Below are 169,861 nucleotides of genomic sequence, written 5' to 3'. Positions count from 1 at the left end.
CTCCCAGCAAGTCGGCGAACAGAGTCCCGTCATCTCAACACATGCCGCTGACATCACGGTCAGCAACCGGGTCACGGAACTTGTGCCAGACCCCAGTCCAGACCGTTAACGCCACCCGGTGGCCAGCCGAGCATAGGTGTGTCCGCATCGCAGGTGGGCCAGGACCAGCAGGGCCTGTCGGGCCGTTCCGAGCCGGCGCCACCGTGTTCCACGTTCACAGCGCAGGACCGTCAGCTTCCCGGCCAGGAACCGTAGGGCGGAACTGGACAGATCGAGTCCCGATGGGTAAACAAGCATGCGAAGCTCCGGGCGGACAGGTTGATCTTGGTCGACAACTCGTCTACCAGGAGCCACACTTCTTCACGCACGCGGCCCCGCTGCCGTGCGACCCGAACTGCCCTGGGCAGGGGGCGCAGGCTCCGCACCGGCCTTCAGAGCGCCGGCAGTGGAAGCGCCACCCGTCGTCCCAGACCGAACTCCTCGGCCTCGTCGTTACTGACGACCGCGACGGTTCCCGCAGGGACGCCAGGAAGGGTGGCCACGCGGGACGCCACCGCCAGAAGATCCCCCTCACCGGCTCCGGTGATGAAGAAGACGTAGACGTCCCCGTCCTCCTCTCCCTCATCGAAGACTTTCACGTCACCTTGGTCTTCGAGATCGGACAGGAAGTCCTCGACCTCCTCGATCCAGGGAAACGGGTGGGAGCCGTCCGGCAGGCCGGACGCCGGCAGCAACGGCACGTGGATCTCAACAACCATGGTGGGCACGAAGGTCATCTTGCCCCCAGAGTCTCCGCCCGGCTCAACCAGGAGCGAGCCGCGTCAACAGCCCTGCTGAGTGCCTGTTTCTGAACCCGGTAGCTGCACGTCAACGGCCGCTAGTCCGGAATGAGAGCTTCGCGTAAGCGTTCGGGGAACGGTCACCGTGACCGTTCCCCGAACGGAAACGGGTGACGCTCACGTGATGGAAGCAGCAGATGCGGCGTACGCGCCATGGCACTGCTCATCGGCAGCGCCATCCAGGGGCCCGCGAAGCCCGGCAGCTTGATCGATCTGAAGGTGGTGGCCACCACCTTCGCCCTCGGGCCGCCGGCTATCAGACTACCGAGCCCACGCGTGCCGGGGGTTCAGAAACAGGCACTGAGGTTGAAAAGGGCTCACTGTGTCATGTCGTGAAGCCCACCCGTTTGGCGGCTCAAGCAGGCTCGGCAGTCGCGGCCGTATCTCCAGGCCGGCCGTGACCAGCGCTCCGAGGAGACCGTTCGGGCGAGCGGGGGGCGGTGCAGGGTCAACGAGCAGGGTACGGATGCCCAGCAGCTCCCCGCCGGTGTCGGATCTGGGACTGTCGCCGACCATGAGCGTACGGGTGGGGTCGACGCCCAACCGCGCGCACGCGATCTCGAAGAGCCGCGGGTCGGGTTTGCGTACGCCTTCCTCAAAAGAGCACACGACGGTGTCCAGCCACCGCAGCAGACCCGCTTTCGCCAGAGGCACGCGGATATCCCAGCCGATGTTGGACACCACGCCACAGCGAACGCCCTCAGCGCGCAGCCGCTCCAGAACATCCGGTGCGTCGGAGTATGTGAGCCATCCGGCCGGAGAAATGTGCCGGTCATAGAGTCCCTGTGCGGCGTCGGGCCATGGAAGGCCGCACTCGTCAAGGACACGCCGATAGAGTGCCTGGTGCAGACCGGGGTCCAGAGCGCGGTGCCGCCACGCGGCGAGCTCGCGGGCGGTGGCCTCCCGCGGTGCGCGAGGGCACGGCAGACCCGCAGCCGCGGCACGCCGCGCCCACGTAGCCGCGTCTAGGGCCGTTACCACCAATCCTGTCTCGGCCAGTGCGCCCACGACCCAGCGAGCCGCAGGCTCAGCGTGCATCAACGTACCCGCGAAGTCGAACAACACCGCGTCTACAGCCACTGGCACACTCCGCTCCTGCCTGACCCCGCGTCCGCAGCGAAGCGCACTCAATCTGGACCCTACCGACCCTCGGCGGGCGCGGCACCGGCTTCGTTGGACCCCGGAATCACGAACCTCGAATGCCGAATTTCGTGCACGGCTTCACGCAAGGCCGCCATGTGGCCGGTTCAGTCGAGCGGGGCGAGCAGGCCGTCTCCGGGCCAAAGGGGGGATCCGGCTTCCGCCCAGGCCAAGTGCCTGCCGACTTCGATGAGCACCTCGATGCGGTCGGAAGGCCCATAGGATTGGTGTGCCCCGGAGGTGGGGTCGATGATGCGGACCTCACTGTGCGGGCCGGCGCACGCCAAGGCGCGGGCGATGTCCGGGAGACTCAGGTTGAGTGCGTCGCAGTCGTTGTCGCGAATGAGTTGCAGCAGGTCGTTGGTCACGGCTTCCCAGTCGCCGACCTCGGGCCATCGGGCGCCTCCGTCGAGCTCGTGCGTGAGTGTGGACAGCGGCACGATCTCGCCCGGCTGGCGGCCGCGGACGAGCAGTTGGTGGATGCGTGCGCCGTCGGGCTGCCGTACACGGGGGTGCAGCAGGGAGGAAGAGGCGACCACCGCGGTGTTGATCTCCTGGGCACCGGCCGGGCGGTAGGGCTCGTGCGCGAAGAGGAGATAGGGGTCCAGGGAGCGGACTGCCCGGCTGGAGTCGGCCTGGGGCATGAGGAAGGTTCCTTTCTGCGGCAGTGGGTCGGGGGTGTGCCGTGGCGCTGGACCGATAGTCGTCCCAGAGGAGGCGGGGGCCTGGTCCACGTCGGCCGTGGCCTGCGTGGTGTGCTCGAGGATCTCGGCTACCTGGTGGGCGAGTTGGAGCATCAGTCGCTCGCAGGCGATGAGGTCGGCTGAGGCTGAACGGGGGTCCAGGTTCTGGAGAAGGCCCGCAGCGTCCCACAGCAGATTGTGGCCGATCTCGGCCGAGCGGCGCAGTTGATAGCGGTCGCTGCCTGCGGCGGCCTGGACGAGGGAGGTGTGCAGGGCGGCGAGGCGCTGCATGTACCGGCAGGCGCTGGCCCCTTCGGCGCAGCGGACGTGTACGCGGGCCTGAGTATCGAGTCGATCGGGCAGGTGATCGGCGAGCAGCGGGACGAGCAGCATGGTCGGCAGTGCGATCTCGGCGGGGGCGCCGTGGCCTATGGCGGTCAGGCCGATGACGAGGCTCATGAGCGCGATGACAGCGGTGGAGCGCCGGAAGGATCCCAAGGCGGTGTCCGGAGCGATCCGATGGGCGGGGCGCCGGGTCAGCCAGCGCAGCGCCAGTCGCTGTATCCGGGTTGCGGTCGCGGGGAGGACCCCGATCTGGTGGGGAATCTCGGGTGGACTGCCGTCGCTGGGAACGGTCCAGGCAAGCCACCCCCACGAGGTGCGTTCGTAGACGAGTACGAGTTCGCAGGCGGCCGGGCAGGTGCTGTCCTGGACGTGGCCGGTCCGCAGGGCACGAGCGTGTTCCTTCTCCCATCGCGCAGGGTCATGGGCGAAGGGCCGCTGATGGTGGCGGGGGCTGCTCACGGCGCCCACCGAGATGGGGCGGCCAACTGGGCTGGAGAGCTGATGGGTTCCATGCCATCAGCTCACTCAGGTCCCCCGACCAGACTGGCGGCCACCAGCCCCGACCGTCGGTCACGATCCGGCAACACTGCCGTCTGGTGCCATGGTCGGGGCCATGGTCGGGCCGACCACGCACTCTGGTCCCAGTGCGCAGCGACGCCGCTGCCCGGTCGCGCGTCATCGGCCGGACTGCGCAACTACCTCGCGGATTCTGCGCAGTCGTTGTGCGCCCCAGCGGCTGCGCACTCCCGCTCTCAGGCCTGCAGACATTCCAGTGCGCAAGTCCGCATGGCGCGTTGCGCGGGCGTTCGTCGCAGCCCGGCCGGCTCCGTCTGGCATCAGGTGTGCGGGTCAACCGACCGCAGGACACCGAGGCGTGCAGCGGTCTCGGTCCGAGGCGCGTGTGCCGGGACTGTGGACGGGCACCAGGTCGTGGTCGGGGTCATGGTCTGGCCGACCATGACCCCGACCACGGACTTCGTGACGCCATCGTGATGGTGGTCGGGGGCTGGTGGTCGGTGGTCCGGTCGGGGCCGGCGGGTTTCCTCAAGGTCAGCAGGTACACGTTCTGACCTGGGAGTTTGACCATGCCCTCTGACACACAGGCCTCGGAGAGCGAGGCTGCTGCGATGCCGGCAGGCATCCGGCTGGAGGCGATGCGGCGCCGCGGGCGCCTGTCACGCCTTGCGGTCTGGACCCTGCTCGCGGCGGGGCCCGTCGCTCTGGGCGTCGCGGTCACCTCCACCCCGACCACCGTCGCAGCAGCCGCCCCGGAAAGGTCCACCAACGTGCGCGTGGCGTCGGCCGCCGCGGATCCGCGCGGCTATGCACAGCTGTTCCTCGGCGCATGGTTGCGCAGCAGCGCGGACGACGCGACGACTGCGCAGGCGCGGCTTGCGCAGTCCATGGCACCAGACGTCGAGCTCCCCGCCCCGGCGTCCGGTGCTCCGGCGGTACCGGCAGCTGTGACAGCGGTGCGCAGCGCGCAGCGCGAGAACAGCATGTGGTCGGTCACGGTAGCTGCGCAGTACGGCAACGGCTCGGTGCGCTACTACACCGTGCCGGTGGCCACGGACCAGTCGGGTACGTCGTTCACGGTGACCGGGGCGCCCGCTGTAGTGGCGGGCCAGTCCCGGGCCACGGTGCACACGCCGGCATACGGCGTGACCGTGTCCGTGGGCGACCTGTCCTCCGCCGTCGCCGAGTTCCTCACCGCCTACCTGACCGGCGCCGGAGAAGTCGACCGCTACCTCGCCCCGGGCGTTTCGCTGTCCGCGGTCTCCCCAGCCCCCTACACCGAGGTCTCCGTTCAGGAGGTCTCCGCCGAAGACGAAGCAGCCGCCTCCGGAAATGTCCCGGCCGACGGCACCACGGTACGTGTCCAGGTGGCGGTCGACGCCGAGGACCGCACCGGCCGCTGGCCGCTGGCGTACGAACTCACGCTCAAGGCCCGCTCGGGCCGGTGGGAGATCGCGGCGCTGGAGTCCGGGACATCACAGAGCGGTGGTGCCCGGTGAACGCGCAGCACAGCCTCATGCTCGCCGGCCAGCTCAGCGACCTCGGCGACAGCTGGATCGAGATGTTCAAGGAGTGGGCGACCAAGGGTTTGGAAGCCGGTCTGCTCGTGCTGGTTGTCGTGATCATGGTTCAGAAGTTCAGTCTGAAGGCGGGCATCGGCGCTCTGCTGCTGATGATCGTGGCGCTGGGCCTGTACAACTCCCGCAACAGCCTTGCGGACATGTTCACCGATGAGGTGAAGCACCCGTCCAAGGGCGCACCGGCCGTCCCCGGGATCGTCCGCTCCGACGTCCCGGCGTCCCGTGGCGGCTCGCTCGGTGCCGGAGGCAAGCTGTGACGGCAGCCGAGGGCCGGGTGGGCCGCTTCTACACCGCCGCCCGGCGCCACCCGTGGGTGCTGGGCAAGGTCGCCGACTGGCGGATCCCACTGGGCCCGTACACGCCCGCGCAGATCGCGGTCGCCGTGGGCGGTGGGTTCCTCCTGGCCAAGACGTTCAGCTGGTGGTCGTGGATGGGGCCGGTCCCCCTGGTCGCGTGGATCCTGGCCATCTGGGCGGTACGCCGCCCGAAGATCCGGGGGCGTGCCCCGATGCAGGCCGCCGTGGGCTGGGTGTTGCTCGGCTGGCAGCCCAGGGGAGGCCGGATCGGTGGGCGTGCCGCCCGCGACCGTGCTGCCCGCCCGCTGCTCGGCGGCTTCACCATCGACGCAACGCCCCAGTCAGACACCGCCGTTCAGGCGGCAGGCCCCCGTGCCGCGCGGGCGGTGCGCCCGGGCGCGGGTCGCTCATCCTCGCGGCGCCGGCCGCCGGACCCGGCTGCTCCCGGAGCGGTGGCGCAACCGGTGTCGGGCGTGCAGCAGCTGCTCGCGCTCGCCCAGCGGATGGGGGGCGAGCTGTGAGGGTTCCGGTCCGTCACCTCTCCGGCCATCTGGTGTGGTCGGCGCAGGGCAGTGTGTGGGCGATCTACCGGCTGTGTCCGGGCCCGGACGCTGAGGGGCAGCGCGAGGAGACGGTCCAGGGCACCTACGCGCCCTCCGCTGTTCGTGACGAGCAACTCGGCCGGATCACACACTTGGTGCGCTCCTTGTCCGGGGCACCGCGGCTGTACGGTCTGTGCGCGCAGGTGGATCCTGGGGAAATCGCCCTGCGCATGATCGAAGGCATCGAGCCGGACGGGCAGCCGAGGGGCACCGGCGAGCACCCATGGGTCGAGAACGTCGAAGCGGCTCTGGAACTGCTCGCTGACCAGGAGATGCACCGGCGCACCCTGTGGTTGGCCGTGCCCTTGCAGACCGATACGGCCGCCCTTCAGATCACGGCATCGCTGGGAGCGGCCTGGGCGGAGCTGTCTCCGCTGCTGGGCATGCGGCCGGCGCCGGTGTCCCGGCGTGAGGTGACCTCCTACCGCGAGCAGGCCTCGCGGGTGGAAGCCGCGCTCGCCGGCAGCATCACCTTCCGCCCCGCCCACCCGGCCGAAATCGTGTGGATGATCCAGCACGCCCTCCACCGCGGCATGGACGAGCCGCTGCTCGCCGAAGCCGAGACCAGCGAGCTGTACGGCGGGCACGTCCAGGACGGCGTGCTGCGCTCCCCCAGTTACGCCGACCTCGGGCAGGTCCGGCTGGAGGAGGGCGGCGTCGAATCCGGCCTCGACGGCGACGACGAGGCCAGGAAGAGGGGCCGCATGTCGCTGTCGGGCCGCAAGGCGTGGTGGCGGGCACGTAGCGCTTCACCGCTCGGGCGGCGCTGGCTGCAGGTCGAAACAGACTCCGGCATTGGCTACCAGGCGCAGTTGGCGCTGGCCGAGTGCCCGCCCTCCGTCGGTCAAGACGCGGCCGATGTGTTCGCCCAGCTGGAGATGCTCGACTTCCCCGTCGACTACGCCGTCGACCTCACGCTCGTGCCCGCGGAGAAGGCCCGCGACCAGGTACGGCGCAAGAAGACGGAACTCGTCGACCAGGCCGACCAGTACGACGCACGCCCCACCGGCATGCCCTCCTCGCTCACCGCCGCCGCCCGCGACCTGGGCGAGCTCGACGCCCGCCTGTCCCGCACCTCGGTCGAGGTCGAGGTGCAGTCCGTCACCGTGCTGACGGTGTGGGGGCCCACCGCCGCCGTGTGCGACGCCCGGGCCCAGGCCCTGGCCGCGTTGCTCGGCGGCGCCGACTACCGCGCCGTGCGCCCGGCCGGCCTGCAGGAGGCCCTGTTCACCCTGGGATTGCCCGGCACACTGCGGCCCGGCGTCGTACGGGAGTTCACCCAGCACCAGATCAGCGAAGACTGGGCGTTGGGCGGGGCCTTCACCACATCCGAGGTCGGCGACCCCAGCGGCATGCTCCTTGGTTTCGACCTGGACAGCGGCACCACCCGCCCCGTCCTGATCAACATCGCGGACGCGCCCAAGGTCGACGCCTCCGCCTCCATGGGCGTCGTCGGGGATCTTGGTGCGGGCAAGAGCGTCCTTCAGAAGCTGATCACCGAGGCGGTGTGGGCGCGGGGTGGCTGCGCCATCTGCATCGACCGCACCCCCCTGCGCGAATGGGCCGTCTTCGCCCGTACGGCAGCCAAGGGCCGCGCACAGATCATCGACGCCGCGCAGGCCGAAATGTCCATCGACCCGCTGCGCATGTTCGGCGGACCGGAGGGCCGGCACTACGCCCTGTCCTACCTCACCCTGCAACTCGGCATCGGCCCGATGAGCACGAACGGCGAAGTCCTCCACCACGCGGTAGAGCAGGCCGCCGCCGGCCCGGAGCCGTCCATGCACCGCGTCCTCGAAGTCCTCGAATACATGGCCTCGAGCGGTTCCGGTAAGCGCACGGACGCGGCTGCCACTCTCGCCGGCCTCGTCCGCGTGGTCGCCAGCAACTCCCTGGCCCGGATGGTCTTCGACCCCGCGCTGCCTCCGGTGCGGCTGGACGCCTCCACCAACTCCGACATGATCGTGATCACTACGGCCGGGCTGAAGTTGCCGCCCGCGGCCGCCGTTGACAAACCCGAAGTTCTGCATCAGCAGCCGCTGGAGGCGCTGATCGGTCGCGCGGTGCTGTACCTGATCGCGGCGATCGCCCGGCAGACCGCCTTCGAGGATCCCGACCGGTTCACCGCGTTCGTCACGGACGAGTTGTACTGGCTCACCTCGTCCGCCGAAGGCACGGCGCTGGTCCACGAGATCCTCCACGACGGCCGCAAGCACGGCGCGGGCCTGCTCGCAGGGTCCCACGACGCCGAGGAACTCGGCCCAGACCGGGGACTGATGGCCTACCGGGCCCTCGCGCGCACAACAGACCGTGAACGCGCCCGGCGTGGTCTGGAGTTCATCGGTCTGGATCCAGCAGACCCCGAGCTGCTGCGGCTGGTCACGACCGGCCTGTCCCCGGTCGGTCGCAAGGGCCGCGAGGGCGAGGTCCTGATCACGAGCCCCCGGCAGAACACCGGCCGCGTCAAGGTCCACATCCCCCGCATCGCACGTATCGCCTCTTCGATCACCACCACCCCGGGACGGCGTGCGCGTGCTGCCTCCTCTGCCGTTCCGGGGCCGCCCGCCGGTGAGGTCGTGGGTGACCGTCAAAAGGAGCACATCTGATGATCCGTTCCTCCCGGGACCACTGCCGGCATGCTGTCGCGGCAGTGAGCACTTTCACTGTGACCGTCCTGGTCGGCTGCCTACTCTCGGCATCCGCCGGTACGCGTTCCGGGGACCGGGATCGCTGTGCCGTGATCGCCGGTCCCGCCAGGATGTACTGCGAGCGCGACGCCACCGCCACCGCCTCCCCGGACCATCGCCTGGAGGCTGCCAGCGCGGTGTGGATGCTCGCCGCAGCCGGCGCCGGTGCGCTGGCCCGGGTCGTGGTGCGGCGGCACAGCTCCCGACATGGGCTAAGGCGGCGTTGACGTGCCCCGCCCAGACCGCGCGGCCCTGCGCTCGGCCAGCTTCGTCGTCCTGCTCACCAGCATGTTCCTCGTGGTCAACACCCAGGTCGTGTACGCGGCCGGCAGCACGAGCGAGACCGGAGACCTGCTCGCCCCTCTGAACATCACCTCCTCCGAGGGGGTGCCGATCACCGGGTACGACCTGAACGCTTCAGGCGGCTCGATCATCAACTTCAAAGGGCAGGCCTTGGCATTCGGCATGTCCGGGCTGTTCACGCTGATCCGGCTGCTGGTCGGGCTGGCCGGGTGGGCGATCGAGGTCGCCTTCCGGTTCCCGCTGCTGAAAATCCTCACCCGCCCGGCGCAGAAGGTGGCCGACACCTACGACAGCGTGGTCGTCGACACACTCGGGCTGAAGGGTCTTCTGCTCGCCTGGGCGTTCGTGTTCGCCGGGTTCATGATCGTGCGGGGGCGGGTCGGCCACGGTCTGGGGGAAATTTTTCTCACCCTCCTCATCGGGGCGATCGCAGCCTCCGCTCTCGTCCGCCCCGACACCCTGCTCGGCCAGGACGGGCCGCTGGGTCAGGCCCAACAGGTAGCCGCCGAGGTCGCCCAGCAGAGCGTCGCCTCCTACGACTGGGGCGGCAAGATCGCCAGTGCTGACCCGTGCGCGGGCATGGCGGGCAACGCGGAACTCAAATGCCTGCAGCAGGAAGACGAAGCGCCCGTCTCCGCTGAGGATGTGGCCCGGCCGCTTCAGGACTCCATCACCAACGCCTTGATCGTCAAACCGTTCATGCTGCTGGAGTACGGGCGCATCCTCGATCCCGCCAAGAAGTCCGATCGCGAGGCCTACGCCATCCATCTCAAATGGGTCACCGGCGGTTATAGGGCCTCCGACAGCGATGAGGACAGGAAGGACTACTGCAGCCTGATCTACGGCCCAGGCAAGAAGTACTGCGAGGAGCTGAACAAGGACAACTGCGCAGGAATCGACGGTCCCGGCAAGCAGCTGTGCGAAGCCGACAACAGCGGGGGTCTGCCGGGGCTGACATCCGGAAGCGACCTGCTCAACGCCTCCAATGCGCTCGTCTCTGAGGACGACCGCGAGTTCGCCGCTTTCCTCGCCGACATGAAGAAGGCCGGCCCGGTCGGCAAAGCGTGTGCCGCCTACGCCGAGGAGCCCACCTGGTGGCGGGTCGGCGGTGCGCTGTTGCTGCTGATCGCCGCGCTGTTCATCTGCGGGATGCTGCTGTCCAGCGCGATCGTGCTGCTGGGCACCCAGGGCGTGTGCGTGGGGGCGGCGGCGGTCGGCGGTGTCACGTTCGTGGCGGGGATGCTGCCCGGCCCGGCCCGGCAGTCGGTGTGGAAGTGGCTGTCCCTGTGGGGCATCGCCATCATGGCCGTCATCGGGATCTGCGCGTTCATCCCGTTCTTCGGGATCGCCATCGACGCCACCGTGACCTCCGGTCCCAACCTGATGGTGGAGCGGATCCTGCTCATCGACGTGCTGGCCATCGCCGGGGCGGCGGGACACCGCAGACTACTGACCGGCATCACCTCCTTCGGCCAGCGCATGGCCATGCGGATGCGCTACGCCAAGGTCGGCGGCACCCACCTGCCCGGTGACACCTCGGAGCTCGGTGCGGCACTCGCCATGAACTCCCCCGCCGCACTCGCCGGATACGGCGGCGGGCTGCGTCTGCTCGCCGGCGGCGGCCGGTACGGGATGCTCGGCACCCGCAGCCGGCTGATGGGGTTGGTCTCCGCCCTGGCCGACGGCGCCGGGATGCCGGTGAACACCGGCGGGCTGCTCGGCGACGCCATGGCGGAAGCCAGCCGCGGTCTCGCCCCGCTGACCGCGGCCGCGACCGCAGGTGGGCTCGGGGCGCGTCTGGGCTTGCGGGGAGCGTACGGGCTGCTGATCGGCAGCCGACCGGACCCGGAGCAGCTGGCCAAGTGGCGCAAGGCGACCGCCGACGGCGACCCGGAAGCCGACGGCCCGTTCCCCGGGGGCGGCGGTTGGGGCGGCGGGGGGCCGCTTCGACCCGGGGGGCCTCCCGACCCGTACCGCAATGACGACGGCCAGATCATCGACCCGGACACCGGCCTGATACTGCACGACCAGAACACCGACCGCACGCTGCTGTCGACCCGTGCGCACAACCACCTGGTTCGCTACCGCGGCTACCGCATCCTCAACCGGGGCGGGCGGGCCGTGTATGGGGCGACCTACGGGCTGCCGGTCACCGCTCGCCGGGCGCAGGCCGGGAAGTCCCGCTACACCCAGGACGCTCGCCAGCAGCTGAAGGTGTGGGGGAACACTCTGAGCGAAGACGGCAGGGCCTGGCCCGAGGCCGGCCGGTACGTTGCCCGCACCCTGCGGGACAACGCCGCCGACCGCGGCGGCGCCGCTCCGTTCACCCGCCGCCTGGCCAAGACGGTCACGCCAGCCGCGGCATCCAACAGGCGGAATTCCGGTCCGTCGGCCCCACCCAACAAGCCCGCCCCACTGGCGCCGGACCTCGGGACCCAGCCCGATAAGCGCCGCGGCACCAACCAGCCGCCGACGGCCCCTCCCCCTCCGTCCAACGGTGATGCGGATGGCTCTGCCGACCGCAGCGGCCAGGCCCTGACGAAGGAATCACAGGAACGGGAGGAACGCCTGCGTGAAATACGGGAGCGGTGGAGTCGAGAGGGCGGTGACGACGGGTGAGGCAGAGCCGTCGCCGTCTGGCAAAGTGGACGTGTCTCCTGGTGCTGTTGCTGCTGGCCGCTGTGTGCTGCGCCGCGCCGGTGGGTAACGCGATCAGCGCGTACGTCGCGCTGAAGGCTGAGGTCCAGGACGCGAGCGGGATCGCCGAGGGCGGCAGCGCGGCGGACATCCCGCCACGGATGCTGACCGCGTACAAGAAGGCGGTCCGGCAGGTCGGCAGGTACGTGCCGACCTGCCAGGGCATGCGCTGGCCGATCCTCGCCGGGATCGCCAAGGTCGAGTCCAACCACGCCATCGGCCACAGCATCACCGCCAGCGGCGACATCCACCCGAAGATCTACGGGGTCCTCCTCAACGGCTCCGGCGAGGGCGGCAACACCACCGTGGTCGCGGACACCGACAACGGCCGCTGGGACGGCACCGCGAACGGGGAGCGCGCGGTCGGGCCATTCCAGTTCCTGCCCTCCACGTGGGAGGCAGTCGGCGAGGACGGCAACGGCGACCACGTCGCCGACCCGCACAACGCCGACGATGCCGCGCTCGGCGCCGTGATCTACACCTGCGGAAGCGGCCGCGACCTGGCCCAGCACGAACAGCTCAAGGCGGCGCTGCTTGGCTACAACCAGTCCAGTGCGTACGTCGCCAACGTGCTGGGCTGGATCGACCAGTACACGGCGGCTGCCAAGGACCCCGACCTCAAGGACGTCACCGGGACGGCCCGCACCGTCCTTGAGGCAGCGCTCTCCCAGCGGGGCGTGGCCTATTCGTGGGGCGGTGGCAACGCGAACGGCCCCTCGTACGGCATCTGCTGCTCACCCAGCGGCAAGAGCGGCACGCAGATCAGAGGCTTCGACTGCTCAGGGCTGACCACCTTCGCGTACGCCCAGGCTGGCATCAGTCTTCCGCGTACCGCGGCTGCCCAGGCCGGCCTCGGGCTACGGATCCCGGCCAGTCTCGGCACCGACGTCCTCAAACCGGGCGACCTCGTGTTCTACGCCACCGTTCCCGGACGCGACTCCACGATCTACCACGTCGGGATCTACCTGGGCGCAGGACAGATGGTCGACGCCCCGCGCCCGGGCACCGTCGTGCGCTTGGACGCTGTCAACGCGATGGCCGGCTTTGCGGGAGGCGCTCGGTTGACATGACCGCCATCTCTGTAGGTTCCGAGAAGAGATGGCAGTGTCCAGGTGATCTGTCGTCAACGTGTCGGTCGACGCTCTCTTTTCGACCCGGCCCTCGTGCCGCCACCGCCATCACGGATCACATCGCTCCCAGCTGCACCGACAGATCGCGATATCGGTCGAACGCCTCGCGAGCATCCGGAACGAACTCCCGATGCCGGACCAGGTCCGTCAGTTCGGACTCCGTCAGCCAGTCATGCCAAGCAACCTCCGAAGGATCGGGCCGGACCGGTTCCGTGACGACGACCTCATGCAGACCGAGCCAATACGGGCTGTTCACGCCGTCGCACAAGAACTTGAACAGGAAACGAGGACGGGCATGAACACCAAGCTCTCCACCAACTCACGTGCAGCAGCATCCTCATACGCCTCGGCCACGTCCACCGCGCCTCCGAGCATCCAGTTGATCTGTTCCGGAAAGAGAGCGACATCGTCTGGACGACGGTGGACAAGGAACCGCCCCGCACCGTTGCGGCACACGATCGTCGATATGCGATGCAACCACCGGTGCCGGATCGCCTCCCCTCTCCGCAACAGCCACCACCTCGTCACACTCATCAACCCGCTCAGCAAGTCCACCTATGGAGCACACGATGACAGAGGGAACCGACAAGCCCTCCAGAGCACGCACTCTGCTCGGCGGCACCAGCTCGTCTCCTGCCCGGAGGAAAACGACAGATACGCAGGACGATCCCGCCGACAGACCGGCCGGACAACCGTCCGAGACCCCCGGTCATCAAGGCCTCGGGCGACAAATCAGATCGGAACCTACAATCTCCCGCTCACCGCGCAGGGTGCTGCTGAGCACGGCCGTGCTCGCCGTCTCCGGCATCGTCTTGCTGGTCTGGCCGTACGGCCAGGGGAGACCGCCTTCCCTCGCCTCGGCGTCGCCCCCGATCACGGTCATCGCGTCCAGCAGCCGGGAGGCCTCAGGGCTTGTGGCCTCCGGCGCAGAGTCGGACGTCCGTATATCCGGTTCCTCGGTGCCCACCGGATCGGCGGCACGGTCGGGAGTCCAGCCCGCGCCGCCCCTGCACGGTGAGGGCATCCCCGGTGACCGTGCCGTCCAGCGGTCTCTGGAGGCGGCCTGGTCCGCCGACCTCCCGGCCGCCGACCAACGGGAATTGCTCGCTGCCGGTCGGGCGCTGCTGCGCGCGGACGCCACCGGTGTCGACCGGGCACAGTGGCCAGGCGTTTTCCCCGCCTCCGGCCAGGCGTTTGCACCGGCGTTCGCGACCGCCGGCTTCCGGATCCAGGCGGCGATCGCCCGCCGCCGCGGCGGCCCCGACCAGGCAGTGGTCCATCTGGTGTGGGCGGGCACGGACCGCGGGGGCACCTTCACCGATCTCCGCACCGCTGAGTGGTTCTTCACCCGTTCGATCAAGAAGGGAACGACGATGTGGATTCCGCGAACCCGGACCTGACCGTGCGGGCCCATGAGACGGCGGCGAGCGGGTTGGCGGGCCTGTTTGCCGGGTTCACCAACGTCACCGTCTGGCTCTACGAGCACTGGTACCTGCTTGCCCTGGCCATCGCTGTGTGCTGGGGCATGGTGGAACAGACGGCCCGCTGGCTCGCGGCGCGTGCTTCATCCCAGCGGATGGCCCTGGAGCTGGTCTCCTCCCCGCACTTCGACCCGAGCCTGGAAGAGATCTTCCGGCGTGGAGTCCAGCTCGCCCGCGCGTCCACGTCCATGCCGTGGTGGACCCCGCGCCGGTCGAAGGCCGTGCAGATCCGGCTGCGTGCGGACGGCAGTGCACCGCTGCGGTACCGCATCGAGGGCCCCGCGGGTGGTCAGAGGCTATTGTCGATCACACCGTTCGGGCCGGACGTCACGGTCGCTCAAGGCCGTCCGATCGTCGACAAGCCGAGGACGCACACTGTGCGGGCCGAGTTCATCCTGCGGGGCAAGCCCACGGCCCCGCTGCGCGAGGTACCGCTGGCCCCCGATCCGCTCCAGCCGCTCGTCGATGCGGTGTCCGACCTGCGCGCTGAGCTCGGAGATCTCGCCGAGATCCGCCTCGACATCCAGCGTGCCCCGAAGTGGGTCCTGCGGACGCGCAGGATGCAGCTCATGGGGGCCGCGCGCCGTGCGGAACGCCGCGAGTCCCAGCGCGCCACGCGCTGGCTCCGGCAGGACGCCGCCGACATCGAGGACTCTCTGGCCTGGCAACTGCGCCAGCTCCTCAGCGACAAGTCCGGGGCTGGCTCCGGCCGGCGGCTGGTGATGCCGCCGACACCGCGCCGGGTGGATCCGGTCGAGGCACTGGGCAAGCTCGCCGAGGACGACCACCTGGTCCGGGTCCAGCTGCTGGTGATGTGCGCCTCGAATACCGAAGGGCGCGCGCACGCGAGACTCGCCCAGCTCCAGGCCGCGTTCGATGTGTTCGGCGGCCGCTCGCGGTGGGCGATGCGCGGCTGGAAGCTGGGACCCTGGCGGTTCGGTGCCGACCGCTGGCCCACCCGGCGCGGCTTCGAACGCCGCTGGAATCTGGGGCACTGCCAACCGCCGCGCCCGAACTGGGTCCGGCTGGAAGAACTGACCGGTCTGCTCAAGCCCCCCACCGTGCACTGCCGCCTTCCAGTACTCGCCGGTGACCTGCCGACCTTTGAATTCGGTAACCCCGAGTTGCTGCTGCAGGGCATCTACCGGGGCCCGGACGGCCGACAGCGGCTGGTGGCCACCTACGCGGCGGAAACGCTGTTCGAAGTCGGGGTTGGCAAGGCTGGCGGCGGCAAAACGGAAAGAGCCCTGGCGCAGGCGATCGGCTGGGCACATGCGGGCGGAGGGCTGGTCTTCGTCGACCCGCACCGCGACTCGTGGCCACGGGCCATGCCCTTCCTGGCCCACGACACCCTGATGCGGCGGATCGCGCTGGTCGATCTCAACGGACTCGGCCCCAACCCGCGGGTCAGCTCCTGGAATCCACTCGGGATGCATCAGGGTGGAACGGCCCACGAAGTCGTCGAGGCGATCGCCGACGCCTTTGCCTCCGTGCTGGCCTGGGACGATGCCACGGCTCCGCGGGCGCTGGCCATCCTCACCGCCGCGCTGACCGTGCTGGTCGCGGTAAACGAGGCGGCCTGCCGGGCTGACCGTCCCGAGGACCAAGCCACGATTTTCCACATGCGGGCTCTGGTCAACGATGCCGGGTTCCGCACAGCAGCCCTCGCCGCAGTAGCGGACCGGCTCGACGAGGAAACCCGCGCCTGGTGGCAGTCTGTGTTCCCGACCCTGCCGCCCGACGCCTTCGCCGTGGTCCTCAACCCGATCGCCCGTCTGGCCGCCAACCCGGTCACCCGGGCCTTCCTCGGCCAGCCCGCCGGCGCCTACAACATCCGTACCGCGATGGACTCTAAGATGATTGTGTGGGTGTGCCCGGGCGGCAACGGCCCTACCGACCGCCTGTTGACCGCACTCCTTGCCCGGGATCTGCTGCGGGCCGCCCGCTCACGGCGCGACACCCCAGAGGGAAAGAGGGTGCCGTTCCGCCCGTACTTCGACGAACTCATCACCCTCACCGGAGCGGCCCCGGAGACCATCGCCGCCATGTTCGAGGACCTCCGCAAGTACCGGTGCCACATCCACGGCATGACGCAGCTGTTGCCCCGGCTTCCCGGACCGGTGCGGCTGTCCCTGCTGCAGAACGCGTCAACCCTCGCCACCACGGCCGGCTCGATGGCGGCGATCGCCCCGATCACCGCCGAGTGGGGTGACGACCCCAGCCCCGACCGGGTCGCCACCATGAACCGCTTCGAGCACTACATCTCCATGAACGTGCGCGGACGCCGCGTCGGGCCCGTCCGGCTACGAGGGCCGCACCTGGACGACGTCTTCGCCGACCTGGCCCGTCCACAGCAGGTCAGGGCTCTAGAGCGGACCGCCCGCGCGAACGCTCAGGCACTTCCGCTCAAGGAGCTCACCGACCACGCCGCCGGACAGCTCGGCCGTGTCGCCGGCTTCCTCGCCGCGCACTCTCCTGCCGACAGCGCTGGCGCTCACCTGCCACGTGAGAAGAAACAGGAGTTCGAATGACCACCGCCCGGCTCAAGGACCGTGCCGTACCAGGCTTCAGGTCCCTCGCGCATCAACTCCCCTGTGCGCTGGCCCCGCACCAACTCGCTTCGGCCGGTCAACTGCACGTCCGCTTACCGACCGGCAGTTCCCCTCAGGTGTGCCCTGCGGCCTCGAAAGCGCAGCACCGCAGCTTCACCCGGCCGCGATCCCAGGCCGCCGCCCCGGCGGGGCGGCGGCCGACCGCACCTGCCCGGCCCGGCCCGGCCCGCCCGCATAGGGAGTTGATGTGAAAGCCACACCACGACACTTTTCAGCACGCAGCTACGCTGGCGTCCACGGCGGGATCCACGACCGCGATCGCTCCGATCACCGCGGAATGGGGGGACAGGCCGAGCGCGGACGAGGTGTCCGTGCTCGACCGGTTCGAGCACTACGTGTCCTTCACCGTCGGCGGTCGCTGTATCGATCGGTCCGGATCAGCGGCCCGCACCTGGACGAGGTCTTCGCCGACTACGCCCGTCCCCGCAACGTCGGCGCCCTGGAGCGCGCCGCCCGGGTCATGGCCGGGGCCGCGCCGCTCGATGAGCTCTCCGCCACTGCTGCCGCCCAGCAGGACCGCGTCGCCGGCTTCCTTGCCGAGCGTGCTCCCGCCGCGACGGCGGACGTACGCCTGAGCAGGCACACGAGGGGATACCGGTGACCGCCGCAGCCGCCTACGGCTCCGTGCCGACCTCCCGGTCAGCTGCCGATCTTCCGCATGGGGGCGTAGCGGAGGTGGAGCCGCTTGAGGTTCTTCTGGGGGCCGAAGGACACCAGGGCGACGGCACGGAGCCCTTCGCCCTTGACTTCGATCACGGTGCCGATGCCGAAGCGGTCGTGCTCGACGACGTCGCCGGCCGCCACGGCGTCGACGCGGGGCCCGGGCGCGCGGCCGCGCTCCTCCTGGTGCTCGGCCCGGTACTCCATGACTGCCTGAGCACCTGTCGCGAATGCGGGGCCGGCTGGTTCGGGCACGGTGGCCTTGACCGACCACCAGCCTCCGTCGGAAGCAGGCGAATCCGCGTGCGGGGGCTGCTGCGGGGGCAGCGGCTCGGTGTACCGCACGGTCGGGTTGGGCTGCTCCCACCAGGCGGAGGTCGTGGCGGGCGGTGCGGGCGCGGGTGCTCGAGGCCGCTCGCCGCCGGTGGGGACGGGAGGGCTGGTCAGCATCGCCAGCAGGGTCGCGGCGGTCGGGCGGCGTACGGGCTGCTTGCGCAGGCAGGCCGTGAGGACGGGCCGCAGCGCGTTGGGAATCGCAGTGAGGTCAGGTTCGTCGTGCACCACCCGGTGGAGCAGCGCGGGTACGGTGCCGTGGCCGAACGGGCCGGTGCCGGTGGCTGCGTAGTAGAGCACGGCGCCGAGGGAGAAGACGTCGCTGGCCGGGCCGGTTCGCGCGCCGTTGGCCTGTTCCGGCGACATGTAGGCGGGGGTGCCGAGGGTTCCGCCGACAGTGGTGAGGGTGGCTGCGGTGTCCGCGCGGGCGATCCCAAAGTCGATGATGCGGGGTCCGTCCTCGGTGACCAGGATGTTCGCCGGTTTGAGGTCGCGGTGGGTGAGTCCTGCGTCGTGATGGCTGCCAGTGCTTCGGCCAGTCCGGCCGCGAGCACCAGCAGGCCGGTGGCAGGCAGTGGTCCGTGGCGTCGGACGTGCTCGCCGAGGTCGGGAGCGTCGAGGTACGCGGTGGCGACCCAGGGGATGGCGGCATCCGCATCGGCGTCGACGACGGGCGCGGTCCAGAAGCCGCTGATGCGGCGGGCGGCGTCGATCTCGCGGCGGAAGCGTTCCCGTACGCCGGGGTCGGCAGCCTGATCGGCGTGGACGGTCTTGACCGCGACCCGGCGGCCGCCGGGCGACTGGGCGAGGTAGACGGTGCCCATGCCGCCGGCGCCGAGGCGCTCCAGGACGACGAAGGGCCCGAACCGTTCGGGATCTCCGGTGCTCACTGCCGGGTTCACTCCTTGTGGGCGTGTGTCGGTGGCCGGGTGTGGCGGCCTTTTCAACGTACCTGCAGGAGTGGGGTTGTTAGCACACGTGGCGAGCGAGGGGGCGGTACGACAAATCGATATCTGCTTTCGAAAGTGACTCGGTACGCCTCGGGATGTGTGCATGAACTCAGATATATCAGTGGGAAGTTGACTGGCATATGCGTAGCCTTCGGCTACGCAAACGCATACCCGCAGCTTGGATCAGGCCGCGGCTGTGGACTGCCGTACACGGCATCTGGGGCGGCGGTCTGTCACACCTCGTCGTACGGGGAGATCACGTGACACGAGCACTTCGCCACCAAACAGGGCTCAACGCTGTGCGCATCCGCAGGCAGGTAGCCGCCGTGCTCCTTGCGGGCAGCCTGGTCGGGCTCGCCGGCTGCAGCGACGGCTCCGAGGCGTCGCCACAGGACCCTCGCCAGGGCCACAGTACGAGACCGTCGGCATCGCCCAGTTCGACGGCTGATCTGGAGACGGCCGAGGTCCTCGCCGCCTACACCCGGTCCTGGGAAGCCCAGAGGCAGGCCTACAACCAGGCTTCCGCCGCGGGCACCGACCTGAAGAAGACCACGACTGCGAGAGCCCTGTTCGACATCGAGAACGATCTCACGACGATGCGGAAGGCTGGACAGGTGACCACCGGCAAGCCGGTGCTCCATCCGAAGGTCGTCAAGGTGACCGCCGGCACAATCCGCACGGCGACGGTCACGGACTGCGTCGACACGACGAACTGGAAGCTGACCGACAAAGCCTCGAAGAAGGAAGTCTCGCTGCCGACAACGCGGCTCACCCGGTACCTCAGCACCGCAACGCTCGAATTATGGGGGAAGACGTGGATGGTCACGAAAATGACCGCTCAAGACCAGTCCTGCTGACCCGGCACGTCGCGGTATTCACCGGCGCCCTCGTCCTGGCCGCTACGGGCGTCGCCCGCGCCGACGACGATGCCGGTGCGCGTGTCGGCAAGTGCCAGGTCGTCAAGATCTGTGTGGGAGCCCGTGATGGTGCCCAAGCCGGCGGAAGCGGCGGGCAGGCGGGAGGCTCGCAAGGCAGCGGCAGCAAGGTGCAGTGCCGCTACGACAAGTTCGATCCGAAGCCACCGGCCTCGTGGCCGGGCTGGAAGGGCGCCGACCCGAAGAAGAACGACGTGTACTTCTACGGATGCACGGACGGCGGCCTGGACAACCCGGACGGCTTGGTCATCGTGCCCACGGGCCAGCAGCCCGCGCCTCAGGTCGATCCTCAGTTACTGGTCCAGCGCGCGGTTGACTCCATGACTCTGCTCGGTCCCGACATCGACATCAACCCCAAGCCCGGCGGCAGGGGCCTGGTGGGAATGCCGGTGTGGATGGCCGTGGATCAGTCGCAGACGACATGGGGCCCGAACACCGCGACGGCGACGGCCGGCGGGGTCACGGTGACCGCGTCCGCGACGGTCTCAAAGATCGTGTGGTCGATGGGGGACGGATCCTCGGTCACCTGCACCACGCCCGGCACGGTCTACCAGAAGTCTTACGGCCTGAAGAAGTCACCGGACTGCGGTTACGTCTACACCCAGCCGTCGACCGACGGGCCGGGTGGCACATACAAGGTCACCGCGTCCTCGACCTGGGTCATCAACTGGACCGGCGGCGGGGCGAACGGCCAGCTGACCGAGGTCCGCAACGCGTCGGTGGACGTGACCATCGTCGAGTCGCAGGCCGTCAACTCCTAAACGTCGCCCGAGATCGAAGGACCTGTAGGCCGATGGACAGCACTCAGACCTCCTTTGCGCCGCGCCGCGACGCACAGCGCCAGCCCGACCTGCCGGTCAGCACCGGTACGAAGAAGCGGCCAGGCCGTATGTGGTCGGTGCCTGTCCTGCTGGTGCTGGTCACGCTGATCGGCGCGCTCGGCGGCGCGGTCGTCGTGGCGCGAGCCGGGGACCGCACCGACGTCCTCGCCGTCGCGCGGGATGTGCCGGTCGGCCAGCAGGTCACCGCGCAGGACGTGAAGGTGGTGTCGTTCGCCGACGATCCCGGCCTGTCCCCGATCTCCGCCGCCGATCGTGTGTCGGTCGTTGGACAGCGCGCGGCAGTTGACCTGCATCCAGGCGAGTTACTCACCCGCTCGCAGCTGAGTACGCGGGGCGGGCTGGGAGACACCGAGCAGGTGGTCGGGGTCGAACTCAAGCGGGGCTTCTTGCCGCGCGAGGAGCTGCGGCCGGGTGACAAGGTAGCCGCCGTCGTCCTTCCTGCCCAGGCAACGGACACGGGATCCACCGGCGCCGGATCCATCGGAAGCGGCACTCCGGACACGATCGCGGCGACGGTGAAGTCGGTCGGTACCCCGGACTCGACCGGTGCCCTGGTCGTGAACCTGATCGTGGCGCCTGCGGACGGTCCGCTTCTGGCGACGAAGGCGGCGGCCAAGCAGATCGCGCTCGTACGGCAGCCCCGCCAGAGCGGGAGCTGACGTGGCTCTGATCGTTTTGGTGTCCGCGAAGTCGGACGGCGCGACCACCTCCGCGGCAGCTCTGGCCCTGGCCAGCCGCAGGCCGGTGCTGCTCGCCGAGCTCGACATGGCCGGCGGTACGTTGCGCCATGGGCTGTTGCGGGACGTACCGCGCGGTGAGCTACGCCTGGACGGGAACATCGGGCTGCACCGGTTGCCGCAGGCCGACTGGGAACGCGCCAGCGCTGAGCAGGACTTCACCCCGCAGGTCGCCCAGCATCTGTGGCCGCTGGACGACAGCGAGTACCGGGTCGTACTGCCCGGACTGATCGATCCGAGGCAGGCTGCTTCCCTGACGTCGACGTGGCCGACGCTGCTGAACGTGCTGCAGCTGACGGACCAGCAACTGGGCTGGGACGTCCTGGTCGACGGCGGGCGGATGGTCCTCGACGGCGGCCGCCTGCACCCGGTTCTCTCCCCCGCGCTCGTACTGCGTGAGGCCGACCTGGTGCTGCTGGTGGTCCGCATGACCGAGGATTCCCAGGCGCTCGCCTACCCCATGGTGCGCGCCCTACAGGACGATCTTGCTTCACAGGGGTCCGGGGCCCGCGCCCTGGGGCTGCTCCTCCTTGGCGAGGGATACCGGCCCGACGACGTCGCCCGCGGCCTGGAGGCGCCGGTGATGGCCAGCCTGCCGTGGGACGAGTCGGCCGCCTCATATCTGCGTACCGGGGGACGGATGCCACGCGGTGTGACGCGTTCGCGGCTGATGCGCGCCGCGCGGGACATCATGGGGCCGCTGCGTGAACACGCCGACCGGCGGCGGCTGCACCTGCAGATGCGGCAGGTCCAGGCGGCCAACCCGGCAGTCGAGCGGATCGTCCAGCAGCTCGCACAGCGCGGGGTACGTCATGGCTGACTGGCCCGGTCAAAACGGCGCCACCGGACAGAACGTGGCCACCCGGTTAGGGGGCCTGCTGTCCGAGCACGCGGCCCACCCGTCCGCACACCCCGCACCGCCCGCCGCGCCTCCGGGACCTGCGCCAGCCGCCGTCCCCGCCGCCCAGGCACTTGGCCCCCGGATTCCCGTTGGGTCAGGGGCTGGGCCTGCCGACATCGCTGCGGCGACGACCTTGCCCGGGGCGCTGCCCGTGCCCTGGGGGGAGATCACGAAGCTGCGGCAGCAGGTCGCCGACGACGCCGACCAAGTCAAGAAGGACCGGCGCCAGGCCGGCACGCCGCTGAGCGAGAAGGACCTGGAAGAGGCCGTCCGGGCCAGGGTGCGTTCCCGGGTCGCGGAGTGGGCACAGGCATGGTCGCTGAGGAACCCGCCACTCTCAGGCGGAGAACTGGAACGGGTCCGCACCGAGGTCTTCAACCTGATCTTCCTGGCGGGTGCGCTGCAGCGGGTCCTTGACCGGCCCGGCGTGGAGGACGTCCTGGTCGACGGCGAGTGGATGTACATCGACTCCCACGGCACGCCGCGCGAACGGATACGCTCCCCGTTCTCCAGCAAGACACAGGCCGTCGAATGGGTCAACCAGATGGCCGCGTCGTCCGGGCACGGCGAGCGCCTGCTGTCGTACGCCACCGGGAAGGTCGAGTTCGATCTGCCGGACGGCTCCCGCGTGGCCGCCACACTGCTGACCGACGACGTGACCATCGCGATCCGCCGGCATGTGGCGGAAGCCGCCACCCTCGCCGACCTGGAGGCGTGGGGGACCGTCGACACGATCGTCGCCTCGTTCCTTTCCGCTGCGGTGAAGGCCGGCCTGTCCATCATCGTCGCGGGCGACATGGCGACGGGTAAGACCACGTTGATGCGGGCCCTGGGTCGTGAAGTGCCCGCTCACGAACGGCTGGCGACGCTGGAGAGCGAGCCGGAACTGCGGCTGAACCACGACGACCCGGACCGGCACGCGCACGTGCTGGCCTTCCGTACCCGGGAGGGCAATGGCGAGCGGGACGCCACCGGGCGGGTCACGCTCGCCGACCTGGTGCCCGTCTCCCTGCGTTACAAGGCGACCCGGGTCATGGTCGGCGAGGTCCGCGGCGATGAGGCCGTGGCCATGCTGGAGGCGATGATCGCGGGCGGTGCGGGCTCGATGTGCACGCTGCATGCCAAGGACCCCGAGGCCGTGGTCGACCGGCTGATGGTGCCGCTGGCCCGGGCCGGGCTCAACGACCAGGCCGCCTACCGGCTCATCGCAGCCGCCGTCGACCTCATCGTGTACGTGGACGCGATCGACGAGACCGACCGGGGCGGCCAGGTGCACCGGTTCGTGTCGCACGTGTGGGAGACGGCCGGCCGCAGCGAGGGCGGCGGGGTGGGGTTGTCGCAGCTCTTCGCGCCCCGCGAGGACGTGGACGAGGTGCGAGCCATGCCCACCCGCACGCCGATGAATGAACGCCGGCTGCGCAAGCTGGAACGCAAGGGCTTCCACCGGCGCTGGCTGATCGATTACCCGAACGGGCAGTGGCGGCCGCTGCGCCGGGTGGGAGGTGCCGCGTGACCCCGTCGTACGTGTCCGCGCTCGGCATGGTCGCCGGCGCGGTGACTGCCCTGAGCCTGACCGGGTTCGTCGCCGCCGTGCGCGGTTGGCGGCCCGCCGTAGGCGGTTTGAGGCCCGGCCGGGTGCGCGGCCGCCTGGTGCGGGCGGTGGAGGAACTGCCGCCCGGCTGGAGGGACAACTACCGGCTGCTGCTGGCCGCGGCCACGGGTGCCGGAGCGCTGCTGTGGGCGATCACCGGGTGGCCGGTGCACGGGCTGCTCGCGTTCGCAACAGTGGCAGGGCTTCCGTTCGTGCTGTACCCGGGCGGTACGGGCCGCACCGAGGTGGCCCGGCTGGAGGCGATCGCGGAGTGGCTGCAGCAGCTTGCGAGTGTGCGGGCCGGCGGCAAGCCGTTGGAGGCCACGATCGTGGAACTGGACACGGTTCCGGCGCTGTTGGATCGGCCGGTGGGTCGGCTGGCTGACCGGCTGGGTTCCGGGATGCCCGCCCGGTGGGCCTATCGGGGACTGGCCGATGACCTCGCTAGCCGCATCGGCGACGACATCTCCCAGCTGTTCATGGATCACGTCACCAGCCGCGGCCCGGGACTGGCGCGCGCGCTGTCCGCGCAGGCCTTGCTGGTCGCGCGGCAGGCTGCGGATCTGCGGGACATCGACGCCGAGCGTGCAAAGGCCCGCTCCGAAGCGAGAAGGGTGTCCCTGTTCGCGATCGCCGTGGTTGCCGTGATTCTCGTCAACGGCAGCTACTCCCAGCCGTTCGCGACCCCGCTCGGCCAGCTTGGACTGCTCGTGCTGGGCGTGCTGTTCGTCGCGTCGCTGCTGTGGCTGCGTCAGATGGCCGTGATGGAGGAGGAGCCGCGCACCCTGCTCACCGCCGAGGAACGTGCAAAAGACAAGGAGAGTGAGGCGGCATGAGCCTGTCCGTGACCGGCATGCTGCTGGGCGGGCTGACCGCGCTCGGCGGCACGCTCGCGGTACGCAGCCTGCTGCCCCAGCGGCCCTCCCTCGACCAGGTCCTGCGTCGCACCCACGCCCCGGCCCCGCCCGCCGCGTCCAGCGGGACGGCGTCGAAGGGGCCCGCGCAGTGGGCGGACCGGGTCGGTGCCCGGCTGATGGAGACCGACGCGTTCGTGACCCGGCTGCCCGCCCGGGACCTGAGCCTCCTGGAGATGGCGCCCGCCTCCCTTCTGGGCCGCTGCGCCCTCTACGCGCTGGGCGGGTTCCTCATCCCGCAGTGGATCATTTTCCTGCTGCGGTTGGGCGGACTCGTGCTGCCGTTCGTCCTCCCGGCGGCCGCCGGATTGGGCGTCGCCCTGTTCATGGTGTTCAAGTGCCTGGACGATATCCGCGGCAAGGCCACCGGCGCCCGTCTCGAATACCGCTACTACATCGCCTCCGTCCTGGAGCGCGTCGCCCTGGCACGCAGCTCCGACGCCGGCGCGGCCGAGGCCCTCGCCCGGGCCGTGGAGTCGGGGGACGGCCGCGCCGCAGTCCGGATCCGGGACACCGTCGAGCACGCCCGCCTGGCCGGGGTCAGCCCCTGGGACGCACTCGGCGGGCTCGGCACCGAGCTCGGCGTACCCGACATCGCCCGCCTGTCCGCCAGCCTGAGCCTCGCGGGCGAGGAACAGGCGTCCGTCTACGACCAGTTGGAGTCCCAGGCCGAGGTCGTACGGCGAGGTCTGCTCTCGGACCGCAAGGAGAAGGCGAACGTGGCCACCGAGAAGATGCACGTGCCGGCACTGGCGATCGTCTTCCTGATGGCCGTCTTCCTCCTGGCGCCCGCCCTCGTCCGCATCCTGTCGTTCTGAGCCGCCCGCACGCTGCCATCGAGAGAGCGCCATGAACTTCCGGAGGAAAACCATGCACACCGTACGAAGCCGCTTCTCCCTCGTGCGGGACGCACTGCGTCGGCACGGCGCTGTGCTCCGCGTTCAGGCGAACGACCGTGGCGCCTCGGCAATGGAGTGGGGTCTGATCCTGGTCGCCGGGGGCACGATGGTCGGCGTCGTGTACGCCGCGGCCAACACCACGGTCGGCGAGAAGGTCACCCAGATACTGGGCTTTTGATCATGCCTGCGACACGCATAAGCCCGCGGTGGCAGCCGCCCAGCAGGCGGTGGAGGCGGCAGCCGGCCGGCAGACGGTGGTGGCGACAGGACCGCGGCGCCACGGCCCTGGACATGTCGATGGTCGTCCCGATGGCGTTCCTGCTGCTTTTCACCCTGATTCAGGGCGGCATCTGGTTCCACGGCCGGTCGGTGGCGCACCACGCTGCCCAGCAGGCCGTGGACGCACAGCGCGCGTACGACGCCGCACCGCATGCGGGAGAGGTGGCTGCTGACGCGTTCCTGGCCCGGATGGGCGGCTCGTTGAACGGCGCGAGGGTACGGGTCAGCGACGACGGCGAGACGGTCAGCGTCTTTGTGGAAGGCAACGTGATCAACCTGGTGCCGGGGTGGAGCGGGCACGTCAGCCAGAGCGTCCAGGCCCCCGTTGAGAAGTTCCGACCATGAGGTGCCGTCTGTGGCTAGGCCGGCTGGAGCGTGACCGCGGCAGCGCCGCGCTGAGCCTCGCGGTCTTCGTGCCGGTGGCACTGGTGCTGATCGGCTTCATGATCGCCTGCGGGCGGGTGGCGCTGGCCGAAGGCGCCGCCGACGCGGCCGCACGGGATGCCGCGCGCATCGCCTCGCTGGCGCGTGACCCGGCCTCCGGCGAGGCCGACGCCCGCCAGGCCGCGCAGTCCAGTCTGGCCGACTCCGGTATCCACTGCGACGGCATCAGTGTCGAGTTGGACACCACCGGTCTGTCCGCACCGGTGGGGCAGGCCGCCAGCGTGACGGCCACCGTCTCGTGCACCGCGCCTTTGAGCGAGCTTGCGCTGCCCGGCGTCGCCGGGTCCAAGACGCTCACCAGCACCAAGACGTCCGTCGTGGACACCTGGGCAACTCGGGGTGACTCATGAGCAGGTGGCGTCGACTGCCTCGTATCCCATCCAGCCTGCGGGACCGGGGCGGTATGGAGCTGTTCTACGCGGGCACCGTGCTGATCGCATTCCTCATTGTCGGCCTGGTCATCGACGGCGGGCTGGCCCTGGACCGGATGTCGGATGCCGACTACGTCGCGCAGGAGGCCGCGCGGGCCGGCGCCCAGCAGATCGACCCGGGCCAGGCCATCACCGGCGAGGCGATCGTGGTCGACCCGGACGCCGCCCAAGCCGCCGCTCGCGCCTTCCTCAGCAGTGAGGGCGTGGACGGCGACGTTGCCATCGCCGGGGACGGGCAGAGCCTCACCGTGACCGTGCGCGACACCTACCACCCCTGCTTCGCGTCCCTGATCGGCGTCGGTGAGATGTCCGTGACGGGACACGGCACCGCCACGTTGCTTCACCAGCCCGGAGGCTGACCTCATGCCCCACTCCCCCACACCCGTGCGCCGCCAGAATCGCTCCTGGCCGCGGACGGCCGTGCGCGGCCTGTGCGCAGTCGTCGCGCTGACCGCTCTGGTCGTCGGCGTGCCCGCGCTGCTGCTTGCCGTCGGCACGCTTCCCATGCCGGTGCCGACGCTGGACGCAGTGCGCGAGGTGCTGCTGAGCCCGGACGATGACGGCTCGGGGCTGCTGGCCACGATGACCGTGGCGGCGTGGATCGCATGGCTGTGGCTCGTGGTCCCCGTCCTGATTGAGGTCGTCGCCGTCCTGGCAAGGCGTACGGCCCCAAGGCTTCCGGGCATGGCAACGGGCCAGCGTCTGGCCGGGTTCCTGCTAAGCAGCATCGTGCTGGCCTCACCCGCGGCCGCGGCGAGTGCCGCCACCCCGGCCATCACCGCCACCGCGACCCACGTGCCGTCGGCCGACCAGGCAACCAGCAGCCAGCCAGGCACCCCCGCCCCGACCGCAACCGCGCAAAGGACGGCAGCGGCCGGGAGCTCCCAGGAGTTCACCGTCGGAGCAGAGGACACGACCTGGTGGGAACTGGCCGAGCAGCTACTCGGCGACGGCACTCGCTACACCGAACTGCAGCGCCTCAACCCTGACGTGCCGACCACGGCCACTGTGGTGCCCCAGGGCACGTCCCTGCGCGTGCCCGGCAGCGCCGCCGTGCGCAGCGAAGCGACCGACCCGGGCATCCGCACACAGCTTGTTTCCGGCACGCACGGCGCTGCCGGCGGGGGCGGGGACGTGGTCACCGTCAAGGCAGGTGATTCGCTCTCGCAGATCGCAGCGGAGAAACTGCACGACGGCAGCAAGTGGCCGCAGTTGTTCGAGGCCAGCCGGGGCACGGCGCAGCCCGACGGACTGCCGAATATCACGGACCCGGATGTGATCTACCCGGGACAACAGGTCACGGTGCCTGGGGCTGCCCCAGAGCGGCCCGAGCATCCCCGCGACGACACGGACAACGGATCCGGGACCGAGCGCTCCACTCCCCCGGCCCCAGACGACACCGACCGGGTACCGGGTGCCAGCACGGGAGTGGGCGAGTCGACGGCTCCCAGCCAGTCCGGGCCCTCGGGAACGAAGACCCCTGCTCCCCCGGAGCCGAGCCGGCTGGCCGAACAGCCGCCCCAGGAAGAGGGACAGGGTGCCGTGTCTACCAGGCCTTCGCCCGGCAACGGCGTGGCGTCCGCACCCGAATCGCGAAAGCCGTCGGCATCGGCCACGCCCACGACACCGACGTCCGAGACCCCCTTATCCGAGAGGTCGGCGCCGTCGCCCGCAGGCCAGATGCTCCAGCTGCGGATGGTGCTGGGCGCCGGTGCGCTGCTCGCAGCCGCGGTATCCGGCGCGCTCGCTACGCGCCGCATACTGCAGCGTCGTCGCCGCAGGCCCGGGGAGACAATCGCGATCGCCTCGGAGACCTCCTCTGCCGAGGCGCAACTGGCGGCCGCCGCCGAGCCCGGAGGCGCCGCCCGTCTGGATGCGGCCCTGCGCACGATGACCCGTCAGCTGGAGAACGAAGCCGACCTGCCGGGGCTGCGAGCCGCACGGATCGGGGCCTGCCGGCTCGAGGTTCTCCCCGAGGACCTCGCACTGGAGCCACTGGCGCCGTTCACGGCGGGCCGTGACGGTTGGTGGGCGCTGCCGGTGGACGCCGACCTCTTGGACGAAGAGGCCGCCGCAGCGGTGCCGGCGCCGTATCCGGGGCTGGTGACCCTCGGCAGCACCACGGACGACGACCTCCTGCTGCTGAACCTGACCCAGTTACCCGCGCTCCTGCTCGACGGCGATCCGACGCACATCACGGAGGTGTGCACGTCGCTCGCGATAGAGATGGGGATGAGCCCATGGGGCAGCGTCGTCGAGGTCGTCGCCGTCGGATTCGGTGAGAACCTGCCCCGCCTGCTGCCGACCGCTCGGATCATGCACATGCGAGAGGCCCTGCACGCCCTGCGGGACCTCTCCGAGCGTCTGCTGGAAATGCACCAGATTCCAGAGACCAGCCACCATCCCTACTTGCTGCTGTGCGCTGCCTCTCTCGACGGGGACACGGCGTGGCAGTTCGCCGACGTCATCGACAAGGCCCGGATCCCCGTCACGCTGATCGCACCGGCAAGCGCCGCACCGCACTTCCCCGACGCCGAGATCCTCAACACCGAGATCGACCAGCCACAGCACCTGGACTACGCCGGCACCGAGATCACGCTCCAGCGACTTGAGCACACCGCGTACCAACAGATCGCCACGGCGCTCGCCGTGTCCGGGCAGCCGGCCGCGCCTGCCGAGGGGCCGTGGGAGGAGATTCCGAACGAGCACGAGCCCGGGATGACGCCCCTGCCGGCCAGGGCTGGGTCCGATGCCCGGGTCACCGGCGCCGGAACCTACCCTTCCCACGATGCCTCCGCCGCGCCAACGACGGTGTACGCCAGTGACAGAGGCAGCAGCGTATTCCCGGCCCTCCTGGCCGCGTCGGCGGACCCAGCAGGGCTCCGACTCTTACTCACCACGCCGCCTCGCGGGAACGCCAAGCGCGACGACGACCAGGCGCTCACTGAAAGCCCGGCGCACGAACCGGCCGTTCAAATCCTCGAGCCGGAGGCCTTAGGGGATGCAAGGGAGTCGAAGGCAGACGAACTACATGCTCCGGAGATCCGCGTCTTGGGCCCGGTCGAGGTGGACGGGGTGGCCGCCTCAGGGCACGGCCCACGGATCGCACAACTCGCCGCCCTGCTCTACTTCCGGCCCGGTCGCCACGCCGACGCGCTGTGCAACGACATGGACCCGCTCGCCCCGTGGAGTTCGAGCACTCTCAACGCCCGACTGCGTGGCCTGCGCGGTGCCCTGGGAAGTGACCCGGCCGGCAACGCGTACGTTCCGCGCCGCCGCACGGGCGACGACCCGTACCGCCTTTCCCCCGCCATACGCTGTGACTGGACCACATTCCTCCAGCTCGCCGAGCGCGCGCTGTCCCAGGGGCCGGCGGGTCTGCAGGACCTGGAGAAGGCCCTCGGACTGGTACGGGGACGACCGTTCGGCTCGAAGCCACTGCCCTGGGCAGGGCCCTACCAACAAGAGATGATCACGAGGATCATCGACGTCGTCCACACCGTGGCCACCCTCCGCATCCCGGCGGGCCCGCACCATGACCTCACGGCCGCCCGGCAGGCAATCGCGACTGGCCTCGACGTCGACGACACGGCGGAGCTCCTGTATCGGGGATGGTTGAGGATCGAGCATGCAGCCGGGAACCGACAGGGATTGCATACAGCGATCACCCGCCTACAGAACGTCAACCGTGCCCTGGACTGCTCTCTGGAACCGGAGACCGAAGAACTCATCCAGGAAGTCCTGAGCAGCCAGGCCTGACCTTTCGGTGACCTCTTCTGACAGCGGAAGGCAGCGTGCCAGGCACCATGGACCCTTCTGTGCTTCGGCGAATACAGTCCCGCGGTCCGATCTGAGCTAAGACGTCTCGGCCGGCATCCCCCGGAACAAGTGATCCGCAGCAGCAGCCCTTACATCCACGTCCTTAGCCGCCTTGGCCAAGTGGATGAGAACGGCTTCAAGTTCGTGATCGGGGCTTTCTGATTTGTCGGCGAGCTGCAGGATGATCGACTGGCAGACGGCGTCGTCTGGCCGCTCGCGCACCAGGCTGATTGCCGCGGCAACCCGCACGGCCTCGACTTCGTCAGTCGTCAGGCGGCGAAGAACCTCGACGATCTCGTCGTCGTAATTCCCCAGCTCCGCCAGTTTCTTGAGTGCAGCAAGCCGAGTGTGGGGTTCGGGGTCTGCGGCCCGGCTACTGAGCACGTCGCGCACTCCATGAGCCAGGTGCCACACCTCGATGAGGCCCTTGATGGCACTATGCCTTACATCCTCGTCGTCGTCGTCCGTCAAGCCCACTAGATCAACGGCGACGTCATGATCGCCCACCCATGTGACCGCCATCGTGGCCACGGTGGAGAATCGCACGTCCTCGGGGCCCTGTCGGGCGAGGGTGAACAGGAAATCCCGGACTGCCTGATGGCCAGGCCAGCCGGAAGCGAGCAGGTGCACCACTCCGCGCTGTTGGTATGCGTCCGGAGTCATAGCGGCCACATCCAGGAGAGCCTTGCTGGATTCCGTATCGCCTGCCCACCCACCAGCCAGCGCGCTACACACAGCCGTCTGGACGGTTCGATCCTGATCGTGCACTGCACGGATCAACGCGTCACGGGACTCCGTATCGCCTGCCCACCCACCGGCCAGCGCGCGACAGACAGCCGTCCGAACGGTTTGATCCTGATCGTGCAGTACACGGATCAACGCGTCACGGGACTCCCGGTCGCCGGGGCACACCACTGCGAGGTTCCACACAGCTACTTCTCGGACAACAGCGTCTCTGTCCCGGACGAGACGGATCAGAGTCTCTCGGACACGCTGATCGTCAGGCCAGTTCTGGGCAAGAATCCGCGCCGCTGCCACTCGGCTCTTCTCCCCCGCTTCCAGCGCCGGAGAAGCCTGAGCAACTGCAAGCAGGCCGTCCAGAGCCGTCTCACTACCTGCCCATCGTGCCCCCAGCTGGCCAATGGCGAGCAACCGGACATCAGGTGCTGGGTCGTGGATAAGGCGCAGCACAACAGCCTGCGCCTCGTCGCTGTCCGGCCAGTCACAAAGAAGCGTGCTCAAGGCGAGCAAGCGGAACTCGGCAACCGTCAGCCCGGCGGCCGCCACCAGTACCGCCAACTCGTCATCGGAGCTGGAGCTGTTACCCGAGTCCGCTGCCACCACGGTCTTCTGCATCTCCTGCGCCATGAGCTTCTTCTGCATGTAGGTGTCGTGCGCCGTGCGCAGGGCACCACCGATGTCTTCCAGAGCTAACTGGGCAAGCAGTTCCTGTGGTGTTACAGACAGTGGGAGCGCTTGGTGGGAATCGCGATCCTGGCGCAGGACGCCGGCCACACCTGGGTGCCGTGAAGCACGTATGGCGTCGGTCTGGGCTTGTTCCCACAGACACTCGAGATCACGGAGCAGAGCAACGGTCCGGTCGTACTGTTCCTGCGCCGCGGATTTGAAGGCCTGAGCCTGTGCTGTCGTGGCCTGGAGGCGATCGAGTTCCGGACCGACCCTCTGCTGATGCGCCCTGGCCTCCCGCAGGATCTGCTCGGAGATCAAGTCGCGCAAGACAGCGATGATCCGCAACAACGTCACAGACAGGAAGGAGACGTCCACTAGCTCGCTGCGCAGCCGCTCCTCAGCATTGAGGGCGTCACGGAGCTCCACCTCGGCGCGCAGATGAGCGATCGTCGCGTCTCGCACGTCGTTGTCGACGGCCGCGCCTTCGCGGCCCGCAGACGTCGGTACGCCGCGCTTGGGCTTCTCATCAATAAGGGCATCGATAAGCCGAGAGGCGATTCTGCAGAGCTCCACGTACCTGTCGCGGGACAGACCGGCAGCCCTTGTCGTGATCTTCAAGAATTCGCGGGTGAACGGCCGGATTGCAGGTGGCGTAGCCTGCCCTGTGAGGTAACGCGACAGCGACGACGTCGACGTGCGCGTCCCCAGTACTTCCGCTGCAGACACCCTGTCCGGGCCCTCCGCGGTAGCCCCCTGCTCCAGCTTCCTCTTCAGCCGCCCGAAAGCTTGCTCGATCTCGTGCAGCGGGAGCCCGGCTTCATCGACTTGACGTTGAAGGAAACGGGCGTATGCCTGTCCAGCATCGGGCCCAACAGCGGCCTGACTCATCATTCCCCGAACCTCGCGTTGGTAGGAGCCCGTCCCAGATCGTCCCGACGTGTCCCTGGGACAGCCATGGGATTCCCGCACCTTCCCCCGCCAGCCTGCGAGTTTCGCGGCGCCGTCCCAGACGATCCCAGCCTGTCCCACGGCCGGTTGGCGGCTTTTGACTCGCCCCCCATTGTCGCCTCACCTCGCCTGGCTTCGCAGGGAAGCCGGGGAACGACGTGGAGGACAGCAAGCCCATGAACATCGACATCACGTGCCAGACGTCGGCGCCTGTGCACGGACCGGCTTCAGCGGGCCTGCAGGACCTGGTCGTGCAGGTCTTGTGGGCGGCAGCTCCGGAACTCCTCGGAGCGCTGGCAGCAGCACTCATTGCCGCGGCCGTCACGCGGATCGTGGCCCGGCCCGCAAGCACCCGACTCCGGCCGGTGCCGGAGTCGGACGGACAGTCCGCACCATCTGCCCCGCACGGAAGGTCTCGCGTCAATCCGGCGAAGCCTCGGATGGCAGAGCTGCGGGATGCACACGGCGAGGAGCCGCTGTCACCGCCGGCCGCAGATGATCAGCGAACGGACTGACCTCCGGAGGGGGGACTTCCGTGGGTGTGCGCTACGGCATCCGCCGCAGCGCACAACATTGACGGTTGGCAGCACACCACTCGCCCCAGCCGTCAGTCCTGCGCAAGCCGGTATGAGGGACCACGGTGCCCCGCGAGATCGATCCCGGGAGTGTCGGCAAGATCTGCGCAGTGCCCTTCGACGGCTGCGCATTCCCCCAGTGACCTGGGCGTTTTCTGATTGTGCAGGTTGCTCGGCAGTCAGCCGGCTTGGCTGTCGGTGGTGTTGTGTACGTGGCTCGTGCGGTGCCTGGTCAGCGCTTGCCAGCGCCGCTCAAAGTCCTCGGTCTCTCCGGCGACGTAGTCCGCGGTGATGGGCCGCTTGTACTGTGCGGTGATTCCTCGGACTGCGCACTCCTGCGCAACGGCCTCGTGGGACGGCTGATCGACGTCGGCGCGCTGCGCGGCCCAGACGGTGTAGACGCGAAACTGCAGGAGGTAGCGGCGCAGGGTAGCGGGGTTGACCGGCTTGTCACCGCGTCCCAGCATGCCCCTGTCGGCGAGGTAGGCGGACAGCTCCTCGGCTTCTCGTGTTGAGGTCGGCGACGAGGTACCGCGGCTGGTCTGGTATTCGATCCATGCAAGGTAGTAGCGGTCGACCGTGCTCGGCACGCCCGGCGCGTCCGGGGAAGCCTGTCCGTCTGCCGACTGCTCGTCGATCGGGGCGTTCACACGTAGCGGGCTCTGGGCCGCGGCCGCCTGAGCTGGCACACGCAGGAGGTCCTGACGCGTCTCTTGGTCGACAAACTGGCCACGGGGATACGTCTGGCCGACCTCGGCGTCTCCGGGATCCGTGCCGAGATCGGGACGCTGCTCGTCGGTGTCTCGCTCATGGAAGGCGGTGATGAACTCCACCAGGTCCTCGCCGCTGATAGGTCTTCCGCGGTCGTTCGTGATGAAGTCCCGCTCGTACACGTAGGCGGCGAGCGCGTCGGGGGTGGGACGGAAGCCGTGGTCCTGCTGGAAGCTGCGCCAGGCGCTGTAGAAGTAGTCCCCCCAGGACTGGTCGGCGGCTGCCGTCTGCTGGACGTCCGTGAGCTGCTGTGCGGCACGGGCTGCGTACCGCATCTGGAGTGCCTGGAGCAGCGGCGCCAGTTGCTCCTCAGAGAGGGGTTCACCGGTACCGGTGGAGATGCTGTAGCGGTCCCGAAGCCATAGTGCCCACTGGGTTGGTGTGGGCTCGGCCTGAAACTGGGCGAGGAAGTCCTCATACGGCCCGGCGTACCGGTCCGCGTACTGCTGAGGGTCCGACGCACGGGGCGTCGGGATCGGCTGTCGGGCGTTCGTTCGTGAGTCTGCCCCCGGCGTGGCTTCGTGCGGCTCCGCTTGACCGCGCCCGGTGAGTGCTGGCGCTTCGTACGGCAACTCGATGCGCTGGCCGGGCTGGGTGGGGCCTGCTTCCACGCCCAGTTCAGCAGGGGCCTCGATGCCAGCGGCAGCGAGGCCGGCGGCTGCGGTGTCACGGAGGCGGATTCCGTATCTGGCCAGCCGGAGCGGCATCAGGGACTCCACCGGGGCCTTGCGGCGCCAGGCGCGCCCGAAACGTGACCGAAGGCGGGCCTGGTAGACGAGTCGATCCTGCTCCAGCTTGATGACCTGGTCGTAGGAGCGCAGCTCCCACAGCTTCATCCGGCGCCACAGGAGGAACGTGGGGACCGGCGAGAGCAGCCACCGGGTGAGGCGGACCCCCTCCATGTGCTTGTCCGCCGTGATGTCCGCGATCCGGCCGATCGCGTGGCGGGCGGCCTCGACGGCGACCACGAACAGGATCGGGATCACCGCGTGCATGCCGACGCCCAGCGGGTCCGGCCAGGCCGCCGCGCCGTTGAAGGCGATTGTCGCGACGGTCAGCAGCCAGGCCGTCTGCCGCAGCAGCGGGAAGGGGATGCGGATCCAGGTCAGCAGCAGGTCCAGGGCGAGCAGGACGCAGATGCCCGCGTCGATGCCGATCGGGAAGACGTAGGCGAAGTTCCCGAAGCCCTTCTTGATGGCCAGCTCTCGGACGGCCGCGTACGAGCCGGCGAAGCCGATGCCGGCGATGGTCATCGCGCCGGTCACGACCACACCGATGAGGATTCGTTGTGCTCGGGTGAGTCCCTGCTTCTCGCCGTTGCCCGCGGTCGCCACGATGCTGCTACGCCCCCTGTGTCCCGTCTGGCGCTTCACTGTGCGAAAGACTCACACTCCCATGTCCGGGGTGGGGTTGGCTCGCCCCGGCCCAGATACCTGGACAATCGGAAGTGAATGGTGCTGCGATCTTCCCACTACATCTCGCTGCACTAAATGATTTTCCGTTTGCGGGCCGACCGTTCCGACGCCGGCCAGGGACAGACCGATCAGTTCGCGGGCGAGGCGCCGCCGCGACGCCCGGTAGGCGGCGAGCGCTGGGGGCTGCGCTACGCGCTGACCTTCAGCCACTCGCCCTGGGGGCCACGTCGACGTCATTTGGAGCAACCGAGGTGCCTCGAAGCCTCGAAGCGGCCTCGGTCTGTGAACACCGCCTCCTGTGAAAGCGGCCCGAAATGGCCCCCCTTGGCCCTTCCAGCTCGTCACTCGTGCAGCCATTTCGGGCCTTCGCTAGAAAGGTTTCATGAATTGGCGCCCGCGGGACGTGCCTTGGTGAAGCCCAAAGAGCACGCAGCCGACAGGCTGTGGGTTGCATCCCGGTTGCCTCGCCTGGGCAGCGTCCCGTCGCGGTGGGAGGCGTATCTCGTCTGACCGGGGATGTTAGCGGATTCCAGATGTCTCCCCGTCCGGTGTGTCGATGCCGGGCGGCTTGTGTGTGTGTGGGGGGGGGCGGGCCCGGGTCCGTCTCGGGTGTACGACCCCCCAGGGACTACCAGGTGAAGGTCTGTTCTTCCGGGGTGACGTGGAGGGTGAACTGGGTCAGTGGCGGCTGGCCATCCGCCTGCCAACGGGTGAGCTGTTCCTCGGCTCGGTCCCAAAGATGCTCCGGGCCCGCCTGGCGGACGATCCACCGGTCGCCATCTGCGTAGAGCGCGGCCCAGGACCCGGTGCTGACGTCGACCAAGACCTCCTCGGTGCGTCCGTCGTTATCAATGGTCAGACGCTGTGCGTTGGGGATGGCGGCCTGAATGACGAAGCGGGATGTCCAGTCGATCAAGGGGTTGAACGCGAGAGGGGCTTTGCGCTCGTCCCCTTCCGACAGGTCGGGAAGGAGGCCGAGCGGGGGCGGCAGTTGAGGGCGGCCAAGCATGAAGCTGATGTCGCCACCAAGCAGGGGCCCTGACGCCGTGCCGTCCTCGCCGACAGTCAACCGTGCCAGCTCCGAGGCATTGAGCCAGCCGCCGACGCAGACCAGGATCAGGCCGCCAGGCCGTGTCTGCTCGATCCAGGCCTGAGGAACGCTACGCACGCCGCAGGTTGCAATCACCCTGTCGTACGGCGCCCGCGGCACGTAGCCGAGCAGACCGTCACCCCGCACGAGCCCGGGATACATCTCCTGCCGGCCGAGGGCTGCCTGAGCCCGTGCGGCCACCTCATCGTCGTACTCGATCGAGGTGACGTGCTCCTCGCCCAGACGCGCGCAGAGGAGGGCCGTGGAGTAGCCGGTGCCGGTACCGATCTCCAGCACATTCATCCCCGGCTCGACGAGGAGGTCCTCCAGCATGCGCAGCACGAGGGAGGGCAACGTGCTGGAGCTGGTCGGCTCGCGCATGATCTCGCCGCGGATGTCGGTGGCTGTGATGGTGCCGGCGATCTGCGTCACCAGGGACTCGTCGGCGTAGCAGCCCTCAAGCCACTCCGGCCAGCCTTCTACAACAGGGCCCCAGGCGGGGGGCTGCGAGTTGGGCATCGGGCGGAAGAACCCGCCGTGGAGGAACTCGTGGCGGTGCACTGCCGCGGCGGCGTTCCTCCACGGCTGTGTGCGCAGGGCCCCCTTGGCGTAAAGGGTGTTGAGGAGTAGCCGGTGGAGCTCTTCCGGGTCTTTCACGATTTCCTCTCCAGGAGGTCGGCCATGGCCGCACGCATCGGCAGGCCGGTTTCGGGCTCCAGCCAATACCACTGGCCGGATGGGTTGCATTCCAGGAACCACCATCGCCCGCCGGTGTCCACGGCGAAGTCAAATGCTCCGAAGAGGAGCTGGAAGTGGTCCAGGTACTCGTAGAGCGCTGGCTCGATCCCCGACGGCGGCGAGACGGGGGTGTAGCGCAGGCGGCTGTAGTCGGTGCGCCAGTCGAGGAGGTCGGAGTCGATCCGGACGCAGAAGATCTGCCGTCCGATGACGGTCACACGGACGTCCGCGGTCTTCTCGACCCGCTGCTGGAACAGGTGCGCGGTGCCGCCCACGCTGTCGTCGATGTCCTCGGCGGTGACCTCGGCGACCTTGACGACCTGGGAGGCGCCGTCGACAAGGTAGACGGGGTTGGACAGCGGCTTGTAGATGACCGGACCATTGCGCTTGATGAAGGTTCGGGCGGCGTCCGGTTTGGATGTGATGAGTGTGGGCGGCACCAGGAAGCCGGACCGGGCGGCCACGGCGAGCCCGGACGGTTTGAACTCCGCGTCTCCGGTGTAGTGCGGGTGGTTGACGTACCGGCAGTGGGGAAGCGAGGCGATCACGCCTCCGAGGCCGTATCGGGCCTGGGTGACGGCGAACCGCGCATCTTGCTCGGAGAGGTGCGGGAAGGCGAAGCCGGTCGGCCGACGGTAGTAGAGGGAGCGGACGGCGGCCAGATCGACGGAACGCGACGGCGTGTCGAGTCGGCCGGCGATGCCGTCCTGGGTGATCTGTGCCTCCACCGACAGTGATGCCGGGAAGTCCCCGGAGTCGAATCGCACGACCGGGACGCCACGGTCGTGCAGTTCACGGATCACCACGTCGGCGGTGGGGTCGTACAAGCCGGTGACGACCAGCACCGGATGCGGGTTGGTCACTGGTCGCTGTCGCTTCCGGTGTCGGCGTCCGTTTGCCCTTGGCCCTGCCCGTCCGGGCTGGTCCCTGTGGTCGGGCTCGTGCCGGTGCTGGTGTTGTGCTTGCCCATGTCCAGGACCTGGCACAACTCGTTGAAGAAGACGGCGGTCTGGGTGTCGGGATCCAGAGCGGCTGAGGTGTAGCCGGGCGCCATCGTGGGGTACGGCGCCATGCGGTTGATCCCCCACGGACGTGGAGTGAAGGCCCCGGTCGATATGGCGGGCCCGGTGGGGAGACGATCAGAGTGAGCGAACATTGCACTCCTTGAAGTGGACGGTCGGATCGCCGGGTGAGCGGTCCGCTGTGCGTGTGTCAGGCGGTGACGCGGCGGTGGCGTTCGACGTCGGTGACCGTGCGGCGCTGCTCGTCGAGCTCGCTCTGGGCGGCCCGGCTGTAGTGGACGACGAGCGGCGTACCGAGCAGGTCGTGTGCGAGCGTGCTGGTCTGGAAGTCCCTTAGGCCTTCGGCGAGGTCCCGTGGGAGAGGCAGGGACGATCGGTCGGCGTAGGCGTCACCCAGGCATGGGGGTGGCGGGGCCAGCTTCTTGTCGAGGCCGTGGGCGATGGAGGCCAGCGCGGCGGCGGTCAGCAGGTAGGGGTTGGCGTCGGCGCCGCCCAGCCGGATCTCCAGGTGCGTGCCCTGCCCGTGGCCAGCCGTGCGTATTGCACAGCCGCGGTTGTCGGGGCCCCAGCTCATGAAGTAGGGGGCGAACGAGTGCCGGGTGGCGTACCGCTTGTACGAGTTGGTGGTCGGCGCATACAGCGGTGCCAGGCGCGGCATCGCGTCGATGAGTCCGGCGATGCTGTGCCCCATGGCCTCGGGCGGCACGTCCCGGTGGGAGTTGGTCGCGAAGGCCGGTCGGCCGTCCCCCCACAGGGACAGGTGCAGGTGCAGGCCGCTGCCGACACCGGTTTCCGGAGCGGCCATGAAGGAGGCGGTCATGCCGTGCTGCTGGGCGACGTGGCGCAGCGCGTGCCGGTAGACCGTGTAGTTGTCGCAGGCCTCCAGGGGCGACGCGCTGGTGTAGGGGAAGGTTACCTCGAACTGTCCGGGAGCGCCCTCGGGTTTCACTGCCTCGATGGGCACGCCGGCGTCCGGCAGGACCGTCTCCAGGTGGCCGAGGAACGTTGCGATCTGCGGTGGGAGATCGAAGTCGTAGTCGATGTTGCGGCTGACGGCCGGCTCGGAGCCTTGGTAGAGGGCGAACTCGCTCTCCAGGCCGATCTTCACCTGGTAGCCGAGCTTGGAGAGTCTCTCCAGCTCACGGCGCAGTATCTGGCGGGGCGCGACCTCGATGGACGCGCCATCGGCGTCGACGGCGTCGCAGTGGACCAGGGCGAGCCCGGACATGTAGGGCAGCACCCGCAGTGAGAGCCAGTCCGCATCGACGCCCATGTCCTGGAAGCCATCGTCCCAGCCGGTCAGGTCGAATCCGGTGAGCGGGTCCATGTCGGCGTTGGTGGCCAGGATGTAGGCGCAGGCCTCCGCCACACGATTGCCGCCGGTGTCGCCGAGCCGTTCGAGAAGGGCGAGGCTGCTGAGCCGCTTGCCCTTGAGGTGTCCGCGCATGTCGGGGATGGCCGCCATCACCGTGCGGATGGTGCCGTGGCGCATGGGGTCCTTCAGCGCGTCCAGGTCGACGCGTCCGGTGAGATCTTCGGGAAAAAGTTCGGTAGTCATCGCAGGTCAGAAACTTTCGTGCTCGGTCAGCAAGGCTTCGCCGGGCTGGGCAGTGCGGGCGGCGGTGAGCTGGTAGGACTTCTTGCCGCGGGTCACCCAGGTCCCCCAGGCCAGCAGCAGGGCGGCCAGCATGGTCACCCCGGCGTAGTTGAAGGTGGTGGTGGTGATCGGGGTGGACTGCGGCAGGCAGAACACGACGGTGATCACGACGACGTAGGTGACGGCGACGACGGCGATCGGCCGGCGCCAGCGGCCCAGGCTCCACGGCCCCGGCTGGTAGTGGCGGCCCTTCTTCAGGGCGAGGTAGACCGGGATCCCGTACGCGGGGATCATGCCGACGGCGTTGATCGCAGTGATCGCCCCGTAGGCGGCCGGGGACCACAGCGCGGGCAGAGCCAGCGCGAACGGCACCACGACGGCGAACCAGACCGCCCGGGTCGGTGTCTTGGTCCGCGAGTTGACCAGCCGCCAGCTCTGCCATCCCGGCAGGGCGCGGCTGCGGGAGAACGCGTAGACCATGCGGCTGCACGCGGCGACCTCGGCGTTGCCGCAGAACAGCATGGCCACGATCACGACCAGGAGCAGCGCCTTGGCGCCCGAGGCGCCCAGCACGTCGAGGAAGATCTGCGCGGGCGGGACCCCGGTCGGCGTGTTCTGCGTGGCCGTGTAGTCCTGGATCGCGAACAGCATGCCGGCGAGGAGGACGAACCCGGCCACCCACGACACCCAGATGGAGCGGACGATGCCCTTCGGGGCAGACATCTGGGCGTTGGTGGTCTCCTCGGCGACGTGAGCGGAGGCGTCGTAGCCGCAGAACGTGTATCCAGCCACCAGGGCGCCGACCAGCACGACGTAGAGCGGGCTGGAGAAGCCTGTGTCGTTGTGGAAATGCGTGAACACGAAGGACACGCTCTGGTGCTTGGCCGGGGCGAAGGTGAGGGCGCCGACGATGACGGCGACTCCACCGAGCTGCCACCACACGGAGATCGCGTTCAATACGGTGACGAGACGGACGCCTGCGGAGTTGAGCAGCCCGTGCACCAGGAGGATGACGCCGAACAGCAGCATGGTGGTGCCGGGCGTGGGGGTGACACCCCACTGCATCTGCGCGAACGCTCCCGTGAAGGCCGCCGCGCCGTAGTCGATGCCAGCGATCGCCCCCAGCAGGCCCAGCAGGTTCAGCCAGCCGGCCATCCAACCCCAGCGCGCCCCGCCGAGCTTCTCGGCCATGAAGTAGGGGCCGCCCGAGGTCGGGTAAGCGGAGACGACGTCGGCGAGGGACAGGCCCACCAGCAGAGTGAAGAAGCCGATACCGACCCAGGTGCCGAGCATGACCACGGGACCGCCGTGACTCATGCCGAACCCGAACAGGCTCATGCCGCCGGCCAGGATGCAGATCACCGCGAGGCTGATCGCGAAGTTCCCGAAGACGCCTATCCGGCGGTTCAGCTCGGGTTTGATCCCGAGCTCGGCCAGGACGTCGTCATCGGTGGGCAGAGTGCTGGTTCTTCTGTGAGACACCAGAGATCCACTTTCGAGGGTAGGAGGAAAGGACAGATAGGAGGCGTTGATCGCCAGTGGGGGCTGCGTTCAGGTAGAGGACTTGGAGGGCCAGCGGCGCAGCGTGGAGGCGCGGGTCATGAGGAACTCGTCTCGCCAGTCCTTGGAGCGGCCCAGGATCTTGTTGACGTCCTCCCAGGGCTGGGCAACGACGTAGGGGCCCATGGCCCGCAGCACATCGGCAGCCATTCGGGTTTCGCCGTTCGCGACCAGGGCGTGGGCGAGGTGGCTGAGGTCGGCCATGGACACCCACGGGTAATCGGCGGGCGGGATCTCGGCGAACCACTTGCTGTAGGCGTTGGTGGCGTGGAGTCCGGCGTTCGCCGTCTGCCAGAACCGCAGTGAGCCCGTCGCGCGGTTCTCCCCGTGCTCTTTGCGGTACTTGTCCACCAAGGCGTACACGGGCAGGAGCCACAGGTCCGGGCCGGGCGGCTCCGAGAGCACCATCCAGCAGGAGAAGTCCATCGCGGCCCCGGTACCTCTATGCGTCTGGAAGTACTGGCGCATGCGGTGGTAGCCCTCGCGGTTACCCGGGTGGCGGGCGTTGATCTCCCACAGAAGGGGCCAGGGACCGCGGTGATACATCCCGTGATCGCCACCGTCAGCCGCTGAGGGCAGCGCGTCCCACGGGATCGGGCGGCTCTGTGCGTGCGGGTCAAAGTAGTCGGCGCGGTACGGAAGTTGCGTGAGCTGGAGTCGGTCGACCCACGGCACCGGACACGCCGGTAACAGTTCGCTGGCCCTATTGCACGCCTGCACGGCCCACTGGGCAGCGCGCTCCACCACGTCTCTGTTCTTGCCCCTGCGGTGGGCGTTGAGCGCGGCTCGAGACAGCACCCGCGCCCACATCATCGCCGCGTCTGGGTCGCTCGGCTCATCGTCCAGCCACGTCTTGAAGACACCCGGCTCGGTGGCGCCGGCGGCCAGCAGCTGGCTGCGGCACGTCCGCAGCCCCCAGTTGCGGCCGGTCATTCTGAGTAGCTCTCGCGCGGCGTGGTAGCGCCCCAGTTGAAGGTCCTGTAAGGCATTACGCAGGTCAGCATCTGCACCAACCGGGCTGACGATCAGATGCATGTCATCGGGGGTGCCGTGGGCATCGAGGTGTGTGAACACGGCACCGGTCGCTAAGGAATCAGGCATGGGGAAGCCTTGAGATTGGAGGTGGGCGTAGGGATTTGCGGGATCTCGGGTCGAGGCTTTCGGGGCTTGGGTCGAGAAGGTGTGATCAGGTTGCGGTGGTCTCCGTGGGCAGCGGGAGCGTGCACCAGGCGCGGGTGCCGTCTGCGGTGAATCCCCAGCTACCGCCCGCGGCCGCCGCCACAGCGTCGACCAGAAGCAGGCCGCGGCCGTTCTCGCTGCTGGCGGATGGACGCTGTACCGCGGGGGGCTGGGAGGGGGTGTAGTCGGCGACCTCGATGCGAAGTACGCCGAAGGCTGGCATCCAAGCCCGTACGCCGACGCTGTCCGACCTGCCGTGCAGGATAGCGTTCGCGCACATCTCGGAGACGATGAGAAGCACGGTGTCGATCAGGTCGTCCGGCACCCGGCAGTATCGGCACCAGGCCCGCGCGACCCGTCGTGCCTGCCTGACGCTCGCCGCAGCCGCCGGCATCGAGATGTCGAAACCGTCCGTCACGGGATATCGGATCGGTACCAGAGGGGGCGCCTCCAGCAGGCTTGTCGATCCGGCAGGCTTTGGGGGCATGAGGGAAACTCCCTGGTCGCGTCCGAACACTCTCAGCGAGGGCGTTACGAGCGTGGCAACACGGCGCGGACGGATCTACCCCCAAACTGCCCTCGGACTTGGACGGAATGATTTCTTCCTCCCTCGGAACGTCCTCGGGTTTCCCTCGGAATCGCTAAAGGCCGCCTGTAGAGGGCAACTTGATGGGGCAGCGTTCTACCGTCGGTGTGTGACGTGGGAGCCGGACCAAGTGGGAGGCGTCGTTATGTTGTTCTTCCGGCAGATCTGCGAGAAGCGTGGCATCCGACACCCCGACGACTTCCTCCGGGCGTACCGGGCAGCCGCTTCTCAGGTAGGCGGCCCGCAGGCGGACGAACCAGCCCCGAAAACCATCGAGGGCTGGCTCTACCACGAACGCAAGCCTCAACGGTCGTTCCGTGCCGTACTCGTCGAGATGCTGGGCTACAGCATCGAAGACCTGTGGTCGGAGGCTCCGGACGGCGGCGAACCCAAATTTGTGCCGGTGACCAGCACGTCAATGACGGATGTCCGCGCCGAGCCAGGCGCGGACCTGAGCGATATGAAAAGGACGGGCGCAATGGCTGTGCTACGCGCGAAGCAGTTTCTCATGGGGCAGGACCGCGGCCGGGTGGGCGAAGACACGCTGGGTCTACTCGACGACGAGGTGCACCGCCTGATCACCGAGTACCCACGACAGCCGCTGTCGACGATCTGGCCCGATCTGCTGGAGGCCCACGACCAGGTGTTCCGGCTCCTGGACGGCGGCCGTGTACGCCCCTCGCAGCTGCGGGACTTGTACGCGAAGGCCGCCATGCTCTCCTTCCTCGTGGCCAAGGGCTTCAACGACATGGAAGACCCCAACCAGGCCACCACGATGACCCGAGTCGCTGCGGCGTGCGCCCGCGACGCAGAACACGACGGGCTTATCGCTCTCACCCTCGGGCTCAAGAGCCTCATCGCCTACTGGGCGGACCGGCCCGAGGACGCCTACCACTTCGCGAGCCAGGGCGAGGAGACCGCATCGGACGAGCGCGGCACCGTTGGCCTGTGGCTGCTCGGCCTCAAGGCGCGCGCAGCGGCGGTGCTTGGTGACGAGGAGACCGTGCGCGCCGCCAACGGTCTGGCGTACGTCCGGCGCGACCACGTCACCCCGGACGACCTGGATGCGCTCGGCGGCCTGTTCACCTATGCCCCCGAGAAACAGCTGTACTACACGGTGGAGGCGGGAGCCCTCCTCGGCCAAGGCAACACGGACCTGGCCGCCGAAGCGGAGCAGGCCGTACGAGGCTTTAGCGATCCGACAGACCCCAACTGGGCGTTCGGTGATCTCGCCGGAGCTCAGTGCAATCTGTCACTCATTCGCCTGCATGCCGGCGACGTGGATGGCGCTGCAGAAGCGATTCGGCCCGTCCTCGCACTGCCTGCGTCGCACCGCAACAACGGCATCGTCGTCAGCGCGCAGAGGGTGCGAGCCGCCCTCATGCGGGGACCAGTCCGTACAGCCGTCACCGCGCGGGACCTGAGCGCGGAGATCGAGGCTTTCCCTGTCATCCGTCCGGCTCTGCCCCGCGGGTAGAGTCCGCGCATGCACCCGATTGATCGCACCAGCTCACGGCTCCGCCTGCGGGAACTCGCCCTCGATGACGTCGAGGCTGTGCTTGCCATCTATGGCAGCCCGGAGGCCACGGAGCACCTGAGCTTCGAGCCCCGCACCCGTGAGCAGGTCGGTCAGATCGTGGCCCGGTCAATCGCCGCGGCCGCCGCCGGCCCCCGCACCGAGTACGCGCTCGCTGTCGTCGAACGGGACACCGACCAGCTGATTGGGTTCGGTCGCCTGGCCCTCGACCCTCATCAACAGCGTGGCGCCACCATGGGGTTCGCGCTCCGCCCGGACGCATGGGGTGTGGGCTACGGACGGGAAACAGTGGGGCTGCTCCTGGCCGTAGCATTCGACGACCTCGGTCTTCACCGGGTGTGGGGGGCGCGGTCCCCCCTGAACGAGGCGTCGGCCAAGACGATGACTGCGGCGGGCATGATCAAGGAAGGAACAATTCGCGAGCATGTGTTGAAGGCCAACCAGTGGCGGGACTCCGTCGTCCACGCGATCCTTGACCGCGAGTGGCGCTTTCCCCTCTGACCGGCCGCGACCTTAGCCGTCGTCGACTGGCCGTCGGTGAACCCACTGACAGGCACCCGGTCGATCGTTTCCTCCTGTACAACCATGTGCGGCCGTTCGTAGACCGTATCCACAGTCGATTAATCGTCAATACCTGTGGGTCTGTTGTGTTCGTCGTGTCTTGATCAGGTGTCTCGGAGAAGTCGTGCGGCGGTCTGGGCGGGGGTCTCGTCCAGCGTGTAGATCGTCCGTTTCGCGACCAGTTGGATGCCGTGGTCGTCGAGCCAGTAGGCGAGGAAGTCGTGCCCGTCGATGATCCAGGATCGGCCCTTGCTCACCGTGCAGCGCTGCCGTAGGACGTGCAGTGAGGTCTCACGGTTAGGAGAGGGCAGGAGCCTGATGACGTCGGGGCAGCAGCTCAGTGCAGTGCGGACCGCGGCCAGCTGTTGGTCATCGGTGTAGCTGGTATGGCCTGCGCCCAGCGCGATGACGGCTCCGGGGTTGTCGGCGACAGCACGGGCCACGGCGTGTGCTCGGGCTGGTTCCCACTCGGCTTCGGCCGCAAGGCGTCCGACGGCGGCTATGCGCTCGCGGAGTGTGGCGATGCTCCATCCCACCTCCGCGTAGTACCCGTCCGCAACGGCGTCCAGATCGACGAACGGTCTCTGCGTCCTTGCCGCGAGGCCATGGCTGCCCTGAAGCAGTGGCGCCTGCTGCGGAAGCTCCGGCGCAGCACGACCCGTATCACCGACACCGAGAAGGCCGTACTGGTCCTCCACCTCGCCACTGCTCGCTGAGCTCAGCCAGCAGCATTCACCAGGGTCATCAGTTCGGCCTCGGTGGTCCCGGTTGGCAGACGCACGTCGAAGGTGTAGCCCTCATCGCAGAACACCAGGTCAAGGTGCATGGGTGTCAGCCTACGGAAGGCGATCGCCAACCAGATCGCATCCTCTTCCCAAACGTCCATGTACAGGCAGGTACCGTCCTCGTGCAGATACGCCTCACCCGGGCCGTTCTCCGTTTCGAACCCCCAGATGAGACTGAGTACTTCACTACGGTGCGACGAATCGATCTCGACCTCAGCCCACCGAGCACGGATCGCCTCTGTCAGCGCATCCCGATCGACGTGCCATCCGCCCGCATCACCCTCGACCACCGCCAAGAACGTCATAGCCAGGGTCTATCAGATGCCCATGACACAGCGCTGATCAGCAGTTGCCTGAAGTTGGAATGGGCTCATTGTGTGGCCTACTCAGTCATCATTCCGTAGCTTTCCGCTCGGTCTCGCTGAGAGGCGGGCCTGCCAGAGGAGGCTTCTTCGGGCCGAACAGCATTGGGACGAGCATGTCCGACGAGAACAGCCGCGTGGGGGGCTGTTCCATGCTCATTACGTCCAGGAGGGCGCTCAGCGCGCGGGGGTTTGTGGCGCCGGTCTCCACAGCGCGGTCGACGAACCAGGCAAGAAAGCGATCCAGGGCCCTGGGCGGAGTGTCGGTGGCATCGGGGTAGAAGGCATCCTGCCCGACGGCCAGATCCCACGCGGCGCCGACGGGGCGTGCGGCAGCACCCTGCAGACGCTGGGCGGTTCCGGGCGCGGTGAGTGATGTGGTGTGCAGGATGCCGCGGACGGCAAGGGCGCACTGGGCGGCGACGGTGAGTCCGTGCCCGTACACGGGGTTGTAGCCTGCGATGGCGTCGCCGAGGACAACGAAGCCGTCGGGCCACTGCTTGGCTTTCTCGTAGTAGCGGCGCTGGTTGGCGGTGGCGCGGGTGGTGGCGACGTCTCCGAGGGGTTCGGCGTTCTTGAGGAGTTCACCGATGATGGGGTCGCCGAGTCCAAGCGCGTAGTCGACGAAGGCGTCGGGGTCACTGGTGGGCTCGCCGCCGCGGGTGCCACCGAGGGTGACGATCCACTGGCCGTCCTCGATGGGCAGGATTATGCCGCCCCGGCCCGGGCTCTTGGCGGGGTTGGCTTGGACGTTGATAAGAGGGAAGAGGGAGTCGCCGATGCCCTTGGGGGCGCGAAAAAGGCGGGTGGCGTAGGCGAGGCCGGCGTCGACTTTCCGTTCGGTGACTTTGGCCAGTCCGAGGCCTTCGAGCCACTGGGGCGCGCGGGACCCACGACCGGACGCGTCGACGACCAGGTCCGCGGCCAGCGTGAGGTCGCCATCATCGCGGCGCAGCCTGACACCGGTAATGCGGTTGGCGTCGCCCTCCAGACCCAGCGCCGAAGTGCCCTGGTGCACGGTGACATGCTCGCCCGCCAGGACGCGATCGCGCAGTGCCGCGTCCAGCAGATTGCGGGAACAGACGAGGTTGCGGTGATGTGTGGACAGGAAGCGCCGGAACCACACTTCATTGGGTGCGCGGGAGACCATCTCGCCCATGATGTGGACCAGGCGTCCACCCCGGGCGACGACATCGTCGATAACGCCGGGTAGAAGCTCGTCGAAGGCCGCCACGCCCCCACTCCACACCAGATGTGCGTGCCGTGCTTGAGGAACGCCACGGCGGCCCGTGGGCCCGTCCGGCAGGTGGTCGCGTTCGACGATGGTGACGTCGGCGAATCCCGTGAGCGCAGCAGCGGCGAACAGACCGGTCGCGCTGGCACCGATGACGACAGCGGTGGGCCGGCGAGTGGCGCTACGAGGCATGTCTGTTGACACTTTCTATGCTGGCCACCTGTTGGCGGATGCTGTCGACAAGGCGCTGCTGACGCAGGGCCTGCGAAATGTCATGTATGTGCGCGGTGAACTGCGTGCCGAGATGTGGATCAGTGCTCGGCTGAGAGGGCGCGCCGTCGCGGTGGGCGTCGAGAGCTATCCGAAGGGTGACGGCGCCGGCCAGTCCCTGGGCCTGTTCCTTGGTGGACGTGGCAGGCGCGGAGCCGCGCGCCGACTCATAGACGTGGCGGTCGAGGTACGGGACGAGCAGACGGAGGGTGTCGTGGATGCGCTGCTGGCGTTGCACCAGGCGGAGATCCAACGGCACCCACAGGCCAAGACGGGGCGGGGCCGTGGCGGGAGTGACGTCGCGTACGGCCCACCACAGTGGACGCAGTTGCCGGTACTCACGGCGGTCGCGGAGCCACTTCTGCGTGAACGGCCCGACCTGCGGAATGATGAATCCGACGGCCACAAGGATGGCTTCTAGGAGGGCGAAGGGCGGTGCGGCCTTGGTGCTGAGAACGTCCAGGTCGTGGCCGAACCAGCGGGCACCGATCGCCACCAGTTTCACCGCGTCGTACACGAGGCCGGAGACGAAGCCGAATTGCAGACACACGACCCCCGACTTCAGCCAGCGGTTTGCGACCTCGGGGTACCACTTCCAGAGCATGGGAACGGCGACCAGGGACGACACCATGTGGGCGGTGATGTACAGCAGAATATGCTCGCGCATCCAGGGCGTGCTCGCGTAGTAGGTGTCGAGGTCATAGATCCGCGGCACGGGCACGTGGGCCAGCAGGAACGTCACCCACAGTGCGGCGCAGGCGCCCGCGTAGATCCAATAGATCAGGCGCATGCGGCGTTGGCGCCGCGCGGACGGTTCCTCCCGCCACCTTATGATCATGGTCAGGCCGGTGGCGCAGGATGCGGTCAAAAATGAGTACGCCCACGGCGATGCGATGTTGGGAACGCCGGTCAGGTCGTTGAGGCGTTCGATGTTGACGGGGGTGATGACGACAAGGACAGCCGTGTCGAAGGCCAGTAGGAGTGTGGTGGCGCGGACATCGGGGTCACGCCAGGCCCGCACGAAGGTAGGGAACTTTAGGAATAGGGCGAGAGCCAGCAGGACAGTCGGGATGACGTAGGGGATTCGGAAGCCGCTCACAGAATGTGTCCGCCGCGGTTGAGGAGGGAGAGGTGGATGCGTCCCTCGACTGTGTCGGCGCTGACCGGGCCCTCCGCGTACGGGCCCGTCATCCAAGGGCGCACCGCACGGCCTAACAGCAAACCGAAGGTTTCGGCATCCACTTCGTGGTCGTCGGTGGATTCGGCCCTGGCTGCAACGGTGGGAAGGGCTTCACGAGGCATCCCGTCCATGGTGAGGATCTCCTCGACAGCCCCACGCACCCCGTCGGAGTGCTGCTCGGCGGTGAGTGTGCGGGCAGCCCCCGGCAGCCCAGCTATGTGGTGCCCCCGATCCTCCTGCTCCTCGTGCCACAACTCGTGGCCCAGGATGACCAGTTGCGCTTCGGGGGCAGTAGCTTCCTCCACCGCGATGAGAGACCGGTCCCCGAAGTCGAGACGCAGTCCTGACACCCCAAGATCCGGTGGGAAGCAGACGAACTTGAGGTCGATCCGGCGGCCGGCTTTGCGTATGCTCATCGCGCGGCAGAACCCCTCCATGATTTCCCGGGGCTCGGCCGGCCTCTGTAACGATCTGAGTGTTTCCCTCCCCATGTCGCTCAGCAGTGACTTCATCGCCCTGGTGCTCATCGCTCAGCCTCCCCCTCTTGGGGTACAGCCGACCGCAGGACTCCTTCAAGAATGCGCTCCAGCTGCGGACGAGACACGGAACCGTGGTGTCGTAGGTCCGCTGCCTTCACCCCGTATCGATCCATCAGAGCCGCCACGGGGTCGGGGGTAGAAGGTTCCAGTTGCTCCAGCACGGGAAGCAGCACGCGGTTGAGTGCCTCATCAGCCGGGGCAGTAAAGAAAGATTCGCCACCAACATCAAAGAACTTCGCCAAGTGGTGCAGCAGATCGACGTTGGGCGTTTTCTTGCCCTCGCAGACCGCGCGTGCCCAGACCTCGGAGATTCCCCGCAGCTTGGAGAGGATGGCGGCCAGCTCTGCCATCCGACCGTGGGTGCGCTCCAGGTACGCCGCAGCGACGACCTTGAGGCGGGCACTGACACGCTCGTTGACGGACCCCTCAGGCAGAGTGCCGCCGTCGAGCAGGAAACGCACAGTGCTCTCCGAGAGAGCCGACTGAGCTGCCAACTTCTGCGGGTCAAGGACGTCCGAAGGTTCCAAACCTTGTTCGTCGATGAGTACGTTCAGGCGCTCAAGCGTCTCCGCGAGTGACGTCCGTGACTCCAACCGTGTACTCCCTGTGGGGTGGCGCTCCGTCGTGCTCATGGCAGCCTACGCGCACCTGCCCAGACTTCTCAACGATCGTTATTGCGCCACGAACGGCCGTTAACTTTCCGGCCTCTTCTCCCGGAAAGGGCTGTCTTGGCGCCCTGTTGAGTCAGGCAAACCACTGCAAGCCGCACCACCGGAATACGATCGTTGCGTTTCTTGAAACCATTGTTGACACGGCGGGTTTGCACATAGCAGCATCAGCGAACATCGAATGCGGGCGGCCCGACTACAGGACGTGAACGTCACCGCCGGGCGCTGGTCTCGATGTGCCTACCACATGAACCCAGCAGGGCGGCGCTGTCCGGCGGTACCCGGGCGCAGAGATACACGGGCGCGCCGCACTCCACGGGCGCTTCGCCTCCACGGCCTTGCCGTGCGGGGCGGGGGACCACGCAGGACATGACGGGGCCTCACCGGCTCGCCACAACTCAATAGACCGGTGGCCGCTCTCCTGACTGCAAATCAGGGAACGGCCACCGTACGCGACTCGGAAGAGCCGCCGCACCACCAGTGATCGGATCCCACCAATTAGCTGGGGTGCTCAAGCAGGCGTGTGCTACCACGCCGGGCTCAGCATAGTGATTGCCCGGGGTCTGCGGGAGATCGTCAGCGTCCCCAGACCGCAGAGCCTCACTGCGCCGAGTGCTGGAGCTCCCCAATCCCACAGGGAGTCTGCTGTGCGTACTCTGCTTCGCCGGGCCTCAAGCCCGATCGGCCGCGCCACGCGCGTCCGCACCACCGCCGCGCCGGCGCCAACTGCGCTGCTGTGCCTGGACTGGCGTAACGCCATGCCCTGGGGCCAGCTGCGCCTTCCCCGGACATAACCGGCTGACGTTCAGGCCCGGTCTCCGGCCCCCAGAGTTCCCTCTGCGCGGCCGGAGTCTGCGCGGGCCCGCATCCAGCACGCCCTCGGATCCGCTCGACCCGGGCACGTCTGGCTGCCCAGCCCGTTTTCGCGACCGTGGCGCTGCCCGACCTTTCCCTATGCCTTCGGGTGCCGGAGCCCGTCGGGTGGCTCCGCCCGCTGGCCTTCGTCGGCATACCCACCCGCAGCAACTTGGCTTCTCGCCCCTGTGGGCTCCATGTCCATGTCCTGGGAGAACCCCCATGTCTCCAATAGCTCTTCCTGTTGTACGAGTTCGGGCCGCCCCAGCCAGGACCCCTTCTGCCCGTCAGGGCGGACCCGCGGTCGTATGGCTTCTGATCGTGGGCGCAAGCGCACTGCGCGCGGCCGGCTTCACCTACCCGTTTCTCTCCTACCGCCTTAGCGAACTGGGTTTTTCCACCCCGGCCGTCAGCGGCGTGCTCACCCTGTTCGGGATCGGCTGGCTCGTGGGCCAGATCTTGTGGGGTCGGCTGTCCGACGCCCTGGGCCGCCGGACCACTCTGATCGGCGCCATGGCCCTGGCCACGGTAGTTATGCCGCTGCTCGCGGAAACCGCCGCTCCGGTCGCCATCGGCATAGCGGTCGTCATCGCCGGGATGTGCTACGACGCGCCCCGGCCGGTGATCGCAGCGGTCGTGGCGGACGAGATCAGCGACGGGGGCCGGCGCGCGAGCATCACCGGCTGGCGGCACTTCGGCATCAACGTCGGCGCCGCAGTCACCGGCGCCGCCGGCGGCCTGCTCGCCGGCCGGGTCGGGTTGCCCTTCCTCTTCTGGGTCAACGCCCTGGCCGCCGCAGGCTTCGGCCTCGCCGTCTGGCTGGGGATGGGACCGGACCGGCCCCGCCCGGCAATGGTCTCGCCTGCCGGCGGCACCTACGGACCGGTGCTGCGTGACGGCCGGCTGTGGCTGCTGTGGCTGGCGTGCGTCCTCGCGCTGATCCCGGCGGCCGGCCTGTTCAGCATCCTGCCGCTGCTCATGACGAGTGGCGGGCTCCCGGCGTCCGCGTACGGCTGGACGCAGGTGGCCAGCGCGGCAGCCGTCCTGCTGCTGTCACTCCCCCTGAATGGATGGCTGGCCCGCAAGGCCGGGTCCTCTTCGATGGTGGGCCTCCTGGCCTTGAGTGCGCTGGTCCTGGGATCCGGCATCGGCTCCGCGGGCCTGGCCTCCTCCGCGTTCCAGTACGCCGCGGCGGCCGCCGCCTCGGTACCCGGCGAGATCGTGGCCTTCGTCGCCGCCTCCGCGATCCTCGACAAGATCGCCCCGCCCCACGCTCGCGGTCTGTACGCAGGCGTCTGGGGATCCACCCTGGCCACCGCCGTGATCTGCGCCCCGGTACTCGCCGGCTGGTCGCTCGCCCAGGGCGGGCCCGGCCTCGTCGCCCTCTCGACTTTCTCCTGCGGCGCCGCTGGCGCCCTCGTCTGCGTTCCGCTCGCCGTGCTCCTCCACCGGCACCACGCGCGCCAGGCCCCTGTCCGTGCCACAACAGCGAAAGGAACGACGTCCTCATGAGCTCGACCACCCGTTTCCTGCGCCGCACCGTGCCCGTCGGTCTCGGCGCCGCCCTGACCGTTGCCTCTCTCTCCACCACTCCGGCTGCCGCCGACTCCGGCTACTGGTTCAGCACCAACGGCGGCGCGTCCGGGAAGTGGACGACGGCCGGCAAGAAAGTCACCGCCTGCGACATCAAGGCCGACGGCTACATGGCGCTTGTCCAGATCCTCACGATCAACGGCAGCCTCGTCTACAGCCGGACTGACAAGGACGTGAACGGCAAGTGCACGACCTCGCACAAGGGCCTCTTCGAGGGCCCGTACGAGATCCGGGTCTGCACGGTGAAGACGGGCGGACGGCCCGTCAACTGCAGCGTCACGCACGAGTTCACCGTCTGAGAACGCCCGTGCCACGGCCGCTCAGGTGCTCGCACTTGCCCACCCGGGCATCGCAGCCGGCCCTTCCTCTCACGTGTCCTTCCACTTCCAGGAGCCGTTCTGTGCAGCCCGCGACCGTGTCCCTCCATGGGTTCCAGCGCCCCGTCACGTACGGCGCCGTGCTGCGGGTTCCCTACGTTGCCCCGCTGCTGACCAGCACACTCGTCGGCCGGCTGCCGTCGGGGATGGCACCGCTGGCCATCATTTTGGTGGGCGTGTCCGGCCACGGAAGCTTCGGGTCTGCGGGTGCGCTGGCCGCCGTCTACCTGCTGGCCAACGCGGCCGGAGGCCCGCTTTTGGGGCGGCTGGTCGACCGGCTCGGGCAGACCCGCGTGCTCACGGCAAGCGCGCTGGTCGCCGGCGTGGGCTTCGGCCTGGTCCTCGTCCAGGACCTGGCCGTCCCGGGTGTCATCGTCGCCGGACTCGGCCGCCCGCCGCTCGATGCGACCACCCGGTCCCTGTGGCCGTCGCTGATGCCCGACCGGGAACACGAGCGCGTCGCGCTTTCCCTGGATGCTTCAGCCCAGGAAGTCATCTACCTTGCCGGACCGCTCGCGGCAGCAGTCCTGGCCTGGGCCGTGTCGGCCCAGGCGGCGCTCCTCGCGACGGCCGCGATCGGCCTGGCGGGCACGCTCAGCGTGGTCGCCTTGCCGCCCTCACGTAGATGGACGCCGGCGCCGCGCACCGCGCACTGGCTCGGGCCGCTGGGCTCGGCCCGGCTGCGGCGGCTGTACGCGGCGATGGTGTGTGCCGGAGTCCCGATGGGCGGCGTCGTCCCGGTCGCGGTGCGCATGAGTGACCGCTTTGAGGCTCCGGGCCTGGCCGGGCTGCTGCCCGCCGTGCTGTCCGTCGGCGCCGTGATCGGCGGCATTGTCTACGGCGCCCGCTCGTGGCCCGGGCCTGTGTCCCGGCACCTGACGGTTCTGTGCGCGGTGTGGTCGGGGGGCTGGCTGCCGCTGCTGGCCGTCACCGGCCCGGCGGCGGCGGTGGCCGCCTGCCTCGTTCCGGGTATCGCCATGGCCCCCCTGCTGAGCGCGGCCTACCTGCTCACCGCCCGTCTCGCGCCCGAGGGGACGGCCACGGAAGCAAGTGCGCTGCTGGTGGCCGCGCTGGACGTCGGCTGCGCCGTAGGCACGGCGGCCGCCGTCGGGCCCCTCGGACCGCTGCTGCTTCCCGTCGGTGGTGCCGCCGCGCTTGTCCTGCTCGTCGTCGGCCCCAGCCATCGGCCGCCCCCGGCTCCCGCTGGCCGGCGCGGCAGATGTCTGCAAGCCCTCATGACCACTCTCTCCCCTACTTCTTTCCTCTTACGGAGGTTGCCGTCGATGGCTGTCACCGCCCGCACCGCCGCCACTGGTCACCCGCCCGCCTATCTCCCCGCGTTGCGCGCGGACGTCGTGCGGGGCCTGACCGGCGTTCCCAAGTCGCTCCCGCCGAAGTGGCTCTACGACGAGGCCGGCTCGCTGCTGTTCGAGCAGATCTCCCGGCTGCCCGAGTACGTCTACACGCGTCTTGAGACGGCTCTGATCACCCAGTTCAGCGCGGACATCGCCGCGGTCACCCGGGCGCGGAGCCTGGTCGAGCTGGGGAGCGGGGTTTCGGAGAAGGCCCATTCGCTGCTGGACGCGCTGTCCGAGACCGTCGCCGCCTACGTGCCCGTCGACATCAGTTCCGACGCGCTCGCCGCGGCCGTCCCGCTGGTCGTGGCCGCCTTTCCCAAGGTAGCCGTCCAGCCGCGTGTCGCCGACGTCACCGCTGCCCCGCTGGACCTGGACGGCGTGGACGGGCCCCGGCTGGTGATGCTGCTGGGCGGCACGATCGGCAACCTCCTGCCCGGCGAGCGCGCGGAATGCCTCCGCACGCTCGCCTCCCAGCTCGCCCCCGATGACCGGCTGCTGATCGGCGTGCACCTGGTCGCCGACCCCCGTGTGATCGTCCCGGCGTACAACGACTCTGCGGGCACGACCGCCGCCTTCAACGCCGGAATCCTCCACCGCATCAACCGGGAACTCCAAGCGGATTTCGACCCCGCTGCGTTCGAGCACGTCGCCTTCTGGGATCCGGACAACGAGTGGATCGAGATGCGGCTGCGCTCCCGGCGTGCCCAGACCGTGCGGCTGCGCGATCCGGGCATCGTGGTCCGCTTCGCCGCCGGCGAGGACCTGCTGACGGAGGTGTCCGCGAAGTTCCGTCCCGCAGGCGTCGCGGAGGAAGCGCACGCCGCCGGGCTGGAACTGCACATGTTCTGGAGCGACCCCGAAGCCTTGGTCGGTCTCGCCCTCATCGCCCCCGCGCTGCGCCACCCGGCCTCATGACCGGCACCGCACGCTGCCTTCCCGCCCGGACACCGATGATCGGGCAGTCCGGCAGCTGCCACGACCACCGCAGGCTGCTGGGAGAGGGCAGGGCGGCCGCCGCGCGGCGGGACGCCGTGACCGTCCACACCCTCGATGGCAGCGACGCCCTGGACTGGCTGGAGCAGCACTGGCCCGCGCTGTATGCGAGCGATCCGGGTGCGACACCGTTCGGCTCGCCGGGATGGCTGCTGGGCTGGGCCAGCCAACGGCCCGCGTCCGCAACCCTGTTCCTGCTCCTCGCGGCGAGCCGCTCTGCAGTCCACGGGGCGCTGGCGCTCCTGCGCGAGGACCACGACGGCGGTACGGCCGTGCGCGCGATGTCGCCGTACTGCGAGTACCTCACCGTGGTCGGGCCTGGCGCACAGCAGCATCACGTCGCCGACGCGCTGGCCCGCCAGCTCAACCGTCTCGCTCGGGCCGGTGCGGCCGTGACTCTGCCGAACCTGCCCGCGCAATCACCGCTGGCCCTGGCGCTGCGCGCTCAGCCGCGGTGGCGGCCCACCGCCGCCCGTACCGCCGCCGTGCCGCTACCGCTGGACTGGGCCGCGCTGCCGAAATCCGCCCGGCGTCAGCACACACGGCGCACGCAGACCCTCGCCGGCAGCACAGACGTCACCTACCGGCGGACCCGTACCGCTGCCGGTCTCCTCGAGGCTCTGCCGGCGCTTGAGTCCCTGCACGCCGCCCAGCACGAGACCGAAGCCGATCCCTCAACGACGGCTTCCTGGCGCACAGTTCTTCGCCGGTGTGCGGACAGTGCGTTCATCGCCGAGGCGCGAGCCAATGGCTCTGTCATGGCCTCGCAGCTGTGCCTCTACCGAGGCGGCCGCTGCTATTCCGTGCTGCCTGCGATGGATCCGGCCATGAGCGGGCTGGCTCCCGGTCACGCCCTGCTGCGGTGGCTTGCCACGCATCTCGCCGACGACGGCTTCACCTGCCTCGACCTCGGCCCCACCCGCGAAACACCAGGTCAGATCCACTACAAGGCCCAATACGGCCCCGTCTGGGACGTCAATCTCACGTTCACGGCGGGCGGCACCTTTGCCCCTCACCGGTAGGCCGGGCCCGCCTCGACCGCACTCGACGCACCCTCACCGGCGCCCACCCACGCATCGCTCACGAAGGACGGCACAGCATGACATCATCCGACAGCCCCGCAGCCCGCAACGCCTCGTCGACGCCGACCTCCACCCCCACCAGGCACCCTGCGGTGTCGAGTCCGCTCCTCGTCCTGGGAGCAGGGGCCCGGCCGTACCGCGAGTACTTCCTGCGAGGGCTCGCCGCCCGGCACCCGGTCGTGCTCGTCGCCGGCGAACTTCCGCACTGGGCCGGGCCTCTTGTGGCCGGCCACCTGGCGGCCGACCTGGCGGACCCCGAAGCCGCCCTCGCGGCCGTCAAGGAGTTCGCCGCACGGACGCCGGACCTAGCCGGGGTCTGCACCTACATGGAGCACCATGTTGTGCTCACCGCGCGCATCGCCGAGCAGTTCGGGCTGCCCGGCCCGGCCCCGGCGGCGATGGCGGCCTGCCGCGACAAGGCCGCCACCCGCCGCCTCCTCGCCGAGCACGACGTGCCCTCCGCCCAGTCCGTCCAGGCTGCCGACGAGGACGCGGCTGTCGAGCACGCCCTCCGCATCGGCTATCCCGTCGTGGTCAAACCAAGGGGTATGGCGGGCAGCGCCGGCGTCCTGCGTGCCGACAGTGACCTCGAGGTCCGTGCCGCCTTCTTGCACGCCGCACAGGAGACGGTCCTCGGGCTGGACGCCTACGCCGAGCCCGGCGTCCTGGTCGAGGAGTACCTGGACGGTGAGGAGATCAGCGCGGAGACCGTCGTCCTCGGCGACGACGTCCGCATCGTCGCCATCACCCGCAAACGCCTCGGCAACGAGCCGCGGTTCCAGGAGGTCGGCCATCTTCTCGACGGGGCCGATCCGCTGCTCGCCGACAGCGCGGTGACCGAAACGGTCACCCGCGCCGTCCGGGCACTGGGGATCGAGCGCGGTGTGCTGCACGTCGAGCTGCGCAGGACCGCACGCGGGCCCGCCGTCATCGAGGTCAACGGACGCCCGGCCGGCGACCTGATCCCGCTGCTGGTCCACCTGACCACCGGCGTCGACCTGACAGCGGCGGCCGCGGACCTCGCGACCGGTGCCGTGCCCGACCTCACCCCGACCCGGGCCCGCGCCGCCGCCGTCCGCTTCCTCCTCCCCGCGTTCTCCGGCCGCCTCGGCGCGATCAGCGTCCCCGCGGGCCTGCTCGACCAACCGTGGCTGGAGCGCCTGGTGTGGACCCGTGACATGGGCGATCAGGTCACCGCCCCGCCCCTGGCCACGATCGCCGACCGGATAGGCCACTGGGTGGTCACCGGCAACACCCCCCACGAGTGCGAGGAGCACCTCGCTGCGGTGCTCCTCCAGGTCTCCGCCCCAACCACCGGCGCCGCCGCGCACACCACCGCCTGCACCCGCTGATCCGTCGCATCCGGCCCCTTGTTCTGGAGTCCCGCCCATGACCAGCACCTCCGCGACCGCCGTGACTGACCCGCGGACCGATGCCGATGCAGCCACCGCGGCGATCATCGCCCCATACGACGACGACTGCCCCTATCCGCAGGCCTTCGCACGGCACGGCTGGCAGACCGTCGCCGTCCTCCCGCAGTCCCGACTGCGGCCGCTCGCCTACCAGGCCGCCCAGGTAAGCGCCGGCTACAGCGACACGCTCGTGCACCGCACGATGCGGCACACCGTCCAGGCCCTGCGGGCGATGGGGGTGTCGGCCGTCGTCGCGGGCAGCGCGGCGGGCATTGAGCTGGCCGAGCGGATCGCCTGGCACCTCGGCGTGCCCGGAGCCGACCCGGCTTCCTCACCGCTTCGCTTCGACCGCGGTCTCCAAACGGACCTCCTGGGCCGGTCGGGGATCCCGGTTCTGCGGGGCATCCGTACGGCGAGCCTGGCCGATGCCGTGGCCTGGGCGCGGCAACACCCCCTACCCGGCTATCTCCTCGGCCCGGCCGCCACCGGAAGCCCCATCGAACCGGTGCCCTGCACGAACAGCCTCCAGATCAGCGCAGCCTGGCCGGCCATGCGGCGCGCGGCCGCCGGGTACACGGGCAGCGCCCACCTGGTGCTGACCGAGCAGCACGCCCGCTGCCAGTACATGCTCAACAGCGCCACCCGCCCCGGCCCCGACGGGCGACCGGAACACATCATCACCGACATCTGGGCGGAAACACGCTTCGGTGACGGCCAGTTGGACCGCGCCGACCTGCTCACCGGCGACGGACTGCTCACCCGCACGCTGTCGCAGCAGGCGCGGCGAGCCCTCGATGTGCTCGGCGTGCGGTGCGGGCCGGCGACCACCCGGCTCACATACGGCGTCGACGACGGCGCCGCCGACGGCCCGCTGGTGATGTCCGTGCTCGGGGCGCCCGTCGCAACACCGGCCGACGACGTTCTGCAGGCGGCCACCGGCCGCGACCGCATCGACAACGTACTGAACACATGGATCCCCTCCCCCGCCCAGCCCGTTCCGGCCCCCGGTAAGCACGTCGTGCGGGTCCACCTGCGGCACGGCCACGCAATCACCCCGCGGACGCAGCGACTCCTGCGCGGCCTGCCGACCGCGGTCGCGGTGAACGAACACCACTCCTCTGGCACGCCGCTGGGGGCCGAAGTCGTGCTCAGCAGCAGCAATCCGCGGGCCGTCGAGCAGGACTACCGCGCCGTCCGGGCCCTGGACCAGCCATGACCGCGGCGATGTCCGCCCTTGAACCCCATCGCCCGAGAGGGAGCCTCGTGCTTGCGTCACCGCAGTCCTGGTCTGCCGCCCGACTTGCCTATGCCCTGGAGACCAGCAGCGCCGAACAGCGGGCGGCCCTGGGCCTGTATCTGCCCGTCGGCTATCCCACCCGCGAGTCGAACCTGGACGCCCTGCACCTGATGGCCCAGTCGGCCGACATCCTGGAGCTGGGCGTACCGGCACGCCCCGATGTCATGCGCCTGGACGGCCCCGTGATCCAGCGTGCCGCTGCTCAGGCGCTCGACAACGGCTTCCAGATGGACCAGTTGTTCGCGGCCGCCGTGGAACTCACCGCGTCCAGCACGGCGGCAGTGCTGGCCATGGCGTATTGGTCGTCGCTCGAAAGCTACGGTCCCCTCGCCTTTACGCGCCGGCTGGCGGCTGCCGGCGGTGGCGGAGTCCTCGTGCCCGATCTCCCGCCCGCCGCCGCCCCGGCCTGGCAGCGCATCGCCCGGGACGAGGGCCTGTACACCATCACCCTCGTTCCGCCGCACGCATCCACCGCTCAGCTGGCCGCGATCGGCGCCCAGACCCGAGGGATGGTCTACGCCCCCGCCACCCCGGGAAAAACCGGGACCCGGCGCCCGCTCAACCCCCTGCTGCCGCGCCTCGTCGGACGGCTGCGGACTGCCACCGGCCTGCCCGTCGCAGTTGGTGTCGGCATCAGCACGCCGGACCATGCAGCTAAGGCGAGCGCCTACGCGGACGCCGTGGTCGTGGGCTCCGCGGTCATCCGGTGCATGCAGGCCCAGCCCGACCGGCCCGCGCTGGCCGCGGCCGACGCGGCCCGCGACTTCGCCGCCGGCGTCCGACGCCCGTCCTCGCTCAGGGCCTGCCGGTCGCCCCGGCACGCCTGAGCCCCTCCTCACCCTCACCTGCTCCTTACGGAAGGCGACGACGACATGACACTGGACAGCGTCAGCACCGGCTCCCCGTACCAACGGCTCGACCCCACCGGGTCCGACATCCAGGGCGAGGCGGCTGCTTTAACTCAGTACGGTCCGGCCGCCCGGGTCCTGCTGCCCGGAGACATCCCCGCCTGGGCGGTGACCGGCCAGGACCTCGCGTGCCGGCTCCTTGCCCGCACGGACGACCTCTCCAAGGACGCCCGGCAGCACTGGCCCGCCTACAGCGAGATACCCGCCGACTGGACGCTGCGCGTGTGGACGGACGTCGTCAACGCTCTGACCGCGTACGGCAGCGACCACAGACGGCTGCGCCGTCCCCTCGCCCAGGCGTTCAGCTCGCGCCGGGTCCGCGCCCTCGTCCCCCATGTCAAGGCCCTCACTGAACACCTCCTCGACGACCTCCAGACGAACGGCCCCCACGAGGTGGTCGACCTGAAGGAGGCCTTCACCGGGCGTCTCCCGCTCATGGTCATCAACGAGCGGTTCCACGCGCCTGACCACCTCCGCGACACCTTCCGCGACGCGTGCGGCGACCTGTTCGCCACCAGCCTGTCCGCCGAGGAGATGGCCGCGGCCCGGCTACGGATCAACACCCTCATCACCGAGCTGATCACCTACAAGCGCACTCATCCCAGCGACGACCTCAGCACCGACCTGATCGCGGCACGCGACGTCGGTGAACTCAACGACCAGGAACTGAACGACAGCTTCCTGCTCGTCATCGGCGCCGCCCACGAGACCACCGTCAACGCGGTGAGTCATGGCGTTGTCTGCCTGATCACCCACCCCGACCAGCTCGCCCTCTCCGCAAGCGGACGGGTCCCCTGGGAGCGGGTCGTCGAGGAGACGCTCCGCCTTGAGGCCCCCGTCGCCAATGTCGTCGCGCGGTTCGCGGTGCGGACGATCACCGATGAGCCCACCGGCCTGACGTTCAAGGAGGGCGACGTCATCGTGATGAACTACGCCGCCACCGGACGCGACCGGGGCATCCACGGTGACACCGCCGACGTCTTCGACGTCACCCGCCCTACCGCCCACAAGCATCTGTCATTCGGCTATGGCGCCCACATGTGCGTCGGCGCCGAACTGGCCCGCATCGAGGCCCGAACCGCCCTGCGCCAGCTCTTCGCCCGGTTCCCCCACCTGCGCCTGGCGGTCGACCCCATGGACCTGACGCCGCTGTCCAGCTTCATCTCCAACGGCTACAAGAGCCTGCCCATCCGCTTGGGACCCAGCACCCGCTGACGGCACAGCCCGGCCAGCTGTACCGCCCGTCCCACCGAACACCCGGTCCCCCCGCAACCGCCCGAGCGCCTCACCGGCCGCGAGGGGCCGCCTCACGAAGAAGCCCCCTCGGACCGCTCGCCCGAGGCCACTACGCATAGGAGTTGTTGTGTCGCGTCAGTCAATCGCGCTGCGTCTCGCCGCCCCCCTTGCCGCCCTCACCCTCGTCCTCACCGCCTGCAGCGGCAACGACGGCGACACCAGCGCTGCGCAGCAGACCACCACGCGGGCCAAGACCTCGCCGTCCACGAGCACCTCCGCCGCCCTCACCGCCGGGGACAGTGCGTCCGGGAAGGTGACGGAGGACACCGGCACGATCACCTACGGCGTCTCCGCGCAGCAGCTCACCTTCGGCACCGAGGCACAGGCCAAGAAGGCCGTCCAGGACCCGGCCGACGCCAAGGGCAAGGTGCTCGCCATCGCCCACGTGCGCTACACGCACCAGGCCGGTCCCACACTGACCACCGCCACCAACGCCGACGACAGCACGACCGTGTGGGCCGACGGACAGCGCGGCGCTATCCTTCTCGGCTCGCCCACGGACGGTGCCGGCTGCGACGACCCGTACGACATCGCCCGGTGGACGACCGGCGAGTCGCACACGGTCTGCGAGTACTACCTGATCCCGGCCACCGCGAAGGTGGCGGAGGTGCACTGGGCGGGAGACGACGGCAAGCCCTACGTCTGGAGCTTCCCCGGCCCGGGCGCGTAACGCCCCACGCCAGGACGTTATTCGGCTCCACGGTCCCTACGGCCACGGGGCGCCGGAAGGACACCGCACACCCCGAGCCAGGAGAAGCCGGGAATGCCCGCCGCTCCCCCACGCGTCAGCCGGACCATCGCCCCGCACCCAACTCAACATCCCCCCGCAGATGCGCCCGAAGGAGAAGCACCGTCATGCCCAGTCCCTCAAGTCGTCCGCTGCGCACGCGCCGCCTCAGCGTGATCCCCATCGGTATCACCGCCGCGATCGTCCTGAGCGCGTGCAGTGCCGCCGGCACCCACCAGCCGGCCGTCGGCCCTTCGGCCACGGGGAGCACGGCCCCCGCGGCTCGGGGCGTGATCACACGTACCGCGGCCGAGGCGGTCATCGACCGCTACCAGGCCACGAACAACCGGGCGAACGCCCGGCGCAGCGCCGCACTGCTCGCCACGATCGAGACGGGAACGCTCTACGCCCAGGACGCGGCCGACTACAAGCTGTGGAACACCTGGAGCAAAGCAGAGCAGAAGGAGTACGCCTCGCCCTTCACGTATGTGGACCGGCACCTCTGGATTCCGCCTGCCAGCAGCGGGGTGACATGGTTCGCCGCTACGGTCACAGCCTCCACGACCCGGGCCAACGCTCTGATGATCTTCGACAAGGGAAGCGGCGGCACCTACAAAGCGGCCCTCACCCTGTTCAAAGGCAAGGGTGAGTCGATACCTGCGCTAACCGTCGACCGGCACGGGCTTGCCGTCGTCGCCGATCCCACGAAGGAGGTGGGCGGCATCGCCCCGGCCGGGCTCCACGCCGCCTACGAGGACTACTGGGAGACCGGCGGCAAGAAGGAGGGCAAACAGCTGGCGGCGTCCACGAAACCGGTCAAAGACGCCCTCCAGATCTACCGGACGGCCGAAAACAGGGGCACGGCCGACGGATACGCGACCAAGCGATTCTTCGCCAAATCCCCGGTGTCTACGAAGGTGTACGCCCTGCGGGCCGCCGACGGGTCCGTGCTCGCCGCCTTCAGTACCGCCCACACGCAGGAGTCGCTGGTCAAGGCGCAGTACCGCTGCAAGACAGCCGACATCATCCCCTCCAAGGAGCAGACCGCGGTCGGCGCAGGCCGCCGAGGGTTTCTGGTCACCGACACCTTCCTCGGTCAGGGACTGGCATCGCTGACCCCGCAAAGCGTCCGCATGACCAACGCCGATTGGCAATTCGTCAGTTCGCGGGCGGTCCAGTGCCCCAAGCCGGCATGACAGCGATCTTCAGTTCGAGCAACCGAGCCGTGCCGGAACACCGCTCCCGCGAACTGCCCCGCCGGGACCGCAGGCCCGCAACCCTGCACTGCCAGACCGAACGGAACACCGCATGACCGCCTCTCTCGCCCCGCCCCGCCACGGGCCACCTCACACGATCACCGGGACCGTCACGACCGCGCCCACCGTGCAACGGCACGCCGCCGCAGCCGAGTTCTCCGCGCATGTGTGGGACCGCCTCGTCGACACCGACTCCGGCCTCTACTCCAGCCACCGCTGGCTCCGGGCACTGGAGATGACGCACGGACCGCAGCCGGTTCTCGCGGCACGGGTCGGCCGCCTCACCGGCGTGCTCCCCACATGGACCGTGCGGGAAGACGACGCTGGCGGCCTGTTCGACATGCCCGCCATGACGCGCGGACTCATCGACGTTCCTGGCCGCCAGGTGCTGTGGCTGGGCACCCGCCGGTCCACGGCCGCAACGATCACCTGTGCCCGAGGCCCACAGCGGCCCCAGACCCTGACCGCGCTCCTCGAAGAGGCCCGCAAGGCCGCCGCCGACCAGCACCTTGCGTGCGCCGTGTGGCCGTACCTCAGCGGCGAGGAGGCACAGGAGGCGGCCGCCTGCCATCCGCTCGCGCAGGCCGTCCTGCACACCGCGGACGCGTCGATCGACGTGCCTGCCGACGGCATGACCGGGATGCTGGCCGCTGCCCGCAGCAAGGACCGCCGGAAGTGGCGGCGCGAACGCCAGGAGTTCGCCCGGTACGGCTCATTGGAGTGGACCGGTCTCACCCCCGACACCTGCACCCGCATCGCACCGCTACTGGCCGCGACACGGGACAAGCACGGGGCTCCGGGCGGCGCCCACCTGATGCACCGCATCCTGACCGCGCAGCACGCCGCCGGTGTCGCCGACCGCGCGGTGGTGGCGCTGGCGCGCCGCCGCGGCGAGGACACGGTGCGCGCCGCGGCCGTCTTCTACCAGCACCACAACCACAGCACCCTGTACGGGCGCTACTGGGGTGCCGGCAGTGCGGCGCCGCCCTACGCCTACTTCGAGCTGACCCTGTACTCGGCGTTGGATCATGCCGCCCGTATCGGCATGCGCCGCCTGCACCTGTCCGTTCCAGCAACCCCCGCCAAGCTGATGCGCGGAGCACGGGCCACTCCACTGGCCCTCGTCTACCTCCCCGCAGGCCCGGACGCCTCACTCGATCCCGGCCTCGTCCACCGGCACAACGGCCGAACCGCCCAGCCGTGGTCCTCAGCGCCGGGGTACGCCGACCGCAGCTGGGACCGATGGACGTCCCCTTCAGGAGCATGAGAAATGCTGTTCCTCGCCTACACCTTCGAGACCACTGAGCACGCGAACGCGCATCCGGAACAGTTCTGGACGTGGATGGGCGACCGGAATGCCTGGTTCTACCGCGGCCTGGACATAGTGCTGGCCACGAGCTGGCGGATCGTGCACCACGGCGACGGTCTCCTCATCCACCACGAGGTCACCTTCGGCAACGAAGCGGGGCTGGCCTGCTACCGAGCCGCCCTTGCAGCCCGCGGCCGCGACCGCGCCTGGGAGAAACGGCGCCGCGAGCAAGACCACTGGTACCGCATCGTCTCCCGGTCCGTGCAGACCTCCCCACCCGTACCCCTCGCTCTCCCTCGGCGCATGACCGTGAGCGGTGCTGCCTGCCGCGACGAGAGCCCGGCGGCCCGGCATCGGGCGGCGGCAGGCGGACCTGCGGTCGCCACCGAGGAGGCGTTCGGCACCGACGGCGCGCCTACCCCTTGGTTTCTCCGGGACCCGCCCACGGCAGGTGCTGAAGGCGGCCAGATCCTCTGGCACTCCGTGGACGCGCCGTCATCGGCCGCCCGGGCGAGCACACCGGCGCAGCCTGCGCCGCCCGACCGGCACATGGGGTGGCGGCCGCTGGTGTCGGTGGTGCTCGCCGCGGTCCTCGTGGGCTGCTCACTGACGGCCTGGGCGATCAGGTCCTTGCCGTGAGCGCCCATCATGCGCACGGGCCGCCGGCGATGACCGCGCTCGTCAAGGGGATCCCGTACTGCCGACCGGCAGATGCGGAACTGCACACCTCAGGGGGGTGATTGAAAGAGATCTGATCAGTCTGGGGCGGCTGAGGCTCTCGTCAGGAGCATCCCGGCCGCCCCGGCCGAAGGTCGGGTGCGTCACCACCTGACCCAAGCGGCCACCTGCCACCGCCGGTGATCGGGCGTCACCCCGCATCCCGGCGAAGCACTCCGGTTGTCAGCCGGAGCTGTCGTCACGCCGAGTCCCTGTGTGAGAGGGGCGTTCGGCGTCTCTACGAGTCGAGAACGAGTATGCAACACGTCCTTGGCCCCTGTCAGCCTGAATCCTCACGTGGAAAGAGAGCTGCCCAGCCCGCGTCCGGACGCCGAAAGCACTGGGTTCCGGACCCGGCGGAAACCATCGAGCACACCGAATCCCGCAGCACCGGTCCGCGCGCGTGGCTGCGGTCCCTGGAGAGGGCCGCAGCGGCCGGACTCATCCCAGGTTTCACCGGGACGACCCAGCGCATCGTCAACGTGCTCGCAGGGCGCATGGGCTATGATAGCGGGCACGCCCGCTACGTCCTGACGGACGTCATGGAACGCACCGGCCTGGGCCGGACCGCGGTCACCAACCACGTACGACTGCTCCGCGCCGGCGGCTGGCTCGCCTGGGCCGAACACGGGTCACGGCGCAACGCGCTGCGATCCCGCAGCCTGCCCGGCTACGCGAAGACCGCGACGGTGTACGCCGCGACGATCCCACCGCACTACGACACCCACGTGGGCAACACGGTGGCCGGCACCGGCTACCGGGCCCGGCTCATCACCGGCCAACGCACCGCACCACCTCGAGGAGCCGGCGCTGAAGCTCCTGTGGACAACACCTGCAGCGACCAGACGCGGAGGACCCCTTCCCTGTGGTGGGTTGAGAAAGAGGAAAAGGTACAGCTAATAGGTAGTGAAGAAGGTTCTACCGCGAGCGCGACAGCCGCCAAGTCCCCGCTCCGGAAACGGAAAAGACGCCGACTGACTGTGACCGGCTACAAGATCACCAGCGCCCGTATCGAACGGGCCCGCCAGATCGCAAAATCGGTACGTCCGCTCGTCAACTGGACACAACGCTCCACGCTCGACGAGTTGTCGTGGGTGCTGCTCGACCTCGTCGCCCGCAACTGGAACGAACCCCGCATCACACTGTGGCTCCACCACCTCGGCCGAGAAATCGGCGTACCCCGGTGGCGGCCACGGGCCCCGCACCGCGTCATCGCCGCCGCCCTACGCCGCAAGACACAGCAAGACGCACTCACAACCGTCCCCACCGACCTGAAGCACGAGGAACACCTCCCGCAGGTGCGCCCCAACACAGCCTTCCAACAAGCCACCGCCATCCTGCGCAAACCGCTCGCCGACCACGCACAACCCCCCGGTCCCACCGACGGTTCCGGAGAAGACAACGAAGCTCCGTTGACATCATGGGAGTTGGCACACCTGCGCGAAGCAGCAAGAACCGACCCGACGCTCGTCCTCGCATACGCCCACATCCGCGGACCAGCCGCCACCATCGCAACCTACGGCACCATCGCCCACACAATCCTCAACACCCCAGCCGCATACACCAGCTTCCGCAGGACGGCTGACTACACGGCGCAATCCCCAGCAGCCCTGTGAACCAGATGCGCTCAGGGCGACATCATCGGCCACAACTGCCGACTGTCCACGACGAATTTGATCAGGAAGCAGCCAATCCTGCTCAAGCTGTCCAGGTTCCCACGTACGCAAGAGGGGTTTGTGGTCATGGATCTGCGCGTGTGTGTTCGGCTGGCACCGCCCATCAGGCGGGTGCAGCAATCCACCGCGCCATGGCGTCGAACGCATTCAGTGCTCTCGGGTCGGTCGGACCGAAAAGGCGTTTACAGTCCTCACCGAGCGTCTCGTACTGGTCGGCTGCGCCACGAGAGTCACCAGATTTCCCCGTCAACTCCGCGAGGGTGAATCGGGCTTCGATAACGGCGGAGTCATACTCTCCTCTCTCGGCAAGCAGGCTTCGAATTCGCTGCTCCGCCTGGCGGATACGCTCGACGTAATCCGTGTTCACGTGCGGTGCGCCAACGGATCCGAGTTGTCCCTCGCCGTTCAAAAAATCGTCGGGGGTGTGCTCGACCTGCCGGATGAGACGAATCACTGCGCGTGCATGTTGCGGTCGCTGCGCGGGGACTTTGGCCAACAGGGACATGATCAATTGGCTCAGCTTATCTGGAATGCCTCCTCGGACATTGAGCGGGGGTGCGGGGTTGTGGCGCAGGTGCATGACACCGATCTCCATGATGTCGGTGCCACGACTGGTAAACGGCGGGTTGCCTGTCAGCATTTCATACATAACGCAGCCGAGGGAGTAGAGGTCGCTCAGGTGGTCGCCGGAGTTTCCCTGCCAACGCTCTGGTGCCGCGTACTGCCAGGTGGCACCAGCTTCACGCGTCTCGGACACGTCGAGGAGACGGGCCAGCCCGAAGTCGACTATCTTCGCGTTGCCCCGTTCATTGATCATGATGTTGGCGGGCTTGATGTCCCGGTGTACGACATCGACATCACTTGCGTCGGCGAGCCCCTCGCATACCTGCACAGACCAGCGAACAGTCTGTTCCAAGGTGAGTGAGCTTCCACGCCCCATGTATGCGTCCAGCGAATTTCCGTCGACATACTCCATAACCAGATAAACCTGCCCCTCGTCCTCTCCCCTGTCGTAGATGGAGGCCACGTAGGGACTTTGAATCCGCGCCATGGACTGCCACTCTTTTTCGAACCGTGCGAGCATTTCCTCGGTGAGCGCCGCCTTACGGCTCCGCTGTCGTATGCGGATGCGGTCCATGTCGAGGAGCTTGACGGCGACGGGCCGGTTGAGCTTTCTGTCGTTGGCGAGCCAAACATGGCCCATGCCGCCATTTCCGAGGCGACTGTCCAAGCGGTAGCGGCCAGAGCCGAGGAGACGCCCTCCCGTCATGCGTCCGCCTCCCCGTCCTGGTGGGGGCGCCACTCCTCCAGAACCGCGGAGGAACGCAGACCCTTTCGCCATTCATCCATCAGAACGTTCAGTTCAGCAACCGCCCGGCCGAGTAGCTGAGCCGCGTATCGTCGCTGACGCTCACCGGCCTCGCGCACGCTTCGTCTACGGAACGGCACGTGCGCTATACCTGCAAGTCCCACCAGAATGAGGACGCACATGACGATTGAGAACATCAGAATGAAGCCCCCGCTGACGAATGGCACAATCAGCGCCCCATCCACCGCGGCAAGGGCACATGCTCCTGCGGTAAGCGACCAGGCAGGCACGATCGATTCGATCTGTTCGTGCGTCCGCTGCTCCACGTGGTTAGTCAGGTCATCCGCTGCCCGAAATACGTCAAAGGCCTGGGATGGATCGGTGGAGTATTCGCAGGACCAGTCCCCAACTGAAAGGGAGATCGTCACGGGTAGAAGCGACCGTGACGTTCTGGCCATTGACATGGTGGCCGCGCACACACTTTCCCAGATGCAGTCGAGGGCCAGTCGCCTGGCAGGCACACCCAGTTGGAGCAACTCGGGCTGGAAGACGGCCCGCTCCAGCAGTGTGACGAAGTCGATCCGTTCGTTGTCCTGCGGCGTTTCATCTTCCGCTTCTGCCTCTCCGCCATTTCGGATCAACGTCCGCAGCCCGGTCATCCGCTCCTGAATCTCCGACTCATCCGATTCGAGTTGGTCGATCAAGTGATCCAGCGCGCTGTCTGTGTAGCGGCCGGGGTGGGCAGGAAGATCGGCTACCTTCGGAAAGGACTCCAAGAAGTTCAGCGTGCCGTCGAGAGCAGTGGCGGTTCGCCAGCCATTCTCCAACTCCGTCCATTGCAGGCCCGCAAGTTCTCGCAGAGCGGCAAAGCGGTCGCGGGAGCCCTCCGTCCTGCCCAGTTCCATCAGACGGCCACCCCACGGGGCCAGGTGCGGGGTGGACGGGAGGGCACGCGCGTTCTGGAAGGCTGATCGCTCCTCGCGGAACCAACGGGCCATGGCTTCACGGGCATAGGTGTACGCCTCGTATCCGAGTTCAGCGTTGGCGATGGCTTCCAGCACGACAGCAAACTCCGGACCAAGGTCGTCGCGGTCAAGTGAGTTGAGGTAGCGGTCCATCCAGCCGGCCGCCTCATTCAGCCGGCCTTGCCGCGAACACGTGAGCGCGAAGAACAGTTTCGCCTTGGCCGAGTCGAGCCATACTGCGTGCGCGGTGGCTCGGGGGGCGATGGTCGGTTCCGCCGTGTGCCACGCCGCCATCGCCATGATCGCCGGAGCAAGCCAATACGTCGGCTCAGAGAGGAACTGCCTTCTCACACAGGCGTCAATTGTGTCCTGATCAACGAGTTTGCTAGCTATCGCATGCGCCGTCAACGCATGCGTCAGACCCCGGGCCAGGGCCCGGACTCGTTGGCGGTGAGCAAAGTCCGCCTTCCATATAACGGTCAGCTGCGTCAGTTCCGCCTGGGCATTGGCCACGATTTGGTGCCTGCCCCAACGCTCGACGAAGTCGTTCAGCGAGTCGTAAGTCGCTGTTGCGCTCTCTTTGATGGCATCGATCTCAGCGCGCGCCGAGGACAGCGCTTCGGCTACCCCCTGGTTCTCGCGCCTCAGTGTGGTCAGCTCGACGTGGAGCGCGGTCGAGTCAGTCCGCAGGGCGGTCAAGTCGACCTGAAGCGCGGTCGAGTCAGTCCGCAGTGAGGCCAGGTCGGCGCGTAGCGGCGCCAGTAACTCTTCGAGATCTTGCGGCTTGTCCATGACACCCCCCGATGTGGGCCGACGAGAACGCGGCCTGTTTCCTGAGACAGTTCCCCGCCAATGCCCCTAACCTTCCTGTCGGTTGGAGTTTTCTGCCTCTTCGAGGGGAGCGAGCCGTGGAGCACGACCTCAGTCCGGTCAGCGATCTCTTCTTCGGCCGCGACGATGCCGAGAACGATCTCGCTGATGGCCTGCTCAGCGGCGTGGTCTTCCGGCCAACGTATGCCTATCGGCAGGCCCTCTCGGGCCGCACCTCACTGATCATCGGCCGAAAGGGGGCGGGCAAGAGCGCCATCTGCCGCCAACTCGCTGCCCCAGATGGCCATCCCGGCACCGCAGTCCTGATCACGCCCGACGACGCGGCCGGTGACGAGATCCGTCGATTTGAACTCCAGGGGGTATCCGGAGACACCGCCAAGTCCTTGATCTGGCGTTATGTCTTTGCCATCCATGCAGCACGGTATCTCTGCGAGCATGCGCGAGCCGCGCATGGCTGGCGTGCTCGTTCCTCTGTGCGGGCACTGCGAGGCTTCCTGGAAGCGAACGACGAAACCGGAGACGAACGTCTGTACGACAGACTCCGCCGAGGAGCCAGGGGCTTGCAGTCAGCGAACCTCTCCCTCAAGGCATTCGGCATCGAGGCGGGGCTCGGTCTCAACGGCGCCTCTGAAGGAGCCCGCGCCAGCCGGCAGTTGGAGGCCTTGGAGAGCGGCGTGGCGGCGGCCTTCGCCGATCTCGGCTGTGCTGGCGTTCATACCCTGCTCTTTTTAGTCGACCAACTGGAACAGGTCTGGACGATCGACCCTGAAAGTCACGCTCTCGTGGTCGGGCTGCTTTTGGCGAGCAAGCAGGTCACAGGACGGTACGGCAGCGCTGTGCGCTGCACGCTCTTCCTGAGAGCAGACATTTACGACACTCTCAGCTTCGGCGACATCGACAAGTTCCACAGCGACGAGCTACGGATCACCTGGACCCACGAGGAACTGGCAGATCTCGCCCTGGCCAGAGCGGAAGCCTCACTCAAGACGGAACTCACTCTGGAGCAACTCTGGGGACAATTGTTTCCCCCGACCGTGTCCGGGGAACCGACGGACCAGTACCTGTTCCGGCGGGCGCTACCGCGCCCCAGGGACACGATCCAGTTCCTCAACGCATGTCAGAGCACCGCGAATCAGCGCGGCCAGCAGAGGATCACAGAAGAGGATGTAATCACCGCCACCAGCCAGTTCTCCCGATGGAAGCTCACAGACCTCGCCAGGGAGTACTCCGTGACGCATCCCTTCCTCAGCCAGATCTTCCTGATGTTCGAGAACTACGGATACGTGGTGCTACTGCCGGCGCTAGCCACACGGTTTGAGCTCCACCGCGAGCGCCTGCAGCGTGACTTCGCTGATTACGCCGAGAGCCTTACACCGCAAGGGGTAGTGGACGTCCTGTTCGGAATCGGCTTCCTGGGTGTGAAAAGAGGCCACAAGGTCGTGTACTCCGAGGGAGTGCAAACCCCCCTTCAGCCCGGTGAGGAAGAGTTCCACGTCCACCCTTGTTTCCGGCCCGCACTGGGGGGCCTGGGCCCCGTGGACCTTCCACCGTACAGCCCCAATCTGAATCGAAACATCCATGTGGGCAACGCGCTGGTCCAGGCTGCGGCTGGTTCGGATATTTCGTTCGGTGTCAGCCGCGATTTCCAACTGCTGGACGAGGTCGTCCGTGCCTGCGAACGACTACTGCGCCAGCTCATGCGAGCGGGTCTGCCTGACGACATGCGAGCCGAGGTTCAGGCCCGGATCGGCCACGTCCTGGACGGCGCCCGTCGCGCCCGCGAGGACCTACGGAGCGGTGTTTCCGTCGATGTGACAGATCATGTGCTGGCGGCGTCTGATTTCTTGGGAAACCTCGCTACCCAGCTAGGTGAGCACGGCATTCGCGAGGAACCGATAACCCGGCGCCTGGAGGACGAGGCCCGCGCACTGATCCGAATGGCTGGGGGCGCCGCGGGTGGTGGCGCCGGATCGACTTCAGCGCCATGACCTTATATCCGGTGGGCCCCGATATTCTCCTCGCTGAGCTTGCCATTAGTCTGCGTCTTACCTTGCACTTGCCGAGTGGCGGCGTGTCATGGTGAACCCAGCTGGGTGGTCCGCTGCCCCGGGAGGTACACCGACCGTTCCCTCGTGGTGAGGTCGCGGTGGACGGCCCGGCAGATCTTCCTGATTGCACCGGACAGGTCGAGCGGGGTCACGTCCCAGTGGCGCAAGGCTCGGCCAGAGTGATCAGGGCTGTCGAGAATCTCCAGGAACGGACCGTCGGCCAAGAGTTTGACCAGGCCGAGCTGCCGGTCCTGGGTGATGTCGGCGCAGCTGCCCAGCCGCACCGGGCTGCAGTACAACAGCCGCCCTTCGGCGTCCGTGAGGACCATGGACTTCACGGCGTTCTGCTTGGTCTTGCCGGAGACGAACTTGTCCCGGCCCTTTTCTCGATAGCCAGTGCCCGCGAACGCGTTCCGCAAGGTCACCGGACTCGGCGAGACCGAGGCCGACTCTTGAAGACCGGGGGCTGACCTGGGATTTCATCGGTCTGCCGGGCAGGGGAGGTGTGTCGCTTCCGGGACGGTCGTTCCGACACAGTCACCCTGAGTTCGTGAGCAACCACCCTCTCATCGTCGTGGAGGCCCCGGACGCACGGGGGTTGCGGGCCGTGCGCGTGCAAGGAGAGACCATCGGACGGGTCTGGTCGGCGCGCGGGCTGAGACGCCTTCTCCGGCGGGCGGGCCTGCCTCCGGACGACCTTGATGTCGACGCCCCCGGCCGGGTCCACTGGGAGGCGGATAAGTCCTCCAGGCCCGACTGTCCATGGCGAAGACGCGCCGCCGGCGCCTTGATGGCGCTGGGCCTCCTGGTCTCGGCCGCGGTCCTCTTCCATGTGGGCACTACGGACGCGTTCAACGCCCTGGCGTACGGCGGTCGCGTCGTGGGCGTCGCCTTCATCGCCGCGGCGCTGGCCGAAGCGGTCGCAGCGCTGGCCGTGTGCGACTACTGGGGCAAGAGGGACGCCCTCCAGCGCCGTGTACGCGGTGACGGCGGCGCAGGGCAGGGTCGCGGCCTCGGTGAAGTCCAGGTGCGCGGGCATCGGCACCAGCCGCTGCTCATCGATCACGACGTACTCGGGCAGCCAGCCGTCGATGTCGGTGTGGTAGTTCTGGCCGGGCGTGCGCTGCGGCCCGCCGAACCAGAGCGGATTGAAGGAGTTCACCACTCGATCGCCGACCTGGAACCGCGTTACGCCGGGACCGGCGGCCTCGACGACGCCAGCGGCGTCCGGCAGCGGCACCGTATAACGGCCGTCCAGCATGAACAGGTCCCGGGCGTTGAGGGAGCTGGCGTGTACGCGGATCAGTACCTGGCCGGTGCCGGGCGTCGGCGTCGGTTCCTCGGCGAGGGTGCTCTGGCCTGCTTCGGACATCCTGTAGATGCGCATGGGCTCCGTCCCTTTCCGTGGTGCTTCCGCGGTCAGGAGGCCAGCGGTGTGTAGGTGCCGAAGGAACGCTGGTGATACGTGAGAGGGCTCGCCTTCCCCTCGCCGGGCTCGGCGTTGACGACGCGGGCGAGCAGGACGGTGTGGTCGCCGGCGGCGACGTAATCGTCGACGTCGGCTGCGATCCACGCCACCGAGCCCGGCAGCCGGGGCAGGCCCTCGCTCGCGGACCAAGCGACGCCGTCAAACTTGTCCGGGCCCGACCGCGCGAAGGACGCGGCGAGTTGGGCCTGGTGCGCACCCAGGACGTTGAGGCCCAAGCGCCCCGTCCTGCGGATGAGCGTCAGCAGTTGTGAGCCGTTGTCCAGCGACACCAGCACCATCGGGGGCGTCAGGGACAGCGAGGTGAAGGCACTGACCGTGCTGCCGTGCGGGCGCTCACCGTCCATCGCCGTGACCACGGCGACAGGGGAGGAGACGGTGGCCATGGTGCCTCGGAACGCCTGCGCGGTCGCGGTGTCGGACGGTTGGACGTTGGTGGTCTGCGGGGTGGCGGTCATGACCGTGCCGTTTCTGCAACGCGCGGGTCGAGTCCGTACTGTTCGCGGGCGCCGAGGTGGTCTCGCAGGGTGGGGCCTTCGTAGTCGAGGTGGAACAGGCCGCGTTCCTGAAGGATCGGGACGACCTCGTCGACGAAGGCGTCGACGCCGTCGTGGTAGCCGTCGATGGCGAGGGAGAAGCCGTCGCAGGCCCCGGCCTCAAACCACTGCTGCATGTGGTCGGCGATGTCGGCGGCGGGGCCGCCCACGACCGGGTGGTAGTCGATGACGCCGTGGGCGAGGACATCGCGCAGGCTCCAGCCCTCGCGGGCCACTTCCAGGGCGCGGAAGGAGCGCCGGTCGTGCGGGCTGGGCTCGGCGTCGGCCAGCTGGCGTGCGGTCAGCGGCTTGTCGATCTGGTCGTAGGAGAGCGGCAGCCCGATCATCGCGCCGAGGTACTGCACGCGCTGGCGCAAGTCGACGGACTCGTCCAGGAAACGCCTGCGCTCCAGGGCGGCCTCGCGGGAGGCGGCGACGGCCGGCATGAAACCGGCGAACATCTTCACCTCGTCCGGGTCGCGCCCGGCCCGCTTGGCGGCGTCGCGCAGGGCGGTCCGCTGGGCGATGGCGTCCTCGATCGTCATCGGGTTGGCGTAGACGCCGCTGGCGTACCGGCCCGCCAGCTCCATGCCGTAACTGCCGCCGCCTGCCTGGAAGATAACCGGCTGGCCCTGTTCGGACGGCGGGATGGGCAGCGGCCCTCGGGACGCGACGTGGCGGCCCTGCAGGTTGACCGGCTGGATCTTGCCCATGTCGGCGAACCGCTTGCCCGCGACGTCGAGGACCCAGGCGTCCTTCTCCCAGCTGCCCCACAGGGCCTGCACGATCTGGACGAACTCGTGGGCCCGCTCGTACTTCTCCGCGCGGGGCGGGATGGGGGAGCCGAAGTTTGCCGCGGCCGCCGGGTGGGATGTGGTGACCGCGTTCCAACCGGCCCGGCCGTGGCTGATCACGTCGAGGGCCTTGTACTGGCGGGCGAGGTTGAAGGGCTCGTTGAAGGTGGTGGAGCCGGTGGCGACCAGGCCGATCCGCTCGGTCTCGCGAGCGATGGCGGTGAGGACGATGATCGGGTCGATGGGGTGGTGCGGGTGCTCGTTCTCCAGGTCCACGTCCAGAACCGGGGTGTCCGCGATGAACAGCAGCTGGATCTTGCCGCGCTCAGCGGCCTGCGCGTAGCGCACGAACTGGTCCATGTCCGTGTAGCTGGACAGGTTCGCCCCAGGCAGCCGCCACGCCCCGGGCTCTGCTCCGTAGCCGCTGGTGAACTGCATGGCCAGGAGCATCTGCGGGCTTGTCATGGGGACGCCTCCAAACGGGCGAAAGGAAACGGAGGATACCTCCGATTACCCTCCCGATAATACGGAGGTTGCCTCCGTATCGCAAAGGGGGTGGTGTTCGATGGCCGGGAGCGCCGGGTGCGGCCGATCCTTCTGGGCTGCTGCGCCTGCGCGTCCGGCGGGCTGCCGTGCACCGTAACCGCGTGGGGCCGCGGCACCGGAGGCGCGCGGACGTCGGACACGTCCCGTCGTGTCTCCGGCGGCGGCCCCACGCGTGCGCTGCTCTGCGGGAGGTGGGGTGTCAGCAGTGCGCGGCGCGGTTCATCTCGACGACGTCGTCCAGCGTGGGGTTGTCGGGGAGGGCGGAGATTCGTTCGAGCATGCTGTCGCGGACGGCGGCGTCCTTGACGCGGTCGGCCGCGGCCAGGGCGGCGGGGAGCTCATCGAGGGTCAGCTCGGTGCAGTAGGCGGGGCCCATCGGCTGCTGGCGCCACGAGTCGGCCAGAGCACCGGCGTCGTGGGGGTCGAAGCCGGTGTCGTCGACCAGGCTCATGGCTACCTTCTTCGCCTCCGCGGAGTCGCCGGCGACCGGGATGGCGATTCGGCCCGCAGTACCCGCCGGAAGACCTCGGGTGCGCTGGGTCTCGGCTAGGGCGGCATTCCACGCCTTGACCACGGGCCGGCCAAGGAGCTCGGAGGCGTACACGCTCTCCACCTGGCCGCCGTCCTCCACCGCCTCGATCCGCCCACTGAGGTGCGGGTAGTAGTTCGAGGTGTCGATCACCACGGTTTCGGCGGGGGCAGTGGCGATCAGCTCCGCCAGCTTCTCGTGCACCCCGAACGGGATCGCCAGGATAATCGCGTCCCGGCCCTGGACCGACGCGTCCAGGGCCACCGCGCGGGCGCCCGCCGCCAGCACCTCGGCCGCGACGGCCTCGGGCCCCCGGGCGTCCGCGACCTGGACGTCGTGACCGGCCAGGCTCAGCTTCCGGGCGAGGTTTCCGCCGATCGCCCCAGCGCCGATAACAGTTATTTTCATGATTTGTCCCTTCGAAGGTTGTGCCGCCCCTGCGGGCGGCCTGATGTGATGACGGCGTGGCTAGATCGCCGGGCCATTGCCCGGCCCCGTCGGACGCCGGGTATTCCCGCTGTCCGGCCTTGAGTGAGGTGCCGACTGCTAGGTGCGGTCGTCCGGCTCGCGGTATCCGTGGGCGGCGAGCGCCCGCAGCCGGTCGACCGATTCCCCAGTGGCGCCGGTGCCCTTGATCCAGGCGATCGAGCAGGCCGCGAGGAACAGGTCGTAGCCCGTCGCCGACGGGCGTACGTACCCGGTGCGCTGTGCGGCTCGCACGTACGCGTCGGTCGTGGCGATGAGCTCGTCACAGGGGACGGTGAGCGGATTGCCTGGGTCCTGCGCCCGGGTCGCCGCCATGAGGGGTTCCGGCAGCCCGTTGTAGGCGCTGACGTAGTCCTCCATCGCCCGCAGCCACTGCGTCAGCGCCGCGCCGGCGTCGTCGATGCCGGCGATGTCCTCGCGGCGGGCCACCAGATCCTGGGTGCGGGCCTGGAGGACGGCCGCCAGCAGGGCCTCGCGGGTGGGGAAGTGCCGGTACAGCGTTCCCGGCCCGACGCCCGCCTCCTTGGCGACCGCCTCCAGTGACGTACCGATTCCGTCCCGCAGGAAGTGGCGCTGGGCGGCCTCCAGGAGGGCTGCGCGATTGCGCTGGACGTCGGCGCGGGGCTTGCGTCCCTGTTGCTCCGTGGCGCTCATATGCCCTCCTGCACTCTCTCGGTACGGTGACCCGATAAAAACGGAGGCTATCTCCGAATTGCTCCCCACAGTAAACCGGAGGCTTCCTCCGGTCAAATCGGACGTGGCTGCCCGCTCGTGAGCGCGCTGCGCCTCTCATCGCGGCGAGCAGCACTCACGCTGCCCGTCTCAGTCCTCATACAGGGCGATGAGGCGGCCCGTGACTCCCCCCTTGCGAAGCCGATCCAGTCCCTCCGGGATGCCCCCAGGCGTGATCCGGTTGATCGGCGGGGTGAGCTGCCCGCCGCGCATGAGTTCGTAGAGCTCTGTGAGGTCCTGCTTCGTACCCGACAGTGAGCCGAGGACCTGCAGCTGCTTCATGACGATCGCGAAGGTGCTCACGGTCGACTCGGTGCGGCCCAGGCCGACTTGCACGAGCGTCCCCGACTGGCCGAGCGCCTCCACCGCCTGGGCGGTGGTGGTGCCGAACCCCGCATAGTCCACGATCAGCTGGAGGTCCTTGTCCACGAACTCGGTGATGGACTCCGCCACGCCTGCCAGCCCGATCTCGGCGGCCAGTTGGCGGGCTTCCGGGTTCAGCTCGGCCGCGTAAACCTCGGCCCCCTTGAGTACGGCGATGCGCGCGCCGATGTAACCAAGGCCACCGAGGCCGATGACCCCGACCCGCATCCCCTTCTTCACTCCGCCGCACGCCACCATGGCGTGGTAGGAAGTGAGGCCCGCGTCGGTCGCCATCGCCCCCATATCGAAGGAGAGCTCGTCCGGCAGCCGCACCAGGTTCGAGTCGGTGGCGCGCACCTTGGGTCCGTAGCCGCCATCCCAGGCGCCGTAGCCGATGGCGTCGCCGTCAGGCATCGACGGCGCCAGTCCCACCCGGTCGCCCACCTTCCAGTGGTCCATTCCGGGGCCGACCTCGCTGATCGCGCCGGCGTTCTCGTGCCCGAGCGTCATCGGCAGTCGCGGAAACGACTTCATCCATCCCGGGTCGTCAAGCGCGCTCACGTCCGAGTGGCACAGGCCAGCGGCCTTGACGTCGACGACGACCTCGCCCGGACCCGCATGCGGCGCGTCCACCTCATCCAGTGTCAGAGGCTTGCCGGTTCCGTGGAATCGCCAGGATTTCATGGGTCTCGCATGTCCTTTCCTGTTGCGCCGACGGATGTTCGCCGGCCCGTACTACCCCCCGTTCTGTGACGGGTCTTTCCTGACCTCTCCTGAGGTCGGAGGATCCGCGGCGCGGTCACCGGCACCCCCGGGAGGGAGAGGAACCCAAAGCCCAGGCTCAGCCGAACTCGCCCGCGAGCGGCCATCGGCTGGTGACGCCAGGAGTCGGCCAAGGCGCCGGCATCACCACCTCCAGCGAGGTGTCGACCCCGAACCGCAGGAAATGACGCTGTGCCGCCTCCCGGTGGGCCACACGGTTGCGCTGCCTGCGCCCCCGCTGCCCTTCGACGTTCATGGCCCCCTGCCTGACGCGATGCCGCAGGACGACAAAACGGAGGCTATCTCCGTTCGGGACCGAGCGTAAAACGGAGGCGGCATCCGGTCAACTCTGCCGATGCCACCTGGAGGGCGTGAGCGACCGAGCCCCTGGTCACACGCTGCGGAGGTGCCGCAGAGGTGTCACGACGCCGAGCCGGATCGCCTGCCGAGAACTCAGTAGTCGAACGGCGGCGCGTCGCCCGGTGTGAGATCTTCTCGAAGCCGCAGGGCGCGCACCGGGTGACGGTATCGGCCTGGAACTCGGCCACCAGGTCACAACGCGCCGGGCGGTACTCCAGCTCGCCGCGGGTCCCCCAGCCCACACTGAAGTGGTACCCCTGCCAGGATGATCGGCGTCAGCCTGGTGCAGCCGCGGACGTTCATGGCACAGCCGGGGACCGCCGAGGTACAGCGCGTCCATCTCGTGGTCCGGCCGACTCAGCTGGCGCCCGACGGCGCGGGCGAGCGTGGACCTGACCGCGCCCGGTGCGGCAGGAGCCATGACGTATCCCGTCCCATGCGTAGCGATCATCGACAGTAGGGCCGGGTTGCCGCCGTAGACCTCGTCGCGGGTGGCCCAGCGGGCCGTGTGACCGCCGGCCCAGAACCTCTCGAGCATCGCGGCGGCGAGGGCGTCTTGGTGGCGAAACGCACCTCGTCGGGGTCCAGACCCACCCTGTGGCACCGCTCGGGATCGTCGGTCCATGCCCCGAACCTGATCGTGAAGGTCGCCCACGGCAGTGGCCACGGCCACTGCCGACAGCCGGAGTGGGCCGACACCTGCTGGCGGGCGGCCCACCCCGGCTTTCGGTTGGCCCTACTTTCTCTTGAGGGTGAAGTTCTTGGTGACAGTGGACTTCTTCTTGATCGTCACCGTCGCGACGGTCGGCTGAAAGCCGTCCTTGGCGACGATGACGGAGAGCGGGTTGTTACGGACGTCGAGCCACAGGGCGTACCCGCCGGTGGCGTCCGTCGTCAGCGTGTAGCTCGTCGCCCAGGTGTCGATCTGGACGGTGGCCCCGGCGATCGGCGCGGTACCGCCGGCGGCGGTGACCCCCAGCACCGTGCCGGTGATCTTGCCCCAGGTGCTGGGCGGGGCGACGCGCATCTCCACGGGGAGCCTCGACAGGGAGTACGGGGTGTCGGAGCTCAAGGACAGCTGGGCGGTGAAGTCTCCCGGCTGGGTCACCTCCGCCACGGAAGCGTCCAGGGTGATCGTCACCTTCGAACTCTTGCCAGGCTGGACAGTGAGCTGCTGCGCACTTTCGCTCAGCCAGCTGACGTCACCCGTCTCTCCCTGGTCGTAGCCCGGCAGCACCTCCACTGTCGTTGCGGGAGTCGCGAGCGCGACGCCGCCACCGACCTTGAAGAAGCCGAGCGCGCCTCCGCCGCGGTAGGTGGCGGTGTCGGCGTTGGGAAGGGCGGCCCAGGTTCCGGCCTGGGGGTCGAGGGCGAAAGCTTGGTTGGTGATGCTGTTGTTGGTGACGCCACCTGCGGCCACCAGCAGGCCGTTGGCTGAGGTGTAGGCGGAGCCCCAGAGAGTGATCGGCAGGTCGGCGACCTGTGACCAGGAGTCGGTGGCGGGGTCGTAGACGTAGGAGTGCTTCACCTCGCTGCTGCCGCTCACACCGCCGGCGCAGTAGAGCTTGCCGCTGATGCCGGCGCAGGAACTCCACGAGATCTGCTCCGGATAGTCGGCCACCGTGGACCAGCTGTCGGCGGCCGGGTCGTAGGCGGTGACATCCGTGCTGCCACAGGACTGTGCCCCGCAGCCGCCGACCACGTAGAGCTTGCCGTCGAGCACGGCGCTGCCGGAGCCGGCGTAGGGCCTGGGCGAGGCGGCGCCAGTGGTCCAGGTGTCGCTTCCCGGGTCGTAGATCTCCAGTTTGGCGTCGGGATCGCCGCTGGGTCCCCAGCCGCCGACGGCGTAGAACTTGCCGTCGATGAAGGCGTGGGCGGGGTCCTCCCGGGTGTCCGCCGCGGCGGCCAGTTTGGACCAGGTGCCGGCGACGGGATCGAGGGCGTACATGTCCTTTGTGTCGGCGCTGCCGTTGAAGCCGAAGGCGGAGTAGACCTTCCCGTCGTTGGTGGCGACAGCGTTGTCCATCAGCTTCACCGGCAGGTCGGCGGCTGCCTCCCAGGCGTCGCCGGCGGCTCCCGGGACCGCCTTGGCAGTCTTGCCCGCGGCAGTCGCGGCGGCCTTGCTGGACAGCGGGGAGTACGAGCCCTTGACCAGCTTGCGCGGGGCGCCGTTGGCGGAGGCCATGCTGAACCCGCCGGGCTGTTCGCCCAGTTCGACGGTGGCGGCCGCCGTGCCGGTGTTCTTGACCGTCAGGGTCTTGGTGGTCTGCTCGCCCCAGCCGACCGACGCGGTGACCGAGGTCTTGTCCAGTGTCAACTGCCCGGCGCCGAGGGCGAAGTCCGCGCCGACCGCGCTGTCGGCCCGCACCTTCACCGTCTTGTCGACTCCGGTGTAGTGCGTTTTCGCCGCGGTGAAGCCGTGGCTGCCGAGGGAGGAGAACAGGGCGTAGACGCCGTCGCCCAGGGCGGGATCGTCGGGGGTGGCCAGGGTCACGGTGCTCTGCTTGTTGTCGTCCTTGCTCGTCACGGTGGCGCCGACCAGACCCGCTGTCGTGTTGGCATCCGTCACGGCGCCGGTGAGCAGACCGCCCGGGAGGGTCGTGACGTGGCGCTGGCCGATGAAAACGTTGTCAACCTTCCACCACCAGCCGAACGAGCTGGTGAAGTGGAAGCGCAGCTGCACTGATGACTTGCCGGCGTAGTCGGTCAGCGGGAGTTCGACCTTCTGCGCGCCGAAGGTGGTGCCGGTGGCGGACCACAGCGTGGTCCAGGTGGCGCCGCCATCGGTGGTCGCGTCGACGTCCGCGCTCTGGCCGCCGATGGCCCAGTAGTCGTCGGCGAAGGCGATCTCGGGTGCGGGGTTGTCGGTGAAGTCGTAGACAGGGCTGAGCAGTTGCGTGTCCTGGTGCGCGCCGTTGCCGTAGTGGTCGCTGTCGACGATCGCGAACCCGCCGTCGCCGCCGGTGGTGTTGCCGCGTGAGCCCGGGTCGTCGAAGGTCCAGCCGCCAGTCGTCCCGTCGGCGTTGACCACGCTCCAGCCCTTGGGGGCGGAGTCGGTCGCGTCGAACGGCTCGGTGGTGCCTTCGTCCCGCACCGAGTAACCGGCGGGAGGGGTGGCCGCCCAGGGGTCGGCCGGCACCGCGACGTTCAGGCTCTGGTCGGAGTCCGCGACTGTGATCTTCTTGGTGCGCGATGTGTAGCCGGGATAGGCGCTGTCCACGTGCAGGGTGTAGTCGTGGCCCTGGGGCAGCTTCAGGTCGAAGGCGCCGGTCAGGGGGTCGGTCCACACCGGGCCGCCGGGGACGCCGTCCGCGGTGATCTTGGCGTAGAGCGGCCAGCCGTGGCCGGAGCCGTCAGTGACCTTGCCGGAGACCGTCCGGCTGGGGACCGGTTTCAGGGCGAAGTTCTTGGTGAGGGTGTCGCCGTCGGCGAGGGACACGCCGGAGGCGGTGCTGCTGGCGTAGCCGTAGGCTTCGACGGTGATGTCGTAGCTGCCGGCCGGCAGGACGAGCGAGTAGGCCCCGTCGGCACCAGTGTGCGCCGTGCCGCCGCCCTGGGTGGTGACGGTGGCTCCGGCGACCGGCTTGCCGGTGCTGTCGTCGGTGACGGTGCCGGAGAGTTTGCCGTGCGGGCCGCTGCGGAACGCGGCCAGGCCGTCGGGCGTGCCCAGGCCGGTCGGACCGTCGTAGCCGGCCCCGGCGGTGCACAGGTACGCAGGGGTGCAGCTGCCGTTGTCGCCGTCGGTCACGTCATGGAGACCGGTCCCTGCGGCGTAGGGGTAGGAGTTGGGGTACGTGCCTGCGACGGGTGTCCCGGCGGCCGCGTACACCGCGGCGATGATCGGTGAGGAGGCGCTGGTGCCGCCGTACACCTGCCAGCCGCCACCGCCGTAGGTCTGGTAGACGGCCACGCCGGTGGCCGGGTCGGCGACGGCGGAGACGTCTGCGACGGTGCGCTTGTCGCATCCGGTGTCAGTCTGGAAGGCGGGCTTGGGCTCGTAGAGGGAGCAGCCGGAGCCCGGGCCGAGGCCGTTGCGGTTCCAGACCGACTCGGACCAGCCGCGTGTGGTACCGGAGTCCCGGACCAGTGAGGTGCCGCCGACGGATGTCACGTAGGGGGAGACGGCCGGGTAGGCGACCCCGTAGTCACTGTCGCCCGAGGAGGCGACCACGGCGACACCGGGGTGGTTGTAGTGGGCGTCGTACGTCGTCTCGTCGGGGCTCTCGCCGCTGCCCGGGGTGCTGCTGTAGTTGGTGCCGTAGGAGTTCGAGACGTACTTGGCGCCCAGCGCGACCGCCTCGTCGACGGCCGCCCCCAGGTCCTCGAAGCTCGGCTGGTCCGCCTCGACGAGCAGGATGTGTGCGTTCGGCGCGGCCGCGGAGACCATGTCCAGGTCGAGGGAGATCTCGCCGGCCCAGCCGGCGTCGGGCGCGGGGTAGTCGGTACCGCCACGCTGGTCGACCTTGGTGAAGCAGCCGTTGGCGGCGGTGCAGGCGGACAGCCCGTACTGCTCGCGGTAGACGGCCAGGTCGGCCTCGGCGCTGGGATCGTCATAGGCGTCGACGATTGCGATGGTCTGGCCCGCACCGCCGTCGGCAGGAAGGCTGTACGCGCTCTGCAGGTCGGCGGCGCCGTACCCGCTGGGGGTGACGGAGGCGGCCAGCAGGCCCTTGACGGCCTTGGTGTCGGTGCGGCGCAGGGCGAAGCAGGCGGCCTCGCCCTTCTTGGGGGTGGCGCAGGACGGTTCGAGGGCGACCTTTTTCTTCGCCGCCGAGGCCGCCGAGGCGGGCGCGACGGACGGCGCCGCCGCGTGTGCCGGGATCTGCATGCCCAGGACCGTCATCGCCGCGGCGCTCAGGAGCGTCAGGCAGGCGGCGGCTCTTCGGCGTAAAGCTGAACGGGTTCTTGGTGAAGTGCGCAAAACGTTGCCCCTCAGTTTGCCTTGCGAGGGTCGACCTGTACGTCGTTCCCGGTCGACGGTGAACGCGAGTAGCCGCATTCACCGCAATCAATTGGCGTACCTCAGGGGGCAATTGACAATAGGCTGCATGTTACATGTGCATGTCCTGAGCAGTTTCCATGCGAAGTGGGAGCCGGTCCAGGACCGGGAATAAATCTCCATGCCAATGGGCCCGTCGCTCAAAAACCGCGCGGGCCATTTCCGGAGGGAAATGATTCTCTGTCGTGACATCAAAACGGCGATCACCGCACCTGTGACCTGTGATCATCCTCACCTTGGCGGCCGCGCCTGACAAGATCCGCCGCCTGCGGGCCCGCGCAGTTGCGCACTTGCGTAGCATCGACCTCAACTCGTGCGATCTTCCGAGGAGTTGCTGATGGACGCGTCCTCCTTGGATGCACTGTGGGCGGGCACCGGCTTGGGCTCCCCTGCCCGGCAGGCACTGGAATACCTGGTCAGTCATCCGGACGCGGACGCGGACGCCGTCGCGGAGGGGATCGGCGTGTCAGCCCCGACGGCCCGGACCGTCCTGAGGTCCTTGGAAACCGAACTCCTGGCGGTACGCGTCGGGGAACGGCCCACGCGCTGGAGCGCCGGCCCACCTCGCTCTTCGCTGGGCGCTCTTCTGGCCCGTAAACGACAGGAGTTGGCGAAGGCGGAGCTGTACGCGGAACAGCTGCACGAGGTCTACAGCGCGGCCCCGGGCCGACAGATCGCCTCGGACCTCTTCGAGGTCGTCGAGAGCGACGAACAGGTCGGCGCCCGCTATGTGCACCTTCTGAGGAGCAGTCGGTACGAGGTGCTGCATTTCGCGAAGCCGCCGTATGTGACCTCGCGGGTCAACCCTGCAGATGCCTCGACCGCTGCGGGCGCCACGGTCCGTGCCGGCGTACGGCTCCGATCCGTTTACGACAGCGACGGAATCGCAGACGACGGATGCCTGGAGACGGCCCTCGGGGGCAACGCCGCGGAAGGGGAGTTGCGGCTCCTGCCCGGACTGCCCATGAAACTGGTCATCTTCGACGGCGCCGCGGCGATCATGCCACTGCGTAGGGACGATCCCGCCGCAGGCTCACTCGTCGTGCACTCCTCAACGCTGCTGGACGTACTGATAGCCCTTTTCGAAAGCGTATGGGAGCGTGCGGTGCCCCTCTCGGTGGAAAGCCGGCCTGCTTCACCCACCGAGAGCGCCGCACGACACGATGGCGCACTACACAGCCGGACGCGGGACATCCTTCGCCTGATGGCCGCCGGAATGAAGGACGATGCCATTGCGCGCGCCCTACGGCTCAGCCGCAGGACCGTTCAGACGCATATCAGCGATCTGGGCAGGCAACTGGGCGCACGGACCCGCTTCCAGATAGCCTTGCTGGCCCAGGAACGCGGCTGGTTGGGGGATCCGGAGGGGTAAGGGAGCGCGAACGTGGCCGGGTCATCCGTGCGCCCTCGCGTGCCCTGCCGCCGTGGTTGAGGTGCTGAGGGTGGCGGTGGCGGCGGTCGGCCACACCACCTTGGTGTCCTGCTCTCGCCGGGCCCGCTGCGCGGCCTTCGCGTTGTCTGCAGCCTACCGGGCTGGGTTCCCGGGGCTCGTCCACGAGCGGGCTGCCGATGTGTGCCGTCTCAGTGAAGCCAGGCGGGTCTCATCCAATCCGGTCGCTAGATTCGATGGTGAAGCGATCCGGGTCGGATGGAGGGTCAGGCGCGCGCCGACAACGGATCGCTTCAATGGCCAGGCATGATGGCGCCTCGGAGAGGACGAGGGGGGAGCTGTGGGATCTCGTCGAGTCGGTCCTTACGCTGTCACCACCCACTTCCGTCCCGACGGAGACCACCGTCTGGTCGGTGCCCGGCGACAAGGTCGAAGCCGGGACCCTGGCCTGTGCGGTCGCGGCGACCGGCGGGGACGCACGCATCTGTGGCGTACGCGGCGACGACGTCGCTCCCCTGGTCTCCGCCTTGAACTGGCTCGGAGTCCCCGCCGACGCCGAGGGCGATGCTCTCACCGTCCGGGCCCACGACGCCGAGCCGACCGGGCGATCGCTGCGCGCCATCGCCTCCCTCTCCCCCGACGGATTGGATGCCGACTTCGAACCATCGCTGATGGCCCTCGCCCTCGGACTGCCCGGCACTCACCTGTTCGCCGACACCATCAACCCCGGCCGGTACGGCAACCTGCTCCCCCAGCTCGCCCGCCTCGGCGCCGAGATCCACGAGCTCTCGCCCACCGAATGCCGCCTCACCGGACCGCAGCAGCTGACCGGCGCCGGCGTGGAGGCCACCGACATCCGCACGGGCTCGGCCCTGCTCATCGCCGGCCTCACAGCGAGCGGTGTCACCACCCTCGGCGGCCTCGAACAGCTCCGGCGCGGCTACGCCGACCTGCCCACCAAGCTGCACGCCCTGGGCGCCGACATCTGCGAGGTCACTCCATGACCCGGCAGCTCCAGCGAATCACCGCCACGACCGACGTCCACTCCTCCTTCGCCCAGGCCACTCCCATGCTCGCCTACCTCCACGCGGCCAGGGCCGAGAGCCTGGTCGTGGACTGCGGCGACTTCTTCGAAGGCACCGGCTTCTACCGCTTCGGTCAGGGGCAGATCGAGCGCGAGGTCCTCACCAGCCTGTACGACCTGCTCGCCCCCGGAAACCACGGCTGGCCGCACTACTTCGAACCGCAGCTGCATGAAATGACCGTGTGCGCGAACGCGGCCGACCACATCGGCAAGCCGCTCTTCGACCGCGTGCGCTCAAGCAGATCGGCGGCCGGCGCGTGGCCGTCACTGCAGTGATCGGCCCACAAGCCTTCAACGTGGTCCCTGCCGACCAGCGCTCAGGCCACCATGTCACCGACCCGGCCCAGGCCCTGCGCGAGGTGATGCTGGAGCACCATCACCGTGCCGACGCCTGGATGGTGCTGTCCCACTCGGGCTTCGAGGAGGACCTGAAGCTGGCCGCCGCCTGCCCGTTCGCGGACGTCATCTTCGCCGGGCACTGCCACAGCGACACCTACGGCCCCGTGCCCGTCGGTGACACCCTCGTCGTCAAGGGCCACGAACTCGGCGTCGGGTACGCCACCGCCGAGCCGGTCGGGCCGGCTGGGCCGTCCGCGTAGGCACCTTCCCCGACACGTCCGTGATCCCCGAGGACCTCGCCGTACTGCAGGAGAAGATCGCCCTCGTCGGTAGCACCCTGGGGAGCCAGCTCGGCATCGTGAACGAGCCGTATCTCAACACCCTGTTGGACCGGCGCCTCCTCTTGGACGAGATCGCCACCCGCCTGCACACCGGCCTCGGAGCGGACGCGGTCATCCTCAACGAGACCGCTAAAGGCCGTGGGTTCGTGCTTTCCGAAGGGCGCTCAAGGCCGAACTCATGGGTAGTGGGGCCATAGTGGCCGCAGGGAGCGCCAGAGTTCGTCTGGCTGCGCCGAACCGGCCGACTCAATCGGGGCAGTACGCGATATCGGATGAGCAACGTTCGCCGAGAGCGCGCCAGGGCCCGCTGCATGTAGCCCAAGCCATTCCGCGGTTCCCGGGTCTGGGACTCGGTCTACGCCGGCAACACCACCCGTAACCTCCGTCACTTTACTTTCCAGTGGTCCGCGTCGGGGAACGTCGCCATCGGCAACGACTTCGACTCGGACCTGAACCTCCATGGCGGCTGGGAACGCAACAACCTGTTCGAACTCAACACATCGACAGTTCCCTACGAGCACAGATCGGGAAGCTGCTACAGCAACTGCGGCGACGAGGGCGGCAATGCCCCTGACGACTCGACCTGGTTCCCGATCTGGTGGGCCGCCGGCCAAAAAGCCGTCAAGTGGTCCGGGTCATCCGGCCCCAACAACATCTTCTTCAACAACACGATGAAGAAACAACTCTCGTACGGCAGCGGCTACACGGACTACTATGCCGACCACAACCGCATCTACAGGTTCGGCTGGGGCGCCTCGGGCTGGACCCATCTGACCAGCGGCGGTGCACCGATCAGTGACTGGTCCCACCACGAACTGCTCGACTACACCGGCAGCGGAGTCGACTCCAGCGCCACCAGCCAGAACGACTCCTTGTTCCTGCTGAACGTCACCTGAGAGCCAGTCGTGCACGCCTGACTCCGCAGCCACCGATGCCTGCCGCGGAGCCGGGCGTGCACTACGCATACGGAGGAAGTCGCGTGACCGGAAAAATCGAGACTGTTGTTTCGGGAGATCCCGAGAACACCTATATCCACGCGGCCGAATTCCCCGTGAACTATGCGCAGTTCTACGTACTCGACCGCAACCTTCACCGTACCGTGCACCCCGAACCGAAAGCACCCGGAGAATCTCACGCAGGAATTCTGCGAACCGTACATGGTGGGGCCTTCCTCGTCACCGGCGTCAACAGTGGCGTCACCGACCTGACGGTATCGGTCCACGCCCGGGAGCCGGATCCGCTTCTTGGGGATTACGAGGACGCGGTCGAAGTCAGCCTTCAAGTCGATACTGAAACGGTCCTTGTCAGTGCCTGGGAAGGCGGCGGCAAGTTCATCGTTCTGCCACCCATGCCAGCTGGGGCCGGCTGGTACCGCCTGCGCTACCACGCCCGACACATGGACCAGGCGTTCGACCTGTACTCCGCCGTGCCGATCGACGCCTTCCACCTGCAGATCTGGGCCGAGCCTCAAAGCGATCCAGAGGTCCTTCAGATCACCTCGAGCCGAGCCCGCTACTGGCTGTCCGTCTGACCGTCGAAAACCGGGGAACCGGGGAACCGGAGGAGGCGACGCCCTCAACACCATAGCGAGCACTGCAGGCCCATCGGGCGGGCAGTGCATCGCGCATAGGTGAAGGCCGTCGGACGGACCTCCGGTCATCCCTCTTCCTCGCTACCATTCCCGCACTCTCAGAAAGGCGCGTCGTCGGTAATCGACGACGCCCGTTTGGCCGACGGGGGAGGTGTAGTGGAGCGACACCCCGAGAAGGGCGGGCGCCGGCAGCCCAAGCTGGGCGGACAAGATCGACAATGCGCCCACCATGTGCCTGGGCAGCCAGGCCATCGCCTCCTTAGCCCGTGACCACGACGTCAGCCGCGGGCCCGTTCGTGCCAACGTCGCCCACCTCTTGCCCGAGCCCATCGCAGGCGATGAAGGCACCCCCGGTTCCGGAACTGATCGCCGGCCTGCTGCTCGCGCCGAGCAGGATCGGTGCTCACGGGACCTGGGCGGGCCCGGGTTTGTCGGGGCCCGCTTCACCGGCGGTGTCAGCCGCTGCCGTTGGCGCGTAGGGGGACGGGCGTGGCCCGGAGTTGCGTAGGCGGTACTCGACGATGCCGGGTTGGTCGACGGGGGAGGTGTAGCGGAGCGCCGCCCCGACGGAGAGGCCGAACAGGTCGCAGATGCGGCGGGGGTCTCCGCCGGTGGATGCGGCTTCGTGAAGGAGACGGTCCTCGCGAAGCCGACGGGCCCGGGATGGAACCGGATTCGCGATGCTCTTGGACGCCATGCTCATTGCCGTGGCGTTCGCGATGCACTGGCACCGCACCCGCCAGCATGCCCAGCAGGAGGTGGCCGCACAGCAGGCCCTCCTCCACCTGCAGGTCGCGTACGCGCGGGTCGCCGAGCCGGTCCTGACCGACCTCGCGCATCGCTCCCCCAGCCTCCAGATCAAGCGCCGCTTCGCCTACCACCTCCAGGAGGTCGTACCGGAACACGCCGAGCGCATCCTCAACGACCCCGCCTGGGACGCACTCGCCACCGTGCTCGCCGAGGCAGAAGCGGCGGGACACGACGCGGCCACCGTCCTCGACCAGGCGCTCGGCCGGCGCACCCTGGAGGACGCCCACAGCCCCGCCCGCGCACTGACCTGGCGCATCCGGCGCCTCGGCGAGCGTCATGCCCCCAGCCCACGAGCGCAGACAGCCAACGCACGCCACGCCGTAGAACGCCACGCCATGCCGCCGTTGCAGCAACTCCGGAGTCGGAAGCGCTGATCAGGCTCTCGTCGAGCCATCAACTTCTGGATGCACGACCAAGCTCCGAGTACCCGAACCACGGGCTGATCGACTTCGGACTACAGGCGCCTTTCGGTCAATGTTCAACAGGGCACCTCCGTGCACGGCTTGTGCTGGTTTGCGGTCTGGCCGCGCTCGTCGAGCACGTGGACGATGCCCCTCTGTGCCTGCCGAGGCGTCATCGCGGCCGGCCCGGTAGAAACGGGGGTGGGGAGTTGGCGTTCGCGGAGCACCAGTCAGCCTTTTCGGCGCCTGCGGTACCGCTGGGGACTGCGGACGGTGCCGGGGAAGTGATCCGGCACGGCGCGTACACCGAGGGCGTCACTCGCCGGTTGAGTGCCGCCGCCTTCGCCCGTACGGACTGGCTCGCCGTACTGCGCACCCAACTGGCGGAACTGTGGAAAGCGCTGAAGGCGGCGGTGCGGAAACGCCTGCGATGGCTGTTCCCCGCCAAGGAGGAAGTAAAGGCCGCCGACACCGCCGAGCCGACGCCTCCATCGGTCGTGCTGGGCGAGGATTACGCGGTCTGGGTCCGGCGTCGCATCAAGAAGTCAGCCCGGCCGGTGCCGGTCTACGGATTCCACCAGGAACCCGTCATTCACGCGAGCGACCGAGCCATCCGCCACATGCGAAGACGACGGGCAGCCGTCTTCGCAGTGATCACGCTCGTCGTCTGGCAGACGATCGCCGGCGCTCTGACCGCGGGCTGGACAGCCCTGGTTCTGTTGGCCGGTGTGTGGGGCGTCTACCTGGTCGAGCGCTATCTGGCGCAGGAGCGGTTCAACGCTCTCTTGGCTGGAGAACTACACGCGCCCGCCCCGGCCGCGCAGGCTCACGCCCTGCCGTACCTCTACGAGCGTCGCTCAAGCGGGGACAGGCATCGGTTCCTCGGAGCAGGTCTGCAGGCATGGCATGAGGCGGTCATCGGCATCGACATCGAGCCCGCCCCCGAGGGCCAAGACGAGGAAGAAGACACCACCGGACCGGTCCCAGGCTTCGGTTCGCCGGGGCAAAGCCCGGGCCAGCCGGACATGGCCGAGGTGGCCAAGGCGGTCTTGGAGGCGCTGGCCAAGCACAGCAAGCCTGTGGCCCGCAAACCGCTGAAGCACTTCACCGTCGCCCAACTGCACGCCCATGTCGCACGCCGCCTGGACGACCCGGCGCCTGCTCATCACCGAGACCACCCCATCCCACGCATGGAGGTCATCGGGATCGCCGGCATCCACTACAAACGATGGGACCAGATCGACGACGACACGTGGCGCAGCCTGCACACCCTCGCCGTGGACAGCTTCGGTGACAAGCCCGCCGAAGAGATCGCCCGCCGCTACATCTGGGCCCGTGTGACCGCCTGGAACGGCGACCTCATCGCCGCCATACTCGTCCACTTCGCCTACCAGGGCGGCTTCCTTCGCGTCACCGTCCGCCCGCACATCATGGGTCCGCTCAACCCGAAGGTCGCCGGGCTCAAGGCCGCCGACCCCCGCACCCTCAAGTGGCTTGGCCGCACGGCCTTCAACGCCCTCGGCGACATGTACGTGGGGCTCGACCGGCTCATACGCCGCACGCCGCGCAAGCGCCCTGAACTCGATCCCGGCAGCGGACCGGTCAGCCTTCGCGAGGTCCATAGCGTCCGCTGGATCGATGACATGCACACGAACGACGACGCCCGCTACTACGTGCAGATGATGCAGCGCCGCGTCTTCGACTCCACCGAGATCTTCCTGCGCAACCACAACGTCGACATCGCCGCCTACCAGCAACAGGCCACCGCGATCTACAACTTCGGCGTCATGAACGGCGGCACCATGACTGGCCCCGTGCAGGCCACGCCGTTCTCCGCCAACCCCTCCATGACGAACTGACCGGCAAGACCCCCAGGAGCCCCGCATGGCCAGCCGCCGCCAGCCCGACCCGGTCCCGAACGGTCCCAACTTCGGGATCATCAACACCGGTCACATGACCGGGCCCGCCCAAGCTGCGGCGTTCTCCCAGAACGTCAGCCAAACCAACAACATCACCAACGAAGCCGTCACCGAAGCCCGCGAAAGCATCGAGGGACTCCGACGCCGCCTGGAAGAACTGCGCGGCCAGTACCCCGAAGTGGACACCGCCCTGCGTGACCTCGACATGATCACCCCGCGCCTGGACGAACCCGAACGCGATCCCGGCACCCTGCGCTACATGCTCCAGAACCTCGTCGAACGCTGCGGCGGCATCCCCAACCTCCTCACCGCCGCCCAACTCGTCCAGTCCACCGTCCTGGCGCTGCTCCCCGGCTCCTGACCAGAGGGAAGACGTCTCCCTCGAAGGCGTCGGCTCGGTTATGCAGGGACTCCAAGGTGATGGGCATCTCGTTGGGCAGTCAGTTGGTTCGCCAGCTCCGCGGGCCCGATCTTGCTCAGGGCCCAAAGGCTGCTTGATCGCCTGGCCCACGCCCAGAGGGAGTCGCCCACAGGGGTGTGGAAAGGGACCACGGGAATGCCGTGGACACCGAAGGGGCCGGTGTCGAGGTAACGCAGACCGCCGGTGCCGCACAGATAGTGGGTGCTACAGGTGGCTGCCGCAAGGTCGGCGAGGCGCTCGGATCGGCCTTGCCTGGTCGGGATCTCGCTGCTTTCCGGCACGTCCCCTGACCATCCGACGACGTTGAGCAGGGCAATTGTCGATGTTCGGGCGAGATCAGCCACGCGATCCGTGGTGGCAAGGTCGTCCACGAGCGCGTCCACGACCTCAGAGACCGCATCCCAGTAGGGGCTACCGCCGTAGTACTGCCGCACGAGCAGCTGAACCGTACGACGCGACCGCCCGGGATCAACGAGCCGCGCCTGGCTGATCAGCGTCGAGCGCCCGTTGGGCAGGTGCGTCGGGAGTGTGAGCCACTGCTGCCGTGCGGGCTCGTCCAGAGCCGCCAGCCGAGCCCGGTGCTGGTAGTCGCGCCGGGCGAACTGGACGTCGTCCAGCACGATCCACCGGTCGGCGGCGTACAGCTTCGCCAAAGTGGACAGCCGCGGGAACAGGTTCGGTTGGTGGATCGCGCACACCCCGCCCGGCGAACCAGCGTGGGATGGGTCAGGTGCCGATGAGGCGGCTGTCGAATCCGTCGCGCAGAAGGCGCTCGTAAGCGTCATACACATCCCCCGGTACGTCCTGCTCGACGGCGAAGCCGAGCTTCGGGTACTCGATCACCCGTTGCAGGTCACCGACGAGCATGTCGACGACGAGCTTCTCGTCGCCGATGGACTTGATGTAGTCGTCCAACTCCAACGGCTCGGAAGCGCACACGACCTCAGCCTCGGGCCACAGCTTGCGGCAGGTCGCATACGAGCGGCGTTCCATGTACGGCTTGGAGATGAGCAGCAGCGACTCGACCGCGATGCCGGCCTCGGCCAGCAGCTCGCGGGAGAAGGTGATGTTCTGGCCGGTGTTGGCCGCCTTGGGCTCGACCAGGATCGCCTCGTCCGGCACACCCAGGCTCAGGGCGTGCTCGCGGTAGTGGACAGCCTCACCGCGCGGGAAGCGGGCCCGGGTGGTGGGGCTGTTGCCCCCGCTGAACACCACGACCGGGAAGAAGCCGGCGCGGTAGAGGTCTGCGGCCGTGGTGGCCACCCCGAGGTCGTGGCTGCCCAGGCCGATCGCCGCCGAGCAGGGCCGCTGTTCGTGGCCCATCTGGTGGTAGTTCCAGATCAGCGTCGCATCGTGGAACTGCTCGTCGGTGATCTGACGCTGCTCGTGCTCCGGCACTGGCACTCCCTGGCTCATCCCTGCTGGCCCTTTCGGATGCCCTCAATACTGCGCAGCTGGTGGCTCAGCCCGTACTGGCGGGCCACCTGTGCTGCCTGATCGAGGACGGACAGCCCATCATTCCGGGTCGCCGCATCCGACAGAAGGATGTGCCCGTATGCGGTGTCCAACCGCACCCGCTGCATCGGGGAGTCGACCGTGCCGGTGGAGCGCGCGATGTCCATGTAGCGCAGGGCCTGCTTGAGGTCGCCGACGCCTCGGTGGGCCAGGGCCAGCTTCGGGTGGGCAACAGACCAGTCCTCCGGCTCACCCAGGTCCTCAAAGGAGCGAGTGGCCTCCACCATGACGCCGGTGGCGTACTCGTTGTTGCCCTCCTTGCTCAGTGCCGTACCGACCCAGAGCCGGGCCCTGGCACGGTCGCGAGGGCTCAAGCGCTCGTCCGCTGCGAGGAGTTCGTACTGCCGGGCGGAGGCTCCCAGCTGGCCGGACATTTCCTGAACGACGGCGAGGGAGAGCTCGATCTGAGCCACTCGGCGCGGGATATCGAGTTCGGTGAACATGCCGCGGGCGGTCATGTAGGAGTGCCGGGCGGAGATCGGGCCGAGGATCGCGCCCTGGTCACGTTGGAGATCGCCGAGCAGCACGAGGCAACGGCCGTAGAGGTATAGGCCCTTGTCATCCAGGTGATGCGGGTCGTGGCGAGTCAGTCAGCGGTTCAACAGTGAGGTGGCGAAGGGGAAGTTCTGACGGCTGACGCAGACCACAGCACGCTCGATGTCCTCGGTCCAGGTCTCGTAATCCGCCGGCCGCGCGCTCTTCCTCTCGGGGAACATCAGCGCCTCGAACCTGGTCTGAGCAGCGGAGTCCGCGCGGGCCAGTGCCGTGTCGAGGATGGCCTGGGTATCCGGGCGGGGCTGGGTTGCGGTACCGAGGCTCTCCCACTTGGCGACCGTGCGCAGCGCGACACCGAGGTGCTCGGCGAAAGCGCGCGTGCTCATACGCAGCGCGGCGCGCAGGGCGCTTGCCTCGCGGCCTGTCCATTGCTGCACGCTGACCACGGATGACCTCCCTCCGTCACGTATGGAAGCACTGTCGGTGACGACGTGGGGCGGGAAGTGCAACGGAAGTACAACAGCAGGTCATTTCGAGGCCGTTCACGACGGCCGACGCTGTGTGCATGGACGACGACCTCATCACCGAACGCCGCTCCGTCGCCTGCCCCCAGGTCTTCGGCTACCTGCGCCACGTCACCGGCGGCCCGGCCCGCCATGCGGCGCTCGTCGGCTGCCTCACCGAGTACTGCCGACAGCACGAGCTGACCCTGTGCGGCGTGTTCACCGACCGCGAGGCTACGGTGGCCCTCCGCTCTCCCGCCTTCGTCGGCCTCCTGGACGCACTCGAATTGCCCGACACCTATGGCGCCGTGGTCCCTGCCCTCAGCCACCTCGGCCCAAAGCGCGTCGTATCCGAGCGGCAGCGGCAGATAACAGCAATGGACACCCGTCTGATCGTGGTTCGCCCCATCAGGCCGACGACGGAACGTGCGCCTCTGTTCGGAGTGAGCCTCGGCCTCCAGCACCAAGGGGATACGTGATGTCCGTCCGTGAAGCGCTGCACAGCGCACCCTTGGTCAACGACGTGCCTGGACTCCGCCTGCTCCGAGTCGGCGACGGCTGGGACCTCGTACGCACCCCCGCAGCGGTCGGCTTCCTGGCCCTGGCCCACCTTCGGGCCACCGGCACGGCAATCGGCCCGGTGCTGTACGACGGACCCAACGAACGCCTCTACTACGCCATCGAAACCGGCACCGCCGGAAGTTGGGGCGACTTGCCGGTCCGGCATCTCACCACCGAGTCATGGCTCGTCGCGCCCAGCCTGGAGTTGATCGACGATTGGTTCGGTGGCTGGTGCGAACTGCCAGACGCCGAGACCCTCACCGACGCCGACGCCCTACACGCCGCGCTCAAGAATCCGTACGTCACTGCTGCGGCGGCAGAGGCGCCCGTCGTCGGCGTTCGCCCGGGCGCAGCCTCGTTCCGCCACACGTCGGCATCTACTTCGCTCCGACCGAACCACACGGGGACATCTGTGTCGCCCCACCTCATCTCGCCGAGCGAGGTGGGCCAGTGAGTACGCGAGCGGTCGCGTGTCACAAGCAGTGGACCCTCCAGCCCGACCATGAACCGGACGCCGAGCCCACCACCTACGCGATGCAGTGCGCAGTCGACGGCGAGACGTCACCGCCCAGCGAGGGCTTCGCCGCGCCCCAGAACTGGGTGCTGGAGCACTGCGGTCAGCACCCGTCGCACCACACCTACAGGGAGATCATCACCCGCCCGTGGCGAGCCTGGTGGAAACCGTGATGGGCCGAACCGTGGGCTGGCTGGCGCGATACACGGGCCCACTGCTGATCGTGCTGATCTCCGCCTCGTGCGGCTTCGTGGTCGGCGTCGCGGTCTCCACCGCCGCGACCAACCCCTGAGTCCCCGTCCCTGCCGGACGTAGCCGATCGAGAGGTTCCCCCACCCGAGAAGCCCCGGCAGGGACGGGCCGCAAGCCCCCGCCCCGGACAGAACAACCGCCCGCGCCCTTGGACAGGTCGAGCGCCATCCGGGGCGGGTCCGCAAGTCCCCATCAACCCCCGACCCAAGGAGGAGCAATGCAGAACAACACCGCCACCACCCCGAGGACCGGGCCGGTGCAAGCCGGACTGGTCAAGGCACGCCGCCGGATCCAGGCCGCCCGCGAGCGCGGCGTCACCCCGTCCGACGGCGGCAGCACCGGCCGTACCGACGGCAACGACTGATCCGGGAGGAGACGCGTTGTCGCCGCTGAATCTGGCGGCCCACCTGGGCCAGGACGAGTTCCTGGCCCAGGTGCTCCACCGCCAATACCGCCACATCCCCGCAGCCCTCGCCGATCCGGGCCAGCTGATCACGTGGGACGACCTCAACACGATCCTGGCAACCCACCGCCTGGAACCACCCCGCTTCCGCCTGTCTACGGACGGCGAGATGCTGCCGGCCCACCGCTACACCGCCCCGGTCACCACCCGTCGGCACACCGTCTGGCAACGCCTACACCCCGCCGAACTGCACGCCCGCCTCGCCGAGGGCGCCTCCCTCGTGATCGACGCCCTCGACGAACTCCACCCGCCCGTCGGCCGCGCCGCGATGGAGCTGGAGCGCTGCCTCCGCACGGGAGTGCAGGCCAACCTGTATGCCTCATGGACTGCCCGCGAGGGCTTCGGCGTGCACTGGGACGACCACGACGTCGTCGTGATCCAGATCGACGGCGCCAAACGCTGGAAGCTTTACGGCCCCACCCGCACCGCCCCCATGTACAAGGACACTGACGAGCCCGAGCCGCCGCCGAAGGAGCCAGTCGCTGAACTCGTGCTTCGGCCCGGAGACGTGCTGTATCTACCGCGCGGCTGGTGGCACTCGGTGGCCGCCTCCGAAGGTGAACACTCCCTCCACATCACCTTCGGCGTGCAGACCACCACCGGCGCCCAGCTCCTGTCCTGGCTCGCGGACGACCTGCGCCGCCACGATGTCCTGCGCGAAGACCTGCCCGTGCACGCGACCGCCGCAGAGCAAGTGACTTATCTGGAGCGGCTGTGCAAGGAAGTCACCGCCTCCCTGGAAGACCCAGACCTCATCGGCCGGTATACGGCGATGCGCGACGGAACCGACCTCACCCGCCTGCGGCCGAGCCTGCCCCACATCATCAGCGTCCCCGCGGTCCCGAACGTCCGCGTCAGGCTCACGACCACCCGGGCGCTCTTGGAGTCCAGCGAGGAAGGGGTGGTTTTCCGGGCCTGCGACAACGAGTGGGAGATGGCGAAGGAGGCGATGCCACTGCTCCAACGACTGATGTCGGCCGCGCCTACCGCCGTACCCCTCAGCGAGCTGGCCGAGGCAGCCGGAATCTCGATCGTAGATGTGGCGGCCGTCATCTCCGAGCTCATGGTCGGCCAAGCGATCACGGTGGAAGGCAGCGAACGATGACGAAGGCAAGCCTGGCCCTGGGCACCTACCGCATCCACCCCTCCGCGCTGCACGACGCCGTGACCCGCGCAGCCACCGATCCAGCGACAGCATGGATCGACACCGCGCCCAACTACCTCGACGGACAGGCCCAGCCGCTGCTCGCGCCGGCCCTCGCCCGGCACCCGATTCCGATGTCCACGAAGGTCAGATTCCTCACCGCTCGGACCGCTGCAGACGCCGTTAACGCCGGAGCCATCACGGCCGGTGACGCAGAACGCGGACATTGCCTGAGCATCCCGTACGTCCACTGGCAGTGCGCCCGCAACCGAACCGAACTCGGCCGTGACCACCTCGACCTCGTCTTCGCGCACAACCCCGAACGCACCGACGGCGACCCACACGAAGCCCTGCGCGACGCCTTCACCGCCCTCGAAGCAGAAGCGACAGCCGGCGCCCTGACCGCGTATGGCGTCGCCACCTGGGACGGCTTCGAAACCGGTGTCCTGAGCACCCCCGTCCTGCACCAACTGGCGGTTGAAGCCGCTGGCACGAAGCAGCACCACCTGCGAGCCGTCCAACTGCCCGTATCCCTCGTCACCGCCACCGCCTTCGTCCAAGCCCTGGACGGCGAAGGCCCGATCGCTCAGGCCGCCGAGCTCGGATGGCAGGTGTACGCCTCAGCACCCCTGTTCGGCGGCGAGCTGGCCGACCTGGCTACGCGCGAACTCACCGCAATGCTGAACCCCGAACTCACAACCACCCAGGCTTGCCTCCTGGCGGCAGCCTCATGCCCCGGGGTGACGCGGATTCTGCCCTCCGCCTCAACGCAGGCACACTGGGCCGAGGCACAAGAAGCCCTGCGGAAACCCTCCATCCCGGCCCCCACACTGCGAAAGGTGCTGGATGTACTCGCCACCGCCTGACTTCGCGGACCAGGAGCGCATGCGTCGGGCCTTCACGCGGTCAGCGGCGACGCTGGGCGCCACGATCGCCGGCCCCGAGGTCTGGGGCTGGCACGGCCGCACCCTCAGCAGCCACGTCGAGCACCCGGACCGAGGCGCTTGCTGGCTGAGACTGCTCTCCGCACCGCAGGACAAAGCAACGGGCAAGATCTGGGAGGGCAACCGCCAGGCCGCCGTGCTATTCGACGGACACATCCACAAGCCCCTGCTCTACGACACCAAGAAGTCAGGCGACGACGGCTACGCGTACCACGCCGAGTTGCACCAGTACATCGCCGACCCCATCGCCTCTTCCAGCCCCGTCCTACGCACGGACCTGAATCCTCCGACCGAGTGGTGGGAATCCCTACGTACCGACCTGGAGCACGTAAACACCGTCTCCACGGACCGCGTGGCCGTACGCCAGAAGTGGGTGGACCGCGCTGTCCCGCGCTTCCTCGACATGCCCGGCCCCCGGATCACAGACTGGGCGCCAGCCCACGGAGACCTGCACACCGCCAACCTCACGAGCACCACCCCCTACCTTCTCGACTGGGAAGGCTTCGGCATGGCGCCGGCCGGTTACGACGCAGCAATGCTGCTGGCCTACTCGCTGCTCACCCCCGGCTTCGCACAGCGTGTCCGGGGCGCCTTTCCCGTGCTTCAGACGGAGGCCGGACGCGTCGCACAGATCATCGTGGTCACCGAGTTGTTGCAGTCGGCTTCGCGCGGGGACCATCCCGAACTCGTCCCCGCTCTTTGTGCCCTGGCCGGAGAACTGGTTTGAGGAGGCCGCGGCCGTATCTCAGGGGACAGGACGAAAACCGAAGCCAACGCGGACAAAGCTCTTAGGAAAAACTCTCACCAGCCTGATTCCCGAAACGACAGCGAACCCCGAACGTCCAACTCGTGATCACTTGGGAAATCTGACAGCAGGTTGCTTGCACCCACGTTTTCATCACACCTGTGGTGAATACAGTTCCTCGATACGCTTTGCCAGCGTGGCGATGCGAGACATCGCGCTGTCGCGGTCAGCGACGAGCTTGGAAATACGTTCGTCCACCTGCGGGCGGTGGTAGCCCCGGCGCACGAGCTCGAAATCGGAGGGCGATCTGACCCTGCTGGTCTGCCGGGCTCGTGCGTTGACGTCGGCAATGACGCCTGCGGCTCGGCGTCGCGCTTCCAGGGCGGCCTGTCCGTTGTCCCGCTCAGCACCCATTGACGCGGCGCGCAGATTCCTGCTCAGCTCTTCCAGTGTTGCCACGTGGGCCAGTGCGCTGTCGCGGTCGGAGACGAGCTTGGAAATACACTCGTCCACCTGCCCGCGATCGTAGCCCCGGCGCACAAGCTCGAAGCCGTAAGGCGAGATATCCGTGTCGTGGCTGACGACGCTGCTACGAGCTGTGCGCTCACGCTCCACTTTGATGCGGATCTGGAGAGCCTCTGCATCGGCGGCCGCGACGATATCTGCGGCCTGCAGACGGGCGTTCTCCATGATCCGCTGAGCCTGGCGCTCGGCATCAGTGTGCGTCTCCTCGATCCCCAGGCGGAGTCGCTCAGCGCGGTACTCGGTCTCGGCCAACTGCTGCTCAGCCTTGGCCTGCCGGGCTGCGAGGTCGCGATCGGTCTGTTCAGCCTGCTTGCGGCGTTTGGCGAGGTGAGCCTCGAACTCGGAGGCCGCTTCCGCGGCTTTGGTACGGGTCTCGTCGAAGTAAGCATCGGCTTCCGCAAAGAGGGCGTCGGCCTCCTCCAACTTGGACGCACTGTCCTTCTGGGTACGCAGCCAGACCTGCCAAGACTTCTTCAGGACCCGTGCGGCCAGGGAGTCGGTATGCCCCAGCTGGACGACGTCTAGCAGATTGCCGCCCGGCAGCCGGGTGGCGTGATCGATTAACACTGTGCTCAGGGCGTCGTGAACGACGGCTGCGTCCGACGGGCGGTCATCCGGTCGTTTGGCGAGCAGGCTCATGATGAGGTCGTTTAGCGGCCCGGGAAGGCCCTCGACAAGAGCACCCGGCTCGGTTGGCGTTTCGTCCAGATGCATGCGGAGCACGGCCATCGGGTGGTGGCCGTCAAACGGTGGGCGACCCGTCACTGTGTCGTACAGGAGGCAGCCCAAGGAGTAGAGATCGCTGCGGTGATCGATGTCCCGAACACCCTCGGCCTGTTCCGGAGACATGTAAGGCGGGGAGCCCAGCACGGCACCCGTAGCGGTGAGGGCATGGACGCTTACGGTGTCGCCTATGAACTTTGCGACACCGAAGTCAAGAACCTTGGCCGTCCCCTCGGGCGTGAGAAGGACGTTGGCCGGTTTGATGTCCCGATGGACGATGTCCTGAAGATGCGCGGCGTGTAGCGCTCGGGCAATCTGTGTAGCCCACCCGACGGCCATCGGCCAGGGTGGCGTCGACTGCTTCAGCCGCTGGCGAAGGGAGATACCAGGAACAAGTTCCATCACAAGGTAGAGCGTCTGATGCCCCCTAACCGGAACCTCACCAAAGTCATGAACGGTGACGATGTTCTGGTGGGAAAGGCACCCCGCCAGCTGTACTTCGCGCTGGAATCTGGCTTGCGTTTCCGCCTCCCCAATGCGGGGCAACGCATGTACGAGTTTGACCGCCACCTCACGCCGCATGCGCTCGTCCTGCGCGGACCAGACCTCACCCATGCCACCCACGCCAAGGCGGTCCTTGATCCGATAGCGCTCAGCGAGCAGTACGCCCTGCATCCCTGCCCTCCCCCGTTGGCGGATTGTCATCGTGGCGCAACGGTCGTGCCTCGAACTCCTTCACTCGTATCACGCCTCCATCACGGTTCAGGTTCCACCCGAGTCACCCGAGCTCCCATAGGACCCACCCGCCAGGCGGCGAAGTCGCCGCGCCTCTTCCTCCATGCGATGCGCGACGCCGCCGGCGCCCGCAATGTCGTCCAGTCCGCTTGCGTGGAGTTGCGCGGCAAGAGCAGTGAAGTAGTGAGCGGTAGCGAGGAGATGGTCCTCCACATCCGTGGCACCGATACTCGCCGAGAGGCTGTTCGCGTCGTCCAGCACGCGGGTGATCTGCTCAGTGATCTCGTCCCGGGCGTCCTGCGCCAGCCCCAGCGCCCGGCCAACCTGGGCAAGGATTGAGTGGCAGGACCGGCCGGCCTCGCGCAGCAGCCGGTCGTCGCGGTTGAAGGAACTCGCCGCCAGTGCATCCGCGTGGATGTACCCCGAGGCGATGCGGGCCTGCGCCAGCTGCGACTCATAGCGGCGCAGGTCGATCGCGCTGGTGGCACCGAGCGCCTCGCGGAAGCAGGGGTGGACCTGGAACTCCGTCTCGTGCGGCTGCACCGGCAGCTCATCGCCGCCTGCGAACACGACGTCGTTGCCACGCCGCACTCCGAGGAAGCCCACCCCGTACAAAATATCGACAACCCCGGACAGAGTCAGCACGTCGGCGTACGCAGGGAACAGCCGGTGGAGCGTCTCGACGGCCGCCTCGAAGCGGCTGCCGAGCACAGGACGGGTGACCACGTATCCGCTGTTCTGAAAGAGGGGGAAAAGGTGTTTGAGGAAGGGGTGCGCGACCAGGTACTCCAACGTGAGGTCCTTCAGCTTCCACGCGGAGAACTGCCGACTGGCTTGGAGGACGTCCGCCTGCGTGATCCGGTCCCTGCCATGGATCAGCCAGGCGGTCTCTTGGCAGAGGTTGAGGAACTGGATGGCATCCCGGGGCCGAGGCAGACAGCGACTGAACAGGTACGTCGCCGTCTCCTCATCCCGGATGGTCGGCGGGAAGATCTCCCGCCACAGCTCCTCGATACTCAAGTCCTCTTTGGCGGAGGCCCGCGCGCGGGCCAGAGCGAGGTCTCGCAGGGCCTGTTCCGTCCAGGCGATGCGTAGTTCGTCGCCGTGGAACTTATCGCCCTCGCCAAAGGACAGCGAGTCGTAGATGTCGGAACGCAGGAATAGCAAGAACCGCACGAACCGCCCGTAGAGGCTTGCCGCGTGCTTCGCCGCCAGTAGCAGGCCGATCACCATGGAATTGCTGTCAGGCTCCGCGGACCACACCTGCTCCAGCTGATCGACCATCAGCAGCAACGGGCCGTGCGCGCCGTCGCACTCGAGATCGGCGACGGCCTTGGCCACGCCCTGCTCCACGACCCCCAGCTGGCGGGCGGCCCGTGCGCCCTCCGACGGCGACTGCGCGAGATCCACGCCGGCCTTGATGCCGAACGCCTCTAGGGCGAGAGAGGTCTGCAGTCCCTTCGCCCCCTGTGCCAGCCGGTCTCCAAGCCGTTCGCCCGGCAGTTCGTCATTCTGCTTAAGGAAGCGAACAAGCGCCTTGACTGAGTCAGGTTTCCTGCCGTGCGTGTCCTTGGCGTGGGCCACAACGTGGCGGGCCGCATGTACGGCAAAAACGTACCGCCAGATCAGCGCCTTCGCCGAGTCTCCGGGCAGCCCCTGCAGCTCAAACCGCCGGATCTCCTCCCCCGCCGTCTCGTCCGGGGTGACCAGGATCTTGCCGGTGGTGTGCGCGCTGTCCGCCATCAACTGCATGCAGATGGCACTCTTGCCGGCGCCCTTACGGCCGATGATCAGCATCTTGCGTCCGCTCACCGCCGCGCGGTACGCGGCGTTGGGCAGAAAGCCACCGCGTAACAGCAACCCTTCCGTTACGTCTCGTTCGGCGTCCTCGCGCCCGAAGTGCAGGTCCGCGAGCACCGAGCCGCCGGCCATCCGTCCCCCTGTTGTCATCCCATCGACCTTGCATGGGCTTGCAGTTCACACCGTATCCGTACCGGCCGAGATGGGGGTCAGGAACTCAGTGCACCGGAATGCGCCATGGGCCGTGGAGAACCACCAAGCAGAGGCGGTAACACCGCCTCTCGTGCGACCGCGCCCAGTTGCTCGGGGAGGGATACGTCCACTGGGTCAGGATGACACCCCGCGTTGCCCGGAGCCCGTCCTCTTCCTCAGGCTGTAGACGCCCGTGCTCAGCGACATACTGATCTGAGACTGGTGCGCTGGCTGCAGGCCCTCCGGGTACAGCCGTCCGCGAGGGCACACGTCGCCGCGGTGCCAAGAGCCCGGTCGACGTCGGCGATCCCGTAGAGCTTGGCTAGTGCGACTGCGTCGGCCATCTTCGCCCGGATCCGCCGGACGCCCGTCGCCGCGGCCTCGACCAGCCAGGCCGCCGCTCCAGGCCCGATCGCCAGGAACTGGGCCTCGGCCGGATTCGTCGCCCGAGGTGTGCGCTCGCCGCGCGGGGCGTCGGGGTAGTGCTCGTCGGCGATCCGGGGACTGCCCGGGGTCGAGCGCGGGTGCCGGGCGACCTCGACCGCGCTGCCCGTGACCATCGCGGTCACGATCAGCTCGTCGCCGTGGAAGCGGACCCAGACACGCCGTCGACGTACTTGTGCGGAACCGAGTAGCGGACCGACTCGACCGAGATCGTGGAGTCCTTGCCGACCCTGCGGGTCTCGCCGAACGCGGCGGTGAACGGCTGCTTGGGCACCGGGTGAAGCCGCAGCCGTTCCTCGGCCAGCAGCTCGGCCGGGATCCGGCGGGTCTCGCGGTGGACCCGACTGCTCACCTCGGTCATGAAGTTCTGGCAGGCCTCCTGGAGTTCGGTGAAGTCGGAGTACTCGGTTCGCAGGTTCACCGCGGGGGGAACCAGGTCCCGCTTCGCGATCCGAACCGTCGCCTCCGTCCCGCCCTTCGAGGCCGGGTCGGCCGGCATGCAGGACCGCACGGCCGTCCCGTAGTAGCGGGCGATCGGCACCAGATCAGGGTTGCGGACCGCGATCCGGGCCACGTGCTCGACGGTGACGGTCTTCTCGTTGTCGGTCAGGCAGTAGGTCGGCACCCCGTCAAGCGTCCGGAACGTCGCGTCCAGGCAGGCCGCCACCGTCGGCAGGGACTTGCCGAGCACGGGGACGACCACCCGGAACCTCGACCAGGCCAGCCATGCGCACCACAGGCTGGTGCGTCTTCCGTCGATGCGCGGGCCTTCGCCCCAGTCCCACTGCAGCCACATCGCCGGCTCGGGTATCCACGGGCGGAAACTGTGCGGTTCCCGGCCCGGTAGGACTCCTTCACCGCCGCGACAGCCCGGCGGGTCGTACGGTCGGTACCGACGAAGCCCATCGCGACGATCTTCTTGTGAACAGCGTCGGCACCGACCCTGCCGCGGGACCGCTCGACCAGTTCCTCGACCTTCGGCAGGAAGTCGTCGATCAGCCTCGACCGCACGGCCCGCTCTGTCGGGTCGACCCCCTGCCCACGCAGTTGCACGTAACGCCGCACCGTGTGGTGGTCGCAGCCGGACAGCTCGGTTACCGGAGGCAGCGCCCACTCTGTGTCATGGGCTTGGAGGGTCTGTGGGGAGATCAGCTGTCCATCACCGGGGAGGTTTCGTGTCCGCCAGCGGGGAGGCCAACTGACTGCCAGCGGGGAGTCTGCCGTGTCCACTGACACCGGTGCCGGACGATGAACGGTTCGAGGCGCTGAAGGCCGGCCGTGAGGCCGCGCTCGCGGACCAGGCGCAGCTGGCGAACGCCGATCCGGAGGAGGCAGCCCGGATCGCCGCCGTCTATGCGGCCCGGCTGAGCGAGCTCAAGGATTCGTAGCCGAAGGCCTGCCGCCGAACGGGCAGGGGCCCCGCTGCCCGGCGGCTCCAAGCTCGGCATCAACCCGGGCACGGCGAAGTGGGAGGGCACCCAGGAGGTGCTGTGGGGCGAGGGCGTGCGGGAGCAGTTCAAGGCCCCGGAGCTCAACCTCGCCCGGTACATCAAGGACGGCACCGTCACCGACGCCGACTACGGAAAGTAGGAGTAGGCGATGAGCCTGTTCGGAGACGGCCTGGACGCCGCGGTGCAGAAGGCGTTCACCCGCCCGGCGCCCAAGAGCGCGGGCGCGCAGATGCGGTACCTGGTCAGACAGCTCAAGGGCACCAGGGCGGTCGCCCAGATGCTGCGGGTCTCCCAGCGCACCGTGGAACGGTACGTGAAGGACCAGATCAAGAAGCCGCGCCCGGACCTCGCCGACCGACTGGCGCGGGAGGTGAAGGCGCGGTGGCAGCCGCAGATCCGGGCGAAGGCGCGGGAGAAGGCGGCGACCACCGACGGGGTCGTCATCGACACCCAGGCCCGGCTCGGCTACACCGCCCCAATCGGCAGTACCGACCAGGACCGGGTCCGGCACCTGACCGTGGCGCTGCCGCCGCAGTACGCGGCACGCCCGTTCGAGGCCCAGGAGGCCGGCGCCACCGAACAGCAGCTCCAGGAGATCGCCGCCGAAGCGCTCAAGGAGGTGTACTTCCAGGACGGCGGCCGTCGCGCCGGCCAACTGGAGGAGGTGCGCTCCACCCACATCTCGCACCTGGAGTTCGATTTGTAGGAGCGTTTCTCCGAACAGGCTGCGGGCCCGGACCAGTTGGTCCGGGCCCGCTCCCATGTCCGCACGCGTGAACGGCTTCTCGCATGCCTGTCCGACTCTGTGTCAAGTGACGTGAAGCCGATCCGATTTGGGGTGATTCACTCGATCGTTACGCAAAGCGGTCGTCATCCCGGGTGGGGCCTCATGTGGCGTTAATCACCACTCGGCCACCAACTGTCATTTGCATGCCACGCAGGGTGATCGGAAATGGCTGGTCACCCCGCGTTTCACACTGCAACGATCCTCACCTTGCGCACCCTTTCGGTTTCGCAGCGTGAGAATTTGTGGGGACGGTCATGCGTCTTCGGCCCGTACTGACGGTTGGGTGGGGGGTGCGCCGGCGCGCTCCGCGTCGCGTACTCGACCCCCTCAACGAAGAGGACTGATGACCGAACAAGTCGGTGAGGAGGACGGCCTCAGCCCCGTGGCCGAAGCCCCTCTCCCGCTCCCGCTGGACTTCGAGGCGCACTACATCATCAACCAGGAGGCGTACCACGAGTACGCCCTGGCAGTCCTCGGCATGAACGACGCGGCCGAACGCGCGGTCCACCGGGCTTTCCTCGAGATCCTCCGGCACTGGGACGCCCTCCTCACGGAGAGCGACCTGCAGCAGCAGACCTGGGCCATCATGCGGCGCACGGTCATAGCCGAGAGCCTGCTGAACTTCCGCGAGCAGCTTACGGCACTCGACAGCGGACGGGGCCTCTACAAGGCCCTCGGCAGCCTGACCTCACGCCAGTTCGACGTGATGGTTCTGCGCTACATCGCCAAGTACGACACCAAGCGGATCAGCTGGTACATGGGCGTCACGCCCAGCACGGTCGACTACCACTGCCGCAAGGCCAGGGAAAGGCTCGCCCCGGTCTACCGGCGGGCGCCCCAGCAAAAGCAGGAGGACACGAAGTGATCACCTGGGAAGAACGGCTGGCCGACGCCTCGGTATGTGAGACTCGGCGTCCCTTCGATGCGGGCGCAGGGCTGCGGAGCCTGTCTAGGGACGCCCACCGCGTCCGGCCCCCGCGCAAGGAGCCCCCCGCCGACACCCGCGCCCGTCACCAGCTAGAGGCGCTCACCACCTGGGGCGTAACCCAGTCCGGCGCGGCCTCGCACGTCAAGGACCTCATCGAGATCATCGGCGGTGCGCGCGCCGACTTCGACGGGTGGACCGACGGCATCGACATCGACGGCGTTCACGTCTTCGCCTGCTCCCTCTACCTCGCCCACCACCCCGAGAGCGCCCGGTTCTGGTGGCAACTGGCCGCCGGCGCCGGCCACGTCGGTGCCGCCTACTGCCTGTACCTCCACAACCTCAGCTGCGGCGAAGTCCGCGAGGCGGTCTTCTGGAGGAAGCAGACGACCAAGCTGCTCGATGACTCCTACGAGCCGGAGCTGCTTCTCGAAGTGCTGGAGTTCTTTGCCCGATACAGCACTCGCACCCGCCCCACGGTGCCCACCGGGAGCCTGGAAGCAGAGATCGAGCGCCTTGCCGACCGGCACGACGACGGCGGTCTCGTGTGTCGTCCGGACCGTCAGCTCGCCGCCCGCCTCGACGGACTTGTGAGCCGGCACTGACAGCAAAGCCCGGCGGGCCGATGGTTCCTAGGCCGCCAGTCCCCGCCGGGCCTCACACACAATGCCCACCAACGAAAGGCAAGCATCTCAATGAAGCGTAACGGCCACCCTGGCACGTCGGGCGACAACAGCCGATTCAAGCGTCTTATCCGCTGGATCACCCGCCGCCGCCAGATGATGATGACCAATATCCTGCGCGGCGCCTGCTACGGCTTGGGCGCAAGCGCGACCGGTGCCGTAGTCACCTACTGGATTGAACGGCACCTCTAGTCTAGAGGCGGTGGAAAACATCGCAGTGAGCGGGGCCTGCGGCGCCTTTGCCGAAGCGCGGGCTGGATCAAAGGCGCCGTAGGCGGTGACAGGAGTCAGGTCGCCTGGGCGGCCTGACCGCGGCGGACGCGGCCGAGCAGGTCGCGGTGGTAGGCGGCGAGGCTGCCGTCGGGACGGGTGCGGGGCTGCCGGTCAGCGTGTACCACTCCTCAGCACCGGTGTACTGCACGGTCACGCGGGCGCTGCGCGCGTCGTCATCGAGGGTGGTCCGTACGGTGAGGTCGCCGGTGATGACGCCGACGTCGTCGGTCATCACCCCGCCGGGTCCGGCTGTGACCTCGTCCTGATAGCTGGTGGCATCCGGGTGTTGGGTCATGCGGGGCAGGTGTCCACCATCTCGATCAGCTTGCTCTTCTCCGGCTCGGTGATGTTGAGGTTGTACAGGTACGCCGCGATCCGGCTCGACGACCGGTGGTGGAGGCCAGTGCTCGCACCGTGCGCGCCCTGGCATCGGCGGACAGGTCCTCGCCGCCCGACAGGTCCCGGCTCTGGATCTCCGCCAGGTCCGCCCGGCGCCCGGACACCTGCGGCCGCAGCAGGTCCACGGCCGCGCTCATGTACAACCGGGCTCAAACAGACCAATTCTTGCTGGATAAGGTGATCCCGTGTCGCAGCAGGGCTCGACACCGAGTCAGGGGCGGGGGTGGGGGACGGGTGTCGGTACCCGCGCTGCAGGCCATGGAGCACGCCCGGGCGGCCGGAGGTCGCCTCGTGGACTTCACTCAGCGGGAGAGCCGTGGCGTTGGACAGGTGTGCCCGTGGGACTTGGTGGTAACCATCGGGCCGGAACCCGAGGAGCATGCGGCGGCTGCCTGGATCATCGCCGACGAGATCATGCGGGCCCGCACCGACCTGGACGACCTCGCATACCGGCTCTGGCGCAACAGCGCCCTGGCCGGCACCCCGCTGGCCGGCCCCGATCGCGCGCACGTCCTGCTCTACGCCGGACCGGTGTTCGAGGCCAACGACCCCACGGGCGTCACCGGCTACGTGGGCGAGTGGCTCTGGTACCTCTCCACCCGCGACCTTCCACCCGAGCCGGGGCGCAGTGTGGAAATCCTGGACCCGCCCTCATCGACGGTGACCGACAGCGGGCCGGACGGCCTGGTGATCCACCGGGTGCCTGGCAGTGAGCTGGGGTTCGTCTTCCGGTTGTGGGAGATGAAGAAATTCACCGCGGAAAAGACGAAGCCGAGCGACACGATCCGCAAGGCGTGGCAGCAGTTGAACACCTGGGGGGCGCGGTACCTGGGCCAGATCTCGTGGGGAGGCCGGGAGCTGGCCCCCGATACCCGAGAGTTCGTCGGCTCAATGGCTCGGCAATGGGTGGACGCGAAGGCGTCGGGGAACGGCGGGGTCAGCATCGCGCTCGACGCCGCAGACACCCCGGCCACGGCCTTCGAGCGCTCGCACCAGCACTTCACCACTCACACCCACCCGGGCGCGCTGCAGGGCGTGGTGGTGGCGATCGAGGATCTTGAAGATTTCGCGAAGGACGTGAGGAGGTACGTGTGGAGCGCACTCTAGACCCGGAGGTGCTCGCGTCCGCGCTCGGCGAGTACCGGGAGGGCGGGGTGCTGCCCAGAGCACAGGACCTGCTGGCGGCAATGACCGAGCTAGAGGTCGGGGCCTTCCGCGGTGAGCGGGAGATCGAGGACGAGACCCTCGCCACGGCGTGGTACCTGCACGGCCTCGCCGCGCTCGACCCGCAGTCGCCCGACTTCGACGCGGTGCGCGTGCGTCGGGCCTTCGCCGCGAGCGCGCACCTGATGGACCTCGCCCTGGGCGACGAACGTCGGCCTGAGGCTGAGCGGCTCCAGATTGCCTTTGCCGCCCAAGCCGGGTACCGGCGCAGCGAGCAGGACCCGAACGCCACCGCCGTCTACCGGCAGGTCCGCGCTCTCGTCGACATCACCGGTGAAATGCGAGGGCACATCGGCACCCTGGCTGTGGAGGCCGGCGTCGTCTTCCTCGGCTTCGACCGCCCGGAGCTGGGCCGGGCGCTGCGGGCATGGCGGCGGCAGCTGCGCGGGGTGCGGGCGGTGATGCGCCGCGAGTCCCTGGCGGGGACCATGTACGGGCCCGCAGAGGCCGTCGTGGAGGCCGTCTTCCACCTGGACCAATTCCTGGGGTTCGGCGAGGAGCGGGATCTGCTGGCGGCGCAGCGGCTGCTGCGGGACGTGATGACGGAGGCGGCCGGCCGAGGCGATCGGCTGGCGCGGTGGGTTGCCGCGCACCTGTTCCAGCTGAGCGGGGAGATGGCGGTCAGTAGCCTGTACCAGCTGCTGCCCCCGGGAACTCCCCCGGAAGTGGCGCGGAGCTTCGCGTTGTCGAAGCCGCCGGTGATGACGCTCTGGCCGCCGCAGCGCCAGCTCCTGAGACTCGAGCGTGGCAACCCGCTCGACCCGGCGACGTCACGAAGCCTGATCAGCGTGCCGACCAGCGCGGGCAAGACGCTGATGGCCCAGCTGGTGATCTGCTCGCACCTGGCGCAGCGCCCCGGGCGCGTGGTGTATGTGTCGCCGATGCGCAGCCTGGGGCGGGAGATGCACGGGACGCTGCGGGGCCGGCTGCGGGTGCTCGGGCGGCGCCTGGCCGCGGAGCAACCGGAGTTCCCCCTGGGCCCCTGGACCTCCTCGGCCGAGCCGGACGGCGGGGACGTGGAGATCGTCACCCCCGAGCGGCTCATGCACATGATCCGCAACAACCCCGGCGAAGCACTGGCGGAGGTCGGGCTGGTCGTCGTCGACGAGGCCCACCACCTGGGCCAGGGGCGGCGCGGCTTCGTGCTGGAAAGCTTGCTCACACTGCTGCAGGCCCGCAGCGACATCCGACTCGTGCTGCTGTCCGCGGCGGTCGGCAACAAGGGCGACATCGCCTCGTGGCTCGACCCGCATCGCCCCGAACGAGAGGTCTACTTCACCGATACCTGGCGTGGCCCGCGCCGGATGCACGGGCTCATGTATCCGAACCTCATGACGGAGCAGGCCGAGCTGACGGAGCGGCGGCCGACGGCGAAGCATGCCTCGCCAGTGCTCGCCACCGTGCCTGTCGAGACCCTCCTCGATGTCCGGCCGACCGCCTCCTCCGCCATCGCCCGGCTGACTACCGGCGAGGTGGGCACACGGCGCTTCGCCGGCACCGCAGGCCGGTGGAACGCGCGGACCCGTCTGCCAGGCGGGATCGCCGACTACCAGGTCTTCGCCGCCGGTGCTGCGGAACTCACCGCGAACGGCAGCGTCCTGATGGTCGTCGGCACCCGGCGGGCAGCCCGTGACGCGGCACTCGCCATCGCCGAGCGCCTGCCCGAGCGGCCCGAGGCCGCGGCCCTGACCGACTACCTCGCCGACACCCTCGGCGCGGAGCACCCGCTGGTGCGCTGCACCCTGCACGGCGTCGCCTACCACCACGGCGCCCTGCCCGAGGATGTCCTCCACGCTGTCGAGGGCGCGCTGCGCCGCGACGAGCTCCTGGCGATCGCCAGCACCAGTACCCTCACCGACGGCGTCAACCTGCCCGTGCGCACCGTCATCGTCCACCACAAGGTCGACGGCGACCCGCTCACCTACAACGGCCAGCGCGCCCTGTCCCCCGCTGAACTCCTCAACGCCATCGGCCGCGCCGGGCGGGCCGGCCGGGAGAGCGAGGGGTGGATCTTCCTGACCCGCCCCTACTCGCCCCGCCCCGCCGAGTTCGACTCCCTCAACCCCGACCCGGAGCAGTTGCGCGTCGTCTCCGCGCTGCTGACCGGCGAGGCCATGGCCGAACTCGCCGACGCCGAGGACACCCTGCGGCAGGACGCTGACGGAGTCTTCGCGCTGGCGGACGGCATCGCCGCGGACTTCGCCTCGTTCGTCTGGCTCGTCCTGCAGCTCCATGCCTCCTCGGCGGCGCCGCAGGGCAATCCCATCGACGCCCTGGACGCGCTGTTCGCCCTGTCCCAGACAGGCAACGGGAGGCACACCAGCAGGTGGCTCACCCTCGCGGACAAGGTCGCCACCGTCTTCGAGACCACCGACCCAGCCCAGGCCGGCCGGTGGGCCGCCACCGGCACCAGCCTGGGCTCGGCCCGCTACCTCGACTGGCTTGCGAACCAGCTGGCCGTGCTGCTCGACCGGCACACGGTGGACGACGCCACCGGAGGCGACCGGCTCGCCGTGCCGGAGGAATGGCCGCTGCAACGCACCCTCGACTTCCTCAGCGAGCACCAGGTCTTCGATCGCCTGCTCGACCACGTCCCGGAGGTCACCAAGACCTGGAACTTCAAGGACAAGGAGACGCGGGGCACGCAGATGCACGTCCCGATCGCCCCCGCGCTCCGCGAGTGGATCTCCGGCAGCACGATCCCCGACCTCGCGCGTTCCTGGCAGCCCGGCGTCGCTGCCGGGTGGGCGCTCGAACAGGCAGTACGCAACATCAGCACCGCCTTCGGACACGCCCTGAGCTGGACCGTCGGTGCCCTGATCAACCTGGTCAACACCAGCCCCGCGCTCTCTCCCGGCACGCCCAGGCTCAACACGCACACCGCCTGGCACATCCGTCACGGCGTCGACACCGAGCAGGCCCTGACCCTGCTCACTTCCGGCATCACCTCTCGGCGTATCGCTCACCTCCTCGGCCGCGACGCCGCCCGTCTGGGGCACCGGTCGGCCGGCCTGCGGCGGTGGACCGCCCAGCACCACATCGACGGCTGGACACAGCAGTACGGGGCGATCGACTACGAGGTCCAGGACCTCCTCGACTACGTCCGCACTCCCTCCGACCCGATCAACCAGCTCCTCGACAACCACGCCGCCACCACTCCGCTGACCCGGCTGGTAACAGGGACACCCGACGGCCCGGTCAACGTCGCACGGCCCAGCGCGCGCCACCCAACCATCCGCGTCGGCCGCGACCGCCGCCGGGTGGCGACCGTACCGGCCGACCGCCACCTCGATGTCCTCGCGATGCTCGACAGCGGCCTCGACCTCAACCACCGTCTCCACAAAGGCCAACTTGTCACCACCCGACGCGCCCGATAACACCTGGCCCACTCGGCGGAAACCACGCGCGGGGCTGCGGCACAAGCGCGCCAGTTCTAGGCGGCGTCCTTTTCCGTGACCAGACCTGGCAGTCATGGTTGTGGCGGCGCAGCGGGTCCACCTCACTGACCGCATCGGAAGCCTCGCCCGCCTCATCCGCCAAGCAGCCATCCCCGCCATCGGCGACGGCACCGAACGCATCGCCAACACCTCACTGGAGGCCATCTGGCTCGACCACCTCGCCGAAGAAGCAGACCGCCCCCTACACTCATCCTCCGGCCACACCGGCATGATGCAGACGTGAAGAAGACGAGGTGCACACCGGCCCAGGAGGAGTTCGCTGTTGTCTGCGGCCGAGCATGGGACGTCCTTATCCCCGCTCACGCCAGCTACTTGGCCAACGTCTCACCGCATTACGACGAGGTCTTCCACGACGTCGCACAGCGAACCGAGCACGCAGGCAGCCTCGGCAAGACGGACATCGCAGCCTTGGTGGTCTGGAAACGGCCCTCCGCACAGACCCCGTGGGTGACAGAACTGATGTCACTGCCCGACACCCAGGTCCGAGCAGTCACCGAGCGGGCCCTCACCGCCGTCCGCGACGCCGCCCTCAACCGCAGCGAAGCCGCCCGCACCGGCCGCGGCATCATCTGGGAACTGCCCGGCTTCCGCACCGGCGACGCCCTCGCCTCAGCCATCCTCACCGCAGCCGCACCCCAACGGATGGCCATCTACGACCGCCGCGTCCAACACGCCCTAGACACCCTCCGCCTCCCCCTCACCCCGGCATCGGGGCGCTACGGCCGCTACATGCAGCTCCTCGACGACCTCCTGCACCATGGCGGAGCGCGCGCCGGCGGCTGGACCGCACGCGACATCGACACCGCCCTGTACTGGACCGGCAGACCCACCCAGGTGCCAAGCCGCTGACCATCGAAACCCGTACCGATCCTTTAGATGCCGGAAGCCATCGGCGGGGGGCCGCTCTGCCGACCGCCCTGCTGATGGGTTGGCTCAGGACAGGCCAGGCTGATCAGCGGTGTCCGTGAGCAGGGGGGCAAATTGGTAGTGGCCCCGGTAGGTGGCTCGGTTGATGATGTCGCGGGCAAGTTCCTGGTGTTCAGGAGAGGCAAGTCCCAGCAGCAGAACGGCGCGGACGTCACTCTCCCTGATCCGCGGAGCGTAGTCGTACATGTCCAGCGTGGTGACCCACCGGTGCATCAGTTCCAGCACTGGTCCCAGGTAGTCGGTGGCTGCTTCGGCCAGGAAGGAGTAGATGCGCCGGTCGCGGCCAAGGCTTCCGGTCGTCTTGAGGGCAACGCTCAGCTGTTGCAGGCGCCAGGTAACCGGGAAGGCGTCATTGCGGGTCAGCGAGCCAATCAGGGCGTGGATCTCGTCGGGTTGCGGTGCAGGTCCATGCGCGCCGTCGTCCCGGGCGGTCAGGCGCCAGGTCCACCACTGCATGATGCAGTCGCGGGTATCCGGTGGCAGGTCGCGGTCATTTACAACCTCGCTCAAGAACGAAGCGAGCTGAACAGCAGCCACGGGTGAGGAGTACAGGTAGTCAGTCATAGTGCTCTCGTTGTCCAGTCCGAGCAGACCTGCCAGATAGATGGCCATGAGGTGATCACCCAGCCGCCGGTGCAAGTCCCGGTGATCCTGACCGAGCACTGCGGGTGTGCGTGCTGCGGTGCGGTAGACATCCATGAGGAGGCTCACGACGGACTCGGTGAGCGATGAGGTGTTCAGGTGGGCCATCCAGCTGGCACGGCCCAGTACGGTGTCGGCGTTGAACAGGACCTCAATTCGGCGTCGCATCCACGCCGGGTCGAGAGCATCGAGTCGAGTGATCAAGGATCCGACGGTTCGACCGACGGAACTGGCGCCCAGGGCAGCGGGCGTGCCAGCCGCGTCCAGCAGCAGGGTGTCCAAGGCAGTGAACAGTACCTGGAAGGCAGCGCCGTGTTCGCGACGCCACAGCGCCCACGAGACGGCGGCTCGCAAGGCTGTTTCCAAACTCTCGTCCCAAACAGACTGCTGGCCGTCGTCAAGGTCGTCCTGTCGTGTCCTGGCGGCGCTCCAGACAGACTCGAGTACGTCCCACAGTGCGTCGCCGAGCAGGGTGGGAATCTGCTGGGTGTTCTGCAGCGCCAGTCCCGCCAGCACAAACCGGGCGACCGCCAGGTGCAGCGTGCCGGTGTCGGAGGTATGAGGGCGGCCCGTAGCCGGCTGTACGAGCGGGAGGATGGTGGCCCAGCTGAGTTGCTGGCCGGCCTGAACAGCCGCACGGAATCCGTCGAGGACGGCGGCGAGGTGATCATCTGCCAACTCGGCGAACTGAGGGGCGTTCTCCTGGTAGATGAGGGCCTGGCTGGTCACGGCGGCTTGCAGCTGACTGCAGAAGGCCTCGGCGTTCGTGCCGAACCGGGTCGGTGTGGGCTGGAACTGCCGCGCGTGGCTGATCAGGCCAGTGGCGGTCATCGCAGCCAGGTTCTCCGGCGACCCCTCTTCTTCGGCCGCCGACCAGGCCAGGGGCTGGGGAATCGTGTCCAACAACGGTGCCGGACCGAGGCTCTCGCACAATTCTCGGTAGTGCCGCAGTTGCTGCTCGGGCAGGATATCGGCCAGTGCTGCATAGCGGTCTCGCTGCCAAGCGCCCGCCCACTGCTCTACGTACTGCTCGGGCGGTTCGGCGCCCCCGGAAGTGCTACGGAACCGCTCCACGAACCGTTCGGTGTCCGGCCCGGCGTCGATGACGGCCAGTACCCCTTCGAGCGCGGCCGGGCGCAGCGAGCCGGCACTGGCGCGGGCCAGGAGTGCCCACTCAAGCTGCGACCGGGTGGTAGCAATCTGGGAGGGATCCGTCAGGATGCTCTCCACCACGTCCGGGGCGTTGGCACCGTGAAGCTGGAGAATGTGCAGGCGGAGCCTGCGGAAGACCAGCCATGGCTGGGACTCCAGGATGGACAGGACACGGTGGATGTCCGTGGCCGCAAGATGGTCGGCCGTGTCGCGGACCGCCTCGGCGAACAGGGCACGGTCGTCAGAGCGCATCCCGCTGTGGCGCGGGTCGAGCACCGGGTACCACACGCTGGACAGGTCTTCCCCGCCAGCGCGGTCAGGGTCCATTCCGGTCGCAAGGAGCGCGCTTGCAAGGCTGTCGGTCAGCGTCTCCAACCAAGCCGCCCCCAGATGACGGGCCAAGGCGACGTTGTGCGTACGCAAGATCTCCTGGAGATCGTAGTCGTCGATCCGACCACCGTGCTGAGCGGCTTGCAGAAGCGCGACTATCACCGCCAGGGCTTCCTCGGTGTGGCCGCCCTGGGCGCAGTGGACCGCGAGTTGGGCGTATCGGTCCGGGGCGATCAGGTAGGGGCCACGGATCGCTTCCACCGCCCGCGGCACCAGACGCGCCGCGTCTGCGGGGGGCAGCAGAAGTGCCATCTCCGCGAGATCGAGGTTGACCCGCGGATTATCCGTCGAGGGGATCTGCTCAGCGATGGCCGCCACGTCTGCCGGGGCAACGCTGGCCATCCGGACCAGATAGGTTGAGGCCGGCCAGGCGGGAAAGGCCACCGTGCGCGCTTCGTCGTCGGTTTCCGGTGCTGGCGGCGTGCTGAAAAGCCCGTGCTCGTGCAGGTGCGGCAGCCACCGGGGAGCGTCCAGGAGTCCGAAGAAGCGTTCCTGGGTCAAGTAGTCCTGGGGGAAGGCTCCCAGGAGCAGCTTCACATGGGCCTTTCTCGGATTGCGAACGGTAGCCAGTGTCTCCAGACGCTGCAGCACTGTGACGTAGCGGGTCTCGAAGCGGTCGAGTACCACATCGAGCATGTCCTCCAGTTCGGCCAGGCGCACACGGACTGCTGCGTCCATCGGTGTCTGTTCCATACGGACCCGGTGCGCATAGCCGTGCAGTTTCGTTGCCTCTTCCAGCCAGACGACGCCCGCAGGGCTGTCGGTCGGGATGCCAAGCCAGTCCAGCACACCCTTCACCTCGAACAGGTGCCGTCGCTCCTTGGTCGGGTCATTCCGCGTGACATCGGGCAGGAGAACCTCGCGAAGGGCGCTCTCCAGCTCCCGGAACAGGTGCGAGACCAGCATCCCGGTCGAACGCAGCGACAACTCCTCATCCAGCAGGGTGCAGATATCGGCGTACCAGCCTGCGGGCCCAGGACCGAATCGGCGCAGGCGGCTCAAAATCCGCTGCCGCTTATCAAGGTCAGGCAGGCCGGAGTGTTGCCCGGACAATCGCTCCAGCGAAATCTCGCGGTCCGCCTGCGGCACCGGTGCCACCCCCTATCCGCCGGCCCAGGCCAGCGCCCCGACCGGAGAGCCGACCGTCCCAAGAACACGCCGGGCTACCCCCTGATCGTTCCACAGGCACCGAGGTTGACGCAGTACGGATGACCGTCCCCATCGACCTGCATACGCCAGAACGGCAGGACGCCGTCAGCACTGGTGAGCTCACACGCCATCCCCACGATGGCGATCGGCTGCGGGCGGCCGGGCCTTGTTGCTGCGCGGTTCCGCGGCATCTTATGCAGCGCTCGGAGATTTAGGGCCGGTGCCCTTGCCACCTGCGCTCGCGGGCATTGAGCGCCGGCAGTTTCGCGTTCGGCCCGTTAGCGGCGAAGCGGTGCCTTGTCGGCACAGTTCGAAGAGCTTGGTGTGTCAGACTGCGACTTCGTCCTTCTTCAACTTGGACCAAGGCATGGCGGTGGGGCTCCCGCTGCGTGGTTGTTAGGCCCCGCGCCTGTCACGGATGATCGCCAATTTTATTGAATGTGTTCCCCTCGCCTGCCGGGACGTGGACGATGTCCGGCATGAGAGATGTGCGTAGATCGGGGGCTGTGGTCGCGTGTGCGGCGGCCGCGGTGGTGCTGGCCGGCTGCGGGAGTGACCGGGGCGAGGACGCCAAGCCGACCAAGGAGCCCATCCGGACTCCGGCGGTGTCCACGACGACGTTGGTGCCGGAGGATCCGGCGACGGAATATCCGGACACGGCGGAGGGGAACATCGGCAAGAAGGCGGACATGGAGGGCTGGGTGTACGACTCGCTGTATGACGATGCGGCAGCGTTCGTGCAGGACATCTGTGATTCGTTGCCGGATCAGTCGAAGGGCGGGTCGGGGGCGCAATGGCTGGCGGAGTCGGGGCTGTTGGAGGACGATGGGGCGGCAATCCTGAAGTTCGGGGTGCCGAAGCTGTGCCCGAAGTGGTCCAAGACCGTCAAGGCGGCGGCGTCCGGGGACTACGAGCGGTGGATCTCTACGGGGGAGTTCGAGGTGAAGAACGATCCGGCGCCGTTCGACCCTGACTCGGACTCGGATGTGCAAGAGATCAAGCCGGGCACGTATGTGGCGACGGGGCATTTCTCGGACTGCTACTGGGAGCGGACCACGTCGGGCGGGACGATCATCGCGAATCAGTTCGTGACGCAGGCGACCAGGTTGACGGTGACGTTGCGGGCTGGGGAGTTGTTCAAGAACGAGTGCGGGTCGTTCAAGCCGGTCGGCTGACTGGTCCTGGAGCGGGGCGGCCCCACTCCGGGGGGCCGGTGGTGGCTCGGGGGCCAGGGGAAGGGGCGTCCCGAGCGGTTTGTGTGCACGGCCTGGACTTCCGGCGGCGCGGAGAAACAGTGTGCGGCGAGACCGCGCCGTGGAGAGGCAGGGTGGCCCGTCGGTTCAAGGTCCGCGGGCGCATTCGGGAGCAGGACCGCGATCCGCAGAGGCTCCGGGCAGCCCGGGATGTTGCTGGGCTCGGTGCTCGACGAGGAGCGGCCGGCCACCTGCCTGGCCCGTAACGGGGATGCCTTCGCGTAGCCTCGCCGGACCGGCCGGGCACCGCAGGTTCAGACGTGAATCAGTCCTCTGTCCCGGCACGCAGCAAAAGCAGTAGCGCAGCACGATCCCCTGTTGAATCCTGATGGGTTGCCCACATAGGAGGTCATCACCGTGGCGGAGATCCGCTCGCTGGGGGAGTTGCAGGCGCCGGACAGTACCGCGCTCATCTTCACCCCGCTCGGTCTGGGCGGCCCCATGCCTGCCGAGCGTTCCGCCGAGTTCCTGCAGCGGCTGGTCGTGGACTGCAGGATTGCCTCGGACGTGGCGGACGCAACGCGTCGGGAGTTCGACCGGCTTCAGCGCCTCTTCGCCTACGGTCTCCTCGAGTATGACGTCTTCACCATGGTCGACGACCGCGCCCTGCTGGTGATGGAGCAGGCTCTGCGTGAGCGGTTCGTCCAGTGGTGCGCCGGCACGGTCACCTTCGAGGACGCCAACGGCTGCGAGTCCCCGGTATCCCGGGCTGTCAGCACCTACGATGACGTGCTCGCAGCGGTGAAGAAGCTGGGCAGGAGAAATCGGCGGGGACCGCAGCAGCAGCCGGCGCCGCGGTGGCGACTGAAGGTCGCCAGCACGCTGATCGAATTCAACGGGATGCTCGCCGGGTTGCGGGCGTGGGCGCGGGCGGCCGATCTGCTGCGTGGCCAGCGTACGCGTGGCATCGAGCACGCGATGTCGAACCTGCGCAATGCTGTCGCGCATCCGACCGGCTACCACCGCACGACGCCCGTGGAGGCGGCACGGACCCTGCGCGACCTGGCAGAGTTCATCAACCAGTTGTGGGGACACCCGACCCCTGGCGGGCGCCTGTATCCCGCCCCGGTGGAACGCGACATCGTCGTCATGGCCTGGAACGACGAGGGAAGCGTCCACCTGGCCCATGTCGATGCCTTGCGGGACGACACCGGTGCCGAGGGATACGTCTACCTCCTGATCCGCAGCGCGTCCGCCCCCGGGAGCCGGTACGAGGACGCGTACTGGTCGGCGTTCGACGCCCGGTTCGAGACCACGCAGTTCCCCACGGACTACCTCTGGGGACCCGGAAGCCGCGGCGATGCCCTGGCCTGGCTCGACGCAGAGCAACCGCAGGGGGACACCGTCGACTACGTCGACCGCGTCTTCATGCTTCGCGAGGACGACGGCCAGGTGTACGCGCCGATGCGCCCAGAAATGGCCGCAGGCCTCACCACCGAGGAGCAGCACGGCACCTGGCACACGGTGCGGGCCGACTTCCCCGAACACGCCTTCGCCCACGTGCGGGGCCTCAGCGACAGCCCCAGTGCGCACGCCCGTACCGGCGACTGCACAAACTGCGCTACTCATCACCTCGGCAGCGGCAGTCACGGACAGGCCTTGCGGGCCGCCGAAGACGCCATCGGCGCCGTCACCGCACGGCGGCCGCCCGTCGTTCGCGTCCCTGACTCATTCTTCTGGCCACACAGATTTTGAGACGTTGGAAAGCTGAGGCGAGGGGCAATGGCTCCTCGCCCTCATACAGCACACTCGCGCGACTCGAACGGCTGTATGCGGAGAGACGGCCCCGACCACCAGGGCGCAGGGTGCCGGGGCCGCCCGGGCCCTGCCGTCCTGTCAACGCAAGGCACCACGAAGCTAGGACCCCTCAGCCAGCACCGCGACTTCAAGACCGCACTCGGGTGAGCGGTGACCGAACTCTGCCCTCTCTCTGCCGGGCATCAGCACAGCGGTGACGAGCCCGGCTTGGCAGTGCGGTGGAGAGCCGTTGCCGGCACGTCATCGCCCAGCGGGCACCGACCCCGCGCACCGCTACCATGACCGCGCCTGACCGCCCTAACGGCGGCCGTGGACTGGACGAAGGGACCCGGACGTGAGCCAGCACAGTCCCGCCCGCGCTGCGGTTTTCTCAGCCGGTTCCTGGGGCACGGCCGCCGCGAAGATCCTCGCGGACGCCGGCACCCACGTCGTCCTGCACGCCCGGCGCAGCGAGATCGCCGACGCCGTCAACACCACGCATCGCAATCCGGGATACTTCCCGGACATCAAACTGCCGGCGACGCTGACGGCCACGACTGACCCAGCCGCCGCACTGGACGGCGCCGATTACCTCGTGCTGTCCGTGCCCGCGCAGTCCCTGCGTCAGTGCCTGGCGGCCTGGGCGCCGCATTTCGAGCCGCAGACGGTGATCGTGTCACAAAGCCAAGCTTCGTGGCGCGGGTGCGTCGCAGCCACAGGCCGGCCGGAAGCCCCGCACCTTTGTCGCGGTCAGGCCGGGCAGCGGCTCGGTGATCTCACGCGCTCCACGTCCGAGGTCTCTCAGGGACGTGCCCATCCGCCGTAGCAGCTCCTCCTCCCCGAACTGTTTGACCGACACCTCAGGATCCTTGGGTACGAGCGGAATGCCGATGTCCGCGGCGCCCCAGACATCGCGTCCGGCGCCGACGAATCGCTCCGGATCGTCGTACGGCAGCTCCAGCCACGTCTGCTCTCGGCCGAGCTTCGCCATCCGGCGCCCACCTCTCGGGGCCACCCAAGGCAATCGGTCCGAGGACACTCCCTCACGGGTGATCCCTCTCAGAGCGGCCCGAGCCACGAACCGGTCACTGGCATGCACCAGCGCCACATCGGCCAGCATCGCGAACGGCAGGCCGACCAGGCCGACCCGCAGGCCCACCGCCTCAGCGCCGGTCGACTCATATGGCACGACCGCGAGCACTCACGGCAGGCACAGCACGAGATACGCCGACCGAGGAGAGACCGCCAGCCGTGACTTCTTCGCCTTTCTCTGCGCCCGCAGTGCAGCCCACCGCATCAGCAAGGCCACGAGGACTGCAACGCCCCACACCAGGCCGGCTCGTGGTGTCAGATAGGCCACGGCCGCGGCCACCAGCACGACACCAAGCCTTCTCGCCCACCAGAGCCTTCGTACGCGGATGCTGTGCGCCACCACCGGCACCAGGTCGAACCCGTACGACGGGACAGGCAGCGGCGGCCCATGCAGGACGTGATCCATCACCCATCGCGCCATCAGCTCGCCCAGTGGAGGACAGTCGTCACTCCCCTCCAGATAGATGCGCCGACGCGTACTGCGCCGCGGCTTGTCCGCCTTGCCGCCCTTGCCACGTACCTTGCGCCACCACGCCTTGACGGCCCCGATCCGATCAGGACGCACATACACGGCCTGGCACAGCAGCCCGGTCACTTCCGACGAAGTCGGGTCCACTGCGTCGGACCGTCTGTCCTCGACTGCCGGAGGACCGGCCTGGACTGCGCCCGCCGTAAGGTGTGGCCGTGATGGCCACGCAGCCCGCCCCCGGTACGGCCGGGGCCCGCCACCGCCGAGTGGTGCGGCCCGCCGTGCTGGTCGCCGTGCTGCTCGGGCTGTTCTTCATGCACGGCGGCCCGGCCGCGGCCGACGGCGGCTGCCACGGGACCATGTCCGAGATGGCGGCCGTGCAACCTGCGCCCGCCGCGATGGCCCCGCATAGCTCCGACTACGCCGAGGCGGCGGGGGAGAAAGCCGCCGAGCACGCGGACGAGGCCATGCAGGGCGCGTTGTGTCTGGCCACCACGCCCCGCTCCGAGAGGCCGCTGCCTCCCCTCACCGCGGTCGCCTTCGTTCTCCCGGCCGCCGTCCTGCTGCCGTGGGTCAGGCGGGTGTACGGCGACGCCCGTCGCCGGGGGCCACCAGCCGACGGGCGTGACCTCCTGCTCCAGGTGTGCATCGCACGGACGTGACAAGACCTCCGGGCTCCGGCTCAGCGCCGTGGCCCAGCACAGGTCTCACGTTCACCCGCGCCAGATCACGGCGCCCACCTGGAAAGACACACCCATGTCCCAGCGTCTCCGGACGACTCGCCATGCCCTCGCGGCTACCACCGCTGTCCTCACGCTGACGCTCGCCGCCTGCGGCGCCAGCACCGGCTCGGACCGCACCTCCGGTATGCCCGGCATGAACCACAGCGGCACACCGTCCGCCTCGGCCGGCGCCATGGCGTCGATGCCCGGTATGGCCGGTGCCTCCACCGGCAACGGTCTGGCCGCCGCGAAGGACGGCTACCGGATGACCTCCACGGCCGGCAGCCTCCCCGCCGGCAAGGCGACCGACTACCGCTTCACCATCACCGGCCCGGACGGCAGCCCGGTCACCGACTTCGCCGTCGACCAGACCAAGCGGATGCACTTCTACGCCGTCCGCTCCGACCTCACCGGCTTCCAGCACCTGCACCCCACCATGGCCGAGGACGGCACGTGGACCGCACCGCTGGCGGCGCTGCAACCGGGCACCTGGCGGCTGTACGCCTCCTTCACCCCGGACAGCGGCACCGGCAAGAGCAAGGACCTCGTCCTCAGCCGCACGATCAAGGTCTCCGGCACGGCGATGACCACCCCCGTGCCCAAGGCGTCCGGCACCACCGCCGTCGACGGCTACACGGTGGCGGTGAAGGGCGACCTGATGGCAGGCATGGCCCACCAGCTCACCGCCACCGTCTCCAAGGACGGCAAGCCGGTCACCGACCTCCAGCCCTACCTGGACACCTACGCCCACCTGACCGCCTTCCACGAGGGCGACCTCGCCTTCGCCCACCTCCACCCGGAGACCAAGGTCGACGGTGACCACGGTGGCCCGGCGCTGACCTTCCACGCCGAATTCGCCCAGTCTGGAAACTGGCGGCTGTTCCTGCAGTTCCAGACCGGCGGCAAGCTCCACACCGCGGCCCTCACCCTGCACGTCGGCTGATCACCCGCTGGCTGCCCGGCCCGTCCGCCCTGCCGCGGACGGGCCGGGCGGTCAGCATCAGCGTGGGCTGGTGCCCGCGGTGACAAAGACCCGCAGGGCCAGGAACAACCGATCATGTTCCGCACGGGCCCGCTGTTCGGCGATCCAGCCGTCCGCCCGCTCCCGGGACACGGCACCGGAGGCATGCACACCTTCCACCAGCCCGACGAGCAGCGGAAGCGTCGCCACCCCGGTGAAGACTCCGGTGCTGACTTCGACCGGCACCTCCTCAAAGCCCGCCGCCAGCAGCAGATTCCGGCAACTGCGCGCGACGCGAGGCGCGGCGACCAGATCGGCGCGGGACTGCACGATGGTGCGGGTGAGGGCGGGGTCGTCGGTGCACAACAACGCGTCGCACAGCTCGAACAATGCGTCTCCCCGGGAGAACAGCGACGCGTACAACTCGGACCGGAACGCCGTCACCGCCGCGACCGCGTCTCGTTGAACCCCGTGCTCGACCAGTTCCACGATCCGGCCTCCACGCGCCGCGCCGACCCTCCCCGCAGGATCAGGCCCCGGCCCCACGGACACGCCGCGAACAGGGGAAACTCCGAACAAGTTCGAGCCCCGTTCGAGGGTGGACCAGCTATCGGCTGTGCTGGGCCCATGGGTCGTCGAACCCCATTGGATCGGGCCGTTCGGGGTGGAGCATTTTTCGGAGGCAGCGCCGCAGTCCTGTCTCGTCGGATCCGCCGGCGGCGGCCATCCAGGGCAGGGTGTCCATGGCGTGGGCGCGCTCGTAGGTGGCGAGGTCGTCGACGGTGGCGCGCAGGTCGTCGGGGGCGGGTTCCTCGGTGAGGCAGAGCCAGCCGATCGCGGCGGCCAGCCGGACCTCGGGCGCCTGTGGCCAGTCCCGCCACTGCTCTCGTATCCACTCGGTCGTCGGCGGGTGGGGGTACGCGCGGGCAGCTTCGGCGGTGGCGAGGACCAGGGTGGCGCGGACGATCGGGTCCTGCTCGACGGCGAGCCGGGCGAGGAAGGCTGCGCGGACCGTGTGGTCGGGGTCGGTGGCGGTGGCCAGTGCGTAGGCGGCGTGGATGCGGATTGCGGGGTCGGGATCGTCGAGAAGGGTCCGCAGGAGGGCGGTGTCGGCAGTGATCGCGGCCCGGGCGGCGGCGATCGACCAGCCCGCTGGGTAGCCGCTCACCTCGACGCCGTAGTTGTCGTAGAGGCCGTCGTGCTGGGTGTCGGCGTGATGGAGCAGCAGTTGGTCGCGGGAGGCGACGCCGAAGTGGCGGGCGCGGGCCGGGCAGGAGACTTCGGTGAGCGCGTCGGCACGGTGAGGGTGGCGGGTGTCGGCGGCGATCCGGATCAGGAACGGCACGGCGAGCGCGGCGGCGGCCCGCATGTCGTTGGCGCACATGCCGCTCACAACGCCCGTTCCGGTGTGGCCGGGCGAGTCACCGGTGTGCAGCAGGTGGACGGCCTCCCTGACATGATCCCCCTGAGGGAAGTGCTCCCAGGGAACTTCGCCGAGCAGAAAACCGTCCTTGGCCTCATTCCGGATGTCGGCCATCACCGCCCGCACGTCGAACGGCCCGCCCGCGAACGAGGACAGCTCGGCCCCGTCCACCAGCGCCTGGCACATCGCGAACGTCGGATCGGTCCGCCAATCGCCCACGTCACACCACCCCGTCGCAGAGTCTGATCGGACCCGATCATGCCCGAGTGGACCGACATCGGTTTCGAGGTACTGCCCTTGGGCCGCAGGGGCGGACACGAGGCCGGCCTTTCCCTGTTCGAAGACGGACGTAAAACGTCAAGCTGAACTGAACCAGTGGTCTGCGAGGCGGACTTGGCGGCTCTCGTGCTGCCCGAGACAGGTCGGTTGGTCGAGAGCGGGGATCCATGGGAGCCGTACCGGCTGCTTGACCCGGCAGGCGAACGCATCGAGCGACAGCCGTGTACGAGTTCATCCAGGTCCAACGGAGTACGGGCCACGATCGCCGATCGTCCTCGCAGAGCTTCACCCAACGCAGCCGTACGGCCCCGGACTCACCCACACGGGTGACGCCCCGCAAGATCACCGCCGTTTGCGGCTGGTGACAGCGTTCTTACCGGAACCCCGAGTAGTCGCGTCGGCTAGCGCCCGCCCGCCCTCCGGGCCCTCGTCCGCAACGGACGGACCTACCAAATCGTGCCTCCTACCGCTCTTGCGGCTTCAACAGGCCAACTGTCCGATATGCCAGATTCGCTACATTGATCATCCCTTATCCCTACTTGATGCTGTATGGTATGTGACCAGCAGTATTGGTTGAATTTTTCATGATCACGAATGGTAGGCCAGGAGGAGAGATGACAATGAATCGGAGCGTATGCGTCAACAACGTCAACGGAACATCGCGGCGGAAGGCGGCGGAGGTAGCCGGCAGCGGCGAGGGTGCAGAATGGGCTACCCAGATTGAAAAGATGACCCAAGCACTTGCGACAGCGGTCACGGGGCAAGATGTGGCTGAGGTTATGGCGACCCTGACAGTTCCCCTTTTTGGCGCCAAGGGCGTCGGGGTCTGGGTCCACGAAAATGGGCGGGCTTTCCTGGCAGGTGGCGTCGGCTACTCACGAGAAGATCTGCGCCAACTCGAAGGAGCTTCCATAAACGACCTTCCGGTGCACTGTGAGACGTGGACCAAGGGTACCGCTCACTTCATCTCCTCCGCTGCAGAATTTGTATCTGACTATCCAGATCTCGCCGAGCTTCCCGCTGCTAGCAAAACCGAGGCTTGGGCAATTTTGCCGCTGATCGTATCGGGGCAGGCCATCGGCGCCGTTTGTATCGTCTACGACCGCCCGCATATTTTTACCAGCGAAGAGCGGACGCTATACGGAGCGATAAGTACTATGGTTGCCCAGGCCATGGGAAGAGCGCGGTTGTACGAGGCCGAGCACCTCCGGGCTCAGCAACTTCAACGCGGACTTCTTCCACATGAACTTCCCATTTTGCCCGCTGTCTCAACCGCGGCAAGTTACGTTCCAGCAGGTGAGGGGATAGACGTCGGTGGCGATTGGTACGACGTTATACCTCTGTCGGCCAACCAAGTCGCTCTGGTCATCGGAGACGTCATAGGCCACGGACTTTCTGAGGCAGTCACCATGGGCCGGCTGCGCACCGCGGTCCGCACACTCGCCGACCTCGAATTCCCGCTAGACGAGATGTTCTTCCATCTCAACGAACTCGTTAGCGGTTTCGGAGATGACTTCTATGCCACTTGTCTGTGCATTGTCTACGATCCGGTCGAGCGATCGTGCCGTGTCATCACCGCCGGGCATCCACCGCCCGCCATTCTCCGCCACGACGGGACTGTCTATTTCCCGCAATTGCCAGTAAATCCGCCGCTTGGTGCCGCATCTCCACCCTTCGAGACAGTCGAATTCACACTACCTGAGGAAACCTTGATCGCGCTGTACACCGACGGTCTCGTCGAATCTGCCGATCTAGATATCGATCGCGGCATGGCCCGCCTTGCCCGCCACTTTCGCCCCACCCGCCAAGAGACCGAGTCCTTCCATCCGAAGGGCAATCTCAACGCTTTGTGTACCCGCTTGATGGCAAGGCTGCTTTCTGGCCAGCGCAACAGCGGCGACGACGCTGCGCTACTGATCGCCCGGACGCACGCACTGGCCTCCGAGGACATCGCCTGCTGGACTCTTTCGGAAAGTCCTACAGCTTCCGGCGACGCCAGAATTCACATCCGTGATCAGCTCTCCACCTGGAACCTTGAAGATCTGATCATGACCACAGAAATTGTTGTCAGCGAGCTCGTCGGCAATGTCATCCGCCATGCGAAAGGACCAACCGAGCTCCGCTTGCTGCGTAGCGACACCCTCATCTGTGAAGTCTCCGATGCCAGCCACACCCTGCCTCGGATACGCCGAGCGGCCGAAACTGACGAGGATGGCCGCGGACTCCAAATGATTTCCGCACTCACCGCTCGATGGGGAGTTCGATATCTTACCTCCGGAAAATGCATATGGACCGAGCAACCACTTCCACGGTAGTGATCCCTTCCATAGAGCGATAGGATCGCGGTGTTTTTTTCGGGCTATGAGAGGAATAAGACTCTATCTTGCGTGGCGTTCAGTAGGCTCAGCCTGCGCGCTGTACCGGGTTGCTTCCTTGATCGGGGTGGCTCGCTTGCCTGACGACTACGCGCCAAGTAATCGGCAGCCATCGCCAGAGGGGCGGCAGACAGGAGAGGGCCGCGGGTACCGACCGCCGGTGCGCGGCGGCCTGCGCCAGCGGACCGCCCTTGATCAAGTAAGGACTCTGAACAGCCCGCCCACTGGCCGATCCATCAGGAGCGCTGCTCCCAGCGATTCAAGAATGCGACCAGTGCGGCCTCAAGCCTCTCGCTCAGCGACACGTCCGATTCGATGTCGTCGTCATGGAAGACGGGCAGGGACAAGCCACATCGGCCCATCTCGCATTTAATCTTACCGACGCTGGTCGAAGAGCTACTGGTGCTCCTCTCAAAGTATGCCCCACCGCTGGTCCCGCACGGCTTCCCATTTCCAGCAGTTTGTCATCGCTGAGGTCAGAGAACTCCGCAGCAGCTGCGCGCGCCTCGGCGTCGATTTCCTCCCCAGCAGGTAGTTCGTGATCGGCCCGTGGTACTTGCCCGGCTCCGGTTCCTGGCGTACGAAGAGACCGCGCCCCTTGACCGCGTACATGATTCTGGCCTGCTTGGATGCCGACAAGGCGTTCTGGCAGTGGGGTTGGCGATCTTGAACCGCTCCTGGATCTCACAGGCCGGGAGTCAGCACCCGCCCGGCGCCCACCTCGTCCTCGACGTTGGCGCTGTTGAGCCAGGGCGTACTGTGCGTGAACGTCATCCCCGCCCTCTGACCCGCCTGCCGGGCCACTTCACCGGCCACCCGCAGATACATCAGGTCGCTAGTCGCCATTGTCGGCAGCAAGAACGCGAACCCACGGGTGCCGAACCGGCCGGCCAATACCCGCTGCAGCCTCCATCGCAGTCTCGCTCTTCCCGTCCCCCGGCGCCGCGGTCGCCAGCACGATCCCGCCCCACCGCCGCAGCCAGTTCCTCCGCCACCGACCGCTGCAGCGCATAGGCTCCCCCATCGATCCCTGACGCCTCACCAAAACGCCTGTATTCAAAGCCACCGGCAACAGACCCGCCTCCCAGCCCAGGTGCTCCGCATCCACATACGACCGCGCGAAGTGCCCGTCCAAAGAGGGATCCAGCGCCCTCTGCCCGGCGCGGAGGCAGTCCTCCTGGCTGACCAGCCAGTCCGCCAGGATCACCACCCCCGTCACAAGCACCGCCTCCACACGCTCCACAGGCTCAGGAGACCCCAGCGCCGTGAACACCGCACCCGCGTGCGCAACCCCCTGCGCGGCCCACAACTGACCACCCAGCAGGTCGGCAGTTTCCCGATGGAATTCCACGAATTCGTGGAAACGGCCATGGCGCCCGCCCATAACCTCCGCGACACGGCGCACGGCCGCATTCACCGAACCGTCGCCATCCCGGAAATCGGGCACCGCCAAGACCTGGGCGGCCGCGCGCATCCCCGCCACCTCGTGCCGCATCCGCTCCACACCGATACGCCCAAGGTCCCCGCACAGAGCCCCACTCAGCCGCTCCCGAGCCCACACGTCACACAACTGGAACCCCGACGGCTTCCCCAGATCATGCAACCCCGCACACAACGCGGCGAACCCCCGCGCCCGGCCGAGATCCCCTGCCATCCCCAACCCCCGCGCGATACACCACCGCTGCCCCTCCGATAGATACCAATCCCACAGGAACAACGCCACGGCCGCCACATCAAGCAAATGCCGAACCAGCGGATACGGCGGCAACGCAGGATCAAGCCGCCGATCCTTCCCCCACATCCGTACACCCAGTAGCCGAAGACCCAACTACAACCCACTGACATCCCCTCAAAACAAAGACAGACGCTATAGTCGGTCCGTCGAACACCGCTTCACACCCCGGGCACGACCGGGCCGGGCAAAGAAAAGGCAGACCGATTGCTGATACGCGGGTCGGCAAGTGTGGTCCCCGCCGACGCAGGGGTGTTCCAGCCAGTCACGGATGGTGCGGGGCGTGACGGTCGTGGTCCCCGCCGACGCGGGGGTGGTCCGCTGAAGCGGTGGAGATCCAGAGTGAAGTTTCCCCGTGATCTTGGACATGTCCTCGTTAGGCCGCGAGGGCCTGATCCTGCTGGTAGCGCAGGCGTGTCTCGTGGGGTGCGAGGTAGCCCCAGCAAACGTGCTTGCCCAGGCGGCGTCTGTTGTAGAAGGTCTCGATGAAGTCGAAGATGCCGGCACGGGCGATCGCGCGGTCGGGCCAGAAGCGGGTACCAACCTCCTCTTTGAGTACAGCCCAGAAGCTCTCCGCGGCCGCGTTGTCAAAGCAAACTCCCGGTCCCACCCATGCCTTGCCTGTGCCCCAACATGACGATTCTGTCGCGCACCTGGCGGGAGGTGTATTCCGATCCGCGGTCGCTGTGGATCACGCAGCCGGGCTGCAGGCGGCCCAGCGCGGCGGCCATGTCGAGCGCGTCGACGACGAATTCGGCACGGTGGTGGTCTGCCATCGAGTAGCCGATACCTCGCGCGTGGCCAGGTCCAGCCACGAGGCGAGGTAAAGCCAGCCCTCGGCGGTGGGGATATAGGTGAAGTCCCCGACGAGCTTCGTGCCGGGGCGGGTGGCGGAGAAGTCCCGGCCGATCAGATCCGGCGACGGGGCGGCTTTGGTGTCGGCCTTGGTCAGGCTGCGGCGTCCGGTGCGCCAGCTGTTCCCGGCGATGCCGTGCTCCCGCATGACCCGTGCCACCCACTTACGGTTGACCGGCCGGTCCTGCCGGCGCAGTTCGGCGGTGACGCGCGGGGCGCCGTAGTTCCGCCGGGAGGTGAGGTGGATCACCGTGATCTCGTGCGCCAGGGCTTCATCGGCCCGCCGCCGCGCTTCGCGGGCTTCCCGTCCGGCCGCCCACGCGTAGTACGTGGAGCGGGCGGTCTTCGTCACCTTGCACAGCAGCGTGACCGGGTAGTTCGCCTTCTCCTCGTGGATGAACCGGCATATCGCGCTCACCCCTCGCTCTCCTTCGCGAAGAAGGCCGTGGCTTTTTTCAGGATCTCGATCGCACCTGCTCAGCGGTCAGCTTCCGCAGCCGCTGAAGTTCCTCGTCCCGGCCGTCGGCGCTCTGCCCGGCCCGCCTGACCACGGGACCGGATCCGGTGTCCTGAGCGGCGCGGGCCTTATTCACCCAGCCCCGCAGGGACTCCGAGCTGACCCCGAGCTCCCGGGCGACCTCGGTCACCGTCCGGCCCGACGACCGCACGAGCTCGATCGCGTCCCGCTCGTACTCGTCCGAGTACTCCTTCGTGTACTTGCTTCCCACCTGGCACTGCTTCCTCCGGCCTCTCACGCCCCAGTCTCCAGACGTCCAAGACCAAGGGGAAGCTTCAGGGGTCGCGCGGCGTCGGGAAGGTCGAGCAGCGCACGGGCCACGCGCCACTGTTCATCGCTGAAGCCGCCCTCCTGCTCGGTGGCCTTCGGCTCGGACTCTTCTTCTACGTCGGCGAACCGGCTTCGCTGCACCGGAGGCGCGAGCGGGACAGGTATGAAGGTGGCCAACCCCGGATGGTCGCCGCTGGCCGGCCCGGCGGCGTATTCGACGAACATCGACAAGGGTGGGGTGGCTGTGGCCACCGATTCGGCAAGGATCGGCTGCAACAGATCGCGATAGAGATCCACGACTGCTCGGCGTGTGGCCGGGGCGAACAGCTGACGGTCCTGTTCCTGCCGGAACTTCTCCCGCGCGCCCCGCAGCCGCCGGTGCAAAGCGGTGTGCCGACGGATGTAGTCCTCGACGATGTCCACGAGTTCGGCGGCCCTGCACTTGCTCACCGCGTCCGAGCACACCTCCATGAGGCCCTCACGCTAGAGGCCAAGACGACTCGTTGAAGTGGCGGTCCGCCCCGCGCCCGCGAGGATGGGCCGCCACTGCATTTCCCCCCCGCCGGCACACACCATCGCCCCTCCAACCGGCTACGCCTGAAATGAAAGCACCCGCCCTCGCACACAGGGCCCCATCCCGGTGGCGCGACAGCCGTCCGGCACGTACGGCCAGCCACCGTAAAGATCCGTGAAGGCCGCGGTCGCCCGTGACCGGGTCGGACTCCTCGTCGACTCGGAGCCTGCGCTCCTGGGGGTCATCGAGACCGCTGGGCGGACGGCCATGGATCTGCCCAACATTGTCCTGGGCCCTGCGACCGACAGCCGGTGCTCACCCGAGGTGGAGGCGGCTCTGGAGGCCGCCCGGGAACGCTGTCGAGGCGCCCACACTGCACTCCGAATCACGGGCTCCACCTATGTACACAACCGTTGAACAACGAGAGCACTGACGGTCATCACGACGCTCCGTCAGCTGGTGCCTCCTCCAGCTTCCCGTACGAGTCGAGACGCCAACGGGCACCGCTGTCGTCCGTGAAAAGCAAAGCGGGACGATTTCTCCTCACTGTTCGCTCCGGCCAGCGAGGGGAATAGAAAACAAAGTGTCCTTCACCCGGTATGAGCGGCGCTGGCACGGGGCGAGATCCTGAGTCTGGGTGCCGTGCTTTGAGGTCGGTCACCGAGAGGGCGTTGTGGGTGTCCCCGAAGCGAACCACTACATCCCGGATCGGATCGCGACTCCGGTTGAGCACCGTCACGAGCCAGGAGCCGTACCCGTCCGCATCTCCGTACTCGTCGATACCTGTGCTACCGCGGGCCTCGCAGACCATCGAGACGGCACGAGCCTGGGAGACCCTTCGCTCCTCAGCCTGGTCCTGAAGTTCCGCGTGCTCCAGGAGAAGACTCTGCTGCTCAGCCACGCCCGAACCCCGATACCCCGCGCTCCGCCGACCGTACTCGGCACGCGCGGTCTCCAGCAGGCGCCGCCACGACGTAACCGCAGGCCGGCGGCGCAAAAGTGCCCGCCGTTCCCGCTCGGTCATGCCACCCCAGACCCCGTACTCAATGCGGTGATCGAGGGCGTGGGCAAGACACTCAGTGCGCGCAGGACATCCCGTGCACAAGACCTTGGCACGGTTCTGAGCCGCCCCCTCGGCGAACAGTTCGTCCGGATCAGCACTCCGGCAGACCGCCCGTGCACCCCACGACTCCCGATCATCCCCGATCACCCCAGCTTCGCCCTCTCCCGATACGGCCCGCCGCACTCCCCCGCGCGGGCACAGTGCGTAAACCGTACGGCAACCACGCGGAGCACAGGACATCGCGGCGCGACAGCAATCCTCATGAGTGAAAAGGGACTTGACTACAGCACCACGCCGCTCTCGATTCGACCGATAGCCGAACAGCCGGGCGCAGCGGCCAACGCGGATATCGGCCCCGATCACGCTGCCGTTCGCTCTGGAAGCATCCCCCGTAGATGCGAAGAGCAGAAGCCGATGCCCGCAGTGTCAAAGTTCTTGTCGGGACCATCCCCACTGCTCGGCAACGGCGAGCAGCCGTGTGCGACCTGACAGCCCACTAGGTGAGGTAGAGGGGTCTACCCTGAGTGAGGGACGAAATGCCCCCGGCCCGCTCTCGGGCCGTGTTGCGCCCGCCCCCGAGCCCCCGGTTCTTCCTGACCTCGAAGTCCATCGCATCCCCTGAGCTGGGGTGTTGCAACGACCACTAGAACTCAAGCGCAACCGGGGGCATTCTTTGTCTCCGAGATCCTGAGTTCAGCCGTTGACGTCTGCGTACGCCTGCCGGATATTTGCGGGAACGCGGCCCCTTTCGTTGACCTCGTAACCGTTCTCCTTGGCCCACTGGCGGATGGCTGCCGTATCCTCGCCACTGCCCCTGGCCGCAACGCCACGCCCACGGCCGGAGGTCCTCCCACCCGTCTTACGGCCGGCCTCAATGTACGGGGCCAGGGCGTCACGCAACTTCTTCGCGTTCTTTTCATTCAGGTCGATCTCGAACGACTTGCCGTCGACGCCGAACGTCAGAGTCTCGTCCGCGTCGCCGCCGTCAAGGTCGTCGGAGAGGTAAACGACCGTCTTTTGAACCATCTCGAAATTCCTGCCTTCTGTATCCGTGGTATGTGTATGAAACCATAAGGAGAACGCGCCCGACACCTCATTGCCGAACACCTGTGCCTGCTGCGGTGAATTGAGTGCTCAGACTTGTTCCAAGGCCCTGACAGGTCCCACATCACCTGGACGAACACAAAACGGCACACCACACCGGTCGGCGTCTCCCGCAACACCAAGCCGGCCCCTAACGGGTTGGTACGTGACAGCGGGTGGGCATGGACTCGTGGTGAAGGGCATGGTCGATGGGGCGATGCGAACAAACTGTCACATGCCGTTCCGGGAGCATGGCCAGGGTGGGGACAGCGAGGCGCCGGCGCGCCTCGCCCTCTGCGGGCTGAGGGCTCACCGCTCGTTTGCTGGGGCAAGGCTGAGCAGGCCGGCGCCGTAGGACTTGGCCCTGCCAATGCCAGTGAGCACGGCGGCGGTGAGGGCATCGGGGTCGGTGACGGTGGCGGTGCCGTCATAGCACAGCAGCCCCAGACGCAGGTGCTCCTTGTTCTTGGCGCCGGTCCGCTGGGCAGTGGCCGGGATGGGCAGGAGTGTGTGCAGGCGAAGGCCGGCGTCGGTGGCACGGCGGGTCCACCGGCGGCCTCCCCGGAGAGCGGGATGATCTTGCCGCGGGTGTTCTTCTGGTCGAGGGGGAGGCGGTTGCGTTTCACGGGGTTGAGGACGATCCGGTAGCGGACTGTGAGTCCCTTCGTGAGGGCAGTGAACATCGGGGTGAGGTCTTTCAGGTCGGCATGCCCGTAGTCGTCGGGGAGGCGGGTGGGGTCGAGGGTGGTGGCCTGGACGAGGAGGGTGCTGGTGGTGTGGGTCTCGTCGAGGCGGTAGAGGAGTCCGGCGGCCTGGCGGGGGCGTCGCCGAAGGCGTCGGGGACCATCCGCATGAGGGTGCCGTGCATCTCGCCGGCGTCGCGCAAGTCGCGCTGGACGGCGCGGCTGTAAGGGTTGAGGCGGATGCGGGCCAGGGCCACGCGGTGGCTCATACGAGGGCCTCCTTGAGGGCGTAGTCGATCAGGTGCTGGTGCAGGGTGTGGGTGCCAGCCGCGAGGTGGGTGGGCAGGTACTCGACGGTGCGGTGCAGGGTGCGTCTGCCGAGGGCGCGGGCGTGCGGATCGAAGCTGCGGGGCACGTCGTAAACGGTGAGCGTGTCCTCACCGCGCGCCGGTGCGGCGGGGACGTGTTCCCAGAGGAAGGTGACGGGGACGGTGCCGTCCTTGGGTGCGGGACGTGCGGGGTCATGGCTGAGCGGTACGGCCCGCAGGAGCTGACCGACGGGATCAGGTTCTGCAATGCGCAGGAGGAGGGGTTCGTCGGGAACGCAGGAGCGGCGGCCCAGGTAGGGGACCCCGTGCGGGTGGACAAGGGCACCGGCCAGACGGTCCCTGTCGGCTTCGGGGCCGGCGACGGCGAAGACGGCGTCGGCCAGGAAGTGGCGGCGGGCGGCAACGGCGGCGCCCTTGTTGCCGCTGCTGGTGGCTGGGGTCTGGTCCCTGAGGCGTCCGCCGCCGGCGGTGTCATAGTCGGCGAGCGGGTGGCCGGGCCGGTCGAGGGCATGTGTGTCGAGGGCATGTGTGTCGTGGCGGGTGATGCCTTCGGCGGCAGCGAACATGCCGACGAGGGCGAAGCGGGTGCGAAACGGGGCGGTGTCGCGGTCGGGGGCCAACGGCGAGCGTTCACCCCAGGACTGCAGAGGGCCGGCCAAGCGCAGCAGGAACCCACTCACGCCCGCTCCCCACTGGCGGGAAAATCGGCCTCGGCGGCGGCCTCGATCAGGTCGTAGAACGATGCGTGGCTCTCCCCGAGGGCGGTCACAATGCCACGGCCGCCGCATCCAGCAAATGCCCAACCAGCGGATCCGGCGCCACCGCAGGATCCAGCCACCGGGCCTTCCCCCACGCCGCTTCCACCACCCCACCCAACGGCCTTCCCCTCCCCCAAAACCTCCCGCACTCACACTCAGTACCCCAAGGCCCAGTAGCCCAAGACCCAACCACACCCCACTGACATCCCTCTCAAAACAGGGACAGCCGCTACAGTCGCTCCGTGGAACCGCACTTGACACCCGAGGCACAGACCAGCCAGGCAAAGAATCGGCAAAACGACTATTGATGCGCAGGTCATCAAGCGTCGTTCCCGCCGACGCGGGGGTGTTGTTCCGCATCGCGACTCTCTCGCATGGATGATTGGTCGTCGTTCCCGCCGACGCGGGGTGTTCCAACGGAGGCCGACGGGGTGGGCAAGCCCGCAGGGTCGTTCCCGCGGACGCGGGGGTGTTCCGCCGCCGGATTTAGCCGCCTCGATCGAGCACACGTGGTCCCCGCCAACGCGGGGGTGTTCCGCCGCTGGGTTTAGCCGCCTCGATCGAGCACACGTGGTCCCCGCCGACGCGGGGGTGTTCCGCTGTCGCTGCCTGCGATCGCGCTCGGCTTCAGATGGTCCCCGCCGACGCGGGGGTGTTCCGGCACTGAAGGAGGCTTCGTAAACTGCTGGAGTGCCCCCCGCCGACACGGGGGCGTTCCGACGTCCTCCTGACACCTTCCTAGGACGTCTCGCGTGGTCCCCGCCAACGCGGGGGTGTTCCGGAGGGGCGGGAGGCAGCAGACGGCGAAGTGCCGTGGTCCCCGCCAACGCGGGGGTGCTCCGTGACGGACGAACTGTCAACAGGGCAAGATCATGTGGTCCCCGCCGACGCGGGGGTGCTCCGGGCCAGCTCGTACGCGCCGAACACGAACACAGGTGGTCCCCGCCGACGCGGGGATGTTCCAAAGGACCTCGGCCGCGTATTCGTCGATCCCACGTCGCACCCTCCGACGCGCGAGTATTTCCGCTGAAGTCGACCCGAGCGGACTCGTAGTCGTCGTTCCCGCCGAGGCGGGAACGTTTTCGAGCCCCGGGATTCCGTCACGACCCACCACATCGGCGAACGCATCATCGAGCTACACGCACTTCCCCCTCCGGATGGGGATCGGTGAGCTCGAGGTGGCAGCGCGTCGGGTCGTAGAGTCCGAAGGGCCCCTGCGCCTCGCCCTGCCTCAGAGCGCTGATCTGGTACGTGTTATGAACCGTGGGATCGGCAACCCCTACCAACAGATCACGGAGCTCTACTGGAGTGTGGCGGCACCTGCCTTGATGGGCGTTCTCGATCAGATGCGAACGGCGCTGGCCGACCTCGTGGGTGAACTGCGCGACCGCCAACACCACCGGCCGAGCCAGCGACCACTGGATGAGTACTGCACTGCGGGGACAGAGCGCGACCTTGGAGAAACTCCGCGTCGACCGTCAGCTCGAAGAAGCCATGGTCAAAGGCCCCGGCCCACTTCACCTTGCCGAGGTGTTCGGACTCGACGAGAAAACTGCGATGCGCTACGCGGACTCCGCACGTGCCCTGCTGGAGCAGGCCGCCGAGACGGCCCCAGCGACTCCACCACCAGGCCGACGTCCCCCTGACATCGGGGCGCCGTACCCGCGGGCCCCCATCGAATCACGCCTGAGTGTCAACGGATTGGAGACAATGCACCGTACAGGAAAATAGGCTCCGCGAGAGGCTGACATGCCTGAGGACCCAAACACATCAACGCCACAGCCTGACAGTGACGCAAGGCAGGAACCGGAACCGCAGCCTGAGCCGGGCCCAGTACAGCCATGGGCACCCTTACGGGACCGGACGCATTGGGCGACACTCGTGGTTCTGCCGCTGCTAGGGGCCATCTCATTCTGGGCGGTTCAAGGTCTGTGGGGATGGATCTGGGGCGAGATCTCCGGGCCACCCGGGCTGACAGCGTACACACCGGGCCCCACCCCCTGCACACCAGCCACGCTTCCCCTCGTACTGCAAGCGAAGACCGACGAGGCCATCGTGGTCACCGGCATCAAAGTCAACATCCTGTCCGCCGAGGCACTCCCGAAGGACGGAGAAGAACCTTCCCCTGCGGTCAATTGTTCCGTTACTGCAAATAAACCCATATTCGATGTAAGTCTTACGCAAACCCCTGTCTCTGTTGTGCCAACGACCAGAAGGGCCGAACCTGATCGCACAGACTTCCCCTTTACGGTTTCCGCCGACCATCCGAAACAGCTGACACTCAGGATCAATCCTGGAAAGCGTGATGTCCGATTCTCCCTAAAGGTCGAGTGGGTCGCTGACGGTGAGTACGGCAGCGCAATTCTCGACAACGGCCGTGATCGTGATCCCCGCAAAGGTCACGGCTACCGCGTAACAGGGTGAGGCGATCGGCTACGGGACGCACCCCAGCAAGTTGATCGCGAACCTGCGGGTTCACCCCCCGAATCGGAGCATCGCACCCGTGGGTTCGGGCTGAAGGGCCTTCAGTTTCCTTGAACCTGCGGACCTCACCCCCGATCTCCCGAAGCTACGGCGAAGTGACAAGTAGCTCTCTGTGATCATAGTGACGCTCGGTGAGGGAGAGCGAGGCGGGCCCGGGGACTTCGCCGAACTGGAGGGCGGCAAAGTCGGCGCTGGCCTGTGTGACGGCTTCGGAGTGCGCCTCGCGCACGGCGTGCTCGGCGAGCGCCCGCTAGAAGCTGGCGACGGAGGGGTTCTGTCCCTTGCGCTCGCCGGTGGGGATGATCAGGTCGGCTCGGATCTGCTGCCGGGGTCCTCTGCTCTGTCTGGCTGGTGTTCAGGCGTGGGCGTGCGCCCGCCGTCATCATCTGCGCGTCTACGGCGCTGACCTGCGACGATAGGTGGAGAAGCAGGTTCTCAGGAGGCGGAAGAGACGCGAAGGCAGGACTCCTGCAATGGAATGTGCCGGCTACGCCTGGCCGGTCTCGAAGCGGGATATCCGGTCCTTCATTGCTCGTCGATGATCTGGTGGCGGTCGGTGCCGGTCGGGTTCCGGCCCTTGCCGGAGGCTGCCAGGCTTCCCAGGATCGCGAGCAGTTCGGCGCTGCGGCTGCCGGGTTCGGCGTGGAAGACCTTGAGGACGAGACCGTCGGTGCCGACGATAGCCAGCTTGCTGGCGTGCAGTTCGAGATCGCCGACCTGTGGGTGGTGCAGTCGGTTGACCCGCGGTCGCTTGGGGTGCACGTCGTGGCGGCCCCACAGGCGGCGGAAGTGCTCACTGTGCACGGACAGTTCACCCACGAGCTCGGCCAGCCGCGGATCGTCGACGTCGGGCCCGACGTTGGCCCGCAGGGCGGCGATCAGTGCCTCGGATAGTTCCTCCCAATCCTGCAGCAGTTCTCGTTCGCTGTCGTCAAGGAGGACGGCGCGCAGGAGGTTGACGCCGGCGGAGTAGTTCGGGGAGACAGCCGTGGCCAGCGCGTTGGCGGCGAGCACGTCGGTGAACTTGTTCTCAACGTAGGCGGGATTGGCGGTCCAGCCCTCCATGAGCTGGAGGATGCCGGACGGCACGGTCTCGGGTTTCCGTGCAGCCCGTGCACGGCCTGTGGAGCGGAGTGCCCGGTGGACTCGGGAGGAGGGCGTCTGGGTCAGGCCGATGAGGTGAGCGGTGGCGTCCGCGTCCAGGTTCAGGACGTCGGCCAGGGCTTCGAGGACCTGAAGCGAGGGATTGCGGTCGCGGCCCTGTTCCAAGCGCAGATAGTAGTCGGCGCTGATCCCGGCGAGCATCGCGACCTCCTCGCGGCGCAGCCCCGGCACGCGCCGGAGCCCGCCGCCCCGGATTCCGGCGTCCTCGGGCCTGACCAGTGCCCGGCGGGCGCGTAGAAACTCGCCGAGCGCGTTGGTGCCATCCATGCCTCAACCGTAGGCCCGTACCGGCGCGGGTGCCTGTCCCTGTCACCCCCAGGAACAGCGGGGTACTGCCGCGGCCGCCCGGAAGCGCGCACAGTCGATACAGGACAAGCTGCCCATACAGCCGCACAACGAAAGGTGCACCATGACCGGCACCACCCCCGGCGGAACTCTCACCCTCGCCGACGACCTGACCATCAGCCGCATGGGATACGGAGCCATGCAGCTGGTGGGACCCAACGTGTTCGGGCCGCCCAAGGACCGGGGCGAGGCCGTCGCGGTGCTGCGGGAAGCCGTCGAGCGGGGCATCACGCACATCGACACCAGCGACTTCTACGGGCCCGCCGTCGTGAACGAAATCATCAAGGAAGCCCTGCACCCCTACCCCGCGGACCTGCGCATCGTGACCAAGGTCGGCAACCGTCGCGGCGACGACGGCAGCTGGAACGTCTCGCGGGACCCCCAGGACCTCAAGGCCCAGGTCCACGAGAACCTCCAGCACCTCGGCGTGGAGGCGCTCGACGTGGTGAACCTGCGCCTGGGCACCAACGAGGGGCAGACGACCGAGGAGCCGGTCGGCGACATGTTCGGCGCGCTGGTCGAGCTCCAGCAGGAGGGCCTGATCCGCCACCTCGGGCTCAGTGCCGCATCCGATGCCCAGCTCACCGAGGCGCAGGCCATCGCCCCGGTCGTCACGATGCAGAACCTCTACAACCTGGCCAACCGCCAGGACGACGTCCTCGTCGAACGGTGCGCGGCGGAAAACATCGCCTTCACCCCGTTCTTCCCTCTGGGCGGCTTCTCCCCGCTGCAGTCACAGACCCTGACCGACGTCGCCGCACGCCTGGACGCCTCACCGCAGCAGGTCGCCCTGGCCTGGCTGCTGCAGCGCTCGGCCACCATCGCCCTCATTCCAGGGACCTCCTCGCGCGCCCACCTGCGCCAGAACATCGCCGCCACCGACCTGGCACTGTCGGCGAACACGGTCGCAGAACTCGACACAATCGGCAGTTGAGTCCCCTGTTTCGAAGTCCTGAGGCATGGGCTGGGCGCCGACCTCGATCAGATGGCCGGCCCCCAATTCGGCCCCGGGAATCAACGGAACCGCGGTTGGCGCTGAGATTCACCTCCGCCCACAGGCCGTCCAACCCCAGCGCGCCCGCGTCCGCCTTCAATTCGGTGAAGAACATGCCCCGCCGCTCGCGCTCTCCTCCTCCGCGCCAGCATCCTCGGCGATCAGGTCGTCCAGCCGGGACCGGGTCGCCTCCGACAGCCGGCCCACGGTGGCCGAGCAGAACCGTTCCTCGAAGGTGCTGACCGCCTTGCCCACCAGCCGGGCGATCTGTCCTGAGGCCGACAGCTCCAGCCAGCCTTTGCGGCAACGGGCTACCACCGCCTCCGCGAGCCGGTCCGAGTGCAACTCCACCCCGCACAGCTCGACCGCCAGCCACTCGGCGAACTGAGCCTGGTCGCCCTCGGTGCACTCACGGAAGCCGAACGCGCCCCGGATCTCAATCCGATGCTGCTTGATCGCCAGACCCAACCAGTCGTACGCGGCCCGCTCCACCGCCGGCGTCAGGATCTCCCCGGCGTCCTCCGGGAACCGCACCTCCACCTCGAAGAACTTCAGAAACAGCGCGAACCCCAACCGGTTCGCCCCCGACTTATTCCGTAGCCGCTCCGGGTCCTCTCCACCAGCGCCCAGCCCTCGATCAGGTCCTCGGACTCCCACTCCTGCCGATCGAGGCGTCGAGATTAACAACCGCCAATGCACTTGGGGCGCAAACAACAGCAGTCGCGTCGAGTCCTGAGACTCTGGTCGAGCGGCGCTAATGAGGCTGGACCGGACTAACTGCAGGTTGATCGGCAGGTGTTGGGCACCCCGGTCCCGCCGCTGCCGACGGCCTGTTGAGAGCGCATGGAGCCGACAGGCGGTCCGTGCAGAGTTGGCCGTCTTTGCTGTAGGGATAGCTCGCCGAGCACCGGACGATCATAGCCAAGTCCTTTCCGCCCCCAAAAAATCGTGCCCTCCCCTCAACGCAGGACCTCCCGCATCCGTGCACCCGGTAGCCGAAGACCCAACCACACCCCCACCGACATCCTCCTCAAGATAGAGACAGCCGCTACAGTCGCTCCGTCGAACACCACTTGACACCCCGGGCGCGACCGGGCCGGGCAAAGAAAAGGCAAGCCGATTGCTGATGCGCAGGTCAGCAAGTGTGGTCCCCGCCAGCGCGGGGGTGTTCCGCAACTTTTCCACGAGCGGGCGAGTGAGCGGGTGTGGTCCCCGCCAGCGCGGGGGTGTTCCGGTCTCGAAGGCGGGACTGCGGGCCGCGATAGGGTGGTCCCCGCCAGCGCGGGGGTGTTCCGATACAGATGAACCCCGCGGTGTCGCGCGGCAGGTGGTCCCCGCCAGCGCGGGGGTGTTCCGATGCAGATGAACCCCGCGGTGTCGCGCGGCAGGTGGTCCCCGCCAGCGCGGGGGTGTTCCGGACATCCGCAAACAGATGCCCGACGTCGCCCCGTGGTCCCCGCCGGCGCTGGGGTGTTCCGGGCCTCGTCAGTGCTGACCCGGGCGTTGTCGAGTGGTCCCCGCCGACGCGGGGGTGTTCCGCAGCCCAACGGGCAGACGATGTTCCAGGTCTCGTGGTCCCCGCCGACGCAGGGGTGTTCCGGTCCAGCTCGTACGCGCCGTACACGAAAAAAGGTGGTCCCCGCCGACGCGGGGATGTTCGCACTCCAGCAACGGTTAGACCTGCGCGAGGAGTTGGTCTGTCCTGGTGACTGGGCTGTGGTTGCGCGGCTGAGAGGACATCGGGCTCGAGAACGTCGGGGCGGGGGGACCGAGAGCCGGGATGCTGGCCACCGGGTGGGTGCCGCCGCTGATCGCGATTCCGTTGTTGGCGGGAGGATTCTGTCGCCGGTCGTCGTCGCTCATGATGAGGCCCCGGTGTGTTGGTGCCACCGGTAACGCTCATGGCGGCCCCGCCGGACTGATGCGGGACCCCCACCCCCCCATCCGTCACCGACGGGGCCCGCGACCAGCCCGGCATCCGCCGTCTTCCGATGACGCGGCACTGATGAACTATCTGTGCCGGAATTGGAGATACCGGGCGGACCGCGTCACCTGAGCAAAGAGCGCCCGACTGCTCAGTAGGTGACCTACTGAGTTCCGTACACCCAGGCAAACCAAAGGCGACGCGTTGAATGGTTATGGCTGCACTACCCGTCGATTCTGCTCGAGCCCCCTGCGGAAAACGCGAACCGACGGCCCGTGGGCGGATCATGACGGCTTTCAACGAAGCGACAGAGTCGCTGTGGGGTAGAGGGCTTGGTGACCGGCGCCCGCCAGAGCACCAAAGCTTCGGTGCCGTCTGCGAGCAGAAGTCCATCGCGCCGGCCTCTTCTTCCTCGGGTGCAGTGCGGCCATCGGGGTCTTCCGCCGACGACTGCGCGCGGCAAGCTCACTTACCCTTGGCGGCGTCCTTCAGCTTGCTGCCCGCGGAGACCTTCACGCTGTAGCCAGCGGGGATGTCGATCGGCGCGCCAGTCTGCGGGTTGCGGACGGTGCGCGCGGCACGGTGGGTGCGCTCGAAGGTCAGGAAGCCGGGGATGGTGACTTTCTCGTCGCCCTTGGCGACGATGTCGCCGACGGTCTCGGCGAGCGCGGACAGTACGGCGTCGGCATCCTTACGGGTCATTTCGGCGCGGTCGGCGAGCGCGGCCACCAGCTCGGTGCGGTTCATGATCTAACTCTCCTCTGAGGATCACCCCAGCCGTGTGAACTGGCCGGGGCACGTGGTAGCCATCCTGCCACTGCCCTCTGAAAGCGCCGTGCGCCGGTGGGACGCTGAGGGGCTGACCGACGACCGGCCGGCATGAAGTGGCGTTATCGGACCAATATCCAGAGTGCTTCGCAGTCGCTTCGATCTCGGCATCGGTCCAGACGGACACGGAGGCCACCCTGGCCGATGCCGTGGTGACCGAGCGCGGCAAGCGAATCCGAACTGCGCTGAAGGCGCTGGGGCTGGTTCTGCTGCATCTTGGCCCTGCCCTGTCCTGGCTTGCGGCAGCCGGTGCAGGAACTCGTCTGCCGCTGGGGCCCGAGGAGCAGCCATGCTGAACGCCTATCTTGATCATCGCGCGCGGCAGATCGGGATTGACCGCGCCGGGGTTGTCCTCGGCGAGGGCATGCAGAGGCGGGCTGACATCGGTGGCGAGAAGCCTTGCGAACGGCGGGTTGCCGACACATCAGCGGTCCATCGCTCCTGCCGCCCATGGGCTCAGTGCCGGGTTTCCCACCAGTTGATGATCAGCGCCACGGCGCCACAGCCGGCCTTGTACGCGGCGCCCTTCAGGAACCCTCCGGAGACGTTTTGTCCCTGCTGGACGATCCCTGGGGTGTCGGACGACGAGACGCTAGCGGGACAGGTCAAAGTCAATAAGCAGAAGGTTACGGATGTCGGTGCCCCTGAGCGCATGGACGCAGACCAGCGCCATCACGAGGCGCTGGAAGTCGCCTTACGCGTGGCTGAGGACGCTGGCCAGCCGGTCCCCGGGTACGGAGGGCGGGGTCTTGCTGATCCCGGCGAAGACGAGGCCGCGGATGGGATCGCGGAAGATCACGCGCTCCAGCCGCAGGGCCCTGAAGACGTTCCGCAGGACGATATGGAGCGACCAGACCGGGGTCCCCTTGCGGGTGGCGCGCGCCTTATTGACGTCGTCGCGGGTGATCTCGCGGAGGACCGCCACGCCGTCCGGCAGCCACTGCGTCAGGATCGGTTCGAGGACTTGCCCGTAACGGAAGATGCTGCAGTAGGTCCGGCAGGTGTGCTCCCACGGGCCCCTCTCCGCGGACGTCCTTGATCCAAATGGACATTTCCTACGCGATCGCCTCGGGCAGCGCGGCGAGCTCTGCCTTCATCCGGGTGTCCACGAGTACACGGATGTCGGACAGCGCGCCGCGGGCGCCGCTGAGCTCGGCCAGCCGGGGTCCCAACCCGTAGCAGCCGACCGCCGAGATCTTCTCGTCGTTGACCAAGTAGGTCCACCTCAGGGCCAGGCAGATCACGGGGCCAGCGAGTAGCAGTTGAGCCTGCCTGCTCTGGACGGTTATCGCCAGGGCCGCGGTAGACGCGGCGCGCAGAAGGGAGAGCAGGTTGTCACGGAATGCTATCCGGGCTTTCTGCTCCTCCTTGGTGCGGTCGTTCTCGGCCAGCAGCAGTCTGCTCACGGTGACGTCTACTGTGCCGGCCACGGCCATTCCCAAGCTCGGGTCCCGGCTGGGCTGATGGGTGAGCGGGCAGGGCTCCGTCGCTCCGGCCCCTGCCCGCTCTGAAGACCCGGAAGAATCAGCCCAGATCATCCGGCTTGATGCCGGTGGATGGTTCACCCAGAAACGAAGAAGTGCCTTGCGAACTGCGATGATGGGGTTTTCCTAGGACCACATCAGGCACGATCGACAAGGCACTTCCGAGATACAAAGTTCCCATGCCGCGGCGGCGGTCTCATCCGCGTTCGATGATCCGAACCTGATCGCGTACGGCGGGCTGGAGCCGGTGGTGCGGCTGGCCGAGCGGTGCGGTCTGCCCAAGCTGGCTGGCGAGCACGTCCGGCTGCCCGCCTCGAAGGACGGCACCGGCGCCTTCCCAGCGGCGAAACTGATGTCGCTGGTGGGCGGCATGGCCGCGGGCGCCGACAGCATCGACGACATGGACCGGCTGCGGCACGGCGCGATGGGCCGCCTGTTCTCCGGAGTGCGGGCCCCGTCCACGCTGGGGTCGTTCCTGCGCTCCTTCACCCACGGGCACGTGAAGCAACTGCACGCCGTGGCCCGCCGGTTCCTGCACGAACTGGCCCGTTACACCCCGCTGCTGCCCGGCGCGGACCAGGCCGCCTACGTGGACATCGACGACACCATCCGCCGCACCCACGGCTACGCCAAACAGGGCGCCGGATACGGATACAGCAAGGTCAAGGGCCTGAATGCACTGCTCGGCGTCGTCTCCACACCTCTGTCCGCCCCCGTGATCGCCGCCACCAGGCTGCGCAAGGGACCCTCGAACTCCGCGCGCGGGGCGGCAGCGTTCGTCGCTGAGACCATCCGCACCGCACGCGCCTGCGGCGCCAGCGGCCTGCTGGTGCTGCGGGCGGACTCCGCGTTCTACGGCGCCGACGTCATCAACGCCTGCCGGGCCCTGGGTGCCCGCTTCTCCATCACCATGCGGATGAACGCCTCCGTCAAAGCCACCATCGCCCGCATCGACGAGGACGCCTGGACACCGATCAAATATCCCCAAGCGGTCTGGGACGAGGAGGGCCAGTGCTGGATCTCCGACGCCGAGGTAGCCGAGATCCGCTACACCGCTTTCATTTCCAAGCCGAAGAAACAGCAGGTCACCGCCCGGCTGATCGCGCGCCGCGTCAAGCGCCTGAGCGCCGGTACCGTCCCTGCCGGGCAGGGCACGCTCTTCGATACCTGGCGCTACCACGCCGCGTTCACCGACTCCAGCTCGCCTTGAGGGATGCCGAGCGTGATCACCACCGGCAGGCTGTCGTCGAGCAGGTGATCGCCGATGTCAAGAACAGCGGCTTCGCCCACGCGCCGTCCGGTCATTTCCAGGCCAATGCCGCGTGGCTCGCCCTGGCGGCCCTGGCACACAACCTGACCCGCGCCGCCGGCGCCCTGGCCTCCGCGTTCCGTGCCAGGGCGACCACCGCCACCATCCGTGATCGCCTGATCAACGTGCCCGTCCGCCTGGCCCGCTCCGCCCGCCGCCTCACCCTGCACCTGCCCGAGCGCTGGCCCTGGAGCGAGGACTTCACCCAGCTGTTCAGCACGGTGCATGCACCGGCCCTCTGACGCTCCCTGACCGACCTGCCCGAAAGGGCCCGAGACCTGTGGACAGAGTGGAAGAGCTGGGCAGACCAGCGGCCCCCCATGCCCGAATCCGCAACTCAGCCCCAACACGGCCTGCACGACCCCGAAACGATCAACCGGGAATCAAGCCGGTGGATCCGGGATCAGTGAGGTCTTTCAGCGTTGCCGCTCCAAGGTGAGGACGGCAGCGGCGATTGACGTCATTCGGTTCGGGCTGCACCGGGATCTGCGGAAGATGCGCCAGGACTTCAGTCGGGCCACTCCGCGCTCGACCGGTGCCCGTGCCGCAGATAGCGCGCGGTTGACGGTCTGTTGGGTGGGGTGAGGTCTCGGCCCGGCGGGCGTCTGAGGGCTGTAGTCACCCACGGACCGGCTCCCATGTAGGCCCGGTCGGCGAGGACCGGGATGCCCTGGCGTTCACAGATCCGGATGATCCGGTGGGCGCGAGCCGCAGTGAGATCGTGTGCGCGGCCAGGCAGTGTCGGCGAGATCCACAGCAGCTGCCCGACCGCGTCGGTCACCACCTGCACGTTCACCCCGTGTCGGCGGTGCTTGTGGGAGAAGTCGGCCCGGCTGTCGCCGACCCCGGTCGCACTCCGCCAGGGTGCCATCCAGCAGGACGTACTCCGGTTTGGCCTCGCGCAGGGCGCGCAGCAGGCCAGGGGCGCGGCCGGCAAGCAGGTCGACGACGGCGGTGACGTAGGCGTGGGCGGTGCCGACGGAGATGCCGAACCCGGCAGCGAGTTGGGCGAGGGTGTCATGGCGGCGCAGGTACACCAGGCCGACCAGGGCACGCTGGTGCGGTGGGAGCTTGCAGCGGCGGTCACCCTCGCGAGTGACGATGAGCATGGTCACCCACTCGACCAGGGCGTGGGGCAGGTCGAGTGCGGCAGAATACGGAACCAACGCGGCTCCTGTGCCTGTGGGTTGAGACTTCGAACACCTTCCCCAACGGCACGGGAGCCTCGTGCGTTGCGGGCATCGATCCCGTCACCCGATCAGTGGCCACACTGAAAGAGCTCAGTCAGCCGCACGGAAGGACGGCAGGTTGTTGGGGTTGTTTCGTTCGATCCATCCCTTTCCGTCCGCCGCGATTCCTTCCAGGAGGCGGAAGGTATGGATGAAACCAGCCGCATTGAGGTTGATTTCGGCGATCTCCTGGGCATTTTCGTCCGGCGCCAGTTGATGGGTATCGGCGTCTTTAACGCGAATATTCCTGGCGGGCCCGTTGGTGAGGACGAGCTCCAGGTCGTAGCCGACATGAGTACGTTCCGTGACCTGCACGGAGGACAACGCGTCGAACCGGTAGTTACTTCGCTGCTCGTTCCCACGTTTCGCGTCGGTGAAATCGAATTCCGTGCTGATTTCACGAACGCCATCCTGTGTGACCAGGAAAAGACGGAAGCTGTAGCGCGAGTATCGCCAAGGACCGCCCTTCACACGCCCCCGCTTGTAGGGGCGTGCGGGGGTCATCAGGATGGTGTGGGTGATCAGGTCGCGCCAGGTGAGCTGGTAGTGGCGGAGTGCTTCGTCGACGAACAGCGTCTTGTCGCAGGTGAGCCAGGTCTCCATTTCCAGCTCACTGGGTCGCGTGGTGTCCAGGAACGACTTCCAGTTCTGGTACGCGACTTGCCGCGCGGTCAGCCGCTCCTGATATTCCTGGGTTTCCTCGGCCAGTCGGTGCTCTTCACCCCGGGCCTCCAACCACGAGGAGGCAGCCGCGCGTCCGGACCAGACCACACCGACTACGGCCAGGATGGCCAGCAGCATCTGTGACGCGCCCGCACCTGAGGCCACTGTTCCGAGCAGGGCCAGAGTCGTGATGCCGAGAGTGATGAGTGCGACCACGCACAGCGCCTTCGCCACCGCCGGTGTCTGGTTCTGCTTGCGGTGATCGAACAGAGTACCTTCGTTGTGGCGGTCTCGGGCATCCTCAGCGAGATAGCGGATCAGCCAGTTGACCCGGTCCACGCTGATTCGGCTCTCTCGGTAGAGAAGCGCGATCTCGGCGGCGAGGTTGTTGCGGATGTGGACGGTATGACCGAGCCATTCGTACGGGGCGAATCCATGGGGCAAGCGGGCACTGAAGTAGTGATCGAACGAATGACGGACGCTGTTGGTGAACCCGTCCCCAGCAGAGGCGGGACCGCCCGTGTGCAGGATGGGGGACTCACCAGCCTTGGCCTTCAGCTGCTGCTCCTGGTACCACCATCGGCGGCCGAAGTGAGCCGCGGCCAGGCCCGCACCGAGCGCGACCAGTAAGTCGATGACTGCCGCAGCCGGATCCGCGACCAGCGCCAAGATCCAAAGGAATGCGGTGACGACGGCGAACAGCCCGGCCCGGACTGGAAGGGCTGCCTGGGCGACAGCAGCGGTGCTCGGACGGGGCGGCAGGGCCCGTGGCCCAATGGGGTCGGGTTCGAAATAGGCCCAGACCCGTTGGACCCGGTCGTTGCCGAAGCGAGCTGTCTCGGCCCGCTCACGGTTCTCAGCCCACAGGCTGTCCTTCAGCCCTCCGGTGAGTACGAGGTCCAAGTGGTGAAGGATCGCGTCACGCTGGCGAGGTGAGAGGGTTCGCAACCGCTCCTGCACGCGTCCTGTTTCGCCGTCCGCAGTGCTGAGCATCGCCAGCAGTTCGAAAGCGACGCGGAGAGCGTCTTTCCACTCTCCCTCGGCGTAGGTCCGTACGAGCCCGGACGTATGGTGCAGCTGGTGGAGTTCTTCGGTGCTGAGGTCGTGGTAGGCGCGTGCACTGAGCATGGCAAGCACCCAGTGGAAACGGACCTCCGCGTTGTCGTGTCCGTGGGCTATAGCGTCACTGATCATGTCGCGAGCACGGCTGGGGATGCCATCCTCCAGGAACCGCACACCGACCTTGTACTTTTCCTGAGGCGATGCATCCGGATGGACGAAGTAGACGTTGGAGTTGTGTACGGTCTCGGCCTGGATTCCGACGGTGGAGTCGTATGCGGCCGAGGTGTACGTGACACTGCTGCTGTCGATCATGACAAGTCACCCGCCGCAACAACCAGTGGTGCCAGCCTGGCCACCAGCTCGGAAAACTCCGCGACCAGACCGCGTAACCTTTTGAGTGCCATGGTCGCCCTCTTGGACGATCCGGGCGTGTTCTCCCTTGCCGCCCGGCGGGCAAAGCCCAGCTCGGCCAGTGCCTCTCGGCAGGTGTCGTCGTCGAGGGCGCCCTCCGCGTGGTGACGCCTCAGGTGCTCACGGAAACCGTCCAGTTCCGCGACCAGGTCCGCCGGACTGGTCACCTTCGGTCCCGCGTTCAAGTGGACGCTGCTCTCCTTGACTGAGCCGGCCATGATGCCAACGGTGCTGCTATGCGCGGTGTTGCTGACATGCGCTTTGAGTCTGTCGGACGGATAGGCGTTGTCTGCCTGGGACATTGCGATCTGCTCCTGTTCTCCCACCAGTTCCACGGCCAGCCGTGTGGCGAATGCCGCCGCGTTCGCTGCGGCCCGTGGTTGCCAGTTACGGTCCTTCGCGCTGCTCTTCGTGCCATCTGCTCGGTCGCTGATTCCCCGGATGATGGCCACCGGTGCCCCATTGAGATGACCGGCCTGTGCCACACCGGCGGCCTCCATCTCGATCGCGAGCGCGTCGTTGTAGTGCTGCCGGATCCACCGCGCCTCGGCCGAGATCTTCGAGTTCTGTACGACCTCGCCGGCGGCGATAGCGCCGAACCGCACCTGTGGCGCGCGCCCATGACCGGGCGTGTCGTCGGCCCAGTCGTTCACGCGAGCCAGATGCGAGCCGAGTTGGCTGATACCGTGCGCCGCCTCCCACACCCGGGGACGGGCCTTGAGTCCGTCGTCCTCGCTGGTCCCGCCGTGGTAGGCGTACACGTGTGTCGCCATCACCACGTCACCCAGCCTGGTTGTGTCCCACAGGGCACCGGCGACGCCGACGAACAACACAGCCACCGGAGAAAACTCCTGTATTGCGCGCTCAGCGATCACCGCGGCGGAATGATTCCCCTTGTTGGTCAGACCGAGCGCGACACGACACGGAGTGCCCTGCACGGTTCCCACCTCGAACCGCGTCCCACGCTCATGACGGTGCACCTGCGGACCGGCCAGTTTCCGGCGCACGGCCTGGTACTCGAGATTGAGGGCAGTGAGAATCACCACCAGGTCTTTCGACATCTATTCCCCATCCTCTCTCATGTCCTCTTCCGTCGTGGACGGGACAGGTCGGATCAGTGGTGGGGACAACACCGTCCTCGGCCCGGCCCGGTACAGCCGCGCGGGCCGTCCTCCCGTGGTCCTACGTCCCGAGCCTGCGGGGATGATGAATCCCTTTACGGCCTGGACCTTCCGGTAGAAATTACGGGTGTCGAGTTCGGTGCCCCAAACCGCCTCGTACACCTGCTGCAACTCGGCTATGGTGAAGATTTCTCCGCAGAATGCCGTGGCCAGCGCCGAGAATTCGAGCTTGGTTCGCGCGCTTTCGATTCCGTCCGTCACGATTCGGCGGTGATCGAAGGCCAGTTCCACCTCACCGGACAGGACGGTTTCCGCGGGAACCCACGCAGCATCCATCGCATCCGTTCCCGCGACCGGTTCGGGAAGCCCCGGCGCGATCGCCAAGTGGGCCACGGAAACGACTCGCCCCCGTGGATCACGGCCTGCGTTCCCGTAGGTGGCCAACTGTTCAAGGTGCACCCACCCGGCAGCCAGAGCGGTTTCCTCACTCAACTCACGGTGAGCGGCGTCCAGAATCTCCTCACCAGCGTGATTGAGGAATCCGCCAGGCAGAGCCAGCATGCCCTGAAAAGGATCTTCGCCCCGCTCCACGAGCAGGACACACAGTCGCCCCTCACGCAGTGTCAGGATCACGAGATCGACCGTCAGTAGCACGGGCGGCGGTGACCACGCGTCAGCTTGCATGCCGCTTAGGGTACTTCGGTTCCTGTCGCTTTGACAAGAAGGGCCCTACGAACGCCCTTGGTGCCGTATGGCGGAGGCGTTCTGTGCGGTCAACTCGTCTTCCACTCCACTGCCAGACGCGGGCCGACCGCGGTCTGCTTTTTCGTTGTGTCCGACGCCAACGCCCAGGTCAGCACCGCACAACCCCGCATCGGGGAACGGCGTGAACGACCACGACGAGATAGGCGTCATCCTCGGGCTGGATGTCGGCAACAGCCACCATCACGGGCACAGGCTCACCCCGACCGGCAAGAAGGTCTTCGACAAGCAACTGCCCAACACCGAACAAAAACTGCGGGACGTCTTCGAGAAACTGAAGGCCAAGTTCGGCACCGTCGTGGTGGTCGTGGACCAGCCCGCCTCGATCGGTGCCCTCCCGCTTACGCCCCGCGCGCTCCGTTCCGGCTCATCGGCGACGTGACAGGGGTCTCGGAGCAGACTGCGGCCCGTCGCTACCAAGTCCTTCGCCGCAGCGGGGTGATGCGCGTCGTGGGTCTGGTCAACCCCGCCGTATACGGAGAGGCACAATGGGTTGCTCGTATCCACTGCCGCCCCGACCGCGTCGGCCCGCTCGCCGACGCTCTCACCCGGCGGCCCGACATCGCCTACGCCGCCATCGCCTCGGGCGGCTCGGAAATCATCTGCATCATCCGGTCACCGCTCCAGGCCCAGCGCGATGACATGCTACTGCGCCAGTTACCCAAGTCCGCTTCCGTGCTCGACGTGAGCATCGACTTGCTCGTCCACGCCTTCGGCAGCCCTGACACAGCCGGCTGGACCGGCTACGGCGAACACCTCACGCCCGAGCAGAAACACCGGCTCACCAGCGGCCGACCTCCCGCTTCGACCGGACCTCTCCTGCCCCCTACCACCCAGGGGGCTCCCCTCCTCGACGCCCTCGCCGAGGACGGCCGCACCACCCACACTCAGCTCGCCGACCTCACCGGCTGGTCCAAAGGCCGCGTAGCCCGCCGACTTGAGGCCCTGAAGACGTCCGGCGCACTCTCCTACGACGTCGACCTGATTCCCGAATGCCTCGGCCGCCACCTCAACGCCACCCTCTGGCTGCGCGTCACCCCAGCCCATCTGGAGCGCACCGGAAATGAGATCGCCCGCCACGACGAAGTCGCCTTCGCCGGAGCTATCAGTGGCGACAGCAACGTGATGGCCGTCGTCGTCTGTCGCGACGCCGAGGACTTCTACCGCTACCTGGCCACCCGGCTCGCCGCCATTCCCGGCATCGACGGCTACGGGGTCAGCATCAGGTTCCGCCGCCTCAAGCAGGCCGCCTCCCTCATCTCCCACGGCCGCCTGGTCCATCCCACACTCGCGTAGACCCCGGCTTTAAGCGCCGGGAGAGGACGGAGCGAGATCCCTCACCATCGCAGGCACCGGAAACGTCGTCCTCGAGACGACATGAGGAGTCGTCATGAGGACGACATCCGACTCTGGATACCAGCGGCACCCGGACGCTCAGCACAACCGGGACCAGGCGTGGGCACGGCTCACCCAGACTCCCTCGGGCGGCCGCCAGCTCCCCTCACGCAGCGACGGCTCGCTGGGACGGCTGATGAACATCGCACGGAACTACGACCGCATCTGCCAGCGGGCCGAGGGCACCCTGCTGCCCGACGCCGCAGATGCCGACGTGCTCGCCGCACAGCTGGCCATCCGGATCCTGCGCGAGAAGCTCGACCACGACGAACTCAAGCGCACCTCGCTCGCACGCACCAGAAGGGTCACCTGGCGCGCATCGCCCCATGGCAGGAGCTCAGCGGGCGACAGGCGGCAGGGCGGCGACACCTTCAGGTCGGCCGGGCCTGCACCCGACCAGACGGCACGGTGCCGCGTGCACAGAGCGAGCGAGTGGAACAGGCCCGCGAGCGCCGTAGCCGGCGCGCTGAACGAGAGTGGGCATGCCACCATGCGCAGCGGATCCGCCGCATGGCAGCTCAGCTGACCGCCATCGGTAACCCCCAAGACCGCGTCGACCGGTCGCAGGAGGCGCGGGTCATCCGGCGGTCCGTGGCTCCGAAACCCAGGGCAACCCTGAGCCGGTCCCACTCGTGTGGCCGACCGCCCTGCGGGACGGTATGGCCGAGGACGAACGGTCCGCAGTGCCCCGCCCCAGCCCCTGACGACGGCGACTCGGACTGGCATCGGCAGCAACACGAAGCCGACGTCCTGCACCGCCTCCTCGGTCTGGTCCGGTACGCGGCCAACCCGCGCAACATCGATCCGTCCGACCTCCCCGACCTGGCCGATGCCATCCGTGACTTCACCGCGACTCGCAGTAACAAGCCAAGACCCGCCGACCACCAAGTCCGGGCGCATGACCTGTCTCAGGGAACGTTGAGCGTTCTCGACAGCGTGCGGGCCGGCCGGGCCGCATCCGGCGCGGCTCCTGCCGCCGACTGTCCCCGTGTCCCTTGAACCCGCGTTCGCGGTGACGCGGGTCGCGTCACCGTATGCGGTGATCCAGTGGGCATGACTGAGCGCAACCAGGACTGCGCCCGGCCGCCCGTGAGCGGGATCTCACGGGGGCCCGCTCACTTCGTCCTTCATCCGTCTCAGTGGTCGAGACAGGTGTTTGACATTAGGCGATCTTATGGCGGATAAAGTACATGCTTTGGCCACGTGATGACGTTCCGTGGTGATCCAGCCCTGCTAGCCGAATGAGTGCCGCCGTGTCCCATTCCTCCTCCCCGGCCCCCGTCGATCCGCGGGAGGACTGGGACGCCTGGTGTGCCGGACGCCGCCGCGCGCTCACCTCGCCGACCGGCAACCTCGCCCTCGTCGAGACCCGCTGGCTCCCGGCCGGTGAGCAGGCCGACGCAGAGGCGGCCCGCGTCGGACAGCCCGCGACGGTGACGGTCACCACGCTGAGCCGCACCGATCTCGTCACCGGCGAGCCCGAGCACGGCCTGCGGTTCTGGGACGCCGACGCGCCCGCGATCCGCCACTTCGAGGGCGTCGACACCTTCCCGTACGACCCCGCCTGGGTCCTGGAGGCCGCCTACACGCCGGTCCCGGGCGCCCGCCGGATCGCCTTCGAGCACATCCGGGACAACGGCGGCAGCCGCGACCTGGTCGTTCCCGGTGACATCACCCTCACCGTCGACGGCCGCGAGTACACCCTCAGCGCCTTCGACGACGACGGCACCCTGCTGCTCGTCTTCGGCGACCCCACCAACGGGGACACCACCTACGGCGCCGGCCGCTTCCTGTTCGTCGAGCGCACCGCCGACGAGGGCCGGGTCGTCCTCGACTTCAACCGGGCCTTCGTGCCGCCCTGCGGCTTCTCCGATCAGTACAACTGTCCGATGCCGCCGCGGCAGAACCGCTTCCACCTGGCCGTCGAGGCTGGCGAGAAGCGCCCCGTCTTCCGCGACGGCTTCCCCGCACAGTACTGATCGCCCGCAGCCCTTCCCGTACCGCAGCACGAAAGCACCCACACGCCATGAGACTGAACAAGCCCGCCCTGTACGCCGCCGCGACCACCGCCGCCCTCGCGCTCGTCCTTACCGCCTGCGGCGGTTCCGCGACCAACGCATCCGGCGGCACCTGGGACAAGAACGCCACCGTCAACATCGGCTCCCTGTACGAGCCGCAGAACCTCGACAACACCGCAGGCGGCGGCCAAGGCGTCACCGAGGCACTCAACGGCAACGTCTACGAAGGCCTCTTCCGCCTCACCGACGACGGCAAGGTCGACAAGCTCCTCGCCCAGGACTACAAGGCCAGCGCCGACGGCCTCACCTACACCTTCACCCTGCGCAGCGGCGTGAAGTTCCACAGCGGCAAGGAGCTCACCAGCGCCGACGTCAAGTACAGCCTGGAGAAGGTCCTCGCGAACGACTCGCAGTCCGCCCGCAAGAGCAACCTCGAGGTCGTCAAGGACATCGCCACCCCCGACGCGCACACCGTCAAGGTCACACTGTCGCAGCGGTCGATCTCCTTCGTCTACAACCTCTCCTACGTCTGGATCATCAACTCCCAGGCGAAGAACCTGAAAACCAGCGAGGACGGCACCGGCCCGTACACCCTCGGCAAGTGGACGCGCGGCTCGGCGCTCAGCCTGAACCGGTTCGCCGGCTACTGGGGCGGCGCGGCGGCCAACAAGCAGGTCGTCTTCCACTACTTCAAGGACGCCACCGCCCTCAACAACGCCCTGCTGACCAACGCCGTCGACGTGGTCACCAGCGAGCAGTCGCCGGACGCCCTCGACCAGTTCAAGAGCAACCAGAACTACAAGGTCAACGACGGCAACTCCACCACCAAGCTGCTGCTCGCCTTCAACGACAAGGCCAAGCCGTTCACCGACGTCAAGGTACGCCAGGCCGTCTCCGCGGCCATCGACGACAAGAAGCTCCTGGAGTCGGTCTGGGGTGGCTACGGCAAGCTCATCGGCTCGATGGTACCGCCCACCGACCCTTGGTACGAGGACCTCACCAAGGTCAACGCCTACGACGTCACCAAGGCCAAGCGGTTGCTCGCCGAGGCCGGTTACGCCAAGGGCTTCTCCTTCACCCTCGACACCCCCAACTACGACCCGCACCCCACGGCCGCGACCTTCATCAAGGCGCAGCTCACCAAGGTCGGCATCACCGTCAAGATCAACACGATCACGCCGGACGAGTGGTACACCAAGGTCTACAAGAACCACGACTTCACGGCGACGCTCCAGGAGCACGTCAACGACCGCGACCTGGTCTGGTACGGAAACCCCGACTTCTACTGGGGTTACGACAACAAGCAGGTCACCCAGTGGGTCGCGCAGGCCGAGGAGGCCACCACGACCGCGCAGCAGACCGAACTGCTGAAGAAGGTCAACCGCAAGACCGCCGAGGACGCAGCCAGCGACTGGCTCTACCTCTACCCGCAGATCGTGGTCGCGAGCACCCAGCTCTCCGGCTACCCGCTCAACGGCCTGAACTCCCAGTTCTACGCCTACGACATCAAGAAGAAGGACTGATGGGGCGCTACCTCCTCAGACGCCTCGCCTTCCTGGTGGTGTCGCTGGTGCTGGCGAGTGTGGTGCTCTTCGTGCTGCTGCGCCTGCTGCCCGGCGACCCGGCCAACGCACTCACCTCGGTGGGCGCGAGTCCGGAGCAGATCGCCGCGGCCCGCCACTCGATCGGCTCCGACCGGCCGCTGCCCGAGCAGTTCACCCACTGGCTCGGGCAGCTGGCGAGCGGCGACCTGGGCACCTCCTTCGTCAGCTCGCTGCCGGTCGGGCCCGAGGTGACCGCCCGCCTGAACGTCACCGTCCCGTTGACGCTGGCCGCGTTCGTGCTGGCCGTCCTCGTCGCCGTACCCGTCGGCTTCGTCGCCGCCCACAAGCGGCACACCTGGTACGGCGCCCTGCTCAGCGGGATCTCCCAACTGGGCATGGCCGTCCCGGTGTTCTGGCTCGGCATGATCCTCATCGCGGTGTTCGCACTGAATGCGGGCTGGCTGCCGTCGGGAGGCTTCCCGCAGGACGGCTGGGCCGCGCCCGCCGACGCCGTCCGCTCGCTCGTGCTACCGGTGGTCACGATCGCCCTGGTGATGAGCGCCTCGCTGATCCGCTACGTCCGCTCGGCCACCCTCGACGTCCTCGGCAGCGACCACCTGCGCACAGCGCGCGCCCTCGGCGCGTCCTTCCCGGCGGCCATGTGGCGGCACGGGCTGCGCAACGCCTCCGTGCCGGTGCTCTCCGTGCTCGGCATCGAACTCGCCTCGACCCTGCTCGGCGCGGTCGTCGTGGAGTCCGTGTACGCGCTGCCCGGCCTCGGCTCGCTGCTCGCCACCGGCATCGCCCAGCACGACTACCCGGTGATCCAGGGCGTGCTGTTCGTCTCCACCCTGGCCGTTCTGCTGATCGGGTTCGTCGCCGACCTCGTCCAGCGGATCATCGACCCGCGGCTGCGCGGCCGGCTGTCGGGAGGAGCCCGATGACCACGACCGACGTCCTGGACAAGGCCACGCTCTCCACGCCCGCCCGCAGCCGCCGCCGCTCGGCGACCCTGCTCATCGGCTGCACCCTCACCGGACTGATCGCGCTACTCGCCCTGGTCTCGCTGGTCTGGCTGCCGTACGCCACCGACGACACCTCCGGCGGCCGGCTCGCCGGTCCCGGCGGCGGGCACCTGCTCGGCACTGACAAGCTGGGCCGGGACCTGTTCACCCAGCTGATGACGGGCTCGCGGATCGCCGTCGAGGCCGGACTCGGCTCGGTGCTGATCGCCGCGCTGATCGGCGTCACCCTCGGGGTGCTCGCCGCCTTCGCGCAAGGGTGGCTCGACGACACCCTGGCCGCGTTCCTGGACATCCTGATCGCGTTCCCGACGCTGCTCCTTGCGATGCTCGTCGTCGCCGCCCGATCGGCGACCCTCGGCTCCGCCGTCCTCGCCATCGGCCTGGCCCAGAGCGCGGTCGTCGCCCGGCTGGTGCGGATCCTCGTCAAGCGGGTCCTCGCGCAGGACTACATCACGGCCGCCCGCACCTCGGGCACCTCCTGGCCGCGCACCGTCACCGGGCACGTCCTGCCCAACATCTGGCCCACCCTCGTGGTCAACCTCGCCCTCCAGTTCGGCCTCGCCGTGCTGGCCGAGGCCGGTCTGTCCTACCTCGGCCTCGGCGCGCCGCCGCCCAACGCCTCCTGGGGCCGCATGCTCCAGGAAGCCCAGGCCACCTTCACCACCGCCCCGGCCGGCGCCCTGGCCCCCGGCATCCTGCTGGTCCTGCTCGTCGTCGGCGCCAACCTGATCGCCGACGGGCTCCGCGACACCCGCGACCCGGCGACCCGGCAGAGGCGGTCATGACCCTCCTCGACGTACACGGCCTGACCGTGCGCACCGCCGACGGACGCACCCTGGTCGACGACCTCTCCTTCCGGATCGACGCGGGCGAACGCCTCGGCCTGATCGGCGAGTCCGGTTCCGGCAAGTCCCTGACCACCCTCGCCTTGCTGGGCCTGCTTCCCGACGGGATGCGCGTGGACGGCAGCGTGACGCTGGCCGGCACCCAGGTCGTCGGCGCCACCGAGAAACAGCTCACGACGGTCCGCGGACGCCGGGCGGCCGTGGTCTTCCAGGAACCGCTCACCGCCCTCGACCCGCTGATGCGGGTAGGCCGCCAGATCGCCGAGCCCCTGGCCCGCCGTACCCGCCTCAAGGGCAGGCAGTTGCGTGCGGCCGTCGGGGAGGCCCTCGCCCGGGTCCGGCTGCCCGAACCCGGGCGGATCGCCCGCGCCTTCCCGCACGAGATCTCCGGCGGCCAGCGCCAGCGCGTCGCCCTCGCCATGGCCCTCGCCTGCGAACCCGACCTGCTCATCGCCGACGAGCCCACCACCGCCCTCGACGTGTCGGTTCAGGCCGAGATGCTCGACCTGCTGGACAGCCTCGTGCGCGAACGGGGGATGGCCGTGCTGTTCGTCAGCCACGACCTCGCCGTCGTCGCCAAGATCGCCGACCGCGTCCTCGTCCTCAAGGACGGCCGAGCCGTTGAGGAGGGCCCCGTCCTGGACGTCATCGGCGCCCCCGCCGCCGAGTACACCAAGACACTCGTCGCCGGCGCCCGCAAGCTGGAGGCCGCCCTGGACCTGAGGAGCGCCCGATGACCCCCGTACTCGAACTCGACGACGTGTCCGTCCGCTACCGGGGCGCCGCCGCCGACGTCGTCCAGAGCGTTTCCCTGGCCGTCGAACCGGGACAGTCGCTGGCGCTGGTCGGCGAGTCCGGCGCCGGCAAGACCACCCTGCTGCGCCTCCTGCTGGGCCTCGCCCGCCCCACGAGCGGCACTGTCCGCTTCGACGGCGAGCCCCTCGCCCCGCGCGACCGGCAACAGCTGCGCCGATTCCGGCGGGGCGTGCAGTGCGTCTTCCAGGACCCGTACTCCTCTCTGGACCCGCGCCGCCGCGTGGCCGCCATCGTCGCGGAACCGCTGCGCTCCCTCGGCCTGGACAGCCGTACGACCGCCGCGCCCAAGGTGGCCGCCGCGCTGGAACGCGTCGGGCTGCCCGCCGACGCGGCCACCCGCTACCCGCACGAGTTCTCCGGCGGCCAGCGCCAGCGCATCGCCATCGCCCGCGCCATCGTGTGCGACCCGCGCGTCCTGCTCGCGGACGAACCCGTGAGCGCGCTCGACCTCACGACCCGGGTGAAGGTCGTCGACCTGCTCGCCGAGCTGAAGCAGGAGCGCGACCTGACCCTCGTCATGGTCAGCCATGACCTGTCGGTCGTCGCATCGCTGTGCGAGCGCACGGCAGTGCTGGAGCGTGGCCGGCTGGTCGAACAAGGCGCCACCGAGCGGGTGCTGGGCACCCCGGAGGACCCGTACACCCGGCGGCTGATCTACAGCGTGCCCCGGCTGCCCGTCTGAGTCAGGCGGCCGGCCCGAAATAGTGGCCCTTGTCCAGGTCGTCCAGCAGGCCCGGGTGCGACGGCCGCCAGTCCAGCAGTTCACGGGTGGCCGTGCTAGAAACCGGGGTGTCCAGGCCGATGAAGCCGCCCCGCCAGGTGAAGTGCGCGGCCGGAGCGACGTCTACCTCACCGGCCACCACGCCGCCCACATGGGCTCAAGCCCAGGGTCTTCGTGGAGAACTTCGTGCCGGGGAGGCATGTTTTCGCTGCGCTGGTGCAGGCAATCTCCAGTTTCCGCACCAGCGTGACGGTTGACGGCCCACCGCACTCCTCCACCAGCGGCAGTTGACGCATATGGTTGAGCACGACGACGGCCAGCGGGAGGTCGAGCACCACAGCGGTGGCGAGCTCGGTGCCCGTCTGGAGGAAGCTGCCGTCATCGAGAATCGCGACGACCTGCCAGCCCCGTGCGCCGAGTTGGGCGCCAATGGCGGCCGACACCCCGACCGCCTGGCCAAACGCCTGTGGAGCGCCGGTAAGACCGGTAGACGTGCCCGCACAACGCGGTGAAGTAGGAAGCCCCCGGAAGGGTCAGACGCCCCAGGCCGGAATCCCTGGACTTTAGGCCAGGGAGCACGTCAAACGTCAAGGTCAGGGCGTGTAGTAGGTCGGGTTGGGGAGTTTGAACGTGGAGTCTGCGTGGCCGCCGGTGAGGTCGCTGTACTGGTCGCCGATGCTGGTCAGTACGTCGTAGCCGAGGGATTCGATGTACGCGCGGGTGCCGGACTTGTACTCGACCGTCGTGCAGGTGGAGGCGCAGGACAGGTACGAGGGGACCGAGGTCGCATCGGGGCTGAGGTAGAGGCCGTCGGCAGTCGGGTAACCGGCCTTAGCAAGGTTGCCGACGGTGGCATTCTTCAGCGCCTGCGGGCGGCCGGTGATGTAGAAGACCGCGATACCGTTGTCGTGGGCCCAGGTGGCCAGTTGGAGCGTCGCAGGGATCACCGGAAGCTTCTGCGCCAGCGCCCACTGACCAGCCGCCGAGGTGTTGTGGTAAGCGAAGTCGTTGTTGGCGCCGTAGCTGTACGTGGACAGGGCCGTGTCATCGATGTCGAGCACGATCGCCGGCTTCTGTACTCCGGCGCTGACGCGCCGCTTGAGGTACTTCAGCGCACGGCTGTCGACCTTCCCGAGGTCCTTCGCCCAGGCGCTCGTGTTGGACGCCTGGTGCAGGCCGTCGGCATCGACGTAGTCCCCGTAGTACGACGCGATGTCCTGCTTGACCGTGTCCAGGTTCTGCGGAGCCGCGGCGGAGATCTGCGCCCGCGCGTCACCACCACCGTCCGAGGCGAACGCTACCGCGCCCCAGGCCACGCTTAACGCCATCGCGCCAGACACTCCGGCGAGAAGGGCACGCGTCCGAGTGACGTGTCGAAGGACCGAAATCCTCATGATGATGCTCCAGTTGACTCAGCACTTGATAGGTCCCCCGCTTAGATTCTTTCCGATGCGGAATGATATCCACCGCTACTGGCGGCGACTGCTCTAAAGGTACGGAAGGGCACGCATATTGCCCGGCCGGTCGGAAGCGGACTCTCACAACTGCCCACACAATGAGCCGAGTTGTCGGCGGGTGATGAGGCAGCAGGCGAGTTTGAGGAAGACTCCTCACGGCCCCAAGCCGTCAAACTGCAGCAGCCAAGGCGGTTGGGGATGCGGTGTTCTCATCGAGCAGTTCACACCGGTGAAGGCAATGGAACAACTGCCCGAGCATGCGGTTGAAGAGGTTGCGCTGGGCGGCGTGCCAGTCCCCGTGCTCGTCGCGACGGCGACGTTAGTGGGCCATGCCTCCGGGCGAGGCGCGCAGGGCGGAGGAGGCCCAGAGACAGCCGGCGTGGTTGAGGCGGTCGTTCTTGGCCCAGCGGCGGGTGATGCCGGACCTCTTGCCGAAAGCCCAGTTGATGGGCGAGAAGACGGCGTATGCCATCAGGCCGCGGGCGTCGGCGAAACGGCCGCGGTCGTCCTTGACCTCGGCGAGCACCCGGGCGCCGAGCTGGACGCCGAGGCCGGGAAAGCTGAGGATGATCTCAGCGTCCGGGCGCTGAGGGAAAGCTCCCTACACCGCCGACCCCACCCACCCCGACACCCCTGCCACCTACACCTCCACCTCCACCTGCGGAGCCACTTCGCGGCCGCTTAGGTCCGGGGCTGGCTTCGCCTTCATATCCGGCCCGGTCAGCGAACGTCTCTTGCGCCGGGTGACGCGGCGGATGTCGCGCTCAAACATCACGCGGGCGACGCGCTTGCGGATTACCCGCCGGCCCAGGCGGTGCAGTTCGGCGTGGATGCGCGGGACGCCGTAGGTGTGGCGGGAGGCAATGTGCAGCACGTGTGAGCGAGCGTATCGTCGTTGGCCTGCCGCTTGCGGCGGGCGGCCTCGCCCTCGCGTCAGGCGTAGTAGGAGGAGCGGGCGACCTTCAGCACCCGGCACAGCGACGATCGGGTAAGTCGCCTTCTCCGCGCGGATCAACCGGCACAACTCGCCCACCGGTCGTTCTCCTTCACGAAGAGGGCCGCCGCTCTTTTCAGGACCTCGATCGTCTGCTGCTGTTCACGGACCTCCTTGCGCAGCCGCTCGAGCTCCTCGCGCTCGGCGCCGGTCAGCTCACCGGACTCGCCCTCGCCCCGGTCCGCCTTCGCCCGGCGGTACCAACCACGCAGGGACTCGGACCAGATACCGAGCTCCCGAGCGATGGCGGTGACCGTCTTGCCCGAAGAATCGACGAGCGCGATCACGTCCCGCTGGAACTCCTCGGTGTGCCGCTTCATGTACTTGCTGCCCACCTGGTGCTACTCCCTCTGAAATTTCAAGATCCCAGTCTCCAGGTGTCCGCGATCAAGGAAGCATCACCTGGTGCTCTGCGAGCCCTTACTGACTTCGGCTCGTCAAGGTGACGTCGGGGTGTCGAGGGCCAGGCCGGTGCCGACTATGAAGCCGTCGAGGGTGTCGGGCCGGTACTGAAGGCGCCTGAGCCGGTCGCGTACGAGCGTCTCGAGCCGGTCGAGAGCGACGACGGCGAGGTTGGCCAGACTGCGCTTGACGTGCGCCCACACCCACTCCGCCGGGTTCAGGTCCGGCGAGTACGCGGGCAGCAGGAACACCGTCAGCCAGTGACGAGGGGCTGCGCACGCTGCCAGTAGGAGTCGAACAGCTCGAGGGGTACGTCGAGCAGGCCCGACTGGTGGACGACGGCGATCCTGTCGTAGCGGCCCGGGACCAGCAGCTGCGCGTAGGTCCATGATGCGCAGTCTGAACGGCAGGGCCGGCAGGATGCGGGCCTGCTCGCCGATCTGGGCAAGGTGATTGATCAGCTCGAAACGGCCCGGCTGCGCCAGTGCCTCCGGAGGGTAGACCGACCGTATGTCGACGCCGCGGCCCAGCAGGTCCATCGTCAGGGCCTCCTCCAACTCAGTGCTGTAGGGGCCCAGATAGGGGGGTCGATCGAGCACCCAGAAATAGGTGCGGACCGACTGCATCAGTTCGGCGACGCGCAGCGTGATCTCCGCCTCGCCGGTGATCACTTCCACCAGTCCGGTCGGATCCTCTTGCAGCCGACGGGCGCGGTATTCGTCTGCCAGGTCGTCGACGGTGCCCCACACCGCGGTGAACGTCGCCTTGGTCTCGGCCCGGCGTCTGGCCAGCAGTGCCCGCAGCGCGGTGTGCGGGCTGACCGGCCGGTACTGGCCGTGTCCTTCCTTTCTCAGCATGCCCATTTCTGCCAACCGGGAGACGGTGCGCCTGATCCGGCTGGGGGTGGCGCCCAGGGTCTCGGCGATCTCGGCAGTCGTCCGGTCCGACGTGGTCAGATAGGTGCGGTAGACCCGTTCGTCGAACTCGCTGTCCCCAGGGTGCTCAGCACCGGCTGCCCTCCCGGTGATCGCCGCCCAGCGAGCAGTCGGGACGGTCGTGACGCGAATCGCCAACTGGCGATGTGCGACACCAGTTTGATCTAGACATTCGTCGTTCACAAGCTTTCACTATGAACGTTCACGCCACCTGTGGACGGGTTCCGAGCACCCTCTGTGCCTACGACCGGCCAGGCGGCGCCACTTGGACGGCAGAGGACGACCGTGCCCTGACCGACCGCAGAGCCGGGAGAGACTTTGTGAATGCACACCACCGCAGACGCTGGAGTGTGCCGGTTGCCGCCGGCGCCCTGATACTTGCGCTGGCCGGCCCCTACGACGCCGTGGCTTCGGTGTCCTCAGCAGCCCGTTCCGACGTCGTCGGCTCCCCGTCGACCGCTTCCACGTCCGACCGGGTGCCCGCCGGCGACCACTCCGTCACGCTGATCACCGGTGACGTGGTCACCACCCGGCAGAGCCCTGGCACCGACAACGGGACCGGAGGCATCGTCAGCGTCCGCGGTGCCGACGGGCGCCCGGTTGAGACCCACATCCTGACGTCGGGCGACGACCTCTACGTGTTCCCCCAGTCCGTGCTGCCCTTCGTGGCCAAGGGCATCCTGGACCGGCAGCTCTTCAACATCACGGCCATGATCGCCGACAGGTACGACGACGCGCACCGTGACCGGCTGCCGCTCATCGTCTCCTACACGCACTCCGCCGACGCGCGCGGCAAGGCCGCCGCTCTGCCCGACGGTGCGACCCGGGTCCGTACCCTCGACGGAATCAACGGCGCCGCCCTCACCGCGGACCGCTCGCAGGCCGCGGACTTCTGGAAGTCCGTGGCCGGGACGGCGGCGACCGGCGGAGCCCGCAAGCAGTCCGCCGCACCTGCCTTCGCTGACGGGATCGCGCACATCTGGCTGGACGGCCTCGTCCACGCCGACCTCGCCGACAGCACGGCGCAGATCGGTGCCCCTCAGGTCTGGGCGGGCGGCGACACCGGACAGGGCGTGGACGTGGCCGTCCTGGACACCGGCGTCGACGCGGGACACCCCGACCTCGCGGACCGCGTCGCGGGCCGGCAGAGCTTCGTACCGGACGAGAACACGGACGACCACGTCGGTCACGGCACTCATGTCGCGTCCATCATCGCCGGCACCGGCGCGGCGTCCGACGGCAAGGAGAAGGGTGTCGCGCCCGGCGCCCGCCTCGACATCGGCAAGGTGCTGGACGACACCGGGTCCGGTCAGACCTCCTGGGTCCTGGCCGGCATGGAATGGGCCGCGGTCGACCAGCACGCCAAGGTCATCAACATGAGCCTCGGCGACGGTCAGGCGTCCGACGGGACGGACCCCCTCAGCCAGGCCGTCGACACGCTCAGCGCCCAGACCGGCGCGCTGTTCGTCGTCGCCGCCGGCAACGCGGGGGCACCCGGCACCATCGGCGCACCGGGCGCGGCGAGCGACGCGCTGACCGTGGGTGCCGTCGACTCCGAGGACTCCGTGGCCGAGTTCTCCAGCCAGGGGCCTCGCGTGGACGGCGCGCTGAAGCCGGAGATCACCGCCCCCGGGGTCGACATCCTCGCGGCCAACTCCCAGTTCGACGGCAACGGCGAGGGCGCCTACCAGACCATGAGCGGCACCTCCATGGCCACGCCCCACGTGGCGGGCGCCGCCGCGCTGATGGCCGCCGCACATCCCGACCTCACCGGAAGCCAGCTGAAGGATCTGCTGGCCAGCAGTTCCCGGCAGACCCCGCAGTACGACGCCTTCCAGGCGGGCAGCGGCCGCCTCGACGTCGCCGCGGCCTCGCACGCCGGAGTCTTCGCCTCGGCGACCGCGTACGCCGCGCAGGTTCCGCAGAATCCCGCCGACGGCGTGCGGCGCCCCGTGACGTACACCAACACCACGGACACGCCCGTCACCCTCGCGCTGAGCGTCGAGGCGGCACACTCCCCCGCCGGGGTGTTCCGGCTCTCCGCCTCCCAGGTGGTCGTGCCCGCGCACGGCAGCGCCGGCGTCACCGTGACGATCGACGGCTCTGGCGTCACCGCCGCCGGCCGGTACACCGGCCAGGTCGTCGCGAAGACCGCGGCCGGCCAGGTCGCGGCGCACACCGCCATCTCCCTCGGCAATGTCGAGCACAAACTGACCATGGAGTTCAAGGACGCCCAGGGGCGGCCCATGTCCGGCGTGGTCGAACTGCTCAGGTCCGGTGACGACTCCCCGGCGTTCGTCGTGATCGACGACTCCGGTACGGCGCAGATGTACCTGCCCAACGACGTGTACTCGGTGCTGTCTTTCAAGACGGTGCAGGGCGTCCACGGTCCCCACTCGTGGGGCATGGCACTGCTGGGCGACCCGGACGTCCGACTGGACCGCGACACCACCGTCACGCTCGACGCGTCCAAGATCGACCGCATCGACATGACGACCCCTCAGCGGACCGAGACGACCTACCAGCGACTGGACTACACCCGCCTGATGGGCGGCCAGAACTGGCGGGACTACATGGAGACCCAGACCAACTACGACAGCCTGTGGGCCCAGCCGACCACCCACAAGGTCACCCACGGCGACTTCTACCTGGCGGCCCGGTGGCGCAAGGAGCAGCCCGCACTGTCCGTCTCCACCCGGACGACCGACTACACCGACGTGCTGCGCCAGGACGGCGTCACCCCCCTGCCCAAGGGCAGCGTCAAGCTCCCCCTGGTCTTCGCCGGTCAGGGCGCGAGCACCGACTACGCTCACCTCGACGTGCACGGCAAGGCCGTGGTGGTACGCCGTAACGACGACGTGTCCGACAGGGACCAGGCAGCCGCTGCGATGGGCGCGGGCGCGAAGCTCATGCTGGTCGTGAACAACGTGGACGGCCGCGGCTTCCGCTCCTACAACGCGCCTTTCAGCTCGCTGCCCATCCCGCTCGACGTGGGCCTGCTCAGCACCGACGAGGGCGAGAAGCTCGTCCACCAGGCCCAGACCCGAGGCGCTTCGGTCACGGTCGGCTCCGCGCCCGTGAGCCCGTACGTCTACGACCTCGACCAGACCTGGCACAACGAGACCCCCAGCCGCATGGTGGTGCAGGGCAGTTCCAAGAACCTCGCCCGGGTCGACGAGACCTTCGACAGCCCGGCCCCGGGCAGCACCGGCGGCGAGTTCCGCTTCGACTGGCCCACCTACAACAACTGGGCCATCGGCGCGATGATGCCGGAGCCGGTCCGAGGGAAGCGCACCGACTGGGTCTCCACCGGGGGCTTCAACAGCTGGAGCCAGAGCGCGTACGCGGACGGCATGGTCTTCGAAGCCGGGGCCAAGACCTCCTACCGGGCGGGCAGCACGCAGTCCGAGGAGTGGTTCAAGCCGATCGAACGACCCTACCTGAACGACGTCTACAGTCTGCCCACGCGCACGGGTGACCACCTGTACATCGACACCCCCGCCTGGGGCAGCCGCAACCACGTCGGCATGAACCAGATCGACGGCGGAGCAGAGCAGCGGCAGACCCTCTACCAGGGCACCACGGAATTGGGCACGGGGACCTTCACCAACGTCTCGGGCGACGCACCCGGAGCCGGCAAGCTGCCGTACCGGCTGGTTGTCACCGGCAAGCGCGACGTGGCGTTCACCCCGTACTCCTCCAGCACGCGCACCGAGTGGGACTTCACCTCGAAGGCGACGGCGGACGACACCCGCGCGGTGCTGCCGCTGGTGCAGGTCGACTACGAGGTCGGCACCGACTCGGCCGGGCGGGCCGGACGGCACGACACCCTGTCCGTCACGGCCGCTCAGCTGCCGGGTGCCGTCGGCGCCGGCCGGGTCGGCGCGGTCACCCTGGAGATGTCCTACGACGGCGGCACGACCTGGCACCGGGCCACCCGTGATCACGACGGGCGGTACCGCCTGGACGCGCCGCAGAAGGCGTCCTACGTGTCACTCAGGGCGAGCGCCGTGGACTCGGCGGGCAACGCGGTGCACCAGACCGTGATTCGGGCGTTCGGCCTGCGCTGACGCACAGTCGCGGATCACGCGAGTGAAGAACGGTCCGTCCGGGGTCGCACGACCCCGGACAGACCGTTCGCCGCTCCGGCGGTCCCGTACCCCGTGGCGCGGCCCGGTCGACGGAGAGTGCTCAGCAACATGGCGCTTCAACCGTGTTCAGGACCATGACGAACCAGAGCCATTCACCCTGAGAGGGCGTTACTGCAAGTGCGTATCTGAGTATGGGCAGCTCGTGCATACATGTGACCCTGACCGGCCTCTTGCGATCCCCAGAATATGTTCGCTTGGGTTGTCCGGCGGGCATGTCCCTCCCGTCGTAGCGTGAAGACCGTGACTGCAGGGGAAGTTGGGAGTCATGGCGGAGAAGCGACGGAAGTTCGATCCGGAGTTCCGTGAGGGAGCTGTACGGATCGTCACGAAGACCGGCAAGACGATCGCCGAGGTCGCCGACGACCTGGGGAGCAACGAGATCACTCTGGCGAGCTGGGTCTCCCGCGCCCGCCGGGCAGGGGCCGTACCGGCCGGTGCGAGTGACGAGCTGGAGCGGTAGCGGCGTGAGAACGCCCAGCTCAAGCGGGACGACAAGGAACTGGTCATGGAGCGTGATGTCCTCAAACGCCGCGTCGTCCTGTGGGTGAAGTAGCCGTGGCGGACCCGGCGTCCGTCGTCGGGGTGATCAGCGACTTCAGGACCGAGCAGGGCATTTCGCACCGCGTCTCCTGCCGCGCTCTGGGCGTGAGCGACTCGTGGTTCTCCAAGCACCGCACTCGCCAGCCCACCCGGCGTGAGCTGCGCAGACAGCGTCTGATGGAAGTGGTGAAGGAGGAGTTCGGCACTTCGGGCGGCACCTACGGTTCGCCGAAGATCTGGATCAGGCTGGTGAGGCAGGGCTGGCGGGTCTCGGTGAACATCATCGCGAAGATCACGGCCGAGCTGGGCCTGGTCGCACGGAAGATGCGCAGCCGGCGGGGGCTGACCCGGCCAGGGAAACGGCCGGCCGCCTCGGACTTCGTACGCCGGGACTTCACCGCCGAGGCACCGGACCTGGTCTGGTGCGGGGAACATGACGGAGATCGAAACCAGTGAGGGCAAGCTGTACCTGGCCACGGTCATCGACCTGTTCTCCCGTCGCCTGCTCGGCTATGCGATGGGTGCCCGTCACGATGCCGAACTGGTCGTCGCCGCCCTGCACATGGCCGCGGCGAGCCGTGGCGGGGACGTGAGCGGTGTCATTTTCCACACGGACCGCGGCAGCGAGTACGGCTCGCGCAGGTTCCGCCGGGCCTGCCGCCGGCTGGGCGTCTTCCAGTCCATGGGCCGGGTCGGCTCATGTTTCGACAATGCCGTCAGCGAGGCGTTCAACAGCGTTCTGAAGGTCGAGTACGTCCACCGGCACGCCTTCAACACCCGCGCCGAGGCCCGGATCCGAATCGCGACGTGGATCACCGACTTCTACAACGGCCGTCGGCTGCACAGCGTGTGTGGCTTCAAGAGTCCGATCGGCTACGAACACGACTACTGGGCCAGCCTCACCGAGGAACTGGCTGCATAGGAGGTCTCCACAGTTCGAGGGGATTGACAATTGTTCAGCAACCCGAATCCAGCAGAACCGGGGCATACCAACGCAAGGGGGATGACACTCACGTTGGTAGGGTTGCGCACATGTGTGTCACGCTCGGGTATGTGTGTGTGACCTGACGGCAGAGGAACAGGCTGGGTAGGTGGGTTTATGCGTTTGGATCCGGATTCGTCGTTGGGTAGGGCGTTTGCTGTTTTGACGGGTATGGAGTGGCCGGATGTTGATGAGGGTTTGATGGTGGGGCGGGTGGTGGGTCCGCATGAGGAGGTGGATCGGGTTCTGGGTGAGTTGCAGGGGTTGGTGGGGCGGGTGGTGGGGTCGGTGGGTTCTGCGGTGGAGGGGGAGTGGTCTGAGGCGTATGTGCGGGCGATGTCGTCGTTTGCGTCGGGTGAGGGTGCGGGGTATGTGCAGGCGTTGCGTGATGCGTCGTCGTCGTTGGCGGATTATGGGCGGCGTTCGGTGGATGAGGCGTATGTGACGCAGGTGACGATGATTGCGCAGTTGGTTCAGTTTGTTGTGGAGTGGTTTTTGACGTTGGTGTTGGCGGTTTTTAATCCGGTGGCGGCGGCGGTGCGGCAGTCGTTTTTG

142 protein-coding genes and 17 pseudogenes are annotated in these 169,861 nt (G+C 68.2%); 86 read left to right on the top strand and 73 right to left on the bottom strand.

The window, feature by feature from the left end:
- Positions 1 to 111: 111 nt before the first annotated feature.
- The 4 genes and pseudogenes from ACZ5K7_RS36725 to ACZ5K7_RS36710 all read right to left on the bottom strand — a co-directional run.
- A pseudogene (locus ACZ5K7_RS36725) lies at positions 112 to 297 on the bottom strand (IS5/IS1182 family transposase); the annotation flags it as partial.
- A gap of 134 nt (positions 298 to 431) precedes the next feature.
- Positions 432 to 776 carry a hypothetical protein gene (locus tag ACZ5K7_RS36720; RefSeq protein ID WP_468920737.1) on the bottom strand — a complete coding sequence of 115 codons (345 nt, stop codon included), beginning with the start codon at positions 774 to 776 and terminating at the stop codon, positions 432 to 434.
- A gap of 324 nt (positions 777 to 1,100) precedes the next feature.
- Positions 1,101 to 1,904 carry an HAD family hydrolase gene (locus tag ACZ5K7_RS36715; protein WP_468920757.1) on the bottom strand — a complete coding sequence of 268 codons (804 nt, stop codon included), beginning with the start codon at positions 1,902 to 1,904 and terminating at the stop codon, positions 1,101 to 1,103.
- 182 nt (positions 1,905 to 2,086) lie between these two features.
- Complete coding sequence (locus tag ACZ5K7_RS36710; RefSeq protein WP_468920734.1) at positions 2,087 to 3,466, bottom strand: hypothetical protein; 1,380 nt, start codon at positions 3,464 to 3,466, stop codon at positions 2,087 to 2,089.
- A 626-nt stretch (positions 3,467 to 4,092) separates the two neighbouring features.
- Between ACZ5K7_RS36710 and ACZ5K7_RS36705 the strand changes: the two genes are divergently transcribed.
- The 6 genes from ACZ5K7_RS36705 to ACZ5K7_RS36680 all read left to right on the top strand — a co-directional run bounded on the left by ACZ5K7_RS36705 (position 4,093) and on the right by ACZ5K7_RS36680 (position 12,758).
- Positions 4,093 to 5,022 (top strand): conjugal transfer protein, encoded by a 930-nt coding sequence (locus ACZ5K7_RS36705; RefSeq protein WP_468920731.1) that lies wholly within the window; start codon positions 4,093 to 4,095, stop codon positions 5,020 to 5,022.
- A 17-nt stretch (positions 5,023 to 5,039) separates the two neighbouring features.
- Positions 5,040 to 5,360, top strand: a complete 321-nt coding sequence (locus ACZ5K7_RS36700; RefSeq protein ID WP_468920754.1) for a hypothetical protein — start codon at positions 5,040 to 5,042, stop codon at positions 5,358 to 5,360.
- Positions 5,357 to 5,920 (top strand): hypothetical protein, encoded by a 564-nt coding sequence (locus ACZ5K7_RS36695; RefSeq protein ID WP_468920728.1) that lies wholly within the window; start codon positions 5,357 to 5,359, stop codon positions 5,918 to 5,920. The genes ACZ5K7_RS36700 and ACZ5K7_RS36695 overlap by 4 nt, the downstream gene beginning before the upstream one ends.
- A complete protein-coding gene (locus ACZ5K7_RS36690; protein ID WP_468920726.1) occupies positions 5,917 to 8,607 on the top strand; it encodes an ATP-binding protein in 2,691 nt (896 codons plus the stop codon). The genes ACZ5K7_RS36695 and ACZ5K7_RS36690 overlap by 4 nt, the downstream gene beginning before the upstream one ends.
- 309 nt (positions 8,608 to 8,916) lie before the next feature.
- Positions 8,917 to 11,610, top strand: coding sequence for a hypothetical protein (locus ACZ5K7_RS36685; RefSeq protein WP_468920723.1), 2,694 nt, complete (start codon positions 8,917 to 8,919; stop codon positions 11,608 to 11,610).
- A 41-nt stretch (positions 11,611 to 11,651) separates the two neighbouring features.
- Positions 11,652 to 12,758, top strand: coding sequence for a C40 family peptidase (locus tag ACZ5K7_RS36680; RefSeq protein WP_468920721.1), 1,107 nt, complete (start codon positions 11,652 to 11,654; stop codon positions 12,756 to 12,758).
- Between the two features lie 115 nt (positions 12,759 to 12,873).
- Here ACZ5K7_RS36680 and ACZ5K7_RS36675 read toward each other — a convergent pair whose 3' ends face one another.
- Both ACZ5K7_RS36675 and ACZ5K7_RS36670 read right to left on the bottom strand, forming a co-directional pair.
- A complete protein-coding gene (locus ACZ5K7_RS36675; protein ID WP_468920718.1) occupies positions 12,874 to 13,074 on the bottom strand; it encodes an NUDIX hydrolase in 201 nt (66 codons plus the stop codon).
- A complete protein-coding gene (locus ACZ5K7_RS36670; RefSeq protein ID WP_468920751.1) occupies positions 13,071 to 13,352 on the bottom strand; it encodes an NUDIX domain-containing protein in 282 nt (93 codons plus the stop codon). The genes ACZ5K7_RS36675 and ACZ5K7_RS36670 overlap by 4 nt, the downstream gene beginning before the upstream one ends.
- Positions 13,353 to 13,588: 236 nt before the next feature.
- Here ACZ5K7_RS36670 and ACZ5K7_RS36665 point away from each other — a divergent pair, with 236 nt between their 5' ends.
- A complete protein-coding gene (locus ACZ5K7_RS36665) occupies positions 13,589 to 14,218 on the top strand; it encodes a hypothetical protein (RefSeq protein WP_468920716.1) in 630 nt (209 codons plus the stop codon).
- Positions 14,194 to 16,830, top strand: a complete 2,637-nt coding sequence (locus ACZ5K7_RS36660; protein WP_468920713.1) for an ATP/GTP-binding protein — start codon at positions 14,194 to 14,196, stop codon at positions 16,828 to 16,830. The genes ACZ5K7_RS36665 and ACZ5K7_RS36660 overlap by 25 nt, the downstream gene beginning before the upstream one ends.
- A 412-nt stretch (positions 16,831 to 17,242) precedes the next feature.
- On the opposite strand, the gene ACZ5K7_RS36655 is transcribed toward ACZ5K7_RS36660, so the two are convergent.
- Positions 17,243 to 17,494, bottom strand: a complete 252-nt coding sequence (locus ACZ5K7_RS36655; RefSeq protein ID WP_468920711.1) for a hypothetical protein — start codon at positions 17,492 to 17,494, stop codon at positions 17,243 to 17,245.
- 56 nt (positions 17,495 to 17,550) lie between these two features.
- Positions 17,551 to 18,375 (bottom strand): serine/threonine-protein kinase, encoded by an 825-nt coding sequence (locus tag ACZ5K7_RS36650; protein WP_468920748.1) that lies wholly within the window; start codon positions 18,373 to 18,375, stop codon positions 17,551 to 17,553.
- Positions 18,376 to 18,485: 110 nt separating this feature from the next.
- On the opposite strand from ACZ5K7_RS36650, the gene ACZ5K7_RS36645 reads away from it, so the two are divergent.
- The 13 genes from ACZ5K7_RS36645 to ACZ5K7_RS36585 all read left to right on the top strand — a co-directional run bounded on the left by ACZ5K7_RS36645 (position 18,486) and on the right by ACZ5K7_RS36585 (position 30,586).
- The gene (locus tag ACZ5K7_RS36645; protein WP_468920709.1) at positions 18,486 to 19,118 is read left to right on the top strand and encodes a hypothetical protein; all 633 of its coding nucleotides are present in this window, start codon (positions 18,486 to 18,488) and stop codon (positions 19,116 to 19,118) included.
- Between the two features lie 35 nt (positions 19,119 to 19,153).
- Positions 19,154 to 19,711, top strand: coding sequence for a hypothetical protein (locus ACZ5K7_RS36640; protein ID WP_468920706.1), 558 nt, complete (start codon positions 19,154 to 19,156; stop codon positions 19,709 to 19,711).
- Positions 19,669 to 20,550 (top strand): ATP/GTP-binding protein, encoded by an 882-nt coding sequence (locus ACZ5K7_RS36635; RefSeq protein ID WP_468920704.1) that lies wholly within the window; start codon positions 19,669 to 19,671, stop codon positions 20,548 to 20,550. The genes ACZ5K7_RS36640 and ACZ5K7_RS36635 overlap by 43 nt, the downstream gene beginning before the upstream one ends.
- A 32-nt stretch (positions 20,551 to 20,582) precedes the next feature.
- Positions 20,583 to 21,290: an SAF domain-containing protein gene (locus tag ACZ5K7_RS36630; protein WP_468920702.1), complete on the top strand. Its 708-nt coding sequence runs from the start codon at positions 20,583 to 20,585 to the stop codon at positions 21,288 to 21,290.
- Position 21,291: 1 nt separating this feature from the next.
- The gene (locus ACZ5K7_RS36625) at positions 21,292 to 22,188 is read left to right on the top strand and encodes a hypothetical protein (protein WP_468920699.1); all 897 of its coding nucleotides are present in this window, start codon (positions 21,292 to 21,294) and stop codon (positions 22,186 to 22,188) included.
- A gap of 232 nt (positions 22,189 to 22,420) precedes the next feature.
- Positions 22,421 to 23,782 (top strand): CpaF family protein, encoded by a 1,362-nt coding sequence (locus tag ACZ5K7_RS36620; protein WP_468920697.1) that lies wholly within the window; start codon positions 22,421 to 22,423, stop codon positions 23,780 to 23,782.
- Positions 23,779 to 24,696, top strand: coding sequence for a type II secretion system F family protein (locus ACZ5K7_RS36615; RefSeq protein WP_468920694.1), 918 nt, complete (start codon positions 23,779 to 23,781; stop codon positions 24,694 to 24,696). The genes ACZ5K7_RS36620 and ACZ5K7_RS36615 overlap by 4 nt, the downstream gene beginning before the upstream one ends.
- On the top strand, positions 24,693 to 25,592 hold the full coding sequence (locus tag ACZ5K7_RS36610) for a type II secretion system F family protein (RefSeq protein WP_468920691.1): 900 nt from the start codon (positions 24,693 to 24,695) through the stop codon (positions 25,590 to 25,592). The genes ACZ5K7_RS36615 and ACZ5K7_RS36610 overlap by 4 nt, the downstream gene beginning before the upstream one ends.
- 52 nt (positions 25,593 to 25,644) lie before the next feature.
- Entirely contained in the window at positions 25,645 to 25,851 is a 207-nt protein-coding gene (locus ACZ5K7_RS36605) for a hypothetical protein (protein ID WP_468920689.1), read from the top strand.
- A 2-nt stretch (positions 25,852 to 25,853) separates the two neighbouring features.
- Entirely contained in the window at positions 25,854 to 26,297 is a 444-nt protein-coding gene (locus ACZ5K7_RS36600) for a TadE/TadG family type IV pilus assembly protein (RefSeq protein WP_468920686.1), read from the top strand.
- Positions 26,294 to 26,746: a TadE/TadG family type IV pilus assembly protein gene (locus tag ACZ5K7_RS36595; protein ID WP_468920683.1), complete on the top strand. Its 453-nt coding sequence runs from the start codon at positions 26,294 to 26,296 to the stop codon at positions 26,744 to 26,746. The genes ACZ5K7_RS36600 and ACZ5K7_RS36595 overlap by 4 nt, the downstream gene beginning before the upstream one ends.
- A gap of 53 nt (positions 26,747 to 26,799) precedes the next feature.
- Complete coding sequence (locus ACZ5K7_RS36590; RefSeq protein ID WP_468920681.1) at positions 26,800 to 27,186, top strand: hypothetical protein; 387 nt, start codon at positions 26,800 to 26,802, stop codon at positions 27,184 to 27,186.
- Positions 27,187 to 27,190: 4 nt separating this feature from the next.
- Positions 27,191 to 30,586 carry a LysM peptidoglycan-binding domain-containing protein gene (locus tag ACZ5K7_RS36585; protein ID WP_468920678.1) on the top strand — a complete coding sequence of 1,132 codons (3,396 nt, stop codon included), beginning with the start codon at positions 27,191 to 27,193 and terminating at the stop codon, positions 30,584 to 30,586.
- A gap of 96 nt (positions 30,587 to 30,682) precedes the next feature.
- Here ACZ5K7_RS36585 and ACZ5K7_RS36580 read toward each other — a convergent pair whose 3' ends face one another.
- The 9 genes and pseudogenes from ACZ5K7_RS36580 to ACZ5K7_RS36540 all read right to left on the bottom strand — a co-directional run bounded on the left by ACZ5K7_RS36580 (position 30,683) and on the right by ACZ5K7_RS36540 (position 43,369).
- A complete protein-coding gene (locus ACZ5K7_RS36580) occupies positions 30,683 to 32,947 on the bottom strand; it encodes a HEAT repeat domain-containing protein (RefSeq protein WP_468920675.1) in 2,265 nt (754 codons plus the stop codon).
- A gap of 2,032 nt (positions 32,948 to 34,979) precedes the next feature.
- Positions 34,980 to 35,603: pseudogene (locus tag ACZ5K7_RS36575) on the bottom strand (DUF2637 domain-containing protein); the annotation flags it as partial.
- A 790-nt stretch (positions 35,604 to 36,393) separates the two neighbouring features.
- Positions 36,394 to 37,512: an ATP-grasp peptide maturase system methyltransferase gene (tgmC, locus tag ACZ5K7_RS36570; RefSeq protein ID WP_468920672.1), complete on the bottom strand. Its 1,119-nt coding sequence runs from the start codon at positions 37,510 to 37,512 to the stop codon at positions 36,394 to 36,396.
- Positions 37,509 to 38,456, bottom strand: a complete 948-nt coding sequence (tgmB, locus tag ACZ5K7_RS36565) for an ATP-grasp ribosomal peptide maturase (protein WP_468920670.1) — start codon at positions 38,454 to 38,456, stop codon at positions 37,509 to 37,511. The genes tgmC and tgmB overlap by 4 nt, the downstream gene beginning before the upstream one ends.
- A complete protein-coding gene (locus ACZ5K7_RS36560) occupies positions 38,453 to 38,665 on the bottom strand; it encodes a putative ATP-grasp-modified RiPP (RefSeq protein WP_468920667.1) in 213 nt (70 codons plus the stop codon). Before ACZ5K7_RS36560 ends, tgmB begins: the two co-directional genes overlap by 4 nt.
- 140 nt (positions 38,666 to 38,805) lie before the next feature.
- On the bottom strand, positions 38,806 to 40,173 hold the full coding sequence (locus ACZ5K7_RS36555; RefSeq protein ID WP_468920664.1) for a glutamine synthetase family protein: 1,368 nt from the start codon (positions 40,171 to 40,173) through the stop codon (positions 38,806 to 38,808).
- Between the two features lie 6 nt (positions 40,174 to 40,179).
- Positions 40,180 to 41,694, bottom strand: coding sequence for an amino acid permease (locus ACZ5K7_RS36550; protein WP_468920662.1), 1,515 nt, complete (start codon positions 41,692 to 41,694; stop codon positions 40,180 to 40,182).
- Positions 41,695 to 41,763: 69 nt separating this feature from the next.
- Positions 41,764 to 42,807, bottom strand: a complete 1,044-nt coding sequence (locus tag ACZ5K7_RS36545; RefSeq protein WP_468920659.1) for a hypothetical protein — start codon at positions 42,805 to 42,807, stop codon at positions 41,764 to 41,766.
- A 151-nt stretch (positions 42,808 to 42,958) separates the two neighbouring features.
- Positions 42,959 to 43,369: an ATP-binding protein gene (locus ACZ5K7_RS36540; RefSeq protein ID WP_468920657.1), complete on the bottom strand. Its 411-nt coding sequence runs from the start codon at positions 43,367 to 43,369 to the stop codon at positions 42,959 to 42,961.
- Between the two features lie 277 nt (positions 43,370 to 43,646).
- Between ACZ5K7_RS36540 and ACZ5K7_RS36535 the strand changes: the two genes are divergently transcribed.
- Both ACZ5K7_RS36535 and ACZ5K7_RS36530 read left to right on the top strand, forming a co-directional pair.
- Positions 43,647 to 45,014, top strand: coding sequence for a hypothetical protein (locus tag ACZ5K7_RS36535; protein ID WP_468920654.1), 1,368 nt, complete (start codon positions 43,647 to 43,649; stop codon positions 45,012 to 45,014).
- 9 nt (positions 45,015 to 45,023) lie between these two features.
- Entirely contained in the window at positions 45,024 to 45,575 is a 552-nt protein-coding gene (locus tag ACZ5K7_RS36530; protein WP_468920652.1) for a GNAT family N-acetyltransferase, read from the top strand.
- A 164-nt stretch (positions 45,576 to 45,739) separates the two neighbouring features.
- Here the strand turns inward: ACZ5K7_RS36530 and ACZ5K7_RS36525 are convergent, their stop codons facing one another.
- The 6 genes from ACZ5K7_RS36525 to ACZ5K7_RS36500 all read right to left on the bottom strand — a co-directional run bounded on the left by ACZ5K7_RS36525 (position 45,740) and on the right by ACZ5K7_RS36500 (position 50,598).
- The gene (locus tag ACZ5K7_RS36525) at positions 45,740 to 46,171 is read right to left on the bottom strand and encodes a hypothetical protein (RefSeq protein ID WP_468920649.1); all 432 of its coding nucleotides are present in this window, start codon (positions 46,169 to 46,171) and stop codon (positions 45,740 to 45,742) included.
- Positions 46,172 to 46,353: 182 nt separating this feature from the next.
- Positions 46,354 to 46,725: a hypothetical protein gene (locus tag ACZ5K7_RS36520; protein WP_468920646.1), complete on the bottom strand. Its 372-nt coding sequence runs from the start codon at positions 46,723 to 46,725 to the stop codon at positions 46,354 to 46,356.
- An 88-nt stretch (positions 46,726 to 46,813) separates the two neighbouring features.
- A complete protein-coding gene (locus tag ACZ5K7_RS36515; protein WP_468920643.1) occupies positions 46,814 to 48,208 on the bottom strand; it encodes an FAD-dependent oxidoreductase in 1,395 nt (464 codons plus the stop codon).
- Entirely contained in the window at positions 48,198 to 49,385 is a 1,188-nt protein-coding gene (locus ACZ5K7_RS36510) for an MAB_1171c family putative transporter (protein ID WP_468920640.1), read from the bottom strand. The genes ACZ5K7_RS36515 and ACZ5K7_RS36510 overlap by 11 nt, the downstream gene beginning before the upstream one ends.
- Positions 49,382 to 49,993: a toxin gene (locus tag ACZ5K7_RS36505; protein WP_468920638.1), complete on the bottom strand. Its 612-nt coding sequence runs from the start codon at positions 49,991 to 49,993 to the stop codon at positions 49,382 to 49,384. The genes ACZ5K7_RS36510 and ACZ5K7_RS36505 overlap by 4 nt, the downstream gene beginning before the upstream one ends.
- Positions 49,990 to 50,598, bottom strand: a complete 609-nt coding sequence (locus ACZ5K7_RS36500; RefSeq protein ID WP_468920635.1) for a hypothetical protein — start codon at positions 50,596 to 50,598, stop codon at positions 49,990 to 49,992. The genes ACZ5K7_RS36505 and ACZ5K7_RS36500 overlap by 4 nt, the downstream gene beginning before the upstream one ends.
- Positions 50,599 to 51,849: 1,251 nt before the next feature.
- On the opposite strand from ACZ5K7_RS36500, the gene ACZ5K7_RS36495 reads away from it, so the two are divergent.
- The 14 genes and pseudogenes from ACZ5K7_RS36495 to ACZ5K7_RS36430 all read left to right on the top strand — a co-directional run bounded on the left by ACZ5K7_RS36495 (position 51,850) and on the right by ACZ5K7_RS36430 (position 67,469).
- Positions 51,850 to 53,040: an MFS transporter gene (locus ACZ5K7_RS36495; protein WP_468920632.1), complete on the top strand. Its 1,191-nt coding sequence runs from the start codon at positions 51,850 to 51,852 to the stop codon at positions 53,038 to 53,040.
- Positions 53,037 to 53,420 (top strand): hypothetical protein, encoded by a 384-nt coding sequence (locus ACZ5K7_RS36490; RefSeq protein ID WP_468920630.1) that lies wholly within the window; start codon positions 53,037 to 53,039, stop codon positions 53,418 to 53,420. Before ACZ5K7_RS36495 ends, ACZ5K7_RS36490 begins: the two co-directional genes overlap by 4 nt.
- 224 nt (positions 53,421 to 53,644) lie before the next feature.
- A pseudogene (locus tag ACZ5K7_RS36485) lies at positions 53,645 to 54,535 on the top strand (MFS transporter); the annotation flags it as partial.
- Between the two features lie 246 nt (positions 54,536 to 54,781).
- Positions 54,782 to 55,771, top strand: coding sequence for an L-histidine N(alpha)-methyltransferase (gene egtD / locus ACZ5K7_RS36480; protein WP_468920745.1), 990 nt, complete (start codon positions 54,782 to 54,784; stop codon positions 55,769 to 55,771).
- Complete coding sequence (locus tag ACZ5K7_RS36475; protein ID WP_468920627.1) at positions 55,768 to 56,871, top strand: GNAT family N-acetyltransferase; 1,104 nt, start codon at positions 55,768 to 55,770, stop codon at positions 56,869 to 56,871. The genes egtD and ACZ5K7_RS36475 overlap by 4 nt, the downstream gene beginning before the upstream one ends.
- Before the next feature lie 77 nt (positions 56,872 to 56,948).
- Entirely contained in the window at positions 56,949 to 58,283 is a 1,335-nt protein-coding gene (locus ACZ5K7_RS36470) for an ATP-grasp domain-containing protein (RefSeq protein WP_468920624.1), read from the top strand.
- A gap of 37 nt (positions 58,284 to 58,320) precedes the next feature.
- Complete coding sequence (locus ACZ5K7_RS36465; RefSeq protein WP_468920621.1) at positions 58,321 to 59,559, top strand: hypothetical protein; 1,239 nt, start codon at positions 58,321 to 58,323, stop codon at positions 59,557 to 59,559.
- Between the two features lie 47 nt (positions 59,560 to 59,606).
- Positions 59,607 to 60,467: a tryptophan synthase subunit alpha gene (gene trpA / locus ACZ5K7_RS36460; RefSeq protein ID WP_468920618.1), complete on the top strand. Its 861-nt coding sequence runs from the start codon at positions 59,607 to 59,609 to the stop codon at positions 60,465 to 60,467.
- 45 nt (positions 60,468 to 60,512) lie between these two features.
- Complete coding sequence (locus ACZ5K7_RS36455) at positions 60,513 to 61,763, top strand: cytochrome P450 (protein ID WP_468920615.1); 1,251 nt, start codon at positions 60,513 to 60,515, stop codon at positions 61,761 to 61,763.
- Between the two features lie 148 nt (positions 61,764 to 61,911).
- Complete coding sequence (locus tag ACZ5K7_RS36450; RefSeq protein WP_468920613.1) at positions 61,912 to 62,514, top strand: hypothetical protein; 603 nt, start codon at positions 61,912 to 61,914, stop codon at positions 62,512 to 62,514.
- A 185-nt stretch (positions 62,515 to 62,699) separates the two neighbouring features.
- On the top strand, positions 62,700 to 63,767 hold the full coding sequence (locus ACZ5K7_RS36445) for a DUF8094 domain-containing protein (RefSeq protein ID WP_468920611.1): 1,068 nt from the start codon (positions 62,700 to 62,702) through the stop codon (positions 63,765 to 63,767).
- Positions 63,768 to 63,879: 112 nt separating this feature from the next.
- Positions 63,880 to 65,094, top strand: coding sequence for a peptidogalycan biosysnthesis protein (locus tag ACZ5K7_RS36440; RefSeq protein WP_468920608.1), 1,215 nt, complete (start codon positions 63,880 to 63,882; stop codon positions 65,092 to 65,094).
- 3 nt (positions 65,095 to 65,097) lie between these two features.
- Complete coding sequence (locus tag ACZ5K7_RS36435; RefSeq protein WP_468920606.1) at positions 65,098 to 65,775, top strand: hypothetical protein; 678 nt, start codon at positions 65,098 to 65,100, stop codon at positions 65,773 to 65,775.
- A 620-nt stretch (positions 65,776 to 66,395) separates the two neighbouring features.
- Positions 66,396 to 67,469 carry a hypothetical protein gene (locus tag ACZ5K7_RS36430; RefSeq protein ID WP_468920604.1) on the top strand — a complete coding sequence of 358 codons (1,074 nt, stop codon included), beginning with the start codon at positions 66,396 to 66,398 and terminating at the stop codon, positions 67,467 to 67,469.
- 163 nt (positions 67,470 to 67,632) lie between these two features.
- On the opposite strand, the gene ACZ5K7_RS36425 is transcribed toward ACZ5K7_RS36430, so the two are convergent.
- The gene (locus tag ACZ5K7_RS36425; RefSeq protein ID WP_468920601.1) at positions 67,633 to 68,799 is read right to left on the bottom strand and encodes a serine/threonine-protein kinase; all 1,167 of its coding nucleotides are present in this window, start codon (positions 68,797 to 68,799) and stop codon (positions 67,633 to 67,635) included.
- Entirely contained in the window at positions 68,796 to 70,595 is a 1,800-nt protein-coding gene (locus tag ACZ5K7_RS36420) for a hypothetical protein (RefSeq protein WP_468920599.1), read from the bottom strand. Before ACZ5K7_RS36420 ends, ACZ5K7_RS36425 begins: the two co-directional genes overlap by 4 nt.
- A gap of 116 nt (positions 70,596 to 70,711) precedes the next feature.
- Here ACZ5K7_RS36420 and ACZ5K7_RS36415 point away from each other — a divergent pair, with 116 nt between their 5' ends.
- Complete coding sequence (locus ACZ5K7_RS36415) at positions 70,712 to 72,622, top strand: P-loop ATPase, Sll1717 family (protein ID WP_468920597.1); 1,911 nt, start codon at positions 70,712 to 70,714, stop codon at positions 72,620 to 72,622.
- A gap of 86 nt (positions 72,623 to 72,708) precedes the next feature.
- Here the strand turns inward: ACZ5K7_RS36415 and ACZ5K7_RS36410 are convergent, their stop codons facing one another.
- The 9 genes from ACZ5K7_RS36410 to ACZ5K7_RS36370 all read right to left on the bottom strand — a co-directional run bounded on the left by ACZ5K7_RS36410 (position 72,709) and on the right by ACZ5K7_RS36370 (position 84,119).
- Positions 72,709 to 73,107 (bottom strand): hypothetical protein, encoded by a 399-nt coding sequence (locus ACZ5K7_RS36410; RefSeq protein WP_468920594.1) that lies wholly within the window; start codon positions 73,105 to 73,107, stop codon positions 72,709 to 72,711.
- A complete protein-coding gene (locus tag ACZ5K7_RS36405; protein ID WP_468920591.1) occupies positions 73,104 to 74,069 on the bottom strand; it encodes an alcohol dehydrogenase catalytic domain-containing protein in 966 nt (321 codons plus the stop codon). Before ACZ5K7_RS36405 ends, ACZ5K7_RS36410 begins: the two co-directional genes overlap by 4 nt.
- 32 nt (positions 74,070 to 74,101) lie before the next feature.
- Positions 74,102 to 74,626 (bottom strand): flavin reductase family protein, encoded by a 525-nt coding sequence (locus tag ACZ5K7_RS36400; RefSeq protein ID WP_468920588.1) that lies wholly within the window; start codon positions 74,624 to 74,626, stop codon positions 74,102 to 74,104.
- Positions 74,623 to 75,963, bottom strand: a complete 1,341-nt coding sequence (locus ACZ5K7_RS36395) for an NtaA/DmoA family FMN-dependent monooxygenase (RefSeq protein WP_468920586.1) — start codon at positions 75,961 to 75,963, stop codon at positions 74,623 to 74,625. The genes ACZ5K7_RS36400 and ACZ5K7_RS36395 overlap by 4 nt, the downstream gene beginning before the upstream one ends.
- Positions 75,964 to 76,243: 280 nt before the next feature.
- Positions 76,244 to 76,981: an NADPH-dependent F420 reductase gene (locus ACZ5K7_RS36390; protein ID WP_468920583.1), complete on the bottom strand. Its 738-nt coding sequence runs from the start codon at positions 76,979 to 76,981 to the stop codon at positions 76,244 to 76,246.
- Positions 76,982 to 77,119: 138 nt separating this feature from the next.
- On the bottom strand, positions 77,120 to 77,713 hold the full coding sequence (locus ACZ5K7_RS36385) for a TetR/AcrR family transcriptional regulator (protein ID WP_468920580.1): 594 nt from the start codon (positions 77,711 to 77,713) through the stop codon (positions 77,120 to 77,122).
- Between the two features lie 168 nt (positions 77,714 to 77,881).
- A complete protein-coding gene (locus ACZ5K7_RS36380; RefSeq protein ID WP_468920577.1) occupies positions 77,882 to 78,838 on the bottom strand; it encodes a zinc-binding dehydrogenase in 957 nt (318 codons plus the stop codon).
- A gap of 157 nt (positions 78,839 to 78,995) precedes the next feature.
- A complete protein-coding gene (locus ACZ5K7_RS36375) occupies positions 78,996 to 79,172 on the bottom strand; it encodes a hypothetical protein (RefSeq protein ID WP_468920574.1) in 177 nt (58 codons plus the stop codon).
- Positions 79,173 to 80,012: 840 nt separating this feature from the next.
- On the bottom strand, positions 80,013 to 84,119 hold the full coding sequence (locus tag ACZ5K7_RS36370) for a carboxypeptidase regulatory-like domain-containing protein (protein ID WP_468920572.1): 4,107 nt from the start codon (positions 84,117 to 84,119) through the stop codon (positions 80,013 to 80,015).
- Positions 84,120 to 84,612: 493 nt separating this feature from the next.
- Between ACZ5K7_RS36370 and ACZ5K7_RS36365 the strand changes: the two genes are divergently transcribed.
- The 8 genes and pseudogenes from ACZ5K7_RS36365 to ACZ5K7_RS36330 all read left to right on the top strand — a co-directional run bounded on the left by ACZ5K7_RS36365 (position 84,613) and on the right by ACZ5K7_RS36330 (position 92,511).
- Entirely contained in the window at positions 84,613 to 85,647 is a 1,035-nt protein-coding gene (locus ACZ5K7_RS36365) for a helix-turn-helix transcriptional regulator (protein WP_468920570.1), read from the top strand.
- Between the two features lie 371 nt (positions 85,648 to 86,018).
- A pseudogene (locus tag ACZ5K7_RS36360) lies at positions 86,019 to 86,669 on the top strand (UDP-N-acetylglucosamine 1-carboxyvinyltransferase); the annotation flags it as partial.
- Positions 86,666 to 87,560: pseudogene (locus ACZ5K7_RS36355) on the top strand (metallophosphoesterase family protein); the annotation flags it as partial. The pseudogenes ACZ5K7_RS36360 and ACZ5K7_RS36355, both read left to right, overlap by 4 nt.
- Positions 87,561 to 88,100: 540 nt before the next feature.
- Entirely contained in the window at positions 88,101 to 88,325 is a 225-nt protein-coding gene (locus ACZ5K7_RS36350) for a hypothetical protein (protein ID WP_468920567.1), read from the top strand.
- Between the two features lie 83 nt (positions 88,326 to 88,408).
- Positions 88,409 to 88,960 carry a hypothetical protein gene (locus tag ACZ5K7_RS36345; RefSeq protein ID WP_468920564.1) on the top strand — a complete coding sequence of 184 codons (552 nt, stop codon included), beginning with the start codon at positions 88,409 to 88,411 and terminating at the stop codon, positions 88,958 to 88,960.
- 719 nt (positions 88,961 to 89,679) lie between these two features.
- Positions 89,680 to 90,204: pseudogene (locus tag ACZ5K7_RS36340) on the top strand (mobilization protein); the annotation flags it as partial.
- Positions 90,205 to 90,440: 236 nt separating this feature from the next.
- Complete coding sequence (locus ACZ5K7_RS36335; RefSeq protein ID WP_468920561.1) at positions 90,441 to 92,090, top strand: hypothetical protein; 1,650 nt, start codon at positions 90,441 to 90,443, stop codon at positions 92,088 to 92,090.
- Positions 92,091 to 92,115: 25 nt separating this feature from the next.
- Positions 92,116 to 92,511: a hypothetical protein gene (locus tag ACZ5K7_RS36330; RefSeq protein ID WP_468920558.1), complete on the top strand. Its 396-nt coding sequence runs from the start codon at positions 92,116 to 92,118 to the stop codon at positions 92,509 to 92,511.
- 38 nt (positions 92,512 to 92,549) lie between these two features.
- Here ACZ5K7_RS36330 and ACZ5K7_RS36325 read toward each other — a convergent pair whose 3' ends face one another.
- The 3 genes and pseudogenes from ACZ5K7_RS36325 to ACZ5K7_RS36315 form a co-directional block, all read right to left on the bottom strand.
- A complete protein-coding gene (locus tag ACZ5K7_RS36325; RefSeq protein ID WP_468920555.1) occupies positions 92,550 to 93,269 on the bottom strand; it encodes a WbqC family protein in 720 nt (239 codons plus the stop codon).
- A 28-nt stretch (positions 93,270 to 93,297) separates the two neighbouring features.
- Entirely contained in the window at positions 93,298 to 93,987 is a 690-nt protein-coding gene (locus tag ACZ5K7_RS36320) for a YdcF family protein (RefSeq protein WP_468920552.1), read from the bottom strand.
- Positions 93,984 to 95,027 (bottom strand): annotated as a pseudogene (locus ACZ5K7_RS36315) (helix-turn-helix domain-containing protein). The gene ACZ5K7_RS36320 and the pseudogene ACZ5K7_RS36315 overlap by 4 nt, the downstream one beginning before the upstream one ends.
- Before the next feature lie 119 nt (positions 95,028 to 95,146).
- On the opposite strand from ACZ5K7_RS36315, the gene ACZ5K7_RS36310 reads away from it, so the two are divergent.
- From ACZ5K7_RS36310 to ACZ5K7_RS36280, 7 genes are all read left to right on the top strand, one after another.
- Positions 95,147 to 95,563 (top strand): hypothetical protein, encoded by a 417-nt coding sequence (locus tag ACZ5K7_RS36310; RefSeq protein ID WP_468920549.1) that lies wholly within the window; start codon positions 95,147 to 95,149, stop codon positions 95,561 to 95,563.
- Complete coding sequence (locus ACZ5K7_RS36305; RefSeq protein ID WP_468920546.1) at positions 95,563 to 96,099, top strand: hypothetical protein; 537 nt, start codon at positions 95,563 to 95,565, stop codon at positions 96,097 to 96,099. The genes ACZ5K7_RS36310 and ACZ5K7_RS36305 overlap by 1 nt, the downstream gene beginning before the upstream one ends.
- Complete coding sequence (locus ACZ5K7_RS36300; RefSeq protein WP_468920543.1) at positions 96,096 to 96,332, top strand: DUF7848 domain-containing protein; 237 nt, start codon at positions 96,096 to 96,098, stop codon at positions 96,330 to 96,332. Before ACZ5K7_RS36305 ends, ACZ5K7_RS36300 begins: the two co-directional genes overlap by 4 nt.
- 296 nt (positions 96,333 to 96,628) lie before the next feature.
- The gene (locus tag ACZ5K7_RS36295) at positions 96,629 to 96,775 is read left to right on the top strand and encodes a hypothetical protein (protein ID WP_468920540.1); all 147 of its coding nucleotides are present in this window, start codon (positions 96,629 to 96,631) and stop codon (positions 96,773 to 96,775) included.
- Positions 96,776 to 96,791: 16 nt separating this feature from the next.
- Positions 96,792 to 97,979 (top strand): cupin domain-containing protein, encoded by a 1,188-nt coding sequence (locus ACZ5K7_RS36290; RefSeq protein ID WP_468920537.1) that lies wholly within the window; start codon positions 96,792 to 96,794, stop codon positions 97,977 to 97,979.
- The gene (locus ACZ5K7_RS36285; protein ID WP_468920534.1) at positions 97,976 to 98,884 is read left to right on the top strand and encodes an aldo/keto reductase; all 909 of its coding nucleotides are present in this window, start codon (positions 97,976 to 97,978) and stop codon (positions 98,882 to 98,884) included. Before ACZ5K7_RS36290 ends, ACZ5K7_RS36285 begins: the two co-directional genes overlap by 4 nt.
- Positions 98,865 to 99,689 carry a phosphotransferase family protein gene (locus tag ACZ5K7_RS36280; protein ID WP_468920531.1) on the top strand — a complete coding sequence of 275 codons (825 nt, stop codon included), beginning with the start codon at positions 98,865 to 98,867 and terminating at the stop codon, positions 99,687 to 99,689. Before ACZ5K7_RS36285 ends, ACZ5K7_RS36280 begins: the two co-directional genes overlap by 20 nt.
- 171 nt (positions 99,690 to 99,860) lie before the next feature.
- Here the strand turns inward: ACZ5K7_RS36280 and ACZ5K7_RS36275 are convergent, their stop codons facing one another.
- The 3 genes and pseudogenes from ACZ5K7_RS36275 to ACZ5K7_RS36265 all read right to left on the bottom strand — a co-directional run.
- Complete coding sequence (locus ACZ5K7_RS36275) at positions 99,861 to 101,630, bottom strand: protein kinase domain-containing protein (RefSeq protein WP_468920529.1); 1,770 nt, start codon at positions 101,628 to 101,630, stop codon at positions 99,861 to 99,863.
- Positions 101,631 to 101,717: 87 nt separating this feature from the next.
- Entirely contained in the window at positions 101,718 to 103,622 is a 1,905-nt protein-coding gene (locus ACZ5K7_RS36270) for a P-loop ATPase, Sll1717 family (protein WP_468920526.1), read from the bottom strand.
- A 332-nt stretch (positions 103,623 to 103,954) separates the two neighbouring features.
- Positions 103,955 to 105,278 (bottom strand): annotated as a pseudogene (locus ACZ5K7_RS36265) (IS21/IS408/IS1162 family transposase); the annotation flags it as partial.
- An 86-nt stretch (positions 105,279 to 105,364) separates the two neighbouring features.
- Here ACZ5K7_RS36265 and ACZ5K7_RS36260 point away from each other — a divergent pair.
- The 6 genes and pseudogenes from ACZ5K7_RS36260 to ACZ5K7_RS36235 all read left to right on the top strand — a co-directional run bounded on the left by ACZ5K7_RS36260 (position 105,365) and on the right by ACZ5K7_RS36235 (position 108,164).
- Positions 105,365 to 105,514 (top strand): hypothetical protein, encoded by a 150-nt coding sequence (locus ACZ5K7_RS36260; protein WP_468920523.1) that lies wholly within the window; start codon positions 105,365 to 105,367, stop codon positions 105,512 to 105,514.
- Between the two features lie 19 nt (positions 105,515 to 105,533).
- Positions 105,534 to 105,716: pseudogene (locus tag ACZ5K7_RS36255) on the top strand (hypothetical protein); the annotation flags it as partial.
- 9 nt (positions 105,717 to 105,725) lie between these two features.
- Complete coding sequence (tpg, locus tag ACZ5K7_RS36250; protein ID WP_468920520.1) at positions 105,726 to 106,283, top strand: telomere-protecting terminal protein Tpg; 558 nt, start codon at positions 105,726 to 105,728, stop codon at positions 106,281 to 106,283.
- 424 nt (positions 106,284 to 106,707) lie between these two features.
- Positions 106,708 to 107,229 (top strand): sigma-70 family RNA polymerase sigma factor, encoded by a 522-nt coding sequence (locus ACZ5K7_RS36245; protein WP_468920517.1) that lies wholly within the window; start codon positions 106,708 to 106,710, stop codon positions 107,227 to 107,229.
- A complete protein-coding gene (locus ACZ5K7_RS36240) occupies positions 107,226 to 107,894 on the top strand; it encodes a hypothetical protein (RefSeq protein ID WP_468920514.1) in 669 nt (222 codons plus the stop codon). The genes ACZ5K7_RS36245 and ACZ5K7_RS36240 overlap by 4 nt, the downstream gene beginning before the upstream one ends.
- A 90-nt stretch (positions 107,895 to 107,984) precedes the next feature.
- A complete protein-coding gene (locus ACZ5K7_RS36235; RefSeq protein ID WP_468920511.1) occupies positions 107,985 to 108,164 on the top strand; it encodes a hypothetical protein in 180 nt (59 codons plus the stop codon).
- A 95-nt stretch (positions 108,165 to 108,259) separates the two neighbouring features.
- On the opposite strand, the pseudogene ACZ5K7_RS36230 reads toward ACZ5K7_RS36235, so the two are convergent.
- Positions 108,260 to 108,540, bottom strand: a pseudogene (locus tag ACZ5K7_RS36230) (hypothetical protein).
- A 395-nt stretch (positions 108,541 to 108,935) separates the two neighbouring features.
- Here ACZ5K7_RS36230 and ACZ5K7_RS36225 point away from each other — a divergent pair.
- From ACZ5K7_RS36225 to ACZ5K7_RS36210, 4 genes are all read left to right on the top strand, one after another.
- On the top strand, positions 108,936 to 109,751 hold the full coding sequence (locus tag ACZ5K7_RS36225; protein ID WP_468920508.1) for a hypothetical protein: 816 nt from the start codon (positions 108,936 to 108,938) through the stop codon (positions 109,749 to 109,751).
- Positions 109,736 to 113,245, top strand: a complete 3,510-nt coding sequence (locus ACZ5K7_RS36220; RefSeq protein WP_468920505.1) for a DEAD/DEAH box helicase — start codon at positions 109,736 to 109,738, stop codon at positions 113,243 to 113,245. Before ACZ5K7_RS36225 ends, ACZ5K7_RS36220 begins: the two co-directional genes overlap by 16 nt.
- Positions 113,246 to 113,339: 94 nt before the next feature.
- On the top strand, positions 113,340 to 113,549 hold the full coding sequence (locus ACZ5K7_RS36215; RefSeq protein ID WP_468920502.1) for a hypothetical protein: 210 nt from the start codon (positions 113,340 to 113,342) through the stop codon (positions 113,547 to 113,549).
- Entirely contained in the window at positions 113,546 to 114,175 is a 630-nt protein-coding gene (locus ACZ5K7_RS36210; protein ID WP_468920499.1) for a hypothetical protein, read from the top strand. The genes ACZ5K7_RS36215 and ACZ5K7_RS36210 overlap by 4 nt, the downstream gene beginning before the upstream one ends.
- Before the next feature lie 84 nt (positions 114,176 to 114,259).
- On the opposite strand, the gene ACZ5K7_RS36205 is transcribed toward ACZ5K7_RS36210, so the two are convergent.
- On the bottom strand, positions 114,260 to 117,526 hold the full coding sequence (locus tag ACZ5K7_RS36205; RefSeq protein WP_468920496.1) for an ATP-binding protein: 3,267 nt from the start codon (positions 117,524 to 117,526) through the stop codon (positions 114,260 to 114,262).
- Between the two features lie 539 nt (positions 117,527 to 118,065).
- On the opposite strand from ACZ5K7_RS36205, the gene ACZ5K7_RS36200 reads away from it, so the two are divergent.
- The 3 genes and pseudogenes from ACZ5K7_RS36200 to ACZ5K7_RS36190 form a co-directional block, all read left to right on the top strand.
- A complete protein-coding gene (locus ACZ5K7_RS36200) occupies positions 118,066 to 118,761 on the top strand; it encodes a hypothetical protein (RefSeq protein ID WP_468920493.1) in 696 nt (231 codons plus the stop codon).
- A gap of 435 nt (positions 118,762 to 119,196) precedes the next feature.
- On the top strand, positions 119,197 to 120,534 hold the full coding sequence (locus ACZ5K7_RS36195; RefSeq protein WP_468920490.1) for a hypothetical protein: 1,338 nt from the start codon (positions 119,197 to 119,199) through the stop codon (positions 120,532 to 120,534).
- Positions 120,535 to 120,931: 397 nt separating this feature from the next.
- Positions 120,932 to 121,255: pseudogene (locus tag ACZ5K7_RS36190) on the top strand (2-dehydropantoate 2-reductase N-terminal domain-containing protein); the annotation flags it as partial.
- Between the two features lie 522 nt (positions 121,256 to 121,777).
- Here the strand turns inward: ACZ5K7_RS36190 and ACZ5K7_RS36185 are convergent.
- Complete coding sequence (locus ACZ5K7_RS36185; protein ID WP_468920487.1) at positions 121,778 to 122,284, bottom strand: hypothetical protein; 507 nt, start codon at positions 122,282 to 122,284, stop codon at positions 121,778 to 121,780.
- Between the two features lie 71 nt (positions 122,285 to 122,355).
- Here ACZ5K7_RS36185 and ACZ5K7_RS36180 point away from each other — a divergent pair, with 71 nt between their 5' ends.
- On the top strand, positions 122,356 to 122,799 hold the full coding sequence (locus ACZ5K7_RS36180) for a hypothetical protein (RefSeq protein WP_468920484.1): 444 nt from the start codon (positions 122,356 to 122,358) through the stop codon (positions 122,797 to 122,799).
- Positions 122,800 to 122,893: 94 nt separating this feature from the next.
- Positions 122,894 to 123,802, top strand: a complete 909-nt coding sequence (locus ACZ5K7_RS36175; RefSeq protein ID WP_468920481.1) for a hypothetical protein — start codon at positions 122,894 to 122,896, stop codon at positions 123,800 to 123,802.
- 57 nt (positions 123,803 to 123,859) lie between these two features.
- Here the strand turns inward: ACZ5K7_RS36175 and ACZ5K7_RS36170 are convergent, their stop codons facing one another.
- Both ACZ5K7_RS36170 and ACZ5K7_RS36165 read right to left on the bottom strand, forming a co-directional pair.
- The gene (locus ACZ5K7_RS36170) at positions 123,860 to 124,309 is read right to left on the bottom strand and encodes a methyltransferase domain-containing protein (protein WP_468920478.1); all 450 of its coding nucleotides are present in this window, start codon (positions 124,307 to 124,309) and stop codon (positions 123,860 to 123,862) included.
- A gap of 118 nt (positions 124,310 to 124,427) precedes the next feature.
- Positions 124,428 to 125,462 carry a HEAT repeat domain-containing protein gene (locus tag ACZ5K7_RS36165; protein ID WP_468920475.1) on the bottom strand — a complete coding sequence of 345 codons (1,035 nt, stop codon included), beginning with the start codon at positions 125,460 to 125,462 and terminating at the stop codon, positions 124,428 to 124,430.
- Positions 125,463 to 126,136: 674 nt separating this feature from the next.
- On the opposite strand from ACZ5K7_RS36165, the gene ACZ5K7_RS36160 reads away from it, so the two are divergent.
- Complete coding sequence (locus tag ACZ5K7_RS36160) at positions 126,137 to 127,837, top strand: ATP-binding SpoIIE family protein phosphatase (protein WP_468920473.1); 1,701 nt, start codon at positions 126,137 to 126,139, stop codon at positions 127,835 to 127,837.
- Positions 127,838 to 128,581: 744 nt separating this feature from the next.
- Here the strand turns inward: ACZ5K7_RS36160 and ACZ5K7_RS36155 are convergent.
- From ACZ5K7_RS36155 to cas5e, 11 genes and pseudogenes are all read right to left on the bottom strand, one after another.
- The gene (locus ACZ5K7_RS36155; protein ID WP_468920470.1) at positions 128,582 to 128,743 is read right to left on the bottom strand and encodes a hypothetical protein; all 162 of its coding nucleotides are present in this window, start codon (positions 128,741 to 128,743) and stop codon (positions 128,582 to 128,584) included.
- Positions 128,733 to 129,698 carry an HD domain-containing protein gene (locus ACZ5K7_RS36150; protein ID WP_468920467.1) on the bottom strand — a complete coding sequence of 322 codons (966 nt, stop codon included), beginning with the start codon at positions 129,696 to 129,698 and terminating at the stop codon, positions 128,733 to 128,735. Before ACZ5K7_RS36150 ends, ACZ5K7_RS36155 begins: the two co-directional genes overlap by 11 nt.
- Before the next feature lie 518 nt (positions 129,699 to 130,216).
- Positions 130,217 to 130,360, bottom strand: a complete 144-nt coding sequence (locus ACZ5K7_RS36145) for a hypothetical protein (RefSeq protein WP_468920464.1) — start codon at positions 130,358 to 130,360, stop codon at positions 130,217 to 130,219.
- Complete coding sequence (locus tag ACZ5K7_RS36140) at positions 130,321 to 130,902, bottom strand: IS3 family transposase (RefSeq protein WP_468920461.1); 582 nt, start codon at positions 130,900 to 130,902, stop codon at positions 130,321 to 130,323. Before ACZ5K7_RS36140 ends, ACZ5K7_RS36145 begins: the two co-directional genes overlap by 40 nt.
- A 37-nt stretch (positions 130,903 to 130,939) precedes the next feature.
- The gene (locus ACZ5K7_RS36135) at positions 130,940 to 131,212 is read right to left on the bottom strand and encodes a transposase (RefSeq protein WP_468920458.1); all 273 of its coding nucleotides are present in this window, start codon (positions 131,210 to 131,212) and stop codon (positions 130,940 to 130,942) included.
- A gap of 23 nt (positions 131,213 to 131,235) precedes the next feature.
- The gene (locus tag ACZ5K7_RS36130) at positions 131,236 to 131,694 is read right to left on the bottom strand and encodes a hypothetical protein (protein ID WP_468920455.1); all 459 of its coding nucleotides are present in this window, start codon (positions 131,692 to 131,694) and stop codon (positions 131,236 to 131,238) included.
- 1,019 nt (positions 131,695 to 132,713) lie between these two features.
- Positions 132,714 to 133,031, bottom strand: a pseudogene (locus ACZ5K7_RS36125) (WhiB family transcriptional regulator); the annotation flags it as partial.
- Between the two features lie 510 nt (positions 133,032 to 133,541).
- Positions 133,542 to 133,874, bottom strand: a complete 333-nt coding sequence (locus tag ACZ5K7_RS36120; RefSeq protein WP_468920742.1) for a histone-like nucleoid-structuring protein Lsr2 — start codon at positions 133,872 to 133,874, stop codon at positions 133,542 to 133,544.
- Between the two features lie 366 nt (positions 133,875 to 134,240).
- Positions 134,241 to 134,429 carry a type I-E CRISPR-associated protein Cas6/Cse3/CasE gene (locus tag ACZ5K7_RS36115; protein ID WP_468920739.1) on the bottom strand — a complete coding sequence of 63 codons (189 nt, stop codon included), beginning with the start codon at positions 134,427 to 134,429 and terminating at the stop codon, positions 134,241 to 134,243.
- Positions 134,430 to 134,548: 119 nt separating this feature from the next.
- Positions 134,549 to 134,710 (bottom strand): annotated as a pseudogene (locus tag ACZ5K7_RS36110) (type I-E CRISPR-associated protein Cas6/Cse3/CasE); the annotation flags it as partial.
- Between the two features lie 169 nt (positions 134,711 to 134,879).
- On the bottom strand, positions 134,880 to 135,623 hold the full coding sequence (gene cas5e / locus ACZ5K7_RS36105) for a type I-E CRISPR-associated protein Cas5/CasD (RefSeq protein ID WP_468920452.1): 744 nt from the start codon (positions 135,621 to 135,623) through the stop codon (positions 134,880 to 134,882).
- A gap of 2,133 nt (positions 135,624 to 137,756) precedes the next feature.
- Between cas5e and ACZ5K7_RS36100 the strand changes: the two genes are divergently transcribed.
- Entirely contained in the window at positions 137,757 to 138,125 is a 369-nt protein-coding gene (locus ACZ5K7_RS36100) for a hypothetical protein (RefSeq protein WP_468920449.1), read from the top strand.
- A 585-nt stretch (positions 138,126 to 138,710) separates the two neighbouring features.
- Here ACZ5K7_RS36100 and ACZ5K7_RS36095 read toward each other — a convergent pair.
- Entirely contained in the window at positions 138,711 to 139,616 is a 906-nt protein-coding gene (locus ACZ5K7_RS36095; protein ID WP_468920447.1) for a helix-turn-helix domain-containing protein, read from the bottom strand.
- A gap of 142 nt (positions 139,617 to 139,758) precedes the next feature.
- Here ACZ5K7_RS36095 and ACZ5K7_RS36090 point away from each other — a divergent pair, with 142 nt between their 5' ends.
- A complete protein-coding gene (locus tag ACZ5K7_RS36090) occupies positions 139,759 to 140,628 on the top strand; it encodes an oxidoreductase (RefSeq protein ID WP_468920444.1) in 870 nt (289 codons plus the stop codon).
- A gap of 156 nt (positions 140,629 to 140,784) precedes the next feature.
- Here the strand turns inward: ACZ5K7_RS36090 and ACZ5K7_RS36085 are convergent, their stop codons facing one another.
- From ACZ5K7_RS36085 to ACZ5K7_RS36070, 4 genes are all read right to left on the bottom strand, one after another.
- Entirely contained in the window at positions 140,785 to 141,261 is a 477-nt protein-coding gene (locus tag ACZ5K7_RS36085; protein ID WP_468920441.1) for a DUF4158 domain-containing protein, read from the bottom strand.
- A 1,816-nt stretch (positions 141,262 to 143,077) separates the two neighbouring features.
- A complete protein-coding gene (locus ACZ5K7_RS36080) occupies positions 143,078 to 143,359 on the bottom strand; it encodes an HU family DNA-binding protein (RefSeq protein ID WP_468920438.1) in 282 nt (93 codons plus the stop codon).
- 775 nt (positions 143,360 to 144,134) lie between these two features.
- Positions 144,135 to 144,365, bottom strand: a complete 231-nt coding sequence (locus ACZ5K7_RS36075) for a hypothetical protein (RefSeq protein WP_468920437.1) — start codon at positions 144,363 to 144,365, stop codon at positions 144,135 to 144,137.
- Between the two features lie 130 nt (positions 144,366 to 144,495).
- Positions 144,496 to 144,870, bottom strand: coding sequence for a hypothetical protein (locus tag ACZ5K7_RS36070; RefSeq protein ID WP_468920434.1), 375 nt, complete (start codon positions 144,868 to 144,870; stop codon positions 144,496 to 144,498).
- A gap of 220 nt (positions 144,871 to 145,090) precedes the next feature.
- Between ACZ5K7_RS36070 and ACZ5K7_RS36065 the strand changes: the two are divergent.
- Positions 145,091 to 146,475, top strand: a pseudogene (locus ACZ5K7_RS36065) (IS1380 family transposase).
- 174 nt (positions 146,476 to 146,649) lie between these two features.
- On the opposite strand, the pseudogene ACZ5K7_RS36060 reads toward ACZ5K7_RS36065, so the two are convergent.
- From ACZ5K7_RS36060 to ACZ5K7_RS36040, 5 genes and pseudogenes are all read right to left on the bottom strand, one after another.
- Positions 146,650 to 147,014 (bottom strand): annotated as a pseudogene (locus tag ACZ5K7_RS36060) (transposase family protein).
- Positions 146,911 to 147,399: a helix-turn-helix domain-containing protein gene (locus ACZ5K7_RS36055; RefSeq protein WP_468920432.1), complete on the bottom strand. Its 489-nt coding sequence runs from the start codon at positions 147,397 to 147,399 to the stop codon at positions 146,911 to 146,913. Before ACZ5K7_RS36055 ends, ACZ5K7_RS36060 begins: the two are co-directional and overlap by 104 nt.
- 114 nt (positions 147,400 to 147,513) lie before the next feature.
- A complete protein-coding gene (locus tag ACZ5K7_RS36050) occupies positions 147,514 to 149,499 on the bottom strand; it encodes a hypothetical protein (RefSeq protein WP_468920429.1) in 1,986 nt (661 codons plus the stop codon).
- Positions 149,496 to 150,659 carry a 5'-methylthioadenosine/S-adenosylhomocysteine nucleosidase family protein gene (locus tag ACZ5K7_RS36045; RefSeq protein ID WP_468920426.1) on the bottom strand — a complete coding sequence of 388 codons (1,164 nt, stop codon included), beginning with the start codon at positions 150,657 to 150,659 and terminating at the stop codon, positions 149,496 to 149,498. Before ACZ5K7_RS36045 ends, ACZ5K7_RS36050 begins: the two co-directional genes overlap by 4 nt.
- Positions 150,660 to 151,403 (bottom strand): NUDIX hydrolase, encoded by a 744-nt coding sequence (locus ACZ5K7_RS36040; protein WP_468920424.1) that lies wholly within the window; start codon positions 151,401 to 151,403, stop codon positions 150,660 to 150,662.
- Between the two features lie 202 nt (positions 151,404 to 151,605).
- Between ACZ5K7_RS36040 and ACZ5K7_RS36035 the strand changes: the two are divergent.
- The 9 genes and pseudogenes from ACZ5K7_RS36035 to ACZ5K7_RS35995 all read left to right on the top strand — a co-directional run.
- Positions 151,606 to 151,827: pseudogene (locus ACZ5K7_RS36035) on the top strand (IS110 family transposase); the annotation flags it as partial.
- A gap of 32 nt (positions 151,828 to 151,859) precedes the next feature.
- Positions 151,860 to 152,777: an Lrp/AsnC ligand binding domain-containing protein gene (locus ACZ5K7_RS36030; protein ID WP_468920421.1), complete on the top strand. Its 918-nt coding sequence runs from the start codon at positions 151,860 to 151,862 to the stop codon at positions 152,775 to 152,777.
- Positions 152,778 to 152,871: 94 nt separating this feature from the next.
- On the top strand, positions 152,872 to 153,402 hold the full coding sequence (locus ACZ5K7_RS36025) for a hypothetical protein (protein WP_468920418.1): 531 nt from the start codon (positions 152,872 to 152,874) through the stop codon (positions 153,400 to 153,402).
- 715 nt (positions 153,403 to 154,117) lie between these two features.
- Positions 154,118 to 154,855 carry a DUF1684 domain-containing protein gene (locus tag ACZ5K7_RS36020; RefSeq protein WP_468920415.1) on the top strand — a complete coding sequence of 246 codons (738 nt, stop codon included), beginning with the start codon at positions 154,118 to 154,120 and terminating at the stop codon, positions 154,853 to 154,855.
- Positions 154,856 to 154,902: 47 nt separating this feature from the next.
- Positions 154,903 to 156,417: an ABC transporter substrate-binding protein gene (locus ACZ5K7_RS36015; RefSeq protein ID WP_468920412.1), complete on the top strand. Its 1,515-nt coding sequence runs from the start codon at positions 154,903 to 154,905 to the stop codon at positions 156,415 to 156,417.
- Complete coding sequence (locus tag ACZ5K7_RS36010) at positions 156,417 to 157,382, top strand: ABC transporter permease (protein WP_468920409.1); 966 nt, start codon at positions 156,417 to 156,419, stop codon at positions 157,380 to 157,382. Before ACZ5K7_RS36015 ends, ACZ5K7_RS36010 begins: the two co-directional genes overlap by 1 nt.
- Positions 157,379 to 158,248: an ABC transporter permease gene (locus ACZ5K7_RS36005; RefSeq protein WP_468920406.1), complete on the top strand. Its 870-nt coding sequence runs from the start codon at positions 157,379 to 157,381 to the stop codon at positions 158,246 to 158,248. The genes ACZ5K7_RS36010 and ACZ5K7_RS36005 overlap by 4 nt, the downstream gene beginning before the upstream one ends.
- Positions 158,245 to 159,045, top strand: a complete 801-nt coding sequence (locus ACZ5K7_RS36000) for an ATP-binding cassette domain-containing protein (RefSeq protein ID WP_468920403.1) — start codon at positions 158,245 to 158,247, stop codon at positions 159,043 to 159,045. The genes ACZ5K7_RS36005 and ACZ5K7_RS36000 overlap by 4 nt, the downstream gene beginning before the upstream one ends.
- On the top strand, positions 159,042 to 159,806 hold the full coding sequence (locus ACZ5K7_RS35995) for an ABC transporter ATP-binding protein (RefSeq protein ID WP_468920400.1): 765 nt from the start codon (positions 159,042 to 159,044) through the stop codon (positions 159,804 to 159,806). Before ACZ5K7_RS36000 ends, ACZ5K7_RS35995 begins: the two co-directional genes overlap by 4 nt.
- Position 159,807: 1 nt before the next feature.
- On the opposite strand, the gene ACZ5K7_RS35990 is transcribed toward ACZ5K7_RS35995, so the two are convergent.
- From ACZ5K7_RS35990 to ACZ5K7_RS35960, 7 genes and pseudogenes are all read right to left on the bottom strand, one after another.
- Positions 159,808 to 159,987: a hypothetical protein gene (locus tag ACZ5K7_RS35990; RefSeq protein WP_468920398.1), complete on the bottom strand. Its 180-nt coding sequence runs from the start codon at positions 159,985 to 159,987 to the stop codon at positions 159,808 to 159,810.
- Positions 159,974 to 160,288 (bottom strand): thiamine pyrophosphate-dependent enzyme, encoded by a 315-nt coding sequence (locus tag ACZ5K7_RS35985; RefSeq protein WP_468920397.1) that lies wholly within the window; start codon positions 160,286 to 160,288, stop codon positions 159,974 to 159,976. Before ACZ5K7_RS35985 ends, ACZ5K7_RS35990 begins: the two co-directional genes overlap by 14 nt.
- A gap of 150 nt (positions 160,289 to 160,438) precedes the next feature.
- On the bottom strand, positions 160,439 to 161,173 hold the full coding sequence (locus ACZ5K7_RS35980; RefSeq protein ID WP_468920395.1) for an HAD family acid phosphatase: 735 nt from the start codon (positions 161,171 to 161,173) through the stop codon (positions 160,439 to 160,441).
- Between the two features lie 298 nt (positions 161,174 to 161,471).
- Positions 161,472 to 161,900: pseudogene (locus ACZ5K7_RS35975) on the bottom strand (transposase); the annotation flags it as partial.
- A 42-nt stretch (positions 161,901 to 161,942) separates the two neighbouring features.
- Positions 161,943 to 162,176 (bottom strand): IS3 family transposase, encoded by a 234-nt coding sequence (locus ACZ5K7_RS35970; RefSeq protein ID WP_468920393.1) that lies wholly within the window; start codon positions 162,174 to 162,176, stop codon positions 161,943 to 161,945.
- Between the two features lie 137 nt (positions 162,177 to 162,313).
- The gene (locus ACZ5K7_RS35965) at positions 162,314 to 162,631 is read right to left on the bottom strand and encodes a transposase (protein ID WP_468920390.1); all 318 of its coding nucleotides are present in this window, start codon (positions 162,629 to 162,631) and stop codon (positions 162,314 to 162,316) included.
- Positions 162,632 to 162,733: 102 nt separating this feature from the next.
- Complete coding sequence (locus ACZ5K7_RS35960) at positions 162,734 to 163,816, bottom strand: TrmB family transcriptional regulator (protein ID WP_468920387.1); 1,083 nt, start codon at positions 163,814 to 163,816, stop codon at positions 162,734 to 162,736.
- Positions 163,817 to 163,953: 137 nt separating this feature from the next.
- Here ACZ5K7_RS35960 and ACZ5K7_RS35955 point away from each other — a divergent pair, with 137 nt between their 5' ends.
- The 5 genes from ACZ5K7_RS35955 to ACZ5K7_RS35935 all read left to right on the top strand — a co-directional run.
- Positions 163,954 to 167,703 carry a S8 family serine peptidase gene (locus ACZ5K7_RS35955; protein ID WP_468920384.1) on the top strand — a complete coding sequence of 1,250 codons (3,750 nt, stop codon included), beginning with the start codon at positions 163,954 to 163,956 and terminating at the stop codon, positions 167,701 to 167,703.
- Between the two features lie 346 nt (positions 167,704 to 168,049).
- Positions 168,050 to 168,244, top strand: coding sequence for a transposase (locus tag ACZ5K7_RS35950; RefSeq protein WP_468920381.1), 195 nt, complete (start codon positions 168,050 to 168,052; stop codon positions 168,242 to 168,244).
- 95 nt (positions 168,245 to 168,339) lie between these two features.
- A complete protein-coding gene (locus ACZ5K7_RS35945; protein WP_468920379.1) occupies positions 168,340 to 168,780 on the top strand; it encodes an IS3 family transposase in 441 nt (146 codons plus the stop codon).
- Positions 168,758 to 169,246 (top strand): IS3 family transposase, encoded by a 489-nt coding sequence (locus ACZ5K7_RS35940; protein WP_468920376.1) that lies wholly within the window; start codon positions 168,758 to 168,760, stop codon positions 169,244 to 169,246. The genes ACZ5K7_RS35945 and ACZ5K7_RS35940 overlap by 23 nt, the downstream gene beginning before the upstream one ends.
- 177 nt (positions 169,247 to 169,423) lie before the next feature.
- A partial coding sequence (locus ACZ5K7_RS35935; protein ID WP_468920373.1) for a hypothetical protein occupies positions 169,424 to 169,861 on the top strand: 438 nt, incomplete at its 3' end.

It is taken from the genome of Streptomyces sp. NPDC031497 (assembly GCF_055580905.1).
Note: the sequence above shows the minus strand (reverse complement) of the source record. Positions and strands in the feature narration are given on the sequence as shown.

Excerpts from the sequence above, each read along its gene's own strand:
- ACZ5K7_RS36720 (WP_468920737.1), bottom strand. The coding sequence starts at position 776 with ATGACCTTCGTGCCCACCATGGTTGTTGAGATCCACGTGCCGTTGCTG.
- ACZ5K7_RS36705 (WP_468920731.1), top strand. The coding sequence starts at position 4,093 with ATGCCCTCTGACACACAGGCCTCGGAGAGCGAGGCTGCTGCGATGCCG.
- ACZ5K7_RS36700 (WP_468920754.1), top strand. The coding sequence starts at position 5,040 with ATGCTCGCCGGCCAGCTCAGCGACCTCGGCGACAGCTGGATCGAGATG.
- ACZ5K7_RS36670 (WP_468920751.1), bottom strand. The coding sequence starts at position 13,352 with ATGAGTGTGACGAGGTGGTGGCTGTTGCGGAGAGGGGAGGCGATCCGG.
- ACZ5K7_RS36630 (WP_468920702.1), top strand. The coding sequence starts at position 20,583 with ATGGACAGCACTCAGACCTCCTTTGCGCCGCGCCGCGACGCACAGCGC.
- ACZ5K7_RS36610 (WP_468920691.1), top strand. The coding sequence starts at position 24,693 with ATGAGCCTGTCCGTGACCGGCATGCTGCTGGGCGGGCTGACCGCGCTC.
- ACZ5K7_RS36605 (WP_468920689.1), top strand. The coding sequence starts at position 25,645 with ATGCACACCGTACGAAGCCGCTTCTCCCTCGTGCGGGACGCACTGCGT.
- ACZ5K7_RS36600 (WP_468920686.1), top strand. The coding sequence starts at position 25,854 with ATGCCTGCGACACGCATAAGCCCGCGGTGGCAGCCGCCCAGCAGGCGG.
- ACZ5K7_RS36595 (WP_468920683.1), top strand. The coding sequence starts at position 26,294 with ATGAGGTGCCGTCTGTGGCTAGGCCGGCTGGAGCGTGACCGCGGCAGC.
- ACZ5K7_RS36590 (WP_468920681.1), top strand. The coding sequence starts at position 26,800 with ATGGAGCTGTTCTACGCGGGCACCGTGCTGATCGCATTCCTCATTGTC.
- ACZ5K7_RS36585 (WP_468920678.1), top strand. The coding sequence starts at position 27,191 with ATGCCCCACTCCCCCACACCCGTGCGCCGCCAGAATCGCTCCTGGCCG.
- ACZ5K7_RS36580 (WP_468920675.1), bottom strand. The coding sequence starts at position 32,947 with ATGATGAGTCAGGCCGCTGTTGGGCCCGATGCTGGACAGGCATACGCC.
- ACZ5K7_RS36560 (WP_468920667.1), bottom strand. The coding sequence starts at position 38,665 with ATGGCGCCGTACCCCACGATGGCGCCCGGCTACACCTCAGCCGCTCTG.
- ACZ5K7_RS36555 (WP_468920664.1), bottom strand. The coding sequence starts at position 40,173 with ATGACTACCGAACTTTTTCCCGAAGATCTCACCGGACGCGTCGACCTG.
- ACZ5K7_RS36545 (WP_468920659.1), bottom strand. The coding sequence starts at position 42,807 with ATGCATCTGATCGTCAGCCCGGTTGGTGCAGATGCTGACCTGCGTAAT.
- ACZ5K7_RS36530 (WP_468920652.1), top strand. The coding sequence starts at position 45,024 with ATGCACCCGATTGATCGCACCAGCTCACGGCTCCGCCTGCGGGAACTC.
- ACZ5K7_RS36520 (WP_468920646.1), bottom strand. The coding sequence starts at position 46,725 with ATGACGTTCTTGGCGGTGGTCGAGGGTGATGCGGGCGGATGGCACGTC.
- ACZ5K7_RS36515 (WP_468920643.1), bottom strand. The coding sequence starts at position 48,208 with ATGCCTCGTAGCGCCACTCGCCGGCCCACCGCTGTCGTCATCGGTGCC.
- ACZ5K7_RS36505 (WP_468920638.1), bottom strand. The coding sequence starts at position 49,993 with ATGAGCACCAGGGCGATGAAGTCACTGCTGAGCGACATGGGGAGGGAA.
- ACZ5K7_RS36490 (WP_468920630.1), top strand. The coding sequence starts at position 53,037 with ATGAGCTCGACCACCCGTTTCCTGCGCCGCACCGTGCCCGTCGGTCTC.
- egtD (WP_468920745.1), top strand. The coding sequence starts at position 54,782 with ATGGCTGTCACCGCCCGCACCGCCGCCACTGGTCACCCGCCCGCCTAT.
- ACZ5K7_RS36475 (WP_468920627.1), top strand. The coding sequence starts at position 55,768 with ATGACCGGCACCGCACGCTGCCTTCCCGCCCGGACACCGATGATCGGG.
- ACZ5K7_RS36470 (WP_468920624.1), top strand. The coding sequence starts at position 56,949 with ATGACATCATCCGACAGCCCCGCAGCCCGCAACGCCTCGTCGACGCCG.
- ACZ5K7_RS36465 (WP_468920621.1), top strand. The coding sequence starts at position 58,321 with ATGACCAGCACCTCCGCGACCGCCGTGACTGACCCGCGGACCGATGCC.
- ACZ5K7_RS36455 (WP_468920615.1), top strand. The coding sequence starts at position 60,513 with ATGACACTGGACAGCGTCAGCACCGGCTCCCCGTACCAACGGCTCGAC.
- ACZ5K7_RS36445 (WP_468920611.1), top strand. The coding sequence starts at position 62,700 with ATGCCCAGTCCCTCAAGTCGTCCGCTGCGCACGCGCCGCCTCAGCGTG.
- ACZ5K7_RS36440 (WP_468920608.1), top strand. The coding sequence starts at position 63,880 with ATGACCGCCTCTCTCGCCCCGCCCCGCCACGGGCCACCTCACACGATC.
- ACZ5K7_RS36435 (WP_468920606.1), top strand. The coding sequence starts at position 65,098 with ATGCTGTTCCTCGCCTACACCTTCGAGACCACTGAGCACGCGAACGCG.
- ACZ5K7_RS36430 (WP_468920604.1), top strand. The coding sequence starts at position 66,396 with ATGGAACGCACCGGCCTGGGCCGGACCGCGGTCACCAACCACGTACGA.
- ACZ5K7_RS36425 (WP_468920601.1), bottom strand. The coding sequence starts at position 68,799 with ATGACGGGAGGGCGTCTCCTCGGCTCTGGCCGCTACCGCTTGGACAGT.
- ACZ5K7_RS36420 (WP_468920599.1), bottom strand. The coding sequence starts at position 70,595 with ATGGACAAGCCGCAAGATCTCGAAGAGTTACTGGCGCCGCTACGCGCC.
- ACZ5K7_RS36405 (WP_468920591.1), bottom strand. The coding sequence starts at position 74,069 with ATGCGCATCTACAGGATGTCCGAAGCAGGCCAGAGCACCCTCGCCGAG.
- ACZ5K7_RS36400 (WP_468920588.1), bottom strand. The coding sequence starts at position 74,626 with ATGACCGCCACCCCGCAGACCACCAACGTCCAACCGTCCGACACCGCG.
- ACZ5K7_RS36395 (WP_468920586.1), bottom strand. The coding sequence starts at position 75,963 with ATGACAAGCCCGCAGATGCTCCTGGCCATGCAGTTCACCAGCGGCTAC.
- ACZ5K7_RS36390 (WP_468920583.1), bottom strand. The coding sequence starts at position 76,981 with ATGAAAATAACTGTTATCGGCGCTGGGGCGATCGGCGGAAACCTCGCC.
- ACZ5K7_RS36385 (WP_468920580.1), bottom strand. The coding sequence starts at position 77,713 with ATGAGCGCCACGGAGCAACAGGGACGCAAGCCCCGCGCCGACGTCCAG.
- ACZ5K7_RS36380 (WP_468920577.1), bottom strand. The coding sequence starts at position 78,838 with ATGAAATCCTGGCGATTCCACGGAACCGGCAAGCCTCTGACACTGGAT.
- ACZ5K7_RS36375 (WP_468920574.1), bottom strand. The coding sequence starts at position 79,172 with ATGAACGTCGAAGGGCAGCGGGGGCGCAGGCAGCGCAACCGTGTGGCC.
- ACZ5K7_RS36370 (WP_468920572.1), bottom strand. The coding sequence starts at position 84,119 with ATGACGGTCCTGGGCATGCAGATCCCGGCACACGCGGCGGCGCCGTCC.
- ACZ5K7_RS36365 (WP_468920570.1), top strand. The coding sequence starts at position 84,613 with ATGGACGCGTCCTCCTTGGATGCACTGTGGGCGGGCACCGGCTTGGGC.
- ACZ5K7_RS36350 (WP_468920567.1), top strand. The coding sequence starts at position 88,101 with ATGAAGAAACAACTCTCGTACGGCAGCGGCTACACGGACTACTATGCC.
- ACZ5K7_RS36330 (WP_468920558.1), top strand. The coding sequence starts at position 92,116 with ATGGCCAGCCGCCGCCAGCCCGACCCGGTCCCGAACGGTCCCAACTTC.
- ACZ5K7_RS36320 (WP_468920552.1), bottom strand. The coding sequence starts at position 93,987 with ATGAGCCAGGGAGTGCCAGTGCCGGAGCACGAGCAGCGTCAGATCACC.
- ACZ5K7_RS36310 (WP_468920549.1), top strand. The coding sequence starts at position 95,147 with ATGGACGACGACCTCATCACCGAACGCCGCTCCGTCGCCTGCCCCCAG.
- ACZ5K7_RS36305 (WP_468920546.1), top strand. The coding sequence starts at position 95,563 with ATGTCCGTCCGTGAAGCGCTGCACAGCGCACCCTTGGTCAACGACGTG.
- ACZ5K7_RS36295 (WP_468920540.1), top strand. The coding sequence starts at position 96,629 with ATGCAGAACAACACCGCCACCACCCCGAGGACCGGGCCGGTGCAAGCC.
- ACZ5K7_RS36285 (WP_468920534.1), top strand. The coding sequence starts at position 97,976 with ATGACGAAGGCAAGCCTGGCCCTGGGCACCTACCGCATCCACCCCTCC.
- ACZ5K7_RS36280 (WP_468920531.1), top strand. The coding sequence starts at position 98,865 with ATGTACTCGCCACCGCCTGACTTCGCGGACCAGGAGCGCATGCGTCGG.
- ACZ5K7_RS36275 (WP_468920529.1), bottom strand. The coding sequence starts at position 101,630 with ATGCAGGGCGTACTGCTCGCTGAGCGCTATCGGATCAAGGACCGCCTT.
- ACZ5K7_RS36270 (WP_468920526.1), bottom strand. The coding sequence starts at position 103,622 with ATGGCCGGCGGCTCGGTGCTCGCGGACCTGCACTTCGGGCGCGAGGAC.
- tpg (WP_468920520.1), top strand. The coding sequence starts at position 105,726 with ATGAGCCTGTTCGGAGACGGCCTGGACGCCGCGGTGCAGAAGGCGTTC.
- ACZ5K7_RS36245 (WP_468920517.1), top strand. The coding sequence starts at position 106,708 with ATGACCGAACAAGTCGGTGAGGAGGACGGCCTCAGCCCCGTGGCCGAA.
- ACZ5K7_RS36235 (WP_468920511.1), top strand. The coding sequence starts at position 107,985 with ATGAAGCGTAACGGCCACCCTGGCACGTCGGGCGACAACAGCCGATTC.
- ACZ5K7_RS36215 (WP_468920502.1), top strand. The coding sequence starts at position 113,340 with ATGGTTGTGGCGGCGCAGCGGGTCCACCTCACTGACCGCATCGGAAGC.
- ACZ5K7_RS36200 (WP_468920493.1), top strand. The coding sequence starts at position 118,066 with ATGAGAGATGTGCGTAGATCGGGGGCTGTGGTCGCGTGTGCGGCGGCC.
- ACZ5K7_RS36180 (WP_468920484.1), top strand. The coding sequence starts at position 122,356 with ATGGCCACGCAGCCCGCCCCCGGTACGGCCGGGGCCCGCCACCGCCGA.
- ACZ5K7_RS36175 (WP_468920481.1), top strand. The coding sequence starts at position 122,894 with ATGTCCCAGCGTCTCCGGACGACTCGCCATGCCCTCGCGGCTACCACC.
- ACZ5K7_RS36160 (WP_468920473.1), top strand. The coding sequence starts at position 126,137 with ATGACAATGAATCGGAGCGTATGCGTCAACAACGTCAACGGAACATCG.
- ACZ5K7_RS36155 (WP_468920470.1), bottom strand. The coding sequence starts at position 128,743 with ATGGCGACTAGCGACCTGATGTATCTGCGGGTGGCCGGTGAAGTGGCC.
- ACZ5K7_RS36150 (WP_468920467.1), bottom strand. The coding sequence starts at position 129,698 with ATGTGGGGGAAGGATCGGCGGCTTGATCCTGCGTTGCCGCCGTATCCG.
- ACZ5K7_RS36145 (WP_468920464.1), bottom strand. The coding sequence starts at position 130,360 with ATGGCCGCCGCGCTGGGCCGCCTGCAGCCCGGCTGCGTGATCCACAGC.
- ACZ5K7_RS36120 (WP_468920742.1), bottom strand. The coding sequence starts at position 133,874 with ATGGTTCAAAAGACGGTCGTTTACCTCTCCGACGACCTTGACGGCGGC.
- ACZ5K7_RS36095 (WP_468920447.1), bottom strand. The coding sequence starts at position 139,616 with ATGGATGGCACCAACGCGCTCGGCGAGTTTCTACGCGCCCGCCGGGCA.
- ACZ5K7_RS36090 (WP_468920444.1), top strand. The coding sequence starts at position 139,759 with ATGACCGGCACCACCCCCGGCGGAACTCTCACCCTCGCCGACGACCTG.
- ACZ5K7_RS36080 (WP_468920438.1), bottom strand. The coding sequence starts at position 143,359 with ATGAACCGCACCGAGCTGGTGGCCGCGCTCGCCGACCGCGCCGAAATG.
- ACZ5K7_RS36050 (WP_468920429.1), bottom strand. The coding sequence starts at position 149,499 with ATGATCGACAGCAGCAGTGTCACGTACACCTCGGCCGCATACGACTCC.
- ACZ5K7_RS36045 (WP_468920426.1), bottom strand. The coding sequence starts at position 150,659 with ATGTCGAAAGACCTGGTGGTGATTCTCACTGCCCTCAATCTCGAGTAC.
- ACZ5K7_RS36040 (WP_468920424.1), bottom strand. The coding sequence starts at position 151,403 with ATGCAAGCTGACGCGTGGTCACCGCCGCCCGTGCTACTGACGGTCGAT.
- ACZ5K7_RS36025 (WP_468920418.1), top strand. The coding sequence starts at position 152,872 with ATGAGGACGACATCCGACTCTGGATACCAGCGGCACCCGGACGCTCAG.
- ACZ5K7_RS36020 (WP_468920415.1), top strand. The coding sequence starts at position 154,118 with ATGAGTGCCGCCGTGTCCCATTCCTCCTCCCCGGCCCCCGTCGATCCG.
- ACZ5K7_RS36015 (WP_468920412.1), top strand. The coding sequence starts at position 154,903 with ATGAGACTGAACAAGCCCGCCCTGTACGCCGCCGCGACCACCGCCGCC.
- ACZ5K7_RS36010 (WP_468920409.1), top strand. The coding sequence starts at position 156,417 with ATGGGGCGCTACCTCCTCAGACGCCTCGCCTTCCTGGTGGTGTCGCTG.
- ACZ5K7_RS36005 (WP_468920406.1), top strand. The coding sequence starts at position 157,379 with ATGACCACGACCGACGTCCTGGACAAGGCCACGCTCTCCACGCCCGCC.
- ACZ5K7_RS36000 (WP_468920403.1), top strand. The coding sequence starts at position 158,245 with ATGACCCTCCTCGACGTACACGGCCTGACCGTGCGCACCGCCGACGGA.
- ACZ5K7_RS35995 (WP_468920400.1), top strand. The coding sequence starts at position 159,042 with ATGACCCCCGTACTCGAACTCGACGACGTGTCCGTCCGCTACCGGGGC.
- ACZ5K7_RS35980 (WP_468920395.1), bottom strand. The coding sequence starts at position 161,173 with ATGGCGTTAAGCGTGGCCTGGGGCGCGGTAGCGTTCGCCTCGGACGGT.
- ACZ5K7_RS35950 (WP_468920381.1), top strand. The coding sequence starts at position 168,050 with ATGGCGGAGAAGCGACGGAAGTTCGATCCGGAGTTCCGTGAGGGAGCT.
- ACZ5K7_RS35940 (WP_468920376.1), top strand. The coding sequence starts at position 168,758 with ATGACGGAGATCGAAACCAGTGAGGGCAAGCTGTACCTGGCCACGGTC.